This is a genomic window from Microbacterium sp. cx-55 (genome assembly GCF_021117345.1).
Taxonomy (GTDB): domain Bacteria; phylum Actinomycetota; class Actinomycetes; order Actinomycetales; family Microbacteriaceae; genus Microbacterium.
Window position 1 is genome coordinate 1084460 of the sequence record NZ_CP088261.1, and the last position, 230686, is coordinate 1315145.

Below are 230686 nucleotides of genomic sequence, written 5' to 3' on the forward strand. Positions count from 1 at the left end.
TACGCGTAGACCTCGGGGTCGTGCAGCGGGTCGCCCCACTCGTCCCATTCGATCACCGTCAGCGGCAGCGACGGATCGAGGATCGTGGTCAGCGCGTCGACGAAGGGGACGTCGGCGACGATCCCGGCGAACAGCTCCGGGGCGAGGTTCGCGACCGCACCCATGAGCAATCCGCCGGCCGATCCGCCCTCCGCGACGAGCGTCGCGGGCGTCGTGTATCCGCCGTCGACGAGGTGCCGTGCGCAGTCGACGAAGTCGGTGAACGTGTTGCGCTTGGCGAGCAGCTTGCCGTCCTCGTACCACTGGCGGCCCATTTCGCCCCCGCCGCGCACGTGAGCGACGGCGAAGACGACACCGCGATCGAGCTCCGACAACCGCGCGATCGAGAAAGCGGGCTCGATCGAGTGCTCGTACGAGCCGTATCCGTAGAGGTGCACGGGCCGGGGGCTCTCGCCCACCTCGCCGAACGAGCGCTTCCAGACGAGCGAGATCGGGATGCGGACGCCGTCGTGGGCGGTGGCCCAGACGCGGGCCTGGGCGTAGTCCGCGGCGTCGTACCCGCCGAGCACCGGCTGCTGCTTGCGCAGCTGCAGGTCTCCCGTGGCGGGGTCGTAGTCGTACACGGTCGAGGGCGTCACGAACGACCCGTAGCCGAGACGCAGGAGGGGCGGAGCCCACTCGGGATTGCCCGCCGTGCCGACCGAGTACAGCGGCTCGTCGAAGGCGATCTCCCGCACGTCGGAGGTCGCGTAGTCCAGCATCCCGATCCGCGCGATGCCGTCGCGACGGTACCCGACGACGCCCCAGTCGCGGAACGTCGAGACGCCGAGCAGGCGCTGACCGGGCTGGTGGGCGATGACGATCTCGCGCGACGCGCGGGGGTCGGATGCCGGAACGCGAACGAGCTCGAAATCGAGGGCCCCGTCGTTGTGCAGGATGTACAGCACGTCCTCGCCGTCCACGATCGCGTGCTCCGAGTCGTACTCCACCCCCTCCTGGCGCGGCCAGACGACGCGGGGCTCGGCCCGCAGATCGTCGGCGGGGACGAGCCATTCCTCCGACGTGATCGACGATCCGAGGCCGATGACGAGGAACCGATCGCTGCGGGTGAAGCCCGCCCCGACCCAGTACTTCTCGTCGGGTTCGTGGAAGAGCTTCTGATCGGATGCGGTGGGTGTGCCGAGTTCGTGCAGCCACACGGTGTCGGGCCGCCACGCGTCGTCGACGGTCGAGTAGACGATGAACCGGCCGTCGGGGGAGAGCGACGCCCCGGCGAACGTCCCATCGATGACGTCGGGGAGGGTTTCACCCGTGTCGAGGTTCCGCACGCGCAGGGTGTACCGCTCGTCGCCGTCGGTGTCGACGCCGTAGAGCAGCAGTCGTGCGTCGTTCGAGACCTCGAACGTGCCGAGGGAGAAGAACTCCTCTCCGTCGGCTTCGAGGTTGCCGTCGAGCAGGACCTGCTCGCCGGGAAGCGTCTCGCCCTCTGTCGGCTCGGGCGGCGTCCAGTTCGTCGGGTCGGCGATGGGGGCGCGGCAGTGGATGCCGTACTGCTGGCCCTCGACCGTGCGCGAGAAGTACCACCAGTCGCCGCGACGGGTCGGCACCGACAGATCGGTCTCGCGGGTGCGGCCCTTGATCTCCTGGAAGATCTGCTCGCGCAGCGGCTCCAGATGCGCGGTGCGTGCGTCGGTGTACGCGTTCTCGGCCTCGAGGTGCGCGGTGACGCGCGCGTCATCCTTGGCCCGCATCCATTCGTACGGATCCGCGAACTCGTCACCGTGGTGACGGCGAGGACGCGGGTCTCGGGCGGCGACGGGCGGACGGGCGGATGCGGCGGTGTCGGTCACCGTTCCACGCTAACGGCGATGACGCCCGCCCGCCCGTCGTTCCGCTCAGGGCGAGCAGGGCCGGCAGGCCGAACAGCGCGAACAGCGCGAGCAGGGCGAGCAGGCCGATCAGGCCGAGCAGACGAGCGCCGTGAGCGGCCGTGCGGGTCAGCGCACGGTGATGAGCGATCGCTGCCAGCCGCTGGAGCCGTTGGGTGCGATGGCGGCACGGTCTTCGACCTGCTGGTTGCCGTCGAGGTCGTATGCGCGGACCGTCACGGTGTAGACCCCTGCGGCCGCCTCCCAGGGCAGCATCCACTGCACCCACGAGTTCGTGCTGACGGGGCTCGACAGGGTCGCTTCCTGCCAGTCGGCGTCGTCGATCTTGACCTCGACCTTGCCGATGCCGATGGGCTGAGCCCAGGCGACGCCGGCGAGGGCGAGGGTTCCGGCGGTCGCGGGCTGGTCGACACGCGGGGTGTCGATGCGCGACGACATCTTGATGGGTGCCTTGTCGCTGTAGCCGCGCGGGGTCCAGTAGGCCTCGTCCCGATCGAACCGGGTGACGGTCAGCTGGGTCAGCCACTTCGTCGCCGACACGTAACCGTAGAGTCCCGGGACCACCATCCGCACGGGGAACCCGTGCTGCAGGGGGAGGGGCTCGCCGTTCATCGCGACGGCGAGAATCGCATCGAGGTTGTCGTCGGTGAGGGACTCGAGCGGCGTGCTCGCGGTGAAGCCGTCGAAGCTCCGCGAGAGCACCATGTCGGCGTCGGATGCGGGGCCGGCGAGCGCGAGCAGATCACGTACCGGGATGCCCTGCCAGATCGCGTTGCCGACCAGGCCGCCGCCGACCTCGTTGGAGACGCAGGTGAGGGTGACGGAGTACTCGTCGAGGCCACGGGCGACGAGATCGTCGAACGAGAGCTCGATGCGCTGGTCCACCATCCCGTCGATCACGAGGCGCCAGGTCGACGGGTCGATCTGCGGCACCGTCAGCGCGGTGTCGACGCGGTAGAAGTCCGCGTTGGGCGTGTACAGCGGCGATATCCCGGGAACATCGAGTTCGGCGCCGGCGGGGATCGTGACCCGTGACCGCGGCGACGGCAGCCGGAGCGCGTCGCGGATGGAGGCGATCGACGAAGTGGCCCCGTTGATGATGCGGGAGCCGGTGCCCACCACCGCCGCGGCGACCGTGCTGACCAGGGCGAGCGTGAGGAAGGCGCGACGACCCGGCAGTGCGCCCGGCGCGGTTCCGGATGCGGCGTCGCCTGCGGTTGCGGGAGTGGTCGCCGCCGTGCGCGCCACCCGGGCATCCCGCCAGCGGCGGAGCGCCCGAACGAGGAAGCGCAGCAGGACGACGGCCGCGATCCCGCCCGTGAGAGCGGGGAGGGCGTTCAGCGGGCCGGCCGCAGCACGGGTGACGAGGGCGGCCGCGGTGGCGATCGTGACCGCACCGAACAGCACGACACCGAGCGGCGGCTTGAGGTACTCGAGGGTGCCGGCGATGGCCGCGCCGATCACGGCGGCGAGGCCGAGGCTGGCGAGCAGCACGATCTTGTCGGACTCGCCGAACGTCGCGATCGCGAACTCCTTGACCGGCTGCGGGACGATGTCGATCACGAACGCCCCGACCGCCTCCAGCGGGCTCGCGCCGCGGACGGCGATGAGCGCGGTGAGTTCGGCAACGGCCAAGAACATGGCGGCCGAGATGACGCCCGACAGGGCGCTCCACAACAGCCAGCGCGCTTTCGGAGTGGCGCTCATGGGTATCTCCTCCTGCGCGAACGGACGCTCGGGCACTAGTTGTTCGGCGCGGACACGGTATTGGATGGCGGCGAGTTGACCCGAGCGCGGCCCGGTGTCAGGATTTCGGGTGGCCCGGTAAACGGATGCTGAACCACAGGTGAACTCTTCGTTCGCGCCGCCGATCGTCTCGGTTCGTCCTCGTCTTCCTCGAACCGAAAGCGAACGGTGGAAACCGCAGCACTGATCGTCGTCCTCGTCGTCGTCCTGGCTCTCTTCTTCGACTTCACCAACGGCTTCCACGACACCGCGAACGCGATGGCGACGCCGATCGCCACCGGGGCGTTGAAACCGAAGGTGGCGGTGCTCCTCGCCGCCGGTCTCAACCTCGTCGGAGCATTCCTGTCGACCGAGGTTTCGAAGACCATCTCGCACGGCATCATCCGCGAAGACCAGATCACCCCGAGTGAGTTTCTTCCGCTGATCTTCGCCGGCCTGATCGGCGCCATCACATGGAACATGCTGACCTGGTTGCTCGGACTGCCATCGAGTTCGTCCCACGCCCTGTTCGGCGGCCTCATCGGCGCCACGGTCGTCGGCGTCGGTGTGCTCGCAATCGACTTCGGGGTCGTGCTGAGCAAGGTCATCCTGCCGGCGCTGATCGCGCCGTTCACGGCGGGTCTGATCGCCTTCGCCGTCACCAAGATCGCGTACGCCGTCACCCGCCGCAATGACGGGCGTCCCGACGGACGCGACGGATTCCGGTGGGGGCAGATCTTCTCGTCGTCCCTCGTCGCTCTCGCGCACGGGACGAACGACGCGCAGAAGACCATGGGCGTGATCACGCTCGCGCTGATCATGGCTGGATGGCAGGACCCCGCCCGGGCGGATCCGCAGCTGTGGGTGATTCTCGCGTGCGCGTTCACGATCGCCCTCGGCACCTACATGGGCGGGTGGCGCATCATCCGCACTCTCGGTAGGGGGCTCACCGACGTCAAGCCGGCACAGGGGTTCTCGGCGGAGACCTCGACGGCGGCCACCATCCTCGCCTCCAGCGCGCTCGGTTTCGCCCTCTCCACGACGCAGGTCGCGTCCGGGTCGGTCATCGGGTCCGGTCTCGGCCGCCGCGGGTCGACCGTGCGGTGGCGCACGGTCGGTCGGATCACGACCGGCTGGCTGCTGACTCTCCCGGCGGCGGCCCTGGTCGGCGCCGCCGCGGCGCTCCTCGTGGCGTGGCTCGGCAACTGGGGCATCTTCATCGACGCGGTCTTGGCGGTTGTCATCGTGCTGGCGATCTTCCTGCGCTCGCGGCGGGACCGCGTGAGCGCGGCCAACGCGATGAGCGAAGTCGCCGATTCCGGACGCGCGGTGAAGGTCACCCGCACACCGCCGCCCACCCGGGGCCAGCGCCGCGCGGCGACCGAACGGCAGGAGCGCGCCGACACGCCCGATGCCCGCGCACACGACGAGGAGCGCAACCGATGAGTGTCGAGATCGACTGGTGGGCGTTCGTCCAGGTGTTCGCGGCGGCGCTCATCGCGGCCGTCGTGGTGGTGGGATCGTACGCGCTCGGACTTCGGATGCTGGTGCGTGCCGGTCGCTCGCCGGTCGTCGCGCCCGCGGAGTTCACCGACGCCATCACGGTGAAGTCCGAAAAGCAGCGGGCGCGAGCGGCGAAAGCCGCCGCGAAGGCCGCGAAGCGGAGCCCCCTCACCGCGGGTCAGAAGCGTCTCGCGCTCGCCGCGGCCGTGGCGGCCTTCGCCGTGTGCGCGATCGCGGTCCTCAGCGGTCTGCTCCTCATCGTGGTCGGCCTCTGACGTTCGCGTCGAGTCGGCCCTGACCGCCGTCGGCGCCCGGTCGTAGGCTGAACGCATGGCCGCCGCATCCGAGCCCTTCGGGCAGTACCCGCCCGCGCTCCGCACGATCGTGCACGTCAGCGACACGCATTTCCTCGCCGGCAATCGGCCGCTCGGCGGCCGCTACGACACGGGCGAGAACCTCCGGCGCACGCTCGCCGCGATCGAACGGCTCGACGCCGCGCCCGATGCCATCGTGTTCACGGGGGACCTCACCGATCTCGGTGAACCGGAGGCGTACGCCGCGCTCCGTCGCGCGGTCGAGCCGGTCGCGGCACGGATCGGCGCGCCCGTGATCTGGGTCGCCGGCAATCACGACGAGCGTGCGCCCCTGCGGGTCGGCCTGCTCGACGACCAGCCCGACACGTCGCCGATCACCGCGGTGCACGATCTCGGCGGGCTGCGTCTGATCGCGCTCGACTCGACCGTGCCCGGCTGGCATCACGGCGATCTCGATGACGCGCAGCTCGCGTGGCTCGCAGACGTCCTCGCCGAACCCGCCGCGCTCGGCACGATCCTCGCGCTGCATCATCCGCCGCTGCCGAGCCACGTGCCGTTCTTCGACATCCTCGAGCTCCGCGAGCAGAGTCGCCTGGCCGCGGTCATCGCGGGCACGGACGTGCGCGCGATCCTCGCCGGGCACCTGCACTATTCGACATCCGGAACCTTCGCCGGAATCCCGGTGAGCGTCGCGTCCGCGACCTGTTACACGATGGATCTGGCCCGCCCCGCCGACGCCGTCAACGGCATGGATGCGGGCCAGTCCTTCCACCTCGTGCACGTCTACGACCACACGATCACCCACGCCGTCGTGCCCGTGGTCGACGCGGACACGGCCGATTTCTTCGGCCCGGAGTTCGTGGCGCGGATGGCGGCGCTCACGCCGGAAGGGCGTCTCGAGGCGTTCTCGCGCAAGCCAGCCTGACCCACTGTACGAAGTGGCGGTCGTGCCGGCGCATCTGTACGAGCCGTCCAGTCTCCTCGCACAGGCCGCCGGTTAGGCTCGGAACACCCGGACGAACCCCCTCTCCTCGACGGCAAGGACAACGCATGGAATCGGACGCGACGACGCGTACCCGTACCGAAACCGACTCGCTCGGCACTCTCGAGATCCCCGAAGACGCCTACTGGGGCATCCACACGGCGCGCGCTCTGGAGAACTTCCCGATCTCGAAGCGACCCATCTCGGTGTATCCCGAACTCATCACCGCCCTCGCGATGGTGAAGCAAGCGTCGGCGCGCGCGAACCGCGGCATCGGGGTCATCGACCCCGCCCGCGCCGACCTGATCGATCGCGCCGCGCAGTGCATCATCGACGGTGATTTCCACGATCAGTTCGTCGTCGGCGTCATTCAGGGCGGAGCCGGTACCTCCACCAACATGAACGCCAACGAGGTCATCACCAACGTCGCGCTCGAACTCGCCGGACGAGAGAAAGGCGATTACGCCTTCCTCTCGCCCATCGACCACACGAACCGCAGCCAGTCGACCAACGACGTGTACCCGACGGCGATAAAGGTCGGGCTGTCGCTGTCGCTGCTCACGCTCCTCGACGAGCTCGAACTTCTCCGGCGGGCATTCCTCGCGAAGGCCGTGGAGTTCCACGACGTCCTGAAGGTGGGCCGCACGCAGCTGCAGGATGCGGTGCCGATGACCCTGGGCCAGGAGTTCCACGGGTTCGCCTCGACGCTGGAGGCAGACCTCATGCGTCTGCGCGAGAACGCGTCGCTCCTGCACGAGATCAACATGGGCGCGACGGCGATCGGGACCGGGATCACGACCCACGCCGATTACGCGCCGGCCGTCGCGCATCACCTGCGGGAGATCTCGGGGCTCGACCTCGAGACGGCGGCCGACCTAGTGGAATCCACCAGCGACACGGGCTCCTTCATGTCGTTCTCGTCGTCGCTGAAGCGGAACGCGATCAAGCTGTCGAAGATCTGCAACGACCTCCGGCTCCTCTCCAGCGGACCGCAGGCGGGGTTCGGGGAGATCAACCTGCCGGCACGGCAGGCGGGGTCGAGCATCATGCCCGGCAAGGTGAACCCGGTGATCCCCGAGGTCGTGAACCAGGTGGCCTTCGCGGTGGCGGGAGCCGACATGACCGTCACGATGGCGGTGGAGGGCGGGCAGCTGCAGTTGAACGCGTTCGAGCCGGTCATCGCCCACTCGATCTTCCAGTCCATCACCTGGATGCGGCAGGCGATGTGGACGCTACGCGTCAACTGCGTCGAGGGCATCACGGCCAATCGCGATCGGCTCGGCTCGATGGTCGGCTCCTCCGTCGGGGTGATCACCGCACTGACGCCCTTCATCGGGTACGCGGCCGCCGCGGCGCTCGCGAAGACGGCACTGCTCACGCACCGGAGCGTCGCCGATCTCGTGGTGGAGGCGGGACTGATGTCGCGGGAGGAAGTGATAAAGCAGCTTTCCCCCGCGCGCCTGTCGGGGCTGGAGGCGATCACGGCCGCCATCCCGATCATCGACCCCGATCTGCCCGCACGCTGAGGGCCGTTGTCAACCCGGCGATGAAGTTCGCCCGCCGGGAAAGCCAGCCGCTACGTTCGGAGAATTCACCGCCACCACCAGGAGGAACGATGACCGACCCGTCCGGCACGCCGTACACCCCGCCCCCGTCCGCCTACCCGGCGGCGCCGCCGCCCGCCGGTGCTCCCGTGGGCGGTGCCCCCGAACCGGGCGCCGCCGTCCCCGGCAAGACGCTCGGCATCGTCGCCCTCATCCTCGCGTTCTTCGTGCAGCTGATCGCGCTGATCCTCGGCATCATCGCCCTCGTGCAGAGTCGCAAGGCGGGCGTCAAGAACACCCCGGCGGTCTGGGCCATCATCATCAGCATCGTGCTGGGGATCGTCGGCATCATCGTCGCGGTGATTCTCATCGGCGGATTGATCGCGGCGGGCACCGACCTGTACAACCAGTGCCTCGAGATGGGCGGCGGAACTCAGATGATCGACGGCGTCACCGTCACCTGCGGCTAGATCAGGTGCGAGAAGGCGGGGCGGCTCGAGCCACCCCGCCTTCTCGTCGTTCCGGGAGTCAGTCCCGGATGCGGCAGTGCGTCGTGAGCGATCCGATCCCGTCGACTCCGACCGTGACGGTCGAGCGGTCGCGCAGGAAGATCTGCGGATCACGGGAGTAGCCGGCGCCGCCGGGGCTGCCGGTCGAGATGAGCGTGCCCGGCAGAAGCGTGGCCGACTGCGAGAGGTGCGAGACGAGGGTCGCGACGCCGCGGATCATCTGACCGGTCGAGGCATCCTGCACCATGTGCCCGTCGACGATCGCCCAGATGTGCAGGTCCTGCGGATCGGGAACCTCGTCGGCGGTGACGACGTACGGCCCGACGGGGGTGAAGCCGTCGAAGGACTTGCAGCGCGACCACTGCGCCTCCGAGAACTGGATGTCGCGGGCGGTGATGTCGTTGACCACCGTGTAGCCCCAGACGTGGTCGAGGGCGTCTTCGGGGGAGACGTTCTTCGCTGCGGCGCCGATGATGACACCCAGCTCGGCCTCGTAGTCGACCGATTCGCTGAGCGAACGCGGCCACGCCGTGGTGCTCTCGTGCGCCGACAGCGAGTTCGGCCAGAGGACGAAGACGGTCGGGGTCTTATCGGTCTTCAACCCCAGCTCGCCCGAGTGCGCGGCGTAGTTCAGTCCGATCGCGAGCACGACGGGAGGTGTCAGCACGCCGGCGGCGAACGTCGCATCGGCGAGCGGGAACGGGGACCCGTCGGATGCGGCGTCTCGCACGCGCTCGAGCAGGTCGTCGCCGCCCGCGATGAGCTGTTCGAGGGTCGACGGAGCCCCGTCGAAGAGATCGTCGACGAAGCGGCCCGTGTCTGCGTCGACAACGACGAGGCGAGGCTGCTGGGTCCCATCCGGCGTCACATGGGCGAATCGCATTCCTCCACGCTACCCGGAGCGCGCCTCTAGGCTGTCGCCATGACGCTTCCCGACCCCGCGAGCGCGGGTGCCCCGCGTCCGATGCTCATTCCGCCGACGTTCCCGTCGGCCCTCGCGCAGCCCCCCGCGGCCGTGGCGGCACCGATCGCTCCGCCCCCGACGGCGCAGGCGCCGCTTCCGGCGGCACCGCGGCGGGCCGTCGGGCTCTACGTGTGGCTGGGCGGCGTCCTGATCCTGGTCGCGGTCGTCCTGGTCGGCTACTTCCTCCGTGCCATCGGGCCCGGGGCGTCGCTGCTCGGCATGATCCTGGCGCTCGTGCCGCTCGCGGGAGTCCTGTTCGCCCTGCGTCTGGTCGACCGATGGGAGCCCGAACCGAAGGGGCTCGTCGCCATCGCTCTCGGCTGGGGCGCCATCGTTTCGGTGGCGATCGCGCTCGGCGTCGACCTGCTGATCCTTCTCACGATCGGACGGAGCTCCAGCGCAATCGGCGACGTGCTGCAGTCGGTGATCCAGGCGCCCGTCGTCGAGGAGATCGCGAAGGGGCTGGGTGTGCTTCTCCTCTTCGTCGCGGCGCGACGGTGGTTCGACGGTCCCGTCGACGGCATCGTCTACGGCGGGTTGATCGGGGCGGGGTTCGCGTTCACGGAGAACATCCAGTACTTCGCCCAGGCCTGGATCGAGGGCGGGCCGCAGCTCGCGAGTGCCACATTCTTCGTGCGCGGCATCCTCTCCCCGTTCGCGCACGTCATGTTCACCGCCGTGACCGGGTTCGCGCTGGGGCTGGCGGCCCGGCGCGGTGCGTCGGTGCGAGCCGCGATCGGGCCCTGGATCGCGGGGCTCGTCGGCGCCGTCATCCTGCACGCGCTCTGGAACGGATCGGCTCTCCTCGGCGACTTCTTCGCGCTGTACACGGCGCTGCAGGTGCCGCTGTTCCTCGTCTTCATCGGCGGCATCCTGATGCTGCGACGCGAGGAGTCCCGGCTGACCCGCGCCCGGCTCGGCGACTACGCCGCGGCCGGTTGGTTCACCGCCGAAGAGGTCGAGATGCTCGCCACCGGGGCCGGGAGGCGCCGGGCGCTCGCGTGGGCGCGCACGTTGCCGGGAGAAAAGAGCGCGGTGATGCGCCGATTCATCGCCGACGCCACGGCGCTCGCCGCCGCCCGGCAGCGCGTCATCTCGGGGCGCGACCGCACCGCATCCGCCGACGAACGGGCTCTGCTGCAGCGCGCCGTGGCATCGCGACAGGCTCTCTTCGTGCTCTGACAAGTTCGCGACACGTGCGAGAAACACACGGCGGCTACCGTGGTCGGAGACATTCTGAACCGAACAGTTCAGCCACCACCGCACGGGAGAACCCATGACCGCACGTCGTGATCCGAGGACACTGCCCAAAGGCCACCTGCACCTTCATCTGGAAGCCGCGATCCGCCCGGACACCCTGGCCGATCTCGCGGAGAAGATGGATGTCCGCATCCCGCCCGTCACGGGCTTCGCCGGCTTCGCGGCCTTCGCCGGCATGTACGACGGACTCCTGGCCGTTCTCGCCGAACCCGCGCACCTGCGCCGGTTGATCGATGAAGCGGTCGCGGATGCGGCGGCCGACGGGGTCGTCTACGTCGAGTTCGGCGTCAGCCCTCAGTTCTACGTCGCCGCCTTCGGGTCTCTGGAAGCGGCGCTCGACGCGCACATCGACGCGGCCGCCGAGTCGGGAGATCGCCACGGTGTCGAGGTCGGGCTGATGGTGACGGTCGATCGCACCGACGACCTCGACGCCGCGATCGCGCTCGCCACGGTCGCCGCGTCCCGCGCCGGCCGCGGCGTCGTCTCGCTGGGACTTGCCAACGAGGAGCGCGGCTATCCGGCCCGTGACTTCGTCGAAGCGTTCCGCATCGCCCGCGAGGCGGGTCTTCAGTCGACCCCGCACGCCGGCGAGCTCGTCGGACCGGAATCGGTGTGGGAGGCGATCGATGATCTCGGCGCCGCGCGGGTGCTGCACGGGGTCCGCGCCGTCGAGGACCCCGCGCTCGTGGCCGTGCTCGCCGAGCGCGGAATCTGCCTCGACGTGTGCCCGACCTCGAATCTCCTCCTCGATGTCGTCGACGACCTCGCCGACCACCCGCTGCCGGCCCTCCTCGCCGCGGGGGTCCGCTGCTCGATCAACGCCGACGACCCGATCCTGTTCGGGCCGGGGGTGGGGGAGGAGTACATCGTGGCGCGCGATTCGATCGGGCTGACCGACCGCCAGTTGGCGGACTGCGCCTGGAGCTCCCTCGAGACGACGCTGGCCTCGGACGCGCTGAAGACCCGCGCCAAGGCCGGCATCGCGGCATGGCTGGCCGAAGGAGAGAGCGAATGACGAATCTGCATTTCGGTGTGTTCGAGGTGTACGCGCCCCAGGTCGGAGGAACGTACAGCTGGGCCCATCCCGAGAACGACGCGGTCGACTACCTCGATCCGGAGCGCTGGGTACGGATGGCTCAGGTCATGGACCGTACCGGCTTCGACTTCCTGTTCTTCGCCGACGGATTCGGCTACCCGATGCAGGACGGCGACATCAGTCCCGCCTCGCTGTCGGCGGCGATCAACTTCTCCGGCCTCGACCCCTCGACGCTCATCCCCGTGCTCGCGCGTGAGACCGAGCGGCTCGGGTTCGTCGTGACGGCGACCACCGGCATGGATCACCCGCTGCCGCTGTCTCGACGGTTCTCGACGCTCGACCACCTGACGGCGGGCCGCATCGGGTGGAACGTCGTGACCGGCGCGTCGCAGAACGCGGTCGCCGAGATCTTCGGGCATCCCGCGATGGTCGCCCACGACACCCGGTACGAGATGGCCGACGAGTACGTGTCGTTGGCGCGCAGCTACTGGGAGGACTCCTGGGACGACGATGCGCTGATCGCGGATGCGGAGGCCGGCATCTACATCGACGCCGCCCGCATCCATCGCACCGAATTCGAGGGCACGCACTACCGCTCCCGCGGCTACTTCGGCGCACCGCCTTCGCCGCAGCGGACGCCGGTGATCTTCCAGGCGGGCACCTCCCCGAAGGGCCGTGCTCTGGCCGCCGCGCATGCGGAGGGCGTCTTCATCCAGGGCACGACGCCGGCACACACGGCGCAGAACGTCGCGGATATCCGACGCCTGGCCGAAGAGGCCGGACGCGACCCCGACAGCATCCGGATCATGGCGGGACTCACCGCGATCGTGGACGAGACCCACGCCGGCGCCGAGCGGCTCTGGGGCGAGTTCCACGCGATGCAGTCCGATCAGGTGGTGGCCGCGCTGTACGCGGGCAACACCGGCATCGACCTGCTCACGCTCGATCCGGATCGCGACCTCCGACAGGTGCTCGAGGCCGGCGGGCCGGTCGGGCAGATGGGCACGAGCAACATCGAACGATTCCTCCCGCGGGACGGTCGGCCGGCGCCGACCGTGCGGGAGATCCTCGAAGAGCTCCGCGGCCGTGGCACGCGCGGGTTCCGTCTCGTCGGCGACGCCGACGAGGTCGCGGACGGCATCGAGCGGCTGGCCGAGGAAACCGGACTCGACGGGTTCCTGCTCGAGCCGGTCTTCGGCACCCGCGACGTCGCCGCGTTCGGCGAGTTGGTGCTCCCGCGGCTGCGCGCCAAGGGACTCGTCTCCGAGCCGGCCGGCCCGACTCTGCGCGAGCGGATGCGGGACGCTCCGGGCGCGCGTCTGCCACGGTCGTAGCCGAAAGAGGAAAGACTCAGCGCCCGGTGCCGCGGCGATGCCTGCGTGACTACCGGGCGCTGAGTTGACCTGGAATCAGGATGCTCCGGGCCTCGCATCATGTCAATACCCCTGTGAGCGGCGGGCGAGGGCGCGGCTCGCTGCCGCGCGTGCTTGGATGGACTCATGACTGAGAACCGCACCAAGCCCGAGTTCGACGCCCCCGCCGGCCCCGCCCCGTCGGAGCTCGTGATCCGCGACATCATCGTCGGCGACGGCGCCGAGGCGAAGCCCGGTGACAACGTCACCGTGCACTACGCCGGCGTCGAGTTCGAGTCCGGCGAAGAGTTCGACTCCTCCTGGGGTCGTGGCGAGAGCATCCAGTTCCCGCTGCGCGGCCTGATCCAGGGATGGCAGGACGGCATCCCGGGCATGAAGGTCGGCGGTCGCCGCGAGCTCGTGATCCCCCCTCACCTGGCCTACGGCCCGGCCGGCGGACACTTCCTCGGCGGAAAGACGCTGATCTTCATCATCGACCTGCTGCAGGTCGGCTGATCCCTTCTCCCGATGCCCCCGGTGCCACGCACCGGGGGCATCGTCGTGTCGTGTCGACGAGAATTTGCTCAGAATTTTCCATTCGAGGGAATGAATGTCGACGACGTGCCGTTGACTGGATCCGAAGCCGCGAAATGCGTGGCCGCGAACTTGGAGTGAACATGACCGACTCGACGTTGGAAATCCCCGGTTACAAGACGGGCACCTGGGTGCTCGACCCGGCGCACAGCGAGGTCACCTTCTCGGTGCGCCACATGATGATCTCGAAGGTGCGCGGTTCCTTCGGTGTGAAGAGCGCCACCATCGTCACGGGCAGCAACCCGCTCGAGACCACGGTCGAGGCGACCGTCGACGTCACCTCAGTCGACACCAAGGACGAGGGCCGCGACGGCCACCTGCGCTCCGCCGACTTCTTCGACGTCGAGACGTACCCGACCATGACCTTCCGCTCCACCGGTGTGCGTTATGAGAAGGGCGACTTCCTCGTGGACGGCAACCTCACCATCAAGGACGTCACCAAGCCGGTCACCTTCGAGCTCGAGCTCGGTGGCTTCGGCACCGACCCGTGGGGCAACTACAAGGCGGGCGCGACCGCGAAGACGGTCATCAACCGCGAGGACTTCGGTCTGACGTGGAACGCCGCCCTCGAGACCGGCGGCGTGCTCGTCGGCAAGGACGTCACCATCGAGCTCGACCTGCAGGGCTCGATCCAGGCCTGATCGTTCGATCGGTTCTCACAGGGCGGATGCTGCGGCATCCGCCCTGTGTCATGTTCGCGGCCGGCGGCGGAGCCTGTTCTGCGCGAGCAGGATGCCGAGGAACACGAGCAACGCGCCGGCCGGCTCGTTCCACCCGAGCTGTTCGCCGAGCACGATGATGCCGAGGACGACGCCGACCACCGGGGTGATGTAGGTCACGGTCGAGGCACGCGTCGGTCCCCACGCGCGGAGCACGTTCTGATTCCAGACGTACGCGACGCCGGTGCCGACGCACCCGAGCACGAGCAGGCATCCGACGATCACCGGGTCGAGGGAGATCGGGCTGAGCGCGACGACGGGTGTCAGCAAGAGCATCACCGTCGCGGCGATCGCGATGTTCACGAACGAGAAGACGAGCGCGCTCATGCCCGTGTGCGAGGCGAACCGGCGCATGTAGGCGAGGCTGAAGCCGTAGCACGCGGTCGCGCCGAGGATCGCGAGTTGGGCGATCAGGCTCTGCGAGAGATCGAGGCCCTGCCACGGCGCGATGATCACCATGACCCCCAGGATCCCGACGAGGATTCCGGCGATCTGGGCCGCGCCGAGCTTCTCGACGCGAAAGACGAGCCACGCCATCACCGCCGTCATGATCGGCGTCGTGGCGTTGTAGATGCTCGCCAGTCCCGACGAGACGTACTGCTGCGCCCAGGCGAACAGCAGGAACGGCACGAGGTAGAACGAGAGCGCGAGGACGCTCATGTGCCCCCAGGTGCGGATGTTCCGGGGGAGCGAGTCCCGCCGGACCAGCACGAACAGGCCGAGGGTCACCGCGCCGAGCACGAGTCGCGACCAGACCACCTGCGCAGACGACAGTCCTTCCAGGGCGATCTTCATGAACAGGAAGCTCGAGCCCCACACGATCCCGGTCAGCACGAACTGGATCGTGATCGCGGCAGAGGCCGGGGCTGCGGGGACGGCGGGAGCGGAGCGGGTCGAGGAGGGGTGGGTCACTCCGCGACTGTAGACCGAGCGGTCGACACGACGCGCCGCGCGCGAATGCGATGGCGGGAAACCGCCGGGATTCGGCCGCCCGAACGCTCCGATCGCGAAGCGAGCAGGCCGGTCAGGGCACCGGGGTGCGCGCGTCATAGGCGCGGAAGCCGGGACTCATCCGCACCAGGACGGCGACGATGGCGATGATGAGGACGCCGCCGATCAGGGGCGGGAACCAGAGTGCGGTCACGGTTGCGAGACTGCCGGCGTAGAGGGCGCCGAGACGCGGACCGCCGTTGACCACGACGATGAAGATGCCCTGGAGTCGTCCGCGCATCGAATCCGGCACGGCCGACTGCATCATGGTCGACCGGTAGATCGCGCTCACGTTGTCGGATGCGCCGGAGATGACGAGGGCGACACACGCCGCGACGATCATGACGACGTTCGGGGCACCCGGGGTTCCCGGCACGAACCAGCCGGCCTGTGCGCCGACGAGCACCGCACCGAACAGGGCGATCGAGGCGCCGTACACCTGGATCGCGCGCTGGATGCCGATGCCGTGGTGGTGGACGCGCCCGATCGGCCCCGAGAACAGGCTCGACAGGAAGGCGCCCGCGGCGACCGCAGCCGTGAGGACGCCGGTCGTGATGGCACCGCCCCCGAGGAGGACGGCGCCGATCCCGGGGAACAACGCCAGGGGCTGTCCGAAGGTCATCGCGACGATGTCGAGGATGTACTGCAGGCGGATGTTGGCGGCGCGCCGGAGGAAGGCGATCCCGTCGCGGAGCGATTCCAGGCCCGGCCGCACCACGACGCCTTCGGGGCGGAGGGCGGGCAGTGTCCAGAGGCCGAGGAACAGCGAGGTCATCAGCACGACGTCGACCGTGTAGGTCCAGGCGTACCCGGCGACCGCCACGAGCACCCCGGCGAGAGCGGGGCCGGCCATCACCATGATGCCGACGGTCACGCCCTGAAGGGCGGCCGCGGCCGGCAGCAGCTCACGGGCGACCAGCCGGGGAGTGATGGCCGAGCGGGTGGCCTGGACGACCGAGTTCGCCGCGGAGTTCACGATGCTGAGCGCGTACAGCCACCACACGGTCTCGTTGCCGCTCCACGCGAGGCCCGCCAGGAGCGCTGTCGACACGAAGGTGATCGACGCGGCCGACAGGCCCACGACCCGGCGGTCGAACGCATCCGCGAGCATGCCGCCGTAGAGCCCGGCGAACACCATCGGTACGAGTCCGGCGACGGCGACCATGGCGACGGCGAAGTCGGATGCGGTCAACGCGTACACGTGCAGCATGACGGCGACGATCGTCATCTGCCCACCGAGGCCGGAGAGGGTCGATCCGATCCACATCCGCGCGAACGGAGGGCTCGTGGTGAGCGGGCGGAGATCGATGAGTTGCCGGCTCAGCCGCCGCACGGTCGGACCTCGGGGCGGGGGCGAGGCTGCATTCGTCCGAGCGTAGCCGAGCGGCGGACGCCGGGGGCGGGGAGCGGTCGCCGCGGGAGTCCGTTCGCTGGTAGACTCGTGCAGTTGCCGTTGGATCGGCCGCGGATAAAGAGAGCCCACGCATCATGCGTTGGGCGCCGCGCAACAAGCAGAGAGGGGATCGAATCTATGGCACTTGAACAGGACGCCAAGAAGGCGATCATCGAAGAGTACGCAACGCACCCCGGTGACACCGGATCCCCCGAGGTGCAGGTTGCGATGCTGACGCAGCGCATCAAGGACCTGACCGAGCACCTGAAGGAGCACAAGCACGACCACCACTCGCGTCGTGGTCTGTTCCTCATGGTGGGTCAGCGTCGCCGTCTGCTGGGCTACCTCCAGGACATCGACATCGCGCGTTACCGCTCGCTGATCGAGCGTCTGGGACTTCGCCGCTGAGCACGCGATCCCGCGTATATCGCTTTCTTCCGAAGGCCGCCCCACGGTGTGGGGCGGCCTTCGTCGTTCCCGCCTCGTTGATACCGCGAGACGGGATCTTCGCGCCGAGACCGTGGGGTAACTCCACTGTCTCGGCGTCCAGATCCCGTCTCGCGGTCCAGATCCAGTCTCGCGGTCCAGATCCAGTCTCGCGGTCCAGGCGGGGCGCGCGGTCCAGGTCAGGGGCGGGCGGCCAGGAGGTCGGCGTGGTGGAGTGCGGCGACGTCGGGGTGCGCGCGCAGCCGCGACTTCAGGGCGTTCTCGCCGTAGAGCGCGTGGATCGGGTTCGTGGGGTCCTGCGTGACACCGCGAGCGGATGCGGCGAGCTCCGCGGGAAGCTCGATGAGGGGCAGCCGTGCATCCAGCGCCGGGTTAAAGAAGAACGGCACCGAGATGCGCTCGTCGGGGAACCGGGGCGAGATCACGCGGTGATTGGTGGCGATGAGGTAGCCCTGCGTGGCGTATTCCAGCAGTTCGCCGATGTTCACCACGAACGCGCCCTCGACGGGCGGAGCATCGACCCAGGCGCCGTCGCGTTCGACCTGCAGACCGCCCTTGCCGGGTTCGACCCAGAGCAGCGTCAGCACGCCCGAATCCTTGTGCGCGCCGACGCCCTGCGCGGGCTCGTCCTTTCCGGGATACCGCACGATCTTGATCAGCGTGGACGGGTCGCCGAAGTGTCGATCGAAGTAGTCGCGCTCGGCTCCCAGGGCGAGCGCCCACTCGCGCAGCAGGGTGCGGGCGATCTCGGTGAGTCGGTCGTGCCACTCGGTCACGATCTCGCGCAGCTCCGGCTGCGCGCTCGGCCAGAGGTTCGGCCCGATGAGGCGCGCGAAATCGGGCGCGTCGGGATCGGTGACGGCCGGACGCTCCGGCCCGATGTCGATCTGCTCCCGCCAGTCCACGCGACCCTGGGTGCGCTCGCCGCCCACTCGCGTGTACCCGCGGAAATGCGGGCTGTTGACGTTCTCGATCGCGAGCTTGTCCTCCTCGGGCAGGGCGAAGAAGTCCCGCGCGGCCTGCAACAGGCGCCCTTCCAGCGATGAGGTGACGCCCGTACCCACGAGGTAGAAGAACCCCACGTCGTGCGTCGCGGCGCGGAGATCGTCGCGGAACTGGGCGGCGGCCTCGGGGCCGTCGTCGAGGCGGGAGAGATCGAGGACAGGAAGATTCAGCGTGCTCACACCCCGACGGTACGTCGCCACGGGCGAGCGATGGCCAATGTTGCCGACCGTTACCGCCGCGGGGTGCGACACGCGATGCCGGAGCAGTGACGCCCGTCATCGCGTGTCGAATTGCTCGCGCCGCCGCGGTGGGATATCGTCCTCCGTTGTTAGGGTTACCTAACCGCCGGTTCCCGAAGGAGACGCTCGTGCTTCCCAGTCTGCTGATCGGGCTCCGCGAAGGACTCGAAGCGGCGATCGTCGTCGGCATCCTGGTCGCGTATCTCTCGCAGTCGGGACGACGCGACGTTCTCCCGCGGCTCTGGGCGGGCGTGCTGCTCGCCGTCGTGCTGTCGCTCGCGATCGGCGGCGTCCTCACGTTCGGCGCGTACAGCCTGACCTTCGAGGCGCAGGAGATCATCGGCGGCACGATGTCGCTTCTCGCGGTGGGCCTGGTCACCTGGATGATCTTCTGGATGCAGCGGGCTGGCCGTGGGTTGAAGAAATCGCTCGAGGGCGAGGTCGACCGGGCACTCGCGGTCGGATCCCTGTGGGGGATCGTGGTGATCGGATTCGTCTCGGTCGCGCGCGAGGGCATCGAGACGACGCTTCTGCTGTGGTCGATGGTGCAGTCCTTCGGAGACGCCCCGCTCGCGCTGCTCGGCGCCCTGCTCGGACTCGTCATCGCCGTCGTGCTGGGCTGGCTGATCGCCCGCGGGATGCTGCGCTTCGACCTGCGCATCTTCTTCACTTGGACCGGGGCTCTCCTGATCGTCGTCGCCGCGGGTGTCCTCGCGTACGCCGTGCACGATCTGCAGGAGGCCGGCGTCCTGCCCGGTCCCTTCACGACCGCGGCCCCGATCTCCGCCGACACCGGCGCAGTGCTCACCGGGCTCGCCGCCTTCCCGTTCGGCTGGGCCTTCGACGTCAGCTCCGTCGTCGCCCCCGGCAGCGCCCTCGCCGCCATCCTGCAGGCCACCGTGGGCTTCATGCCCGTCATGTCGTGGCTGCAGGTCGTCGCATGGGTCCTCTACGTCGTCGTCGTGGGAACGTTCTTCCTGCGCGGCGCCCGGCACCGTCGCCGTCCCGCACCACGAACGAGTGACGTCGTCGCTCCCGCATCGCAAGGAATCGCATGATCTCGCACCGCGCACTCACCGCCGCTGCCGCCCTCGGCATCGCCGCGCTCGCCCTGACGGGCTGCGTCGCCAAGGCCGACGTCGCCGCATCCGACGCTCTCTCGGTCGAATCGACCGACGATGGCTGCGCGGTGTCGGCGGGAACGGCCACCAGCGGCACGCTCGCCTTCGACGTGACCAACTCGAGCACGCAGGTGAGCGAGTTCTACCTGCTGGCCGAAGACGGCCTGCGCATCGTCGGCGAGGTCGAGAACATCGCGCCCGGCGCCAACCGCACGCTGACCGTCGTGGCGCAGCCCGGCGACTACTACACCCTCTGCAAGCCGGGAATGGTCGGCGAGGGCGTCGGACGCGCGAGCTTCACCGTGACGGGCGACGCGGTCACCGCCGTCGGCGACGATGCGGAGCAGAAGCAGCAGGCGGTCACGCTGTACGCGGCGTTCGTGAAGGACCAGGTCGAGCAGCTGGTGCCCGCGGTCGCCGAGTTCACGGCGGCCTACACGGCAGGCGACGACGAGACGGCCCGCACCCTCTTCCCGCAGGTGCGCGCGTACTACGAGCGCATCGAGCCGGTGGCCGAGTCGCTCGGCGACCTCGACCCGAAGATCGACTACCGCGAGGTCGACGCGGTCGCGGAGGGTCTGGACTGGACCGGGTTCCACCGCATCGAGAAGGACCTGTGGGTTCCGGCGCAGGACGCCCTGAATGCGGATGGCGAGACCCCCGCGTGGCAGGACTGGGCGCCGTCCACCACGGACGAGCGCGCCGGCTACGCCGATGCGCTGACGGCAGACGTGGGAACGCTGAACGACTACGTGCACAGCGACGACTTCCAGGCCGCCCTCGACGACCAGGGCATCGCGGGCATCTCGAACGGCGCGATCGCGCTTCTGGATGAAGTGGCGACCGGCAAGATCTCGGGGGAAGAGGACTGGTGGAGCGGCACCGACCTCTGGGACTTCGCCGCCAACGTCGAAGGCTCCAAGATGGCGTACTCGCTCGTTCGCGACCTCGCCGTGGCGACCGGCGACGACGGAGCAGCCCTCGCCGAGAAGATCGACACGGGCTACGCGAACCTCGAGACGGAACTCGCGACGTTCGGCAGCCTCGACGCCGGGTTCGTCAACTACTCGACGCTGACGGATGCTGATCGCCGCACCTTCACCGACCTGATCAACGCGCTCGCCGAGCCGCTCTCCCGGCTCACCTCGACCGTCCTGTCATGAGCGACGGGCAGTCGATCAGCGAGGGGGAGTCGCCGGAACAGGATGCGGGCACCGAACGCGCCGGGCGCGGCCTCAGCCGCCGCGGTCTGCTCGGGCTCATCGGGGCGGGCGCGGCCGGGATCGCCGTCGGCGGAACGGCGGGCGCAGTCGCGGCGACCGCGGTCACCCGCAACGCGGACTCCAGCGCCGAGGTGCATCCCTTCTACGGGGACCACCAGGGCGGGATCACGACGCCGGTGCAGGACCACATGCACTTCGCAGCCTTCGACATGGTCGAGGGAGCGACCGCGGCCGACCTCCGCTCGCTCCTCGAGGACTGGTCGTACGCCGCCGCACGGATGACGCAGGGGCTCGATGTGAGCGCGTCCGGCGCCGTCGGTGGATCGCCCCAGGCGCCGCCGGACGACACGGGGGAGGCGCTCGGCCTTCCCGCCGCCGCGCTCACGATCACGTTCGGTTTCGGCCCGTCGCTGTTCGAGGCGAACGGCGTCGACCGATTCGGAATCGGGCGTCGCCGCCCCGCGCCCCTCACGACGCTGCCGAAGTTCCTCGGCGACGACCTCGACCCGCTCGCCTCGAACGGCGACCTCTGCATCCAGGCCTGCGCCGACGACCCGCAGGTCGCCGTGCATGCGGTGCGGAACCTGAGCCGGATCGCGTTCGGGCGAGCGGTGCTGCGCTGGTCGCAGCTCGGCTTCGGGCGCACCTCCAAGACGAGTGCGGCGCAGTCGACGCCGCGGAATCTCTTCGGGTTCAAGGACGGCACCGCGAACATCCTGCAGACCGAGACGGATGCTCTCGCGGAACATGTCTGGGTCGGCGAGGGCGACGGTCAGGCCTGGCTCGCGGGCGGCAGCTACCTCGTCGCTCGCCGCATCCGCCAGACCATCGAGACGTGGGACCGGCTACGGCTCGTCGAGCAGGAACGCACGATCGGCCGCGACAAGAGTGCGGGTGCGCCGCTGTCCGGGGGCGACGAGTTCGCCGCCCCGGACTTCGCCGCGACGGGCGACGGATCCGCGCCGAAGATCGACGTCCGCTCGCACGTGCGCCTCGCGCATCCCGATCAGAACGGCGGCGTCCGCATCCTTCGCCGCGGATACAACTTCGTCGACGGCAACGACGCGCGCGGCGCTCTCGAGGCGGGCCTGTTCTTCCTGTCGTACCAGCGGTCACCGGAGCAGTTCATCACCGTGCAGAAGGCGCTCTCGACCGACCTGCTGGGCGAGTACCTGCGTCACGTCGGTTCGGGTATCTGGGCCGTGCCGCCCGGAGCCCGCGAAGGGTCGTTCGTCGGCGCCGGCCTCTTCGCCTGAGCCTGGCCTGTCCTGGCCTGGATCGCGTCAGCGCGGGTCAGCCGTTCTGGCGCGGATCCGGATGCGTCCCGGCGCGGCCCGCGGGCACTCCCGGGCGACGCGAGCCCGTCGGATCGCTGCGGTGACCCTCGGCGCCGGCCAGCGCGGGGTCGGCGAACAGCCACGGCCAGCGCGGCTCGACGAGTGGCCGGAAGACGCGGCGGACGGGTGCGGTCGCGAGCCCCAGAGCGATCAGGACGGACGCGATCGCGATCGCCGGAATCCAGAACACGGCGGGCTCGAGGTTGCGCAGCACCCCCGATTCGCGGAACGGGTACAGCACGAACGAGTGCAGCAGATAGACGTACATCGTGTACTGGCCGAAATGGGTCCACCAGGTGTTCGAACGCGGCACGAGCACGAAGAAGGCCGCGCTCATGACGAGCGCGATGAGCATGAGAGCGATGCGGATGCCGCCCGCCCACCACTGCACTCCGCCGAGGTCCGCGTACGCGTCCTCGTAGAACAGCCAGGTACGCAGATCCACTGCCCGCCACTGGTCGATGAAGATCCAGGCGATCAGGGCTGCGGTGACGAGAACGCCGGCGGCGGCGGTGAACAGCCACCAGGGACGCCGGCCGAGCAGCCGCCACCGGGCGACGATGTCGTGTTCGCGGAGCCACCATCCGAGGGTGAAGAAGAAGAGCAGGCCGAGTGTTCGGGAGAGCGAGAGCGTCGAGTCGACGTTCGGCAGGTAGCCGACGCCGACGGAGACGATCGCCGCCCAGAGCAGCGGCCAGCGCAGGAGTGCGAGGTAGGGCAACACGAGGCGGAAGATCCCCAGGGCGAGCAGGAACCACAGGGTCCAGGACGGCCGGGTCGGATTGATGCTCGCCTCGCCCTCGACGAGCCACTTGGTGACGGTCCAGAGCGTTTCGAAGATGACGTAGGGCAGCAGGATGTCGGTGATCACGCGTGCCATCTGCCGACGGCCGAGCGCTCCGGACTTCGAGAAGTACCCGGAGATCAGCGCGAACGCGGGGATGTGGAACGCGTAGACGACGAGATACACCGACAGGGCGGCATCCGAGTCGTAGATGAGGCGCTGCGCAGCGTGGCCGAAGACGACGAGAGCAACGCATGCGAACCGTGCGTTGTCCCAGAAGGGAACCCGGCGGCGGGGCTTCGAGGGGGCGGGGCTCGTGGAATCGCTCATCGGGCTCCGACACTACGGGAATACTCTGGCCCGACAGGTGTTATGCCATGTATATTCACCTGCATAGAACGAATGCCCCGCGCATTCGAGATCGGAAAGAGATCGTGACCGAGACCACCACCTGGTCGGGAATGCAGTTCGGCATCTTCACGGTGAGCGACATCACCCAGGACCCGACGACCGGCCGTACGCCCAGCGAAGCCGAGCGGATCCGCGCGACCCTGACCATCGCCAAGCACGCCGAAGACGTCGGCCTCGATGTCTTCGCGCTCGGCGAGCACCACAACCCGCCGTTCTGGTCGTCGTCGCCGACCACGACCCTCGCCTACATCGCCGCGCAGACCGAGCGCCTGGTGCTCTCGACCGCGACCACGCTCATCACGACGAACGACCCGGTGAAGGTCGCCGAGGACTTCGCGATGCTGCAGCACGTGTCGGGCGGTCGCACCGACCTCATGCTGGGTCGCGGCAACACCGGCCCGGTCTACCCTTGGTTCGGGAAGGACATCCGTCAGGGGCTCCCGCTCGCGCTCGAGAACTACGCGCTGCTGCACAAGCTGTGGCGTGAGGACGTCGTGGACTGGGAAGGCAAGTTCCGCACTCCGCTCCAGGGCTTCACCTCCACTCCTCGTCCGCTCGACGGCGTGGCCCCCTTCGTCTGGCACGGCTCCATCCGCACGCCCGAGATCGCCGAGCAGGCCGCGTACTACGGTGACGGCTTCTTCGCGAACAACATCTTCTGGCCCGCGGAGCACTACCAGCGCCTCATCAACCTCTACCGCCAGCGCTACGCGCACTACGGACACGGCGCGCCCGAGCAGGCGATCGTCGGCCTCGGCGGTCAGGTGTTCATGGCGGCGAAGTCGCAGGACGCGGTGAACGCGTTCCGTCCGTACTTCGACAACGCCCCCGTCTACGGTCACGGGCCGTCGATGGAGGACTTCGCCGAGATGACTCCGCTCACCGTCGGCTCGCCGCAGCAGGTCATCGACCGGTACGCGGGAATGCGCGACATCTACGGCGACTACCAGCGCCAGCTGTTCCTGATGGATCACGCGGGCCTGCCGTTGAAGACCGTCCTGGAGCAGCTCGACATCCTCGGCGGCGAGGTCGTGCCGGTGCTGCGCCGCGAGCTGGCGAAGAACCGCCCGGCCTCCGTGCCCGACGCGCCGACGCACGCGAACCTGGTCACCGCGGCCTACGGTGACGGACCGTCACGTCAGGCGACCCCGCGGCCGAACCGCGGCGACAACCTCACCACGGGTTCGCCCTACCAGGACGCCCCGGAGCCCGCCGGCTCGGCATTCGGTGCCGCGGCCGTTCGGAGCCTCTGATGGGCGCGCGGCGGATCGCGGTCGTCTCCGCGGGCCTGTCGAATCCGTCCTCGACACGCATGCTCGCCGACCGGATGCTGGCTGCCACCGTGCGTGAACTGGCCGGTCGCGACATCGAGGTGCAGGCCGACGTCTTCGAGCTGCGGGACTACGCGCACGACATCACGAACAACCTGCTGACCGGGTTCGCCCCGCCCGCGCTCGAGTCGATGATCAACTCGGTCGTGTCGGCGGATGCGGTCATCGTCGTGACCCCGATCTTCTCGACGAGTTACTCGGGACTGTTCAAGTCGTTCATCGACGTGCTCGACCCCGATGCGCTCCGCGGCACCCCGGTGCTCATCGGTGCGAACGCGGGAACCCCGCGACATTCGCTCGCGATCGACTACGCCATCCGCCCGCTGTTCGCGTACCTGCACGCCGACGTCATGTCGACGGGTGTGTTCGCGGCATCCGCCGACTGGGGTGGGTCCGGCGACCAGGTCGCGCCGCTCGGCGAACGCGTCGAGAAGGCCGCCCGTGAACTGGCCGAGGCGGTCGCCCGCCGCGACGCCGCGACGAGCTCCGACCCGTTCGACCCGGCGAACTACCTCGGCGGTGGCACCTCGTTCGGGCACCTGCTCGGTGGGCTGGCGGGGGAGTAGCGAGATGAACCGGCACCGGCATTGCGTCCGGTGCCGGTTGTTTTCCGCGCCGACCGTCTGCGCCGCCGTTACGCTGAGTGGGATGAACGGCACAGCAGCATGAGCACGATCACCGCCGAGGATGTCACCCGCCGCGAGGTCATCGCCGACTACCGCGTTCTGGGTGAACCGCCGAGCGCCGATCTGCAGGGGCTCGTGCAGTTGGCGGCGACGATGTGCAACGTTTCGACCGCGGTGATCAACATCATCGACGATCGGTTCCAGCATCAGATCGCGTCCGTCGGTTTCGAGCCGGCCACCTGTACGCGCGAAGACTCGATGTGCGCGGTCGTGTTCCGCGAACCGGGTCATGTCGTCGTGACCGATGCCCGCGAAGACGACCGATTCAAGTCCAACCCGTTCGTGACGGGCGAGGTCGCGCATGTGCGGTTCTACGCGTCGAGCCCGCTGATCACGCCCTCCGGCATCCCGATCGGCACGCTCTGCGTGTTCGACGAGGATGCGGGCGACCTCACCCCCGCGCGGAGCGAAGGTCTGAAGCTCCTTGCCGGTCAGGTCGTCGATGTCCTGGAGCTGCGCCGCATCACCCGCGAACTCGCCGAATCGAACGAGCAGCTCGCGCGGTTTGCGGGTCAGGTCAGTCACGACCTGCGAAACCCCCTCACGGCGCTGTCCGGGTTCCTCGAGCTCGCCACCGACAGCCCCGACATGGCGAACGCGCCGCAGGCGGCGCGCGCGCTGGCCCGTGCGGAGTCGGCGGCCAACCGGATGACGTCGATGGTCGCGGACCTGCTCGACTACGCCCGCCTGGGCGGGGCGAGCCCGAAGCGGAGCGCGGTCGACGTCGAGGGGATCGTGCGGGCCGTGGTCGAGGACCTGCAGACACCGCTCGTTCAGACGGCGGCGCGGATCTCGGTCGACGCACGGGTGGAGGTCGTGGGAGACCCGACACTTCTTCGTGCATTGGTGCAGAACCTGGTTGCCAACGCGGTGAAATTCAGTGCCGCGAGCGGCGTGAGCCCGTATATCGAGATCGGTGCGATGCGGCTCGCACGCGGCGGCTGGCGCATCACGGTCGACGACAACGGTCCGGGCATCGCGATCGAGGAACGCGAGCGCGTGTTCGATCTGATGGAGCGCGGCACCGCGGACGAGGTCGAAGGACTCGGGATCGGCCTGTCGACATGCCAGCGCATCGTCGAGGCGCACGGCGGGCACATCGGCATCGACGACTCGCCCCTCGGCGGCGCGCGCGTCTGGGTCGTGCTGCCCGACACTCGCGACTGACGTCCGGGCGCGGTGCGGCGCTGTCGGTTCAGCGTGCCGCCGCGCGGCGATACCCGTTGAGCGTGGTGCGGCGCTCCCGGTTCAGCGTGCCGCCGCGCGGCGTTGCCGGCGAGCGAGCAGGACGTCGATCCCCAGTCCGAGAGCGAGCGCGACGACCACCGACACGATGACCGCGACGATCGGACCGCCCGGCACGATCGACGCGACGACCGCTCCGACGATCGCTTGATACAGGGCCCAACCCGTGGCCGCGAGCGCGGCGACGGGAAGGTACCGGGCCGCGGGCACCCGCGTCGCGCCGGCCGTCAGATTGAGGGCCAGCCGTGCGAACGGGATGAATCGGGCGACGAAGAGCGCGGAGGCGGTGCGCCGCGCGAGGCGCGCTCCCGCCCATTCGAACGCGGATCGCGCGCGCGGGTGCCGCATCCACCGCCAACGCTCCAGTCCGACGCGTCGTCCGATGGCGTAGCAGAGCAGGTCGCCGGTGAACGCGGCGCCCGCGGCGACCGCGATGACCGCGACGAGCGGGGGTGATCCGGTTGCCGCGGCCAGTGCGCCGGCGGCGGTGACGGCGGCTTCACCGGGGATGATCACGAGGAACGCGTCGCCGAGCACGAGGACGGCGAGGAGCGGGAGCGCCCACGGCCCGGCCGCGAGCTGGGCGGCGAGTTCGTCGAGCACATGGCGAGGATGTCATCCGGGGATGAACGACGGAGGAACGGGGCCCGTCCGGCGCGGCTCGAGGGCGAGGGACTCCGCAGTCGTCGGATCGCTGGTGCGGATGCGTACTGCTGTGACGGATGTGGCGCCCGCCGCGCGCCCGATCCGACGACAGCGATGCCATCGCGCGTATTCGGGCCCCAGCCGCTCGTTCGGGGGCACCCGAGTCCGCCGGGAACCGGCCGGAGCACGGGCGGTGACGTGACCGGGTGCATCCGGTGAACTCTCGGTGATACGCCCGCTGTCGGCGCCCCACCGCGCGACCGCGGCCTCACTCTGGAGGCGTGAGAGTCGCGCTGATCGCCGAGTCCTACCTTCCGCATATGAACGGGGTCACCAACTCCGTGCTGCACGTGCTCCGGCACCTCGCGGCAGAAGGCCATGAGGCCCTGGTGATCGCGCCGCGCACGGCCGAGACGATCGATGCGGTCTCGGGGGCGCGCACCGAGTTGCTGACGTCCCTGCCGCTGCCGTCGTACCCGCAGGTCCGCGTGGTGTTCGCCCGTGTGGCGCGGATCGCCGGAATCCTCCGCGAATTCCGTCCCGATGTGATCCACCTCGCCTCTCCGTTCGTCCTGGGGTGGCAGGGCGTGCTGGCGGCGGACGCGCTGCGCACCGCATCCGTCGCGGTCTACCAGACCGACGTCGTCGCGTACACGCAGCGCTATGGTGTGCCTCACGCGACAGCATTCGCGTCCTCTCACGTCGCCCGGCTGCACCGCCGGGCCACTATGACGCTCGCGCCCTCCACGTCCTCCCTTCGCCAGCTCGAGGATCTCGGCGTCGACCGGCTGCGCTCCTGGGCACGCGGTGTCGACGGCGAGCGCTTCCACCCGGGCAGAAGAGACGAGGCGTGGCGCGCGCGCGTCGCCCCGGGGGAGCGCATCATCGGCTATGTCGGACGGCTCGCCCCGGAGAAGCAGGTCGAGGACCTGGCGGTGCTGGAACGCCTTCCCGGCGCGCGGCTCGTGATCGTCGGCGACGGACCGTCCCGCGCGGCGCTCGAGCGGCGGATGCCGCACGCGATCTTCCTCGGACACCTCTCCGGCGATGCGCTCGCCGACGCGCTCGCCGCGTTCGATGTCTTCGTGCACCCGGGCGAGAGTGAAACCTTCGGTCAGACGATCCAGGAGGCCCACGCGAGTGGGGTGCCGGTCGTGGCGACCGGCATCGGCGGGCCGAAGGATCTCGTGCGCTCGAGCATCGACGGCTGGCTGTACCGGCCGGGTGATCTCGGCGATCTGCGCGGTAGGGTCACCGATCTGCTCGGCGACGAGGCGAAGCGCCTCGCGTTCGCCGCGGCGTCGCGTGCGGCGGTCGCCGATCGCACCTGGGCGGCGCTGTCGAGTCAACTCGTCGGTCACTACGAGGAGGCGCGGATGCTGCGCCCCATCGACGATGCGCTCTGGTCGCGCGCCGCCATCCGTCCGGCAGCGCTTCGGCCCGCGGTGACGCCGACCCGCTGGTCGCGATACGTCGCGCTCGGCGACTCGCTCACGGAGGGGCTCTGCGACACGTCGCGGACGCCGGCCGGGGCGTACCGCGGGTGGGCGGATCGCCTCGCGCACCTGTTGGCGCAGGAACCCGGATCGCGGGAGCCGTTCCGCTACGCGAACCTGGCGGTGCGATCCCGGCGCGTGCGCGACCTGACGAACGACCAGATCCCGCGTGCCCTCACCCTCCGACCCGATCTCGTGTCGGTGTTCATGGGTGCGAACGACCTGATCGGGCACGCCGCCGACCCCCTGATCCTCGGGGCCGAGCTCGAGCGCGGGGTCGCGCGCCTGCGGGCGGCCGGGTGCGACGTGCTGCTCGTCACGCCGTTCCTGCCGCGGCGGCGCGCGGCGCGGTTGTTCGCCCGCCGCTTCGCGATCTTCAACTCCGAAGTGCGACGGATCGCTCGTGCGCACGACTGCCTGCTCCTCGATTTGGAGGCGCTGCCGCAGATCGGCGAACTGGAGATGTGGGCCGACGACAAGGTGCACCTGCGGTCGCGAGGGCACCGGTTCCTGTCGTACCGGGCGGCCGATGTGCTCGGCGTTCGAGACGCCGAGGCTCTCGGCGACCTCGACGCCTCATTCCACGAGGATGAGCCCTCCGGAGCGGGATGGTTGCGCCGTGATGCCCTGCCCTGGGTGTGGCGACGCCTGCGCGGGCGAACCGCGGGGGATGGGCTGTCACCCAAGCACGACGCGTACGTCGAGCTTCCGCGTCCGGATGCGGACCGTCGGTCGCGGCAGGCGCGATGACCGGGTGTCAGCCCTGGATGCCCTGTTCGAATCCGTCGAAGCGCATCTCCCGCGCGAGCTGAGCGCGCAGTTCCTGCTCCTCGCGGGGCTCGAGCGACGTCTCGTCGGCACCGTCGAGCGACCCCTCGTCCGTGAGGGCGGCCTCGCCGGCGTCGACGGGTTCGGTCCCGGCGGTGTCGCTGTCACGCTCGCGGCCGGCCGGCGTGGAATCGTGCGGATCGCTCATGGCGGTGCTCCTCCTGCGGGGTGGGTGGTTCCCCTCACGATAGGTCGCGGGTGCCGGCTCCGCCAGAAGGTGGTGCCCGCTGATAGGGTTGATGCGGTCGCCTCCGGCGATTGTTCAACTACATACGAGCTCATGGAGCAGACCGGCAGGAATGCTGGTCCCCTGTGGTGGGTTCCCCGTCGATGCGCCGGGTGATTCTCTACTGGTGGCCAGCGCAGGCGAGATGTGGATCACACCCGCGCGCCCATAACTGTCTGTTCCTGCTCCTTCGCATGTCGCTCGTCGCCCACACGGGGCGGCGAGCCTAAACAAAGAAGGAGGGACCTCTTGGAAGGTCCAGAAATCACTGCCGCCGAAGCCGTTCTCGATAACGGCCGATTCGGCACCCGCACGGTCCGGTTCGAAACCGGACGACTGGCTCAGCAGGCGCAGGGCGCCGTTGCCGCCTACCTCGACGAGGAGACGATGCTCCTCTCGGCCACCAGCGCCGGCAAGCACCCGCGTGAAGGCTTCGACTTCTTCCCGCTGACCGTCGACGTGGAAGAGCGCTCCTACGCCGCCGGCAAGATCCCCGGCTCGTTCTTCCGTCGCGAGGGTCGTCCCTCGACCGAGGCCATCCTGGTCTGCCGTCTGATCGACCGTCCGCTGCGTCCGTCGTTCGTCGAAGGCCTGCGCAACGAGGTCCAGATCGTCGTCACGATCCTCTCGATCGCGCCGGGCGAGTTCTACGACGCGCTCGCGATCAACGCGGCGTCACTGTCCACCCAGATCTCGGGTCTGCCGTTCTCCGGCCCGATCGCCGGTGTCCGCCTGGCACTCATCCCGGGTCACGGCGAGCACGCCGACCAGTGGATCGCGTTCCCGAAGGCTGAGCAGCTCAAGGAGGCCGTGTTCGATCTCATTGTCGCCGGCCGCGTGCTCGAAGACGGCGAAGTGGCGATCATGATGGTCGAGGCCGAGGCCACCGAGCACAGCTGGGACCTCATCAAGGCTGGGGCCGTGAAGCCGAGCGAAGAGATCGTTGCGCAGGGCCTCGAGGCGTCGAAGCCCTTCATCAAGGAACTCGTTGCCGCGCAGAACGTCGTCGCGAGCACCGCCGCGAAGGAGATCCAGGCGTACCCGGTCTTCCCCGCGTACACCCAGGAGACCTACGACTTCGTCGCCGGTCGCGCCTACGACCAGCTCGTCCCGATCTACCAGATCGCCGACAAGCAGGAGCGTCAGAGTGCCGATGACGCCGTCAAGGACGCCGTCAAGGCCGAGCTGCTCGCCGCCGTCGAGTCGGGCCAGCTGCCCGCCTCCGCGACGCTCGAGTTCTCGGGCGCGTACAAGTCGGTCACCAAGACGATCGTCCGCGGCCGCATCCTCGCCGAGGGCGTGCGCATCGACGGTCGCGGCCTGGCCGACATCCGGGCGCTCGACGCCGAGGTGCAGGTCATCCCGCGCGTGCACGGTTCCGCGATCTTCCAGCGCGGTGAGACCCAGATCCTGGGCGTCACCACGCTGAACATGCTCAAGATGGAGCAGCAGATCGACTCGCTGAGCCCCACCACGAGCAAGCGCTACATGCACCACTACAACTTCCCGCCGTACTCGACCGGTGAGACCGGCCGCGTGGGCAGCCCCAAGCGTCGCGAGATCGGGCACGGCTTCCTCGCCGAGCGCGCGCTCGTGCCAGTGCTGCCGAGCCGCGAGGAGTTCCCGTACGCGATCCGTCAGGTGTCCGAGGCGCTCAGCTCCAACGGCTCGACCTCGATGGGTTCCGTCTGCGCGTCGACCCTTTCGCTCCTCAACGCCGGTGTGCCGTTGCGCGCCCCGGTCGCGGGTATCGCGATGGGTCTCGTCTCCGACCAGGTCGATGGTCAGACGCGCTACGCCGCGCTGACCGACATCCTGGGCGCCGAGGACGCGCTCGGTGACATGGACTTCAAGGTCGCCGGAACGAGCGAGTTCGTCACGGCCATCCAGCTCGACACGAAGCTCGACGGCATCCCGTCGTCGGTGCTCGCGGCGGCGCTGACCCAGGCCAAGGACGCGCGCCTCACCATCCTGAACGTGCTGAACGCCGCGATCGACGCTCCTGACGAGATGGCGCCCACCGCGCCTCGCGTGATCAGCGTTCAGATCCCCGTCGACAAGATCGGCGAGCTGATCGGCCCGAAGGGCAAGACGATCAACTCGATCCAGGACGAGACCGGCGCTCAGATCTCGATCGAAGAGGACGGCACCGTCTACATCGGTGCGACCGACGGTCCGTCGGCGGAAGCGGCTCGCGCGCAGGTCAACGCGATCGCCAACCCGACCAACCCCGAGGTCGGCGAGCAGTTCCTCGGCACCGTCGTGAAGATCGCCACCTTCGGCGCCTTCATCTCGCTGCTGCCCGGCAAGGACGGACTGCTGCACGTCAGCGAGGTCCGCAAGCTCGCCGGTGGCAAGCGCGTGGAGAACGTCGACGACGTGCTCTCGGTCGGTCAGAAGCTGCTGGTCAAGATCACCAAGATCGACGACCGCGGCAAGCTGTCCCTGGAGCCGGTGGTCGAAGAGGCCGCCGACCAGGAGGGTCGCGCTGCTGCCAGCGAGGGCCCCGAGGCTCCCGCCGAAGGCTGATCCGCATCCCGTTCGACGCCCGTCTCTGCATCGCAGGGGCGGGCGTCGTCGCGTGGGGGCGGATGCCGCGTGATCAAAGCGTTATGGAAAGTTCACGCCACGTCCGCCGTGGTGAATCCGCGCTACCACGGACTGTCCTACCCTCGGAGTACGCGTCAGGGGCGCGAGATGCACCGCCAGCGTCCGCGACCCGAGCGGAGGGGGTGCGTGTGAGAATCTTCGGAATCGGGTCGGAAGCGGCAGCGCCGCCCGGCGTGCCTCACACGTCTCCGACGCATCCGTCCGCGCCCATCCCGGTGCAGGGTCCCGGGGTCGGAAGCGGTATCCGCGTCGACCTCGGCGATAGCGGCTTCCGGGTGTTCCCGGTGATGCTCGGTGGCGCGGAGTTCGGCTGGAACGTCGACATCGCCAACAGCAACGCCATCCTCGACACGTACATCGAACTCGGCGGCAACGCGGTGCACACGGCGGACAGTTTCTCGGGCGGACGCAGCGAGCACATCATCGGTCAGTGGATGCATTCCCGTGCCGTCCGAGACGACATCGTGCTCGCGACGCGGGTGGGCAAGCACCCCGATCACCCGGGGCTCGGTCCCGTGAATCTCGTTCGCGCGGTCGAAGCGTCGCTGACGCGGCTCCGCACGGACCGCATCGACGTCCTCTACCTCGACGGCAGCGCCGGCACGGGTTCACTCGAAGACACGCTCGCGACGGCGGAGTGGCTGATGGACTCGGGCAAGATCCGTGCGCTCGGGGCGTTCGGCCTCCGTGCCGAGCAACTCGTCGAAGCACGCATCCTGTCGTCGGCGGGCGTGCCCCGGATCACGGTGCTGGATGTGCCCTACAACTTGATGCGAACGAGCGACTTCGACCAGGACCTGCGCCTGGTCACGGGTGCGCAGGGCATCGTGCTGACCCCGTCGCATCCGCTCGAGCACGGGTTCCTCGCCGGCGTGCATCGCTCGCGCGAGAAGACACTGAAGTCCGTACGCGCGGCGCAGATCGCCGGCAGCTTCACCAAGCGCGGCGGCCGCGTTCTGCGCGCGCTCGACACGGTGGGCGCCGAGCTCGGCGTGCCCGACGCGGCGGTCGCCGTCGCGTGGCTCCTCGCGCAGCGGGTCGTCGCCGCGCCGATCGTGAATGCGTTCGCCGCGGCACACGTCGAAGAACTCGTGCAGGGCGTCGGGGTGCGCCTCACGCGCGCCCAGCTCGCCGAGATCGCTCGCGCGTCGGAGTAGACGGGTAGTCTCGAAAGGGCGCTCGTTCGGGTGCCGGAGCCCAATGGAGTGAGTGCGTGACCCACTACATCTATCTCGTCCGTCATGGTGAGCATCAGGATGCGGAGCACGGGCTCGTCGATGGGCAGCTCTCGCCGCGGGGGCGGCGCCAGGCCGAATTGATCGCCGATCGGCTGTCGGGAGTCCCGTTCGACGCGGTGTGGCATTCGCCGCTCGTTCGTGCCGCCGAGACGGCCCGAACCGTCGCCGAACGGCTGCCCGCGATCTCGCCGCAACCCTCGGCGCTCTTGTTCGACTGCGTGCCGACCGGAATGACGCCGGAGACGCCCGCCGTGTTCGAGTCGTTCTTCGGGAGCATCACCGAAGAGGAGATCGATGCCGGGCGAGCCCAGATGGCGGATGCTCTGGGCGAGTTCCTCGTACGGAAGACCGGCGACGTGCACGAACTGCTGATCACGCACAACACCGTGATCGGATGGTTCGTGCGTGAGGTGCTCGATGCTCCGGACTGGCGATGGATGACGCTGAACCAAGCGAACTGCGGTCTGAGCGTCATCGCCCAGCGCAAGGGACGTCCGTGGGTGCTCGTCTCGCACAACGACCTGGCGCATCTGCCGTTCGAGCTGCGCACCGGCCTCCCCGAGGTTCCTCCCGTCTGATGCCGCCGTCGCGCTCGGTGGGGCGCGGGGTGCAGCTGGCCGTGCGGGGTCGCGGCGGCCGGAAGGCGTCCGCGGTGTGCAGTTCGCGGCGCGGCCCGCGTTGGCGTCCCTAGCGAGGAGATCTGCCGAAGCGAGGGCGCCAGCCCCGCATCCGGTCCTCGCTTCGGCAGATCTCCTCGCTACGGCCGGTTCCGGATGCTGTCTCCGACCCGGCCGACCCATCTGCGGTCGGGGGTACCGTGACGGCTCAGGTGAGCGGCTTGCCGTACCAGCGCGTCGCGTTCGCGTTGTCGTTGTAGGGCAGGATCGCCGCGAAGCCGCTGCTCGCGTAGAGCCCGGCCGCGGCATCGAGGGAGTGGTGGGTGTCGAGCACGAGGTCTGCGGCACCGAACTCGCGGGCCTTGGCCTCGAGCGCGGTGAGCAGGATCCGCCCGCCGCCGAGGCCGCGCGCAGACGGCTGCATGAACAGGTGCTTCACCTCGTAGCGGAGCCCGCTCGGGCCGTCCGGGATGCGGCGGATGCCCCCGCATCCGCGTGCCGCGCCCGCGTCGTCCTCCGCGATGACGAACACCCCGGCCGGCGGGACGAATGCGGCGGGATCGGGATACGTCGTGCGGTAGGCGCCCCCGGGGAAGCCGGCGGCCCGCATGGCGAAGTACTCGTCGAGCAGGCCCCGGGCGGCGGGGGAGTCGGCCGCGACGGCTCGCACGGTCAGCATGCTCCGAGCCTAGCGGCGTGCGCCTAGGGTGGAACTCATGACGACGCGCGTGGCCATCGTGGGCGGGACCGGCAAGCTGGGTGCGATCATCCGCGCCGTGACCGACGCCGAGGAGGGCTTCGAGGTCGTTCGCGTGCTCTCGTCGCGCGATGACATCTCGGCGATCGAGGGTGTCGACCTGGTGATCGACGCGTCGACGCCGGCTGTCTCGCTCGACGTCGTCCGGGCGGCCACGGAGCGCGGCATCAACTTGCTCATCGGCACGAGTGGATGGTCTGCTGAGCGCATCTCGCTCGTGCGACCCCTCGTCGCCGCCGCGGGCACCGGTGCGGTATTCGTGCCGAACTTCTCGCTGGGCTCGGTGATCGGTACCGCGCTGTCTGCTGCCGCCGCGCCGTTCTTCGCGTCGATCGAGATCATCGAGGCGCACCGCGAGACGAAGATCGACTCGCCTAGCGGCACAGCGGTGCGGACGGCGGAGCTCATCGCCGCGGCCCGCGAGGCCGTCGGCCCGGTCGCCGCTACGCACGTCGACCAGCGCGCGCGCGGCCAGCAGGTCGCGAGCGTTCCGGTGCATTCGCTGCGCCGCCCGGGCGTGGTCGCTCGCCAGGAGGTCATCTTCTCCGGTCCGGGCGAATCGGTCACGATCGTGCACGACACGATCGATCCGGCACTCGCCTACGCCCCCGGAATCCGGCTCGCCCTCGCCGCCGCGCGCGACGCGGAGGGCGTGTTCGTCGGACTCGACGCGTTCCTCGACATCGGCATCCGCCTTCCCGGAATTCCGGATGCGGCCGGCGTCGCCGAGGGCGAGGTCTCCGGTCAGGCGGCCCGCGAGACGACCGCATGAGCGCACGCATCGGCGTCGCGGTCATGACCGTGGTGCTCGCGCTCTACATCGTGCTCGTCGCTCAGCGCGCGTGGCTGCTGGTGGCGAGCGGCGAACCCGTCGGCATCGCGATGGGCGTGGCGCTCATCATTCTGCCGATCATCGCTGCCTGGGCCATCGGCCGCGAAATCTGGTTCGGAGCGCGCGCAGCGGCCGTCGGTCGCCGGCTCGAGGCGGAGGGAGCCCTGCCCGAAGAGCAACTCGCGGTGCGCCCGAGCGGACGCGTGATGCGGGAAGACGCGGATGCGGTGTTCCCGAGCTACCGCGAGGCGGTCGAGGCGGCACCCGAGGACTGGCGTGCCTGGTACCGCCTGGGTCTCGCTTACGACGGGTCCGGCGATCGGCGCCGCGCGAGGGGCGCCGTGCGCACGGCGATCCGCCTCGAGGGGCGCGACGGCGCCTGATCCGCGTCGCGCGACGGCGCCTGATCCGCGCTGCGTTCAGGCGTGGGGAGGGATTGCGGCGGCAACCGCATCCTCCACCGTGGGTTGCGCGAAGCGGTAGCCCGTCTTCTCCAGCACGGTCGGGCGCAGGTCCTGATCGTTGGTCAGCAGCGCCTCGGTCGCGTCCCGACCCAGCACGAGAGCCGCGGCGAACGCGGGCACCCGCACCAGGTACGGGCGATTCATCCGGCGCGCGAGCGCGAACCCCAGATCGTTGGACGTCGCCCGGGTCGGCCCGGTGAGGTTGACCGGACCGTCGATATCGGAGTCGATGACGTGGCGGATGGCGCCCACTTCGTCTTCGAGCGAGATCCACGGCCACACCTGGGTACCTCGCCCGATCGGTCCCGCGACGCCGAGCTTCGTCAGCAGCATGAGGGGCTTGAGCACCCCATCGCGGTCGACCACGGGAGCCGTGCGAAGCAGCGACACCCGGGAGTGCGAGCCGGCGGCGCGCGCCGCATCCTCCCACTCCACGCACAGCCGTGCGAGGAACGTGTCGCCGGCGGGCGAGTCCTCGGTCATCACCTCGCCCGGTGCGGAGCCGTAGAACCCGACGGCGCTTCCGGAGACGAACGCGGGCGCGTCGCTCCCGAGCGCGCGCAGGGCGGTGGCGATCGTCCGCGTCGGGGTGAGGCGCGACCAGAGCAGTTCGCTCTTGTAGGCGGGCGTCCACGGGAACCGCCCGACGCTCGCGCCGTTCAGGGCGACAACGGCATGCGCGCCGGCGAGGACCGACGGGTCGAGCGGCGCAGCATCCGTCAACCACTCCACTTCGCCCGGCGTTCGGGGTGCGCGACGCACGAGGGTCGTCACCGCAACGCCGTCCCGGCGGAGCGAGTCGACGAGCGCGCGGCCGATCAAACCCGATGCGCCGGCGACGACGACACGGCGAGGCTCAGGCAAGGGTCGCCTCGAGCGTGATCTCGATTCCCGCGAGGGCTGCGGAAACCGGGCAACCGGTTTTGGCCTCGGCGGCGATGCGCGCGAAGTCGTCCGCGGAGATTCCGGGCACGGTGGCCTGCACGTTCAGGTGGCTGCCGGTGATTCCGGTGCCGGGGATGAACGTGACGGATGCGGTCGTCTGAATCTGTTCCGGCGGGGTCCCGTTCTCCGCGAGGGCGTGGGCGAGCGCCATGCTGAAGCAGGAGGAGTGCGCGGCGCCGAGGAGTTCCTCCGGCGTCGTGACGGATGTGGAACCCTCGCTGCGGGCCTTCCAGTTGACCGCGAACGGGCCCTGATTGGACGACTCCAGGGCGATCTCACCGGAACCCTGTGCCAGTGTTCCGGTCCACTGCGTGGTCGCTTCGCTCGTCACGCTCATGGCGCGCTCCCTTCGATGGTGGCCGCCGTTCGACCCATCGGACAGGCTAACGCCGTGCGCCGATCGGAGGACAGGGGTTTACCGTGTCGGCCCGTTCATGCTGCGGCGGAGGTGCGGCCGATGAGGCCCGCACGCTGCAGCACGAGATACAGCTGGCATCCGAGGCACAGCCCGAAGACGGCGTTCAGGAACGCGGCCATGAAGGCCGCGGCGGCGGCGATCGGCAGAGCCCACGGCACGCCCGACAGGTGCAGCACGAGGCCGATCACCGTGACGAACAGGCCGACGCCCTGCGCGAAGCGCGGCGGGCGAGGGTCTTCGAACTCGGTGGCCGGTCGGAGCCGCGGCTGCACGACCTTCCGGTACAGCACGCCCCACGGCGCCGTCCGCGGTGAGACGACGCCCCACACGAACAGCGCGGCGATCACGGCGAGCAGGATGAAGGCGGGGTCGGAGGCGCGGGCGGCGAGCACCGCGCCCAGCATCCCTCCCGGTGCGGCGAGGTCGTTCGACAGCGGCTGGTAGGCGAACCAGCCGAAGGATCGAGGCTCGGCCGACGCTCCGACGAGCCCGAGGAACACGTCCACGAGAAGAAGGACGGCGGTGATTCCGGCGACGAATCGCGGGCCGCGCACGTCGATGCGGGGCGGGCGGGACTGATCAGACACGCGCGGTCTCCTCGGTGATGCGGGCGAGTTCGAGTTCGACCACGTCGCGGCCGGGGGTCCCACCGAAGCGCGTGCGGACGACGCCCTTGCGGTCGAGGATCAGGGTGGTCGGGGTCTGCAGCACCTGGAAGTGCTTGGCGATGTCGGGCCGGTGCGTGAGGTCGACGTCGAGGTGCAGCACCCCGTCGCGCTGAGCGGCGACATCCGCGAGGGTCCGGTGCACTCCGGGGCAGCGACCGCAGAACTCGGTGCTGAACTGCAGGAGCGTCGCACGGTCTCCGAGGGCGTCGGCGCCGAGCCGCTGCGGATCGATGCTTTCGCTCGGATCGACGTGACGGGGCCGGGTCTGCACCCATCGCAGGAGCAGGCCGAGGCCGACGGTGACCGCCAGCAGGGCGGTCAAGACGGCGACGGCAAGGAGAAGGTCCACAGCACCCCACGTTAGTCGCGCTGCCTATGGGTGCGCCCGAATCCACCGAAGATGTCTCGCGCCCGTCATATTCCGACGCAGGGGACGGATGCGGAAGTGTCGGCGGACGCGGTTACGCTGGGCACGTGACGGATGCCGCAGCCCCCTCAGAGGTCCAGTTCCGCAGTGACATGACGGTCGAGCTCGTGCGTTCCAGCGCCTCCGACTCCGATGTGCTGTTCGCCGCCCGGGTGTCGACGCAGGGCGAGCAGACGCTCGGTGACGCCGGCACCGAAGCCACCGGACGCGACCGCGGTCTCATCAACTACCTGATGCGCGACCGTCACGGCTCGCCGTTCGAACACAACTCGATGACCTTCTACGTGCAGGCGCCGATCTTCGTGTTCCGCGAGTTCATGCGGCACCGTATGGCGTCGTACAACGAAGAGTCCGGCCGCTACCGCGAGCTCCGCCCGGTCTTCTACACGCCCGCCCCCGAGCGCAACCTGGTGCAGGTCGGTAAGCCCGGCGCCTACGAGTTCCTGCCCGGCACGGCCGAGCAGACCGCGCTCGTCGCCGAAGAGACCCGCGCCGCATCCGTGCAGGCCTTCGCGGCGTACCAGCGCATGCTGGATGCGGGTGTCGCCCGCGAGGTGGCGCGCATCGTCCTGCCGCTGAACATCTACTCGTCGATGTACGTGACGGTCAATGCCCGGTCGCTGATGAACTTCCTGTCGCTGCGCACCAAGGTCGAGGGAACGCATTTCCCGTCCTTCCCGCAGCGCGAGATCGAGATGTGCGCCGAGAAGATGGAGACGGTGTGGCGCGAGCTGATGCCGCTCACGCACGCCGCGTTCAACGCCAACGGTCGCGTCTCCCCGTAACCCCGCTGACGGCGGGCGCCGTCAGCGCTCGTCGACGTCCACGAGCCATCCGGGCGACGACACTCGGCCCGGATCGCCGCCGTCGTCCGGGTCCCAGTCAGCCGAACCCGGCGACGGCACGGCGGGGCGAGCGCGGAGCCGGGCCTTCCCCGGCACGGGTTCGGACACGGTGATGAAGCGGCTCGGTCGCATGCCCGCGAACACGCCGGCGCCGAGGTCGAAGCTCTGCGCCGTCCACTCCTCGCCGTCCAGCGGCGCGTCACTGTCCGGCGGCGCACCGTGCCCGGGGCGACGAAGTTCCTGGCGTTCGACGTACTCCTGGGTGACCGCGTGGATCGCCGTGACGCGGCCCCGCACACGATCCGGGAAGAGCTCTTCGTGGTGGGACTCGACCGCATCCACGCTGCCCGCGATCTCGACGCCGAGCGTGTGGCGGAGCCACTCGTCGGGGCCGCGGTGGAAGATGCCGAAATCGACCTCGTCACCGACGGCGAACGCATCGCCGCAGCAGCTCCACTCCCAGTTCGTCAGCCAAAGGCGCGTCATGCGGAGAGAATACCGAGCCGGCTGAGTCGTCGTCAGGCCAGGCGTCCAAGGCGGATGGCGGCGTACGCGACTGCGGCGATCGTCTCGCCGTCGGTGATCTCGCCGCGGGAGATCATCTTCAGCGCCTCGCCGAACGGCACCCACCGCACCTCGTCGATGCCCTCTTCGTTCTGGGATGCAGCGGCATCCGCGGCCGGGCGGATTCCCCGTGCGAGGAAGACGTGCTCGGGCGCCTCGGCGATCCCGTTGAGGGCGTTCATCGTGCCGAGGTGTTCCCACGAGTCGGCCGCGAAGCCGGTCTCTTCGCGGAACTCGCGCTGGGCCGCCGCGAGCGGCTCCTCGCCGTCCGTCCCACCGGCGGGCACTTCGAGGGACGGGCCCGTCGTGTACCGGTCGAGACCGATGAGACAGACCCGCTCGTCGTCGTCGATCGCCACGACGAACACCGCCGGATGCTGCATCCGCACGGCCCCGTAGATGCCCTCTCCGTGGGGCCCGACGACGTCGTCCTCGCGCACGTGGATCCAGCGGTTCTCGTAGACGGTGCGGGTTGCGCGGGTCTGCCAGGCCATGCCCTCACCCTAGGGCGCGGGCGGGCGCGGGTCGGGCGCCCGCGGGTTCGGGTCCGCAGTCGTCGGATCCAGCGCCGCTGACTCGGCACACCTGTCACTCGCGGGCACATCAGCCCCACCGGTCCGACGACTCACGACCGCTCGAGGCGATTTCGACGGGTGCGCTGCCGCGGATGCTGCCCGCGGATGCCGCCCGCGGATGCCCCGCCGCACGGGCCACTTGTCCTCCCCACATGGCAGGGTGGGGAGCTCTGTCCCCCAGGTGGCGTCGGGCGCAGTCGCGGGTGCACGGCATCCGGCACAGTGGCGTGATGCGCCCGTCCACCGTCGCCGATGTCGTGAAAGAGAAGGGCGGCGTCTGCCGCAGCCGAGAGCTGATGGGCCGCGGCGCGAGCAGTGATGACCTGCGCCGCGCGGTCGCCGCAGATGCGGTTCTCCGCGTCCGCGAGGGCGTCTACGCGCTGCCGGAAGCGGAGCCGTCGGTCGTGGTCGCGGCTCTCCACGGCGGCGAGTCCGCGTGCGCAAGCGCCCTGCGGAGACTCGGGATCTGGGTGCTCGAACCGCAGCAGCGCTCGCACGTCTGGGTCGGTCCACGGGGGAGAGCGCATCCGCATCCGGGATGCGCCTGCGTCACCCATCGGGACGCGGGAACCTCGGCGTTCGGCGTGGTCGGCGTCGTGCAGGCGCTGGTACAGGTCGAGAGGTGCCTCGGCGGCGAGGCGTTCTTCGCCGCCTTCGAATCAGCGTGGCGGCTCGGGCTGCTCAGCACCGCGATGCGCGCGGAAGTGCGGGCCAGTCTCCCGGCGCGGCATCGGTGGCTCGTCGACATCGCGCGGCCGAGCGCCGACAGCGGCCTGGAATCCATCGTGCGGCTGCGGCTTCACCGCCTCGGGATCCCCATGGTGAGCCAGGCCTGGATCGACGATGTCGGCCGGGTCGACTTCCTGATCGACGGGATGCTGGTACTCGAGATCGACGGAAAAGAGAACCACGCGCGGCCAGAGCAGCGCCACCGCGACCTCCTGCGGGACGCCTCCGCCGCCGCGCGCGGCTACGAGACGCTGCGTTTCGACTACGCGATGGTGCTGTATTCCTGGCCCGTGGTGGAGCGCGCGGTCCTCGCGCGGCTCGAGGTGATCCGCAGTCGTCGGACTCGCTAGCCCCGGACCGCCCCACGAGCCTCGTTCGTGCACACCTGCCCCACCGGTCCGACGACTGCGGAGAACACGACGGCCGCGGGGCCCCGCCGCCCGGGCCCGCGCCCGCCGCACGCCGCCCGGGTGCGAACCGATACCCTGGAGATATGACGCACACGGGCAACCCCTTCGGACAGGTGCTCGTCGCCCTCATCACACCGATGACTGCCGATGGCGAGGTCGACTGGCCGGCCGTCGAGAAGCACATCGACGATGTCATCTCCTCCGGCGCCGACGGGATCGTCGTGACGGGAACGACGGGGGAGACCTCCACCCTGACCGACCCCGAGAAGCTCCGCCTCGTCGAGGTCGGCAAGGACGTCGCCGCGGGCCGCGCCAAGATCATCACGGGCGGCGGGTCGAACGAGACCGCGCACGCGATCGAGCTGTACCGCGCGAGCGAGCGAGCCGGGGCCGACGGCATCATGATCGTCACGCCGTACTACAACAAGCCGACCCAGGCCGGCATCCTCACCCACTTCCGTCTCGTCGCCGACGCGACGGATCTGCCGGTCATCCTGTACGACATTCCGGGTCGCACGGGCGTTCCGATCAAGTACGAGACGATCCTGCGACTCGCGAAGCACCCCAATATCCTCGCCATCAAAGATGCCAAGGGTGACTTCAGTGAAGTGAGCCGCGTGCTCAACCAGACCGATCTGATGTACTTCTCCGGCGACGACGCGAACGTGCTGCCGCACCTCGCGATCGGTGCGACCGGGCTGATCGGGGTCACCGCGAACGTTGCGGCGGCCCCGTACCGCACGATCATCGACGCGGTGAACCGCGGCGACCTCGCTGCCGCCACGGCCGAGCACAAGCGGCTCGAGCCGCTCGTTCGTGCCGTGATGACGCACGTGCCCGGCACCGTGAGTGCGAAGTACATCCTGCACGGCCTCGGCCGCATCTCGAGCCCGCGCGTGCGTTTGCCGCTCGTCGGTCCCGAGGAGTGGGAGGCCGCCCTCATCGAAGACGAGCTCGCGCACGTGAGCGACGTCGCCGACTTCTCCAACTTCCGCCCCGACCGCAATGCGGCCGCGGGCGGTGCCCTGCCCAAGGTGCACGGCACGACACGCTGACAAGAGCTCGCCCCGAGGCGAGCACGAGGAGCCCGCACCGCGCGGGCGGCCGCCGGGAGGCGGTGAGAGCGGATGCGGCGCCCCGCTGCATCCGGGAAGGCACGTTATGGCCACCACTCTGTACGATCCGCCCGCACTCGAATCCGGAACCCTCCGCGTCACGCCGCTCGGCGGACTCGGTGAGGTCGGTCGCAACATGACCGTCTTCGAGTACGACGGCAAGCTGCTCGTCGTCGACTGCGGGGTGCTGTTCCCCGAGGAGCACCAGCCGGGTGTCGACCTGATCCTGCCCGACTTCGCGCCGATTCGCGGACGCCTGAACGACATCGTCGGGATCGTGCTGACCCACGGCCACGAGGATCACGTCGGCGCGGTCCCGTACCTGCTGAAGCTGAAGAACGACATCCCTCTGATCGGCTCCGGCCTGACGCTCGCGCTCGTCGAGGCGAAGCTCAAGGAGCACCGCATCAAGTCGTACACGATGACGGTCAAGGAGGGCCAGGAGGAGAAGGTCGGCCCCTTCGATCTCGAGTTCGTGGCCGTCAACCACTCCATCCCGGATGCGTTGGCCGTCGCCATCCGCACGCCCGCCGGCACGGCGCTGGTCACGGGTGACTTCAAGATGGACCAACTGCCGCTCGACGGCCGCCTGACCGACCTCCGCGCGTTCGGCCGCCTCGGCGAGCAGGGCGTGGACCTCTTCCTCGTCGACTCCACGAACGCGGACGTCCCGGGATTCACCCCGCTCGAGCGTTCGATCGGTCCGGTTCTCGACCAGGTGATCGGCAAGGCGCCCCGTCGCGTCATCGTCGCGAGCTTCTCGAGCCACGTGCACCGCGTGCAGCAGGTCATCGATGCCGCCGCCGCGAACGGACGCCGTGTCGCGTTCCTCGGCCGCAGCATGGTGCGCAACATGACGATCGCGGAAGACCTCGGATACCTGAAGGTTCCGGATGGCGTGCTGATCGATTACAAGAAGGCGCGCGACCTTCCCGACGACCGCATCGTCTACATGTCGACGGGCTCGCAGGGCGAGCCGATGGCGGTGCTGTCGCGGATGGCGAACCTCGATCACGCGATCGAGCCCGGCCCGGGTGACACGATCATCCTCGCCTCGAGCCAGATCCCCGGTAACGAGAATGCGATCTACCGCGTGATCGACGGCCTCACGAAGCTCGGTGCGAACGTCGTGCACAAGGGCAACGCGAAGGTGCACGTCTCCGGCCACGCGGCCGCTGGCGAACTGCTCTACTGCTACAACATCCTGAAGCCGAAGAACGTTCTGCCGGTACACGGCGAGTACCGGCACCTAATGGCGAACGCGAAGCTCGCTCAGGACACGGGCGTTCCCGCGGAGCGCACGATCCTCGGGGAGAACGGCACGGTCGTCGACCTCCGGGACGGCGTCGCGAACGTCGTCGGCCAGCTCGACATCGGGTTCGTGTACGTCGACGGATCGACGGTCGGCGAGATCACGGATGCGGATCTGAAGGATCGCCGCATCCTCGGCGAAGAGGGCTTCATCTCGGTGATCGTGGTCATCGATGCCCAGACCGGACGCATCATCTCCGGTCCCGAGATCCACGCGCGCGGCTTCGCCGAGCAGGACTCGGTCTTCGAGGACGTGAAGCCCAAGATCGCGGCCGCGCTGAGCGAGGCGGCAGCATCCGGCGTCCGCGACACGCACGCGATGTCGCAGGTCGTCCGCCGCACGATCGGTCGCTGGGTGAACCAGCGCCTGCGTCGTCGGCCGATGATCGTGCCGCTCGTGATCGAGGCCTGACCGACTTCTGCGAGAATCTCGCCATGTCCGTGAGGTATCGCATCCGACCCGCCGTGCAGGCGGACGGGGCGTTCCTCGCGGACATGGTCGTCGAAGCGGCCAATTGGCGCTCCGGCGCGACGCGTCCGCGACACGAGGTGCTGGATGCGCCCGAGCACCGCCGCTACGTGTCGGGGTGGATGCGGCCGGGCGATTCGGGGTTCGTCGCCGAGGCCACGACGGGTGAGGGGATCGGCGCCGCCTGGTACCGGATGCTGCCGCGCTCCGCGCCGGGATTCGGCTACATCGCGACGGGGGTTCCCGAGCTCATCATCGGTGTGCGTCCGATCTGGCGCGCGCACGGGGTCGGGCGCGCGCTGCTGCGCGAACTCGTGGAACGCGCGAGCGCGGACGGGTACGCGCGCCTCAGCCTGAGTGTCGAGCGCGACAACTACGCCGTGACGCTGTACCGGTCGGAGGGCTTCGTGGTGACGGCGCCGGGCTTCGGCCGCGACACGATGGTGCGACGGCTGCACTGACGCTTCTCCGCGTGGCTACCGGCCGACGTCGGACCTCCCGCCTACCGTGGGGGGATGCCACGAAGTTCCACCTCGACCCGCGGTGCCGTCGCGAAGAGCGGCACAGCCGCCAAGGGCGGCTCGACGCGCGCGCGGAAGCCGGCACCGGCCCCGCAGCGCTACGTCGGAGACGACGAGAAGCCGTCGGTGATCGTCCGCGCGTGGATGGGTGTGGCGCATCTGACGGGCGGCCTGTTCCGCACGTTCGGCCCGGAGACGCTGGAGAAAGACCAGCGTCGCGACGGGTTCCCGTTCCTCCTGGTGCTGCTGGCGGTCGCCGGCGCGGTCACGGAGTGGTTCTTCGTCGGCACCGACATCTCCGCCAACATCAGCGCGTACAGCGTGGGCGGTCTGGTCGGGCGCCTGGCGTTCGTGCTACCCGTCTTCCTCGTCTTCCTCGCCGGCTGGTTGTTCCGGCATCCGTCGTCCGTGCACGACAACGGCCGGATCGGCATCGGCTTCGCCCTCTTCGTCCTCACGATCGCGGGTTTCTGCCATGTGCTCGGTGGGCGTCCGCAACCGAACTCCGGTCTGCCGGCCCTCAGCGAGGCCGGCGGCCTGTTCGGTTGGATGCTGGGCGAGCCCCTCGCGCTCCTACTCACGCAGATCGGCGCCTGCATCCTGCTCGGACTGGTCGCCGCGCTGAGCGTGCTGATCCTGACGAAGACTCCGCCGAACCGCATCGGTCGACGCCTCGGCGATCTGTACGCCTGGATGTTCGGCGCAGAGCGACCCGACCCCGATGCGGCGACGACCGTGCTCGACAGCTCCGCGAAGAAGAACGGTGCGGTCGCCGCGGGCGATGACGACGAGACCGATTCCATCCCGTGGTGGCGCCGGAACAAGACCGGCCGTGAAGAAGACCCGGATGCGGCGCCGGGATCCCAGGATCTGACCGAGCTGCTCTTCTCCGGCGACGCGACGCGCGGCGGATTCGAGCAGGCCATCGAGCCGGTGGCGCCCCCGGCACCCGTGCCGCCGCGACCCCCCGCACCCGACGCGCTCACCGAGGTCATCGACCCGTCCGTCATCGCGGCCGCACAGCGTGCCGTGGCCGGAAGCCGCGCGGCCGGCGGTCTGCAGGACGACGGCGACACGGGTCCTCAGCCCGAACTTCCGGATGCGGCCGGCTTCGGCGGCAGCGGGGATCGGCTGCCCCCGTCCTCGCCCTACGCCCTGCCATCGCTCACCGCGTTGGGGGCGGGAACGCCGCCGAAGACGCGTTCCGAGGCCAACGACATCATCGTGCGCGCGATCATGAGCGTCTTCGAGCAGTTCAGCATCAACGCGCGGGTCACCGGGTTCTCCCGCGGTCCGACGGTGACCCAGTACGAGATCGAACTCGGTCCGGGCGTCAAGGTCGAACGCATCACAGCTCTCACGAACAACATCGCCTACGCGGTGGCGTCGAACGAGGTGCGGATCCTCGCGCCGATCCCGGGTAAGAGCGCGATCGGCGTCGAGATCCCGAACACCGATCGCGAGACCGTGACGCTCGGCGACGTGCTCCGTTCGGGCAATGCGCAGAAGTCGACCCACCCCATGACTATCGGCGTCGGAAAAGACGTCGGCGGTGGTTTCGTCGTGGCGAACCTCGCCAAGATGCCCCACCTTCTCGTGGCGGGTTCCACGGGCTCGGGTAAGTCGAGCTTCGTGAACTCCATGATCACGAGCCTGCTGATGCGGGCGAAGCCGTCCGAGGTGCGGATGGTGCTGATCGACCCGAAGCGCGTCGAGCTCACGTCCTACGCGGGCGTCCCGCACCTGATCACCCCCATCATCACGAACCCCAAGAAGGCCGCGGAAGCGCTGCAGTGGGTCGTGAAGGAGATGGACATGCGGTACGACGACCTCGCGTCGTTCGGCTTCCGCCACATCGACGACTTCAACCGCGCGGTCGTCGCGGGCGACCTCAAGCTGCCCGAGGGCAGTGAGCGCGTGCTGAAGCCGTACCCCTATCTGCTCGTGGTCGTCGATGAGCTCGCCGACCTGATGATGGTCGCGCCGCGTGACGTCGAGGATTCGATCGTTCGCATCACGCAGCTGGCCCGTGCCAGCGGAATCCACCTCGTGCTCGCGACGCAGCGTCCGAGCGTCGACGTGGTCACCGGTCTCATCAAGGCCAACGTTCCGTCTCGGCTCGCGTTCGCGGTGACGAGCGTCACCGACTCGCGCGTCATCCTCGACCAGCCGGGTGCCGATCGCCTGATCGGGCAGGGCGATGCGCTCTTCCTCCCGATGGGGGCATCGAAGGCGATCCGCGTGCAGGGCGCGTGGGTCACCGAAGACGAGATCGAGAAGGTCGTGGCCCACGCCACCGGCCAGGCTCGTCCGGAGTACCGCTCCGACGTCGCCGCGGTCGCGGAGAAGAAGGAGATCGACGCCGACATCGGCGACGACCTCGAGCTTCTGCTGGCGGCCGCAGAGCTCGTCGTGTCTACCCAGTTCGGTTCGACGTCGATGCTGCAGCGCAAGCTCCGCGTCGGATTCGCGAAGGCCGGTCGGCTGATGGACCTGCTGGAGTCCCGAGAGATCGTCGGGCCCTCCGAGGGCTCGAAGGCCCGCGATGTTCTGGTGACGGTGGAGCAGCTCCCCGGCGTGCTGGCGCGCCTGAAGGGCCAGGACGCCCCGGCAGAGCAGGCATCCGCCGATCCCTACGGACCGGATGCGGTCGACTCGCAGTTCGACGGCCACGAGGTCGTCGATGGCGACGAGGGTTCCGAGGACGCCTGGGGTCTCACCGGGCGCGACTGACCGCCCCTCGATCGATAGGCTCGCACCGTGACGGTTCCCCGCCAACTCCCGAACGCCATCACGATCGTCCGCATCCTGTGCGCGCCGGTCTTCCTCTGGATGCTGCTCGCTGACGCGGGCCAGGACGGCGCGCTGCGCTGGGGCGCCGCGGCGCTGTTCATCGTGGCGATCGCATCCGATGGCATCGACGGCCACATCGCCCGGTCGAACAACATCGTCACCGACCTCGGAAAGCTGCTGGACCCGATTGCCGACAAGGTCCTGACGGGATGTGCTTTCGTCGGTCTGTCGATTCTCGCGGAGCTGCCGTGGTGGGTGACGGCGGTCGTCCTCTTCCGCGAGATCGGCGTCACGATCTACCGGCTCGTCGTCGTCAGCGATCACGTGCTGGCTGCGGCGTGGATGGGCAAGCTGAAGACCCTCGCACAGGCGGTGGCGCTGTCGCTCGCGCTGCTTCCCCTCCCTGCGCTTCTGGGTGACTGGATCGGCGTCGTGAACACGGTCACGATGTGGATCGCCGTCATTCTCACGATCGCCAGCGGGATCGACTTCGTCGTCAGTGAAGTGCGCGGCCGACGCGTCCGTGCGGGGGAGAGCGGCCGTGTCGGCTGACTTCGAAGATCCGGGCATCGACGAATCCACCTCGATCGTCGCCGGGCGCCGGTCAGACGCCGAACGCCTCATCTCCCGTCTCGCCGAACTCGGGTGGACCATCGCGGTCGCGGAGTCGCTGACGGGCGGACTCCTCTGCGCCGAGATCGTCGGCGTGCCCGGAGCATCCGCGCACCTTCGTGGGGGGATGGTGACCTACTCCACCGACCTGAAGGAGCGTCTGCTCGGAGTCGATGGAGCCATCCTCCAACTCGACGGCCCCGTGCAGCCCAAGGTGGCACGCCAGATGGCGGAAGGCGTGCGTGCTGCGCTGGCCGACGGTGCCCGGCATGCCGACGTCGGAGTCTCGACCACCGGGGTCGCAGGGCCCACGTCTCCCGACGGGCAGCCGGTCGGAACCGTGTACGTCGGGGTCTCCACTCCGTTGGGGACACGGGTCGAGCTGCTCCAGCTCGACGGCACGCGCGAGCAGATCCGGACCGAGACCGTGCGGCGGGCGCTGCGTCTGGTGCTGGAGGCGTTGTGAGCGGGAATGCCACGAGCGTTCACACGGTTGTCACAGTCATTCCCACCCGACGCACAGCGCTCGGGATTAGATTGGCAAGACGCAAGGTTGTACCGTTGTCCGTCACGGGCACGGCCAAGACGGTAGGAGGAGGGTGTTCGACATGATCCTGGTTCGTCACGAGATCGGTGAAGTCCTCCGCGACCTCCGCCAGCAGAAGGGCCGCACGCTCCGCCAGGTAGCGAGCCGCGCCAGTGTCGCGCTGGGTTACCTCAGCGAGGTCGAGCGGGGCCAGAAAGAAGCCTCCAGCGAGATCCTCGCGTCGGTGGCCGAAGCCCTTGATGTACCGATCTCGACCATCATGCGTGAAGTCTCCGATCGCCTGTCCGTGCTCGAAGGCCTGACGGTCTTCCCGGACGTCGTTCCCGACGACCTCGTCGCGATGGCGTCGCCCGAACTCTCCCTCCGCTGAATGCGGCGGAGCGAGTTCGACCGCGCCGTCCTCGACGAGTTCGGGTCCCGAGGCGCCTACCTCGTGTCGGATCTGGTGCTGTCGGAGTTCGGTGATCGCACCGCCACGCAGGCGATCGCCGCTGGCGAGCCGCCGCGTGCGGTATGGCTCGCGCTGTGCGCGGAGATGGATGTTCCGCTCGCGCACCGCCACGGTGCCGGGCGTCTCGAGCCCCGTCGCGGGTGACGAGAAACGGCCTTGGCGCCGACGGCGTGTCGTCGAATATCCGTTCGACTGACGCGTAGGCTCCTGCACAGACGGTGTCGATGACACGTTTGTCCACGGATGCGGCTGATCCGACCACAATGTCGGAGCCCCCTCATAGCGTGGACAACGTCGAACGACATCCCGCCTTGTCGCAGGACCCGCCCATCCGGGCGGGGCGCGACAGCCTACAGGCGACGGACCGCGAGCAATAAGGAGCATCCCATGCCATCACCCGCCGACCGCGAAAAGGCCCTTGAATCGGCCCTCGCCCAGATCGACAAGCAGTTCGGAAAGGGCTCGGTCATGCGGCTGGGCAGCGACGACCGTGCCCCCGTCGAAGTCATCCCGACGGGCTCCATCGCCCTCGACGTCGCGTTGGGCGTCGGCGGTCTGCCCCGCGGGCGCATCATCGAGATCTACGGTCCGGAATCCTCCGGTAAGACGACGCTCACCCTGCACGCGATCGCCAACGTGCAGCGCGCGGGCGGCATCGCTGCGTTCATCGACGCCGAGCACGCGCTCGACCCGGACTACGCCAAGAAGCTCGGCGTCGACATCGATCAGCTTCTCGTCTCCCAGCCCGACACCGGTGAGCAGGCCCTCGAGATCGCCGACATGCTCGTGCGTTCCGGCGCCATCGACCTCGCCGTCATCGACTCCGTCGCCGCACTGGTGCCGAAGGCCGAGATCGAGGGCGAGATGGGTGATTCGCACGTCGGTCTGCAGGCCCGTCTCATGTCGCAGGCCCTCCGCAAGCTGACCGGTGGACTGAATCAGACGAACACGACGATGATCTTCATCAACCAGCTGCGCGAGAAGATCGGTGTCTTCTTCGGCTCGCCCGAGACCACCGCCGGCGGAAAGGCGCTCAAGTTCTACGCGTCCGTCCGACTCGACATCCGTCGCATCGAGACGCTGAAGGACGGCACCGACGCGGTCGGTAACCGTACCCGCGTCAAGGTCGTCAAGAACAAGATGGCCCCGCCGTTCAAGCAGGCCGAGTTCGACATCCTGTACGGCACGGGCATCTCGCGTGAGGGCAGTCTCATCGACTTCGGTGTCGAGCACACCATCGTGAAGAAGTCCGGCGCCTGGTACACGTACGACGGTGAACAGCTGGGCCAGGGCAAGGAGAATGCCCGTAACTTCCTGCTCAAGAACCCCGATATCGCGGCCGATATCGAGCAGAAGATCAAGGTCAAGCTCGGAATCGGCGGTGCGCGTGCCGAAGAAGTTTCCGTCGCCGACGAGCTTGCGCAGCGTCGTCCGGCGTGAGCGTGCGTGATTCAGGTGGGGGCGAGTCCGACCGGCTCGCCCCCGTCATCCCGCTGTTCGGCGGTCCCACCACGGATCGCGGAGCGGCCGAGCGTTCGGATTCCCCGCGGGGGGCTGACGCGAGCGGCGAGTGGCACCGAACGTGGCGAGATGACCGGTCGTCCAGTGGCTCCGCGCCAGCGCCCGTGGCGTTCACCGACGAGACAGAGCCCGTGGCGTTCACCGACGAGACGGGCGGCGCGGACGACGACGCACCCGCAGCCGCGGCGACAGCCGCGGAGGCGTCTCTCCTTCGCAAGCTGCGCGCTCGATCGCTGTCGGTGCAGGAGGCCCGCGTGGTGCTGGGCGGACACGGACTGACTCGTGAGCAGGTCGATGACATTCTGACCGAGACGATTCGACTCGGCTACCTGGACGATCGTGCGCTCGCAGAGCAGCTGGTCCACGCCGGGCAGGACCGTCGTGGACAAGGCCGCCAGGCAATCGGACAGACGCTCTCCAAGCGCGGGGTGCCGCGGGATGTCGCGGATGCGGCGCTCGCGGAGCTTCCGGACGATGACATGGAGCGCGCGCTGGAGTTCGCGCGGCGAAAGGCCGCCGGAATCGGGGGGCGCGATGCGCAGGCGGAACTCCGTCGACTCGCCGGGCAGCTCTCCCGTCGCGGGTACCCGTCCCACGTGGCGCTCAGCGCGGCTCGTCAGGCCCTCGACGAGCGCTGAGCGCACGCGCGCTGAGCGGGTGCCCGCGGGGTGGCCATCCCCGCGGCGAGGGTCGGGGGTAGGACATGACACGGAACGTAGAATGAGCCCATCATGACTGTCCCCTCCAGCGCGCCCACGCTGATCGCACCTTCGCCCGCCGCGCTCACCCCCGACGGCCGTGCCCGTACCTACGAAGTGCGGACGTTCGGCTGCCAGATGAATGTGCACGACTCCGAACGGCTGTCCGGGTCGCTGGAATCCGCGGGATATCTGCCCGTCGAGGCGGGAACAGAACCCGACGTCGTCGTCATCAACACCTGCGCCGTGCGCGACAACGCGGCCGGAAAGCTCTACGGCACGCTCGGGCATCTGAAATCCCGAAAAGACGTGCACGAGGGCATGCAGATCGCCGTGGGCGGATGCCTCGCCCAGATGGACAAAGACACGGTCCTCGACAAGGCTCCCTGGGTCGACGTCGTCTTCGGTACGCACAACATGGGATCGCTGCCCGCCCTCCTCGAACGAGCTCGGCACAACGACGAGGCCGAACTCGAGATCCTCGAGGCGCTGGACGTGTTCCCCTCGACGCTGCCCACCAAACGCGACAGTGTCCACAGCGGTTGGGTGTCGATCTCGGTCGGCTGCAACAACACCTGCACGTTCTGCATCGTCCCGAGCCTGCGCGGCAAGGAGAAAGACCGTCGTCCGGGAGACATCCTGAGCGAACTCCGGCTGCTCGCAGACGACGGCGCGCTCGAAGTCACCCTCCTGGGTCAGAACGTCAACTCGTACGGCGTCGAGTTCGGTGACCGGCAGGCGTTCGGCAAGCTCCTGCGGGCCGCCGGTGAGATCGACGGACTCGAGCGCATCCGCTTCACCAGTCCCCACCCCGCCGCCTTCACCGACGACGTCATCGACGCGATGGCAGAGACCCCGGCGGTCATGCCGCAACTGCACATGCCACTGCAGTCGGGGAGCGACCGCATCCTGAAAGCAATGCGGCGTTCGTACCGCTCCGAGCGGTTCCTGGGCATCCTCGAACGCGTGCGCGCGCGGATGCCGCACGCGGCGATCTCGACCGACATCATCGTGGGCTTCCCCGGTGAGACCGAGGAAGACTTCCAGGAGACCCTGCGGGTCGTGGAAGAAGCGCGGTTCGCCAGCGCCTTCACGTTCCAGTACTCCATCCGGGCAGGGACGCCGGCGGCCACGATGGCCGATCAGATCCCGAAGGAGATCGTCCAGGAGCGGTACGAACGACTCGCCGCCCTGCAGGACCGCATCAGCCTCGAAGAGAACGAGAAGCAGGTCGGCCGCGAGGTTCACGTGCTCGTTTCGGCGAGCGAGGGCAAGAAGAACGCCACGACGCACCGCTTGAGCGGGCGAGCCGAAGACAACCGGCTCGTTCACTTCGACGTGCCGTCGGGGTCGCCCGTGCCCCGCCCCGGAGACGTCGTCACCGTACGCGTGAGCCGCGCGGCGCCGTTCTACCTTCTCGCCGATGCCCCCGACGGGGAGCCCCTGCGCATCCGCCGGACGCGGTCCGGCGACGCATGGGATCGCGCCCAGGCGGCATCGTGCGGTGTCCCGGAGCCGGCGGGCTCGGCCGGCGCACCGCGCGCGGTGTCACTCGGACTCCCGACCCTCCGACGCCCGCAGTGACTCGCCCGCCCCGGCTCTGGGTGGTCGCCGGGGCGACCGGCACCGGTAAGACCGCGCTGTCGCTGGCGTTGGCCGAGCACCTCCTCAGCGAGGGCAGACCCGCAGAGATCGTGAACGCCGACGCCATGCAGCTGTACCGCGGCATGGACATCGGCACCGCGAAACTCCCGGTCGCCGAGCGTCGCGGTATCCCGCACCATCTGTTCGACGTGCTCGATGTCACCGACGATGCCGCCGTCGCCTGGTACCAGGATGCGGCACGCGCGGCGATCACCCGGATCCACGCGACCGGTGCCGATGCGGTCCTGGTGGGCGGGTCGGGCCTCTACGTCTCGAGCGTCGTGTTCGACTTCCGGTTCCCGCCACGCGACGAGCAGTTGCGGGCGGAGCTCGAGGGAGAACTCGACCGTTCGGGTCCGGGGGTTCTCTACGAACGACTGCGCGTCCTCGACGCCGTGACCGCCGAACGGGTCGATCCCAAGAACGGACGCCGCATCGTGCGCGCCCTGGAAGTCCTCGGCCAAGGACAGCGCACGCACGGCGCCGCTCTGCCGGAGAGTCCGCGGCTCTGGCACGGCGATACCCGGCTCATCGGGGTCCACATCGACCGAGAGGATCTCGTTCCGCGCCTCGATGCGCGCGTGCGGGGAATGTGGGATGCCGGACTGCTTGACGAGGTCCGTGAGCTGCGGACGCGCGGTCTCGACGAGGGCATCACCGCGCGGCGTGCGATCGGGTACGCGCAGGCCATCGCGGAGCTCGACGGAGAGCTCGAGCGCGACGACGCGATCGCCCAGACGCAGGCGCTGACGCGCCGATACGCGCGCCGACAGGTGTCGTGGTTCCGCCGATACGAAGGGCTGATGTGGGTGCCGCCGACGGAGTCTGCTCGCGTGATCGTGGCGGCAGCGCCGTGAGCGTCCGCATCCGGGCGTTCGACGAGGCCGACACCGCCCAGATCGTCGCCCTCTGGCACGCCGCGGGACTGACGCGTCCGTGGAACGATCCCCACCGCGACATCGAACGAAAACTCCGTGTCCAGCGCGAGCTCTTCCTGGTCGCGGCCGACGGACCGGACATCGTCGGAACCGTGATGGGCGGGTACGACGGCCATCGCGGGTGGCTGTACTACCTGGCGACCGCCGAGACCCACCGCGGGCAGGGCGTGGGCGCCGCCCTCGTCGCCGAGGTCGAGCGGATGCTGCTCGCGATGGGCTGCCCGAAGGTGCAGCTCATGGTGCGGCCCGACAACGCCGGCGCTCGGGGTTTCTACGAGGCGATCGGCTACGAGTCGTTCGACACGTGGGCGACCGGCAAGCGCCTCATCGCCGACTGACGCCGCACGCGCGCAGCGGGTACGGGTCCGCCGGACGAGCAACGCACGGCGCCTAGACTGGAACGCATGTCGCAGACCGTCCCATTCACGAAAGGGCACGGTACCGGCAACGACTTCGTGATCGTCGCTGATCCGGACGGCGCCCTCGACCTCACCGACGACCAGGTCGCCGCGCTCTGCGACCGGCGGTTCGGTATCGGCGCAGACGGGCTGCTGCGCGTCGTGCGTTCGCGTGCGCTCGGCGAGGGCCGCGAGGCCGCCGCATCCGGAGCCGAATGGTTCATGGACTACCGCAACGCCGACGGCTCGACGGCGGAGATGTGCGGCAACGGCATCCGCGTCTTCGCTCGGTACCTCGAGGACCAGGGGCTCGCCGCGGTCGGCGAAGGACTGCGGATCGGCACCCGCGCGGGGATCAAAACGCTCACTCGGAGCGATCGCGGCTATGAGGTGGACCTCGGACCGTGGCGGATCGAGTCCGAGGACGTGCTCGTGCGGGCGCATGGCTTGCCGGTACCGCGTCCGGGCGTCGGCGTCGATGTCGGCAACCCCCATGTGGTCGTCGCGGTGTCCGCGGATACCGAACTCGACGACCTCGACCTCACCCGTCGCCCCCTGCTCGACCCCGAGCCGCGTCACGGCGCGAACGTCGAGTTCGTCGTGCCGCGAGACCCCCTCGTTCAGGGCGGCGTCGGCGCCATCCGGATGCGGGTCTTCGAGCGCGGCGTCGGTGAGACCCTGAGCTGCGGCACCGGTGTGGCGGCAGCGGCGCTGGCGGTACGGCACTGGGCCGGGGCGGGCGCCCCCGATGACTGGACCGTCGACGTGCCCGGGGGAACACTCGGGGTGCGGATGCGGGACGGCCATGTGCTGCTCTCGGGACCGACCGCGCTCGTGTTCCACGGCGAGGTCGCGCTGGCCTGACGCCGGATCGCCCCCGCTGCCGGCCGTTACGGTGCTTCCGGCGCGAGGCCTCCCCGTCGTCGACGCGACAGGACCGCGCCGCTCAGTCCGAGGGCGCACAGCACGAGACTCGCCGAGAGCACGGTGCCGAATGCTCCCGACGGGCCCGAAGCTTGCGCGAGCTGCCCGGCGACCGCAGCGCCGATCCCGATGCCGACGACCACACCGCTGGCGGTGAGGGTCATGAGGGCGCCGGCGCGTCCGTCCTCAGCGAGCGAGCCCGCCACCCCGAAGATCGTGAGCAGCAGTGGTCCCTGGAACGCGCCGGCCAGCAGCGCAGCGCCGATGACCCACGGAACGCTCGGGGCCAGCAGCATGCACGTCGCCCCCAGTGTCATTCCGGCCGCGGCCGTCGTCCACCTGGTCCAGCGTCCGATGCGACCCGGCAGCAGGACCATCGACACGGTCGTCACGGCAGATCCGACGGCCATGACGGCGTAGAGCAGCGCGCCCGCATCGGGAATGCCCGCACTCTGCGCGAAGGCGGCCAGTCCGGTCTGCGAGCCGCCGAAAAAGACCCCCATCGACACCATCCCGAGGAACGTGACCGCCACGAGAGCCCGACGGCGGCCGGACCCCGGACGGCGCGGCACCGGGGTCGACGTGCGGCGCGGCCGGAGCGGAACCTGCCGGTGCGTGCGGTGGACCGCGAACTGGGTCGCGAAGAGAGCGATCAGGGCGGCGGCGAGCAGGGTGGCCGCCTGCGGGGAGATGAATGCGGCCACGAGTCCGACCAGGGCGGGCCCGAAGATGTAGACCATCTCGTCGATGACCCCCTCGAACGCGAACGCGGCGTCGAGATCGGCGGGGGCGATCGCGAGCCACCGCGCCCGCGACAGTGCACCCACCTGGGGGAGGGTGAGACCCGCCGCACCGGCGAGGGCGATCGTCACCGCATCCGGCACCACGCCCGCGCCGAACGTGAAGGCGATCAGGAACGACACGTGCAGGACGGTCGCGGTCAGGAGGACCCCGCGCTGTCCGCGGAGGTCTGCGAGAGCCCCCGATGCCGGCGCTCCGACCGCCTCGCCGAGCGCCGCTGCGGCGGCCGCGAAGCCACCGATCGCGATCGACCCGGTCGCCGACGTCGCGAGCGTCAGTATCGCCAGCGGCACCATCGACATGGGGAGGCGGCCCAGGGCCGTGGCGAGGAGATAACTCCATCCCACGCGCTGGGGGAGGACCCGGTACGCGGAGATTCCGCGAACGGGAGAGGGGGAAATCGACACAGCGGCGCTCCAGTTCGGCGCGTCCCCCACCCGGATCGCGCCCTCAGCCCGTCATTTCGTCGTGATGCGAGGGTACCAGGACGCGCAGGTCAGGGCAGACGGATCGCGCCGGTCGGCGTGGAGCCGTGCCGCCGGACCTTGAGCACGCGGAAACCTCGCGCCGTGGCCGCGCGATGCACGCCGTACCCCTGCGGGAACGTCGCGCCGATCCACCGCTGCAGCGAGTCGGAGCCGAGATTGCGGGCGACGACGAGCCACGCGTCGGAGCGCTCGTCGAGCCGGGGGAGCCAGCGCTCGAGCATGTCGTGCAGCTCGTCCTTGCCGACTCGGATCGGGGGGTTCGAGCGAATCGTGCGGAACATCACATCGTCGGGAACATCGTCCGGCTCGACCGCGTTGATGTTCGTCAGACCCAGTTGTTCGGCGTTCCGCCGGACGAGATCGAGAGCGCGCTGGTTGACGTCGACGGCCCACACCGTCGCGTGAGGCGACGTGAGCGCGAGCGACAGCGAGATCGGCCCCCACCCGCATCCGAGGTCGAGGAAGTGACCGCCGGGCGGCGGCGGTGGTGTATTGGCCAACAGCACGGCGGTTCCCGCATCCAACCGGTCCGGACTGAACACCCCGCCGGCGGTGATGACATCGATGTCGCGACCGGCAAGGGTCACACGAATCGTGCGGAGGTTCTCGGGACTGGCAGGTGACGCGGTGAAGTAGTGGTCACTCCCCATCCCGAAAGCGTAGCGGTTCAGGCCCGTGACACGGGAAGCTAGAGTAAGCGGGCGCCGCGGCGCCCCGAAAGGAATACATGATCGACACCCCCGAACCGACCGACGAACCGCAGACGGACCCGGTCGACCGGGTTTTGGCGCGCGCGGATGCGCGAGCTCGCGTGCGTGGTGATCTCGGGTCGGCCCAGGCGTTGCAGGATGCGTCGACGGTGACGGATGCCGACGCGGATGGCGCGCAGTGGGATCGCGAGGAACGCGCGGCGCTCCGACGGGTCGCCGGACTCTCCACGGAGCTCGAAGACGTCACCGAGGTCGAGTACCGCCAGTTGCGCCTCGAGAACGTCGTCCTGGTGGGTGTGCACCCTCAGGGCGAGCAGGAGAACGCCGAGAATTCGCTTCGCGAGCTCGCCGCCCTGGCCGAAACCGCGGGCGCGGTCGTGCTCGATGGCGTGCTGCAGCGGCGTCCGCATCCGGATCCGGCGACGTACGTCGGCCGAGGCAAGGCGGAAGAGCTGCGGAGCATTGTGGCCGCCACCGGCGCCGACACCGTGATCGCCGACACGGAGCTCGCTCCGAGCCAGCGCCGCGCGCTCGAGGATGTCGTGAAGGTCAAGGTCATCGACCGGACGACCGTGATCCTCGACATCTTCAGCCAGCACGCCAAGAGCCGTGAGGGCAAGGCGCAGGTCGAACTCGCCCAACTCGAATACCTCCTCCCGCGGCTTCGCGGCTGGGGCGACTCGATGAGCCGTCAGGCCGGTGGACAGGTCGGTGCGGGCGGCGCGGGAATGGGTTCCCGCGGTCCCGGTGAGACGAAGATCGAACTCGATCGACGCCGCATCCGGACCCGGATGGCGCAGCTGCGCCGGCAGATCCGCGACTTCGGGCCCGCGCGTGAGGCCAAGCGTGCGGAGCGACGCCGCAACACGATCCCCGGCGTTGCGATCACCGGGTACACCAACGCCGGCAAGTCGAGTCTGCTGAACCGGCTCACCCAGGCGGGCGTGCTCGTGGAGAACGCGCTGTTCGCGACGCTGGATGCGACGGTGCGGCGCTCGATCACGGCGGATGGCCGGGTGTTCACCCTCACCGACACCGTCGGTTTCGTGCGCAACCTCCCGCACCAGCTCGTCGAGGCGTTCCGCTCCACGCTCGAAGAAGTCGGCTCTGCCGACGTCATCGTGCACGTCGTCGACGGATCGCACCCCGATCCCGCCGCGCAGCTCGCGACGGTGCGCGACGTGATCGGTGACGTGGGTGCGCGCGACACGCGTGAGATCGTCGTCTTCAACAAGGCCGACCTCGTCGATGCCGACACCCGGCTGGTGCTGCGCGGGCTCGCTCCGTCGGCGCTGTTCGTCTCCTCGCGGACGGGTGAGGGCATCGAGGAGCTTCGACAGGTCGTCGAAGAGGCCCTGCCGCTTCCCGCTGTCGAGCTCCACGCGCTCGTGCCCTACGACCGCGGCGACCTGGTGTCGGCGATCCACGAGCACGGCATGATCCTTCTCGAGCGGCACGAGGAAGACGGCACCGCGCTCCATGTGCGGGTGCCGGCCGTGCTCGCCGGCCGGTTGGCGCCGTTCGTGCGCTGATCGCTCGCTGACGCCGAGAACAGGAGCCGAGTCCGCTGACGCGGGCCCGGCTCCTGTCGTGCGCGGCTCAGTCGCCGTCGAGCGTCGGCGGCAGCACGAAGTACGGTGAGGCGGACCCGGCGGGCAGATCGCTCGGGTCGACCTCGGTGAAGCCGTGCTCCGAGAGGGTCCGTGCCCAGTCGGCGTCGACGGCGTGCGCGAACAGGGGACGCACCGGCTCGCGCGAGACGAGCACCGCGAGATCGCGCGCCGCGTTCGCGGTGACCTCATCGACGACGACGATCTCGCGGCCCACCGCGGTCGAGGCGACCGTGAGCGAGCCGATAGTGAGCTCGAACGGCGGAACGTCGGGCGTCTCGAATCCGAACACCCTCCCGAGGAACGCGAGTTCGCTCTCGAGAGCGTGCACGGAGGTCTCCGCACGCCGGAAGCCGTGGCCCTCGCCCTCGTAGAGCACGTACGCGTGCGGCACGCCGCGTTCGCGGAGTGCGTCGCGGATGGCCTCGGCCTGAGACGGCGGGACGACGCGGTCCTCGGCGCCCTGAAGGATGAGCAGCGGCACGCGGAAGCGATCGGGGCGGCTGAGCGGCGACCGTTCGAGGTAGACGTGCTCGGCTTCCGGCAGTGGTCCGATCAGCCCGTCGAGGTAGCGCGCCTCGAAGTCGTGCGTGTCGGCGGCGAGAGCGCGGGCGTCACCGACGCCGTAGCGCGAGACGCCCGCCGCGAAAGTGTCGCTGCCGACCAGCGCGGCCAGGACCGTCCATCCGCCGGCGGATCCGCCCTCGATGGCCAGACGTGCCGGGTCGGCGAGTCCGGCGGCAGCGAGCCCGGATGCCGCCGCGACGACGTCATCGACGTCGACGACGCCCCACTGGCCCTTCAATCGCTCGCGGTACGCGCGGCCGTATCCCGTCGAGCCGCCGTAGTTCACGTCGAGGACACCCACTCCGCGACTCGTCCAGTAGGCGATCTTGGCGGATGCGGACGGGCCCACGTGGCTCGTCGGGCCGCCGTGCACCCACACGAGGTACGGCGGCAGTTCGTCGTCGTCGCCCGTCACCTCAGGGTTCGTCGGCGGGTACGCGAACGCGTGCACCTCGCCGTGCGGGCCGTCCACGGTGATGTGCCGCGCGACGGGCGTCCACTCGGGCCCGGCCGCGGCACCCGCTCCCGCGATCGCGACCGCGTTGCCTGGATCGTCGACGTCCACCAGCCAGACGCCCGTGGTGGCCGTGCGCCCGGCGGCGATCAGGAGCACCCGGGTACCGTCGACATCCTCGATCGACGCGGACGCCGTGGCGTCGATGCCGAGGGGTCGGACCGAACCGCTGGACGGCTCGATCACCACGAGCTCATCGGCGCCGTGCGTGCGCACCGCGACGATGCGTCCGTCGGGCAGTGACGCGAACCAGCGGGTGCCGAGAGCCCAGAGGGCGCCGCCGCTGTCGGCATCCGCCGGGGCGACGGCCTCGTCCGTGCGGGGCTGCGCGAGTGACGCCCGGCGGAGATTCCAACGGCCGTCACGGTCGTCGCTGAAGAGCAGGGTGTCGTTGTCGAGCCAGACCGGTTGCACGGCGGATGACCCGCCATCGGTCAGCGCGATCGCCTCGGACTCGCCGTCGAGGGTCGCGACGCGCAGCGTCGTCTGATCCCAGGGCATCGCAGGGTGGTCCCACCCGATCCAGGCGAGGCGTGTGCCGTCGGGCGACAGGGCGGGCTGCGCCAGGAAGTCGCTGCCGGTGGCGAGCTCCTCCACTCCGCCGCCGTCGGGATCGATCCGCACGATCGAACGCGCCGGCGTCCGCGCGCCGAGGTGCTGTTCGCGCACCGCCAGCAGGCTGCCGTGCTGCCAGGTCAATCCGCCGTAGGCGGCACCGTCCACGGGAGGAGTGAGGGTCTCCGGCTCCTCGCCGAGGCGGACGGCCCGAACCCGCTGGTCTGCGCCGTCGACGAAGAAGAGCACACCGTCATCGGATGCGGTCCATGCCCCGCCGCCGTACTCGTGCACGCGCGAGCGGGCGCTCCAGGGTGCGCGGAGCACATCCTCGACCGTTCCGTCGCCCCGGCGGCGACGCACGGCCGTCCTGCCTTCTTCTGCGGGGACGCCCTCGGCCCACCACACGTCTCCGGCGACGAAACGGGCGCCGTCGAACCGCGCTGAGGCGGAGGCGACCGCGGCGGCCGTGAGCGGAGAGGGCCAGGAGCCGTAGGGAAGAGTGCTTTCCATAGCTCCACGCTACCCAGCGGCCGCGTCGGCACGCGCAGGGTTGCTCGCCTGTCGCGCTCGCGTGCGCGAGGTCACACGGCGCGCAGGACCGCCACGATCTTGCCGAGAACGGTGGCTTCGTCGCCGAGGATCGGCTCGAAGGCGGAGTTGCGCGGGAGCAGCCAGGTGTGGCCGTCACGACGACGGAACGTCTTCACGGTCGCTTCGCCGTCGAGCATGGCGGCCACGATGTCGCCGTTGTCTGCCGTCGGCTGCGAACGGACGACGACCCAGTCCCCGTCGCAGATGGCGGCGTCGATCATCGACTCCCCGCTCACCTTGAGCATGAAGAGGTCGCCCTTGCCGACCAACTGGCGGGGGAGGGGGAACACCTCTTCGACCTGCTGCTCGGCCGTGATCGGAACGCCCGCGGCGATGCGGCCGACCAGTGGCACGAGGGCGGCGTCGCCGACGGTCGGCCCGTTGTCGGCCGGATTCTCGGCGGCAGTGCCGGGAAGGTCGATCAACACCTCCATGGCGCGGGTCTTGCCGGGATCGCGTCGCAGGTAACCGCTGAGCTCGAGCTGGTTCAGCTGGTGGGTGACGCTCGAGAGCGACTTAAGGCCGACGGCGTCCCCGATCTCGCGCATGCTCGGCGGGTATCCGTACCGGCCGATCGAGCGCTGGATGACTTCGAGGATGGCGAGCTGCTTGTCGCTCAGGCTCTTCCGCCGCCGCGTCTGCGGCTTCTCGCGTGCGGTCATGGTCACTCGCTCCGTTTCCGGTGACATCGAAGAATTCGAATGTCGGAGGTTGGTGATGTGGTCGTCGTATCGAAACCGTATCCGGGTTCGAGGCTCGGAGAAGGCACCCGCGTGGCGTGTCGTCTTCGAATCTCCCTCAGGGTATCGGTTGCTTGACACCACATAAGTTCGAAGATAGCTTCGGAATAGAGATTCGTATCCGGCTCTCCCGGCCGAGCGCCGGGTACGAATCTCTCCCCGTCAGAAGGAGTCGTCATGACCGCGATCGATTTCACCGCCCCGCCCGTCACCACCCGACTGCGCCTCACCGTGCGCGGGCGCCGTGTCCTCGCGGCAGTGGTGGCCTTCCCGGTCGCCGCCGCGCTCGGCGTCGGCATCCTGAGCGGCGGGGTTGCTCTCGCTTCCCGCGCCGACAGCGCGCCCGCGGGTTCGTTCGAGACCGTCACGGTCCTCGCCGGAGAATCGCTGTGGACCATCGCGCAGGAGGTCGCCCCGTCGGCCGACCCGCGTGACGTCGTCGATCAGATCGTGCGCCTGAACGCGCTCGAGGGCACGTCGGTCAGCGCCGGACAGCGTCTGGCCGTGCCGGCCGAGTACTCCGCCGGAAGCTGAGCGGTCGGGCGAGAGCCCGACAGCTTTACGATGGTCGCGTGTCCCTCAGCTTCGAAGACCTTCCGATCCGCGACGACCTCCGCGGAATGATCCCGTACGGTGCTCCGCAAGCGCCGCTGCCAGTGGCTCTGAACGTCAACGAGAACACGCATCCTGTTCCGGCCGAGGTGGCCTCCGACATTCTGGCGGCGGTGGACGAGGCCCTTCGCAACGTGAACCGGTACCCCGATCGCGAGTTCACCGCGCTCCGCGAGGCTTTCGCCGGCTACCTCGGCGCTGGTCTCCGCCGCGAGCAGATTTGGGCGGCGAACGGCTCCAACGAGGTTCTCCAGCATGTTCTGCAGGCGTTCGGTGGTCCCGGACGCCGCGCATTCGGTTTCGCCCCGACCTACTCGATGTATCCGCTCCTCACCCGGGCGACGGGGGCCACCTGGGTCGCCGGCGAGCGGTCAGAGGATTACTCGGTGTCGGCCGCATCCGCCGCCGAACAGGTCGCCGCGGTCGACCCCGACGTCGTCTTCCTGTGCGCACCGAACAACCCCACGGGAACACCGCTCGGACTCGACGTCGTGACGGCCGTCTACGAAGCGTCGCGCGGAATCGTGATCGTGGATGAGGCCTACCAGGAGTTCGCGCCGCACGGCACGCCCTCCGCGGTGACGCTGCTTCCCGGCCGTGAGCGCCTGGTGGTGTCGCGCACCATGAGCAAGGCATTCGCTTTCGCGGGGGCTCGCGTGGGATACCTGGCCGCCGACCCAGCCGTCATCGACGCGCTCCGGCTCGTCCGGCTGCCGTACCACCTCAGCGCGCTCACCCAAGCAGCGGCGACCGCCGCGCTCGGACACGCGTCGACCATGCTCGCCATGGTCGACGACATCGTGGCGCAGCGTGACCGAATCAGCGCGAGGCTGGCCGAGCTCGGGTACCGCGCGCACGCCTCGTGGACGAACTTCGTGCTGTTCGGCGGGGTCTCCGATCCGGACCGCACCTGGCGCGAGCTGTACCAGCGCGGTGTGCTCATCCGGGACGTCGGCATCCCGCACCACCTGCGCGTCACGGCCGGCACGGAGGCCGAGACCACGGCGTTCCTCGATGCACTCGCGTCGATAGACTCGAACGCATGAGCACGGAGTCCGCGACGCACCGCACCGCCTCGCTGCGGCGCGCCACGAGCGAGTCCCAGGTCGATCTCTCTCTGGATCTGGACGGTGAGGGAACGAGTTCGATCTCGACCTCGGTGCCGTTCTTCGATCACCTGCTGACGGCGTTCGCGAAGCACTCGCTGACCAACCTGTCGGTGCGAGCCACCGGTGACACGCACATCGATGCGCACCACACGGTGGAGGACGTCTCGATCGTGCTCGGTCAGGCCATCCGCCAGGCGCTCGGCGACAAGTCCGGCATCTCCCGGTACGGCGATGCGCTGGTTCCGCTCGACGAGGCGCTCGCGCAGGCGGTCGTCGACATCAGCGGACGCCCGTACCTCGTGCACACCGGCGAACCCGCAGGCTACGAATATCACCTGATCGGCGGGCACTTCACGGGCTCGCTGGTTCGGCACGCCTTCGAGGCGATCGCGTTCAACGCCGGTCTCACGGTGCACGTCCGCGTGCTCGAGGGGCGTGACCCCCACCACATCGCCGAGGCCGAGTTCAAGGCGTTCGCGCGGGCGTTCCGGCAGGCGAAGTCTCTCGATCCGCTCGTCACCGGCGTGCCGTCGACCAAGGGCGCTCTGTGACGCGCACACCCACCGTGGCGGTGCTCGACTACGGGTCGGGCAACGTCCACTCCGCCGTGAAGGCGCTCGTCGCGGCGGGTGCCGACGCGAGGCTCACCTCCGACCGTGCCGAGATCATGGAAGCGGACGGCTTGCTCGTGCCCGGAGTGGGCGCGTATCGCGCGGTCGCCGACGCCCTGCGTGAGAGTCGCGGTGGCGAGTTGATCGATCGCCGCCTCGCCGGGGGGCGCGCGGTGCTGGGAATCTGCGTCGGGATGCAGGTGCTCTTCGAGCACGGCGTCGAGCGCGGCGTGCACACGGAAGGGCTGGGCGAGTGGCCCGGCACGGTGACGCAGCTCGACGCGCCCGTGCTGCCCCACATGGGATGGAACACGGTCTCCGCGGCCTCCGGCTCGGCACTCTTCGACGGGATCGAGAACGAGCGGTTCTACTTCGTGCACTCGTTCGGTGCTCAGGAATGGACGTTGGAAACGCAGCAGCCGTTTCCCGCCCCGCGGCTGACCTGGTGCGATTACGGCGCGACGCCGTTCCTCGCGGCGGTGGAGAACGGACCGCTCTCTGCCACCCAGTTCCACCCCGAGAAGTCGGGCGCCGCCGGCATCCGACTTCTGTCGAATTGGATCGGCACGCTGCGGGCAGACTAATGTCTAACCTCGTGCCGCCGGCCGGGGAGAAGCCCCGCGTGAGAGCGCGCAAGGAGCCATGAACGATTTCGCGTCTACCCCCGAGCTGATCCTCCTCCCCGCGGTCGATGTCGCCGACGGCAAGGCCGTGCGACTCACGCAGGGCGCGGCGGGCAGCGAGACCAGCTACGGCGATCCCGTCGATGCCGCCGTCGAGTGGGCGCGCCAGGGTGCGTCCTGGATCCACCTCGTCGACCTGGACGCGGCATTCGGGCGCGGCAACAACACCGCGGTCCTTCGCCGGGTGATCAAGCAGGTCAAGGGCGTGCAGGTCGAGCTCTCCGGAGGCATCCGCGACGATGCCAGCCTGGATGCGGCACTCGAATCCGGTGCCACGCGGATCAACCTCGGCACCGCGGCGCTCGAGAATCCGGAGTGGGCGGCCGATGTCATCGGTCGTTACGGCGACGCCGTGGCGGTCGGGCTCGATGTGCGCGGGACGACGCTGGCCGCGCGCGGCTGGACGCGCGAGGGCGGCGACCTGTGGGCCGTGCTCGACCGTCTCGAGGACGCCGGCTGCAGCCGCTACGTCGTGACCGATGTGGCGAAGGACGGCACGCTCGGCGGCCCGAACATCGAGCTTCTCCGCGAAGTGACCACGCGCACCCCGAAGCCGGTGGTCGCGTCCGGTGGCATTTCGAGCCTCGATGACATCGCCGCTCTTCGCGAGCTCGTGCCGCTCGGCGTCGAGGGCGCGATCGTCGGGAAAGCCCTCTATGCGGGAGCATTCACGCTCGCCGAGGCGCTGGATGTCGCCGGGAACTGACGATCACGCCGATCATCACTCGGCGGACTCGGCGGGCGTCCCCTGGGAGGGGCGCAGCTTTCAGGAGAACACGCACGCGAACGACGACGGGTCGGCTGATCCCACGCTCCTCGCGGCCCTCATCGCGTTCCGGGACGGTGCGGGCGATCAGGTGGCGATCGTGGATGCGTACCGCTCCGCGCGTCTGCTGATCCCGCTCGTCGCGGGGAAGGGCGAGGAGGGCGTTGCGCCGAACGGTCTGACGGTCGACAAGACCCAGGAGCTGTCGATCGTGACCGTCGCCGCGCCCGACGGCCGGCGCGTGCAGCCCGTGTTCACCTCGGTGGAGACGCTGCAGCGTTGGGACCCCGCGGCTCGTCCCGTGCCCGCCGAGGGCCTCCGCACGGCGCTGGCCGCCGTCCAGGACGACACCGATCTGATCGTGATCGACCCGACGTCCGACACGGAGCACGTGCTCCGCCGGCCCGCGGTCTGGGCGATCGGGCAGGGCCAGCCCTGGGAGCCGAGCTTCCATTCCGCCGACGTGTACCGCGGGCTGCAGGAGAGCATCGGCGGCGAGCTCGCCGTGCTGGACCTGGAGATCGAGGCGGGGGATCCGACGGCGCGGCTGCGCGGTCCGGAACTGGTGGTGCGACTGCACCTCATCGACGGCCTCGAGAAGTCCGAGCTCGACGCGGTGCTGTCCCGTCTCGCGACCCGCTGGGCGAGCGATGACCGCATCGCGGTGCTGGTCGACTCGCTCACGGTGAAGCTCGTCCGCTCGACGCCCTGACCCCCCGCAGGTCACCGGAGTGCAGAGCCGCGGAGCGGGGTGCCTGTGGAGTCAATCGGGGTAGGGGCCCCGCTCGTGACTCCACAGGCACCCCGCGCAGCGGCGGGAGCGCGTCAGTTGACCGGACCGGTCCACTTCTCGCCCGGCCCCTTGCCGATCGGGTCGGGGATGACGGATGCTTCGCGGAACGCCAGCTGCACCGACCGGAGGCCGTCGCGGAGTGATCGCGCGTGCATGTCGCTGATCTCGGGGGCCGCGGCGGTGATCAGCCCTGCCAGGGCGTTGATGAGCTTGCGTGCCTCGTCGAGGTCCATCTGCTGGTCGGGGTTGTCGGCGAGACCCGTCTTGACGGCCGCCGCGCTCAGCAGATGCACCGCGGTGGTCGTGATGACCTCGACCGCGGGAACATCCGCGATGTCGCGGGTGGCAGCGGATGCGGCGCGGTCCTGCGCCTCCCACTGCTCTTCGCGCGTGGCCGAGGGGGCCGGAGATTCGGGGGAGCGGTCGTCGTTGGAGTCCACGTTGCACTTTCTGCTAGAGTGGGCGAGCACCGGAGCGTCTGCTCCGATCGAAAGAGGATCACATCCCACCCGCGCTTGCCGTTCCAGGCTACCGGGTCATCGCACTCCACCTCCTCATCGGAGGTTGCCTGGGTGCGGGAAAGCCGGCGTTCGTCGCGTCGTGCCGGGTGGCGTGATCCCCTTCCGCCCGAGGTACGACAACGCATCTCGGTGGCACCCGTCACGTCAGAGGAGTTACGCATCAGCGATCCCCGCACCAACGACCGCATCCGCGTCCCCGAGGTTCGCCTTGTCGGACCCGCGGGTGAGCAGGTCGGCGTCGTCCGCATCGAGGTGGCACTGCGCCTGGCCCAGGAGGCCGACCTCGATCTCGTCGAGGTAGCCCCGAACTCGAAGCCGCCCGTGGTCAAGATCATGGATTACGGCAAGTTCAAGTACGAGGCTGCGCAGAAGGCCAAGGAAGCGCGGCGCAATCAGGCGAACACCGTCCTCAAGGAGGTTCGGTTCCGTCTGAAGATCGAGGCTCACGACTACACCACCAAGCTCAAGCGTGCCGAAGGCTTCCTGCAGGCCGGCGACAAGGTGAAAGCCATGATCCTGTTCCGTGGCCGCGAGCAGTCGCGTCCCGAACAGGGTGTGCGCCTCCTCCGAAAGTTCGCGGAGGATGTCGCAGAACTCGGAACCGTCGAATCGAATCCCACGATCGACGGCCGCAACATGGTCATGGTGGTCGCCCCGCACAAGAACAAGTCCGAGGCGAAGGCCGAGCAGAACGCGCAGCGCACGGCGAACAAGGAAGCCGCTCGTCAGGCCCGTGCCGGAGACGACGAGTCGGCCGACGAAGCGCCCGCCCCCACAGCCGAATAGGCTCCCCAGCCTCCCGCTCCGGCGGGATGAACCACGAAGGAAGAGAACATGCCGAAGCAGAAGACCCACTCGGGTGCCAAGAAGCGCTTCAAGCTGACCGGAAGCGGCAAGCTCATGAAGCAGCAGGCCGGAATGCGCCACAACCTCGAGGGCAAGTCGAGCCGGCGCACCCGTCGTCTGAACCAGGAGCAGGTCCTGGCCAAGGGCGACGCGAAGACCGCCAAGAAGCTCCTCGGTCTCTGAGCCGACGCACGTTAGGTAGGAAGAGAAATGGCTAGAGTCAAGCGGGCGGTAAACGCCCAGAAGAAGCGTCGCGTCATCCTCGAGCGCGCATCCGGTTACCGCGGACAGCGTTCGCGTCTGTACCGCAAGGCCAAGGAGCAGGTCACCCACTCCCTGGTCTACGCGTACCGCGACCGCCGCAAGCGCAAGGGCGACTTCCGTCGCCTGTGGATCCAGCGCATCAACGCCGCGGCGCGTGCGAACGGCATCACGTACAACCGCTTCATCCAGGGCCTCGGCCTCGCGGGTGTGCAGGTCGACCGTCGTATGCTCGCCGAGCTCGCGGTCAAGGAGCCGGCCACGTTCGCGTCGCTCGTCGCCACCGCGAAGTCGGCGCTGCCCGCCGATGTCAACGCGGCGAAGGTCTCGGCGTAAGTCAGAGCACTCGTTCGATGGGGCGTCCTCCTCTGGAGGGCGTCCCTTCGTCGTTTCCGGGCCGAGTGGCGCCTCTAGACTGTGACCGTGCTGGAGAACCCCCGATCACCGCGTGTGCGGGCCGTTGCCAAACTCGCCAAGCGCAGCGCGCGGGACGAGACCGGCCTGTTCCTCCTCGAGGGTCCGCAGGCGGTCCGCGAGGCGATCGCGTATCGGCCCGAGGCCGTCATCGACCTGTTCGCCACCCCGACGGCGCTCGAGCGGCACCCCGACCTCCGGGACGGCGCCGCATCCGCCGGCATCGAGGTCACCTACTCGACCGAACCCGTCATCGATGCGATGGCCGATACGGTCACGCCGCAGGGCATCATCGCGGTCGCGCGGCAGTTCCCCACCTCGCTTCGCGACGTGTTGTCGGGCGAGCCGCGCCTCATCGCGATCTGCGAGGAAGTGCGCGACCCCGGCAACCTCGGCAGCATCATCCGTGCGGCGGATGCGGCCGGCGCTGACGCGGTCGTGCTCACCGGGCGAACCGTCGACCCCTACAACCCGAAGGTCGTGCGCGCGACGACGGGTTCGCTGTTCCACATCCCGATCTCCCGTGGCGGCGAGCTCGCGGCGGCGGTTTCGGCGATCCGCGGCGCGGGCCTTCGTGTCGTGGCGGCCGACGTCAAGGGACAGGATCTGCTCACCGCGCGCGCGGCGGGCGACCTCGCGCGCCCCACCGCGTGGCTGTTCGGCAACGAGGCCCGTGGTCTCGAAGACGACGCCCTGGAGCTCGCGGACGCCGCGCTGAGGCTCCCGATCTACGGAAGCGCCGAGTCCTTGAACCTCGCGACGGCGGCGAGCGTGTGCCTGTACGAGTCCGCTTTCGCCCAGCGCACGTCGTGAGTGTTTCCGGCGCGTGACAAGCGCCGCGCGAACGTTAGAAGTCGGTAACGCTTCCGTCAAGAGGGCGGGTGAACGTCACGGCACATCCGTAACCTGGCGAGATGACGCCGACCGAACCCGCGCCGAAGACGTCCAACATCACCGTCCGCCGTGGCGACCCTCTGGTCGTGATGAGCGATGTGCAGAAGCACTACGGTGACTTCCAGGCGCTGGCCGACATCGACCTCACGGTCAATCGGGGCGAGGTCGTCGTGGTCATTGGGCCCTCGGGCTCCGGCAAGTCCACGCTGTGCCGCACGATCAACCGGCTCGAGACGATCACGAGCGGAACGATCGAGATCGACGGCCAGAAGCTGCCGGCCGAGGGAAAGGCACTGGCCGCGCTCCGCGCCGACGTCGGCATGGTCTTCCAGTCGTTCAACCTCTTCTCGCACCTGACGATCCTCGAGAACGTCACGCTCGGCCCGATCAAGGTGAAGGGCAAGAAGAAGGCGGATGCGGACCGCGAGGCCCGCGAGCTCCTCGAGCGGGTGGGCGTCGCTCACCAGGCCGACAAGCTGCCGGCCCAGCTCTCGGGTGGACAGCAGCAGCGCGTCGCGATCGCCCGTGCACTCGCGATGCAGCCGAAGGTGATGCTGTTCGACGAGCCGACGAGCGCGCTCGACCCCGAGATGATCAACGAGGTCCTCGACGTCATGGTGGGCCTGGCCCAGGACGGCATGACCATGATCGTCGTGACCCACGAGATGGGCTTCGCCCGCAAGGCCGCCGACCGCGTCGTCTTCATGGCCGACGGTCGGATCGTCGAAGAAGCCGCCCCCGAAGCATTCTTCACGGCGGCGAAGAGCGAGCGTGCCCGCGACTTCCTGTCGAAGCTCATTACGCACTGACCCCTACACCCCCGAAATCTCTGCTTCGAGAGAGGAAGCGCTCCGCCGCACCGTCCGCACTGTCGCACCGAAGTCCCACCACAGCAAGGAGAGAATCATGCGCATGTCCCGAACGATCGCCGGCCTCGGGCTGGCTGCCGTCGCCGCCCTTACTCTGACCGCCTGCAACAGCGGATCACCGACGGCCGGAGGCGCCGGCGGTGACGCGACCGGCGGTACGAGCGACGAGGCGCTCTGGGAAGTCGCCACCGACGTCTCCCTCGAGGGAAGCCCGACCTACGACGCCATGGTCGCTCGCGACGGCGTCAAGATCGGCGTGAAGAACGACCAGCCCGGGCTCGGCTACGAAGACGCCGTCAGCGGAGAGCGCACCGGCTTCGACGTCGACATCGCCCGGTGGATCGCCGCGTCCCTCGGATTCGATGAAGACCAGATCGAGTACGTCACGATTCCCTCGGCCAACCGCGAGCAGGCGCTCGTGAACGGCGACATCGACTACTACGTCGGCACCTACTCGATCACCGACAGCCGCAAGCAGCAGATCGACTTCGCCGGGCCGTACTTCATCACCGGTCAGGGACTCATGGTCGCGGCCGACGACGACTCGATCACCGGGCCCGACGACCTCGCCGGCAAGGTGGTCTGCTCGGTGACGGGGTCGACCCCGTTGCAGCGCATCCGCGACGAGTACAGCCCCGGCGACACCGTCGAGAACGACACCTACTCGCAGTGCGTCGAGCAGCTCAAGCAGGGCCAGGTGGACGCGATCACGACGGATGAGGCCATCCTCGCCGGATACGTGGCGCTCGAGCCCGACGCGCTGAAGATCGCGGGGGAGCCGTTCAGCGAAGAGCGTTACGGCGTCGGCCTGCCCAAGGGCGACACGGCGCTGAAGGACCACATCAACACGCTGCTGACCGATGGCGGCGACGTGTGGACCGCGCTGTTCGACCTCCACCTCGCTCCGGCAGGAATCTCGGGCGAGCAGCCCGCGGTCGACGAGTGATCCGATGGGGGCGGCCGCCGGCCGCCCCCATCCGCAACCCCTGACGGAAGGCAGCACGTGGGCGTCATTTCCGACAACCTCGACATCTGGTGGGACGGCCTGTTCGGCACGTTGATCCTGTTCCTCGCCGGCGGCATCGTCGCCGTCATGGTCGGCACGGTCGTGGGCGCGATGCGCGTCTCGCCGATTCCGATCGCCCGGGCGATGGGCACGCTGTACGTGAACACCATCCGGAACACTCCGCTCACGCTCGTGTTCTTCGCGTTCGCCTTCGCGCTGCCGCCGTTGTTCGGGCTGCGGCTGACATCGCCCGTGCCGCTCGTGCTCGCGATCTGTGCCTTGGGTCTGTACACCGCGACCTACGTCGCCGAGACGATCCGTTCGGGTATCAACACGGTTCCGGTCGGGCAGGCCGAGGCGGCCCGTGCCCTGGGCCTCACGTTCGGCCAGGTCATGTCGCTCGTCGTGCTGCCCCAAGCCTTCCGTTCGGTCATCCCCCCGCTCATGAGCGTGCTCATCGCGCTTCTGAAGAACACGACGGTCGCGGCGGGATTCTCGGTCGTGAACCTGGGATCGGTGCGCGCCTACCTCAGTGAGCGCGGAGAGAACCAGCTCGTCGTCATCCTGTGGGTCGCGGTCGTCTTCGTGGCGCTCGTGCTCCTGCTGTCCTGGCTGCAGCGCAATCTCGAGAACCGTTGGAGGGTGGCGCGATGAGCAGTGTGCTGTACGACGTCCCCGGTCCTCGCGCGATCGCGCGCAACCGGGTGCTGGGCGTCCTCACGATCCTCGTCGTGCTGGCCGTCGTCGGGTTCTTCGTCTGGCGACTCGCCGTCACGGGGCAGTTCACGGCGCAGAAGTGGTCGGCCTTCACCTACACGAACGTGTGGGTGCAGATCGGCGAGGCCATGCTCAGCACGCTGTCGGCGTTCGTCGTCGCGGCCGTGGGGGCGTTGATCCTCGGCTTCGTGCTGGCGATCGGTCGCCTCTCCGAGCACGCCTGGGTGCGCTGGCCCTTCACGGCGGTCATCGAGGTGATGCGGGCGATCCCGGTGCTCGTGTTCATGTTCCTGCTCTACTACGGCATGCCGGCCATCGGGGTGAAGATGGAGCCCTACTGGGCCGTCGTCATCGCGCTGATCGCGTACAACGGGTCGGTGCTGGCCGAGGTCTTCCGCGCCGGCGTCGAATCGCTGCCCCGAGGCCAGAAAGAGGCCGGCTACGCGCTCGGTCTCCGCAAGAGCGGCGTGATGCGGCTGATCCTGCTGCCGCAGGCCGTGCGAGCGATGATGCCGGTCATCATCGCGCAGCTCGTCGTGACGCTGAAGGACACCGCGCTCGGCTACATCATCACGTACGAGGAGTTGCTCTTCTACGCCCGGTACATCGGATCGCAGGCGGCCCTCGGTTCGCCCATCGTGCCGGCCACGATCATCGTCGCCATCATCTACATCGGGCTCTGCCTCATCCTCTCCTTCGTCGCGACGCGGGTGGAGAAGCGCCTGCGCCGTTCCGCGAAGGGCGGACCCGTGGCCGGAGCACAGGCGCCCACCCAGAGCGTCACCGACACCGAACTCATCGTCGCTCAGCGCGGCGGCCGGCCACCGCGGGTGGCCCAGAGCGGTTTCGATCAGACCGGATTCGCGGGCGGCGGTCTCGCCGGCGGGGCAGGTCTCGGCGACGGCGGTGGCGGGGGAGACGGCGGCAGCGCGAACGCGCGCTGAGGCGGCGGACGCGGGCCGGGCGACCGCATCCGACAGCATCTGACAGCGGACCGTCCGGTGCTCGGTAGACTCGACTCCCGTGTCCGATGCACCCGAGAACGAGATCACGCCCGAGGCGGTGAACGCCGCGGTGGAAGCCGCCCTGCAGGCGATCTCCGCCGCCGATAGCTCCGCCGCGCTGAAGGCGGCCCGCGCGGAACACGCAGCCGAAGGGTCACCGCTCGCGCGGTTGAACTCCCAGCTGCGGCACGTGCCGAACGAGCGCAAAGCGGAGTTCGGCAAGCTCGTGGGGCAGGCGCGCGGCCGAGTGACGCAGGCGCTGGCCGCACGTGAGGCCGAGATCGTCGCGATCGAGACCGCCGCTCAGCTCGATGCGGAACGCATCGACATCACGGCCGTCGCCTCCCGCGCCCGGGTGGGCGCACGGCATCCGCTGACGCTCCTGCAGGAGCAGATCGGCGACATCTTCATCGGTATGGGCTGGGAGGTCGCGGAAGGCCCCGAGCTCGAGCACGAGTGGTTCAACTTCGATGCGCTGAACTTCGACGTCGACCACCCCGCGCGCCAGATGCAGGACACTTTCTTCGTCGACCCGGTGGCCCGTCACCTCGTGATGCGCACGCACACGAGCCCCGTGCAGATGCGGTCGATGCTCGAGCGAGATCTGCCGATCTACGTCGTGTGCCCCGGGCGCGTGTACCGCACCGACGAATTCGACGCGACCCACCTGCCGGTCTTCAGCCAGTTCGAGGGACTCGTGGTCGACAAGGGCATCACCATGGCGCACCTGAAGGGCACGCTCGACCACATCGCCCGGCAGCTCTTCGGGCCCGAGGCGAAGACCCGCTTCCGCGCGAACTACTTCCCCTTCACCGAACCGAGCGCCGAGCTCGACCTGTGGCACCCCACCTTCAAGGGCGGGGCGCGATGGATCGAGTGGGGCGGATGCGGAATGGTCAACCCGAACGTGCTGCGCGCGGCGGGCATCGACCCGGAGGAGTACTCGGGCTTCGCGTTCGGAATGGGGATCGAGCGGACGCTGATGTTCCGCAGCGACGTGCAGGACATGCGCGACATGGCCGAGGGCGATGTGCGCTTCAGCGAGCAGTTCGGGATGGTGGTGTGATGCGCGTTCCGTTGTCATGGCTGCGTGAGTATGTCGATGTGCCCGAGGAAGCGTCTCCCGAAGACGTTCTGGCGGCGCTCGTCCGGGTGGGCTTCGAAGAAGAGGACGTGCACCGGTTCGAGGTGACCGGGCCGGTCGTCGTCGGGCAGGTGCTCTCATTCGAGGAGGAGCCGCAGTCCAACGGCAAGACGATCAGATGGTGCCAGGTGCAGGTCGCCCCCGAGGGGGAAACCGCCGCCGACGGCGGCGACGACGTGCACGGCATCGTCTGCGGTGCGGGCAACTTCTTCCCCGGTGACAAGGTCGTCGTGACCCTGCCCGGTTCCGTCCTCCCCGGTCCGTTCCCCATCGCGGCGCGGAAGACCTACGGCCACGTCTCCGACGGCATGATCGCGTCGGCGAAGGAGCTCGGACTCGGCAGCGAGCATTCCGGCATCCTGCGTCTGGTCGAACTCGGCATCGATGCTCCGGTCGGTACGGATGCCATCGCTCTGCTCGGACTCGATGACGTCGCCGTCGAGATCAACGTCACCCCGGACCGCGGCTACGCGCTCTCGCTGCGGGGTGTCGCGCGCGAGTACTCGCACGCGACCGGCGCGGCCTTCCGCGACCCCGCCGAGCGCGAGGTCGACGACCCGGGAACCGGGTTCGAGATCGTCATCGACGACCAGGCTCCGATACGCGGCCGACGTGCCGTGCAGGAGTTCGTCGTGCGTGCCGTGCGCGGGGTCGACGCCACACGCCCCACCCCGCCGTGGATGATCACGCGGCTCACGCTCGCCGGCATCCGCTCGCTCGGCGTGCTGGTCGACATCACGAACTACGTCATGCTCGAACTCGGCAACCCGATCCACGGGTACGACCTGGACGCGCTGACCGGCGGAATCACCGTGCGCCGGGCGGCGGCGGGGGAGAAGCTCGAGACGCTCGACGGACAGGCGCGCACGCTGCATCCGGAGGACTTGCTCATCACGGACGAGTCCGGGCCGATCGGCCTTGCGGGGGTCATGGGCGGCGGGCGCACCGAGATGACCTCGACCACGACCAACGTGCTGGTGGAGGCGGCGATCTTCGACACCGTCTCGATCGCCCGCACCGCGCGTCGTCACAAGCTCCCGTCGGAGGCGTCGCGTCGTTTCGAGCGCGGTGTCGACCCGGCCATCCCGTACGTCGCCGCGCAGCGCGTCGTCGAACTCATGGTGAAGTACGCAGGGGGAACGACCGACGAGCTCGGCGGTTCGCTCGGCGCGGCGTGGGAGCGCGAGGCGATCGTGCTTCCGCGTGAGTTCGTGCCCGCGTTGATCGGCGTCGACTACACGCCGGAACAGATCGTCGGCGCGCTCGAGCTCATCGGCGCGACGGTGCACGACACCGACGGCGAGTGGTTCGTCGACGCGCCGTCCTGGCGTCCCGACCTCACCGACAAGTGGACGCTGGCCGAGGAGGTCGCCCGGATCGAGGGGTACGACCGGATTCCGTCCGTCCTGCCGATCGCGCCATCCGGTCGCGGATGGACGGCGGCCCAGCAGGGGCGCCGACGCGTGTCGAACGCGCTGGCTGCGGCCGGTTTCGTCGAGACGCCGTCCTTCCCGTTCACGACCGCGGAACAGAACGACCTGCACTCGAGCGCCAACGGCTCGCATCTTCCGAGCATCAAGCTCGCGAACCCGCTCGATGGGCAGGCACCGTTCCTGCGGCGTTCGCTCGTGCCCGGTCTGCTGCAGGTGGCGCACCGGAACGCCTCCCGCGGCTTCACCGACCTGGCGCTGTTCGAGGCGGGCGTCGTCTTCGTGCCCGCGCCCGGCGTCGAGTACGGCACGCCGTTCGTGCCGCCGCTCGCGGTGCGCCCGGATGCGTCGACGCTCGCGCAACTCGACGCCGCCATTCCGCCGCAGCATCGGCACGTGGCGCTGCTCGTCACCGGCGACGCGACGCCGAAGCAGCCCGGGCGTCCGGCTGAGGAGTCCGGACTCACCCAGGTCGTCGACGCCGTCCGCGTGCTGGCGTCGGCTGCCGGCGTCGAGATCACGCTCACTCAGGGCGAGCGTGCGGCGCTGCATCCGGGACGCACGGGTGTGCTCTCGGTCGCCGGGACGCCCGTCGGGTACGTCGGCGAACTGCTGCCCGCGGTGGCGGATGCGGCGGACCTGGGCGCCCGGGTGACGGTCGCTGAGGTCGACCTCGACCTCGTGCTCGAGCTCGCCGGATCCGCGGTCGTCGCACAGTCGCTGTCGGGCTACCCGGCGGCAACCCAGGACGTGTCGCTGGTCGTACCCGCGGACATTCCCGCGGGTGACGTGCGCGCCGCACTGCGCGAGGGCGCCGGCGCGCTGCTCGAATCGCTGCGTCTGGTCGACGACTACCGGGGCGCGGGGGTGGCGGATGGCACGAAGAGCCTGACGTTCTCGCTGCGTTTCCGCGCCGAGGACCGCACCCTCACCGCCGCCGAGGCGACGGATGCGAAGCTCGCCGGTGTCGCCGTCGCGGCGGACCGCTTCGGCGCGACCCTGCGGGACTGATGCTGCGGGACGGAGTCACTTCGAGAGCGATCCGGGTGCCGGGTGCCGTGGCCCCGGCACCCGGATCGACTCAGCGGCGGCCCCAGTTCCACGCGGGTTGGTCGAGCATTCCCTGACCGTCGATACGTGTGCCGCTCGGGTCGGGGATGAGCTCGTGCCGGAGCGCGCCAGCCTCGCCGAGCGCGTCGGCGAGTCGGACGGCGTGCGTCACGACGACGACCTGGGTGGCCTCGGATGCCGCGACGATCAGTCGAGCGAGCGGGCCGAGCAGCGCGGGATGCAGGCTCGACTCCGGCTCGTTCAGAACGAGAAGTCCCGGCGGACGCGCGGGTAGGAGCGCGGCGCACAGCAGGAGGTAGCGGAGGATTCCGTCGCTCAGTTCCGTCGTGTCGAGCGGGCGCAGTAGCCCGGACTGCCGCATCCGGAGCCGGAATCTGCCGTCCACGGCCTCGATCTCGATGCGGGCGCCGGCGAACGCGCGATCGACCTCCCGGTCGAGTGCGGCCCCGTGACCCGCGTCGCGGATCGTCGCCCAGACAGCGGCCAGGTTCTCGCCGCCGTGCGCCAGGGTGTGGGAGCGGGTGCCCACCTGCGGCTGCCGTGAGGGGGCATCCGCATCCACGCGGAAATGGTCGTAGAACCGCCATCCGGACAACACGCGCCGGAGAGCGAGAAGCTCGGGCCCGGTGTCGCCGTCGGCGAGATCGGTGAGGATGCTCTCGAACGGCTCGAGTCGCTGATCGAGGTGCACCCAGGAGCCCTCTCGGACGCGGGTCGACTGACGGAGGCGGTCGATCAGGACGGTCGCGGGCTTCGCGACCGGACCCGCGAACACCTGCTCGCGCTTGATCTCGGGGTCGCGCGAGAACGGATTGTGCTCGTCGACCTGGGGGAGGCCGAGATCGACGAGGTAGCCCAGCTCTTCGGAGGAGAACCCGAGCTGGAGCGCGACGGGCCGCGATCGGACGGTGCCCTGCGAGCCACCTCCTTCTGGGCCCGCCCAGAGCAGGGAGGGCAGCCCGCCCTCGCGGGCGACGGCGGCGACCATCCCGCCCGTCGCGGCCGCGGCGAGGAGTCGGAGGGCGCGATACAGATTCGACTTCCCCGACCCGTTCGGTCCGGTGACGACCGTGAGCGGAGCGAGTGGCACGACGACGTCGCGGAGCGAGCGGTATCCGGATACAGCGAGCGTCTGCAGCATTCGTCCACTGTCGCAGAGACCCCCGACGCCGGCATGTCCCCGGCGCGGCTCGTGCAACTCCTCCAGAATCGCGGCAGTCGTCCTCGGAGGCGACGGGACGAGCGGATCTGGAGGAGTTGTCGCCGCGAGCCGCGTCGCCCACCCGTCGGCGTACCCGATTTGCGCGCGTGCGGGCACCGCGGCTAGGGTCGCGACATGCCTTCGGCTGCCTTTCCGTGCTCGATGACCCTCTCGGGTCTCGCCGGTGCGCGCCGACGTCTGGGCGACCGCCGACTCTAGGCGACCCGGCACGCACTTCGGAGCGCGCGGGTGTCGCCGTCCCCGCCCCGGGGCGCACTCGTGCGCCGAGCCCAGACTCTAAGGTGGAATGCATGTCTTATTCGGTCGCCGTATCCGGCGCTTCCGGCTACGCGGGAGGCGAGGTCCTGCGTCTTCTCGCCGCGCATCCGGACATCGAGATCCGCACCGTGACGGCGAACACGAGCGCCGGCCAGCCGCTCATCGCGCACCAGCCGCACCTGCGTTCGCTGGCGCATCTGACGCTCGAGCCGACGACGCCGGAGGTGCTCGCCGGCCACGACATCGTGGTGCTCGCGCTGCCGCACGGCCAGTCCGGCCAGTACACGGATGCGCTCGCCGACACCCCGCTCGTCATCGATGCGGGCGCGGACCACCGGCTGACGTCGGCCTCCGCCTGGGAGGCGTTCTACGGCGGCGAGTTCCACGAACCGTGGACGTACGCCGTTCCGGAGCTGCCCGTCGCGGGCGGCAAGCAGCGGCAGAACCTCGTGGGGGCCACTCGCATCGCGGCACCCGGATGCAACGCTTCTACCGTCAGCCTCAGCCTCGCCCCCGGGGTCGCGGCCGGCGTGATCGACCCAAGCGACATCGTCAGCGTGCTGGCGGTCGGCCCCTCGGGTGCGGGCAAGAGCCTGAAGACGAACCTGCTCGGCAGTGAGATTCTCGGGACGGCGAACCCCTACGGCGTGGGCGGGACGCACCGGCACATCCCTGAGATCCAGCAGGCGCTCGTCGGTGCGGGGGCGCGAAGCGACGTCCGCATCTCCTTCACGCCCGTTCTCGTGCCGATGGCGCGCGGGATCCTCGCCACGAGCACGGCGCCGATCGCGCCCGGAGCGACGGATGCAGACATCCGGGCCGCCTGGGAAGAGGCGTACGCGGGGGAGACCTTCGTGCAGCTGCTGCCCGAGGGCGTCTTCCCTCGGACGGCAGACGTGCTGGGGGCCAACACCGCCCTCCTCGGTCTCGCGATCGACCGTGCCGCGAGCCGCGTCGTCGTGGTGACCGCGGTCGATAATCTCGTCAAGGGGACCGCCGGCGCCGCCGTGCAGTCCATGAACATCGCGCTCGGCCTCCCCGAGGACCGCGCCCTCACCGTGAACGGAGTGGCGCCGTGAGCGTGACCGTCCCCTCGGGCTTCGAAGCCGCCGGCGTCGCCGTCGGTCTCAAGTCGACCGGCAAGCCCGACGTCGCCGTCGTCGTCAACCGCGGCCCGCTCAAGGTGGGCGCCGCGGTCTTCACCTCGAACCGCGCCAAGGCGAACCCCATCATCTGGTCGCAGCAGGCGATCGCGGATGGTGTCGTCGAGGCGATCGTGTTGAACTCCGGCGGGGCGAACTGCTTCACCGGTGCCTTCGGGTTCCAGACGACGCACGAGACCGCCGAGCGGGCGGCATCTCTCCTCGGCATCGGCGCGGGCGATGTGCTCGTCTGCTCGACCGGACTCATCGGAACCGGCGACGAGGTCTTCCGCGCGAAGGTGCTGCAGGGCGTCGACGCCGGCGTGGCGGCGCTTTCTCCGGGCGGCGGCGATGACGCGGCGCACGCGATCATGACGACCGACTCGGTCGCGAAGACGAGCGTGGTCCGGGGCGCGGGCTGGTCGATCGGGGGGATCGCGAAGGGCGCGGGGATGCTGGCGCCCGGTCTCGCGACGATGCTCGTGGTGATCACGACGGATGCCGTGCTCGACGCCGCTGACGCCGATGCCCATCTGCGGGCGGCCACCCACGTGAGCTTCGACCGGCTCGACTCGGACGGGTGCATGTCGACGAACGATCAGGTGACGCTGATGGTCAGCGGTGCGTCCGGAGTCGTGCCGGCGCCGGACGCGTTCCGTGCCGCGCTCACCGAGCTCTGCGACGACCTCGCGCGTCAGCTGCAGGGTGACGCCGAGGGGGCGAGCCACAACATCACCATTCGGATCACGAACGCCGCATCCGAAGACGACGCCGTCGAGGTCGGCCGGTCGATCGCACGGAACAACCTGTTCAAGGCGGCGATCTTCGGCAACGACCCCAACTGGGGGCGCGTGCTCGCCGCAATCGGCACGACCGAGGCCGAGTTCGACCCCTACGACGTCGACGTCTGGATGAACGGCGTGCGCGTGTGCACGGCCGGCGGCCCCGACCGGCCGCGTGAGGACGTCGACCTGACGCCCCGCGCGACCGACGTGGTCGTGGACCTCCGAGTCGGAGACGCGACCGCCACGATCCGCACGAACGACCTGACGCACGACTACGTCCACGAGAACAGCGCGTACTCCTCATGACTGATATCGACCTGCAGGACACGGATCCCGCGGAAGCCAGTGCGAAAGCCGCGGCGCTCATCGAATCGCTGCCCTGGCTGCGGCGCTTCCGCGATCAGATCGTCGTGGTGAAGTACGGCGGCAACGCGATGGTCTCCGACGAGCTCCAAGACGCCTTCGCGGCCGACATCGCCTACCTCCGCTACGTGGGCGCGAAGCCCGTCGTGGTGCACGGCGGGGGGCCGCAGATCTCCGACATGCTCGACCGGCTGGCGATCCCGAGCGAGTTCAAGGGCGGCTACCGCGTCACCTCGACCGAGGCGATCACCGTCGTCCGGATGGTGCTGACCGGTCAGATCAACCCGCAACTGGTCGCGAAGATCAACGCCCACGGGCCGGTCGCGACGGGGCTGTCCGGCGAGGATGCGGGGCTCTTCGGGGGGCGCCGTCGCGGCGTGATCATCGAGGGCGTCGAGCACGATCTCGGCCGCGTGGGCGATGTCGTGCAGGTCGATCCGCAGCCGATCATCGATCAGCTCGAGGCCGGCCGCATCCCGGTCGTGTCGTCGATCGCTCCCGATCTGGATCGTCCGGGCCACTCGCTGAACGTCAACGCGGATGCGGCGGCCGCGGCGCTCGCCGTCGCGCTCGGCGCGATCAAGCTCGTCGTGCTGACGGACGTGCCCGGGCTCTACGCCGACTGGCCGAACCGGGACTCGCTCGTCTCGCACCTGGATTCGACGGAGCTGCGCGAGATGCTGCCGCGACTCGAGTCGGGGATGATCCCGAAGATGCAGGCGTGCCTGGATGCGGTCTCCGGCGGTGTCGGGACGGCCGCCATCATCGACGGCCGTGTGCCGCATTCGGTGCTCGTGGAGTTGTTCACAGAAAAAGGAATCGGAACAGAGGTGGTGCGGTGATGTCGAATGCGACCGAGACGGTGACGTGGCAAGAGGACGCCCGACGCGACCTCGTGCGGAGCTTCGGCGACCGGATGGCGATGTTCGTCCGTGGCGAGGGTGCGTATCTGTGGGATGACGCCGATAAGCGCTACCTCGATTTCCTCGCCGGTATCGCCGTGGACTCGCTGGGACACGCGCATCCGGTGTTCGTGGAAGCCGTCGCGACTCAGGCCGCTCGGCTCGCGCATGTCTCGAACTACTTCGCGACGCCGCCGCAGCTCGGGCTCGCTGCCCGGCTGAAGCGGATCTCGGGGGCGGGCGAGGCGGGCCGCGTCTACTTCGGCAACTCCGGCGCCGAGGCGAACGAGGCCGCGTTCAAGCTCGCCCGGTTGCACGGCGGCACCGAACGGCCCCGCGTGCTGGCGTTGAAGGACGCGTTCCACGGTCGGACCATGGGATCGCTCGCGCTGACCGGCAAACCGGCGATGCAGGAACCGTTCCTGCCGATGATCGCCGGGGTGGAGTTCATCGATTCGACCGTCGACGCGCTCGAGGAGGCTCTGGACGATCGGGTCGCGGCGCTGTTCATCGAACCCATCAAGGGGGAGGCGGGCGTGCTGCCGCTTCCGGAGGGCTACCTCGCCGCGGCGCGGAAGCTCACCACCCGGCACGGTGCGCTGCTCATCATCGACGAGGTCCAGACGGGTGCCGGACGCACCGGCGACTGGTTCGCGTTCCAGCACGACGGCATCACCCCCGATGCGATCACGGTCGCCAAGGGCATGGGTGGGGGGTTCCCGATCGGGGCGCTCGTCACCTTCGGTGCGGCTAGCGACCTGTTCTACCCGGGCACGCACGGGTCGACGTTCGGGGGCAACGCGCTCGCCACCGCCGTCTCCAACGCGGTCCTGGACGAGATCGAGCGGGCCGACCTCGTCGGCAACGCGGCTACCCGCGGAGCGCAGCTGCAGTCGGCGATCGACGGCATCGGGTCGCCTCTCGTCGCGGAGGTCCGTGGCCGCGGGCTACTGCTCGGGGTCGGGCTCACCCGTCCCGTGGCGAAGGCCGTGACGGCGGCCGCGCAGGAGCACGGTCTCATCGTGAACGCCGCGAACGACTCGACGATCCGCCTGGCGCCGCCGCTCACGATCGGCGACGTCGAGATCGACGAGTTCATCCGGTTGTTCACCGCGGCGCTCGCGACGGTGAGCGACGCTCTTCTTCTCGACGAACCGGATGCATCCGCATCCGCCCCCACGGAGGCCCCCGCATGACCCGCCACCTGCTGCGCGACGACGACCTGACCGCCGCTGAGCAGTCCGAGATCCTCGACCTCGCGATCGAACTGAAGAAGGACCGCTGGGCGCAGAAGCCGCTCGCGGGTCCGCAGACGGTCGCCGTGATCTTCGACAAGTCCTCCACCCGCACGCGCGTGTCCTTCGCCGTCGGCATCGCCGACCTCGGGGGATCTCCGCTGATCATCTCGACCGCGAACAGCCAGCTCGGCGGCAAGGAGACCCCCTCCGACACCGCCCGCGTCCTCGAGCGTCAGGTCGCCGCGATCGTCTGGCGCACCTATGCGCAGGCGGGGCTGGAGGAGATGGCGCGCGGTACCCGCGTGCCCGTCGTCAATGCCCTCAGCGATGACTTCCACCCGTGCCAGTTGCTCGCCGACCTGTTGACGATCCGCGAGCACAAGGGCGATCTCGCCGGCCTCACGCTGACGTTCTTCGGTGACGGCCGGTCGAACATGGCGCACTCGTACATCCTCGCCGGGGTGACCGCGGGGATGCATGTGCGGGTCGCCGCTCCCGAGTCCTACGCCCCGCGCGCCGACGTCATCCGCGACGCGGAGGTGCGTGCCGCGGAGACGGGTGGGTCGATCGCGCTGTTCACGGATGCGACCGAGGCCGCCGCCGGCGCGGATGTCGTGGTGACCGACACGTGGGTGTCGATGGGCAAGGAAGAAGAGAAGGCCACGCGCCTGCGCGAACTCGGCGAGTACAAGGTCACCCGCGACACGATGGCCCTCGCCGACGACGAGGCGATCTTCATCCACTGCCTCCCCGCGGACCGCGGGTACGAGGTTGAGGCCGAGGTCATCGACGGTCCGCAGAGCGTCGTCTGGGACGAGGCCGAGAACCGTCTGCACGCCCAGAAGGCGCTGCTGGTCTGGCTGCTGCGGCAGCAGTGACCGAGATGGCGGAGCCACCTGCCGGACGGATGCGGACGAACATCCGGCGTCTGGCGGGTGGCGAGCGCCTCGCCGGGATCGACCTCGCCCGCGGTCTGGCGGTGCTCGGCATGCTCGCCGCGCATCTGCTGGAGACGGGCGAGTTCTCGCTGGGTAGGCCCGGTACCTGGATCGCGGTGGTGGACGGGCGCTCGTCCATCCTCTTCGCAGTGCTCGCGGGCGTCTCGATCGCGCTGACGACCGGGGGAACACGACCCGTGTCCGGCGCCGCGCTGGCCGCCGCCCGCGGCCGACTGGCGGTGCGCGCCGTCGTGCTGTGGGTGCTCGGCATCTTGCTCATCTCGACCGGCGTCCCGATCTACGTCATCCTGCCCGCCTACGCGGTGCTGTTCCTCATCGCCATCCCGTTGCTCACTCTGCGCGTGGAGGCGCTGTTCGTCCTGGCGGCGGGCCTGCTGCTGGTCATGCCGTTCGTGCAGGCGGCGCTCGGGCTCCTGCCGATCTGGGAGACGGCCGCCGGGGCGTCGTTGGCACTCGTGATCGGCTGGGCGTACCCGTTCCCGCTCTGGGCGGGGTTCATCGTGCTCGGGCTCGCGGTCGGGCGTCTGGATCTGCGTCGGCGCGCCGTGCCCGCTCTGCTGCTCGGTGTCGGTGTCGGCGTCGCGCTGGTCTCGTACGGGGTCGGTGGCACGCTGTCCCGGCCGTCCGTGTTCGGCGAGCCGGCCGACTACCTTGACATCGTGCTCAGCGTCGAACCGCACTCCGGCGGCCTTCCGGAGGTGCTCGGCGGTGCGGGGTTCGCGCTCGCCGTGCTGGGCGCCGCGCTGCTCGTCTGCCGCGCTCGCCTCGTCCGCGCCCTCGTGCTGCCGCTGCGTGCCACCGGCAGTATGCCGCTCACCGCCTACAGTGCCCAGGTGCTCGTCTGGGCCGTGTGGGCCACGGCGGCCCTGGGCGACCCGGGAGACCTCTCCGGCTTCCGGGCGCTGCAGCCGTTCTGGCCGATCACCGTGCTGGTCGTCGTCGCCTGCACCGCCTGGGCCGTGGTCGTCGGACGCGGGCCCCTCGAGACCCTCCTCGCGCGCCTGTCGCGCCGCTCGGAGCGATCACCGCGCTCGGTAGGCTGGATGCCGTGAACGAGGACAGAAACGACGCCACCCACCGCGGATCGCTCTGGGGAGGACGCTTCGCTTCCGGACCGTCCCCCGAGCTCGCCGCCCTCAGCCGCTCGACCCACTTCGACTGGGTGCTGGCGCCGTACGACCTGGCCGGCTCGCACGCGCACGCCACCGCACTCGCGCACGCGGGATACCTGAGCGGCGACGAGGCGACCCGGATGCACGCGGGCCTCGACGCCCTCGCCACGGCCGTCGCGGAGGGCACCCTGCTGCCCGGGCCCGACGACGAGGACGTGCACGGTGCCCTCGAGCAGGCGTTGATCGCCGAGGTCGGCGCGGAGCTCGGCGGCAAGCTGCGGGCGGGGCGCAGCCGGAACGACCAGATCGCGACGCTCGTCCGGATGTACCTGCTCGATCACGCCCGCACCATCTCTCGCGACGTCGTACGCCTGATCGACGCGATCGTCGCGCAGGCCGACGCGCACGCCGACGCCGCGATGCCGGGCCGCACGCACCTGCAGCACGCGCAGCCGGTGCTGCTCGCGCATCATCTGCAGGCGCACGCCTGGCCGCTGGTGCGCGATCTCGAACGCTTCCGCGACTGGTCGGTCCGGGCGCGCGTCTCTCCGTACGGAGGAGGAGCGCTCGCCGGTTCCACGCTAGGGCTCGACCCGCAGCTCGTCGCGGACGAGCTCGGACTGGATCGTCCGGCCGAGAACTCGATCGACGGCACCGCCGCGCGTGATGTGGTGGCCGAGTTCGCCTTCATCACGGCGATGATCGGGGTCGACCTCTCCCGTTTCGCCGAGGAGATCATCCTCTGGAACACCCGCGAGTTCGGCTTCATGCGCCTCGACGACGGGTACTCGACCGGCTCGAGCATCATGCCGCAGAAGAAGAACCCCGACATCGCCGAACTCGCCCGTGGCAAGGCGGGGCGCCTGATCGGCAACCTGTCGGGGCTCCTCGCGACGCTGAAGGGTCTGCCGCTGGCATACAACCGCGACCTGCAGGAGGACAAGGAGCCGGTCTTCGACTCGATCGCGACCCTCGAACTCGTGCTGCCGGCGTTCGCCGGGATGGTCGCGACGCTGCGGTTCGACACCGAGCGGATGGCGCAGCTCGCGCCGCAGGGGTTCTCGCTCGCGACGGATGTCGCCGAGTGGCTCGTGAAGCGCGGGCATCCCTTCCGGGAGGCGCACGAGGTCTCCGGCGCCCTCGTGCAGGTCTGCGAGGAGCAGGGAATCGAACTGCACGAGGCGTCCGACGCGACGCTCGCCGCGGTGTCCGCGCACCTCACGCCCGAGGTGCGCGAAGTGCTGACGGTCGCCGGCTCGATCGCGAGTCGCGCCGGGGTCGGCGGGACGGCGGGCGTCCGGGTCGCCGAACAGCGCGCTGAGCTCGTCGCCCGCACCCAGGCGCTCGCGCACACGTTCTCGGTCTGAGCGGGGCTCCGCCACCCGTCGCTCCCTGCTTCTTCTTCTTCCGTTCACCACCCGGACGCGTCCAGGTGGCCGGTGAGGAGCAGCATTCGGACGCGCCCTGATTCGTGTGCGCCGACGATGAAGGGGAGCGATGTCTGCGCACTTCCTGTACGCGCGCTTTCCGACGCTGCAGCACCGCACGGCGCTCGACTGGATGCGTACCGCATCCGAGGTCCTCGCGCTCCACGCCGAGCGCGTGCACCTGCACACGATCGATGCCGCCCACGCGGGGCCGGTCGTGGGATGGCGGCTGATGAGCGACAACCACCGGGAGCTCGCCCGCAGCTGCGGACTCTACCCGAGTGAGCGCGGCGCGCACGATGCCGCCGGGGAACTGCTCACACGCGCCGCGGACATCATCGTGCACTCCGCGCCGGAGCCACGGGTGCGGACCACCGGCTGGTTCGCGACCGTCGACGACGAACTGGTGATGCTGCACGCCCGGCGCTACGAGAACCGATCGGTCGCGCGGAATGCCGGACAGCTCGCGGCGCGACTCGTCTCGGCGATGGCGGTCACGGCGCGCGAGGGCGCGACCGGCGGCGACCTCGAGCGCTCCGCTCCCGAGTTCGCCCTGTGACGGACGGCCTCGTCGCGGGCCGGTTCCGGTTGACGGCGCTCCGCGGCAGCGGCGGGACGGCCGCCGTTTTCGCGGCGGTCGATGAGCAGGTGGGGCATCCGGTCGCGCTCAAGCTGCTGCATCCGCACCTCGCGGCCGACCGCGCCGTCTGGGCGGCTTTCTTCGAGGAGGTGCGGGCCGCGCAGTCGATCGTGCACCCCCTGGTGGCGGAGATCTTCGATGCCGGCACGGTGGAGACCGATCCGCCGGTCGTCTGGATCGCGATGGAGCTGGTCGAGGGCGTCACGCTCGAAGAGCACGTCCGCGCCCACGGTCCGCTGCCGAGTGCCGCGGCGCGGGTCCTGATGGACGGGCTGCTGGATGCGCTCGCCGCCGCCCACGCCGAGGGCGTGGTGCACCGGGATCTCACCCCGGCCAACGTCATGATCGCGTCCGACGCGCTCGAGCCGTTCGATCCGATGCTGTTCCGTCGCCGCATCCGCCTCCTGGACTTCGGGCTGGCCGATGTGCCCGGACGCACGACGCGCGGGTCGGACGCGCTGCTGGCGGGCACGGCGGCCGCCCCGGCCGGGGTCGTGGCGAGCGTGCCGTACGCCTCACCGGAGCAGCTGTCGGGCGCACCGGTCACGGAGGCCAGCGACCTCTACCAGGCCGGGGCGACGCTGTTCTTCGCGCTGACGGGCCGCGTTCCGTTCCGTGGCGCCAGCGATGTCGTCGTGCGCGCGCACCTGACGGCACCCCCGCCGGTGCCCTCGGCGGAGCGTCCGGGCATCGACCGCGCGATGGACCGGGTCGTGACGACGGCGATGCTCAAGCGCCCGGCCGATCGGTTCGCGAATGCGGGGGAGATGCGGCGGGCGCTCGCGCCGGCAGACACCGGCGTCACCGCGGCCGCGGTCACCGGAAGCGCCGACACGGGTCGCGCAGACACGGCGGTCACCCGGGCGCAGCCGGGCCTCCCGAGCGGCGGCATTCCGGCGACGGATCCGGATGCGGATGCGGACGCGGATGCGCGCGCGGCCACCCGGGTCTACCGCACCTCGGTGCCCGAGTCCGGGGCCGGCGCATCCGGACCCCCGCACGGAGCAGCGGCCGGTCGTCGTCCGCGCTGGCCCGCCTGGGCCGCGGGGGGAGTCGGCGCGGTCGCGCTGATCGGCATCATCGCGCTCTCCGCGGCAGCGGGATCGGCGCCGTCGGCCGTCCCGCCTCCCGTCTCATCCGCTCCGACACCGACTGTGACGGCCTCCACGTCGGCTCCGTCGCCCGCCGAGACCGTTCCGGTGCTCGTCGACGTCCCCCCGATCGTCGGGATGCCCGTCGGTGACGCCCGAGGTGTGCTCGCCGCGGCGGGCTTCGCGGTCGGCGCCGAGACGGCCGTCGACGGAACCACGCCCGCGGGCGTCGTCGTCGCCGCCGACCCCGCCTCCGGCTCTCGGCGCCCGGTCGGCACCGCCGTCTCCGTCCAGGTCGCCTCGGGCCGGAACGCGATCCCCGCGGTGATGGGCCTATCGATCGCAGAGGCCGCGGCCCTGGTGAGTGCGGCGGGATTCGTGCCCACGGTGGAGTACGCCGGCGCGGGCGAACCGGATGTCGTCGTCGCCGCCGCGCCCGCGGCCGGCGCCGTGGTCGCGTTGGGCACCGGAGTCACGCTCTGGGCGCCCGCATCCGCTCCTCCCGCCGTGACCCCGACACCGGTCCCCGCCCCGTCGAGTCCGAGTCCCGCGCCGGTGCCCTCGCCGACCGCGACGCAGGGGGCGCCATGACGCCGTGCGGCACCCGCCGAACGGGATTACGACACCTCCCGGACACGCGGCCAGCATTCGTGGTTCACGCGGTGGCGGGATGCTGACGCGAATGCCCTGGGGAGGGCTCCGCCTGCCCGAAAGACGGAGGAATCGATGACGGATGCCGTCACGGAGGTGATCGCGCCGGCCGACAAGCCAGCGCAGGCACCGATACGCTCGCTGCGCTCGCTGCCGGTGTTCTCGGACCGCGTGTTCCGCACGGTGTGCTTCGCCGCGGGCGGGGTGACGGTGGCGATCATGCTCGCCGTCGGCGTGTTCCTCACGGCGCGGGGAGGACAGGCGCTCTCGTCGTCGGGCTTCTCGTTCCTGTGGGTGCAGGAGTGGAACCCGCAGGAGGGCGTGCCGGACTCGTTCGGAATCGCGGCCGTGCTCTTCGGCACCGTCACGATCGCCGCGATCGCGTTGGCGTTCTCCTTCCCGCTCGCTCTCGGCACGGCTCTGCTGATCAGCGAGGTGCTGCCGGCGGGGGTCAAGCGCGCCATGACGACGATCGTCGACCTCATGGCTGCCGTCCCGAGTGTCGTCTTCGGTCTCTGGGGGGTGCAGTTCCTGCAGGAGAACGTGATCCCGGTCGCCCAGTGGATCTCGAAGTACCTCGGCGCCATCCCGATCTTCGCCGTGACGGATGCGGAGGGGATCGGCCTCACCGACGCGAGCGCCTTCACCTCGTCGGCGTTCATCGCGGGCATGGTGGTGGCGCTCATGGTGCTCCCGACCCAGACCTCGATCATGCGCGAGGCCTTCTCGCAGGCGCCGATCGGCGAACGGGAGGGCGCTCTCGCGCTCGGCTCGACGCGGTGGGGGATGATCCGCACCGTCGTGCTGCCGTTCGGTCGCGGCGGGATCATCGGCGGCACGATGCTCGGCCTCGGGCGTGCGCTCGGCGAGACGATCGCGGTGTACATGATCATCTCGCCGATCTTCACGATCAACTGGGAGGTGCTGAAGACCGGCACCAACTCGGTGTCGGCCCTCATCGCGCTCCGCTACGGCGAGTCCAGCGAGTTCGGGCTGTCGGCCCTGATGGCCGCGGGCCTCGCCCTCTTCCTCATCACCCTCGTGATCAACTTCACGGCGTCATCGGTCGTCGCCCGTTCGCGGTCGGGAGCGGAAAGCACATGACCACGATCACCGCCGCCGAACGGCAGGCAGAAGACGAACGCCGCGCCGCCCCCGCGCGCACGACCGTGCCGCGGCCGTACCAGGGCCGCGCGCGCCCGGAGCGTCGCCGCCCCGGCACGGTCGCGCTGGAGGACACCTTCGACCTCGTCGGGGCGCTTCTGGCCGGCGGATCGGTGGCGACGCTGCTGTTCGGGTGGATCGCGCCGCTGTCGGGCGCCGTCGGCTGGGTCGTGGTCGCCTACCTCGTCTTCCTGATCTCGTACGCGGTGCTCGTCTCCCTCCGCGCCGACCGTCTCGCCGTGATGAACCGGATCGTGACGGTGCTGCTGTGCAGCGCGGGGCTGGCCGTTCTCGCGGTGCTCCTGTTCGTCGTGCTGTACACCGTCGGCCGCGGCGTTCCGGCGCTGTCGAATCTCAACTTCTTCGTCGAGACGATGCGGTTCGCCGGACCCCTGGATCCGCTGGAAGTGGGCGGAATCGCGCACGCGATCGTCGGCACCCTGATTCAGATCTCCATCGCGCTGGCGATCACCGTGCCGCTCGGCATCACGACGGCCGTGTTCCTCAACGAGATCGGCGGACGCTTCGCCCGCTTCGTCCGCACCGTGTCCGACGCGATGACGGCGCTGCCCTCGATCGTGGCGGGCTTGTTCGTCTACGCCGCGCTGATCACCCTGGTCACCAAGGAACGCTCCGGTTTCGCCGCATCCATCGCCATCACCGTGATGATGCTGCCGATCGTGATCCGCTCGGCCGACGTGGTGCTGCGCCTCGTACCGCACCAGCTCCGCGAGGCGTCCTACGCGCTCGGCTCGTCGCGCTGGCGGACGGTGTGGAAGGTCGTTCTGCCGACCTCCCGTTCGGGGCTGGCGACGGCCGTCATCCTCGGTACCGCTCGCGGGATCGGTGAAACGTCGCCGGTGCTCCTCACCTCGGGAGTCACCGCCGAGATGAACACGAACCCGTTCTCCGGGCCCATGATCTCGCTGCCCCTCCAGGTGTTCACCTTCGTGCAGTCGCCCGAACCGAACATGGTCGCCCGCGGATTCGGCACGGCCGCCGTGCTCATCCTGCTCGTGCTGAGCCTGTTCGTCGTCGCTCGCCTCATCGGCGGGCGCGGCGCGGGAATCCTCTCCGACGGTCAGCGCCGTCGGGCCACCCGGCGCTCGCAGGACGACCTCATCCGCATCGTCACCCGCTCGACGCTTCCCGACTACGCCGTTCCGGCACGTACCCGCCCGCAGGAGAACCCGTGATCCCTCGTTTCCGCCGCCGCGCCGTCTGCGGTGCGCTCGTCGCGCTCATCGTCAGCGCCCTCGCGTTCGGCGCCGCCGTTCCGGCGTCCGCTGCGTCCTACGTCGCGATCGCCGGGTCGGGGTCGACGTGGTCGCAGAACGCGCTGGACCAGTGGCGTCGCAACGTCGCGAGCAACTACGGCATGACCGTGAACTTCTCGGGCACCGGATCGTCTGCGGGACGCAGCGACTTCATCAAGGGCTCCGTCGACTTCGCGGTCAGCGAGATCCCGTTCCAGCGCACCCCGGAAGACGGATCCGCCCCCGAGATCTCCGAGCGCGGCTATGCCTACCTGCCGATCGTGGCGGGCGGTACGTCGCTGATGTACAACCTCAAGATCGGCGGCAAGAAGGTCGACAACCTGCAGATGTCGGGCGATGTGGTCGCGAAGATCTTCGCCGGGCAGATCAAGAAGTGGAACGATCCCGCGATCGTCGCCGACAACCCGGGTCTCGCGCTGCCCGACAAAGACATCATGCCCGTCGTCCGTTCCGATGGATCCGGGTCGACCGCGCAGTTCACGAAGTGGATGGCGACGCAGTACCCGAGCATCTGGACGACCCCGATGACCTCGCAGTTCCCGACGTCGAAGCTGTCGGCGTACAAGGCCCAGAGCGGCTCGCTCGGGGTGTCGGGTTACGTGAGCCAGAACTACGGCGAGGGCTCGATCACCTACGTCGAATACTCCTACGCCATGAAGTCCGGGTTTCCCGTCGTGAAGGTGAAGAACGCGGCCGGGAGCTACGTCGAGCCGACCGCCGCGAACGTCGAGGTGGCGCTGCGCGCCGCGCGCATCAACGAGGACACGGGCTCGCCGGACTATCTGACCCAGATCCTCGACGGGGTCTACAACAACCCCGACCCGGTGGCGTATCCGATGTCGAGCTACTCGTACATGATCGTGCCGACGCAGGCGACCGGAATCTTCAACGAGAGCAAGGGCTACACGCTCGGAGAGTTCGTCAAGTACGTCGTGTGCCAGGGGCAGAAGCAGGCGGGCGCGCTCGGATACTCGCCGCTGCCGAACAACCTGGTCGAGGCGGCCTTCAAGCAGATCAGCAAGATCCCGGGCTCGCAGGTCGGCGCGTACGACGCGAACTCCTGCAGCAACACCGGAGCTGCCGGGAGCGGTGATCCGACGACGGGCGCAGCTCCCGCCGCGGCAGGCGCCGCCGGTGGCGGAACGGCCGCGGCCGCGGGGACGGATGCGGCGGCCGCGGCATCCGGTGCGGCGGTCGGCGGCGACGCCGTGTACGACGCGAACGGCAACCTCGTCTCCGGCTCTGCCGCGGGTGGCGCCGCTGCTGTTTCCGCCCCGTTCACCCTGGCCTCCGACGCCGGTGGTGTCGCGCAGATCGGAATGCTCGCCGCGGCTCTCCTGCTGCTCGCCGCGGTCCTCGTGCCGCCGCTGCTGATGCGTCGCCGTCGCGCGACGCGCTGATCCGGCGCGCCCGTCACCTGCCGTTCACCCGGCGGAGGGCAACCGGACGACCGCACGCCCCGCCCGTTCGCGCTGCGGACAGGGCGGATTCGCACGCTTTTCATAGCGTCAGTCATGGCCGCCGGAGCGGCCGGAATGTGGCCGCCTGGGGGTGGCCGGAACTGGGGTATCAGGTGATCCGATCCGGACGCGCACGCACGGTCGCGCGCGCTTCGCTGGCCGGCGTGGTGGCGTTCGCCGCCGTGCTGTCGGTGTCGGTCGTCGTCGGCGACGCGGCGCACGCCGATGACGGCTCGAACTCGGCCGTCACCGTCTCGGCGAAGGACCAGGACATCTACGTCGGCACCGCACCCATGCCCGACCTGAAAGTCACCGTGTCGCAGACGACCAACCTCGTCGCGCAAGCGGTCACCGTGTCGTGGACCGGAGGCAAGGAGTCGACGCTGCCGAGCGGCCAGACGGGCGGTGAGAACTTCTTGCAGATCATGCAGTGCTGGGGCGATGTCGTCGACGATGACGCCGAGTTCCTGCCGGCGCGCACCACCTGTCAGTTCGGGGCCTTCGGTACTCCCGGCGCGAAGCGCGAGGACTCGCCGTCCTCGGCCGCCGCGATCGCCCCCGAGGACGCCCGCTACTCGTACTTCGGCACGGGCGGGCTCAACGGCTCGTACACCGGCATTCCGTTCCGCTCCGTTCCCGATCCCGTGACCGGCGAATCGAAGACCATCGCGAAGGTCGACGACAAGGGTGCCATCATCCCCGGCGTCAACCTGAACGAGAACGAGTTCTTCACGAAGTACACGACCAACGAGGTGCCGTGGGCGGGCTCCGGCTCCAACGGCAACGGATCTGTCACCTTCGAGCTGCAGACCTCGCTGCAGTCGCCCGGGCTCGGCTGCGGCGACGCGCAGACCGCGGCGGATGGCGCGGTCACCGGTCGCGCGTGCTGGCTCGTCGTCGTGCCGCGAGGCGCGGGGACGAACACGGCTTCGCCCCTGTTCTGGGAGCAGTGGAAGCACCGGGTCGCGGTGAAGCTCGACTTCCAGCCCGTCGGCAACCACTGCGCGATCGGCGCGGGCGAGCAGCAGCTCGCCGGCAGCGAGCTGATCTCGGACGCGGTGTCGTCGTGGCAGCCTGACCTCTGCGGCGCCGCGGACGGCGACGCGTACACGCTGATCACCACGACCGACATGGATGCCGCCGCCCAGTCGAACACGATCGCGGATGCGCCGCTGACGCTCACCTCGCAGCCGCTGGATACCTCGACGGGCCAGACGGACTCGCTCGTCTACGCGCCCGTGGCGCTCGCCGGTATCGCCATCACGTTCGCGGTCGACCGCTACCCGTCCGCATCCGCCCCGGCCGACGTGCAGGAGCAGGCACGCGAACCCTTCACCGACATGCGGCTCACACCGAGGTTGCTGGCGAAGCTCCTCACGTCCTCCTACACGGACGCCCTGCCGACGAACGCCGCCATCGACTACCTGCAGGGAAATCCCCGCAGCATCCTGTTCGACCCGGAGTTCCTCGCCCTCAACCCCACCTGGAAGGATCAGGCGATCGTGAGCCCGGCGGTCGCCGACATCATGGTGCCCCAGGGGCGGTCGGGGTACGCGCGGGCCGTCTGGAACTACATCCTCGCGGACGACGACGCGCGGGCATTCCTCGCCGGAACCCCCGACGCCTGGGGCACTCGCGTCAACCCGCACGCGTCGACGGACACCCAGTGGAGCGGCACGCAGGATGTGGAGCCGCTCGAGCTGCCCCGCGACGACTTCCCGAAGGCGGATGACGCCGAGGCGTACGCGGGGGAGGACCGCGTCCTCAACTCCGTCACGTGGCGTCCGTACACGAACGACCTCGCTTCCGGCGCGTATTACGCGCTCCGCGGGGACGGCCTGAACGTCGGCGAGTGGGATCCGATCGCCGTGCCGAAGAAGTGGACGCGCAAATCCCGCGACCTCGTCGGCGACCGCAAGGTGCTCGCGATGACCGACACCTCCGCATCCGAGCGGTATGAGACGGTGACCGCGTCGCTGCTCACCCCCTCGGGAACATACGTCTCACCGACGAGCGACGGGCTGCTCGCCGCCGCCGCGGTGATGACGCCGTCCGCGACCCAGCCGCAGGTGTACTCCTTCGATGCCGCGTCGGCGAGGGCGGCCCGGGCGAGCTCGGCCTACCCGCTCGCGATTCCGGTGTACGCCGCAACGAACGCGACGCTGAACTCCGCCGATGTGAACGACAGCTACGCCCGCTTCATCCGTTTCGCGGCGACCGACGGTCAGACGCCGGGCGTGCTGCAGGGCCAGCTCCCCGCGGGCTACGCGCCGATTCCTGAGGGCTGGCGGGCCCAGTCCCGTGCGGCAGCGGATCTCATCCAGTCCGACCCGGTGGCGGCCCCCGCGGCCCCGCAGCCGGCTCCGGCGGCGGCCACCCCCGTCGCCGCCGCGCCCGCTCCGGCCGCTGCGGCTCCGGTGGCCGCGGTTCCCGCGGTCGCGGCCGACCCGTCCGCATCCGGCGCCCCCGCCGCGGCGCTCTCCGCCGGCGCGACACCGGCCGACCCCGAGACCGGCGCCCTCGCCCAGGCGATGCCGCTCAGCCTCCTCGCCGGAGCGCTCGCCGCCGGCGCGGTTCCCTTCGTCGGTCGCCTGCGCCGACGCCTCTGACTTTTCCTCTGCACGATTCCCCACCCGAAGTAGTACGTCTTTCCACCCGATGAAGAGAGAGAAAACACTATGAAGTTCAAGCGGTTCGCCGCCGTGACCGCGGCGCTCAGCGTCGTCGTCGCCGGCGGTATCGTCGCGAGCTCGGCGCAGGCCGAGGTCGTCTCGAACAGCTACGTGATGGTCGGTTCGGACACCCTGCAGGATGCAGCGAACGCCCTGGCCAACGGCACCACGGTCACGGGCTCGCGTGTGCGCGTGCTCGCCGCCACGGGAGACACGATCGGCTCGTTCGACGCGTTCCCCAACACGGGCACGGGCAGCCAGATCCAGACCAAGCCCGGTGGACCCTTCTTCCTGCGCCCCTCCGGCTCCGGTAACGGCGTCTCGGCTCTTCGGGCGTCGATCACCGGCGCAGCGTTCAACGGCAAGGTCATCACCGGCCAGGTCGACATCGCCCGCTCCTCGAGCGGTCCCGGCACGAACCAGAACGCCGACGGCAAGCTCGCCTACGTGCCGTTCGGTCGGGACGCACTGTCGTACATCTACAAGGGCGGCACCGCCGCGTGGGCGAACCTCACGGCGGCCCAGCTCAAGCAGGTCTACGAGGGCACGCTCACCTCGATCGACGGCGTTCCCGTCACCCCGCGCCTCCCGCAGTCCGGCTCGGGCACCCGCTCGTTCTTCCTCACCGCGATCGGCAGCCCGACGCTGAAGGCCGGAATCGACACGAACAACACGACCGCGGAGAACGACGCCACGGTCCTCGCCGCCGGCGAGATCATCCCGTTCTCGGTCGCGAGCTGGACGGCCCAGGTCACCGGCGCCGCCGGTGTCAACACGGTCGCCGCGTCCACGGGCGTGACGCTCGGCAGCGCGGTGAGCGGTGTGCAGCCGGTCACCGGTACCGGCACCACCACGGTGCCGAACGCGGCGTACTACTCGAACGGCACGTTCGGTCGCGACACCTACCTGGTCGTCGAGCGTGCGCGCATCACCCCTGGCGACGGCAAGTACGACGCCGCTCTGGCCGCGCTCGTCGATCCGTCGATCGGTGGCAGCCTCACCAACTTCACGGCCGGACTTTCGGGTACCCCCCGTCGCGTCAAGGAGAAGTTCGGATTCCTGGCCCCGTCGCAGACGGCGCCCCTCTTCGCGTACGTCACTCTCTGAGCCTGAATCAGACAAGGAAACAGACATCATCATGAAGCTTTCGATCAAGAAGGCCGCGGCCGCGGGTCTCGCCGTCGCCCTCGGACTGACGGCGGCCGGCTTCGGCTCGACCGCAGCATCGGCCGCCGTGGGGGACTGGACCCCCAACGGCACGCCGCAGCCGTACTTCATCTACTCCACCGACACCGGAGAGGTCGTCAAGGGGAACAACCAGGCCGGCACCGGTGGCACCGTCCTCAAGTACACGTCGGGACTCGTCGCGGCACCCTCGGAGACGGACCCCGAGCAGTGGTTCGCCGACGCCCCCGCCGAGGCCGAGGACGCCTACGTGTTCATCGCGCCGGTCGGCAAGGAATCGACCATCTCCGGGTGGTCGTCTCGCGTCAGCATCGGCTTCGCGCCGGGCAAGCGAGGCATCCTCCAGCCGTTCTCGTCGCTGTTCCAGTTCCCCGCGGCGTCGTTCGCCGCGGTCAAGAGCGCGGGTGGCGACTACAGCCTCGGTTACGCCTACACGAAGAACAACGGCGTGACGTTCGTCGGTCTCGGCGCGTACACGACGGTGCACATCACGGCTGGCACCGCCGACTGGACGTACGACTACCCGACCGCCATCGTCGGGCAGCCCCCGGTCGACCCGAACACGACCGGTCAGGTCGCGATCGAGGCGCCGGTTGCCGCTCCCGTCAACGGTGCGCTCTCCCTGAGCGTCCCGACGGGTGCCAAGGCCACGCTGGGCGCTGCCGCGCTCAACTCGTCGGGGCAGTCGGTCTCGACCGGCACGCTGCCGACCTTCCAGGTCACCGACAAGCGCTACGTCACCAAGCCGGGTTGGACCGTGAACACGTCGGTCGCCGCCTTCGCGAGCGGCACCAACACACTCGAGCCGTCTGTGCTCTCGATCGCTCCGTCGGTCGCCGCCACGAGCACCTCGACCGGCGTCACGAAGGTCGCATCGCTCCTCGGCTCCGTCACGGCGGGCACGTTCGCCGAGGCCGCCGCCGGCGCCGGAACGGGCGTGACCGACCTGTCGGCCGCCCTCACGCTGACGGCGCCGCTCGGCACGCCGGCGGGCACCTACACCTCGACCCTGACGGTCACCGCCGTCTCGAAGTGATCCGGAGACGGGGCGGATGCTGCATCCGCCCCGTCTCACCCGCCGCACCCCGGCCTTCTGCCGGGGTGCGGCGTCATCGATTCTTCGCTGTTCGCCCCGCGTTCACATCCCGGACGCGAGGCGGTCAGCGCGATATGGAGTTAATAGTCCGTGTTCGAAACCCGAACCCGAACGGGTGCCCTTGCGTTGCGCACGCTCATCGCGCTGACAGCGACCTTCCTCGCGGCCGGTCTGCTGACCGTCGCGGCGCCTCTCGCCGCGCACGCCGATGACGCGGAGTCGATCGCCGGCGGTCCGTGCGACGACAGCGGCGCGAGCGACGGCCGATCCCGCTTCACGTACGACGCCGTTCCCGGCCAGCAGATCTCCGACTGCTACCTGGTCGAGAACACCGGCACCGTGTCGCAGCGGGTCACTGTATACGCGACGGATGCGTTCAACACCGAGGCCGGCGACTTCGCCCTGCTCGACGGGGCCGCATCGCCCACCGACGCCGGTGCCTGGATCGCGCTCGAAGACGGATCGGCCCGGATGCAGTTCGATCTCGCCGCGGGAGATTCCCGCCCCGTGCGGTTCACGCTCACCGTCCCGGCGGATGCCGGTCCCGGCGACCACGCCGGCGGGCTGATCGTGTCGGCGCAGACGCCGTCCGACCAGATCCTCGTCGACCGTCGCGTCGGCACCCGCATGTACGTCCGCGTACCGGGCGAGCTGCAGTCGCTGCTGAACATCACCGGGATGACCGCGACCTACACGCCCACCCTGAACCCCTTCGACGGCACGGCGAACGTCACGCTGACGGTGACGAACCAGGGCAATGTCGCGCTCGCACCGACCCTCGTGCTGTATGCCAAGAGCTTCTTCGGCTCCGATCTCACCGAGCGGAGGCTCGAGAACCTCGACGAGCTCCTCCCGGGGGCATCACGCACCGTGACATACGACCTCGGCCCGGTGGGCCAGTACGTGTACGTGGATGCGGCGGCGTCCCTCTACTCCCGCGGCGATCAGACCGGCGCCACCGCCGCCGTACCCGAAGCGCCGCAGGTGGACCGCAACGCCGGCATGTGGGCCGTTCCGTGGATCCTCGTCGGCATCCTGCTCCTCGCCGCGCTCGCCGTGCTCATCGCGCGGTGGCGCCGCCGCCGCGACGACAGGCGCGCGGCCGAGTGGATGGCGTTCACGCAGGCCGAGGCCGAGCGTGCGGCAGCGGCTCCCCGCGAAACCGTCGGATCGGGGGCCTGAGATGCGACTGCAGCGCATCGCGCGATTCCTCGTGGCCGCCGGCGCGGCGATGCTGACTGTGTCGCTGCTCTCCCTCCCCGCCCACGCGGAGGACACGTCCTCCGGCGACGGGGGGATCGGCCTCAGCGTGCCGGTGATCGGCACGACGGCGCCCACGACCGGCGGGCCGTCTTCCGGCGCCGTACCTTCCGTTCGCGGCTCCTCCTCGTCCGGCTCCGGTGGCGCTCCGTCGACCGGCGTGACGACGGATGCGGCTGCCCCCGAACCCGCCGCCAGCGACATCCTCATCGCGGGCGGGCTCTACCTCGGCGACGTCAACGGCTCGTCCCGTCCCACGGTGAACCCGTTCGAGGGCACGACCGACCTGTGGGTGTCGCTGCGGAATCTGTCCGACGACACGATCGATCTCACGGCGGACTTCCGTATCGTGGCTCCCACGGGCGCAGAACTCGCCGAGCATCGTGTCTCGGTGACGGGGCTGAAGCCGGATGAGACCCGGGTCGTCAACGCGAGGTTGTCGGGCGCGGGCCAGTGGCCGTGGGTGAGCGGGCGCGTGACCATCGATCCGCCGGATGTGATCGCGGGGCAGCAGACCGCTCCGGTCACCCGGGAGACGGTCGTGTTCGTCTTCCCGTGGCTCGGGCTCATCGGACTCGTCCTCGTGGTTCTCGCGCTGGTGCTGATGCGGCTCGGCGCGACACTCGCCGCACCCGCGGCGGCACCCGCCGCATCCGGTGCCGCATGACCGTCGCGCTTCCGCAGGCAGTGCCTGCCGGCCCAGCCGCACCCGCGGTACCGCACCTTCCCCCGCGTCCGCCGCGCGGTTCGCGCCCGCCGCGCCCGCCGCGTGGGTCGCGCCCCCCGGCGCCGCCGCGGCCACCGCGTCGTCCGCCGAGCGCGCCCCTGCCCCCGCTGACCCTGCGCCAGTCCATCGTCCGCGGAGTGCTGATCATGGTGGCGTCGCTGATCGCGATGCTGCTGCTGTCGCTCCTGGTCATCGGCAACCTGACCTATCACGCCCGGCAACAGCAGCTCGACGATCGTTTCCGGGCCGAGCTCGCCGCGGGAACGGCGCCGGTCAGCGAGGGCGACTTCGAGGATGTGCTGCTCGCCGACGGTGATCCAGTGGCGCTGATCGAGATCCCCGAGATCGGACTGCGCGATGTCGTCGTCGAAGGCACCTCGGGCAGCGTCCTCATGGACGGCCCGGGGCATCGCCGCGACACGGTGCTGCCGGGTCAGGTCGGCGTCAGCGTTCTGATGGGGCGCGCTCTCGCGTACGGCGGGCCGTTCGGCGGCTTGTCGCAGCTCACCCCGGGGGACCGATTCTCGGTGACGACGGGTCAGGGCGAGCACGTGTACGAGGTCATGGGTACGCGGTACGCCGGCGACCCGGCTCCGGCGAACCCGCGCTCCGGCGAGAGCCGGCTCATCCTCACGACCGCCCGTGGCGGTCCGTTGGCGCCGGTCGGTGTGCAGTACGTCGACGCGACCCTCGTGGGCGATGCGCAACCGCGCGGGGCGCGGCAGACGACGTTCGTGACGCTCCCGCCCCAGGACACGCCGCTCGCCACCGATACCCGCACGGTGTGGGCACTGATCTTCGCGCTGCAGTTCCTCGTGGTCGCCGAGATCGGCGCCATCTGGGCGCTCCGCCGATTCGGGTGGCGGAAGACCTGGATCGCCTTCGTCCCCGTCCTCCTGCTGGCGAGCCTGCTGACCGCCACGCAGGTCGCCGTCCTTCTCCCGAACCTGATCTGACCGGAGTCCGAGTTGTCCACCACCCCACAGGAACCCGCCGACGCGGTCGATGAGACGATCACCGAGGTCGTCTCGATCGACCACCCGGATGCGGAGGTCCGTGCTTCGGCCTTCGTCGTCCCACCCGTCGAAGCTCTCCGCGCGTCGGCGTCCACCGGCGACGTCACCGACACGGACGACGCCGCTACCGCGACCCGCCGCCGGCAGCGCGTCGCGGGGCCCCGGTTCCTCGGCCGTGCGCTCGGCCGCGGAACCGTCCTCGAGCGACCCTCGATCGCCGGGGCGCCGCTCGAGGGGGCACCCGCGGTCCCGCCCGAGTATCTGGCGGGCGGTCCGGCGCCGGTCGTCGTGTCCGCCGCGGGCGCCGGCCCCATCCTCGGCGGCGATCCGCTGCTGACGAACCCCTCCGTGCTGGAAGCGCGCCTGATCTCCGCCTGGTTCGGGGATCACCAGGTGCTGCAGGACGTTTCCCTCACGATGCCGGCCGGTCGCGTGACCGCGCTCATCGGTCCGTCGGGCTGCGGAAAGTCGACGTTCCTGCGCATCCTCAACCGCATGCACGAGCTGGTTCCGTCGGCGACGCTCGCGGGCGAGGTCCTCCTCGACGGTGACGACATCTACGACGCGGGGCTCCCCGTGGTCGAGGCCCGCAAGCGCATCGGAATGGTCTTCCAGAAGCCCAACCCGTTCCCGGCGATGTCGATCTACGACAACGTCCTCGCCGGACTCGCGCTCACGGGCGTTCGTGCCGACCGCGATCGGCGCGACTTCCTCGTCGAGACCTGCCTGACGAAGGCCGGCCTCTGGAACGAGTTGAAGGATCGGCTGCGCTCGCCGGGCGGGGGACTCTCCGGCGGGCAGCAGCAGCGTCTGTGCATCGCTCGCTCGCTGGCCGTTCGGCCCCGCATCCTGCTGATGGACGAGCCCTGCTCGGCGCTGGATCCGACCTCGACGCGAGTGATCGAGGAGACGATGCTCGAGCTGGCGCGCGAGGTGACGATCGTGATCGTCACGCACAACATGCAGCAGGCGCAGCGCGTGTCCGACCAGTGCGCATTCTTCCTGGCCTCCCAGGGGCAGCCCGGACACATCGTGGAATTCGGTGACACCGACGCGATGTTCGCCAGCCCCATCGACCCGCGCACGCACGACTATGTCAACGGTCGCTTCGGCTGATCATTCCGAAATATCAGCGCTGTACTGATATTTCACCGTAATCAGCTATACGCTCATCAAATGAGTGTTGCGGTGATTGCAGACATCGTCGGTTCCCGACGGCTCGTCGACCGAGAAGCCGGTCAACGAGCCGTCGAGCAGGCCGTTGCGCGTGCGACCGCCGATCTGCCCGGCGCGGAACGGATGCTGACGCCCACGGTGGGTGACGAACTCCAGGGTGTCTACACCGACCTCGGCGCCGCGCTCGGCGCCGTGCTCCTCGTGCGCCTCGCCCTCCCCGACGGCGTCGATTGCCGCTTCGGCATCGGCATCGGCGCGACCGGCACGATCGCCTCGGAGGCGGTCGGCACCATCGCCGAAGGGCCGGGCTGGTGGGCGGCGCGCGAAGCGATCGACACCGTGCACGGGCTCCAGGCGCGCACGGTGCCGGGGGCGCGCACGTGGGTGGCAGCCTCCGCCGAGGCAAACGACCGGATGCGGGAGACCGTGCGCATCGCCAACGCGGGACTGCTCACACGCGATCACCTGGTCACCGCGATGAGCGCCCGCGCCCGCCGGCTCACCTACGGGCGATGCATCGGAACGCCGCAGCGGGCGCTCGCCGCATCCGAGGGCGTGACGCAGTCCGCGGTGTCGCAACTGCTCGCGTCGTCCGGTGCCAACGCCATCGTCGAGGGGTTCCGGTGGGTGGGGGAGACCGACTGATCGTCGCGCCGGTCGGCGGTCCTCACCAGATGGCGAGGCGCACGAGCGCGCCGACGAGACCCGCCCAGAGCAGACTCGCGAGCGTCCCGACGATGAACCGCTCGCGCGCCGCGGGCGTTGCGAGCTCGGAGAAGCGACCGATGCCCTTGATGGCGACGACGATCGCGATCGCCTCGGGGTAGCCCGCGACGAGCGATGCGACGACGGCGAGTCGTTCCAGATAGCCGATCACCGTGCCGCCTCGCAGTACCTCCTGCATCCGGTCGGTGTCGGTGCTCCGGGAGTCGTAGACGAGGATGCCGCCGCGCACGCCCTCGCGCACTTCGCCGTGGGTGGCCAGATCGAGGATGCGCCGGGTGGTCGGATTGCCCCCGACGACGCCGAGGGAAACGCCGATCAGAGCGATCAGCAGCCCCACCGGAAGCGGCACGTTGAGGGGCGCGACGGCGACCACCATCATCGCGGCGACGACGAGCCCCGCGGCGATGAGCAGGGGAACGTTCGAGGGGCGCCGCACCGCGACGATCACGAGGACGAGGGCTGCGCAGAGCGCGAGCACCAGGGCGATCGACAGCACCGTGATGAGGAGGGCATCCGGGACCACGATCAGCATGGCGCCAGTCTGGCACGTGCCTCCGACGCGGCTCCTGTGCCGGGCTTGCTACGCTGATCCGCGTGTCTACGCCCGCTCTGAGCGCGACCGCCCCCGCCAACGATCCGACGTTCGAGAACGTCTGGGACGAACTGGTCTGGCGCGGCCTCGTGCATGTGTCCACTGATCAGGCGGCGCTGCGCGCCCTCCTGGCGGGCGGCCCCATCACGTACTACTGCGGCTTCGATCCGACGGCGCCGAGTCTGCACCTCGGCAACCTGGTGCAGCTCCTGCTGCTGCGCCGGCTGCAACTCGCCGGACATCGCCCGCTCGGACTCGTGGGCGGGTCGACGGGCCTGATCGGCGACCCGCGCCCGACCGCCGAGCGCACGCTCAACACCCGCGAGACGGTGGAGAAGTGGGTGGCGAGCCTGCGCGCCCAGGTCGAGCGCTACCTCAGCTTCGAGGGCGGGAACGCTGCCCGCATGGTGAACAACCTGGATTGGACGGCGCCGCTGTCGGCCATCGACTTCCTCCGCGAGATCGGTAAGTACTACCGCGTCGGCACGATGCTGAAGAAGGATGCCGTCAGCGCGCGGTTGAACTCCGAGGCCGGCATCAGCTACACCGAGTTCAGCTACCAGATCCTCCAGGGGATGGACTACCTGGAGCTCTACCGCCAGTACGACTGCGTCCTGCAGACCGGTGGCTCGGACCAGTGGGGAAACCTCACGAGCGGCACCGACCTCATCCATCGCGTCGAGGGCGTCTCGGTGCACGCCATCGGCACCCCGCTGATCACGAACAGCGACGGCACGAAGTTCGGCAAGAGCGAGGGCAACGCCGTCTGGCTCGACGCGGAGATGTGCAGCCCGTACCGGATGTACCAGTTCTGGTTGAACACCGATGACGCGGACGTCGTCGATCGCTTGAAGGTCTTCACGTTCCTCACGCGGGCCGAGATCGAGGAGTACGCGGTGCGCGTGCGCGATGAGCCGTTCCGACGCGCGGCGCAGAAGCGGCTCGCCCTCGAGGTGACGGCGCTCGTGCACGGCGAGGGGGCGGCCGAATCCGTGATCGCCGCGTCCGACGCGCTCTTCGGGCAGGGGGATCTGACCGCTCTGGATGCGGCGACCCTCCGATCGGCGATCGACGAGCTCCCGAACGCCGAGGTCGATGCGGGCACGACCGTGGCGCAGGCGCTGATCGCGACCGAGCTCGTGTCGAGTCTCGGTGAAGCACGGCGCGCGGTCTCCCAAGGCGGGGTGACTCTCGACGGTCAGCGGGTGACCGACGAGTCCGCGGTGGTGTCGGGGTCTCTTCCGGGCGGGGTGTCGGTGCTGCGTCGCGGCAAGAAGACGCTCGCCGGGGTCGTCATCCGGAGCTGACGATGCCGTTCACGCCGAGCCATGCCGTGGTCGCCCTGCCGTTCGTGCGGACACCGCTCGTGCCGGCGGCGATCGCCGTCGGGGCGATGACCCCCGACCTTCCGCTCTTCCTCCGTGGGACGCCGATCACCTATCCGGTCACGCACGACCCGCGCTGGATCCCGGCGACGATACTGCTCGCGCTCGTGCTGCTGCTCGTGTGGCGGTGCGTGCTGCGGCCGGCGGTGCGCGAGCTCTCCCCGCGATGGCTGGCGGCGCGGATTCCCGCGTCCTGGGACGGCGGCGTCGCCGACGGCTGGGCGGAAACCCTGCGGCCGTCGTGGCGGTCGGTTCTGCTGCTGCTGGCGTCGCTCGCGCTCGGCGTTGCGAGCCACATCGCGTGGGATGCGTTCACCCACGAGGGGCGGATCGGTGTCGAGCTCGTGCCGGCACTCGATGAGCAGTGGGGTCCGCTGCTCGGCCTCAAATGGGTGCAGCACGGTTCGAGCGCGCTCGGGCTGCTGATTCTGGCGATCGCGGGATGGCTCTGGGTGCGCCGGCAGCATCCGGTACGGGTCGATCGCCTCCTCACCGGGGCCGTCCGGGTCGCCGCCTGGGTGTCGCTCCCGGTCGTGCTCGTGGTCGGCTGGCTCGGGGGACTCGCCCTCTACGGTCCTCTCACGAGCGAGTTCACCGTCGCTCACCTCGCGTACCGCGTGCTTCCGCCGGCCTGCGCGATCTGGGCACTGCTCCTGGTCGCGCTCTGCGTGCTGGTCCAGATTCGGCGCGCAATTCGGGCGCCCCGCACCGCATCGCCGGCAGAATGACCCCGCGCGTCGAGTCCTTACCGGCAGCGGACGGTCCGCCGGACTTCGATGAGACGTTCTCGGGGGAGGTGGCCCCGGAACGGTGGGTGGCGCACTACCTTCCCCACTGGACGACGCCCGAGCGGTCGGCCGCTCGTTACCGCGTTCTGCCCGAGGGTGGACTCGAGCTTCGCATCGAGGACGACCAGCTCGACTGGCGTCCGGAGGATGCGCCGCTCCGGGTCTCGAACCTGCAGACGGGAACGACCGCCGGAAGGCTCGGCGCGGGGGAGGGGATGCACCGGCACCGCTCGGATGGACTCACCGTACGGACGGAGACACCCGAGCGTCTGCTCTGGGCGCCATCCGGGGGACGGATCGACGTCACCGTCTCCGCCAGCAACGGCGCGCACTGCATGCTGGCGGCCTGGTTGGTCGGCACCGAGCACCGCGGCGCGGAGGACTCCGGCGAGGTCTGCATCTTCGAGATCGACGCCGACGCGGTGCGCCCGCAGACGACCGCGCGCGTCGGGATCAAGGCGCACCGTGATCCCCGCCTGGTCGCAGACATGGGCGAGGTCGTTCTTCCGTTCGAGGGGACTCGGCCGCACACGTGGACAGTGGTGTGGGGAGCGGGGGAGACGGTGATCGGATGCGAAGGGATCGTGGTGCGGCGCATCGCCCAGTCCACGTCGTACCCCATGCTGCTCATGCTCGATCTCTTCGAGATCGGCGACCCCGCCGGGCGGTACCCGAAGACCGCGGTCATCCACCGCGTTCGGGGGTGGGGATCGTCGATCCGCGGAATCACGGGCGACACGCCCGGGGGGATGTCAGGATTTGCCCGCTCCCCGGGATCCACGTAAATTCTTACTTGTTCGCCCCAAAGGGAAGAGCGAAGGCCGGAAGGCCTGACGCCCTCAAGCGGAGAACCACCCCCTTCACTTCACTCCTTGAGTGAGACTCGTTCTGCGAGTATGATGGGGAACCCGGCTCGTCCGAGTCAGATGCTGTCCCACTGTTCCTCTTCGGAACGACGCGACGATTTGACAGAGAGACCGAGACGGGTAAGATAAGGAAGTTGCCCTGCGGGGTTGGCCGTGAGGTCAGCTGGTGGGAGCGTCCGATCCTTGAGAACTCAACAGCGTGCACTTGTCAAATGCCAAATAACCTCGTCTAGCTTCGGCTAGGGAGATTCCTTTGGATCAAGTCCAATCTCCTTTTTGGGGGTTGGCGTTATGGATTGTCAGTAATGGCATCCTTTTGGTCAGTTCAAACTCGCTGTCCGACCTTATTCCGGTTGGTCAGTATTTTTCTTTTACGGAGAGTTTGATCCTGGCTCAGGATGAACGCTGGCGGCGTGCTTAACACATGCAAGTCGAACGGTGAAGGGAAGCTTGCTTTCTGGATCAGTGGCGAACGGGTGAGTAACACGTGAGCAATCTGCCCCTGACTCTGGGATAACAGTTGGAAACAGCTGCTAATACTGGATATGAGCTACGGCCGCATGGTCGGTAGTTGGAAAGAATTTCGGTCAGGGATGAGCTCGCGGCCTATCAGCTTGTTGGTGAGGTAATGGCTCACCAAGGCGTCGACGGGTAGCCGGCCTGAGAGGGTGACCGGCCACACTGGGACTGAGACACGGCCCAGACTCCTACGGGAGGCAGCAGTGGGGAATATTGCACAATGGGCGCAAGCCTGATGCAGCAACGCCGCGTGAGGGACGACGGCCTTCGGGTTGTAAACCTCTTTTAGCAGGGAAGAAGCGAAAGTGACGGTACCTGCAGAAAAAGCGCCGGCTAACTACGTGCCAGCAGCCGCGGTAATACGTAGGGCGCAAGCGTTATCCGGAATTATTGGGCGTAAAGAGCTCGTAGGCGGTTTGTCGCGTCTGCTGTGAAATCCCGAGGCTCAACCTCGGGCCTGCAGTGGGTACGGGCAGACTAGAGTGCGGTAGGGGAGATTGGAATTCCTGGTGTAGCGGTGGAATGCGCAGATATCAGGAGGAACACCGATGGCGAAGGCAGATCTCTGGGCCGTAACTGACGCTGAGGAGCGAAAGGGTGGGGAGCAAACAGGCTTAGATACCCTGGTAGTCCACCCCGTAAACGTTGGGAACTAGTTGTGGGGTCCATTCCACGGATTCCGTGACGCAGCTAACGCATTAAGTTCCCCGCCTGGGGAGTACGGCCGCAAGGCTAAAACTCAAAGGAATTGACGGGGACCCGCACAAGCGGCGGAGCATGCGGATTAATTCGATGCAACGCGAAGAACCTTACCAAGGCTTGACATATTCGAGAACGCCGTAGAAATACGGAACTCTTTGGACACTCGTTTACAGGTGGTGCATGGTTGTCGTCAGCTCGTGTCGTGAGATGTTGGGTTAAGTCCCGCAACGAGCGCAACCCTCGTTCTATGTTGCCAGCACGTAATGGTGGGAACTCATGGGATACTGCCGGGGTCAACTCGGAGGAAGGTGGGGATGACGTCAAATCATCATGCCCCTTATGTCTTGGGCTTCACGCATGCTACAATGGCCGGTACAAAGGGCTGCAATACCGTGAGGTGGAGCGAATCCCAAAAAGCCGGTCCCAGTTCGGATTGAGGTCTGCAACTCGACCTCATGAAGTCGGAGTCGCTAGTAATCGCAGATCAGCAACGCTGCGGTGAATACGTTCCCGGGTCTTGTACACACCGCCCGTCAAGTCATGAAAGTCGGTAACACCTGAAGCCGGTGGCCTAACCCTTGTGGAGGGAGCCGTCGAAGGTGGGATCGGTAATTAGGACTAAGTCGTAACAAGGTAGCCGTACCGGAAGGTGCGGCTGGATCACCTCCTTTCTAAGGAGCACTGCACCCTTTGGGGTGACAGAGCCCAGATCAGAACGAATGTTTCTGCTGGGAGCTCATGGGTGGAACATTTGATGAGGTGCTTTCAGCTGATCTTTGGATTTAGTACATCGCGTTTTTCGTGGTCGGAACGGTTTGGGGTGAGGTTGGTTGCACATGCACGCTGTTGGGTCCTGAGGGACCGGGTGCACACTTTTGGGTGTGTGACTGGGACTTCTGGGCCTTTTCTGCTTGTCACTTGGTGGCTGGTGGGGGAGGTACCGCCCGTACTTTGAGAACTACACAGTGGACGCGAGCATCTTTGAACCGGTCTTTGACCGGTTCTTATAGATGATCTTAAAGATCATTAGTCAATTTCATGCTGGACCTTTCGGGGTTCGGTGTCGAGAACGATTTAAACTCATGTGATTTCAAGTCTTTAAGAGCAAACGGTGGATGCCTTGGCATCTGGAGCCGAAGAAGGACGTAGCAATCTGCGATAAGCCTCGGGGAACTGATAAGCAAGTTTTGATCCGAGGGTGTCCGAATGGGGAAACCCCGCTGGGCGGCGTGCCGACCTAGTGACTCCCGCCTGAATATATAGGGCGGGTAGAGGGAACGTGGGGAAGTGAAACATCTCAGTACCCACAGGAAGAGAAAGCAACCGCGATTCCGTTAGTAGTGGCGAGCGAAACCGGATCAGGCTAAACCTAGCGTGTGTGATAGCCGGCAGGCGTTGCATGTTGGGGGTTGTGGGACTTTTTTGATCATTCTGCCGAGTGGTCGACGTGACAAGAAGGTATAGACGAACAGTCTTGAATGGCTGGTCATAGAGGGTGCGAACCCCGTAGTCGAAATGCCTTGCCTTGGCGTGAAGAGTATCCCAAGTAGCACGGGGCCCGAGAAATCCCGTGTGAATCTGTCAGGACCACCTGATAGCCTAATACTCCAGATGACCGATAGCGGACAAGTACCGTGAGGGAAAGGTGAAAAGTACCCCGGAGGGGAGTGAAATAGTACCTGAAACCGTTTGCTTACAAACCGTTGGAGCCTCCTTAGTAGGGGTGACAGCGTGCCTTTTGATGAATGACTGACCGCGAGTTAGCGATACGGCGAGGTTAACCCGTGTGGGGTAGCCGTAGCGAAAGCGAGTCTGAATAGGGCGATTCAGTCGCGTGTCCTAGACCCGAAGCGAAGTGATCTATCCATGGCCAGGTTGAAGCGACGGTAAGACGTCGTGGAGGACCGAACCCACTTAGGTTGAAAACTGAGGGGATGAGCTGTGGATAGGGGTGAAAGGCCAATCAAACTTCGTGATAGCTGGTTCTCTCCGAAATGCATTTAGGTGCAGCGTTGCGTGTTTCTTGCCGGAGGTAGAGCTACTGGATGGCCGATGGGCCCTACAAGGTTACTGACGTCAGCCAAACTCCGAATGCCGGTAAGTGAGAGCGCAGCAGTGAGACTGTGGGGGATAAGCTTCATAGTCGAGAGGGAAACAACCCAGACCACCAACTAAGGTCCCTAAGCGCGTGCTAAGTGGGAAAGGATGTGGAGTTGCTTTGACAACCAGGAGGTTGGCTTAGAAGCAGCCACCCTTGAAAGAGTGCGTAATAGCTCACTGGTCAAGTGATTCCGCGCCGACAATGTAACGGGGCTCAAGCACGCCACCGAAGTTGTGGCATTGACATTTTTGGTAGGCCTTCGTGGTCCAGCCGTGTTGATGGGTAGGAGAGCGTCGTGTGGCCAGCGAAGCGGCGGTGTGAACCAGCCGTGGAGGCTACACGAGTGAGAATGCAGGCATGAGTAGCGAAAGACGTGTGAGAAACACGTCCTCCGAAAGACCAAGGGTTCCAGGGTCAAGCTAATCTTCCCTGGGTAAGTCGGGACCTAAGGCGAGGCCGACAGGCGTAGTCGATGGACAACGGGTTGATATTCCCGTACCGGCGAAGAACCGCCCAAGCTAATCCAGTGGTGCTAAGAGTCCTAACCCGGCTGAGTGGATCCCTTCGGGGTGATGCCGGCCGGTCTAACGCTCGACCCCGTTCTGGTGCGGTTAGCGTATTAACAGGTGTGACGCAGGAAGGTAGCCCAAGCCAGGCGATGGTAGTCCTGGTGCAAGTGCGTAGGCCGAGTGATAGGCAAATCCGTCACTCGTTAAGGCTGAGACACGATGCGGATAAAAAGTGGGTGATCCTATGCTGCCAAGAAAAGCATCGACGCGAGGTTCTAGCTGCCCGTACCCCAAACCGACTCAGGTGGTCAGGTAGAGAATACCAAGGAGATCGAGAGAATCGTGGTTAAGGAACTCGGCAAAATGCCCCCGTAACTTCGGGAGAAGGGGGGCCTTCGACGTATAAGGACTTGCTCCGAAAGCGTTTGGAGGCCGCAGAGACTAGTGGGTAGCGACTGTTTACTAAAAACACAGGTCCGTGCCAAGTCGCAAGACGATGTATACGGACTGACGCCTGCCCGGTGCTGGAAGGTTAAGAGGAGGGGTTAGCGCAAGCGAAGCTCTGAATTTAAGCCCCAGTAAACGGCGGTGGTAACTATAACCATCCTAAGGTAGCGAAATTCCTTGTCGGGTAAGTTCCGACCTGCACGAATGGCGTAACGACTTCCCAACTGTCTCAACCGCGAACTCGGCGAAATTGCATTACGAGTAAAGATGCTCGTTACGCGCAGCAGGACGGAAAGACCCCGTGACCTTTACTATAGCTTTGTATTGGTGTTCGGTGTGGCTTGTGTAGGATAGGTGGGAGACTGTGAAGCGTTCACGCTAGTGAATGTGGAGTCGTTGTTGAAATACCACTCTGGTCACTCTGGATATCTAACTTCGAACCGTAATCCGGTTCAGGGACAGTGCATGGTGGGTAGTTTAACTGGGGCGGTTGCCTCCCAAAAAGTAACGGAGGCGCCCAAAGGTTCCCTCAACCTGGTTGGCAATCAGGTGGCGAGTGTAAGTGCACAAGGGAGCTTGACTGTGAGACTGACAGGTCGAGCAGGGACGAAAGTCGGGACTAGTGATCCGGCAGTGGCTTGTGGAAGCGCTGTCGCTCAACGGATAAAAGGTACCTCGGGGATAACAGGCTGATCTTGCCCAAGAGTCCATATCGACGGCATGGTTTGGCACCTCGATGTCGGCTCGTCGCATCCTGGGGCTGGAGTAGGTCCCAAGGGTTGGGCTGTTCGCCCATTAAAGCGGTACGCGAGCTGGGTTTAGAACGTCGTGAGACAGTTCGGTCCCTATCCGCTGCGCGCGTAGGAAGTTTGAGAGGATCTGACCCTAGTACGAGAGGACCGGGTTGGACGAACCTCTGGTGTGTCAGTTGTTCCGCCAGGAGCACCGCTGATTAGCTACGTTCGGGATGGATAACCGCTGAAAGCATCTAAGCGGGAAGCCGGCCTCAAGATGAGACTTCCATACCTTCGGGTGAGAGGCTCCCAGCCAGACTACTGGGTTGATAGGCCAGATGTGGAAGCACGGTAACGTGTGCAGCTGACTGGTACTAATAAGCCGATGACTTGATAACACACCGTTTATGGTGCTACGCGTCCACTGAGTGGTTCTCGATGTACGGTCGAGAACCGCAGAACAACACAATACTGTTGTTATGCAGACTGAAACATCAATAGTGTTTCGGCGGCCATAGCGAGAGGGAAACGCCCGGTCACATTCCGAACCCGGAAGCTAAGCCTCTCAGCGCCGATGGTACTGCAGGGGGGACCCTGTGGGAGAGTAGGACACCGCCGGACTTCTTTTCACAAAACAGTAAAGGCCACCCAGTGACGGGTGGCCTTTCCTGCGTTACGGACACCCTCCAGAAGGAGACGAGATGTCGGAGAACGATCGCGATAAAAAGGGCGACGACGACCGTCGACGCTCCGGGGATGGACAGCGTCCCCGACGTTCTTCCGATGGTCCCGCTCGAGGCGGGTCTTCGTCGACGGGTCGGAGCGGTGGCGCAGATCGTCGTTCCGGCGATCGCGCGGGTTCGGGTGATCGCCCGTATCGCCCTCGCAACGACAACTCTTCGGGTGACCGTCCTTATCGGCCCCGTGCCGAGGGCGGTTCGAGCGAGCGCCCCGCCCGTCCCCGCAATGACAGTGCGTCCGGGGACCGTCCGTACCGTCCTCGCGCCGAGGGTGGTTCCGGAGACCGTCCCTACCGTCCCCGCAATGACAGTTCTTCCGGTGACCGTCCCTACCGTCCCCGAACGGAGGGTGGTTCGGGAGACCGTCCGTACCGTCCCCGTAGTGACAGCGCTTCGGGCGATCGTCCGTACCGTCCCCGCAACGACAGCTCTTCCGGTGACCGCCCTTATCGTCCCCGCACCGAGGGTGGTTCCGGCGACCGTCCTTACCGTCCGCGCACGGAGGGCGGTTCCGGGGACCGTTCTTACCGTCCGCGCACGGAGGGTGGTTCCGGCGATCGTTCTTACCGTCCCCGTACCGAGGGTGGTTCCGGCGATCGTTCTTACCGTCCCCGTACCGAGGGTGGTTCCGGCGATCGTCCTTACCGTCCCCGTACCGAGGGTGGTTCCGGCGACCGCCCTTACCGTCCCCGTACCGAGGGTGGTTCCGGCGACCGTCCGTACCGTCCCCGTCAGGACGGGGGAGCGGATCGTCGCTCGGGTCGCCCCTCTGATCGGGGTTCGTCCGATCGTGGGGGCTACCGGGGAACGCGTCCGCCACAGGATGCCGATGTGCGTGCGGCGAAGGCAGCGGAGCCGGATCTCCCCGACGAGATCACGCCGAAGGACCTACACCCGAGTGCGCGCAACGAGCTGAAGACGCTGAGCAAGGAGAACGCGGAGGCCGTCGCACGGCACCTCGCAATGGCCGCTCAGCTCATCGACGAAGAGCCCCAGAAGGCCCACGAGCACGCGCTGGCCGCGTCCCGTCGCGCTGGCCGCATCGCCGTCGTCCGCGAGACCGTCGCGATCACGGCGTACGCGCTGGGAGATTACGCCCTGGCGCTGCGTGAGCTTCGTACTTACCGTCGCATCTCCGGTCGTGAGGACCAGGTGGCACTCATGGTCGACAGCGAGCGTGGTGTGGGTCGCCCGGATCGCGCCGTCGAACTCGGCCGATCGGTCGATCGCGCGGAGCTGCCCACTCTCGCTCGTGTCGAACTCGCGATCGCGATGTCCGGCGCACGGCTCGACCTCGGCGACCCTGCGCGCGCGTTGACCGAACTGGACATTCCGGAACTCGATCCCGATCGCGCGTTCGAGTGGAGCCCGTCGCTCTTCCAGGCGCGGGCGACCGTACTCGAGGAGCTCGGGCGCGACGACGAAGCAGCGGAATGGCACCGCCGAGCCGTTGTGGCCGCGGACGCGATCGATGATTCCACCGGTGTGGGCACCGACGAGGAGATCCTCGTCGTCGAGGAGTTCGACGAGGACGCTCTCGACGACGCAGACGACCTCTCTGAAGCTGAACGTGAAGTTGAGCCCGAGCCCGAGTCGGACATCGACACGGACGATCTCGACGAGCCGAACGGTGCGTCGGTCGACGCGGCGGATGCGGCGTCCGAATCGGGCGAGGACGACACGCGAGACGACGTCTGATGGCGCTCTTCTCCCGTGCGGCGACTCCGCTCGATGACGTGGATGCGGTTCTGGCCGACCTCGACGGCGTCGTGTACGCCGGTGCCGGTGCGCTGCCGTACGCCGTGGAAAGCCTGAACGAAGCCGCGAAGACTCGGCGTCTCGGATTCATCACGAACAACGCGTCGCGAACCGATGCGTCCGTCGCCGCGCACCTGACCGATCTGGGTCTGCATGTCGCGGCGGACGATGTCGTGACCAGCCCGCAGGCCGCGGTGCGTCTGCTGAAGACGCGCGTCGAGCCGGGCTCGGTCATCATGGTTGTCGGCGGCGAGGGCCTGGTCTTCGAACTCGAGAAGGCCGGTTACGTCGTCACGCGAAGCGCGGATGATTCTCCGGCGGCGGTGGTGCAGGGTTTCGCGCCGCACGTGGGCTGGTCCGACCTCGCGGAGGCGGCGTTCGCGCTGAAGCTTCCCGAGGACGAGGGTGGGATTCCCTGGATCGCAACGAACACCGACTGGACGATCCCGCAGTCGCGCGGCATCGCGCCGGGAAACGGCACGCTCGTGTCTGCCGTGCATACGGCCATCGGGCGTCTCGCGACGGTGGCAGGCAAGCCGGAGATTCCGATCTTCGAAGAGGCCGTGGCGCGTTTCGGTGCGCGTCATCCGCTCTTCATCGGCGACCGACTCGACACCGATATCGCCGGCGCGCAAGCGGCCGGCATCCGGTCTGCGCTCGTTCTGACCGGTATCGACCGGCCCAAACACGTCCTCGCGGCGCCGTCGAACTCGCGACCCGATTTTATCCTCGGCGACCTGCGTGAACTCCACGAGCCCTACCCCGCGACGCGGGTCAAGGGCGATGTCACGATCGTCCGCGACGCGCGCGTGGCGATCGACGGCGCGGACCTCCGCATCCTTGAGGCGGGTTCCCGTCCGATCGACCTCGTGCGTGCGGGTGCGGCCGCGGTGTGGGCGAGCGGACGAGCGATCTTCGGCTTCCGCGTTCCCGAAGAGCTCTACGCGGATTCGTTCCACCGTCCCTGACGTCCCCGCCGATGCCAGGCGCGACCGTATCCTGGAGGGATGGACGGTCACGAGACGGATGCGGCACCCCACGACGGACCCGACGATCTGCTTCCGGCCCTCGAGGTGATCGAGCAGCAGCCCCTCGCGGCTCGCGCGACCGCGTACTCGGCGGTCCTCGACGACCTTGCCCGCCGGCTCGAGTCCGGTCCGGCCGGCGCATGAGTCCGCGCCTGGACGCCGAGCTCGCCGCACGAGGACTCGCTCGATCCCGGTCGCACGCGGCAACCCTGGTCACCGACGGTCTCGTGCGCGTCGATGGGATGGGGGTCGTGAAGCCCTCACATTCCGTGACGGCGGAGACCACGATCGATGTCGCCGCATCCGACCACTACGTCAGCCGTGCGGCGCACAAGCTCGTCGCGGCCCTCGACTCCTTCGCCATCGACGTTTCGGGGCGCGCGGCGCTCGACATGGGAGCGTCGACCGGCGGGTTCACCCAGGTGCTCCGCGAGCGGGGCGCGTCACGTGTCGTCGCGGTCGACGTGGGCCACGGCCAGCTCGCCCCGCGGGTGGCGGCCGATGCGGGCGTCACCTCGATCGAGGGGTTCAACGTGCGTTACATGACGCCTGAATCTCTCGCCGAGGCGGTGGGGGAGCCGTTCTCGCCCGACGTGATCACGGGTGACCTGTCGTTCATCTCGCTCGGGCACGTGCTGCCCGCCGTGCGCGCGGTGTCCGGTGACGACACCGACATCGTGCTGCTGATCAAACCGCAGTTCGAGGTCGGGCGCACGGCCGTCCGCGGGGGTCTGGTGACGGATGCGGCACTCCGCGCGGACGCCGTATCGCAGGTGCTGTGGACCGCGTGGGATCAGGGCCTCGGTGTGCGCGGGCTCATCACGTCGCCGATTCTCGGAACGCACGGCAACAGCGAGTACGTCGTGCATCTCGGCCGCCGTGGCGGCAGCATTCCGACAGAATGGGAATCCACCGTGATCGAGCTGACGGGAGTGCGATGACCAGCGAACGCTACATCCTCATCGTCGCGCACGCGCGGCGCGACGACACGGTCGATGCCGCCGCGCGGGTCATCGGTGCGCTGCTCGCTGCGGGTGCGGTCCCGGTCCTCGCAGAAGACGACCGCGCGGAGCTGATCGAGCTTCTGCCCGCGTGCTCGAGCCTGCCGACGCTGGGGCTCGACATCCCGCTGTCGGAGATCGAACTCGCGATCGTGCTGGGCGGGGACGGCACGATCCTCCGCGCCGCCGAGATGGTGCGCGGGGGGACCGCGCCGCTGCTCGGCATCAACCTCGGCCACGTCGGGTTCCTCGCAGAGAGCGAGCGCGATGACATGGATGACGCGGTCGCCCGGGTCATCGCCCGCGACTATCGCGTCGAGGAGCGCCTCGCGCTCTCGGTGCGGGTGAAAGACGCATCCGGCGCCGTGATCTACGAGACCTGGGCGCTGAACGAGGCGACGGTCGAGAAGGCCAGCCGGGAACGGATGCTGGAGGTCGTGATCGAGGTCGATGGCCGGCCGCTCTCCAGCTTCGGCTGCGACGGCGTCGTCGTGTCGACGCCCACCGGATCGACCGCCTACAACTTCTCCGCGGGCGGGCCCGTGATCTGGCCGACCGTGGAAGCCATCGCGGTCGTCCCGCTCTCTGCGCACGCCCTGTTCGCCAAGCCGCTCGTCGTGGGGCCGGAGGCCGCCGTCGCGATCGAGGTTCTCGCGCGGACGAACGGCACCGGCATCCTCTGGTGCGACGGCCGGCGTTCCCACGAGTTGCCGCCCGGTGCGCGCGTGGTCGCTCGGCGTTCCACCCGTCCGGTGCGGCTGGCGCGGCTGCATCCGCCGGCATTCACCGACCGTTTGGTGCAGAAGTTCCGCCTGCCGGTCACCGGATGGCGCGGCCCCGATCCCGCCGTCTCGGACGGCGCCTCGGGACTCTCCTCGTGATCGAGGAGATGCGGCTGCGCGGACTCGGGGTCATCGCCGATGCGACCCTGCCCGTCGGGCCCGGGTTCACCGCGATCACCGGGGAGACCGGCGCGGGAAAGACGATGGTCGTGACCGGCCTCGGGCTCCTGCTCGGCCAGCGCGCCGACTCGGGCGCCGTGCGTTCCGGAACGGGCGGCGCGGCGGTCGACGGCGTGTGGATCGTGGCGGATGACGGACCGGTGGCGGAGCGCGTGCGCGACGCGGGCGGCGACCTCGACCCCGTCGGTGACGGTCGCGCCGAGCTCATGCTCGGGCGAACGCTGAGCGGCGAAGGCCGAAGTCGCGCGACGGTCGGCGGACGATCGGCGCCCGTCGGCGTTCTCGCCGATCTGGCCGACCTCCTGGTGGTCGTGCACGGTCAGTCCGACCAGTTGCGGCTGAAGTCCGCTGCGGCCCAGCGCGACGCGCTCGACCGGTTCGGAGGCGCGGCGATCAGCTCCGCGCTGGCGACCTATCGCGCGGCGTACGACGCGCTGCGCGCCGTCTCGCGGGAGCTCGACGGTCTCGTGACGTCGCGGGACGCGCGCGCTCGGGAGGCGGAGGAACTCCGCGTCGCCCTGGCGGAGATCGAAGCCGTCGATCCGCAGGCGGGGGAGGACGTCGCGCTCGCGCAACGGGCCGAGCGACTCTCGAACGTCGAGGAGCTGCGCGAATCGGCCGCGCTCGCGCACGCCGCGCTCTCGAACGAAGACGAGGCGCCGGATGCCCTGACGCTCGTCGCCGAGGCGCGACGCGCGCTCGAGCGGGCCGCCGGGAGCGACGAGACCCTGCAGGACCTCGCCGGTCAGGCGGCGGACATCGGCTACCGGCTCACGGATCTGGCGACCACGATCGCGGGCTACCTCGCGGACCTCGACGAGAGCGGGCCGGCCGAGCTCGCCGCCGTCGAGGAACGGCGGTCAGTGCTCTCCGTGCTCGTGCGCGCGCACGGTTCGCTCGACGCGGCGCGCGACCTGGCGTCATCCGGCGGTCTCCGCCTCGCGGAGCTCGAGGACGACGGGACCCGGGTCGAGCGGCTCCAGGCCGAGCGGGATGCGGCCGCCGCCGCACTCGATCAGGCCGCCGCCGAACTGACCGCCCGGCGGACGGCGGCGGCGGTGCGCCTCGGTGCCGCCGTGACCGAGGAGCTGCGCGCACTGGCGCTGCCGGATGCGCGCGTCGACGTACTGGTGAGCGAAGGATCCGAGACCGTGGCCGGCCGCGACGACGTCGCGATCCTGTTGGCACCGCATCCGGGCGCCGAACCCCGGCCCGTCTCGCGCGGAGCCTCCGGCGGTGAACTCAGCCGGGTCATGCTCGCGATCGAGGTCGTGATCGCGGGAACCGACCCGGTCCCGACCTTCGTGTTCGACGAGGTGGACGCCGGGATCGGCGGTGCCGCCGCCATCGAGGTCGGGCGGCGACTCGCCCGGCTGGCGCAGAACGCGCAGGTCATCGCGGTCACCCATCTCGCGCAGGTCGCGGCCTTCGCGAACAACCACTTGAGCGTCGTCAAAGCCCACGACGGGTCGGTGACTTCCTCGAGCGTGCAGCGATTGGAGGGCGCCGATCGTGAGGCCGAGATGGCGCGTCTGCTCTCCGGGTTGGCAGACTCGGACGCAGCTCTGACCCACGCGCGCGAGTTGCTCGCGCTCGCTCGTCCCACCCGCTGATAGGATGGAAGCCCGTGACGTACTCTTCTGGCTCAGGCCTTTCTCACGGTTCGAACGACGACACCACCAAGCACATTTTCGTGACGGGCGGTGTCGTCTCCTCGTTGGGTAAGGGTCTAACGGCCGCCAGTCTCGGCAATCTCCTCACTGCGCGAGGCCTTCACGTCGTCATGCAGAAGCTCGACCCGTATCTGAACGTCGACCCGGGAACGATGAACCCGTTCCAGCACGGCGAGGTCTTCGTGACCGACGACGGTGCCGAAACCGACCTCGACATCGGTCACTACGAGCGCTTCCTCGACATCGAGCTCAGCCAGGCCGCCAACGTCACCACGGGACAGATCTACTCCCAGGTGATCGCGCGCGAGCGACGCGGCGAGTACCTCGGCGACACCGTGCAGGTCATTCCGCACATCACCGACGAGATCAAGCGACGGATGCGGCTGCAGGCCGACCAGACGCCGAAGCCCGACGTGATCATCACCGAGATCGGCGGCACGGTCGGCGACATCGAGTCGCAGCCGTTCATCGAGTCCGCGCGTCAGATCCGTCACGAGCTCGGCCGGCAGAACGTGTTCTTCGTGCACGTGTCGCTCGTGCCCTTCATGGGCGCGTCCGGCGAGCAGAAGACCAAGCCCACCCAGCACTCGGTCGCGACGCTCCGCTCGATCGGAATCCAGCCCGACGCGCTCGTGCTCCGCAGCGACCGCCCCGTCACCGAGTCCAACAAGCGCAAGATCGCGCTGATGTGCGACGTCGATGAGTCCGCCGTCGTCAACGCCGTCGACGTGCCGAGCATCTACGACATCCCGACGATGCTGCACGACCAGGGCCTCGACGACTACATCGTCCGCGCGCTCGGTCTCGCCAAGGCGGCCGAGGTCGACTGGTCGCGCTGGCAGCAGGTGCTCGGCGCCGTGCACAACCCGAAGCACGAGGTGACGATCGGGCTGGTCGGCAAGTACATCGACCTGCCCGACGCGTACCTGTCGGTCACGGAGGCGCTGAAGGCCGGCGGTTTCGCGCACGAGACCCACGTCACGATCACCTGGATCCCCTCCGACACCTGCGAGACGCCCGAGGGCGCGGCGAAGGCCCTGTCCGGGCTCGACGGCATCATCGTGCCCGGCGGCTTCGGCATCCGCGGGATCGAAGGAAAGCTCGGTGCGCTCCGGTTCGCCCGCGAACAGGGGATTCCGACGCTCGGCATCTGCCTCGGCTTGCAGTGCATGGTCATCGAGTACGCGCGGAACGTCGCGGGTCTCGAGGGAGCATCGTCGAGCGAGTTCGATCCGCAGACCCCACACCCGGTCGTCGCGACGATGGCCGAGCAGGTCGACATCCTCGAGAGCGGCGACCTGGGCGGCACGATGCGGCTCGGTCTGTACCCTGCCGACCTCGCCGCGGGTTCGATCGCTGCGGAGGTGTACGGTGCCGACCGCGCGTCGGAGCGTCACCGTCACCGCTACGAGGTCAACAACGCGTACCGCGAGCAGCTGAGCGCCGCGGGCATCGTGTTCTCGGGTCTGAACCCCGAGCTCGGGCTGGTCGAGTACGTCGAACTGCCCCGCGACGTGCACCCGTACTACATCGCGACGCAGGCGCACCCCGAGCTCCGCTCGCGCCCGACGGCGCCGCATCCGCTGTTCCGCGGCCTGATCGGCGCGGCCCTCGAGCGGCACCGTTCGAGCGAGCTCTTCGACGTCGAGAACGGCTGAGATGACCGCCGCCGAGCTCCACGACGAACCGTTCGACCCGGAGGTGCTCGCGAGCGATCTCGTCTACGAGGGCCGTGTCTGGAACGTGCGGTCCGACACGGTTCGCTACAACGACGGCGAGATGGTGCGGCAGTACGTCGACCACACCGGAGCGGCGGCGGTCGTCGCGATCGACGACGACGGGCGGATGCTGCTGATCCAGCAGTATCGGCATCCGATCCGTCATCGCGACTGGGAGATCCCGGCGGGCCTGCTCGATGTGCCCGGGGAGGCGCCGGAACTCGCGGCGCGGCGAGAGCTCGCGGAGGAGGCCGACCTCGAGGCGTCGTCGTGGGAGCCGCTCGTCAGCATGTTCACCACGCCCGGAGGCAGCGACGAGATCGTGCACATCTTTCTCGCCCGCGGGGTGCGAACGGTCGCGGCGGATTACACGCGCGAAGACGAAGAGGCCGACATCCGCCAGGAGTGGGTGCCGCTCGACGACGTCGTGACGGCCGTTCTGGCCGGAAGGATGCGCAACAGCATCTTGATGGCGGGGGCGTTCGCCGCGGCGGAACGGCTGAGGCGGGCCGGCGCGGTGTCCTGACGTGCAGCTCGAGCGTGCCGTCGACGCGTACCTGCGTCATGTGACGATCGAGCGCGGTCTGTCGGGCCACACCGTCGCCGCCTATCGACGCGACCTCGCCGGGTATGTCGCGTGGATGGTGGCGCGCGGCATCACGGATGCGGAAGCGGTCACGCCCGCCCTCGTGGCCGAGTTCGTGTCCGAGCGGGCCGGCGCCGACCCGCGTCCGGCGGCGACGTCGCTCGCGCGGTTGCAGTCCTCGGTGCGGGGGCTGCACCGCTTCCTCGTTCGCGAGGGTCGTGCCGAGGAGGATCCCGCATCCGCCCTCCGGCCGCCGACCCTGCCGCAGCGCCTGCCGAAGGCGCTGACGATCGACCAGGTGGAGCGGCTGCTGGATGCCGCCGGCCCCGCGCCCGGGGCGGAGACGGTGAGCGACCTGGTTCCGGTACGGGACCGTGCCCTCGTGGAGCTGCTCTACGCGACGGGCGCGCGGGTGTCGGAGATCGTGCAGCTCGACGTCGACGACCTCGCGCACGGTGACGTGCTGAGGGTGCGGGGCAAGGGTGCGAAGGAGCGCATCGTGCCGGTGGGGTCGTTCGCGCGGTCGGCGACGGATGCGTACCTCACGCGCGCGCGGCCCGAGCTCGCCCGGCGCGGCAGCAGCACGCCGCGCCTCTTCCTCGGCGCGCGCGGGGCGCCGTTGTCGCGGCAGAGTGCGTGGGCGGTGCTGCAGACGGCGGCCGAGCGGGCGGGGCTCGATGCGCACGTGTCGCCGCACACGCTCCGGCACTCCTTCGCGACCCACCTGCTGCAGGGCGGAGCGGACGTCCGGGTCGTGCAGGAACTCCTCGGGCACTCCTCGGTCGCGACGACGCAGATATACACGCACCTCACGGTCGATACCCTGCGCGATGTCTACACGACCGCGCACCCCCGCGCGCGCTGAGCCGCCGCTGTCGCTCCTGCAGCATCCGCATCCGCTGTCGCTGCCGCATCCGCCGTCGCGAGATTCGGAGATGCGATGAGATTCGGAGCGCCCGCGCCGTTCTTCTCCGAATCCCGTGACATCTCCGAATCCCGTGACGCTCCCAGTGACCGGCCGGGCGGGGTTTTTCCCGGCGGGCGGGACCGAAGTGCGCGGGCGGATGCGGCGAGGATCGACCCATGCCCGTCCGCACCGCGTCACCCGCCCGCGCCACGGCGATCTTCTGGATCGTCGCGGGCCTCATCGGGGAGGCGGTCTCGTTCCTGCTGTACCTCGAGTACGTCGGCCAGCTCACCGGCGCCGACGCGATCGTGTCGTGCCAGCTGAGCGTGATCGTCACGTGCGGACCCAACCTGCTCTCGCCGGGCGGCAATCTGCTCGGTTTCAGCAACTCGATCATCGGCATCGTGATGTTCCTCGGCCCGGTGTACGCGGGTGTGAGCGCGCTCGCCGCATCCGGTGGCCACCGACTCTGGTTCTGGCGCGTCTACCAGTGCTTCCTCGCCGCCGGGTTCGCGCTCGTGCACCTGTTCGCGTATCGCAGCATCTTCGAGTACGGGTCGCTCTGCCCGTGGTGCATGATCGTGTGGCTCGTGACCGTGCCGCTGTTCTGGGTGACGCTCGGGTGGACCCTCCGCGCGGGCGTCTGGGGCGTCGGCTCACGAGGGTTCGGGCAGTGGCTCCGCTCGTGGGCGCCGCTCATCGCGATCGTGAACCTCGCCCTCATCGCGGTCGTCGCGCAGGTGCGGCTCGACGCGCTCGGCTCGCTCTTCTGACGTTCCGTCGCCGCGGGCGATGCCGTTTGCGGCATGCCCTTCCCGCGCGGCGTGCTCGGCGTCGCTAGAATCGAGGCAGGGGTTCGGGTCGGGAGTTCCGACGGACCCAGAGATCGGGAGTACGGTGGCGCAGCGCGTGAGCAAGGCAACGAGGACGTCGTCCGGCAAGGACGATACGCTTCTCGGGCCGACCGGTCGTCCCTATCACGGGTTCCCGACGCCGCCCGCTCTCGACAGCCACGGTCCTGCGCGCATCATCGCCCTCTGCAACCAGAAGGGTGGCGTGGGCAAGACCACGACGACCATCAACCTGGCTGCCTCGCTCGCGGCCTACGGGCGCAAAGTGCTCGCGGTCGACTTCGACCCGCAGGGCGCACTTTCGGCCGGGCTCGGCATCCAGACGCATGACGCGCCGACCATCTACGACCTACTGCTCGACACCAAGCGCGACCCGCGGACCACGATCGTGCACACCTCGGTCGAGGGACTCGACGTCATTCCCGCCAACATCGACCTGTCGGCGGCCGAGGTGCACCTGGTCAACGAGGTCGCGCGCGAGACGATCCTCGCCCGCGTGCTGCGCCATGTCGCGTCCGATTACGACGTGATCCTGATCGACTGCCAGCCCTCGCTCGGCCTCCTCACGGTCAACGCGCTCACGGCGAGCCACGGCGTGCTGATACCGCTCGAGTGCGAGTTCTTCGCGCTCCGCGGCGTGGCCCTCCTGATCGAGACGATCGACAAGGTGCGCGACCGCTTGAACCCGAGCATCACGCTCGACGGTGTGCTCGCCACGATGTACGACCCCCGCACGCTGCACTCGCGCGAGGTTCTGGAGCGGGTGGTGGAGGCCTTCGGGAACGACGTCCTCGAAACCGTGATCGGCCGCACCGTGAAGTTCCCGGATGCGTCGGTGTCGGGCATGCCGATCACCGAGTTCGCCCCCGAACATGCGGCCGCGCAGGCGTATCTGCGGCTCGCGCGGGAGCTGGTCGCCCGTGGCGCCGTCGCCTGAGCGCGAACCCGCCGCATCCGATCCGGGACCCCTCGCGCCCGCTGCGCCCGACGACTCGGGCTTCCGTGTCACCGTCGGTGCGTTCGACGGCCCGTTCGACCTGCTTCTCTCTCTGATCTCGAAGCGCGAGCTCGACATCACCGAGGTCTCGCTGAGCGCGGTGACCGACGAGTTCATCGCCTACCTGCGGGCCCTCGGACCGGATGCGGAGCTCGATGAGACATCCCAGTTCCTGGTCGTCGCGGCGACGCTGCTCGACATGAAGGTCGCGGGGCTGCTGCCGCAGGGCGAGCTCGTCGACGCCGAAGCGGTCGCGCTGCTCGAGGCGCGGGATCTGCTGTTCGCGCGGCTGCTGCAGTACCGCGCGTTCAAAGAGGTCTCGACGTGGTTCGCCCGATGCTTGGAGCGGGAAGACCGCCGGCACGTCCGGAGCGTGCGCATCGATGAGAAGTACCGCCGCGCCGCGCCGGAACTCGTCTGGAGCCTCAGCGCGGAGGACTTCGCCGCGCTCGCCATGCTCGCGATGGCGCCGAAAGAGGTTCCGATCGTCGGTCTCGATCATCTGCACGCGCCGCTCGTCAGCATCCGGGAGCAGGCGGCGATCGTCGTGACCCTTCTGCGCGAGAAGGGCACGCTGAACTTCCGCGACCTCATCGCCGGGGTGACGGTGCCCGGCGTCATCGTCGCGCGATTCCTGTCGATCCTCGAGCTCTACCGGAACTCGGCACTCTCGTTCGAGCAGCTGGAGCCGCTCGGGGAGCTCACTCTGCGCTGGAGCGCGGAACGCTGGTCCGACGACAACCTCGCCACCCTGGGAGCCGACTATGACCGCTGACCACGTGGAGACGCCGAACGGCGGTGTCGAGAGCCCGTCCGGCGAGAGTCGGGCGTTCGAAGAGACCCCCGCGACCGAGCCCGAAACCGGTCCCGGCTGGCCGCAGGATGTCGGTTCGGTCGCGCGTCGACTCGAAGCCGTGCTGCTGCTCGTGGACGAGTCGCACAGCGTGGTGAGCCTGGCCGCCGCCGTGAGCGCGCCCGTGCCCGCGGTGCGGAAGGCCATCGCGGCGCTCGTCGCGGACTACGACGGACAGTCGGACGGGCCCCAGCGGGGGTTCGAGCTGCGCGAGGTCGGCGGCGGATGGCGCCTCTACGTGCGTGAGGAATACGACCGGCTGATCGCCGAGTTCCTCGGCACGCAGCAGCCGTCGCGCCTGTCGCAGGCGGCGCTCGAGACACTCGCGGTCATCGCCTACAAGCAACCTGTCACCCGCGGTCAGGTAGCCTCGATTCGTGCCGTGAACGTCGACTCGGTCGTCCGAACACTCGTGGGCCGTGGGCTCATCACCGAGGTCGGACACGACGGCGAGACCGGCGCCATCCTCTACGGCACGACCGAGGCGCTGCTCGAGCACCTCGGGATCAACGCCCTCGATGAGCTGCCGCACATCTCGCCGCTGCTCGATGACGGGTCGGCGGGCTTCGACGAAGCAATCCGGTGAGCGCGACGCGCTCTCCGCGGAAGGACACACCATGAACGACGACAGCACGCTCGATACCGAGGGCGTTCGCCTGCAGAAGGTATTGGCGAACGCGGGCGTCGCCTCCCGCCGGGTCGCGGAGAACCTGATCGTCGAGGGCCGCGTGCGCGTCAACGGCGAAACCGTCACCGAACTCGGCAGCCGGATCGACCCGGAGACCGATCTCGTCGACGTCGATGGCGTCGCCATCCAGCTCGACCAGTCCAAGCGCTACGTCATGCTGAACAAGCCGACCGGCGTGGTCAGCTCGATGCGGGATGACCGGGGCCGCCCCGACCTCCGTCAGTTCACGGCGGAATGGGAGGAGCGCCTCTACAACGTCGGGCGTCTGGATGCGGAGACGAGCGGTCTGCTGATCCTCACGAACGACGGCGGACTCGCGCACGTGCTCGCGCACCCCTCGTTCGGTGTCACCAAGGTCTACATCGCGAAGGTCGAGGGACGCGTGCTGCCGCAGACCATCGCGCGTCTGACCCGCGGGGTCGAGCTGGAGGACGGACCGATCGCGGCCGACAAGGCGCGCCTGCTCGACACGTCGGGGGAGACCAGCCTCGTCGAGCTCACGCTGCACTCCGGACGCAACCGGATCGTGCGACGGATGCTGGCCGAGGTCGGCCACCCGGTGCGCGAGCTCGTGCGCCGCCAGTTCGGTCCGCTGCACCTCGGACCCCTCGCGGCGGGCCGCGCACGGGAGTTGACTACGATAGAGCGGGGTGCGCTTCTCACGCTCGCGCGCCGCGGTGCCGGCGAGGTGCCGCCCGAAGAGCAGGAGAACGAGTGAGCGACACCATCGCAGCAGGCGTGCCCGCGCGCGTCGCGCCGCGGACGGCGGGCCTTGTGCGCGTCGTCGGTGCCGGTCTCCTCGGGGCGAGCATCGGCCACGCGCTGACCGCTCTCGGCGTCGACGTCGCGTTGGCCGACACGTCGCCCGCGCAACTGCAGCTCGCGATCGACTACGGGGCGGGGCGCGCCGCATCCGCCGCCGACCTCCCGGCGCTCGTCGTGGTCGCCGTGCCGCCCGATGTGACCGCCGATGTCGTCGAGCGCGAACTGGCCGCTTTCCCGGGGGCCGTCGTCACCGATGTCGCGAGCGTGAAGATCGCCCCCCTCCACGAGCTCCGCTCGCGCGGCGTCGACCTCCGCCGCTACATCGGTTCGCACCCGCTCGCCGGGCGCGAACGCGGCGGGGCCATCGCCGCGCGCGCCGACCTGTTCATCGGACGCCCGTGGGTCGTCTGCCGTGACGGTGAGACCACCGCATCCGATCTCGCGCTCGTCGAGGGGCTCGCGCTGGATCTGGGGGCGACGCCGCTCGAGATGACTCCCGAGGAGCACGACCGTTCGGTCGCCCTCGTGTCGCACGTTCCCCAGCTCGTCGCGAGCCTGCTCGCCGGCCGTTTCGTCTCCGCACCAGACGGCTCGCTCCGCCTCGCCGGGCAGGGCGTGCGCGACACCACACGGATCGCTGCTTCAGCGCCCGAACTCTGGGTGCAGATCCTCGGGGCGAACTCCGGTCCGGTCGTCGAGGTGCTCGACGCGCTCGCCGGTGACCTCACCGACGTCGCCGACGCGCTGCGGGCGCCGACGGCGCCGGGTGCGCGACGGGCCGTGGCCGACACGATCCGACGCGGCAACCAGGGTGTCGAACGTCTCCCCGGCAAGCACGGTCAGAACCGCCGCTTCGAAACGGTCGTCGTCATGGTCGATGACACCCCCGGCCAGCTCGGCCGGCTCTTCGGTGAGCTCGGTGAGCTCGGTGTCAACGTCGAAGACCTGCGCCTCGAGCATTCGCCGGGCGCCCAGTTCGGTCTCGCCGAGATCAGTGTCGTACCCAGCGCCGCCGGACCCGCCGCCGCGGGCCTGGAAGAGCGCGGATGGAAGATTGCGAGCAGTTCCCATGAATGAGGACGTCTTCATCGTCGCGGTGGATGGTCCCGCCGGCAGCGGAAAGTCGTCGGTGTCGAAAGAGGCCGCCCGCCGCCTCCGGTTCGGCTATCTCGACACCGGTGCTGTGTATCGCGCGCTCGCCTGGCATGCGCTCGATCACGGTGTCGACACCTCGGACTCCACCGCGGTCGTCGAGGTGCTCGGCGATTTCGACGCCGCGATCTCGCTCGATCCCGACGACTACTGGGTGCGTGTCGGCGAGGTCGATGTGACCTCTGCCATCCGTGAACCCCGCGTGGCCGACGCGGTCAGCGGCGTCGCCCGGGTCTCGGTCGTGCGGCACGCCGTGAACGATCGGTTCCGCGCGTTGATCGCGGACTCCGACCGCGCCGGCGTGGTGGTGGAAGGCCGCGACATCACGACCGTGGTGGCGCCCGACGCCCCCGTCCGGGTGCTGCTCACCGCGTCTCCCGAGGTGCGCGCGGCCCGCCGTTCGGCGGAGATGACGGATGCGGACGCCGCTGCCGTCGCCGATGCGCTGCACCGCCGCGACGCATCGGATTCCGCCGTCGTGGATTTCATGTCGGCGGCGCCGGGCGTGGAGGTCGTGGACACGACCGAACTCGATTTCGAAGGATCGGTGACGGCGCTTCTCGCTGTCGTCGCGAAGATGCAGGAGGTGCAGAATGCGCGCTGAAGACGAATACGAAGCAGGGCCCGATCAGCTCGAGGAGCGGTTGGCGGACATCGATGAGACGCTGGCCGAACAGCGTGCGTCGGCGCTCCGCGAGGGGCTGTCGGACTACGACCTCGATGACGAGGATGCCGACGTTCTCGCGGGCCTTCTCGGCGAGGGCGACGGGATCGAGTACTCCGCGGCTCTTCCGGTCGTCGCCATCGTGGGCCGCCCGAACGTCGGCAAGTCCGCGCTCGTGAACCGGATCCTCGGCCGTCGTGAGGCCGTCGTGGAAGACACTCCCGGTGTCACCCGTGACCGCGTGATCTACAAGGCCGAGTGGCTCGACCGTCGCTTCTCGCTGGTCGACACCGGCGGGTGGGAGCCGGATGCCCGCGGTATCGACCGTTCGGTCGCGCTGCAGGCCGAGATCGCGATCGACCTCGCCGACGTCGTCATGTTCGTCGTCGACGCGATGGTCGGGGTGACCGCGACCGACGAGCACGTCGTGAAGCTGCTCCGCCGCAGCGGCAAGCCGGTCATGGTCGTCGCGAACAAGATCGACGACGCCCGCCAGGAGCCGGAGGCGGCCGCGCTCTGGAACCTCGGCCTCGGGGTGCCGTATCCGGTGTCGGCCATTCACGGTCGTGGCGTCGCCGACATGCTCGACGAGCTCATGAAGGTGATGCCGGAGGTCTCGGCCGTCGGCAAGCAGGAGATCGGCGGCCCGCGTCGCGTCGCGATCCTCGGCCGCCCGAACGTCGGCAAGTCGTCGCTGCTGAACAAGGCGGCCGGTGAGGAGCGCGTTGTCGTCAACGAGCTCGCCGGCACGACCCGCGACCCGGTGGACGAGGTCGTCGAGCTCGGCGGCAAGCTGTGGCGCCTGGTGGACACCGCCGGCATCCGTCGCCGCGTGCACCTGCAGCAGGGTGCGGACTTCTACGCGTCGCTGCGCACCTCGGCCGCGCTCGAAAAAGCGGAGGTCGCCGTCGTCGTTCTGGACGTCTCGCAGCCGCTCAGCGAGCAGGACGTGCGCATCATCGACCTGGTGCTCGAATCCGGTCGCGCCCTGGTGCTCGCCTTCAACAAGTGGGACCGGCTGAACGACGACGACATGGAGGGAATCGACCGGCGTCGGTACCTCGAGCGTGAGATCGAGCAGGACCTCGCGCACGTCGCGTGGGCGCCGCGGGTCAACATCTCCGCCCGCACCGGTCGGCACTTCGACCGCCTCGTGCCCGCGCTCGAGACCGCGCTCGCCTCCTGGGATCAGCGCATCTCGACCGGCAAGTTCAACGCGTTCCTCTCCGAACTCGTGGCCGAGCACCCGCATCCGCTTCGTGGGGGCAAGCAGCCCCGCATCCTGTTCGGCACGCAGGCGAGCACCCGCCCGCCGACTTTCGTGCTGTTCACGACCGGCTTCCTGGACCCTGGCTACCGCCGGTTCATCCAGCGTCGTCTCCGTGAGATCTGGGGCTTCGAGGGAACCCCGATCCTGGTGAATATGCGAGTGCGCGAGAAGAAGCAGCGCTGAGCCGGGTTCACCGGACGATGACTTCGGTGAACCGCTCCCGCGGAAGTTCGTCGAACTGCAGCGCCGAGCGGACGGGTGTCCCCGAGCGGGCGCCCGTCGGCCGGTAGCGCTGCAGCGCCCACGTCTCGACGCCCCGCTCGGCGAGGTCGTGGCCGAGCGCGGCGAGCCCGGTGTCGTCGGTGAGGTCCGGATGCGCGGTGGTGCGCACCTCGTACCCGAGGGGACGCGGCGTGTCGCGCCGCACGAGGTGGTTCGCGATCACGAGTTCGAGCGAGCGTTCGGCTGCCCGCCCGCTCGAGGGGCGCCCGGTGACCTGACCGTACTCGGCGAATCGTGCCTTGACGTCGATTCCGATCCAGTCCACCTTCGGCAGGATGCGGGCGAGCAGCGCCGGATACGGACCCCCGGTGTGGAGCCCGACGGAGAATCCGAGGCGCCGGACGTCGTCGATCGCGGCGCCCAGACCGCGCTGCATCGTCGGTTCGCCGCCCGAGAAGACGACGCCGTCGAGCAGGCCGGTGCGGGTGCCGAGGAAGGTCAGGACGTCCGGCCACGTCAGCGCCCCCGGGGTGCGGGGGTCGATCAGGTCGGGATTGTGGCAGTACACGCAGTCCCAGGGGCACCCCTGCAGAAAGACGGTCGCGACGAGCATGCCCGGCCGATCGACGGTCGATAGCCGGGTGAGTCCCGCGATGCGGAGGCCGACCGCCCGGGGTACTCCGGTCGCGGGGAGGTGTGCGGCAGACACGGCGGCGCTCAGACCGCATCCGGCACGAGGTACGCCTCGGCCGCGCGGAACGAGAATGGAACCCGCTCGGCCGCCTCGCCCTGCTTGCCGATGTTGAACGACGAGATCGGGCGGAAGTAGCCCATCACCCGGGTCCACACCTCGCAGGTCGCGCCGCAGTCCGGGCAGAGTTCGTGCTCGCCGGATCGGTACCCGTGGGCGGGGCAGATGGAGAAGGTCGGGGTGACCGTGATGTACGGGATGCGGAACTGCTCGAGCGCGCGGCGCACCAGCGCGCGGCACGCCGCGGCTGACGGGGCGGCTTCGCCCATGTAGAGGTGGAGAACGGTGCCGCCGGTGTACTTCTGCTGGAGCTCTTCCTGCAGCGTCATGGCCTCGAAGGCGTCGTCGGTGAATCCGACGGGAAGCTGCGAGGAGTTCGTGTAATACGGGTTCGTGGCCGTTCCGGCCTGCAGGATCGCCGCGGGACCGAAGTGCTCGCCATCCGATTTCGCGAACCGGTAGGTCGCGCTCTCGGCGGGGGTCGCCTCGAGGTTGTACATGTGGCCGGTCTGCTCTTGGAACTCCACCATCCGATCGCGCACGTGATCGAGGATTGTGCCGGCGAGAGCGATGCCGGATGCGGTGGTGACGTCGTCCTGGCCGTGGGTGAAGTTGCGGACGAGCTCGTTGAGGCCGTTCACGCCGATCGTCGAGAAGTGGTTCTCGAGGGTGCCGAGATAGCGCTGGGTGTAGGGGAACAGGCCGCCTGCGAGGTGGTGGCCGATGACGTCCCGTTTGGCTTCGAGAGAGTCGCGGGCGATCTCGAGCAGTGCGTCCAGTCGGGCGAGGAGCGTGGTGCGGTCGCCCGCGTGCACGAATCCGAGGCGGGCGCAGTTGATGGTGACGACGCCGATGGACCCGGTCTGCTCGGCCGAACCGAAGAGTCCGTTGCCGCGTTTGAGGAGCTCGGTGAGGTCGAGCTGCAAGCGGCAGCACATGGATCGGATCATGTGCGGATCGAGGTCGGAGTTCAGGAAGTTCTGGAAGTAGGGGAGGCCATACTTGGCGGTCATCGCGAAGAGAGCATCGACCTCGGGGGTGTCCCAGTCGAAGTCGGGGGTGATGTTGTAGGTCGGGATGGGGAACGTGAACGCACGGCCGTCGCTGTCGCCGGCGGTCATCACGTCGATGAAGGCACGATTGATCATCGCCATCTCGGGGGCGAGGTCGCCGTAGGTGAAGTCGGCGACCTGCCCGCCGACGAGCGGATGCTGGGGGGCGAGGTCGTCGGGGCAGGTCCAGTCGAACGTGAGGTTCGTGAACGGCGTCTGCGTTCCCCAGCGGGACGGAACGTTCAGGTTGAAGACCATCTCCTGGATGCCCTGGCGTACGTCGGTCTGGGTCAGGCCGTCGAGGCGCACGTATGGGGCGAGGTAGGTGTCGAAGGAGCTGAAGGCCTGCGCGCCGGCCCACTCGTTCTGGAGGGTGCCGAGGAAGTTCACGATCTGGCCGAGTGCGCTGGAGAAGTGGCGGGCGGGCGCGGAGGAGATCTTGCCCGGGATGCCGTTGAAGCCCTGCTCGAGGAGGTTCCGCAGCGACCATCCGGCGCAGTAGCCGGCGAAGACGTCGAGGTCGTGGATGTGCAGGTCGCCGTCGCGGTGGGCGGCGCCGGCGGCGGGGGAGTAGACCTCGTCGAGCCAGTAGTTGGCGATCAGCTTGCCGGAGGCGTTCAGGATGAGTCCGCCGAGCGAGTAGCCCTGGTTGGCGTTCGCGTTCACCCGCCAGTCCTGGCGGCGCAGGTACTCGTCGATCGTCTCGGCGACCGCGATGGTGCGAGGCGTTGCGGTGGTGGGGCTGGTCGGGGCGGGGTTGGGGGTCGAGGTGGGGGTCATGGCGCGCTCCTGGTGCGGTGAGGGGAGGCGGCGCTGCGGGTCGGTGGAGCGTCGTCGAAACGCAATATATGGGGGCCTGTGCGGCGATCGCACACGACATGTGCTGTCGGCACAGTGCGCGTGCGGATGCGGCGGAGGCGCCTTTGTGAGCTCGTACAGTCGTGCGCGTCGTTCTCGCCCGGGAGGTTCTCGGGGCGTACTCGCGCGCGCGTGATCCCAGATCGCGTCGCCCGGTGCGCGTTGGATCGCCGTGAAAACCCCTTGGTTCATGACACGTGTCGTTTCGTCGTGGTGCCGGTGTGACAGGCTGGAGCGATGACGATCCTGCCGCCCGAATCCGGCGAGCCGCGGCGCCCGCAGGGCCCCCGCGATCCGGGTGATGCCTGGGTGGAGGCGCCTTCGGGTGAGCGGTACTGGGGTCGATTCGGCGCCGCGGGCCTCCTCGCGCTCGATCCGGAACTCGGTGTCCTGTTGCAGCACCGTGTGGCGTGGAGCCATCACGGCGGCACCTGGGCGCTGCCCGGCGGTGCGCGTCACGAGGGCGAGTCGGCGACGGATGCCGCCATCCGTGAGGCGACCGAAGAGGCCGGGGTGCCGGACGGGTCTGTTCGCCCGCGCCTTCTCGGTGTTCTGGACCTCGGGTACTGGTCGTACACGACTCTTGTGGCGGATGTCGTCGTGCCGTTCGAGCCCGTGATCAGCGATCCGGAGAGCCTGGCGTTGGCGTGGGTGCCGGTCGCGGAGATCGATGGGTATCCGCTGCATCCGGGGTTCGCGAGTTCGTGGGCCGGTCTGCGGCGCCTGCTCGATGTGCGTCCCCTGGTGATCGTGGATGCGGCGAACGTCGTGGGATCTGTTCCCGACGGATGGTGGCGCGATCGCGCCGGGGCGACGGCTCGCCTAATCGAGCGCATCGCGTTGTTGGCCGATGCAGGTGTTCCGGCAGCGGCGTTGGGGTTGGAAGCGGCGCACTGGTTCCCGGAGTTCGTGGTCGTTCGCGAGGGTGCCGCGCGGGGCGCGAGCGCTGAGCGAGGTGCGGGTACTGCGCGTGGTGCGGGTGCGGGTGCTGCCGAGGCGGGCGGTTCGCTTGCGGATGGAGCGGAGCGCATCAGCGACGCCGTTCGGGCCGTCGATGCGCCGGGCGCGGGGGATGACGAGATCGTCGCGCAGGTCGTGCGGGCGACCGCATCCGGATACCGGGTGACCGTGGTGACGAGCGATCGCGAGCTTTCGGCGCGCAGCACTGCGGCCGGCGCGGACGTGCGTAGCGCGGGCTGGCTGCTCAACCTGCTCGCGGAGTAGCGGAACGCGCGCGGGCGCACTCCCGCCCGCCCCTCGCGCGGGCGCACGCCCGCTCCCTCCTGGCGGGGATAGGCCCACCGCCCCGCCGGGCTCGCGCCCTCATCACCCCGGCTCAGGACGGTGGCGGGTCGACGCTCGAGGCGAACACGACGCGGTTCTCCGCAGTGTCGGGGTATCGGCGTCCGAGGGGGCTCGTCCACTCCAGATCTCCGTGCGGGAGTTGACGCACACTCCACGCCGTGGCGTGCTTCAACGAGTGGTGTCGTCGGCAGAGATGCGCGAGGTTGCAGACCGCGGTCGGACCGCCGAGCGCATGATCCACGGTGTGATCGAGGTCGCACCGGGAAGCGGGCATTCGGCATCCGGGAAAACGACAATGCCCGTCGCGAACCATGAGCGCGCGCCGCATCTGCTCGGTCGGGCGATATCGATCGACCGCGAGCACGCATCCGGTGATCCGATCGGTGAAGATTCGTTCCCACCCGGTCGCGCTGCCCGCCAGAAGTCGGGCCGTCGCCGCGTCGATCGGTCCGGAGCGGTCGAGTTCAGCCGGTCCGTCGTCGCCCACGAGACTTGTCACCGGGATCGTGATCCGAACCGAGGCGCGGATTGCCGAGAGCCCGCTGCCCTCCCCGGGCCCCGACCCCACGGAATCGGGCGTGCTCGTGAGGACGAGATCGCTCAGCAGGTCGGCGCGGAGCTCGTCCATCGTGCGCGGGTCGCGGTCGTCTGCGCCAGTCGCGTCGTGGATCTGCCGAGCAAACTGTGTGAGCCGGTCGTGCGCGCCGTGCGCGAGAACCGACGGCAGAATCGCCAGCAGCTCGCTCATGCCATCGTCGAGATCGCGCACGAACACGCCGCGTTGCCGGCTGGCCTCGGCGTGGCGCTCGGTGAGCGACCGTGGTTCTGCGCGCTCCGCCAGCCGACGAGCGACGGGCCGCAGGCGGCCGGGCGTTTCTCGCTCGGCCACCGCGAGAACGTCTCGCTCGAACGCGGCACGTGCCTCGTCATCCTCGAGGTGGATGCCGGCCTCCGCAATCACCCGCAGGTGAGCGCGGGAGATGCGTGCTTCGCCGAGAGCGGCCAGCGACAGTGGGAGTCGCCGCGCGATCGCCGATGACTCGACGAGCTGGCGCTGCACGGTGCGATCACTCACGCGGAGTGCGGAGGCGAACTCGGCCGCGAGCGAACGGATCGGCATCTCACGGTCACGGGTCGATCGGTCGGTGACGCGAGACATCTGATCTTCGGCGATGGCGGCGGCGGTCGCCATCAACGTCACTTCGAGCGCCTGCATCGCGGCGATCGTCGAGCGGGCGTTCTCGACCCCCAGAACCAGCGCATCGAGGAGTGCGACTTCGGCCTCGATGGGGCTCAGCGTGCGCTGTTCGGACATGTTCCTATTGTCGCGCGAACCTCGGACATTCGTTCGAACGTCGACGGTGCACCGCAGAACGCGCGCTCGGCGAGGCGGCGAGGAGGGCGTCACTCCTCGGTCGTATACCCCCGGAGCCGATCGAGGTCGCGGCGTTCGCGTTTGGTCGGGCGTCCGGCGCCCCGGTCCCGCGTCGGCACGAACGGCACGGATTCCCGGGGAGGCGGGGGAGGCGTCTGATCGTCGACGGCGGCCGCGGCGAGCGGGGCACTGACGCGCTTCGTGATGGTCTGGCGGACGACGAGGATGCGGTCGAAACCCGCGATGCGCACGCGCACCTCGTCGCCGGGTCGCACTTGCTGTGCGGCCTTCGCGCGGTCACCGCCGATGCGGACGTGCCCGGCGCGGCACGCGGTCGTCGCAGCGGAGCGTGTTTTGTAGACGCGCACCGCCCACAGCCAGGAGTCCACGCGCACGGGGCTGACCGCATCCGTCATCGTGCCACCGCCTCGCGCGCGCGTGAGGCGGTCACGACGCCGACGACCAGCAACGCCTGCCCGAGGCAGTAGGTGACCATGACGAGCGGGCTGGTCCAGTCGGGCATGGCGTCGGGGAGGAAGAGGCGGAACGCAAGGACCGTGTCGGATGCGAGGAAGAACGCGCCGCCGGCTGCGATCACGGGGCCGCTGCGCGCGGCCGTGAATGCGGTGCCGGCGAGCACGACGCCGTAGGCCGCGACCGGAAGGGCGAGTGCGCCGAGGTGCGGCCACAGGAGGACGAGGAGGAGGGTCCACCAGGCGGCGTAGATCCACGACCACGCGGGTTGGCGCGTGCCGCGCAGGTGACGCACGAAGAGCCAGATGTACGCGAGGTGCGCGAGACCGAAGCTGAGCAGCATGACCGGCAGGGTCGGTGCGAAGGGGAAGAATGTCGCGGCGCCGTCGCCGAGCCAGGAGAAGGCGAGGGCCACGAAGAGCAGGGTGAAGGGGGTTCCCCATCCGGACCCCCGTCCGGCCCAGGGCGCGGCGACCGCGAGAACCGGCATGAGCGCCAGTTTCGTCGGTGCCGCGACGGCGTCCGCATCCAGGGCGAGAGCGGTCACGTGCACGAGGGCGAGCGCGGCGAAGGCGACGAAGCCCCACCACCAGTTCTGCGGCAGTGCGGCGCGGGAGTCGGGTTTCGCTGCGGTGCCCACCGCCCCACGGTAGCGCGCCCTGCCTCAGGTCAGCGCGAGCGCGACGATGGGGCGGTCGGCGCGTGCCCGGGCGGTCTCGACGAACCCCGCGCCCCGAAAGGTGCGAAGCGCGCCTCGGTACAGCTCGTTAGTGCTGGCGTCGGTGACATCGGTGTCGACCGGATAGGCCTCGAGGAGCCGAGCGCCGTGGCCGCGGGCGAAGTCGATGGCGTGTGTAAGGAGGGTCCTCGCGACGCCCTGTCGGCGGAACTCCCGCCGCACCGAAAAGCAGCTCACCGCCCAAACCGTCTCGTCGTCCCACGGCTCGGAAGAATGTGCCGCGTAGATTCGGGTGCGCGAGAGGCGGGGTAGAAGCGTGCGTGGGCCGACGCGCACCCAGCCGGCGGTCTCGCCGTCGATCTGTGCGACGAGCCCCGGTGGCGTGGCGGCGAGGGTTTCCGCGCGCATCAGCTCGGCACGCTCCTCGCGGGTGGACCGCGAGTAGTCGGCGTTCGTCAGAGTCCACCATTGGCACTGGCATGATGCGCCGTCGCCCCCGCCGGTGAGGGCATGTTCGACGTCATCGAAACGGCCGGGTCCTGCGGGAAGCACGGCGACGGGGCTCATGGCGCGAAGGTACTGGTGGCCGCCGACACGGTCTACGGCGGGCGGATGCAGACACGGAGCGCACGGCGGTTCGCGGGCGGTCACGGGGTCGGCTAAGATGGTCTAGTTGCCCGCGTGCGGGCGACATCGGGATGTGGCGCAGCTTGGTAGCGCACTTGACTGGGGGTTAAGGGGTTCACCCTTCCCGGAAGGCCCGAATAACTGAAAATTGAATGCCACGGGCTGTGGCGCAGCTTGGTAGCGCACCTGACTGGGGGTCAGGGGGTCGCAGGTTCAAATCCTGTCAGCCCGACAGATGTAAAATACCTGATCAGAAGGTATTTTTATGAAGTCGTGAGATCGGTAAATCGCCGGTCTTGGACCCAAATATGTACCCGTTGAACCCCTTGACTCGACATGGTCAAGGGGTTCAGCCATTTCTAGCTACTCATCGCCGCCTCCTTAGGTGCTGGTTCATGCGTTCTGCGGCGTTCTGCAGTGCGCTGTCGTCAGTGTGTAGGTATGCACGTGTTGTCTCGACGGATGCGTGCCCGAGGATGTCGCTCACGACATGGATCGGGATCCCCGCGTTTGCGAACCAGGTTGCACCCGCGTGCCGAAGGTCATGACGGCGCAACCCCGGAAACCCGAGTGATGCAACCATCTGATCCCAGCCTGTTGCATCACGCAACGCTGCGGTGGTCATGACGCCGCCGCGCGGTCCACGCAACAGCGGCAGGTTGCGTGCCCGTTGCACTGTGAGTCTGCGCAGCGCTGGCTCAAGTGGCTCGATGATCGGAACGCGGCGAACTCGACGCCCCTTTGGCGGCTTGATGCTGAGGCCGCCGGCGCCGGGGAAGCACTGACGCTCGATCGTGACTAGCTTGCTCGTCCAGTCGACGTCGCCGACGATGAGTCCGGCTACTTCTGAACTGCGCGCGGCGAGGAATGCGCTGAGCATGATGTGGTCGCCGTAGCTTTGGTGGATCGCAGCGCAGGTCTCAGCGATCCGTGCAACCTCATCGGGCGAGGGAACGGGTCTCGTACGCTGAAGTTCCGTGTTTTGGTGGTAGCGTCTGCCGGCGCGGTCGCGTACGGGATTGCGAGCGATGAGATCATCGCGCACCGCTTCATCGAGCATCCGTGTCAGCGCGGCGATCGTGCTCTTGAGTGTGGAGCGAGAGTGCTCGCTCTCCCAGAGGTCGATGGTTCGATCTACGAGCCCGGTCGTGATGTCGTGAATGCGCAGATGCCCGAGGGCAGGCAGGACCCGGAGTTGGAGCCCGGCACGATATCCGGTGGCGGTCGAGGTTGGGTCGACGCCGCGGAGGAATCGGCCATTGATCGAGAGTGCGTAATCGCTCAAACTGATGAACGGATCGATCTTATGAATCGAACTCGCCCGCATGAGTTCGAAGAACTCCCGGGCGCCGACCTCATCGTCAACCGTGACCGAGCGGCTCCGGCGCTCGCGCGATGACGGGTCAGTCCAGCGGACTCTGGCACGAAATCGAGATCCTCGTTTCAGCGTGTCGAGGTGGAGGCGAGTTCCGGGCGGCGGGAGAGCGGGTGGGCGAGTGATCATCCGATCAAGGATCTCGCCTCATTGATGTAAGTATTCCCCGCCCTTCTGTACGAGATATTGCCGTGCGTCCGCCACAGTGATCAACGAGGTCGGCGGACTCCAACTTGCCTCGGAACTCCTCGAATACGCTGCCCCAGCCGTCATCCGCGAGAACCGCATCCGCCGCAATGAGACGGTGAACTCCCTCACGGCGGAGCAGGGGCTCGGCAAGAGCTGATCGTGCGGGCGTGATCGATTGTTTGATCGGCCGTGCAACCTCAAGCCTCCCTCGTGACAGATACCTGCCACATGTATTGAATCGGGAGGCGCACTGCCCCAGCGGTGGATTCCTGACCGATTCCCGCCTCTCGGTGCCTAGAAGGCCCCAGAATGGTGCGGTAAAGTTGAGTGGTGCAACACGAAATGCATGAAGGAGGACGGTGATGAAGCGTAAGGCGATCGACCAGGACGCTGTAAAGCGTGCCGCCGTACGCTCCACACGTGAGTCAGCGTCGCTGGAACGACGAACCGTGCCGGCAAACTATGTTCGGTCTGCAAAGACCGGGCGCTTCGTCGTGGCCCGCAACACGCAGAAGTGACGCTCGATCCGGGTTACGGCGAGACTCCGCTCCCGTTCGATGAGCTGGATGCCCTGACTCCGGCGGCTCGCGAAGCCCTTGAAGAACCGATCACTAAAGCGGCCGTCTACGACCTCGAACAGGCCGTCGAAGCCGAGGTTACCGAACAGCTCATCACTGACGTTCTCGAAGACCGACTCGGGCTCGACGAGCTGCTCTCAGACCGCTTCCTGCGAGAACTGCACCAAAGACTGTACGGGGATATCTGGATCTGGGCAGGGACGCACCGGCGTCATCTCTTCAATCTCGGAGTCGACCCTGCCTACATCGCGCTCGAGTTGCGGATCTCTATCGAAACCATCCGGTATCGATGGGATCACACCGAGGACTGGACACCGCGTGAACTCGGTGTCGCTGTGCATGCTGAATGCGTGCGGATCCACCCATTCACTGATGGGAACGGCCGGAGCACCCGCCTGTATGCTGATCTGACGTTCCTAGCTGCTCAGGAGTCAGAGGACGTCGAGATGTACGACTGGTCGATCGACAAGAAGCCGTACGTTGAACTGCTCCGTGCCTATGATGTCAATCGTGACCCCAAGCCGCTCGCGGCCTTCATCCCCATATACAAGCTCTAGCGCCGCGATCTGCAGCACGATTTTGTGACGGGTTCTTAGCCACGTAGCTAATACAGTCTGCGTATTTGTAGTGGGCTCGATCGTCGCGGCCTACTCGGTGTGTCAGGAGCCCGAGACGAGACTGGGAAAGTTGGGATGCTCTTGACTCAGCACCCGCTTTGTTCTTCCAAGACGAGTACGTCTGTGATTGGCCCTCCGGCGATTCCAGGTTCGAGGATTAGGGCTGGCGAATAGCGCGAATCACTCGTATCGCTGATCTCCCACTCGTACACCACCGTGCGGAGGGTGTTGAGATAGCGGCCGATGAGGATGGCCATCGGATAGGGGCCGTGGAATGCAAGATGTACCTCGGCACGTCCGTTAGTGGCGGCTAGTTGTTTTATCTGCCGCGCGATGGCAGCGCTGAGCCGTCCTGCTTCTCTAGAATCGATCCGATCTGATCCGGCAATTGAGATCACGGCTGCTGTCGTGAACGGTTGTGTTGAATCATGCAAGAGGCGTTCAAAGGCTGTCTCATCGGGGGCGGGCGTCAGACTGATGAAGATCGCGGCACGATCTGGGACCTCAGGTTGTCGTAGCCCTGCAACTATGAGTCGCGTGCTGTCGAGCTGGGTGGTTATCGGATCGTCTTCGGGGGTGACGGACGTCCAGATCTGATCGCGAGCATCGAGCACCTCGACGTTGCCGATCTTGGTTTCGGGAAGGGCTGCTCCGATAGCAAGGGCAACCGAGAGGTGTGCCCCGCCGGAGATCCGTGCAGTTTTCGCGCCGGAGGCGTACACGGCGTCTCCAGTGAGCGGGAGAGTCGTCTTGAGGTGTTCAAGCCCATCGCGGGAAGGAAGACGTCCGTTGTCGGATGACTTGATGCGGATGTGCAGGTCGTCTTCGTCGGCTTCGAGGGCAAACGGCGTGGGGCGGGTCTGGACACGGATGCTGAACGGCCGCCCCTCCTCGCGGATTCTCGGTCGTCGCTGCTCGACCCGGTGCATGAGTAGATCACGCACGATTTCTACTTCACCGGTCGGAGCCAGCATGTTGCTTTGCTTCTTGTCTGCGAGCGTTCGCGCGGGTGAGAGTCGTAGGAGGCGGTCGGGTCCGTCGTAGTCGCACTTCGATCCGTTCCCAACCCGGGGGATCGCATTTGCGATACACAGGCTGAATGCCGAATCGTTGTCGAGTTCGAGTAGGCGAGGCAACTCGCGTTCGCGAACGATTTCGCTGTAGACGATCTCCGGGGTCACGACGAGAACACCAGCCGAGAGCCCTTTGGTGAGCGCCTGTTCGAGCCGGTCGATAGTCGTCCCGGCTCGCAGATCGCTGTTATCTCTCCACACGACAAGCCCCGCGGCTCTCAGCAGGCCCTCGAGAGATTCGGCATGGGGCGTTCCGTCTGACTGTCGGTACGAGATGAAGACCGGACCGTCTCCGCGCACGGCTCCATCGGGCAAGGGGCCCAAGGGCGCGAACCTCGACGCTGGGAAGGAAACTTCCGCTTTGGTACTGGTGATGCGACCCAAGCGGTGCCGTTGGGCGACCAGTCCGATGAACGGATCGGTTCGGCCAGGCGCATAGACCAGCAGCGCTACTGGGACATCGCTGCTTTTCGCGATTGCACGCATGGCGGCGACGTCCGTCGGACTAGGCCCCGAGGGGGCGGGATGACTGTGCCATTCGCCGATATAGCCTGTCGGATCGTCATCTGCTCGTCCAGCGAGGAATTCTTCAAGGAGCTCGTTCGCCCGGACGTCGTCTCGAACGTAGCGATTAGTGCCGGCCTGCCCGTCGACAGTCAGGGCGTGGGTAACAACGATGTTGCGTCCCTCCCTGTACCCGAGAAGGACCCCGCCCGCTTCGAGCGGAAGCTGCTTTGCATTCTCGGAGGCGATCGTCTCGTGAGCATTGCCGCTCAGCTCGATGCGAGCAGGCAAGCGCGTCACAGTTCACCTCCTTGTGGGCTTGATGCGATGGTTCGCACCTCTCCCGCCGGATGGAGCGGGCTGTTCGTCAGTAGTCCGAGCGCATGTCGTACCGTTGCTGCAGCCGCTTCAATCACCGCGTACGGCGGAGTTGGTGAGATTGGGCTTCCGCATCCAGCTTCGAACACATCCGCTGTGGAACGCTCGGCATCGAGCGCCGAGGGCGGGTGAGGAGTGGCGCCGTCGAGTGGCGGTAACACGTCGATGCGGTACGTGGCACCATCGTTCTGAAGCGCAGCCGAGAGAACGCGTGTTCCAAGCGACTTGGCCGAGACATGGAGGAGCGCCGTGGTCGCGAAGTCAGCAGTCGCATTGACAACAAGATCGTGATTCTGAAGAAGCTCGACGGCTGCGTCGCCGGAACTGATGTTGTCATCAACGACTTCGATGTCGGAACCCTGGATGTCGGCGCGAGCCACAAGGTGACCCTTTACAGCTTTGCCCTTCGTCAGCCCGACGGCTTCGGGGCCAACGAGATGGCGAACGAGGTTGCCCGGCATCACGACGTCTCCATCAACAAGAGTCAGATGGCGGACACCGGATCGCACGAGCGTGTCTGCCACGAAGGAGCCCAGTGCGCCGACACCAACGACAGCGACACGGCGATCACTGAGCGCGAGGGCAAGGACGCCTGCCCGAGCCTGTCTGGCCGCGTTGGTATCTGCTCCTGAACGCAGACGTCTGACGGCGATCCCACCGGCGGTCGTCGGCCAGACGTCCAGAGCGATCGCACCGTTGTGAGCACCACGTCGATAGATGAGAACGAGGACTGCCACTGTGTGGTCGCGAATCCGGCGGTCCAGATCCACTGCGGGATCGATCAGCGCTGAAATGTCTTCCCACGTTCGGGGAGGAGCGGCCACCTCGCCAAGGTCGGCAACGTATCCGAACCGGTCTTTGCTGTGTTTCGAGACCTTCGCTGGTCGCGTGCCTGTTCCGATTCGCATGACGTCGTTCTTCGCGGGACGGAAGCGCACAAAGCCGTTTCGGTGCTGCTCGAGATCATCGTACAGATAGACACGAGCGTCCTCGGACAGGTCGAAGTACCGGTCGAGGTCGAGATCGGGACGATCGTCTGGCCAACCGGCGTCTGCTCGTTCGAACCAGGCCGTGATGTGCTCGACGAACTCGCTGGCCTCGGTCCACCACAGTCCGTCATGATCGTCCTCGGCGATCAGGCACAGTGAGCCGTTGAGTTCTCGGTGCCAGGACCAGGGCACAAGATCGAGCTCAATGGGGACGACACGCGGCGGCTGGAACGGGAACCGCGATCGTAGCGTGATGAGCACTTCCGTAGCTCTACCGGAGTGCGAGATGGGTCCCCGCGATCCGGCGTCGCTTTCGGTGAAGCCGCCACGGATGAGACCTTCTTCAAAGTGTTGCCGCGAGTAGGCGATGTAGTCGTCGTACTCGGTCAGGCTCCCCCGAAAGTCCTTGTGCCGGCGGGCACCACCCGGGCGCCAGCAAGGATTGCGGACGCGCGCTTGCTGCCGTCTTCGTTGAAGCCGGGCGGCATCGGGAACACCGTCTTGTCGTCGCCGTTCTTGCCAAGGAGTTTCTGGAAGGCGAGCGCCGCCTTGCCCTCATCCTCCTCTGCCAGGGCATCATCCGCTGAGATGGCTGCATCCGCGAATCGAGTTCGCGCCGCTTCGAGTTCCTCGTCCGAGGCGCGTATGTGAATCGTCGCACCAGCCAGGGTGGGGTCGTTCACGCCGATCCCGTATGTCACGAAATTCTCGATGATCTTGCTTACCTCGGTGAGTGCTGACACGTAGTATTCCGCTTGGTCACTCCCTGACACGGCGCCCGACGCGAAGGCCTGGTAGGTCGCCAGTTCGAAGAAGAAGCCCCCAGGCTTCTTTTTGCCGAGTTGGGCCCGCCGGGTCTGACGGAGCAACTTGACCGTAGGCACGTAGTAACCATCGTGAGCCGCGTTCATCTCGCTGGACAGCGAAGTTAGACCCTCGGGGGTTGTGCGAACCCACTCGTTCTCGTCACCCTTCTGCGGGATCTCCCATGTCTCTCCGTCCCAATGGGGACGGGCCGGGACGGCGTCCACGTAAAGGTCGTACTCGGGGAAGGAGACCTGGAGGCTGCGGTCCTGACGCTTGGTGCGTCGGTGCCCGTCGGAGTCAGTGCCGAATTCCGCGTGCAACACGGCAAAGAACTTATCGAGGATGTCCTTCGATGTGACGTCGCTCGGCATGTCAGGGAGGCGCACGAATACGTCGACATCTTTGATGCGTTTGATCGACACGTTGCGCTTGTATGAACCGATCAACACGGGGGAGACGCCGTACTCGGTGAGCTTGGCGTCCGCCTCGAGGGCATCGCGGACCAGCCGATGCGCTTCTGGCGCGTTGGTCTTGTCATCGCTGGGCTCGATGGAACTCAGCGCATCCTTGAACTGCTGTTTGAGGTGAGCCATCGGCTCCTCCGATTCGGATTGTAGGGGGTCGGTGTTCCGAGTCTTCCTCACACCACCGACAGTGCGAGGAAGACTCGGAATGGGGGCTATTTCTTCTTGCCGCTCTTGCCAGTGCTCTCGTTGGTCGTCGTCTTGGGGTGACTCTTCACGGTTGACTGCTTCACAAAGCGCCCGGTGATGGCGCTACGCCCTCGCTTACCTGCCATTGCTCTCACCCCCCTTGTGTTCCAAATTCGATGTCGTGTTTCAATTCTAACACAGCCGTGTCGAGAGTGACTTGGTGTTGCACATGTGAGACACTCGAGTATGGCCAAAACAACGATCAACACGGCCGCGCTCTACTCGGCGCTCGACGCTGCCCGCCAAGAACGCCAGCTCTCGTGGCGAACGCTGGCAGGTGAGATCGGTGTGAGCCCGTCGCTGCTCTCAAGGCTCGGCAACGGACTGAAACCTGACACCGACGGATTCGCAACGATCATTGCGTGGCTCAGGCTCCCTGCCGAGGGCTTCTTTGAGCGCGATGGCGAGAGCAATGCCGACGACGCGCGTGAACCAGATCTCATGGCGCAGCTCGCGCCCCTTCTCCGGGCCCGTAAGGATCTAAGCGAGACGGATATCAACTACCTACAGCAAGTAATCGGCCTCACCGTTGAACGCGCTCGGGCGAAGGGATGATCTGTGCGTCGCGGATTCAAGACCGAGGCGAAGCGCCTTGCGCTAGAGCTTCGGACTGAAATAGGCCTCGGCGCGCACGCGCCCTTCGACCCGTATGCCTTCGCGTTGGAGTACGGAATCGCTGTCGTTCGACTCAGCGAACTCGACGGAGCAGCCCGCGAGCATTTCCTGAAAGAACAGGGGAGCGCGCTGTCAGGCGCGTTGATCCCAGACGGCACAGGAGCTGTGATTCTGGAGAACGATGCGCAACCGCTCACACGGAGGCGGACCACAATGTGTCACGAACTTGCACACGTTGTTCTTGAGCACTCATTTGGTGTCTCGCTGTCCGACGAACGGAAGTGCGGCCTCGGAGGCCAGCAGGAGGAGGAAGCCGACTGGCTCTCTGGCGAGATGCTCATTCCCTACGACGGCGCCTTCCGGCTGGCCCGAGCCAACGCCACAGATGAGCGTGCAGCTCAGGTGTTCGACGTGAGTCTTGCGGTTGCCCGCTGGCGAATGAACCACAGCGGAGCGCGCAAAGTCATGCAAAGGGCTCGTGCCAAATGGGCGTGAACCACACATGACCAACTCGATCAGCGCCTTTCCCCTCGGGACTATCGAGGGCGTCGCCAAGATCGTCGGTGACCTTTACAGCGGCACCGAACTCACACGCATCATCGCCGAGGTGCCGCTTCGCTCTGACCCGGGCGAAGGACACACCAAATGGCGTCGACTCGCCCACGCTGTCTCCAGCAATCAAGCAAAGATCGGTAATGGGAATGCGCTGGTAGCTCTCGTGCGGGCGGCAATGCGGCCGGAACGCACACTCGATCGCAAGTCCCGCGCAGACATCGCACGCGATGAACTCAATCAGGTGCTATCGCTGGTGAGCCTCAGAGTGCTCGCTGACGGACGAGTAGCGACGGCAAAGAGGGCGTCTACTGACACTGAGGCGCTGGCTCGCTCTGAGCGGCTCTACAAGATTCTCGAACAACGCGGAGCACATGCTGAAGTGCTTGCGTACTGCCGCGAAGACCTCCTCCGCAAAGATTACTACGAAGTGGTCTTTGAGGCCATCAAGGGTCTGGGGGCACGAATTCGTTCTCAGAGCGGTGTTGATGCCGATGGATACGGCCTCATCGAGAAGTCGATGGCCGGCTCAAGCCCATTACTCCGGATCAACGAAGGGCTAACCCGAACCGAACGGGACGAGCAACTCGGCATAGCCAACCTCGCGAAAGGTCTGTTCAGCGCCTTCCGGAACCCCGTGGCTCACGAGCCCAAGCTGTACTGGACGATGAGCGAGCTGGACGCACTTGACGTTCTGGGAACGCTGTCCATGATCCATCGTCGGCTGGACACAGCGACCTCACGGAACGGTGAGGGAACCTAAGCATTGCTGGAGCTATTTCAGTCGACCTAACAGCGCGGATCGCGAGCGCGGATGCGTCGCTAGCTGTAGGTGGGGTTGTTGTTGCTGGGTTATCGATCAGTAGTCGATTCCCCGCCGCCCGAGGCCTGACCACCCTCCTGTGACCGACGTCGCCACGCGATCAAAGTTGGCCAGCGCACTCGGGCGTAACGATGCTGACGCAAAGTCGCTTGTGGGTGACGACTGGGCCGACGTGGAGCAAGCATGGGCGGCGGTCGCAGGTAGCCCAGCCTCCCGCTACAGGTTCCAAAATCAGTTCGCCAAGCTCGCAGCGTGCTGCAGGCTAGGCCTGCGTTCGCGGATCGAAGCTAGCCGCAGTGCGCGGCACGAGAGTGGGCTCGATCGCCTCACCGAGGTGGTGGATGCGCCAGCTGCTGATTGGCACGACCGCGATCTCTGGGCGCCACACGAGTGTCACGTGCATTGTTGCGGGGACGGCGGCGATGTCATCGTTGAGATGCGCATCGGTTTCGACGAGGCGCACGTAGGCGACGTCCGGTGCCCCGATACCGAATAACGCTGTGGTGCTGATCTTGAGACCTGATGAGAAGACGGATCGAGCTCGGGAGAAGTCTTCCCAGGTGCCAAGCGATTCGGGAGTGACGAATGCGCCGCCTAACAGTTCTCCAGCATTCGCTTGTTCCATATCGAGGCCGGTACGAAATACATCGACGAAGAGTGATGGGTGCCAATCGGGGAGCGACTCGTAGGTCACCATCGCGTCGTCTTCTTCGGTCCAGTCAGTCGGTTCGTCGCTCATCTGGCCATAGTGGCAGGGGGCACCGACATGAGGGCGAGGCGGTCCTCGGTTGCGTCGGAGTGTCGGATCTAGGGGGCCTCTGCGCCGCTGAGGGCCGTGCGGACGCTGTACGCGGGGTCGTCGGCCAAGACAGCGCGCACATCTGCATGGTTCCCATTGGCTTGGTCCGTGAGTGCGCGTGCGAGTGCTCGACGGACGCGCGCGTCGGGGTCCCGCGCCAAGCGGATGCCGAGGTGTTCAGGTTCGCCGTGCTCAACCCACTTCAGCGCCACCAGACTTCGGATAGCCCATCCTTGCATCGAGAGAAACGCAAGGTCGTCTTTCACCGTGTCACCGAGACGTTGCAGCGCGATGGTCGGCCAGTAATCGGCCTTTTCGCCGAGCAGCGCGTAGACGACGCGTCGGACTTCTCTTCGCTGGTTATCGTTGCCTGCGAGGCTGGCGGCAAGCGCTAGCGCCTGCCCGCTACTTCCCTGGGGCATCCCGTTCATGCGGAAGCCGCCGAGCTTGTGGGTGTACTGGCCGTTGAGTTCGTCGTACTTCGACGGAGTGGGCGATTTTGCGAGTCGCATGGCAGTCTCAAAATGACTTGAACGGTGGGCTTTATTGAGATGACGTGTGAGATTGCCTGCCGCGTTTAGATAGTCCGCGCGATCGCTCGAGCCAAGGTGCGGATCATCTGCGCGAATCAGTAGTTCGGTAACCGCGGTGTTGATTGAGTCTGAGGGCAGATGACGGATGAGAAGTGAGTCGCCGATCGCATTCGTGCCGACGCTGTAGACGCCGGCGACGTGGGCAAGCGGTGTGGTGAGCCGCGCCAAAGCATCGGTCGCGACGGCCGGATCGATGTCGGTCGGGTTGGCGAGTGCCAGCGTTTCCTGTGCCCAGTGGTTGCGTGCTGCGGCGAGTACGGTGAGTCCGTCGCGTGCGAGCGTCTCGTACTTGCTGATCGCATCGTGGGCAGTCTCACTTCGCGCGCCCTGCGCTCTGCCCAGAAGCGGCACAAGATGGGCGATGGCCCGTGGAGCGAGGTTCGGATGGCTGAGCGCGATTCTCGCCACAGCAAGCGCTTCATCGTCATCGTGGAACCGGTAGTGGTTTTCCTGCACCTCCGGTTGCCGCTCAAAGTGCTCCAACGCGGCGGTCGCCGGTTCGAGAGCGATGCGGCCGGCAATACCCGCCAATGCTTTGATCGCGTTGTTATAGCGCGAGGTGGCAAAGGAGCGCAGATCGGGTCGGGTACCTTCCTCGGCTGCTGCGAGCTCCGCAACGATATGCTCCGCGATGAAGTCCACGAGGGTGTCGGGTACGAGATCCGCCTGGGAAGCGATGAGGCGGTAGGTGGCGCCGACCGTCCAGTAGTTCGGCGCGTCCAGATTTTCCGTGATGTCAAGGAATTGAAGCGGCAGTGACTTGCCCAGTGAGTCGATCTGTTTTGTCGCACCGACCTGCGCGAGGTGATGAGCGGCGAGGGTAGGTTCGTCAGAATCGATCAGGATCGAGGCAAGCACGCGCCGCGCGCGTTCTTCTTCTACCAAGTCGCTAGTCGCGACCGCATCGCGCAGCGCGCGCTGCGCGGAGATCGCCGCAGATCGCAGGGTGCCCTCGTTCAGTCCTGATAGCGCGTCGACGTAGGCGTCATGGGCCGTCGGCACGATTGGCCTTGAGGTGCCCATTTCCCGGACAGCGGTTTGCAGAGGGAGTAGCTCGTTGCTTGTGAACGGGTTCCAGCGTGAGCGGAAGGAACGCCTGCTGAAGATCCACGTCGATGCTTCGCCCCACTGCGAGGCAAGCGACGCAAAGCCGGAGGCCTCATCCCAGGCCAGGTCGGCTTTCTTGAACTTCTCGTATCGAGCGAGGCTGCGTGCGTGGCGAGCGGCGATGAGTCCGGAGACGCTATATCCGTGGGTGATCTTTCGAGCATCGGCAAGAAGCTCTGCCCAGTCCTGCGTCGACTCGGCGATGATCAGGCGAAGGCGCGTGCGTCGTATTTGATCGAGACCAGGGAGACGGGACAGCTCGGCCAGGGTGGGGACGGCGCTGCTCAGCCAGTCGGAGCGGTCGTTAGCAATAGCTGTTTCGCCCGCAAGGAGCGCGAGGCGCGCCTGGTCCTCGGGCTCCCCAAGCCGCAGCTCCTTGATGTCCGGAAGATAGCCGAGCGGATTCATGTAGAGGTTGATCGCGCTTTCGGCGACCTTGCGGCAGGCATCTACTGTTGGGGCAATGTTGGCCTGAGTTGTTAGCTCCGCGAGACGTGACTGCGTTATCTGGGCGGTTGTCGCGAGGCCTTGCTCGAGTGCCGACCAGAACTCATCGAGAGTGTGGCGTGCCGCCTCCTCGGCCCGTCCGTTGAGAGCCAAGAGGCGCACGCGCTCCTTGTCGTGAGACGCCGCATGAGGCTTGAACCCTGCATTTTGCAGGGCAGCCTGCCCCTTCTCGATGAGCGCAAGCGCCTGTTCGGGATCGGTCGTTTCAGCCGCCTTGTCGAAGAACTCCTGGGCGCCCGTGGAGACCTCTGGGGTGCGTGCGATTGCCTCGCGCACCCCGGCAGCATCGGCGGTGGGGACTTGGGTGACGTCGATCTTGAACTCGTGACAGAAAGCCTCGGCGGTGGGCATACCGAAGTACTCGATCACGATCTCTGGCCGCTTACGCAGGAACGCCGAGAGTTCCTGCGCATCCCAAAGGTCGAGAACGATTGGGTGAAGCTCCTTGCGCTGAACAGCGAGTTCCTCGACTGCGCCGGTGCTCTTGACGGCGCATGCCACGCCTAGGATCAGGCGCTGAACCGTGAACGGCTGCTCCACATTGCGGAACTTCTTGATCGCGGCGGTGAGTTGAGATTTTCCGAACTGCTTGTAGTTCTTGCTCTGGAGAGCGACGCCCGCACCGTCCGGCGCCAGTGCAACGATGTCGAGTCCGAGTTGGGCCTGCCCGCGGTCTCCGTAGAGCTGGGCTTCGCGAAGTCCTTCGACGTCTCGCATCATCCGCAGTTGAAGGCGCTCGAAGTTCTCCCAAGAAAGGGAGGTGAACGGGAGCTCCTCGAGCTTGCCGATCACCGGAGCCGGGGTGGTGACCGACGCTGGCGCGTACAGCGATGAAGCCAGCGACAGAGGTTTCCAGTCAGCCATAAATTTCCCGCCTCGCCCAGCTCCGATCGCGCCCTGAACTAGGGCCGAACCTGTCGACTCCATCCTACGAGGGGCGCTGAAGGGCGCTCCTTCACCAAGACCGATGCCAATCGCAGAGGACACCCCCTCACTGGTCCGCATCTCATGCGGCGGAGAAGGCCGGGGAGCTCGGCGGTCGAAAGCGGGGGACCAAAAGGGGACCAGAATCATGCAAACCACGCATCGCGTGACGTGTTCTGCATGATCTGATCCGCAGAACTATGCGTTTCTTGGCCCGATTTTGGCGGTTTGGACGCCTGGGGGTCAAGGGGTCGCAGGTTCAAATCCTGTCATCCCGACTGAGAGGGGAGGACAATGGGAATGTTCAAACCCGTTGTCCTCCCTCTGTGATCCGCGAGCTTGACATGCGCACCTCCGCCGAGGTGGAGAACGCATCTACCGGTACTCGCCGACAAGTGCGCACGCTCCGGTGACACTCCCAGCGATTCGCGCGAGAGCAACCGCCCTCCGACCAAACTCCACCGGGTGCGCTGCAGGCATGCCTCCTTCACAAACGACTCTCGCCGCTCAGTTCAGGTGTCCACAAGACCGGGTTCAACTCCAATAGCTTCGAGGGCCGCCGAGCTGCCGCCATCTATGCGCCGAACGGAATGATGAAGTCGTCATTCGGGCGATTCAGCAATGCATGTGCTGGGAGCGCACTCCGAGAGCCGCAATGGCGTCGGCAAAGTCCTCGCTCACCCTGGCTCCGCCCTCGGGGGTCACCTCGTCAGGACCAAGGCGCGAGCACGACGTGGATGGCCCCAAGTAGAACCTAAGAATCGGTCAAACGGCACGGGATAGTGGCGCAATCGGCCGGGCCGGCCCACGGTGGCAAGGTCGTTGTCTGCGTCGACGACGCTCATCACCGCTTCACCAGTGTCGTGCTGCGGGTTCTCCACCCCTAACGAACGGCGTGATTTCAGGTCATCTTGGCGTGTGTTACCATCTCGGCTGCAGTCGACGAAACTCTAACGTGTGATCTCAACGACCTGAAGTGTTAGCTCACTCGTCTCCCGCGTCGGGTCGGCTTCAAATCATTCCAAAACCGAGCTTGGTTGACCGCTTTAGCTTCCAAGGTCTGTTGTTGGTTACGTGACACCAGCAGTTGCTGGTTTTCAACTATGGGTGGTCAAAGATGACGCAATCTGTATCGGTCCAAGCGCGCACCGGGCAATACGCAACTCTGGTGACATTGCTCCTTCTCGCCGGCGTAACGGTCGACGTCCAGTTCGGCGGTCTCCCACCGCTCGTGGGGACGATTGCGGCAGAGTCTGGGCTCTCTGGACCGGAGATCGGGTGGGTCCTCAACGCCATGATGGTGGGTAGCGCCATCTCAGTGAGCCTCTCTACCCGCATCGGCGACATCTTTGGACATCGGAAGGTTCTGATCGTTCTTCTCGGCCTTGCGCTTGTAGGCGCGGCCCTGGCTGCTACCGGAGGCGGATTCTGGGCTCTTGTCACGGGCCGGTTCCTGATGGGGTTCGCGGTCCCGGTCCCACTGTCATGGGGTCTACTGCGCCCACGTGCTACTGCCCGTCAGGTCCGCAATGTTTCGCTCGTTCTCTCGCTGGTCATGGCGATCTTCACCCCCTTGGCCCTCGTCATCAGCGGTCTGGTCGTTCAGGCGGGACTGCCCTGGCAGATGGTCTTCTGGATCAGCTTTGCGCTGTTCGCGATTTTGCTGATCCTGGCCCTGATCGCACGTGAAACACCCGCGTCTTCCCTGGCCACCGGGAGTTTGAACTGGTTCGGGGCGATTGGCCTGGGTGTCTGGGTTACCGCGCTGCTGGTTGGTATCAGTACGGGACCCAGTCTGGGCTGGTCTTCGCCGCTGGTGATCGGCGCATTCGCGATCAGTGCATTAACGTTCATAAGCTGGGTGATTCAGCAAAAACGCTCCGCTGACCCGCTCATTTCTTTCCGTAACATGGACCGGCGCCAGGCCCTCGTTGGGTATTCGGGAATTCTGCTCATCAGCCTGGTTGGGTCGGGTATCTTCATCGTGATGCCTGCTGTCCTGCAAGCTCCAATTGAGTCGGGGTACGGGCATGGATTGTCGACCCTCGATTCGACGTACGTGCTTCTCGCACAGATTCCTGGTGCGGCGCTGGGCTACTTCTGGACGAAGTGGGGCCTTGCCCGGCTCGGGCCGAAAGTCGTCCTCATCACTTCCGGGATCTTCTCTGTCGTGGTGTACCTCGGCATGGCATTCGCGAATGGACCCGCTTGGGCACCGTGGCTGTGGGTCTTCGGCTACGGGCTGGCCACACTGAGCTGCCTAACCGCGGGGTACGCCCTTGTCGCAGCAGCGGGACGCCAAGACAATATGGCGGTGACGATTGGCATCCAGAGCATTGTCCAGTACACCGCGGGGACAGTTCCGACCGCCATTGTCCTGAATGTCCTGGTCGCAGGGGCTGACGGATTCATTCCGGAACAAGCACTCGTTGGAATCTTCGTAGCAGGTGCCGTCGTGATCGCTGTCTTCGTCGCCGTGTGGACCGTGTTCGCGCCAACGTCCATCAAGGATCTGCACGCTGTCGACACGGCAGTCAACACCGCGAAACTTCAAGCAGCCAACCGCTGATGACGTGACCTCGATCGGGTCCACCTGTCCTGAAACCTAACCGGCTAGAGCACTCGATCCGGCCGAGGCCGAGGCGAGCGCGAAAGAGCCCGAGCAAGGCATCCATGGGCAGGAGCATGAACGTGACAAAGTCCATAACCAAGATTCCACCAGGAGAGTTCTCATGAGTCCAACTTCACCCGGCGCAGCACTCCGAGAAATCTTTGAACGCCCCCAAACGGTCATCATGCCCTTCGGTGCGCTTCCAATCCACGCACAGATGGCCGAACACGCGGGGTTCGAGGCGTTCGAGCTTTCGGGTGGCATGTCAGCATGGTGGGCCGAGGGCGCGTCCGACACAGGCTGGTTGACGCTGACCGAAGTCGTAGCCCATGCGAAGCGCGTCGCACGGAGCGTCGACATACCAGTGTTCTGCGACGCGGACACCGGGTACGGGGCACCCATCAATGTTCAGCGCACGGTCCAGGAGTTTTCCGATGCGGGCGTAGCCGGTATTCACATCGAGGATCAAAGAGAACCGAAGAAGTCTGGCGGCGATACCGGAATCGAGCTGGTCTCCGACGCAGAGGCAATTGGACGCTTGAATGCAGCGGTAGCCGCGCGAGACCGATTGAACGCCGACTTCGTGATCGTCGCCCGCACTGATGGTTACGGCGCTGCGGGGGGTGGTCTTGACGAGGCTCTTCGGCGAGGACAGCTCTACCGCGCAGAGACCGGCGTCGACGTCATCTTCTACGAAGGTTTGCAATCGTGGGAACAGGCGGAACTTGCGCTGAAGGAAACACCCGGGGCGAACTATGTGATTCCCAGCGGTAACCTTTTGGGGCAGAAGACACTGCCCGAGCTGACGGCGATGGGCCAAGCGATCGACATCGCTCCTTTCGTGTTGCCGGGGATAAATGAGGTGTGGCGGCTCCTGGTAGATGTCAAAAAGGCGGGTGATGCGACACCCATTGCGCGCTATCTCGACCGCATGGATTCAGTCTTGAGAACCGAGTACGACTTTGGCTGGGGCGGAAAGTTGGGGCGCCCGTCAACGGAGTACGTTCGAGGTACTGAGGAAGAGTATCTACCCGCCGAGGGGCGGCGAGACTACGTCAACAATCTAAACGCGTAGAAAGTGGTGCTGCTCTAACGGGGGAGGGCTCGCGGTCACAAACAGTGCCCATGAGATTCCCGAACGCTCACACGGGGGCAAGGCGGATCCCGCCCTAATGGCTATGTGTGATCGCAACCGACGGGGATGCGTCGCGGTAGGCGGTCGGCGACGTTCCCTTCCACCGTTTGAACGCACTCGTGAAACTTGCCGGGTCAGAGTACCCGAGAACTCGTGATATTTGCGACACCGAGTGATTCGATGCGGCGAGCAGCTCGGAAGCGAGGGTGCCCAGGGTGGCATCGCGTACCTGTGCAAAATCGTGCCCGGTCAATTCAAGCTTTCGTTGTAGCGTGCGTGGGGAGACGCGCAGCGCAGCGGCCGCGTTCGCCAGCTTGCGATTTAGGTGCGGGGCCGCACGGATGACCTTCTCTACTGTGCTCGGCCAGTCGCCAGTCTCACGGAGGACTTCGAGAATCCGCGTGTCTTGGTGTACCCACGTTGTGTACTGAAACTCATTGCCAAAGGGAAGTTCGTGTAGGGACGCTTCGGGCTCCCACCACACCCGTAGCGCTTCGGAGTCGCACTTCACGCTGCACGCAACGATTGTCGAGACCTCGGGAGCAAGGGTTGGGAGCGGAATGTCCACGTGGGTGAATGGGAATGGCTCGCCGTAAAGCCAAGAGAACGTCCGGAAGGTCACGACGAGCTCGCGGTAGATGCTGAATGGTACGAGCTCGTCGGGGGCATCCGGGTAGGTGAATTCGAGGCCCGTTAGCCGTCCGTCTGACGTTCTCAGTGGCGACACTTCAACGAGACCCGGAACGTCATCTGTCGCTGCTGCCCGTACCCAAGCTTCGAGGTTCGGCGCGGCCACGAGAGCGAGTCCTCTGATACCGAACGAGCCGAGAGTATATGAACGTGCGGCCCGCACCCATAAGTCGACGCGGTCCTTCGTGAGAGCAACGAACTGCAGCTGGAAAGCCAGTTCTTTTCTCGCCGGTACGGTCCCCCCGGGCCGGTTTACAACGTCGTGGTCGATGTCGGCCGCCAACAAGGCGAGCTTCCAGTCAAGCCCCGCGTCTTTCAGCACGTCGCAGAGCGCGTGCAGGCTGAAGTTGGGGATGCGTAAGTCCCGGTAAGAGTTGAATCGCACTGCATACCTCCATCGACGTCTTCTGGAGCACTCCCCGACGCGCGGTCTTGTAGGCGCAGAAGAGTCGGAAATGCGGCGTAGTTTCCTAGGGTACTGGCGCGGTTCACCCTGTCAAGTCAGCGTTGAGGCTGGTTACGGTGAAGGCCTATCGCGGAGCGGGCAGCATGGCCGGCTCACAAGGCAATGGAGCAAACGTGATTCACCAGCGTGCGAGATGCTACGCCGGCGCGAGCGCTCGTCCCACCACCGCGGGCGCGACCACTCTTGTGGCTCCGTGACCGCGGCTCACTTAGAGCAAAGGCAGGTTATCGAATGACTTTTCCGGACCCCACCGAATTCCGTCTTGTCGTCGCGGGGCTCTCCGCTGCGGGGGAACCTGATTTTCTCGAGGTTGATCCACCAGCAACCATCGACATCCCCGGTGTGGCGAAGGGCGCTTTCTATTGGGCTGTCGACGGCGGCCATAGCAAAGAGAACATTGGCAGCCCGCCGGACAGTGTCCGACTCGCTGGGCCCGGCGGGTCGACTTTCGGGGTGAACAGCTTTCCGGCCCGTTCGGCGGGCAAGACTCTCGACATCAGCGATATCGATCCCTCGATGGAAGTCGGCCAGGGCGGCGACCCCGCGATGCACTCGAGCGACACGATCGATTACGAAGTTGTCATCTCAGGGAAAGTCGACGTTGAGCTGCCCGGAGGCAAGATCCGCACACTGCGGCCCGGTGACCTCCTTGTCATGGGCGGCGTCACCCACGCGTGGCGAAACCCGTATGACGAGGACTGCGTCTACATCGTGGTGACCGTCGGGTTCAACCCGTAGCCACCAGCGATGTTGTCGCGACGCACACCCAAAGCGGTCTCACGGGCTGCACAAACTCCGACGGCACTGCGCACGTGCCGTCAATCATCTTCGCGGATCTCTCGCGATCAATGAAAGGAAGACCAATGGCAAGACTAGAAGGCAAAGTTGCTCTCATCACAGGTGGCGCGTCTGGCATGGGCGCCGCCCACGTCAGGGTGTTTCTCGACGAGGGCGCGAAAGTCATCATCACAGACATCAACGAGGAACTGGGTTCCTCGTTAGCCAAAGAACTGGGTGCCAACGCCCTGTTCCTTTCTCACGATGTGAGTGAACCCGAGTCATGGGCCGCAGTAGTAAAAGCCGGTGAAGCCGCGTTCGGCCCCATTACCGTATTGGTGAACAACGCGGGCATCCCGGGGCCGGTCGTTGAGACCCTGGAGCTGCGCGATTCCGACTATCTCCGCATCATCGACATCGACCAGAACGGCGTCTTCTACGGAATGCGTGCTGTCCTTCCGGCCATGATCGCCGCTGGCGGCGGCTCGATCGTGAATATATCCTCTCTGGCAGGAATGGCTCACAAGCCGGGCAGCCCGAACATCGGATATACCGGCGCAAAGTTCGCCGTTCGCGGCATGACCAAGGCGACCGCTGTCGAGTACGCGAAGCACGGCGTGCGGGTGAACTCGGTGCATCCGGGTGCCATCCTCACCCCACTGAACAGGACCTGGGGCGAAGATGCGCTGGCCGGAGTAGCGGCATCGATTCCGATCGGCCGCTTCGCCGAGCCAGAAGAAGTGTCGTTCGCGGTCCTGTTCCTCGCGTCCGACGAAGCACGCTACATCACCGGCGTCGAGCTGATCGTCGACGGCGGCATTCTGGCTGCATAGCGGTGAACATGTGGGCCCGGAGACACGAGACCCTTCGGGCCCACATGCAACGGATGCCTCGTAGACGGGGCCACGACCAAAGGCGAGTGACAGTGGCCGATGTCATCGGTGGGACCTGGAATGATCCCTTCGACAAAGTAGGTAGCGAAGCGCCCGTGCAACAAGGCACCCATCTTGCCTCTCGCGCCGCGTACTTCGTGTCTGACAGCACCGGCATCACCGCCGAGACCCTGGGCAGCGCCCTGCTGGCGAACTTCCCGGGAGTCGTCTTCCACCGCCACACCATTCCCTTCGTTGATTCGGTCAGTGGGGCGCGAAATCTCGTCGGCGACATCCAGCGCGCAGAACAGGCTGGTGTCGACCCCATTCTCTTCACCACCGTCAAGGCCACCGAGATACTCCAGGTGCTGACCGCTTCAGGTGCGATCGTGATCGATCTTCTAGGTGGCCATCTCCGCGAGTTGGAGGCGGCCCTGGGCAGCACCGCGTCGGAGCAGCTCGGTCAGTACCACGGCGTGGGTGACATGGAGCGGTACTTCGCACGCATGCGCGCGGTGGAGTACGCGATCGAGCACGATGACGGTCAAAGCATGCGGGCCCTTGACATCGCAGACGTGATTATCATTGCGCCTTCGCGGTGTGGCAAGACGCCCACAACGATGTATCTGGCACTCCAATACGGCCTGCTCGTGGCGAACTACCCGCTGACCGACGACGACTTCCCCTCCGACGGGCTGCCGAATACGGTGTCTCAGTACGTCGAGAAGTGCTTTGGTCTCACTACAACGCCGCTGCGCCTGAGTCAGGTGCGGCACGAGCGCCGTCCGAGCTCGACCTATGCAAGCCTCGCGCAATGCACCCTCGAGCTGCGGCGGGCGGAAGATCTGTACCGCCGCAATCGCGTGCCGTTCCTGAACTCCTCCACCAAATCTGTCGAAGAGATGTCGGCCGTGATCATGCAGTCCATGCGACTGCGCACCTGACGTGTCGACTCGCTGAACGACCGACACCCATCCATCTCCTCGCGCATACACCCCACACAGATCGGGTCACCAAAATGACGAATACCCTCTGGTTCACCGAGATCGGCATGCACGACGTCGGCCAGGTCGGCGGCAAGAACGCCTCCCTCGGTGAAATGGTCTCGAACCTCTCCAACGCGGGCGTCACCGTCCCCGGGGGTTTTGCCACGACCGCGGACGCCTACCGCGCCTTCCTCGCCGCCGACGGCCTGTCCGACCGGATCCGCGCGACAGTCGAGTCGCTCGACGTGACCGATGTTGTGGAGCTCGCCCGAGTGGGCGCAAACGTGCGCGAGTGGATTGAGAATCAGCCCTTTTTGTCTGATTTCGAGGCAGATGTTCGTGACGCGTATTGGACACTTGTGGGCAGGGAATCAGTAGGCGGGCCCGTGTCGTGGGCGGTGCGTTCCAGCGCGACGGCGGAAGATTTGCCTGATGCGTCTTTTGCAGGGCAGCAGGAGACGTTCCTAAACATCAGTGGGATCGAGAACATCCTCGCGGCAATCCGCAGCGTCTTCGCGTCGCTGTACAACGACCGAGCGATCGCTTACCGGGTGCATCACGGCTTCGACCATCATGATGTGGCCCTGTCGGCGGGAATCCAGCGAATGGTCCGGTCGGATGTCGGGGCCTCCGGTGTGCTGTTCACCGTCGACACGGAGTCCGGGTTCGACCGGGCCGTGTTCATCACCAGCTCGTACGGGCTCGGGGAGGCGGTCGTGCAGGGTGCGGTGAACCCGGACGAGTACTACGTGTACAAGCCGGCTCTCCGCGCCGGCAAGCCCGCGATTCTGAAGCGGTCGGTGGGGGAGAAGGCGCTGAAGATGGTCTACGCCACGGGAGCCGAGATCGGAAAGAGCACGGTCTTTGACGATGTGCCCGCCTCAGCACGTACCCGATTCAGCATCACCGACGCCGAGGTCGAGGAGCTCGGCCGGCAGGCGCTTGTGATCGAGGAGCACTATGGATGCCCGATGGATATCGAGTGGGGCAAAGACGGGATCGATGGGAAGCTGTACATCCTGCAGGCGCGCCCCGAGACGGTGGTCTCGCGTACGGACGGGAACGTGACCCGCCGGTTCGTGCTCGAAGAGGCGGGCACCGTGATCACGATCGGACGGGCGATCGGGCAGAAGATCGGCGCCGGCCCGGTGCGTGTGATGACCTCGCTCGCGCAGATGGATCAGTTCCACGAGGGCGACGTACTCGTCGCCGACATGACCGACCCTGACTGGGAGCCGATCATGAAGCTCGCATCGGCGATCGTCACCAACCGCGGCGGCCGCACCTGCCATGCCGCGATCATCGCGCGTGAGCTCGGCATCCCCGCCGTCGTTGGCACGGGCGACGCCACCATTGGCCTGGCGAACGGGCGCGAGGTCACGGTCTCGTGCGCCGAAGGCGACAACGGGTTGGTGTACGAGGGGATCCTCGCCTTCGAGGAGGTCATCACCAAGCTTGACGAGATGCCCGAGAGCCCGACGAAGATCATGCTCAACGTCGGCACCCCCGACCAGGCGTTCGCGTTCTCGAAGCTGCCCAACAAAGGCGTCGGGCTTGCGCGCCTCGAGTTCGTGATCAACCGGCAGATCGGCATCCACCCGCGCGCGCTGCTCGATTTCGACACCCTCGAGCCCGCCCTGAGGGCCGAGATCGCCGAACGGATCGCCGCCTACCCGTCACCTCGTGACTACTTCGTGCAGCGCGTGGCCGAGGGTATTTCGATGCTCGGTGCCGCGTTTGCCCCCGAGAAGGTGATCGTGCGTCTGAGCGACTTCAAGTCGAACGAGTACGCGAACCTGATCGGCGGCGACCTCTACGAGCCGCATGAGGAGAACCCGATGCTGGGTTATCGCGGGGCTTCCCGATATATCTCCACCGACTTTCGGGAGTGCTTCGATATGGAGTGCGAGGCTCTGAAGTTCGTGCGCGACGAGATGGGACTCACCAACGTCGAGATCATGGTTCCCTTCGTCCGCACCGTCGGTGAAGCGCGCGCGGTGATCAAACTGCTTGCCGAGAACGGCCTGCGCCGTGGCGAGAACGGACTACGCGTGATCATGATGTGCGAACTGCCTTCGAACGCTCTTCTAGCCGATGAGTTCTTGGAGTACTTTGACGGCTTCTCGATCGGTTCCAACGACATGACCCAGCTCACCCTTGGCCTCGACCGGGACTCTGGCCTGGTCGCCGCGACCTTCGACGAACGCCACCCCGCCGTCCTGAAGATGCTCTCCATGGCCATCACCGCGTGTCGGAAGGCTGGGAAATACGTCGGCATCTGCGGTCAAGGACCTAGCGACCACCCCGACCTCGCCGAATGGCTCGTCGGCCAAGGCATCGAATCCATATCCCTCAACCCTGACACCGTCGTCGAGACTTGGCTGCGCCTCTCACAGACTGGCTGAGCCCTTCGGCGAAGTCGAACTGGCACGACTACAGATCTCGTCCGACATCTCGCTCACGAGCTTTGGGATATTGGTCGAACGTGGGCGAGAAGAGCTGAGACAACTAGCTCTATGAGAAGGCCGCCGCCTCTCGACACGCACGCCCACTTGTCGCCTGAAACAGAAGGCCATGCCATACGAAGTCTTGGCCATTCGTCTTCGCAGTGACCCGCTCCACGGATGAGTTCGCCCAGGTGTCGAGTCGACGCGACGCACTTCCAGGTCCTGCGCGAGCTTCATCGCACGCCCGTTCAAGGGGTCATTCTTCACTGGTGGACCGGGTCACCCGAGCTCCCAGACGAAGCTGTACGCCTGGGATGCTACTTCTCCGTGCCCCCGGCCATGATGTCCTTAACAGAGACATTGAAGCTAATCCCGCTCGATCGAATAGTTCCAGAAACTGACCATTCCTACAGAGACCGTCTGAGCCCCGGGGTGAAGAAGCTTGGCGGGGTCGACGAGGTGGAGCGACGCATCGCGAACTTCCATGGCCGGCAGCCGGAGCTGCTCCTGTGTCGGGACGTGTCTGGCGCTGTGCTTGGCCTGGCAGGGTTTGGTCGGATCGAACGCGCAACGGCGATGCGGGCACTCGGGTTTGGGATGGAGGTGCTGTTTTCGCCGAGGCCCCCGGGGGAACGTGTCGTCAGCGATGACGAACTGGGCGAGTTGGCAGGCAAGGTCCGGCAGGTTCCGCGGGACAACCTCGTCGAGCAGAGCGAGCTTCTCTCGATCCACGCGCCTTTGTCCGAACAGGCTGTCCACCTCGTCGACGCGGATGTATTTCGTCGGATGAAGGACGAGACGATTCATCAACACCGCCCGCGGAATAATCGATGACGAGGCGGCACTCGTGGACGCGCTTCGTAGCGGCGTGATTGCAGGGGCGGGTTTGGATGTGCACGAGAATGAACCGCAACTGGCCCCGGGGCTGGCTCTGCTGCCGAACACCGTGCTGTTGCCACACGTGGGAAGCGCCACGATTACTGTCCGTGCCGAAATGGCGCGCCTGAGCGCCCTCAACGCCGTTGACGTGGCCGCCGGCCACAGGCCATTGCACGAAGCGAATCCTGAAGTCAGACCGTAAGCATGCCCACCCTCCTTCTCGCAGACGTTCGCGGGCTTTCCGGCGGTCGAGCTCATCATCGTGCACACGGATCTCAAGGCCCTCGCGGTGGCTCAGGTCTCGCGAGCACGCGCCTCCGACTACACCAACGTGGGTCTTGCGCGCCGGCGGCAGACTCGGGAACAAAATCGCCTCGCCGTCACCCTCCTCGATCCCGGCCCCCGCTCGAGGAGCCCGCGCAGCCGAGGCGACGTCGTGACGCGGGTTGTGCTGGCGCCCGACAGCTTCAAGGGCACGATCATGGCGGCGGCCCTCGCAGCGGCCCTCGCATCGGGCTGGGCCGACGTCGACACAGCCGCGGATTTCGTACACCGCTCGATGGCAGACGGCGGTGAGGGAACGGTCGCAGCCTTCGCCGCGGCAGTGCCGGGAGCTCGACGCATCGCGGTCACAGTCGAGGGACCTGCCGGTGCCGCGATCGAGACGGCCTTTTGCTGCTCCTGCCCGCGACCTCCGGGGTGCCCGGCGGCACCTCCGTGATCGACATCGCCTCGACCTCCGGCATCGAACTGCTCGACGAACTCCGCCTCTGGGATGCCGACAGGACAGGCTTCGGCCAGACAATCCTCGCCGCGCTCGAACACGGGATTTCACGTCTCGTTGTGGGAATAGGATCGAGCGGCTCGACCGACGGCGACAACGGCATGCTGTCTGCGCTGGGCGCGCGATTCCTGAATGCGGTGGGCAAACCCGTCGCCCGCGGGGCTCGCGGACTCAACGACATCGCCTCCGTCGACTCGACCTCGCGGATCTCCGGGCGGCGCCCGATGTGCTCGTCCTCACTGACGTCACGATCCCCTCATCGGACCCCGCGGTGCCGCCGCAGTCTTCGGTTCGCAGAAAGGGCCGAACTCGGTTGCCGACATCACGCGGGTTGACAGCGGTCTCCAGCGTCTTGCCGACGTGCTCGGTCTCGACGCGACTCAATCGGGAACGGGGGCGGCCGGGGGCCCCGGAGGAGCCCTCGACGTCTGGGGCGGCGTGCTGGCTCCAGGCGCCACCGAGGGCGCAGAGCTTATCGGAGTGGCCGACGCCATAGCCGATGCCGACGTAGTGATCACGGGGGAAGGCTCATACGACGGACAGTCCAACGACGGCAAGGTTCCGTCGTTCCTCGCCGGACTTGCCGCCGACGCCGGCGCCCGAGCGATGCTCGCGGCCGGTCTCATCACCTCGGAAGCAGACCTGAGCCTGTTCGCCGCATCCGCTTCGCTCACCGATCTCGCCGGATCCTCCGACGCCGCACTCGCCGAGCCCGCGTGCTGGTCACGCGTGGCCGGCGCGGAACTCGCGCGGTCCGCCGCTCGCCAGAACTAGCTGCCACGCGTCCGTCACGACGCTGCGGACGGATCAACGTCGGCCGACTGAACGTTTCCGCCCGAGATGACCGGGGACGCCGCCAATCCACGCGTAGTCGGCGGCGACGAGGGCGACATTCCCGGGCGCGGGTGGCGGCTTTCCCGCATGCCTATGACCCTCCGCAGATCTGCCGACAGCCCATAACCCACCGTACGGTGGGTTTCAGTGTTAGCATGCTGCGTACGTCACCGCACCGCCGGGGTTCCGCCCAGGCGCGCGATCAAGGAGGATCGATATGGAAAAACCCCCCAGTTCACAGCCGCTCGGCGATATGCCAGCATTCCCTCTGGACAAAATGCCAGAGACCTCATCTGTCCCCGCGGGCGCCAAGCAGTCGGTGTATCCGATGGTCGCGATTCCGGTTGCGATGCTCGGGCTCATCGTCGCATTGCTGCCGCCCCTGCTCGTCACGATGGCATTGCGCTTGCGCGAGATGGACGCGGACGCGGTCACCGGCAATCTGAGCCTCGTCCTCGGGATCGGGGCGTTCTTTGCTTTCGTGGCAAACCCGATCGGGGGTCGCTTGTCCGACCGGTCGATGAGCAGGTTTGGTATGCGGAAGCCGTGGATCGTGCTCGGAGGAGCGATCGGCTACATCGGAATCGTGATCATCACGTTCTCGCCCAACGTGGGCTTTTTGATTCTTGGTTGGTCGATCACGTCGGTGGGGTTCAACTTCGCTCTCGCGGCCCTCATTGCGATGCTGCCTGACCAGATTCGCCCGAGTCGGCGTGGTCGGGTCGCATCCTTTGTCAGTCTCGCTCAGAATCTCGCGCCGGTAGGGGCGACGTATATTGTCCAGCTCTTCCCGATGGGCCTGGCTCAGAGCCTTGTGCCGAGTGCGCTCGGTCTTGTTCTGGTGTTCGTGATGATCGCTGGAGTGAAGGATCGCAGACGGACTGAACCACCCAAGGAGTCGCTGGACCTGAAGACAGTGTTCGGCTCGTTCGTTTTCAATCCGAGGAAGTTCCCGGACCTCGGCTGGGCGTGGTTGACGCGGTTCTTCCTCGTGGTCGCTCAAGCCACCGCGTTGGGATATTTGGTGCTGTTTCTCATCGACCATCTCGGTGTATCGCCCGCTGACGCTCCGAACTTGGTGTTCCAGGCAACCTTGGCGAACGCGGTCGGGATTCTTCTCACGACGACAGTGCTCGGGTGGCTTTCTGACAAGCTTGGGCGACGCAAGCCCTTCGTCGTTGCGTCGGCTCTTATCGCAGTCGTCGGTCTGACGATCATGGCGTTCGCGCCGGACTTCACTTGGGTGCTGGCGGGTCAATTGATCCTCGGCGGGGGGATGGGCGCGTTCTTCGCGGTCGATCTTGCGTTGATTTCCGACGTTCTCCCGAGTGAGGAGGACAGCGGTAAAGATCTTGGTGTTGTGAACATCGCCCAGGCGCTTCCCCAGTCCCTGGTTCCGATTGCTGCTCCGGGGGTCGTGGCGGCGTTCGGGTATCCCGGTCTGTTCCTGGGAGGGGCGTTCTTCGGTGTCCTCGGCGCGCTGGCTGTGCTTCGCGTCAAGAAGGTCCGCTGAACCAAGACGATTGCCCAAGAAGATGCAGACGGGCGGACGGATAGTCGTCCGCCCGTCGTGGACGACCTTTTACTCGTCACCATTCAAGAAACTAGTTAGGAATCAGCAATTGACCTCAGATCACAACCTACGTGATTACACGAGCGTGGACCGGTCGAAGCAATTGACTCTCGATTCGCCGGAAATCGTGGACCGTCTGCGAAAGCTGACTCTCGAGCAGAAGGTGAGACTTCTCACCGGCGCCAACGTCTGGGAGACATGGGCTGAGGAATCGATCGGATTACGCCCGATCGTGTTCTCAGACGGCCCGTCGGGTGTCAGGGGAGGTGCATGGGATGAGCGGCAGCCGTCGATCAACCTGCCGTCAGGCACGGCGTTGGCAGCCTCCTGGGACGTCGAGATCGCGCGGCTGTACGGAACCGTGATGGCTCTCGAAGCGCGAAAAAAAGGTGTCGATGTCGTGAACGGCCCGATGATCAACGTCCATCGTTCTCCGCTGGGCGGCCGAAGCTTCGAATCGTTCAGCGAAGACCCGCGACTGACCGCAGCCATGGCCGCCGGATACGTCCGCGGACTACAGGAAATGGGGGTGGCCGCAAACCTAAAGCACTATGTCGCGAACGACTACGAGACCGACCGCTACACCGCCAATAGCCAAGTCGAGGATCGTGCGCTCCACGAGATTTACCTGGCTGCGTTCGAGGAACCCGTCAGAGAAGCCGGCGCGTGGGCGGTCATGTCTGCCTACAACGCCGTCAACGGCGTGAGTGCAACGGAATCGCCACTGCTCACTGACCCTTTGAAGACCGAGTGGGAATTCGACGGTGTCGTGGTCAGCGACTGGACTGCCGTCCGAACCCTTGCCTCTGCAGCAGCGGGGCAAGATCTGGCCATGCCGGGGCCCGGCGGTCCATGGGGCGACGCGCTGGTCGATGCTGTGCGATCGGGGCAGATACCGGAGAGCACCATCGATGACAAGGTGCGCAGGATCCTTCTGCTCGCGGCGCGCGTCGGTGCATTGACCGACCTTCCACAGAACTCGGCACCGAAGGACATCGATGGCCTGGCGGTGGCAAAACTCGCCGCTGCCGAGGGCGCAGTCCTACTCAAGAACAATGGAGCCCTTCCGCTGGTCCCCGCTGACATCGGCCGGGTCGCCGTGATCGGTCAGCATGCCCTGACGCCACGGACCCAGGGCGGAGGGTCGGCCACCGTAATTCCGACACACGTCACGTCACCGCTCGACGCGATCCGCGCTGCCCTACCCGGACAGAACGTCACGCACGCGATCGGTTCAATCGTGCAAACCGGTATCGCCCCGATACCCCTCACACAAATCGTCAATCCATCCACCCAGCAGCCGGGCGCGCTGGTCCGATTCTTGGACGACGCGGGCGCTGAGCTCTACCGCGAAGACCGTCTCGCGACGACCCTCGTCTACATCACCGGCGACGCCCCCATCAGGACCGCGGCCCTGATGGAAGTGACGTTCAGCTACACCGCGGACTTCGACGGTGATCACCGAATCGGCTTCGCCGCCGTCGGATCTGGGAAGATTTTCGCAGACGGCACCTTGGTCGGCTCCGGGACGGGCGTCCCGATCGTCCACGACCTCGGGGCAAACCTGAACCAGCCGCCCCCCATCACCGCACCCCTCCAGTTGCGTACCGGGGAGTCCGTAGGCATTCGGATCGAGTTCGACATGACTACCCGAGTCGTCTTCGAAGGACACGAGGGGATGTTCGGAATCTTCATCGGCACCGACGTCGGCGAATACGACTCCGAGGCGCTCCTCGCAGATGCTGTCGCCGAGGCGTCGGCCGCCGACGTCGCCATCGTCGTCGTGGGTACAACGGCTGAGTTGGAATCCGAGGGGTTCGACCGCGAGAATTTCAGACTCCCCGGCAACCAGGACGAACTGGTAGCCGCAGTAGCAGCAACGGGCACCCCCACGCTCGTCGTCCTGAACGTCGGAGCACCGGTGCTCACCCCGTGGCGAGACCAGGTCGCGGCTGTTCTGGTGACCTACTTCGGTGGTGAGCAGATGGCCGAAGCGCTGGCCGACATGCTGATCGGAGTCGCGGAGCCCGGCGGGCGTCTCACGACCACCTGGCCGCGAACCGGAGACGAGGCCTTCCTGCCCTCGAACACCCCGGTCGACGGCGATGTCGTCTATGGGGAAGGCATTGGAGTCGGCTACCGCGAGTGGCTCTCACAGGACGCCGAACCTGCCTATTCATTCGGGCACGGGCTGGGCTACTCATCCTGGAAGATCGACAACGTCGACATCTCTCCAGGGGCGGAGGACGTGAGTCTTACCGTGACGGTCACGAATGTTGGTGAGAGGAGTGCCAAGGAAGTCGTGCAGGTCTACTTGTCGAAAGAAGACAGCAGCATCCACCGCCCGGTGTTGTGGTTGGCTGCCTGGGGGGTTGCCCGGTGCGAACCGGGAGCGAGTACGTCGGTCGAGATCAGAGTTCCCCGCCGTTCCTTCGAGGTGTGGCTGAACGGCCAGTGGTTCGAGGAAGCAGGAACGTACGGCGTCCGCGTGGGCACAAGCATCCTCGACTTGACGATGGAGGCGCAGATACTCAGAGGCTGAGTCACCTCTTAGTCGGAACCACAATCTCGGTGATATCTGCACCACTCGGTGCAGGTATCACCGAGACGCTCGATGGCTTACTGCGTTTTGTGATCAGCTCGTTCGCGGGCTAGAGGCACTGCAGTGCCCCAAAAAGTTGTGGTTTGGAACGCCCGCCATACCTCTGGTGCGTTCCCGATCAGAGGCTGCAGTTTACGTATAGCGCCCACGAAATCGAAGTCAGGATCCAGCAGCCACTGAACCTGCAGTCCATCCAACGCTGCCATCACCACCCCCGCCACCAGCTCAGCATCAGATCCATCCGTCCCCGCAGCGAGCTGGGCCTCTTTAATCGCTCGTCCCATTTGCTGGCGACCAACCTCGAATCGCTCCGCGAAGTAAGCCCTGGCCCTCGAATTCCCCGGCTCCACAGACCGCCCCAGCATGCTCGTGTACAGGGCGACGAGACTCGGGATCCTCACGTTGGATTCTGTACCGGCTTGCAGTTCTCCGACGAGGCCGACCCCTCCATCGTCACGTGACCTCAGATCAACTTCGGAATCGTGACGCACAAGGAGTTCGAGCAGCAGATCCTCGAGCGATGGAAAGTAATGAAGGATTGTTCCGTGATTGATATCGAGATCGTCGGCTATTGCCCTCAGAGACAACTTATCTAGGCCGCGATCCGCGAACACTTCGAGAGCAGTATCGAGGATCTCCCGCCGTCGCTCGATTCCTTTGGCGTATGGTCCTCGCCGGTTCAGTCGACTCATGAGACTGATTTTACGTCGGTCCCATCTCGGTACACCGACAAGCCAACGCCCGCAGGTCCGCGGACCCCAGGTCGTTACTCTGAACGAATCTCCCGCTGGCCTTGGCGGATAGGGCCCGTTCGAAGGCCCCGCTTCGTGCAGCGAACCAGGCCAAAGCGTGTGAACGATGAGTTGGCCGCCCACGCATCCGAGCAGATCCCTGTGGATGCGTCGTGGAGCTGGCCTCACCACCTCCAACGACCACTACACCTGGCGCAAGAACCCAAAACCTGTTATCCGCCCGGATCCCGCGTGATACGAACGTGTTGGTGGCTCCACGACTCGCCCAGGTCGCCCGTCATTCCGGCTTCGTGGAAGTCGAGCAGCGCGATGAAGTTCCCCTCCGGCACGACCATGCGTACGCCAGGCAGCTTCTCGTCGACGAGCTGAGCGAGCGTCTGCCGGTCCCGTCGAGGTACTCCACGATATGATCGAGCCACCGGCCGCCAGCAGAGTACGCGGCGATGTGCGCGACCACGCCGACCGTCGAGGCTCCATGACCGGCCCACATCGCGATCCGTTCCCAGAGCTGCGCATGCACGTCGTTCGACAGGATGATCTGTGCGCCCTTGAGTCCCGCGAGGTTCCACGCCTTCGAGGCGGATGTCGCGGTGAGGGTGTGCGAGGCGGCGTCATCCGACGCCGAGGCGTACGCGATGAGCCGTGCCGGCGCGCGCCGAGCCGGGGCAGGTGAAGTGCTCGATCGCCAGCTCAAACGCTGCGATCACGTCGGGAACATGGTGAGAAGGTGATGATCTGGCACGGCACGGCGGACGCTCTGCTCTCGGAGAACGAGACCGTACGCAACTGGAATGAAGTCCGTGAAGTCGCCGGAGGCCCCATCACCGATGATAACTCGCGCCTAATCGAACTGATCGAACGCAAAGCTCTGGTCTCCGAGATAGAGCATGCTTCCCGCATGCACCGCGCCGGCACTCTCGATGCATACGTCGTACATGAGCACCCAGAACCGGCGATGGGCTTCGCCGCGCCGCGAGCATGCCCGGATGCGGTGCTGGGGGCCCCCAGCGAGTCGGCGGCTCACCCTATCGAGGGTTCGGTGAAGCACACTCGTGAAGATCTCGTTGCCGCGCTGTCCACAGCGACTGATCCGATATCGGATCACTGGTGGTGAGAGCGCGGTCGCTGAGGCACCCGCGAGAGCGCCCTCTCACTCTCAACTGTGAATCGCGGCACCTCGCCTGGCCAACGCCTGCGTGAAGAGCTACCGGCTCTTGCTGCCGGCGTCGAATGCAGAGCCTGAGCCGACACCGAAGAGTGCCGCTCCGGTGAAGAGCTCCACGGTCTCACCATCGACGAGCACCTCGACCTCGCCGTCGCCGGCTGGCACGATGGTCTCTGCCCCCCGCCACGTGCAGATCACCGATTCGAGCTCGCGGCGGAGGGTGAGCGCGTCGTCCGCGCTCGCCGCTGCCCACTCTTCGCCGATGGAGATGCTCGTGCGCGCCGAGGCGGAGGCCCGCGCGACTCCCGGATGCGGCTCCGCGACAAGAGTGTCGCCCTCGAGTCGCAGCACGTGTGCCACGCTCAGTGCGCTGGCACGGCCCGCCTCGGCATCGCCCGCACCGCGCATCCACGAGATCAGGCATGGCAGCCCGTCGCGGTCGCGGAAGAAGGAGGGCGCGTAGTAGCTGTCGCCGTAGGTGAGGCGTCCCCAGCTGGCCGCATCGAAGCGTCCGTCTGCGAATGACCCGATGGCGTACGCGACGTAGTGCAGCTCGTCGTCCTGCCAGACCGAGGTGACCATCACATCGCGGCCGTCGATGGTGAAGATCTGGGGGCACTCCCAGAGTGCGCCCGTCCACACCGGCTCCGTCTCGCTCGTGTTCCGCGCTGCCGCCAGTCCGTCGAACGACCAGGAGCGGAGGTCGTCGGAGATGAATGAGCTCGCGGCGGCGTCGCCGCCGGCGATGGCGGTGCCCACGAGCATCCGCCACCGCTCGCCGTCGCGCATCACGAACGGGTCGCGGAAGGCGATGAGGTCGAGTGGTGGGGCTTCGGCGACGACGTCACCCTTCGTCCAGACGAGCCAGTCGTCGTCGACCGGGGTCGCGGTACGGATGCGGCCGACAGCGAACTCGGGTGTGGAGACCGCGGTGTAGAAGATGGTGGCGCGGCCGTCGTCGTCGACTGCGAGCGAGCCTGACCAGATGCCGTCGTCGCCGTCTCCCGGTTCGAGGGCGACGGGATGCTCGGTCCACGAGAACAGGTCGAGTGAGCTGGCATGACCCCAGCGGCATTCGGGCGCCCACGTGGTGCGGTCGGGCACGTACTGGAAGAAGAGATGGTAGCGGCCGTTGTGCCAGGTGAGCGCGAGCGGGTCGTTCATCCAACCCGAGCCGGGGGTGAAATGCCAGCGGGGGCGGTCGTGCGTCATGCGTGCGGCTCCTTTGCTGCCGCCATAGATAGCGGACCTGTCTCCAAGTATGGGCTTGACAAGACGATTTGGCAAAACGTATTGTCATGTTTGTCGCTCCGGCGGCGAGTGCCGCAAACCTGGGCACGTACCCTCGCAATCACGCAACGTCGCACAGAATTGGAGTCGAAGTGATGATGCTTCGCACACACACCCGGAAGTCCCGTCGTGTCCTGGCCGGCGCCACCGGCCTCCTTGCCGTCGGCATCACCGTCGTCCTTTCGGGATGCGGTGCCGGAGGAGGGGCCCCTGCAGCGGGCGCCGACTCGATCACCGTTCTCGTCGAGGCTGGCGGCCACGGCGAGTTGCAGCCCATCGCAGACCAGTTCGAGAAGGACACCGGCACTTCGGTGACTTTCGTCGAGCTGCCCTACGACGGCCTCTATAACCGGCTGAACAGCGAGTTCAGCTCGGGGTCGCTCTCCTTCGACGTCGCCGCCCTCGACTCGATCTGGCTGCCGACCTTCGCCGAGGCTCTCACCCCCCTCGACGATGTGTTCACCGATGACGTGCAGTCCGACCTCTTCCCGGCGCTCGTCACCGAAGCGCAGGTCGAGGGCTCCTTCGTCGGGATGCCCGCCTGGACCAACTCTGAAATTCTCTACTACCGCACTGACCTCTTCGAGGACCCGGCCCAGCAGGCGGAGTTCAAGGCCGAGTACGGCTACGACCTTGCGCCGCCCACCACCTGGGAGCAGTACTCGGACGTGGCGAAGTTCTTCACTCAGGACACCGACGGCGATGGCCAGGTCGACGTATATGGCACCGACGTGAAGGGCGCAGTCGAGACCGAGTGGCTCGCCACTCTCTCGCAGACAGGGGAGAAGAACATGGTCGTCGGAGACGACGGCTCGGTCTCCCTCGGCAATGCCGACAGCCTCGCGGCCCTCGATTTCTACACCAGCCTGCTGCCCTATGCGCCCTCGGGTGCCGCGCAGCTCGACTGGGCCGGTTCACAGAACCTCTTCAACCAGGGCCAGTTGGCGATGATGCGCTTCTGGGCGCACGCCTACAAGCAGATTCCCGCCGACTCGGCAGTAGCGGGCAAGGTCGGCGTCACCACGATGGTGGGTGGTCCCGGCGGAGTCGCCGGTGTGCCCGGCGCCTGGTACCTGTCGGTTCCGGCCGGTACGAGCAAGCAGGAGAAGGCGCTCGAGTTCGTGCAGTACGCCTACGACAACAACGAGCTGTCCGTCGACACCGATCTGGGGCTCGCCTCGCGCATCTCGGTACTCGAGCAGTACCAGGATGAGCCCGGCTACGAGAACTACAAGCCGCTGATCGACACTCTGAACGCCGAGTCGACCGTGCCGCGCCCCGCGAACCCAAATTGGCAGGAGATCGTCGATTCCGCTCTCATTCCGATGATCCAGAAGGCCGTCGTACCGGGAGCGGACAACCAGCAGCTCCTTGACGACGCCAAGGCGCAGGTCGAGTCCATCATCGAGTGACTCTGAGCTGTGGCGCCCGGTCCCGGACAGGGCGCCACAGCCGAATCACCCGCTCCTCGCCATCCCCTCGACCAGAAAGTCTCATCGTGCGTCTCACCGATCGCCGGTTCGCGTTCTTCCTGATGCTTCCGGCCACCGCCTTTCTCGCCGTGTTCGTGGCGTGGCCGCTTGTGCAGTTCGTCTCGGACTCTTTCTTCGAGATCAGCAAGTTCGCCGGTGGCCCCCGCACCTTCGTCGGCTTCGACAACTACATCGAGGCGTTCACCTCGGGTGACTTCGGCAACGCCGCCTGGCGCACCGTGGTCTACACGATCATCGTGGTCGTCTTCGAGTTCGTGCTCGGTCTCGCCGTCGCGCTCATGTTCACGGCGCTCGGCAATTCTTCCCGAGTGTTCCGCACGATCTTCCTCTACCCGCTGATGATTGCCCCGATCGTGGCCGGCCTGCTCTGGCGGTTCCTGCTGATCGACAACTTCGGCATCGTCAACCAGCTTCTGACGGATGCGCACATTCTGAGTGACCCCGGTCAGATCCAGTGGCTCAGCGACCCAAACATCGCCCTGTTCTCGGTCGCGATCCCTGACATCTGGCTGACCACCTCATTCATCTCGCTCGTGCTCTTCGCAGGCCTGCAGAACATCCCCGGCGACGTGATCGAGGCCGCACGACTCGACGGAGCCCGCTACCCGACGATCCTCTTCCGCATCATCATCCCGCTGCTGCGGCCTGTGATCGCGGTAGCCCTGATCCTCAGAGGCATCGACGCCGCCCGCGCGTTCGACGTCATCCTCATCCAGACCAACGGGGGACCGCAACAGAGCACCGAGACCATGTCGTTGCTCGTCTACCGCACCATGGTGCGATTCGGTGACCCGGGCCTGGCGAGCGCGATGGGAACCGTGTATCTCATCGCCATGCTCGCTGTCTCGGTCGCAGCCATCCTGCTCATCTGGCGTCCCGGAAATGAGAACAACCGATGAACGGCCTCGAAACCACCCGCGTCAGCTCACGGGCCATCCTCTGGGTCGCCCTGGTGCTCCTCGTCGTGCTCTACGGCTTCCCCTTTCTCTACATGCTGTTCACCTCGTTCAAGACACCGCTGGAGACCATCGCGGTGCCTCCGACGGTGCTGCCGTCGACCTGGACGATCGAGAACTACGCCTCGGCCATCGGCCGCGACGGCGTGGTCGCCTCGTTCATCAATAGCGTCGTGACGGCTGTGCTCAGCACTGCCATCTCGCTCGTTCTGGCGCTGCCGGCGGCCTACGCCGTCACGCGTTTCCGCACCCGCTTCGGCCGGTTCTTCATCGTCGGCGCCCTCGTGATGCGGATGGTGCCGCCGATCGTGATCGGTGTGCCGATGATCGGAATCTTCCGCAGTCTCGGCATCTCCGACACGTCGTTCGCGCTGGCCATCGCGCACGCCACGATCTCGCTGCCGCTGTCCATCTGGCTGATGTCGAGTTTCTTCGAGGCCGTGCCGGAAGAGCTGGAGGAGGCGGCGAAGATCGACGGCGCGAGTCGGCTCGGTGCACTCTGGCGAGTGGTGCTGCCTGTCACCGCCGGGGGCATCGCTGTCACCGCCATCTTCGCCTTCCTCGCGTCGTGGAACGAGTTCCTCTTCGCGCTGCTGCTCACGGCGACACGCTCGCAGACCACCCCGATCGTCATCGCGAACTTCCAGACTCAGTTCGGTCTCGATTGGGGGGCGATGACAGCTCTAGCGGTGCTCTACTCGGTTCCCGTGATCCTTCTGGCGCTTGTGCTGCAGCGTCACATCGTGGCCGGACTCACTGCCGGTGCGGTGAAAGGATGACGGACTCGGTGAGAATGGCCGGGAGCCGAACTGCCCGGCCTCAAGCATTCAAGGGGACACAGTGACACGCAAGGCCGTAGGCATCAAGGACGTGGCCCGGGAAGCGGGGGTCTCGGTCACCACCGTCTCGCACATCCTCAACGACGTCGAGTCCGCGCGCGCCAGCGACGAGACACGCGAACGGGTGAAGACCACGGCCGCGCGGCTCGGATACGGCGCTAACCGCATTGCCCGCAGCCTCCGGCGGCAGCAGTCCGAGATGATCGGCCTGCTCAGTGAGGAGATCGCGACCACTCCGCATGCCGGCCGCATCATCCTCGGCGCCCAAGAGGCTGCGCGGAAACGCGGGCTCACCCTCGTGCTCATCAACACCAGCCGTGATCAGCTCGACATCCAGCGCGATACGGACGCCCTGCTGCGCCAGCAGGTCGATGGCGTGCTCTACGCCACCATGTACCACCGCGAGATCGCCCTCCCGGCCTCGCTTCAGGCGGTTCCGACGGTGCTGATCGACTCGACTTCCGAGGACGGGCGCGTGCCGTCGGTCGTACCGGATGAAGAGGGAGGGGCCTTTGTCGCGGTCGATGAGCTGATCCGGCATGGGCACCGTCGGATCGGCTTCATCACCAACTCCGACGACGTGCCGGCGACCCGGGGGCGGCTGACGGGTTACCGCCGGGCCCTGGCGGGCGCGGGTCTGGAGTTTGACCCGACGTTCGTGGTCGCCGATCAGTCGGAGACCCCGGGCGGGTATAAGGCGGCGATGGAGATACTCGGCCGGCCGGACCGGCCGACGGGCCTGTTCTGCTACAACGACCGGATGGCGATGGGCGCCTACCGCGCGGCCGCCGAGCTCGGCCTTCGCATCCCAGACGATCTCTCACTGGTCGGCTTCGATAATCAAGAGCTCATCGCCGAAGGCCTCTACCCGGCGCTCACGACGGTGGCGCTCCCGCATTTCGAGATGGGGGAGTGGGCGCTCGAGGCTCTCGCCACGCTGATGGCGGGCTCGGAGGAGTCTGAGCAGCCCGCCGTGTACGAGGTGGTCGTACTGCCCTGCCCGCTGGTTCGGCGGCAGTCGGTCGGGGCCCCGGTTTCCTCGGAGGGGGGTTCCCGTGAGTGACCTGCTCGTCATCGGCGAGGCGCTCGTCGACGTGGTCTCGACTGGCGCCGGCCGTGAAGCACACCCGGGTGGAAGCCCCCTGAACGTCGCCGTGGGTCTCGCCCGGCTGGGGGCCTCAGTCACTCTCGCGACATGCATCGGTACCGACGAGTTCGGGCGGATCCTGTCGGGCCACCTCGCCCGGTCGGGTGTGGTGGTGACACAGGGATCGGTGGACCCCTCTATCCGCACCTCGTCAGCGACGGCAAGCATCCGATCTGACGGATCGGCACAGTATGACTTCGACATCACCTGGGACATCTCGGCTCCCCGCATCTCGAGTTTCCGTGGGCTCCACACCGGGTCGATCGGCGCTCTCCTCGCGCCGGGAGGCGACATCGTCGCGGCCTGCTTCGAGTCGGCCGGGCCGGAGATCCTTCGTTCGTTCGACCCGAACATCCGCCCATCGGTTCTGGGACCGCGGGAGCAGGTGCTCCCGTCGGTCGAACGAATCGCGCGAGCGAGCACGGTCGTCAAGCTGAGCGACGAGGATGCGGAATGGTTGCACCCGGGGCTCAACGCGGCCGAGGTGACGGCGCACTACGCGCGCCTCGGCGCGGCGCTCGTGGTCGTCACCCAGGGAGGTGCCGGAAGCGTCCTCCGTCTCGGCGCCGCGACGGCGTTCGTTCCCGCGCAGACCACCAAGGTCGCCGACACCATCGGGGCCGGCGACTCCTACATGGCGGGGCTCCTCTTCTTCCTCACCACGACGGTCGGTTCCGGCACACTCCTCGGCGGGGCGATGACGCTGCCCGACGCCGTGCAGGCGGCCGCGTTCGCCGCGGCCTGCGCAGCCGTAACGGTGAGCCGGCCGGGGGCAGACCTCCCGAGACTCGACGAGGTCGCTCCGGCGTCCTCCATCCGTTTCGAAAGCGAGAACCCATGACCGCCGCCAACCGATACGATGTGACGGACTGGCCCGTCGGAGATCCGACGGAGGACGTCGGCGAGGTGATCACGAGCATCATCGCCGACATTAAGCGCCGGCAGTCGGCGAGCGACGAGGACGACGGCGGTAAGCCGGGTGCCGTGATCTATCTGCCGCCAGGAGACTTCCGTCTGCGCACCCAGGTCGTGATCGACGTCAGCTTCCTCCGCATCGAGGGATCGGGGCACGGCTTCACCTCGTCGAGCATCCGGTTCAACGTGCCAGAGGACGAGTGGCCCGGTCTGCACGAGCTGTGGCCGGGTGGCAGCCGCATCCTCGTCGACATCCCGATCGGCGAGAACGCGTCGAAGTCCGACGGTGCCGCCTTCCTCGTCGAGCGCCTGGGGAGCCCGCGTATCAGCTCCGTGGAGTTCTCCAACTTCTGTATCGACGGGCTGCACTTCACCGGCGACGGCTCCGACCGGCACCCCGAGAACACCTACCGCAACGGCAAGACGGGCATCCAGGTCAACGGTGCCAACGACTCGTTCCGGATCAACGGGATGGGGTTTGTCTACCTCGAGCACGCCCTCACGATCCACAACGCCGATGCGCTGTCGATCCACGACAACTTCATCGCCGAGTGCGGCAGCTGCATCGAACTGCGCGGATGGGGCCAGGCGTCGAAGATCACCGACAATCTCATCGGGGCCGGCCCGGACGGTCACTCGATCTACGCCGAGAATCACGGCGGACTGCTCGTCACTGCGAACAACGTCTTCCCGCGCGGTGCGAGCAGCGTTCACTTCTCGGGCGTCACACGCTCGAGTGTCACGGCCAACCGCCTGCACTCCTTCTATCCGGGCATGGTCGTGCTCGACGCCGAGAGTTCGGAGAACCTCGTGGGCTCAAACCATCTGCTGCGGGACCTCGAGCCCTGGACCCCGTTTCTCGGCGCGGACAACGACCTCGACGACGACTATGGACTCGTGCGCATCAGCGGCAGCGGCAACTCTGTCATCGGCAATCACGTCTCCGAGATCGTCGACTCGCGCGGCATTCGCCCAGCCGGCGAGGCACCTACGATCTTCCGGCTGGTCTCGGGATCGGGCAATTACATCGCCACAAACCATATCGTCGCCCGGGACATCAACGCGTCGTCGAGTGGCTCCGCTTTCGAGGCGCAGGTAGACGCGCTGCTGAGCACGGCGGCCTCGGACGCGCTCGACGTTCGGACCGTCGTGGTCGAGACCGAGTCGACGGGCAACACCATCCTCGACTCCGGAACCGATAACCAGATCGTCGCCGATCGCGGCGTCAACGCAATTCGTGCAACGCCGGCAGCCTCACCCTCGAGCGTCAGCTAGGCGGGCGACGTAGGGACACCTTCTGCGTCTCGGTAAAGGACTGATTCTCGAGATGACGCATCCGGACGTGATTGGCAAGAGCACTTCGTGCTGGCAAACGCGAATGCGTGGTGCCAAATCAATCACATGCATGCTCGAGCTTCAGCCCTTGATCACGTCGGCGAGAACGTACGGGGAGATCGGCGCACTGCAGGACTAAGCCAAGCGGCCCACGCCAGTCCTGCAAAACCTCAGACGACGGACGATCGTCAGCGCGGACGCCGGCCAGGTGAACATCGGCCCCACCGGTCTAGATCGGATAGCGGCGGCCCTAGGGACGACGTTCATCGCACTGGTCTCCGCCGGGAAGCGACTCGTACCCCGATCAACGAAGTGACCTGGGGAACCAGGACCCCGAGAGCCTGACCGTACTGCTCGGGTTCCTTCCCGTCCACGGCGAGACACAGGTTTAGACCACGATTTTCGCGGTCGGCGCCCGTTAAGACGTACAGGCAGAACTCGACGGATGGAAGGAGATGGTCCTCGAAACTACTGGTTCACTACGGATCGAGGCAAACGGCGAGGATCTCTCCCTCTCGGACGGGCAACACATCATTTTCGCGGCCTCGACGCCCTACTCCTACGTCAACACTCGCGACGCCAGCACGTCGCTCACCCGCATCCTCGTCATCTGAGGAAGGGGCGAGGCTCTCGAGACGAATAGCGCTGGTTCTGATTGCTCCCAGAAAAACAGGCGTTCCCACAAGGCGCCATTGCGGGCTCCAGGATCGAGACGCGACGCTGCCGGCACTGTGACCACCCCCGCAGCCGCAGCGCGGCTCAGAAGGTCGAGACAATCGGTACCGAGGTCCTGGCGTCCTCTCGCCGAGCGGAGCCCCATACCCGGCTGCATCGCGGGGAAGCCTTCGAGCCGACACCGGCTTATCTAGGGGGCGACGTAATCAGCCCGAGCATTCGGGTGACGAGACCGGCGATTGCAGCATCTTCGATCCCCAGCCCGATCGATCGGAAGAAGGCCGTGCGGGTGCGCGATGGGGCGGGTGCTGTACCGGCGACGAGTTCGGGCAGGTCCCCGAGGATGTTCTTCGAGTTCCAGCCGAGTGCCGCCGCGGCGACGAAGTCGGGCACGGCGGCAGCGGAGGTGCGGTAGTCGCTGTATATCTCCAGCGACGGCAGCAGTGCGGGGTCGATCTCATGCGCGTCGGGTGCATTCGTGCTGATCGAAGTGATCAGCGCGGCCGGATGTGCGTGCGTCGCATCCAGCACAGCACCCGCGGCGGAGGTGCAAAGCGCGATGACGTCGGCGTCCAGTGCGGTTTCGACGCCCTGGACGATCTCGACTCCCGGCAGGTCTAGTTCGCGGGCGCTGCGCACGTGCATCCGGATCTCGGAGAAGGGACGCACAGCGCGCAGGTAGTCCACGTGGGCGCGTGCGACCGGGCCTGCGCCGACGACGCTGAGGGTGTTTGCGTCGGGCTTGGCGAGCAGGTCCACAGCCAGCGCGGTGGTGGCCGCGGTACGCAGGGTGGTCAGCGCCTTCGAGTCGATCAGGGCGAGCGGTTTGCCGGATGTGACGTCGAAGATCAGTGTCCAGGCGGTGATGAGGGCGCCGTCTACGCGCGGGATGTACGGCGACAGCTTGACGGCGTACACGCCGGCGTCGAGGTCGAGCGCGGGGTAGGAGATGATGTCACCGCCGCCGTCGAGATCGAGGACGGTCTGCGTAGGCTGCACGGCACGTCCCGTGGCGAGTGCGCCGAAGGCGAAGCGCAGGCTCATGATGACCTCTTTCGGGTCGAGGGTCGGGAGCTGGTCGGCTGTGATGATCTGCGGGCTGCTCATGGTGTCCTTCCGGGCGGGTAGTTCAGGCGAGGTCGAGGGAACGGTAGAGGGTGCGCGCTCCGAAGCGCAGTGCGTCGGCCGGGGACGCGTTCGTCCACGCCGTGGAACATGCCGGCGAAGTTGTAGTGGCGGGGATCCTCACTGGGATTGGAGCGCGGCGGATGAATATGATCTAGCGTTGCTTATAGTGCGCACCGTGGGTAGTATAATGCGCATGAAGATTCTGTTTTCAGATTGTTTCCGAGGTCGGCGGTACGGGCCGGCCTGATAGATGTGATGTTCACATCCGCTCGCACTTTGAAAGTTGACGCCATGATTTCTACTCAGTTCCAGCCGTTCCAGCTTGAGGAATGGCAGTCCCTGTACGAGTTGGACGTCGATTTCAACCTCGCGGACAGCGGGGTCCAGCCGGTGCTTCTGTCCGAAATGCTGACCGATTCGGAGGCGATCGCCGACTTCCTGAACAGCGATCTGCACTATCCGGCGGTGAACGGAACAACCCTGTTGCGCACGCGGATCGCGGCGCTGTACGGCCCCGAGGTCACACCCGACGAAGTGCTCGTCACGGTAGGCGCAGCTGAGGCGAACGGCCTCGCCGTCACCACACTGACCCGGCCGGGCGACCACGTTGTTGTCCTGGAGCCCGGCTACCGGCAGGTCGCCGGGCTCGCGGCGAACCGTGGATGCGAGGTGGAGGCGTTCCACTTGATCGAGGCTGAGGGCTGGCGACCCGACCTGGAGGAGCTGGAGCGCATCGTGCGCCCCGACACCAAGCTGATCGCGGTGAACAACCCCAACAACCCCACCGGCGCGGTGCTCACCGCCGCTGAGATGGATGCGATCATCGCCATCGCGGCTCGGGTGGGCGCCTGGATCCTCGCTGACGAGGTGTATCACGGGTCTGAACTCGACGGAGTGGAGACCCCGAGCTTCCACGGCCGTTACGACCGGTTGGTCGTGACCAACAGCCTCTCCAAGGCATACGGTCTCTCCGGCGTGCGGCTCGGCTGGATCGTCGGCGATGCTGCCACCGTGCAGGAGCTGTGGCGCCGCCACGAGTACGCCACGATCTCGACAAGCAAGCTCTCAATGAAGATCGGGGAGCTGGCGGTCGAGCCGATACGCCGGGAGTGGCTCTTAGCGCGCAACCGCCGCTTCGTCCGGGAGGGCTTCGCGCGGTTGGCGGCCTGGGCCGAGACGACCGAGGGCGTCGTCACCGTGGTCGAGCCGAAGGCGACCGCGCTGGCGTTCCCCCGCATCGGCTTACCGCTGACCTCGCTCGAGGTCGCGCATGAGCTCCGGCTCGACGGCGTGCTGGTCGGCGTTGGTTCGCACTTCGGTGTCGAGAGCCACATTCGTGTCACGCATGCGCTCGACGGTGCATACATGGATGCGGGGCTGGCTCGGATGGGCGAGACGATCGCGCGCCTGGCGCGCTGATCCGCCTGACAGACTTGGATTCGGCGACGGAGGGAACACGGTGGCGGATCAGACGGACGCGCAGAGCACGTCAGACGGCGTCATCGATCGGTTAGGGCGCCGCATCCGCTCGCTGCGCAAGGCTCAGCCGTTGACGGTCCAGGAACTCGCTGATCGCTCCGGGGTCAGTCGGCGGCTGCTGACCCAGATCGAATTGGGGCAGGCGAATCCGAGCTTGGTCACTGTGGACCGCATCGCCAAGGTGCTCGGCGTCGATTTCGCTGCGCTGACCGCGCCGCGAGAGGCGGACCCCGGAGTTGCCGCCGTGCGGACCATCGAGCAGGCGACGCTGATCTGGTCCAGCCCGTTCGGCAGCACGGCGCACCTGCTGATCACGAGCGAGCACAGCGGTGGGCCCGAGCTGTGGCGCTGGCGGCTGCTCCCGCAGGATCGCTACGTCGCCTCACCCGACCCGTCCGGATCAGAGGAACTCTTCGTCGTGCACGAGGGCAGCCTCGATATCGTCGCTGACGGTGCGGCCGTCACGGTCCCGACCGGCGGCAGCGCTCGATTGCGCAGCGATCGCGAGTACCGGTACGAGAACCGCGGTCCAGAGACACTGGTGTTCAACCGTGTCGTGGCCGTGAGTCGGACGTAACCCGGCCTGCCGCACGTTGCCGATTTCCTGGCGCGCAGGCGGTACACGACCCCCGTACAGCGATATCGCCAGCACATGGGTCAGGAGGCGAAGTCGGGGAGGGAGTCGAGCAGTCGGCGACGTCGTCGTTGTACGGGGTGAGACCAAATAGGTAGGGCTTCGGGTGGCTCAACTCGAGACGGCGGAAGGCCTCGTAGACGTAGAACGAGCCGGCCGGGGCGAGGATGTCGCGCTCCTCGTGGTTGCCGCGGTCGGGGCGCCGGCCTCTCAGGCGAGCACACCCCTGCGGAGCCGTTCGAGGGCCTGATCGGAGTGTGGGGTCCGCTGTCATTCTCGGACGCCGGTGTCGGATCTGCGGCTTTCGCCATCACGAATACGTCTCAGGGTGTGCTCCGCGTGGGTCAGATCATGTTCACTCCGATTGCAACAACTCTCTGCGGTTCCTGCTCGTCGGCGGTCAGGGCGACGGGGCTGCCGTCCAGGGTGCCCTCACCTCCAGCCCCTGCGCACCTCATGGGCACGCCGCCAACGCGGCGAAGCGTGTTTGTGATGCGGCGGGATCCTCGGTCGCGGCAGGGCTGCGCGATGAGGCCCAGACACAAGCGACCACCGTCCCTCCGACACAAAGCGATCACGGAAAGCCGCCACAGAGGGAGCAACGTCACACCTTCGGTCCGTAAGCTGGCATCGCACTCGTGGGCGCTTGCATCCGTCGTTGGGACGATGCGTTCTCCGCCTCAGGAACACTGATGACCGCCGGTACTCCATTCCTCACGGAGCGGACGATTTCGACGGGAGGGAACCCTGGCACCGGTCTTCTGACTGTCGGATGCTAAGTCCTTCGAGGCTCGCGCTTTTCGCCAACCCGCACCTCTTTCGGCCAACTTTCGAAAACGACCCGGCAGGACTGGCACCTACTCGTTCCGCGAGTCCCGCACGCCTGCACCTTGTTTGATGATGCGGGGGCGGGCGCCCCGAAGCGCTACGTCCCTGAGCTGTCACAGTCCGAGGGAGGCGAGGAAGGCGAGCTTCTGCGCGTTGTAGGAGTCGGTCCAGACGCTGGGTGCTCCCATGAATCCGTGTCCCAGTGACGCCTCCTCCGCAGTAGGGAGGAACACGGCGTTTGGAACGCCGAGGTCGTCGAGGCGTTCATGCAGCGCGGATGCCTGGTCGGGGAAGGTGCCGACGTTGCCGTCGGCGATGAAAGTCGGCGGGAAGTCGGCGGTCACATGGTTCGTGACGGAGGCTTCGGCGATCACCGCGTCGGAGGTTCCGAGGTAGGTGCGCGCGGAGAGCCCGAAGAAGAAGTCGAGAAGGGGGACGGGGGCCTGGGTCTCACCTGTCTTGTGGAGTTCGAGGGCTGCACTGTCCAAGACGACAGCCTTCAGGGCGCTTCCGATGACGGGGTCGATGCCGACGCGTTCGGCGTACGCGGGGTTGGTCTGGATGTTGGCGAACTGTCCTGCGAGTTGTCCTCCGGCGCTGCCTCCGCTGATCACGACGTTGTCCATGTCGAGGCCGAGTTGCTTGGCATTTTGCTGGAGGAACACGACCGCTTGGGATATCTGCTCGACGGGTCCGGGATAGCTCACGGTCGGGGCGAGTCCGTAGTCCAGGCTGACGAAGTTGTAACCGCCATCGAGGACCGGGTTGGAGATGACCGAGAATCCGGCGTCCGGCGCGTTCGGATCACCCGTTGCCTTCGTTCCCGCGATCCATCCGCCCCCGTGGATGTAGATGTACGTGGGTCGGGCGATCGAAGCGTCGTCATCGGCGATGTAGACGTCGAGGAAGCTGTTCGGATATTTGCTCCCGTAGGCAATGTCGCTGGTAAGGCGGTCGCCATTGGCGGTCACGCTCGTTGCGTTCTCAGGACCCCGCGGAGCATAGGAAGAGGTCTGGCCCAGAGCCGATTGAAGGGCGACCGCAACACCTGCCGGAACCACCGCGATCGCAACGAGGGTGAGCGACACGACCACAGCGGTCGCCATGAGGGCCGTGGTGACGGTCGAGCGGAGGAGGCGACGAAGGCGCTGGCCGCCGATCGAGCGAGCGCCTCCGTGGGGGCGCCCATCCGCGGGGGATAGCCGGTGATGGCCGGCGATACAGGCGAAGCCGACGGCAATCGCCGCTACCTGTGCCACCACGACCGCCGGATACCATCCCCAGATCATCCACCCGAGTTGTGCAGCGACGCCCAAGGCGGCTGCACCCGGCACGATGACCGCGGTACGAGAGCCCGAGAGGGCGGGCCTGATCAGGGCCGCGCAGAGAAGGATCATGATCACGAGAACGCCGTACGCAGGAGCGCGCAGGAAGAATGACTCCGCCCAGGCGACGAGAAGCGCGAAGAGTCCGACAAGAAACGGCGTCCACCGGAACCGACGCGAGCGGAACGGGGGAACGGGGGCGGTAAGCATCAGCTTTTCTCCAATATTTGCAGGCTGCTGCAAATATACCGCGCTACGCAGTTTTGCGCTTCGCTACCATCGAGGGATGGATGCCGTCTCCCTCCGAGAGCGATCGAAAGAACGCCGTTACCGCGCAATTCTCTTAGCGGGGATGAGGCTGTTCGCTGAGCAGGGGTACGAGGCCACCACCGTCGCGCAGATCGCGGAGGAAGCGGAGGTTTCCCCCCGTTCAGTGTCGGCGTACTTTCCGACGAAGCTCGACATAGCAACCGCATCATCGGCAGCGGCCGCCCGCCGTCTGATGGACTCGTTCACCTCGTGGACCCCCGAACGCTCGATCGTCGATCTCGTCGACCGGTGGCTCCGTGACGAGCCACGCTTTGTCCCCGACGAGGAGTGGCGCGTTCGTGCCGCCATGCTCCACAGGAACCCGCTCCTCCACGGAGCACGTGCTGCGGACCCCGAGCCGCTCGTTGCAGCCGCCGCCACTGCGATCGCCGCTGAACTCGATGTTGATCCCGACGACGCTGCGGTTCAGATCATCCTCGGCATCATCTCGGGAGTCGTCTTGCGGTTTGAACTGATGGCCGGATACGACCGGGGGAGCGAGGGCGTGCTCAGCCTCGCTCATGACGCGCTGGCCGGCGCCTTCGCAGCGGTCCGGCGTGCACGGGGAAAGTATTGGGCCGGCGGCCCGGACGGGAGAACGGAGGCTTGACCGTCAGAGGGGAAGGCTGGTCGACCCGCGGGGGATCACGTCGACGACCGCGGAGTCCGTCGACGCGGGGGCAATCTCCAGACCCAGGCTCATCCCGATACGAGCGGCGATGCCGCGCCCCTCGGCCTGCAGGTTGAATCGCACGCTGCTCAGCGGGGGGTCACTGAAGGCGGCCACCGTGGTGTCGTCTCCACCGATCACTCCGACCTGCTCCGGTGAACGCAGTCCGAGTGACGCCGCTGCGGTGAGGACCCCCAGACCCGTGACGTCGTTCCAGGCGGCGATGCCCCACGGGCCGGAAGCTTCCGCCGTCCACGTCCGGAGGACCTCCTCGATCCGCCGCACGTCGCGCCCCACGACAGTGGATGCGGACCCGTCGATCCCCCGCTCCGCGCAGAAGGCGCGGAACGCGGCGACGCGAGCGGCGATGAACGGTCGGCCACGCGGCTCCTCGATCGCGAGGTAGGCGACCCGCTCATAGCCCCGCTCAAGCAGATGGGTCACTTGGGCGGCCACGATGTCGGCCTGTCCGATCGCCGTCGCGTGCGCGGGGTCGGTGCGGTCGAGGATCCACGCTCCGACCTCCGGCACGCCCGCGGCTCGGAGGGCCGTCGCGTCCGCATCACCCAGGGGATCGAAGGTCACGACGCACGCGGCCTCGACCTTGCCCAGCAGGCGGTCGAGGGCGCCCTGCCAGTGGGGCCCTTCGTAGCGCACCGCGACGAGATCGTACTGCCCCACGAGCCGCCCGATCTCCTCGAGAAGGAGCTCGAGCTGACCGGCGACCTCCCAATCGGGAACGAGGAGGAGGACCACGTCGCCGCGACCGCTTCGGAGAGCATTTGCCGCAGGTGAACTGATGTAGCCGAGCCGTCGCGCGACCTCACGGACGTGGTTCCGGGTCGCCTCGCTGACCTGCCCATCGCGACGACCGTTGAGGACGTAACTCACCGTCGCCCGCGACACGCCCGCTTCACGGGCGATATCTACGGTCCGGATTCTGGTCATGATGGCCTCACTCTAGTAGACACGTGTCATTCACGAAGTTGACACGTGTCTACTACATCGCTACTGTGGTCGACACACGATCGGTAGACACGTGTAAATCAAGGAGGATTTCATGTCAACGACACCTCAGGCCGCGAATGCGGCGCCCCCGGGTGACTCGGGCTCACCCGGCTCGCCTCCGCGGCCCTGGCGAGTGGCCATCATTGCGGGGCTGGCCTCCTTCGTCGACGGTGCCGCGCTGAGCGTCAACGGGATCGCTCTCGTGATCTACCAGCAGGCCATCGGTCTGACGCCCGAACAGGTCGGCCTGCTGACAGCGGTGGTAACCGTGGGGACGGCGATCGGAGCGCTCCTCGGGGGACGCTTGGGCGACGTCTACGGCCGCCGGAAGGTGTTCATCGTGACGATGGCGATGATCGTCATCGGGACGCTCGGTCCCATCTTCTCCGCTGATTTCTGGCTCTTGTTCGCCGGGCTCGCGCTCGTGGGATTGGGCGTCGGCGCTGACCTGCCGGTATCGCTGGCCACCATCGCCGAAGCCGCGACAGAGAAGAACCGCGGCGCGATGCTCGTCTTCACCCAGGTGCTGTGGATCACCGCCTCCCTCGTCGTCGTGATCGTCGCCTCGTCGATCGGCGGACAGGGACGGATCGCCGGTCAGATCCTCTACGGGCTAGTCGCGGTCGTCGGCGTCATCGGGCTCCTCCTCCGCCTCACCCTTCCCGAGTCGGCGCGCTGGCTCGCTTCGCGGGATTCTCGTAGTGACAGCCCGCAGACGGTCGGCGTGGTGCGCTCACGGGTGTCCGACCTCCTGTCCCCGCCGTTGCGTCGCCCGCTCCTGGTGCTCACCGCTTTCTATGCGCTCGTGAGCATCCCCGGCGGGATGCTCGCCTCGTACATCACCTACATCGCCGTGAACGTCGCCGGCGTGCCCGTCGAGCAGTTCGTCGCCTACACAGCCATCGCATTCCCCGTGGGGTTCCTCGCGCTCTTCTTCTTCATGAAGATCGTCGACACCCGGTTCCGGCGAGCCTTCGTTTACGGCTGCGGCCTGCTGACGGTCATCGTGCTGATCGTCCCCGTCGTCTTCGGGCTCGACATCGTCTCGCTCCTCGTCGTCTTCACGCTCATCGGAGGCATCGGCGCGATCTGCGGCGAACCCATCACCCGCGTGTGGTCGAACGAGTCCTTTCCCACCATGCTCCGCTCCACCGCCCAGGGATTCATCCTGACCGTCGGGCGACTCCTCCTAGCCGCCTCGCTGACGGTCGGTCCGGCGCTGATCGCGTTCTCGGTGACCGGCTTCTTCCTCACCCTCGCGGTCATCCAGCTCCTCGCCGTCGCGGTCGCGTACGTAGGCTTCCGAGGAGGACGAATCCAGAACACCTTCGTCGTCGAGAGCGACCCGGCAGTCGGCACCGCCCGTCTCAAAGGAGAGCACCATGCGCCCGCTGTATGAAGGACACCCCGAAGCTCCTGTTGCGGAGCCGGCCCGCGGGGCAGATCTTTGGACGCCGCGAGGGTTCGCGGAACCCGGCTACGGAGCCGTCGTCGACGCCTTCGCCGACGCCGCGGCAGCCAGCCCGCGCGGTGGTGCCGCGCTGACGATCATGGTCGAGGGCCGGACCGTCGTCGACCTCCAAGCTGGCGTCGCGGACCCAGCGGGCCGCCTCTGGGATCGGGACACCCCGACAGGGGTGTTCTCGTGCAGCAAGGGTCTTCTGGCCGCCCTCGTGTCCCGGTTGGTCATGGCAGGGCTTGTAGATCTCGACCGCCCCGTGTCCTTCTACTGGCCGGAATTTGCCCAGGCCGGCAAAGAATCGGTCCCAGTAAGGTGGCTGCTGACGCACCAAGCCGGGCTCTCCTACCCGGTCGAGGATGTCGAGAAGGCCGACGTCATCGCGTGGAGTCCCGTCGTGGACAAGCTCGCCGCACAGAAACCCCTCTGGGAGCCCGGCACCGGATGGGCCTATCACGCCCTCACCATGGGATGGCTCGTCGGCGAGGTCATCCGGCGTGTCACCGGCCGCTCCGTCGGCGAAGCGTTCCGCGACCACCTCAGCGATCCGATCGGCGCCAGCGCCTCACTAGGTGCCCCGCACATGGCGCAGAGGCCGGTCGCGCAGATGGCTCCGATCCCCGGATTCTCACGCAACTCCCTCGCCGGTGTGGACGGGGCCGAGGACATCGCGCGCTCGTTCACCCTCGGGGGCGCGTTCCCCATCGAGCTCGTCGGCCCAGCGGCAGGCTTCAACGACCCCGACCTCCAGGCGGCCGACATCCCTGCCGGCGGCGTCATCGCCACCGCAGCGGACCTCGCAGCGCTCTGGTCGTCCGCCATCATTCCGACCGAGACCAGTCGCCCGATCGACCCGCTCGTCCTCTCCGACATGACCGTTCGACGGACCTTCGGGGAGCCCGTCTTCGGGATCGCGGGTACACCGACCCCGCAGTGGGGAACCGGCTACATGATCCACTCGCCGGAAAGGCCCCTGCTGAGCCCGGCGTCCTTCGGGCACGACGGCGCGGGAGGACAGCTCGCCTTCGCCGACAGTGACCACGGCGTCGGCTTCGGATTCGTCACGAACGATCTGCGCGGTGAGGGCGACACTCGATCGCTCGACATCCTCACGGCGCTCCAAAACACCCTCTGACGTCGGCCCCTCTTCGGCCGGCATTCGCCTCACCCTCACCACTTCTGAAGGATTCACAACATGCCCCTCTTGCCTACTCTCCAGGCCGCCCTGAGCGCCCTCCCGTCGACCTCGATCGACCTGAACGACATTCCGGGGGTCCGTTCCGAGGCTCTCGCCGCGTCGGCCGGTTTCGCTGCGATGGTCGCGCAAGCCGGTCCGGAGGTCGGCGCCGTCACCACCGCCCAGGTCGAGGTCGCCGATGGCACCATCGATGTGCGCATCTACCAGCCGATGGCTCCCGGCCCGCACCCTCTTCATATCTACTTCCACGGCGGCGGGTGGATCGCGGGCGGCATCGAGGACGCCTTCACTGACATCGTCGGCCGGGAGCGAGCCGGGCTCGCCGGGTACGTCACTGTGACGGTCGATTATCGACTCGCACCCGAGGTGACCTTTCCCGTACCGGTCGACGACTCCTACGCGGCCCTCCTCTGGGCCGTCGAGCACGCCGCCGAATTCGACGCGGATCCCGACCGAGTGACACTCGGCGGCGGCTCCGCCGGCGCGAACATCGCGGCGGCGGTCGCCCTGCGTGCGTCGAACGAAGGCGGACCGGTCATCTCGCTGCAGATCCTCGAGGTCCCCGCGCTCGACCTCACCTGCAGCAGCGACTCCTTCAAGAGGTACGGCGGCGGCGACTACCCGCTGTCGGAGAAGGAGATCCGTACCTATATCGGCCTGTACCTCGCCCAGCCTCTGGATGGTCTCAACGAGTTTGCCTCCCCGCTCTTGACCGAGGACCCAACACGCTTCCCCCCGACGCATGTCTTCAGCTCCGAGTTCGATCCACTGCAGGACGACGGACGACGCTTCGTGGAACTGCTCTCGGCGGCTGGGGTGGAAGCCACCTTCACCCTCGGCGAAGGGCAGGTGCATGGGTCATCGGGATTCACCAAACTCCTCCCTGAGTCGGCGACCTGGCGGGATGAGATCATCGCGCTACTCCGGAAGCACGACCCCCGACTCACCGAGACCGCCTGATGCGCCTGCCGCTTCTGGGAGATCCTCAAAATGCTTAATCCCGCTGACCGCTGGGTCTGGGACTTCTGGCATGTCCAGGACGGGTCGACCCACCACCTGTTCTACCTGCAGGCGCCCCGATCTCTTGGCGACCCTCACCTGCGACACCGCAACGCCACGATCGGCCACGCAACCTCAAAAGACCTCGTGAACTGGACCGAACTCGGAACGGTCCTCCGTCCCGGCGGACCGGACGCGCCCGATGCGACGGCGACGTGGACGGGATGCGTCGTACGCGCAGACGACGGCCAGTGGCGCATGTTCTACACCGGCGCCAGGTTCTTATCCCCGGGTGCGGATGGCAACGTGGAGGTCATCCTGGTCGCCGTCTCCGACGATCTGCATCACTGGCGCAAGGACTCCTCTGTCGTCGTGCGTGCCGATGAGCGCTGGTACGAGACGCTCGGATCCTCGAGCTGGCCAGAGGAGGCCTGGCGAGACCCCTGGGTCTACCGCGGCGACGACGGGCAATGGCACATGCTCGTGACCGCTCGCGCCCGCCACGGGGACATCGACGGCAGAGGCGTCATAGGCCACGCGACGTCTGACGATCTCCACACGTGGAATGTTCACCCGCCACTCACCGCCCCCGGTCAAGGGTTCGCGCACCTCGAGGTGGTTCAACGGGTCACCGTCGGGGAGCGATCGATGGTCCTGTTCTCCGCACATTCCGCCGTGATCTCCCCCGACCGGATCACCGCCGGCGGCCGTACCGGGGTGTGGATCGCCCCATGGAAGAACACGATCGACCTGAGCGAGGCCCAGAACGTCGGAGCCTCCGACCTCTACAGCGGTCGGATCGTCTCCACGTCCGATGGCCCTCGCCTTCTCGGCTTCCTGCTCGACACCGACGGGGCGACGCCCCTCGGCATTTCGGATCCCGAGGGTTTCGATCGCGCGACAATCGCCTCCGGAAGCGAGTGGACGCCGACATCTTTTTAAGCGGGGTGAGCTGAGCAGCGAGACCGCCAGCGGCTGGAGGCCCGCAATAGTTGAGCCTCGTCCGCCTCAGCTATGCCACCCCGCACTTCTCGACTTTCCCGAGGGCAGCGACCGACAGGCGCGGGGCACCGTGCTCAAGGTCCGTCGCGGTCCTCGCGGAACTCCTCGGGTACGAAACCAACGGACGGCATCCTCCCCGCCAGCCCCTTGCGGCACTACCAATCAGTTGTCAACAGTCCGATCCTCCCGCCCAAGCGCCAACCCCAAGCCCGAGGCAGCAGATCTCGCGCCGCGAAACCGAGCGGGTAGAGACGTCCGCGTTGCCGCATGTCGACGCATTCGGCGACTCGAAGGGTGAAATGATGCATCTGACTACTCATGTTGGCCCCCCAGTTGAGGGGCCGGATCAAGTCACCGAACACTTTTCTCTAGTGCGATTCGCAGACCGAATCCGACGATCACTGTGCCGGCGATCGCGTCGAGGGCTCGCGCCATGGAACGACAAGCGAACCAGCGGCGAAATGACCGAGCCAGGAGCAGAAGGAACGTAAGCCAAGTGATCCCGATGAGGACGTGCACGAGCGCGAGGCATACAGCCCAGCTGATCTGAGGCGCAGTAGCAGGGATGAACTGTGGCAGCAACGCGATGTAGAAGGCTCCCATCTTGGGGTTCAGTAGGTTCGTCGTGAAACCCAGCCTCCATCCCGCGAGGAGCGAGTCACTGGAGGGGGCCTCAGCAGTCGCTGAAACGCCTGGTGTCGTTGAGGGTCGAATCGCTGAATAGATCATTCTGCCGCCGATCCAGAGCAGATAGCCGGCGCCGACTATGCGAAGCACGTCGTAGGCGATCTGGGAGGCGAAGAGGATCGCGCTCACGCCCGTCGCAGCAAGCACACCCCAGATGATTGTCCCAGTCTGAATGCCGGTAATCACACCCCAAGCTCGTCTCCGGCCCGACACTGTAGCGGTTCGAAGCACTAACGCGGTATCAAGCCCTGGAGTGATGGTGAGCAAGCCAACGACGAGGGCGAATGACCACAGCACGGACACATCGGGGACCATGGGAGCAGATTACTAACGCTGCGTGAATCTCGTCGCCTACCCCGACACGCGACGGACAGACCTTGCCGTAACACCCGGGCAGCGCTGGTACTCGGCGCCGGTCGCCCGTAGGCAACGAAACGTGGTTTGCACGCGCTACGCCTCGAGGCCTGGTCGCCGACCTGCCGGATGCTCCTCAGCGTCTTGCTCTTCTTCTGCGCGGTGGATCGGGTCGCGGTCCCTGTGCTCTTCGTTCTGGAGTGCATCCTTAAACATTGCGGTCACTGCTTCTGCTACCTGCGAGCGTGCGGTGATGGGGCGTACGTACAGGTGGATCTTGCGGTACGCGTCCGGGTCGGCCAGGGGCACCGCTCGCACCGAGGCCGACAGCGTCCCCCGCCCGAGCCGGGGCATGACGGTGACGGCAAGGCCTGCCTCGACGTACCGGGTGAGTGTCTGAAACTCGGCCGCCTGGAACGCGTGGCCCAGCGGCGTCAACAGCGACGGATCGTGCGATGCGATCCACCGCCCGTACGGGTCGTGACGGGGACTGATCGCCCACTGGTCCGAGGCAAGCTCACGCAGAAATACGCGCCCGCGGTTCGCAAGCACGTGGGTAGCTGGCACCAGAGCGTCGAGTGTATCGATGCCGAGTTCGGTGCGGTGCAGGCTGCGGGGTTCGTACTCGTCCGGGATGCTCGCGCCCCAGCTTTTGTGGATGACCGCGTCGAGCGTGCCGCGCGCCAATGCTTGGAGGGCCGCATCCGCATCCATCTCGTACGGCTCAATACGCAATCCGGGGAAGCTGGTGGCCGCCCTGGTGATCGTCGGGATGAGAAGCCCGCACACCGCGGTAGGGAACGCGCCCACGCGGATCACGCCCTTCACCTCGTCATCGTGAAGGGGTGCCCGGCGTAGCTGCTCGAGGCCATCCACGATCGGTCGACCACGCCCCACCAGGGTGAGGGCTGCCGGGGTGAGAACGACACCGCGACCAACCCGTTCGACGAGGGGTGTTCCGAAGTGCGATTCGAGCTTGCGGACGTGCTGGGAAATGTTCGGCGGCGTGTAACCGAGCACCCGTGCCGCCTCGGCGACGGAACCGTGGTCAGCGATGGCGATAAGCGCGCGGATGCTGATGGGATCAATCATGTAGCGACAGTTTCATGTTTTACGCACGAACGCTAACTGGTGTTGAGGGGTGACCTCATTCGACCATGGATGCGGAGGACACCATGGAAACAACGATTCTGCTCTGCACCCTCGCTCTTGCCGCAACGGGCATCGTCGCCGCGACGCTCGCCGCCATCCGTGGAGACGGGTACGGACAACGCCCCGAGAGTTTTGACTACGACACACGCAACCCCCACTGAGCTCCTGGTCTCTTGTTGCCGAAGCGCACAATCGAGGTTGACGAGCTATTGGCTCAGGGCGTCGTCGTCTTGTCGGGAGTGGATGCTGATGGGAGGTGTCTGACAGCGTCGCGCCCGAAGGCGATGCGGCTACCGTCGGGGGTCGTGACGCTCCAGTTCTCGGTGCCACCCTCAAGAACAACACTGCCTGGGAGGCCTGTACGACGGCGGCGGGGTAGGCCGCGGTGGGGTGAGCCCGTAGTCCAGGCTGACGAAGTTGTGTCCACCGTCAAGGACGGGGGCAGCGATGACCGAGAATCCTGCGTCCGGCGCGTTCGGATCGCCCGTCGATCTTGTTCCCGCGATCCGGCCGCCCCCGAGGATATAGATGTACGTGGGTCGGGCGATCGACGAGTCGTCATCAGCGATGTAGACGTCGAGGAAGCTGTCCGGATGCTCGCTCCCGTCCGCGGTGTCGCTAGTGAGACGGTCCACAGCCCTGCCGTCGCGCACCTTAGGGTATCGCCGTTCCGGATGACGTGAACGGGAGAGAGGGGCCATGCGTCATGCGCTGCCGTGTGCGGGGGATGCAGGCTGCCGATCCTCGAACGCGGCGATCGCACGCGCGAGAACGGGAAGGCTCGTGACGCGGTCGTCGACTCCGTCCAACTCGACGGCGAGAGCGCCGCGGTAGCCCGCAGCATGCAGCTCGACGAGTGCCGCGTCGATGTCGAGCGTCCCGGTCCCGAGCGCGAGGTGGTGGTCGAGCACGCCATCGTTATCGGTGATCTGCACGTGTCCGATGTGGCCGGCGACCGAGGCGACGAAACCGGCGACGCCTTCGTCGAGTAGATGCGCATGGCCGAGGTCGACGCATGCGCGCAGCGCGGGGGAGTCGACCGTGTCGATCAGGTGCCGTACTTCGGCGCCGGTGCAGCCTAGGTAGCGGATCTCCGCCTCGGCGGGAAGCGCGTTCATGTTCTCGAGAACGAGCGTGATCCCGACCGACGCCGCATCCGAGGCCCACTCACCGAGCATCGCGACCGAGGCGTCGACGGCTGCCGACGGGTCGTCGCTGAAGGTGAGACCCCCGTGCACGATGAGCGTCCGGCTTCCCACCTGTGTGCAGAGATCGAGGTATCCGTCCATGTGGCGACGCACGGCATCACGGATCCCCGGGTACAGCTCGGCCGTGTTGACCGACGAGTCGGTGTGCACGATCGGCGACACATTATGGCTCTCCAGCAGTTCGCGCAGCGCACGCGCGCGAGCCCGAGTGATTAGGTCGGGACGGTTCGCGGGGTGCTGACAGGCGAGTTCGACGGAGCCGGCGGAAGGAGCCGCCCGGAGGATCCCGGTCTCGAGGGTGTCCGAGCCCGTAGAGGAGCTGACGCGAGAGCGGACAGAGAGCAGCGATGCGGGCATATTGTCTACAATAGACGAAGTTAGGGTACGCTAACCTCATGCTTACCGGACCCCGTCGTCGCCTGCTCACCGCCTCCGTCGCCGTTCTCGGCACCGCCGCTCTGCTCGCCGGGTGTGCTTCCGCCGCCCCAGCCGCAACGGGGTCGGCCGTCGAGACCGAGTTCGGTGAGGTCGTGATACCGGAGCAGATCGAGTCGGTGGTTGTGCTCGAAGGACGCCGCGACCTCGACATCGTGCTCGCCCTCGGCCTCCCGCTCGTGGGCTACCCGTTCGAGGGGCCCGATACCGGCATCGAGCTGCCGCTGCCTCTCGAAGACGAGCTCGCCGTCGCCCGCGAGAACGGCGCCGAGCAGCTCTTCCTCGCCGGCGAGATCGACATCGAGGCGATCGCCGCCGCCGAGCCGAGCATCATCATCAGCCGCGGCGAAGACGTCGAGCCGATCTACGCCGAGCTGAGCGCGATCGCGCCGATCCTGCCGGTGTCCACGAATGACGCCGGCGTCACCTGGCAGGAGGACTTGCGTGCGATCGCCGAGCTCACGGGCACCGAGAATCGCGCCGAGGAGATCATCGCCGAGTACGACGCGCGTCTCGCCGAGGTCAAGACGACGCACGCGGAAGCCCTCGCAGCCGTCCCTGTCGCGCCGATCGGCTACGACCTCGAGGGCACCGAGGTCGAGGGAGGTCGCCTCCAGTCGGTCATCCTCCGCGACCTCGGCGCGCTCCCGTCTTCGGCCTTCGCCGAGGCCGGCACGGATGGTTCGCTCGAGTACAGCCCCGAGCAGACCCTCGAGGCCTTCGGTGACGCGGGCGCGCTGCTCGTCTTCGCCGACACGCAGGAGGAGTGGGATGCGGCACAGGTCGACCCCCTCTACGCGCAGCTCCCGGCCGTCGTCGCGGGCGCGGTGGTGCGCGGCGACAAGATGATGCATGAGGGCGGACCCATCACCGCGATGCACGTGCTCGATCTGATCGACGAGCTCTACTCGAACCTCGGATGACGCCGGGGGCGTCGACACGAGTACCGCGGCGCTCGCGCTTCGCGCCGCCGGTCCTCGTGCTCACCGTCGGTGTCGTCGTGTTGGTCGGAGCGGCCGCCGCGAGCGTCGCCCTCGGATCCCGGATGCTGGGAGCCGGAGATCTCGCAGCGGTTCTGGTCGGTGCGAGCACCGAGGAGTTCACGACGATCGTCAGCGACTTCCGGCTGCCGCGCACCCTGGCCGCCATTCTGGGTGGCGCGGGCCTCGCGGTCGCCGGAGCGGTCATGCAGGGCCATACCCGAAACCGCCTCGCAGACCCGGGCCTGCTCGGCGTCACCGGCGGGAGCGCCGTCGCCGTGGTCATCGCCATCTCCCTCCTGGGCATCCGCAGCCCGCTCGGCTACGTCTGGTTCGCGATCGGCGGCGCCGCGGCGGGCGTGTTGCTGGTCGCGACCATCGCCGCCCTGGCGAGCCGCCGCCGCGACTCCTCGCCCGCCACGCTCGTGCTCGCCGGCGCCGCGGTCTCGGCTCTTCTGGGTGCGGCCACCGGCATCCTGCTGCTGCTTGACTCCAGCGCTCTCGAGCGATACCGCTTCTGGACGGTGGGGTCGCTCGCGGCGGTGCGCGGCTCCGAGACGGTCGTCATCGCCCTCCCGCTCGTCGCCGTCGGGCTGTGCGTGGCACTGTTTCAGGCGCGGGCGCTCGACGTGCTCTCGTTCGGAGACGACATCGCCGCCTCGCTTGGCCGATCTCTCGGTCGTACCCGCGCCCTCGGGGTCACCTCCGTGACTCTCCTCGTGGCGGGCGCGGTGGCATGCTGCGGCTCGCTCGCGTTCGTCGGCCTGATCGCTCCGAATGCGCTCCGTCTCGTCGTCGGCCCTGCGCACCGCATCCTCCTGCCCGCGTCGGCACTCTACGGGGCGACGTTGACCCTGCTGGCCGACATCGCGGGGCGCTTCCTCGTGTACCCGGGGGAGCTCCCTGTCGGCATCGTTCTGAGCATCGTCGGCGGGCCGCTGTTCGTGCTGCTCGTCATGAAATCCCTGCCGCGACGGGCGGCGCGGTCGTGAGTACGAGCCTGGCCGGCCCGCGCAGACCGCCGGCCCGTTGGCACCGCCGCACCGTCATCGCGGCCGTCGCCGTCAGCGCGGGGGTGAGTGCGATCGCGATCGTGAGCGTGTTCGTGGGACGTTACGGCGTCGACCTCGGTGGGATGGTGACCGTGCTCACCGGGCAGGGCTCCGCCGCACAGCACACCGTGATCGTGACGCTCCGCATCCCTCGCGTGCTCCTCGCGGTCCTCGTCGGTGCCTCCCTCGGCATCGCTGGCGCCATCGTGCAGACCACCGCTCGTAACGCGCTCGCGAGCCCCGACCTGCTCGGCGTGACCGGTGGCGCGAGCGCGGCGGCCGTCGCCGTGATCGTGCTCGGGGGAGGCGGTGACGGTGTCTCCGGCTTTCTGCGCACGGTCGGGATTCCCGCAGCATCCGTCGTCGGCGGACTCGCCGCCGCGATCCTCGTGCTCGCGATCCTGCGCCGCACCGGGACGATCGGCGCGACCCCGATCCTCGTGGGTATCGGAGTGTCGACGATCTTCACGGGCCTGGTGAGCTGGCTGCTCATCGCCGCCGACGTCGACGACCTGCAGCGGGCCTCGGTGTGGCTGACGGGAACGCTCAACGGCCGCTCCTGGCCGGAGGTGACCGCCACCGCGCTGACGCTCGTCGTGACCGCGGTCGCGCTGCTGCCGTTCCGGCGCGGACTCGACGTCCTCACCCTCGGGGAGGGCATGACGCGGTCGCTGGGCTACCGCCTCGGGGTGCTCTTCGGTGGGACGACCATCCTGGCCGTGCTGCTGACCTCGGCGGCGACCGCCGCGGCCGGGCCGATCGCTTTCCTCGCGTTGGTGAGCCCCCATCTCGCGCGCATGAGCGCCGCGCGGCCGCGCGCAGGCCTCGTGCTCTCGGGTCTTTTCGGTGCCGGTGTCCTTCTCGGGAGCGATCTGATCGCCCGTGCCGCGTTCACCGTGCAGCTGCCCACGGGGGCGATCACGGCGCTGGTCGGTGCCCCCTTCCTGCTCTTTCTTCTCGTCAGCCGTCGACAGGAAAACCGATGACGACACCCACCTTGCTCCCGACCGGGTTGGCCGCCGAGGCAGTCAGCCTCGGGTACGGATCGACGGTCGTCGTGAACGACGTGTCCCTCGTGATCCGACCGGGGGAGGTCACCAGCATCGTCGGCCCGAACGGGAGCGGCAAGTCGACCTTCGTCCGTGCCCTCGCCGGACTCGTGACGCCCCAGGCCGGGCGGGTGATGCTCGACGGCCGCGATCTCGCGACACAGCGTCCGCGCGAGACCGCGCGCCGGATCGGGTTCCTGCCGCAGAGCCTGATCGCCCCCGAGCACATCACGGTCAAGGAACTCGTCGGCCACGGTCGCGACCCGCACCGTCGGTGGTTTGAGGCCTGGTCGGCGCACGACTCCGCGGCGGTCGAATCGGCCCTCGAACTCACGGACATGACCGGCCTCGCCGACCACCCGGTCGATGAACTCTCCGGCGGGCAGCGTCAGCGCGCGTGGATCGCACTCACGCTCGCCCAGACCCCCGGCATCCTGATTCTCGACGAACCCACCACCTACCTCGACATCGCCCATCAGCTCGACACCCTCGAGCTCGTCTCCACCCTCGTGCGCGAGCGCGGCACGACGGTCATGTTGGTGCTGCACGACCTCACGATGGCCGCGCGATACAGCGACACCGTGGTCGCGATGCACGAGGGACGCATTGCGGCGCAGGGGGTGCCTCGAGACGTGTTCACTCCCGAGACCCTCGAGCGAGTGTTCGACATCCGCGCCCGTATCGATGATTCGGTCGAGGAGGGCCTCGTAGTGGTGCCGACTCGCCGGGTCGGGACCGGTTCGGGATGACCTCGCTCCGGCGCGGGTCCACGACAATTGGCGGTATGCCTTTCAACGATGAGCTCCGCATCGTGAGTCCCCCGAGCATGGCGACGCTGGCCGCAGAAGGCATCCGCGAGCAGATCGTCTCCGGCGTGCTCCGCCCCGGCGAGCGGCTACGCGAGGTGCCGTTGTCGGAAGAACTCGGAGTCAGCCGCCCGCCGCTGCGGGAGGCGCTGCAGATGCTCGCCCAGGAGGGGATCGTGGACCTCCTCCCGCGCCGGGGCGCGAAGGTGCGCGGACTAACCGTGCAGGACGCCTACGAGATCGTAACGTTGCGCCGCTCGCTCGAGCGGTTCGCCCTCGCCCTCGCTCTCCCCGTGCGCGACGCGGCAGCGCTGCGCCCCCTCGCCGAGGCGCTGCAGACGCTCGAGGACCACGCCGCCGCGGGCCTCGAGGAACGCGCGGTGGCTGACACGATGAACTTCCACGTCGTGCTCGTCGATCTCGGGGGCCACGCCCTGCTGGGGGACACCTATCGCCGGCTGACGGCCCGCATACGGATGTGCATGAACGCCAACCGCCGATTCCGCGCCGACAGCGAATCCCTGCAGGCACGTGCCCAACGCCACCGCGAATTGTTCGACGCGATCCGCTCCGGGGATTCCGATGTCGTGCGCGCGTTGATCGAGGACGACGCATCGTTGAGCTTTCTGCCGGCTCTCTCAAACTCTCTTCCCCTCGCCACCCCTGCGGCGACGCAGTGGTACCGGAAGGCCATCGCTTCCCTCAGCGGGTGATGCTCGCGCGACGTGGAACCACCAGAGGAACGTGGCGCGTCGGTTGAATGGCAGTCCGCGCGGGTGGCCATCTTCGTTGACGAATAGCGTGCAGCCGAAAGGGGCGACGTCGACCGCTTCGATCCATCCGTCGACCGCGAGTTGGTAGTCCGCTAGTTCGCGTGCTTCGTACCTCGTGAGATCGATGCGGTCCGAGGCCGGGATGAGTATGCCATGCGCCATGTGCACTTCTCCTTTGTGTGAGCGACCGGGAACCGATGGGGTTCTCTGCAGATCGCAGGACACAAACGAGAAGAAGGGAGTGGGAGGACGGCGGCCGACCAGGAGAGCAGGGGGTACTCGATCCTGGCCGGCCGCCTGGTGACACCTCAGCGAGCTGAGCTTCGGGGACGGCTCGCCTTGGTCGCGGTGTCACGTGCGTCAAAGATAGCGGCGATGGCGTCGCACTTTGTGCTCGCTTCATGCTCGATCTCGTTACGAACTGTTTCGGCTCGTTCTTGTACGACCGGGTCGGAGCGGGTCTTCTCGATCCAGGCGTCGATGGCGAGACGTATCTCGTCCGTGACGTTCCGGTCGTTGAGCTGGGCGATTATGTCCAGCTGCACCCGGGTCGACTCGTTGAGTCGCATCGCGATGGTTTTGATCGGGCCGTAGCCCAGGTTGTGGGCGGACGGGACGGGTGCTGCTTCTGACTCGCTCATGCGGTTCGCCTCCTTGACGGGTGCGGCCGAGAACTCGAAAGGTTCTCATGGAGACCGCAGGCCAGCAACGAGAAGCAGCGGGACGCTGTTGCCAGTGAACGACGACACGTGTGCGCGAGCACCCGTCCGATCGAGCATCACCCCGAGAGTCGGGTGCGGGAGTTTGCCACTCCAACCGGCACCCGCCACCTTCGTCGGGGGAGAATAGAACTTTGCGCCCCCTGGTGAATCCAGGGGGCGCACATTCGCGGAACCGGTTCAGATCGCGCGGTGCTGCCGGGTACGTCGTGCAAGCAGCAATGCCAGCCCGCCGGCCGCGAGAAGCGCTGCCGCGCCGATGCTGAGACTGCCGATCAGTACGTCATTGCTGCCGGTCGCGGCGAGCCCTTCGGACACGGTCAGGTTGAGTCGCACTGAGCCGCTGGTTGCGCCGCGGACCTCGATCTGGTGCGAGCCGAGGGCTGTGCCTTCCGGGATGGTGATCGTCTGGGTGAGTGTGCCGGCGTCGCTCGCGGTGTCGCTCCATAGTTGGACGGGCGCGGAGTGCAACCACAGCTGTACGGGCTCGCTACCCTCGAGGCCACTCGCGGTCACGGTGACCTTGCCGCCAGCGACCGCGACGCTCATGGACAGCTGGGCGGTGAACGTAGACCCGGGTGCGGTGGTCGGGCTGGGAGTCGGTGCTGGCGTGGGTGTCGGCGGGCAAACGGTCGGGAAGGTGAGCTCGCCGCTCGTTTCAACGATGTTGCCCGGGCTCTCGATCCAGAGGTCCACCACGTAAGTGCCAGTGCTGAGGAGCGTGACGGGCAGGGTGACGGTTCCACCGGGAGGGTAGACCAACAGTGTCTTTGACATGACGCCGTCTACGGCGACACCGTCCGTGAATGGGTAGACGATCTCAGTCGGACTGCCCGGTGACGTCCTTGCCGTTGTCGTCACGTCGAGGGAGTATTCACCCTCTGCGCACACAGGAGAGAAGGACGTATCGGTGACATGAATCGGGGAGTCCGCGTAGGCGACGGACGCCGTGCCGACTATCGCAGCGGTCAGAGATGCGGCGGTGATGAGCGTCGCGACGATTGGACAGGTACGTCGGCGCAGGGGTATGGGGTGGGGCTCGTCAGCTTTCGCGAGACGAGCAGTATGCGAGAAAACCGACCGCATGCCAATTCGAGGAATCGAATACTGGCTTGGGCGGCGGGCACCTAAGCTCTACTGACGAAGAGGTGCCACTGCAATCCGACCATCCTGTCATCGCCGAGGAGTTCATTCATGGCGATCGTGACGCCCTTCACGCGCGCTCTTGGGGCTGAGCTACGAGTGCTGATGCGGGTCGCTACGACGGCAAGCCGATGGTGCGACTCCTCGACGCGTACGTACTCGGGGCGCTGGACGCGGGGACTGCGCGCACGAACGCCGAGAATGCGCCGAACATTGCATCCGCTCTAAGCGCCTGGGTCGACGGGGCAAGGATCCGTCGGAGCGCGATGCAGATGCCGCCGGACTCTCAAGACGTGCTGCGGGCAATGTGGGGGCAGCATGTGCATGAGACGATTGCCGAGGGGTATACGCCCGACTTGATCGCCTGGATCCGTGAACTGTTGGATTCGCGATTCGCTGAGTGACCCCCTGCATCGTCTACCCGGACATCGCCGGGATGGCCTAACTCATCACGGTCGTATGGGCCGTGGCGTTTCGCGGCTGATGGACTGAGCGGTGCGCGGCTGCTGGGCTCTGGGGAAGTCGGGAAAGCTGAGTTCGTTTCACTCGGGACACACGAGCGCGACTCTCGCGCAAGTGCCGACACCATTCGCGCCGGCGTGAAGTTCCAAAGAACCTGAGTTAGAACTTGCTATTTCTCGTGCCAAAGTTAGCCCCAGTCCAACACCTGGTACGGCTTGGCTATGCGAGAAGTCCGTGCGGTAGAACGGTTCGAAGACGCGCACGCGTTCGGCTGAACTCATGCCCACTCCTTTATCAATCACGTCGATTACTGCGTGCTCGCTCCTTTGGCTGAGCGCGACGGTGATCGTGGAAGTATCGGAACTGTACTGCGCAGCATTGGATAGAAGGATAGATACAATCCTTTCGACATCCGTCGGATCTGCCCAAGCCTTTAGCTGCGCATTGGTCGATTCCAAGTGAACGCAGCGTTTCCTCCCATGTGGAGATCGCAAGAATATTTCGATCGCCTTTCGGACGGTGGGTTCCAATTGAACGGCTGTCAAGTTGTCGGGCACATGCTGACGCCCGGCTGCGAGAAGTTGTTTGATTACGGCGAGCTGCTTTTCTCCAGCTCGGATGATCGAGTGAGCCGATTCCGTGGCTTCAGGCAACTCGCTGAGCAGTTCGGCGCGCCCGAGTATCACGGTGAGCGGTGTGCGCAATTCGTGTCCGACGGTTCGCAAGAATCGATCACGCGAATCGATGGCTTCCACTAGTTCGGTAACGTCGTGGGAGATCAGCACGTGCCCCATGATCTGATGGTCATTGCCGTCCTGGATCTCTCGAGCGGAGAACCGCATCACGCGTTCTCGGTCAGCGTCGATGAACCGCGCGGTCACGCCTTCGGAGAACTCGCCTGCTCGCATCCGGGCGGTGAAGCCAGGACCGAAAGAGACCGAGGACCCGTCTGCCGGCCGAGCTGATGGCGTGCCGTTGCCTGACGGCTGGTCAGCGAGGACAAGGTGGAGCTGCCGTGCGGCATCGTTCACGCTAACCGGGCGCCCATCGGCATCGAATATGACGATGCCTTCGGATGTCGAGTCAAGGACTGCGGCGAGAGTTGATGCGGTGCGCGAATTTTTCGTAGTGAGCCCGCGGACACGGTCGGCGGCATTCCCTAGGCCACGTTCCGTCTTCCAGAAACGTCGCGAGAACACGGCGATCGCGATCGCGAACGCCATCATGAATGCCGGAAAGGCCACGGCTCCCGTTAAGCCATCCAGGTCGACATAACCCTGGCGGATGAGAGGGTGGGCGCCGGCGTACGTAATTGCGACGGCGGCAACGAAGAGCAGCCGCGCGGGAAACGCAAATGCCAACCACGCCAACGGGAACATCAATCCAAAAGCGCTAGGTGTGAAGGATCTTACAAATACATCGCGAAGGAACGCCCAGACGACAAGATCGATGAGCGGGATGGCAGCTAGCCATACCGTCCCGGCGTCACTGCGGGGAAAACGCGCAGCGCCGAGTGCGGCCAAGGTGCCCGTTAGGACGAAGCCAAAAGAGACGAGGAACTCAGGCTGCATGAGGCCAATGTCAGACGCCGCCACGACGACCGCTCCAGTCAGCACTACGAGGAAGAACAGAACCTGGGGCGCGGGGTTTCGGCGTAGGTCTCCAATGCCCGGCGGCTCGGCTCGCAAAAGCGAGGCCTTAGCTCGTTCCGCACGCGGCCAGCTGACTTCCATTCCCGCCGTCCTTCACACTGCTGAAGCGCCCCGGGTCTGATGGAGACTCGCGCTATTTGACTCCCACGAGCTGATCGGCAGTGGTTTGGTCAGCATAGAATTTTTGCTTGAACTCGGCGAGTGGGATGTCACCGAGGTAGCCGTGGAGGCGCTGGGTGTCGTGCCAGTGCGACCATCCGAACGGCGACGCAGTGGTACCGGAAGGTCATCGCTTCCCGCGGCGGGTGATGCTCGCCACGGGTTGACAGATCTTCTCGGTGTCCATTACCGTATCAGTCATACGATTAACATATCACGAGGAGGTGATGGGGCAGTGGGCAAGAAGCCACGGACAGCCACGATGTGGCAGGTCGCTGAGCGTGCGGGCGTCTCGCAAGCCACGGTCTCCCTCGTGCTGAACAACGTCGGCGGAAGTCGCGTCAATGACGTCACTCGCGAGCGAGTGATGAATGCGGTCGCGGAACTCGGCTATCGCACCAACGCGTTCGCGAAGTCACTGCGAAGCGGCGAGTCGGGCATGATCGGCTTCATCTCTGACGAGGTCGCGAGCTCGCCGTTCGCTGGTCGCCTTTTGAAGGGTGCCCAGCTTCGTGCGTGGGAGTCGGGGAGCGTCATTCTCAGCGTGGATACGTTCAACGACCCGGACCTGGAAGCGGCTGCGATCGACATGATGCTGTCGTATCGAGTCAAGGGAGTCGTCTACGCGTCGATGTACCACCGTGCTGTCGACGTCCCCGCCGGGCTGCAGGGGATACCAACCGTCGTCGTCAACGCCCATGACCGATCCGACCGCGTCCCGAGCGTGTTCCCCGACGAAGAGGGCGGCGGCTACGCCGCCACCCGGCACCTCATTGAGGCGGGCCATGGCCGTGTCGCGATGATCAACATCCAACCCCCGGAGAGCGACCTTCCGGCAGGTATCGGTCGTCTCGCGGGCTACCGTCGCGCGCTCGCCGAGGCGGGTATCGCCGATGACCCCCGCCTGACCCGGAGCGGGACGGGCGTCGTCGAAGACGGGTTTTCCGCCACTCTCAATCTCCTCGCAGAGGCGGACCCGCCCACCGCGATTTTCTGCGGCAACGACCGCACCGCGTGGGGCGCGTATCGCGCGCTGGAATCTGCGGGTTTGAGGGTCGGTGAGGACTGCTCGATCATCGGGTTCGACAACCACGACATGCTGGCACCGTTCCTCGACCCCGGATTGACCACCGTCGAGCTGCCCTACGAGCAGATGGCGCGGCAAGCCCTCGACATCCTTCTCAGCGATACCCCCGACAGCCCCTCCCGAACGTCCGTCGAATGTTCACTGATCCTGCGCGGATCTGTGACGAGTGCAAAGGTGCGCACATGACCATCGAATCCCTACCCCTGGCTGAGGCGGCGAAGATCGCGCCACCGAAGAAGAAGAACCGGCTCCGTCTCCACGTCCGACGGGCGCTTCATTCTTGGCAGTTATACGTATTACTCGCGCCGGCCGTAGTCTACGTCGTAATTTTTAAGTACTGGCCGATGTACGGAGCACAGATCGCCTTCCGCGACTACAACCCCGCCCTCGGCTTCGCCGGCAGTCCGTGGGTCGGCCTCGAGCACTTCGTCCGCTTCGTCACTTCGTTCCAATTCGAACGCCTGATCGTGAACACCCTGACGGTGAACTCACTCGGACTGCTGATCGCGTTCCCCGTGCCGATCATCCTGGCTCTCGTGGTCAACCAACTGCAGAGCGAGCGATTCAAAAAGTTCACGCAGACCGTGCTGTACTCGCCGTCGTTCATCTCCGTAGTCGTCGTCGTCGGAATGATCTTCCTGCTCTTCTCACCGCGGTCGGGCATCGTGAACAACGCCATCGTCGCCTTCGGCGGTGAACCTGTCTTCTTCATGGGCTCGCCTGAGTGGTTCCGACCGCTGTACATCGGCTCGGACATCTGGCAGACGGCCGGGTTCTCGATGATCGTGTATCTCGCGGCGTTGACCGCGATCGATCCTTCGCTGCACGAGGCCGCACGCGTCGACGGGGCGAACAAGTGGCAGCGCATCCGTCACATCGACATCCCCGGCATCATGCCGGTGATCACAATCCTGTTCATCCTCGCCATCGGCAACCTCTTCAACCTCGGGTTCGAAAAGGTGCTGCTCATGCAGACCGATCTGAACCTCCCCACATCCGAAGTCATCCAGACCTACGTCTACAAGATCGGACTGCAGCAAGCGCAGTTCAGCTACTCAGCCGCGATCGGCCTGTTCAACTCCCTGATCAACCTCGTCCTGCTGCTGACCTTCAACTGGGTCGCCAAGCGGGCCGGACAATCGACCCTTTGGTGATGACGCCATGACACACACGATTCCAGCCCCGAAGACCGCGGCATCGGTGCCTTCCCCCGACGACTCGCAACCGCGCTCGCGTAGTCAACGGCCGCGCAGCGGCCGTTGGCGCGACCGCGCCGCCGATCCGATCTTCAACGTCGTGGCGATCGGGATGCTGCTCCTGGCCATCGTCGTCATCCTCTACCCGCTGTACTTCATTGTGATCGCTTCGGTCAGCGAGCCCTCCGAGATCCTCAACGGCAACGTCTGGCTGTGGCCCCAGGGATTCACGCTCGAGGGGTACGCGCGGATCTTCTCCGACTCGACGATCATCCGGGCCTTCGGCAACTCCGTGTTGTACACGGTCCTCGGCACGGCGATCAGCGTGGTCGCCATCCTCTGCGCCGCCTATGCGCTCTCACGCAAGGATCTCTACGGCCGAACGTTCTTCATGCTGCTGTTCATCATCACGATGTTCATCGACGGCGGTCTCATCGCCCGCTACCTGGTCGTTCGGGACCTGGGCATGCTCGACACCATCTGGGCGATCGTGCTGCCCGGGGCCATCGGCGTCTGGAACCTCATCATCGCGAGGGCGTTCTTCGAGAACAACGTGCCGGCCGAGCTGCGGGAGGCGGCACAACTCGATGGCGCCAACGACTTCCGGTTCTTCCTTCAGATCGTGCTCCCGCTCTCCAAGCCCCTCATCTTCCTGATGATCATGATCCACCTCGTCGCGAACTGGAACGCGTTCTTCGACGCACTGATCTTCCTCAATGACGAGAGCAAGTACCCGCTCCAGCTGGTGCTGCGCAATGTACTGATCCAGTCCGAGGTGAACTCCGCCGGAGGCACAGGGGCTCTGGACTCGTATGCCGCAGCTCAGCGCCTCGGAGAGCTGATCAAGTACGGAATGATCGTCGTCTCCACGATCCCCCTCCTGATCGTCCTCCCCTTCATGCAGAAGCACTTCACCAAGGGCGCCCTCCTCGGCGCGGTGAAGAGCTGATCGTGTCCTGCTCACCCGACGTAGCCCGCAGTCCCTTCGCACCGTTCCATCACCCAACAAGGAAGAACACCATGAGACACCGTCGTTTCCTCACCGCATCCGCCCTCGCCCTCACCGGCGCCGTTCTCCTCGCCGGCTGCTCCGGCGGGGGAGCCGATACCGAGATCGCCGACAAATCCGCCGACTTCGGCTTCAACGACGAGGGGCTCCCCATCGTCGAAGACACTCTCACGCTCACCTTCGGTGGCAGCAAGACGCCACTGGCTCCCGACTATTCGGAGATGGAACTCGTGCAGCAATGGGAGGCCGACACCAACATCGCGATCGAATGGGAGAACCTTCCCGATCAGGTATACGCCGAGAAGAAGAACCTGATGCTGGCCAGTGGTGACCTTCCCGACGTCCTGTTCAACTCCGGACTCTCGGATGCCGAGATCGTGCAGAACGGCAGCAACGGCACGCTCCTTCCGTTGGAAGACCTCATCGATGAGTACGCTCCAACCCTCACCGGCATCCTCGACTCGCGACCCGACATCCGCGCGGCAATCACCGCGTCAGACGGGCACATCTACACGCTCCCATCCGTCGAAGAGTTGGGGCTCGTGCAATACCCGAACTTCCTCTACATCAACACCGCGTGGCTGAGCGCGCTCGGACTGCCGATGCCGACCACGATCGACGAGTACCACGACGCGCTCGAGGCGTTCAAGACGCAGGATCCGAACGGCAACGGCGCCGCGGACGAGATTCCCCTCTCGTTTCGCACGGACTCGTTCTGCGCTAACCCCAACGACCTGATCGCCGCGCTCGGCGGGCAGCCCGAGAACAACGATCACCGCATCGTTCGTGATGACGAAGTGCAGTTCACGGCCAACACCGACGGCTTCAAGAACGGCGTGACCGCGCTCGGCGACTGGTACGCCGACGGGCTCATCGATCCCGAGTCGTTCTCGCAGGACGACGTCGCGTACCTCTCCAAGGGCAAGTCGAGCACCCCGATCCTCGGGTCGTTCTTCTGGTGGGAGGCGAAGGAGATGGTCGGCGACGATCGGGTCGGCGACTATGCACTGCTCGGCATCCTCGAGGGCGTCGACGGACAGAAGCTCGCTAGCGTCGCCAACAACCAGGAGATCGGTCGCGGCGCGATGGCCATCACCCGCGCGAACGAGTATCCGGCCGCCACGATGCGCTGGGCAGATCGGCTGTTCGAGCCCGTGATGTCCGCGCAGTCGAACTGGGGTCCGATCGGCGTCACCCTTGAAGAGAACGCCGACGGCGTTCTCGTGCAGATCCCGGCAGCGGCAGGTGAGTCCGAGGGCGAGCGTCGCCAGCGCGTCGCACCTGGCGGGCCCAAGATCACGACCGCGGACGATTTCGTGACCGTCGTCGCACCTGAGCCGCGAGCGAAGGAACGTCAGGATCTCGTCACCGAGTTCTACGCACCGTTCCAGGCCAACGATGCCTACCCGCCCGTGATGCTCTCGAACGAGGAACTCGACCAGGTCTCGCTCGCGAACACAGACATCAACACGCTCGTCAAAGAGAAGTTCGCATCGTGGATCGTGAACGGCACGATCGACGGTGAGTGGGACGCATACGTCTCGCAGCTGCAGACACTCGGCGTCGACGATGTCGTCGCCACCTACCAGCAGGCTTACGACCGGTTCCAGCAGGGCGGCAAGTAGCCGTCTCTCGGGCGGGCGGACCCCGAAATCCGCCCGCCCGCGCGAATTCATCCGACCGGCCGCCGCATCGCCTCGATCACGCCAGGAGCACCCGTGACCACGCCTTCGACCACCACGCCCGACAGCCTCTCCCTGCGGCCCACGGCGCACTTCACCGCGGCGAGCACGTGGCTGAACGACCCGAACGGCCTTCTGTTCCACGAAGGGAAGTACCACCTCTTCTTCCAGAACAACCCTCACGGGAGCACCTGGGGAAACATCTCGTGGGGGCACGCCACGTCGGCCGACCTCGTGACGTGGGAAGAGCACGACATCGCCATTCCTGCCACGGACGACGAGATGGCGTTCTCTGGCAGTGCCGTGGTGGATGAGCGCAACACGGCGGGGTTCGCAGGACCTGGCCAATGCGCCCTGGTGGCCGTTTATACGAGTGCCCGTCCACCGCGAGGGGACGCGCCGGCGTCCCAAACCCAGTCCCTTGCCTTCAGCCTCGATGACGGAGCGACCTGGACGCGGTACGCAGGCAATCCAGTGCTCGACATCGGATCCGCCGAGTTCCGTGACCCGAAGGTGTTCTGGCACGGAGGTGACGACGGTCATTGGGTGATGGTCGCCGTCGAGGCTGTCGAGCGGCGGGTGGTGCTCTACACGTCGCCTGACCTCATCACGTGGACTTACGCATCGCACTTCGGACCTGCGCACGCCGTAGGAGGCGTGTGGGAGTGCCCCGACCTCTTCGCGCTGAGGATCGGCGATAGCGATGAGACACGCTGGGTGCTCGTGGTCAGCATGAACCCCGGCGGCATCGCCGGCGGTTCCGGAACTCAGTACTTCGTGGGGAACTTCGATGGGTTCACCTTCACGGCGGACCGAGTGACCGACTCGACCGACCCCGAGGACTACGACTGGCTCGACTATGGGCGCGACTACTATGCCGCTGTGTCGTTCAACAACGTGCCAGACGGTCGACGGCTCATGATCGGCTGGGCGAGCAACTGGGACTACGCGAACGACACTCCGACCCATCCATGGCGCTCTGCGATGTCGCTCGTGCGAGAGGTGACACTCGTCCGGACCGCTGAGGGCAGGCTCCGACTCGTCCAGCGGCCGGTGCTGCCACTCGATCAGGCGGGCCTCACGGACTTCGCGGTGAGCGTGCCGTGCGGACCGGGTGACCGAAACGCCGTCGTACTTTCCAGCGAGGCGGGCGATCGACTCGTGATCACCGTCGACGGCGAAGACCGCAGCATCATCTGCGACCGGACGCAGAGCGGTGCGACCGACTTCCACACCGAGTACCCCTCGGTCGACTGGGCTCCGATTCCCGCTGGATTCGACACTGTCCTCGATCTGAGGATCATTGTCGATGCGATGATCGTCGAGATCTACGCGGGGGGTGGTCTGGTCACATTCACAGAGCAGGTATTTCCCGCCGCTCCGCTCGATTCCATCCGCGTTGAATCGCGCGACACGGACGGCTGAGCGGATGGAGCGGACTTTCGACCTCGACGTTCTCGTGATCGGTGAGGCTCTCATCGACATCGTCGACACGGGCACCGAGGTCACCGAGCACGTGGGCGGCAGCCCCGCTAATGTCGCGCTCGGGCTCGGCCGGCTGGGGGCGTCCGTGGGTCTCCTCACCCACCTTGCTGATGATGCGCGAGGACGAAAGATCGTCGGTCACCTGACCGCCTCCGGCGTACACACACTGCCCGAGTCATACTCGGCGCGGGCGACGTCCGTTGCGATTGCGAAGATCGCGTCGGACGGGCATGCGGACTACGAGTTTGAACTAGCCTGGGAGACCGCCACCAGCCCGCTCCTTGACTCGCCGCCGCGCATCGTGCACACAGGGTCTGTGGCCACATTCATGGAGCCCGGCGCGACCGCGGTCCGAGAATTTCTGCGGCGCTCGTCAGCGCAAGAGATCACGTTCGACCCGAACATCCGGCCCGCCTTGGTTGGATCGCACGCGGACGCGCTTGCGGCATTCGAGGCTTTCGCACGCATCGCCACCGTCGTGAAGATGAGCGACGAAGACGCAGCGTGGCTCTACCCAGCGACACCCCCGGACGAGGTGCTCCGTTCTGTACTCCATCTCGGCCCCCGTCTCGTGGCGATCACGCTCGGGGCGGAAGGCGCACTTGTCGCCAATGCCGAAAACATCGTCCGTATACCTGCAGTTAAGGTCGACGCTGTCGACACCATCGGAGCCGGTGACACTTTCATGGCATCCCTCATTCTCGACATCCTGACTTTCGGCAGTCAGGGGCTCAACCACGACTCTCTCGAGCGCTTCGGCCTCAATGCGGTGCAGTCAGCGGCTATGACCGTGTCTCGCAAAGGTGCTGATCTTCCTCGGCTCGACGACCTTCCAGATCGCCAATGATGCCCTCCGCCACCACTCCTTCACGCCGCGGAAACACGCGGAAAATGGGTCTCCGTGGGCGTCTCTGGTCAGCTCTGGTCGACATAGGAAACTGGCTCGGGTTGCCCTGGGGTGAAGGGGTCGCAGGTTGAAATCCTGTCATCTCGATAGAGACGAGAATGGGTCCGCCCTGGCGGGCCCATTCTCGTTCGCCCTGGGAAGGCCCTCGCTGGGGAGTCTCGGCGTCGATATCGTCATCCCATGAGCGCTCACCGGTCCTGGGACGACAGCGATGCGGAACAACTTCTGCGCACCGACAACGACGAGCGCGATGCTCAGGACTTCTCCGACTACTTCGCTTTGTGGATGCGTCAGAGCGCTTACATCAATGTCAACCGTCGTATCAAGGATCACCTCGTGCGTGACTGGCAGGTCCCGCGCCTCCCCGGAAGCAGTCAGAAGCGTCCGCGCCGCTACGCCGACGGGATCCCGTGGTCGATGAGCGCCCGAGATCTCCTCTTCTCGCTGGAACTCGGAAAGCCTCTGAGTGGCAGCATCGTCTTCGAGCACGTCCGTCCGCTCCAGAACACCGTCGCACAACTTACTGCGGCTTATGTACAAGGCGATGGACGTGACGGCCCGTCGATGCTCGAGATTCTTCGACGTGTGCATACGGGCTGGTGCTTCGCCGTCGTCACCAAATCCGAGGACACGACGATCAAACGGCGGGCCGAGGACGACATCTCCGGTAGCCAGAAGTATGCGGAATTGCAGGGTGGGAGTGCAGGGTTCGAGCTGCTGCGCGACGACCCCCGTTTCGCTATGCGCTTCTCGTAGAACTGACATTCCGCATGAGGTGTCTGTTGTCCGTCTCCGCAACGCGCGCCACCGAGAGCTGATCCTCGGACACGGTGAGGGGTGCACCGTCGGCTCGAAGAGAGTGGGGTTCACGGCGACGCCCGCCCGTCAATCGATACGCTCGCACCGTGAAGACACGGCGTAAACCACGCCGCGGGATGGCGTCGCTGCCGCTCATGCGCGGCATCCCCATCGGCGCCACCGCCGGACTCCTGATTGGAGCGGCGGCGGGAAATCCGGGCATCGGCGCAGCCATCGGAGTGCCGGCCGGGCTCGGAGTCGGTCTCGTCGCAACCGTGATCTGGGAACAGTTGCGCCGCTGACATCCGAGCCAACGACGCCTCGTCGAGCTCCGAGCGGCGATCACCGCCCTGTCCCGATGTCCCGCTCCGGGACTAGCCTGGCCGCACGCTCGCCGTCACGCCGGGCGCTGACGCCGGGAGGGCACCGACATGGGACTGCTGCGCTACTCGATCAACGTCACGCTCGACGGATGCTGCCACCACGAGGCGGGACTACCTCCCGACGAGGAGTCGATGGCGTACTGGACGGCGCGGATCGCGGAGGCCGATGCCCTGATCTACGGCCGCCTCACCTACGAGATGATGGAGTCCGCGTGGCGGCGACCCGCATCCGGACCTTGGCCTGACTGGATGACCGCACGGGACATCCCCTTCGCCGAGAGCATCGATCGGGCGAAGAAGTACGTCGTTTCCGGCACGCTCGACGCCGTCGACTGGAACGCGGAACTGCTCGCCGGCGACCTGGCCGCGGAGATCCGGCGCATCACGCGAGGATCGAACGGGATCCTGGCGGTGGGTGGCGTCACCCTGCCGCTCGCCCTGGCAGACCTCGGACTCATAGACGAGTACGAGTTCCTCGTGCATCCGGTCCTCGCGGGACGCGGACCGACGTTGCTGTCCGGACTGCGCGAACGTATTTCCCTTGAAGTGATTGATCGCCGCGAGTTCCCCTCGGGAGTGATCGCCCAGCGGTACCGGCCGATCCTGGTGTCGGAATGAGGGAGGGGGAGCCAACGGGGCGACGCACCTTGTGGTGGGTTCTGCTGCTCGTCGCGTCCTCGGTCACCTTGGTGACGGTCAGCATGATCGTCTTCGCCGGCATCGGGAACTGGTTCACTCCGGTCGGTTCCGCCTGCACAGCCGTGGCGAGCGCGCTTCAGCTGCGAGCTCGCGGGAGGCCAGATGCGTGACCCACGCAGATCGAACGGACGTGGACTCGAGATCTTTCACGCCGTCCTGGCCGTCGCCGCGCTCGTTCTGATCGCCGTCGGCCTATTGGCGAGCATGTCGGGCTCGGACATCAGCGTCTGGACGTTCGTTGTCGGCGGCTACTTGGCGCTGCAGAGCATCCTGAGTTGGGGATGGCACCGTCATCGTCGGCTCGCGAGCCTCGAATCGAATGACGAGACCGCGCCCGGTGCGTGATACGTGAGCGTCGGCAAAACGCCCGGGGCATCCGTCCGCGGGATGTGGAGACTATGACCGAACGCTCAGGCGTGCGGCGAAAGGGTCGGACGGATCGTTCCAGGCGCATCCAGGCACACATGAACCGATTCGGCGGGGCTCTGTTTGTCATAGTCGGGTGCCTGTTCATCATCCTGGTCTTCCTTGGCGACTTGCCGCCGACGCAGCAGGGCCGTTGATACGGCGTGAAGCGTCTCGCCGGAAAGGGGACCCCTACCGGGCGAGAGCGAGGCCGGCGAGCTCGGCGCGGGTGCGCGCGCCGGCCTTCCGGAGCAGGTTCGAGACGTGGAACTTCACGGTGTTGTCGCTGATGCCGAGGTGCTTCGCGATGTCACGATTGCGGGCTCCCGACGCCACGAGGCGAAGCACCTCGCGTTCGCGGGCAGACAGAGAGACCGCGCCCACGAGCGGCTCGGGATCGGCCGGCGGATCGAGCGGCAACCGGATCTCGAGCGATGACCCCCATCCGGTCGTCGACGAGACCGCCAGTTCGCCATCGAGCGCGGAGACCCGCTCGGCGATCGGACGCAGCGAATCGTCGTGCGCGGTGAGCTCGCCCTTTCCGTCGTCGCGGATGCCGATCAACAAGTTCAGGCCGTCGCAATCCCACTGGATGCGCACCCGGCGCGACTCGCCCGCATCGACGAACGCGAGCACCGCGTTCCGCACGATCACGCGGGCCGCGTGCGCCACCTCGCCGGGAAGAGCGCGCCCCGTGACGGGCGGCTCGACGAACTGCACATCGAGATCGCCGAAACGCACGAGGGGCCGCAGATCGTTGCGAAGCCGCGCAAAAGCACCGACGACCGGCTCGAGCACGCTGCTGCGCTGCTGGTCCGTCACCATCCGAAGACCGACCAACGCGCTCGCCGCCACATCGATCGCCATCGTGCGGGCGGCGCGGTCGTCGAGGCGGTCGGAGCGCAGAATCGCGAGCATCGACTCGAGGGTCACGGCGTGCTCGTCGGCATGATCGGTCACCGCGCGCGCCTGCGCGACCTGCTCGCGTCGAGCGGTCGCCGAGCGGAGCGCCTCCTGTTCATCCATCCCTCCACCGTACGCGCCACCTACCCGAACGGATAGCTGACCCGTTCGGGTAGGAAAGACTGGTCTGTCGGGTGGGCGCCCGCGACCACGGAACGTTCGACGATGGATGCATGGACGTACTGGAAGCCGGCGTCGGGTACTCGCTCACCCGCATCCGAAACGAATTGGATGCGGTCATCGATGAGCTCGTGCACCGCGACCCGCTCGCCCTGGCCCGCACAGCCGACCTCATCTCCGCCGCGCCGCGGGTCTTCGTCTTCGGTGCCGGCCGATCGGGCCTCGCCCTGCGGATGACCGCCATGCGTTTCATGCACCTCGGACTCGACGCCCACGTCGTCGGCGAAGTGACCGCGCCCGCCATCGGGAAGGATGACCTCCTCCTCGTCGCCAGTGGCTCCGGCACGACCGGCGGCATCGTGGGCGCCGCATCCACCGCGATCGACGCCGGTGCCCGCGTCGCCGCCATCACCACGGCGCCGCACTCGCCGCTCGCCGGCCTCGCCGCCGCGACCATCATCGTGCCGGCCGCCGACAAGCTCGACCGCTCGGGCACCGCATCCGCCCAGTACGCCGGCTCGCTTTTCGAACAGACGGTCATGATCCTCGGCGATGCGCTCTTCCACGCGCTCTGGCAGCGCAGCGGACAGACCGCCGACGAGCTCTGGCCGCGCCACGCGAACATCGAATAGCCGCCGAGCCCCCTCTCTCGACCTCCCTTCCGCGATACGAAAAGGAACACAATGAAGCTGCAATTCGCCATGGACACCCTCACTACCGAGGCCGCTCTCGAACTCGCTGCCGCCGCCGCGCCGCACGTCGACATCCTCGAGCTCGGAACGCCGCTCATCAAGAGCGCGGGCCTGTCGGCCATCACCGCGATCAAGTCCGCGCACCCCGACAAGATCGTCTTCGCCGACCTGAAGACCATGGATGCCGGCGAGCTCGAAGCCGACATCGCGTTCGCCGCCGGAGCCGACCTCGTCACCGTGCTGGGAGCTGCCGGCGACAGCACCATCGTGGGCGCCGTGAAGGCGGCCAAGAAGCACGGCAAGGGCGTCGTCGTCGACCTCATCGGCGTCGCTGACAAGCCCGCGCGCGCCAAGGAGGTCGTCGCGCTCGGCGTCGAGTTCGTCGAGATGCACGCGGGGCTCGACGAGCAGGCCGAAGAAGGTTTCACCTTCGCGACGCTGCTGAGCGACGGCGCCGCATCCGGCGTCCCGTTCTCCGTGGCCGGCGGAATCAACGCGACGACGATCGCCTCGGTGCAGGAATCGGGCGCGCAGGTCGCCGTCGCGGGCGGCGCGATCTACGGCGCTCCCGACGTCGGCGCCGCCGCGGCGGAGCTGCGCGCGGCCATCGTCTGAGCCGGTACTGACGGGCGGGGGAGTCGGCGCTCGGCGTCGGCTCCCTTCTTGGCGCGCGCCCCGGGCGGTACCAAGATGAGCGCCAGCTTCGATGTCGAGGGTGGGCCCTTCGCTCAGGACGAGAGCACGGCGGGAGAGCCGGAGTCTCTCCTCTTGCTGTCCCCGGTCGAATCGTAGAGTTCGCGCGCTGCACTCACGGAGTCGAAGTTGGTCTCCGCCCATGCTTTGAACTGTGTGGCCACCGAGAAAAGAGAACACCCGAGATCGGTCGCTTGATATGTGACCGTGACCGGGACGGTGGGCTCGACGGAGCGAGTGACCAGGCCGTCTCGTTCCATGCTCCGAAGGGTTTGCGTGAGCATCTTGGGGCTGACGCCCGCCATCAATCTGTTGAGTTCGGAGTACCTCTTGGCGCCCCCCGACAACGCATTCAGAACGAGGAGAAGCCACTTGTCTGTCAGCGTCGAGAAGAGTTGTCTGCTCGGGCAGCTCGATAGGAAGACGTCGTATGCCTCTTTCGCCGCGCTTTTTTGAACGGCTGCGGTGCGTGTGGTCATGACGAGTATTCCTCCTAGATAGCTACGCACTTGCGGGTACGTACTTCCTGAAGAATAGCGCGCGGCGCACACTTGAGGAATCGTCGGCGCATGAGCCGGCGAGCACTTCACACAGAGGAAAGGCTTCGTCACCATGCGCGCAGCTGTTGTCACGGTTCCCGGCGGTCCGGATTCGATCAGGATCGTCGAGGTCGCCACCCCGTCGCCGGGTCCACGGGAGGTGCTCGTGCGCGTGGAAGCTGCGGGAGTCAACCCCGTCGATGCGCAGACTCGCGCGGGTTTCTATCACTCCCTGGGGTGGGCGACGAAGTCGCCCGTTGGGCTGGGCTGGGATGTCTCCGGAGTCATCGAAGCGGTCGGTCCGGGAGTGACGCGGGTGTCTGTGGGGTCGCTCGTTGCGGGTATGACGGGCATGGTCGATCGGGATCTGGGAACGTACGCCGACGCGGTCGTGCTTCCAGAGAACGCGGTGGCGGTACGCCCCCGTGAGCTCAGCGCGATCGACGCGGCAACCGTACCGTTGAGCGCCTTGACCGCGAGTCAGGCGCTCGATCTCGCTGGCGCTGCGCGCGGTCGGTCGTTGCTGATCACGGGGGCCGCAGGCTCGGTCGGAGGCTTCGCTCTGGTCCTGGCTGCAGAACGAGGCTTCGCGGTGACCGGTCTGGCGAGAGAGTCGGATCGCGTCTTCGTCGAATCCACCGGCGCGACTCTGATCACCTCGCTCCCCGGATCGCCGACCTACGCAGCGGTCCTAGATGCGGCGACGATCGGAGAGACCGCTCTCGCTTCGGTGGAAGACGCCGGGATCTACATCGGTGTGGCGCCCTCTGCCGTGCCTGAGGCAGAGCGTGAGATCTCGGTCTCCGCCGTGGGTGCTCATGCGGATAGCAGAGTGCTGGGTGAGCTTCTCGCGGGCGTGACCAGCGGTGCATACCCAGCGCGCGTGCACAGTGTCATCCCGCTCTCCGAGGCGTTTCGCGCCCACCATCAGCTGGAGACCGGAGGATTTCGAGGAAAGATCATCATCGTTCCGTGAGAGTGCTCCGGCGGGGGCCTCAGCGGGGGAGTTGATTCATCTTTCGGATCTGCTTGTCGAACGTGCCGACAGGGGCGAAGCGAGTCAGCATGCTGGCGCTGCCGGCGAGACGGCCGGCGGTGTAGCGAAGCTTGGGCGTCGGGTTGATCGCAGCCTTCACGATGACTTCGGCGACGACAGCGGGCTCGTCACCCGCTTCAATCGCTTTTGCCATCACGCGCGCAAACGTGTCGCGCTGTTCCGTGTACGCGGGGAGCAGCGCGTCCGGACGCGTGCTGCTGGCCTCGAAAGCGGTCTTCGTGTACGCGGGCTCCACGAGGATCGAACGGATTCCGTATTGCCGGACCTCATGGTCCAGTGACTGCGAGTAACCCTCGATGGCGTGCTTGGATGCGCCGTAGACGGCCATGAAGGGTGCGGGCATGAATCCTTGGACCGACGAGACGTTGATGATGTGGCCCGTGCCGCGTGCTCGCATGTGGGGCAGTACGGCTTTCACCATCCGCATGACGCCGAATACGTTGACGTCGAAAACCATCTGGGCCTGCGCGATGGAGGTTTCTTCGGCGGCTCCCACCGAACCGAAGCCGGCGTTGTTGACCAGCACGTCGATGCGGCCGTGCCGGGTGATGACGTCATCCACGGCTGTCTCGACGGACGCGTCGTTGGTGACATCGAGTTCGATCAGGTCGACGCCGGATGCGGGTGCGGCGCCCGTCGCGCGGCGGCTGGTGCCGACGACGACGAATCCGGCGTCGACCAGAGCGGACGCCGCTGACTTACCGATACCAGACGATGCTCCTGTGACGAGCGCGACACGTTTGCTGGAGAGAACCACGGAGACCTCAATCTTTAGATGATGATCGTAAGGTTATGGTTAACGGGGCGACAGCGCAACCTCGCCAAGCGATAGCCTGATGTTCGTAATGTCAACGCTCAGGAGGCCGTCATGCGGTACGGAAGCAGTCAGAAGGAGTCCACTCGCGCTCGGATCGTCGGCAAAGCGGGGGAGCGGTTCAAGACCGACGGGATCGTCGCGTCCGGCGTGTCGACGCTGATGGCCGATGCGGGGCTGACGAACGGTGCGTTCTATGTGCACTTCGCCTCGAAGGAAGACCTCGTGACTGCCGCGGTCGTCGACCAGCTTCGCGCCGAGAAAGACCGCTTCTCGAGCGTCACCGACGACTCTTCGGCGTTCGAGCGCATTGTTCGCGAGTACCTGTCGCCCGGGCACAGGGACGACCCCGCGCATGGATGCCCCACCGCGACTCTCGTTGCGGAGATCGGCCGCAGTGCCGGCGAAACGCGAAGTGCCTACACGCGCGGAGTGCTCGATAGCCTCGGACCGCTTGCCGCCAACATCGGCGACGAGGACCAAGATGGCCGAGCGGCCGCCCTGGCTATCTTGGGAGCGATGTCGGGCACGCTCCAGATTGCGCGTGCGGTCAGCGACCCCGACCTTTCCGACGCGATCTTGATCCAAGGAATCCGGAATGTTCTTTCTCTGATGCCGTGACCATACGGCGCCCGTCGCTTCAGCGGCGGCGGCGGGCGCGCCTCGCTGAGTCGACAGACATGATCGCCACCGTCAGAACGGCGAGCGTGGCCAGGGCGACGGCAATGCCCGCCACGAGAGTCGTCGTCGTTCCGGGGACGACAGCTGCCCACCGGAGCAGATAGCCCGCCAGCGCGGCGGCAGGAAATGTGAACGCCCAGAACGCCAGGCTGAACGAGGCAGACGCATACCTCGGAATCATGAAGACCTGAGTCAACACCATGAGAAAAGTGATTCCGGAGAGCAGTAACTGCACCACGTCGATTTCACCATCGCGGACTGCGAACCAGGCGAGTCCCGCCGTGATCGGCGGTGTGACGAGCACCGCCAACGTGGGAAGCATGGGAGAAGGCAAGGGTGCAGACGCGACGAGTCGGACGATGATGAGCGTGCCGATCGTGGCCCAGCAGAATGTCCCGACGCCGATCGCGCCGATGGCCAGCGCGGGGTATCCGGCGATGTTCAGGGCGATCGCTGCGATGTACGGGCCCGCGATCACAGGCAGCGCGTAGCCAGGGTGGATCTGGCTCAACTGCAGCGCGCCGCTCAACCAGAACGAGAGCATCTGCGCGGACATGGCGCCGAGTACGGCCACCCAGAGCAAGGTCAGTACCTGGACCAGCTCGGGTGCGAGGTACGTCGCGTAGTGGCTCGTGAGCAGCAGTCCGACGACCGGAACGTATGCCGGGAATGGACCGGTCGTCGGATGGCGAACGTCCGCGCGCAGATCCCGCAGTCGCTGCCGTGTCACCGGCAGTCGTGCCATCAGTACGGCGAGCCACCAGGCCGCCGATGCCGCGAACATCACCTCGGCTATGGCCGGCGACACGCCGAAGAGTTCTCCTGCGCCTGCCCAGACGCTGCCCAGGCCCGCGAGGCCCAGCGCGATTCCCAGGGTTGAGTAGCTCAACCGCCGTGGGTCCTGGGCGGGCGCGCTCTTAGGTGAGGCAAGGGGTTCGGTGTTCACCGGAGGGTTCCGCTCTTTCGATGCTGTTCGTTGCGTGGGGGATGGGGTCTTTGACCGGAGGCGCGGCGTCCTGCTTAGAAACGCGCCTTCTGGAACGCGGGAACGGCTTCCCTGAGTGACAGCCCGAGATTCGCGAGCTTGTCTTTCACCTCATCGACGGATCTCTGGCCGAAGTTGCGGATCCTCATGAGCTGCTCCTCAGACCGAGTGACCAGTTCCGCGACCGTGTGGATGCCGTCTCGTTTGAGGCAATTGAATGATCGGACGGTGAGATCGAGCTCTTCGATCAGTACGGAGGGCTCGGTCATGACCGTCAGATCGGGCGTCGGACCGAGGCTGACGCCGTCAGCCTCGCCGTTGAGATCGTGCACCAAGCCGAACAGCTCGGTGAGGGTTCGGCCGGCCGAGGCCAGGGCGTCGCGCGGAGAGATGGACGCCTTGGACTCGACATTCAGGATGAGTCTGTCGAAGTCCGTTCGATCGCCCGCACGAATCGCCTCCACGCGGTACGCGACTTTCTGTACCGGCGAGTAGATCGAGTCGATGGGAATCTGGCCGGCCTCGGCATAATCGTTTCTGTTCTGTGATGCCGAGACGTACCCGCGGCCGCGCTCGATGGTCATCTCCATTTCGAACGTCGCGGTGTCGTTGAGGGTTGCGATGACCAGTTCGGGATTGTGCACGACGATGCCCGCGGGAGACGAGATGTCCGCGGCGGTCATCGGGCCGAAGCCGGTCTTGCGCAGGTACGCCCGAACCGGCTCGTCATGCTCACTGGAAACGACGAGTTGCTTGATGTTCATCACGATCTCGGTGACGTCCTCGCGTACGCCGGGGATGGTGCTGAACTCGTGGAGTACCCCGACGACGTGAATGCTGGTGACGGCCGCGCCCGGGATCGAGGAGAGCAAGGTTCGGCGCAGCGCGTTGCCGATCGTGTAACCGAAGCCAGGCTCGAGCGGCCCGACGACGAAGTGCGACCGAGTCTCGGAGACCCGCTCCTCGGTGAGTTCGGGCCGCTGTGCAAGGGGCATGCAGAATCCTTTCGACTGAGCGCTTCAGGGGAGGCGCGCGCTGCGCTGTTCGGGTCAGGCGGCAGTCGCGAGCGTGTTCACGACAGTGACCAGGCGTGTCACGTCGCCGGGTTGAGTGAGGCCGGCGCGAGCCCGAACTCGAAGCCCCGTGGCTGCGTCTTGCGCAAAGTGCGCAATCTCCACCGCTCGTGATTTCGGCGTTGCGGTGAATCGGCAGATCTGAGCCGCGATCCGTGCCCGTCCTCGTGCCATATGTCCGTCGAGAATCGCGCCAATCTCCGCATCATCCGCCGGCGTCGCGGCTGCGGCTGCGGTCGCAAAGCAGCCTCGCGGGTGAGCGTCGTTGCCGGGCGGCGGTGCCAGCAGCGCGCTCAGCGCCTCATTCAGGGAGGTAGCGACGGACACGGCGTGATCGCGCGCGGCGTCAGTGGAGTCGATGTAACGGCGCAATGCCGCGACGTAGAGCTGGCGTTTGTCGCCAAACGTGTCGTACATACTGCGCTTGCCGATCCCCATGCGGGTGCTCAGCTCGGCTGTCGATGATCCCTCGAACCCGTGGTCCCAGAACACCAACATCGCCTGTTCCAGCGCATCGGCCGGGTTGAACTCTTTGTGTCGAGACATGGTTTCCTCCGCTTGCATCGCCCACGAGAACGATTATTGCACCGAACGTTCTCAAAAAGGCCGTCGCCTCGGTGGGCGCCGCCGTTGCGGAGCTGCGCCGGTGTGCCTACCCGATGAGCGGGCCGCCGCGCTTCCAGTAGCCGAGGAACGACACGCGCTCCTTCGCGATGCCGACCTCGCTGACCAGGTACCGTCGGACGGCCGTCGTCGCCCCCGCCTCCCCGGCGATCCAGGCGTAGAAGCCGTCATCTTCACGGGCGGTCGCACCGTGCTCCGCACCCCATTCCCGCACGGCCGCGTCCACCGACGGTGATCCGTGGTGCAGGAGCCGCAGCCGGACGTGCGCGGGGACGCCGGCCGACACCACGTCGTCGGCGGGATCCGCGCACTCGAGGATCACGTCTGCATCCGCATCCACCGGCAACGAATCCAGGATGCCGCGCACCGCGGGGAAGGCCGTCTCGTCGGCGATCAGCAGAAACCGGCGGGCGTCGCCGGGCTGCCAGTGCAGGCCGTATCCGGTCCATCCCATCCGCGAGTCCGGGCCGTTGATGACGACGCGATCACCCGGAACGGCCGCCGCAGCCCACGCGGATGCTGGCCCCGCCGGCTCGTGCAGGAAGAAATCCACATCGATCTCGCCCTCGTCGGGCCGGATCGCGGCCGGCGTGTACGTCCGCAGCACGTTCCGCTCGTCTTCCGGCAGAGCCCGCCACCGGGCGTACCAGTCGGACGGATGCGGAGTCGGCTCGTCGAGCAGACCGAAATCGGCGAAGCGGCCACCGGGCAGCGGCAGCACGAGCTTGATGCGCTGATCCCGGCCCCAGGCGGCGAAATGACGGAGGCTCTCGCCCGCCAGCGTCACCCGCACGAAGCGCGGGCTGAGCATCACGCGCGCACGCACCTCGACCGGGAACGCACTGTAGGCCCAGGGGTGATCCACCGGCGCAGAAGCCGTCTCGCCCGCCGTCATGAGCGGACCCGGGTAGGCGCCGACCCCCGCAGCGGCACCACGAGCGGGCCGCCCGTGACGGGGTCGCGGATCACCACGTTCGCCAGCCCGAACACCTCGTGCACGCGCTCGCTCGTGATGACCTCTTCCGGCGGCCCCTCGGCGACGATACGACCGTCGCGCATGGCGATGATGTGCGTCGCGTACCGGGCCGCGTGGTTGAGGTCATGCAGCACGGCGACCAGCGTGCGCCCCTCCGCGTTCAGCGCGGCGAACAGTTCCATGAGTTCGACCTGGTGGGCGACGTCGAGGAACGTGGTCGGTTCGTCGAGCAGCAGCAGGTCCGTCTCCTGCGCGAGCACCATCGCCACCCACACGCGTTGCCGTTGCCCGCCGGAGAGCGCATCGACGGGCCGCGATGCGAGGTCGGAGGTGCCGGTCGCCGCCAACGCTCCTGTCACGGCGCGCTCGTCGGCCTCCGACCACTGCCGCACCAGGTTCTGGTGCGGGTACCGGCCGCGGGCGACGAGGTCGGCGACCGTGATGCCGTCCGGCGCCGACGCGCTCTGCGGAAGCAGACCGAGCCGGCGGGCGACCTCTTTGGCCGGATACGAACCGATCGCCTGGCCGTCGAGGACGACGCGACCGCTCGACGGGGCGAGCAACCGCGAGAGACCGCGCAGGAGCGTCGACTTTCCGCATGCGTTCGGCCCGATGATGACCGTGAAGCCGCCCGGCGGCACCGACACCGACAGGTCGTGAACGATCTCGGTGCGGTCGTACGACAGGCTGATCGCCTCGGCCGACAGGCGCGAGGTCGGTGCGGTGAAGGATTCAGACACGGCGGCGGATCTCCCAGATGATCATGAGGACGAGGTAGGCGCCGCCGACCGACACGGTGACGACGCCGACGGGCAGAGCGGTGGGCAGCACGTGCTGCGCGATGAGGTCTGCGCCGAGCAGCAGCACCCCGCCGAACAGGCCCGACAGCACGAGCGAGAGATGCGGCGTGCGAGCGATGAGCCGTGCGACCTGCGGGGCCGCGAGCGCGACGAACGCGACCGGACCGGCGACCGTGGTCGCCGCAGCGACGAGGACGACGCCGATGAGCAGCGACGCGGCGCGGATCGCCGACGGCCGCACACCCGTCGACGCGGCCATGTCGTCGCCGAGTTCGAGCTGCCGAAGGCGAGGCACGAGCATGATCGCGGCCACGACGAACGGAAGAGCGCACAGGAGCGCGCCGAGAAGCGGACCCGCGGTGACGCCGTTCAGCGACCCCGTTCCCCAGGCGGACGCGAACATCGCGGTCTCGAGCTCGATCTGCAGCAGCATCCACGTGTTCAGCGACGCGAGCATCGCGGAGACACCGATGCCGACGACGATGAGACGGAAGCCCTGCATCCCGCCCCGCGCGGAGAGCAGCCAGATGAGCGCCGCGGTCACGAAGCCCCCGAGCAGCGACCCCGCGATGAGGGCGCTCCCGCTGCTCGAGACGAACACCAGCGCGAGCAGCATCCCCGTGAAGGCGCCGTTGGAGAGACCCAGGACGTCGGGACTGGCGAGCGGATTGCGGGTCACGGTCTGGAAGAGCGCCCCCGCGATGCCGAGGAGGATGCCGACGGTGATCGCGGCGAGAGCCCGCGGCAGCCGCCAGTCGAGCACGACCGTCCGGTCCATCGCCCCGCCTCCGCCGGTGAGCGCGCGGATCACCTCCGGCGGCGTGAGCGGATAGGTGCCGAGCCCGAGCGCGAGAACGCCGAGCACGCACAACGCCGCGACGGCTGCGAGCCCGACGACGATGCTGCGCGCGCGCACCGGCATCCGCAGCGGACCAATGCGCAGCAGCACGCGTCGGTAACCGACTCCGGATGCGGCGGGCGCGGTCATAGCGCACTCACGCGGCGACGACGGGCGAGGAGGATCAGCACCGGCGCGCCGACGAACGCCGCCACGATCCCCACCGGCACCTCGGCCGGAGCGATGATGATGCGGCCGAGCACGTCGGCGAGCAGAAGGACGACGGGTGCCAGCACGGCGGACAGCGGCAGGATCAGCCGCTGATCGACTCCGAACGTCCACCGGATCACGTGCGGCACCATCAGTCCGAGGAACGAGATCGGGCCGGCGAGCGCCGTGGCGGCGCCCGCGAGGAGCGTGACCGCGACGATGACACCGATCCGGATGCCGACGATGTTCGCCCCCTGCGCCCGGGCGACGTCCTCGCCGAGCCCGACCGCGTTCAACCCCGGCGCGAGAACCATCGCGAGAACCAATCCCGCGACGACGAACGGAACCACCGGGACGATGACGTCGAACCCGCGTCCGAGAAGGGATCCGGCGTTCCAGCTACGCATCGAATCGAACGCATCCGGGTCGCTGAGCGCCAGTCCCGTCGTGATGCCCGAGAGGACGGCGCCGAGCGCGACACCGGCGAGCGTCAACCGCAGGGGATCGGCCGAGCCCCGCCCGGACGATCCGATGAGATAAACCGCGACGGTCACGATGAGCGCGCCGAGGAACGCGAGCCACACGAACTGCGACACATCCCGGAGGCCCAGGAAGCTCACGCCGAGAGCGACCGCGAGTGCGGCCCCCGCATTCACGCCGAGGATGCCGGGGTCGGCGAGCGGGTTGCGTGTGAATGCCTGGATGAGGGCACCGGCGACCCCGAGGGCGGAGCCGGCGACCAGACCCGCCAGCGTGCGCGGGACGCGCAGATCGAACACGACGTAGTCGGTCTCCGGACTGCCCTCACCCCGCAGCGTTCTCCACACCGCATCCAGCGACAGCGGATTGGCGCCGACCGCGAGCGAGAGCGCGACGGCGAGCGAGAGCACGGCCAGGAGGATCCACGTCCCCCCGACCGCGCGCACTCTGCCCTGCGTGACGCGCGCTCGGCCGTCGGTGACGCGCGCTCGGCCGTCGGCGCGGGTGGCTGTCACCGACGTGCGGCGAGGAACGCCTCGATGTCATCCAGCACGGCCTGAGCGCCCTTCGGGCCGACGCCCGACACCCAGTAGCTCGTGTCGACCAACGTCACCGAGGGGAAGGCATCCGCGTTCTGAGCGATGGCGGCAGGGATCTCCGCATCGTCATCCACGTCGGTCGCGGTGATGAACACGTGGTCGGCGCGGGCGGAGAGCACGTTCTCCGGCGAGATATCGGCCTGCAGCCCGTCTGCCCAGTCCTGCTCGGGGATGGTGAACCCGACGCACTCGAGAAGGCTTCCCGCGAACGACACCGGCCCGTAGAGGCTGAGGGTCGTTTCATCGCGGGGCCGGATGAGCTGGGCCGTCTGGCCGTCGACCATGTATTCGTCGGCCAGCGATGCGCAGCGCTCGTCGACTGCCGACAGCAGGTCGGAGACCTCGTCCTGCCGGTTGAGGGCCTCGCCGATGAGCTCGGCGTTGTCGCGCCAGGGGTCTGCCTGCGTCGCGATGAACACCGTCGGGGCGATGGACGAGAGCTGGTCGTAGAGCTCGGAGTGCCGGGCCTCGGTGCCGAGAATGAGGTCGGGCTGCAACGCCGCGATCGCCTCGAGGTCGGGCTCGGGCACGGTCCCCACCGCCTCCACTCCGTCGACATCGAGGTACGCCGGGGTTCCCGCGACGTTGCTCGCGACGGCCGCGCCGACGGGCACGATGCCGACGGCGACCGCCGTATCGAGCTCGAGCGGCTCGAGGACGATGACGCGCTGCGGATCGTCGGGTACGGCGGTCGTGCCGCGAGCGTGCTCGACGTCGTGGGTGCCGGAGGACTCGGATGCCGCACCTTCTTCCGAGGGCGATGCGGAGGCGCATCCGGAGAGCAGGAGCAGAGCGCAGGCCGAGGCGGCGAGAAGCGCGCGGGAGCGGCGGCGGGCGCGTGAAGGCATGACGGATCGTCTTTCTGAGAGGGGGATGGCTCAGCTACGAAAGCGTAGTAAGGCGACCCTAACATTCTCGATCTTCGCGCGCGGAACCCGGCGATGACCGCCGCGCTCAGAGTCGCGCGGGGAAGGCGTGACGCCGTCCGTAGAAGGTCAGCGCGAGCGCGATGGTCCCGAAGACGATCATCACGACCGTGAGCACGAGACCGTCGAACGGGCCCAGCAGAACCGCGCCCAGGATTCCGGCCGTGAAGATCGCGAGGTTGAACGCGACCGGTAGGAACGAGTTCGTGACATCCGAATCGTCTCCTCCCGCCGTGGTCAGTGCGCCCTGCAGCTGCGCGGAGGCGCCACCGAACGTCATGCCCCACAGCACCGTCGCGACGACGACGGCGGGAGTCCACGCATGGCCGACCAGCAGCACGACCGCAGCGGCGATGAACAGCACGAGGCTGCCGTGCAGCAGCGGGCGCGGATGGTGATCCAACAACGCCCCGACGATGACGATGCCGACGACGGAAGACAACCCGAAGACGAGCAACTCGACGTCGGGGGTGAGCGCGGTGCTCGCTGCCCGCAGATAGGGCGAGATGAACGTGTAGATGGTGTTGTGCGCGAGCATCCACGTGAAGATGACCGCCAGGATCACGGCGATACCGGGGATGCGGATCACCCGCCCGAGGGGGAGTCGAGATCGTGAGGCCTGGCCCGGGGCGGGTGGCGCGATCACGGCGATCACACCGCCCGCGGCGACCGCGACCGCCGTCAGACCGGCGAACGCCCAGCGCCAGTCGAACGTCATCCCGATCCAGGAGCCCAGCGGCGTGCCCAGAGCGAATCCGAGCGGCGCGCCCACGGAGACGATGGCCAGTGAGAGGCCGGCGCGAGACGGCGGGCTGATCTTCCTCCCGTATGCCGCGAGCATGCCCCAGATGACCCCGGAGAACGCGCCCGCGACGAACCGGGACGCGAGGGAGAGGACGATGTCGCTCGAGATCGCCGTGACGGTGTTCGCGACGATCAGACCGATCAGCGTTCCGAGCAGGAGCGGTTTGCGTGCGACGCCGCGTGTCAGAGTGATCGCCGGGATCGTGACGATGACCGTCCCGAGGGCGTACGCGCTGACGAAGAGACCGATGACGCCTTCCCCGGTGCCGAGACCGGCGGCGATCTGGGGCAGCAGGCCCGCCGGCATCGTCTCCATCGCGACCAGCACGAAGCCGATGCACGCGAGGCCCACGAGGGTCGCCCAGGGGAGCCGGCGGGGGACTCGGGTCGAGGCGGACGGCGGAGAGGAGGTCGTGGTCGCTGTCATGGTGCGATCCAGTCAACGCGTGCCGCTCCGCGCGGGGGAGACCCCTTCAGGGGGTGTACCCGGAGAGCACCCCATTACGGGCACGCTCGCCGTACTGTCGTCGGCATGGACAACAACTCCGAGGTGCGTGAGTTCCTCATGTCCCGTCGCGCCAAGGTCTCACCGGAGCAGGTGGGGCTGCCGGCCGGACCGAATCGTCGCGTCGCCGGTCTCCGCCGAACGGAGGTCGCCGTCCTCGCGGGCGTCAGTGTCGAGTACTACGCCAAACTCGAACGCGGCGCGATCGGCGGGGCATCGTCGTCGGTGCTCGACGCGATCGCCGCTGCGCTGCAGCTCGATGACACCGAGCGCACGCACCTGTTCGATCTGGCCCGCGCCGCCGACGGCATTCCGGCGTCGGGGCGTCCGCGACGACGTGCCGCGCGATCGGCCGCCCCGCGGTCGAGTCTGCAGTGGGTTCTCGGCACGATCACGACCGGCGTGGCGTTCGTCCGCAACTCCCAGCAGGATCTGCTCGCCACGAATGCGCTCGGACGCGCGTTCTACTCGCCGCTGATCGGCGACGGCGGTCGCACCCCGAACCTCGCCCGATTCCAGTTTCTCGACCCCGCTTCGCGGGATTTCTACCCGGATTGGGATGCCTTCGCGCAGATGTGCGTCGCGATCATGCGCACCGAGGCAGGCCGCGACCCGCACGACAAAGGACTGCACGACCTCGTCGGCGAGCTCGCGATGCGCAGCGACACGTTCCGACAGTTGTGGGGATCGCACGATGTGCGCACGCACGGATCGGGCACGAAGCGTTTCCACCATCCCGTGGTCGGCGAACTCGTGCTCGCGTACGAAGAACTCGTCATCACGGCCGACCCCGGCTGCATCCTCATGATCTACACCGCCGAACCCGGATCGGCGAGCGCGGAGCGCCTCGGACTGCTCGCCAGCTGGGCGGCGGCACAGTCGCACCCGCTCGACGCGGAGGCGATTAGCCTTCGAATCGATCTCGGCTGAATCAGACGTGACGCGTCTGGAACTCGTGTGTTCGGGGAGCATCGCCTTGCCGGCTCGCCTCGAGTCTCATTCTCGATCTTGTAGCGTTGGCGAGTGATTTCTCGTGATGCGTCTGGTCGTTCGCTTGATGACGTAGAGACAGCGATTCAGGCGGCGATGCTCGTCAGCGACGTTTCGGCCTTGGACCTTTTGATCTCCGACGACCTGATTTTCATCGGCCCGGATGGTAGCCAGATCAGCAAGGCCGCTGATCTGGATGCGCATCGCACAGGGACAACCCGATTCGAACGAATTGAGGAGATCGAGCGGGAGATAGTGCCCTCCGAGGCTGGTGGTCGCACGGTTCTCGTCGCTGACGTGACGATTATCGACCACGGCAAACGGATTGAAACGCGCCTACGGTGGGAACGTTCGTGGACCGTCGCTGAGGGTCTTTGGCAAGTCACTCGTGGCCGCGTTACCCCTGCGCGCTAGACCATTTCTAGGCCTCAACGTGCCCTAGTGCTCGTGCTCGTGCGCGGCGCGCTCGCCGGTCAGAACGCTGATCGGCTCCTTGCACGCGTCGCCGCGCCACGCTTCGATGCCCTCGCGGACCGCGAACACCGCGATCACGAGTGCCGCGATCGAGTCCGCCCACGCCCACCCGAAGAGGCTGTTCAGGAGCAGTCCGACGAGCAGTGCCGCCGAGAGGTAGGTGCAGATCAGGGTCTGCTTCGAGTCGGCGATCGCGGACGCCGACCCGAGTTCGCGGCCGGCGCGTCGTTCGGCCCAGCTGAGGAACGGCATGATCGCGAGGCTCACCGCGGCCAGCACGATCCCGACGGGACTGGGCTCGGGTGCCCGGTTGCCGACCAGTGAGATAACCGCATCCACACTCACGTACGCGGCGAGCCCGAAGAACGAGAGGGCGATCACACGCAGCGCGACCTTCTCGCGGGCCTCGGGGTCAGGAGACGCGAACTGCCACGCGACGGCTGCCGCGGAGAGCACCTCGACGATCGAATCCAGGCCGAACCCGATCAGGGCGGCCGATGACGCGACCGTCCCCGCCGCGAGCGCGATGACGGCTTCAACGACGTTGTACGCGATCGTGCCGGCCACGATCCAGCGGATGCGGCGTCGAAGGACCGCCGTCCGGAGGGGACTCGTCATGCGTCGCACTCGCAACCGTCGATCGTGCACGTCTCGCCGCTATCGACCGCGAGAACCACGTCGATCAGGGATTCCAGCGCTCGCGTCAGGTGTGCGTCGGCGATCTCGTACCGCGTCTGCCGTCCTTCCGGCACCGCGACGACGATGCCGCAACCGCGCAAGCAGCTGAGGTGGTTCGACACGTTCGTACGGGTGAGGTCGAGGTCGCGGGCGAGTTCGGCGGGGTGGCCGGGACCGTCCAGAAGGCGGACGAGGATCCGGGACCGCGTGGGGTCGGCCATCGCCCGCCCCAGACGGTTCATCACATCCAGACGCGAAGAAGTGGTCAGCATGCAGTGACTATACAGCCCACGCTGACGTATTTTACTTCGCCGCAGGTGCCGGAGCGGAGACCGTCGCCAGGAACCCGTCCGTCTCCCGGGCGATGGCGGGGGACTGGGTGTGATGCAGGTAGTGCTCACCGTCGAGCACGACGACGCGGCCCTGATCGACGGATGCGGCCTGGCTGCGGTGCAGGTCGAGCCACCCCTCGACGTCGCCGTTGTCGTCGGCGACGAAGAGCAGAACCGGCAGCGTTCGCGGGAACTCCGCATCCCGTACCGCCGAAAAGTTCGTGGCGGCGTGCGCCATTTCGTCGAGCATCGTCGGAGCGGTCCCGTTCTGCGTGCTCAACAGCTGCATCTGCTCGGCGGTCGCGGCGTCGAACACGCCGGGCGCCGGGTCTTCGCCGCTCAGCCAGGACAGGGCGCGAAGGATGCCGAGATCGCGGAGGGCCCCGATGCCCTCGGTCGGGATCGGCTCTTCTCCGCCGGGCTGCTGAGGCACGCTGCTGTCGATGCCGACGAAGGCGATCAGTTCGTCGGCGTACGCCGCGCTGTAGGCCAGCGCGTAGATCCCCGCGATCGAGTGGCCCATCAGCACGTACCGGTCGACCCCGAGGGCGTGGACCGCCTCGTGCACCTCCGACACGATGTTCTCCGCGGTGCGGGGGACGTCGGTCTGATCGCTCAGGCCCGTGCCGAATGGTTCGACCGCGATCACGCGGTGCGTGTCGTCGAGTCCGGCGATGAGCGGCTGGAAGTCCCGTGCCGGCGCGGCGGTGCCGAGACCCGGGAGGAGCACGATCGTCTCCGGGCCGTCGCCGCTGACGACCACGTTCATCTCTTTGCCGTCGACCGGCACGCGTTCGCCGTACGCGGTGATCGACGCGCGCTCGGACTGCGTCGCGACGAGGTTCACCACGGTCGTCGTGGTGAGAAGAAGGACGGGGAGGGCGACGACGACGGCGACCGTCACCATCGCGATCGTGAAGGGCTTTCGCATGACAACTCATCTCGGGCGCCGACCCGGCGGTCGCGTCGGCGTGCTTCCCAGCCAACCCGGGAGCGCCGGAGCGCAGAAGTGTCGCAGCGTCACGACGGGAGATGACAGATGTCACGCCATCCGGAGCGGCGTCAGCTCGGCGCCGTCACGAGTGCCGCCAGCCGTTCGAGATCCGCATCCACCATCGCGACATCGCGGGCGAACTCATCGTCGGTGAGTTCGATCTGGCGCACCGTGAAGATCACCTCGGAGCCGTCCGGATGCGGCACGACGCGCATGGGGTTCATCACCGTCGTGCCCGAGGGAAGGACGACATCGTGGTCGAGGACGCCCAGCGTGTTGCGGTCGACGAAGCGGACGCGCACGTCGCCCATGGGTGAATCGACGACGAGGTCGTCGCCGACGCGAGTAACGCTCGCTCGGGCGAGGCCCGCCGCCCACCGGGGGAGGTTATCGATGTCGGCGGCATACGCGTAGACGACCTCGGGGGCGGCCCGAACGACTCGGCTGACGTGGTGGCTCCGCATGGCGCCATTGTGGCAGCCGATGTCAGTCGATGATCCGTGCCCAGACGCGCATGTCGTCGAGAAGATCCCGCAGTCGCCCGAAGGCGGCTTCGCCCTCGGGCCCAGTGTCGCTGTGCTCGGCGGCGGTGTGCGCGACGCGCAGGGCGGCGCCGAGTCCGTCATCACCGGTCGCACCGGCGGCGAGCAGCATCCTCTCGAACGGATGCCGATAGAAACCGGACGCAGCCTTGAGCGCCGCGACGTCTCCCTGCAACGCCATGGCGCGCCGCAGGTCGAGCAGCACGACCGCGTGCCGGGCCCAGTCGGGTAGGCCCCGGAACTGCGGACTTTCCGGAAAGTCGGCGCGCTGAGAGGGACGAACGACCCAGATGAACGCCAGAGCCTCGCGACGATCACCGAACTCGCCGACCGTCGCTGCCGTCAACCGCACACGATCCGCGTCGACGAGGTGGCCCGTGCCGAGAACATCTCCGGACGCCGAGTGCACCGAGTCGAGCAGCGTCGCGATAACGGTCTGCGCCACCCGTGCGCGCGGTGCGGCAGGAGAGTCGCGATCGATGGCCTCCGCCGCCCGCAGCCGGGCACGCACCAACCGATACGCGATGCCGAGTCCCACCGGAACGAGTGCGCTCACACCGATCGCGATCGCCACCGCGGCAACGGCTCCGTTGGATACCCACTCCGGCGCGCCGCCGGCGAGGAAGGACAGGATGATGAGCACGCCGACGGTAGCGAGCAGCCAGCCGAGGCTGCTCAGCGCCGCGCGACGCAGCCGGTCACCAGGCTGCGGCCGGCCGGAGCCGTCGAAGAGATTCACTCTGGCGCGGTGAGCGACCAGAGGTGGTCGATGCCGTTCTCCACGGCCACGACAGCGACATTCTGGGTGAGGTCCGAGCGATCGAACAGCTGGGTGACGCACGCGCTCACGCCGAAGCGCTCTTCGAACCAGTGCGAAAGCGGACGCGCGGTCATCCCCTGCCAGCAGAAAAAGGTCGTCTGCTTCTTGTCACGCGCTTTGTACGTCGCCTTTTCGTCCGCGCGAATCAGATCTACGGGAAGCGCCGTGTCGATCGCGACCGCAATCGCCGCGAAGTCGGGCGTGGTCGCGGCCGGGTCCCAGAATGTCCGGATGACGAATCCCGTGCCCGAACCTCCGGGGGCTCGGAAACCGCGATACGAACCGACGTAACGCTGGTCGGCGCGGTTCCACAGGTCGAAGGCCGCCTGCGCTTGCTTTTTGGCTCCGAACACCTTCGGTTCGTCGCTGTAGGTGAGAAAAGCCTCGGGCGAACTCAGCGCGGCGGCGATCTGGGCGTGGTCGGGCATGGGGCATCCTTCGGTTCGGCGATGCGATCGAACCTCATCGTAGAG

Annotated in this window: 217 protein-coding genes, 1 tRNA gene, 3 rRNA genes and 1 pseudogene (1 of these 222 only partly in view); 155 read left to right on the top strand and 67 right to left on the bottom strand. The window is 67.3% G+C overall.

The window, feature by feature from the left end; genetic code table 11:
- Together LQ938_RS04980 and LQ938_RS04985 are read right to left on the bottom strand one after the other, a co-directional pair.
- Positions 1-1850, bottom strand: the 5' portion of a protein-coding gene (locus tag LQ938_RS04980) for a S9 family peptidase (protein ID WP_223723391.1). The gene continues 262 nt to the left of window position 1, outside the view; the window shows 1850 of its 2112 coding nt (coding positions 1-1850); its start codon is at positions 1848-1850; its stop codon lies beyond the left edge, outside the window.
- 147 nt (positions 1851-1997) lie between these two features.
- Positions 1998-3596, bottom strand: coding sequence for a molybdopterin-dependent oxidoreductase (locus LQ938_RS04985; protein ID WP_223723392.1), 1599 nt, complete (start codon positions 3594-3596; stop codon positions 1998-2000).
- A 207-nt stretch (positions 3597-3803) separates the two neighbouring features.
- Between LQ938_RS04985 and LQ938_RS04990 the strand changes: the two genes are divergently transcribed.
- From LQ938_RS04990 to LQ938_RS05010, 5 genes are all read left to right on the top strand, one after another.
- Positions 3804-5060: an inorganic phosphate transporter gene (locus LQ938_RS04990; protein WP_223723393.1), complete on the top strand. Its 1257-nt coding sequence runs from the start codon at positions 3804-3806 to the stop codon at positions 5058-5060.
- On the top strand, positions 5057-5392 hold the full coding sequence (locus LQ938_RS04995; protein ID WP_223723394.1) for a peptidase: 336 nt from the start codon (positions 5057-5059) through the stop codon (positions 5390-5392). Before LQ938_RS04990 ends, LQ938_RS04995 begins: the two co-directional genes overlap by 4 nt.
- 55 nt (positions 5393-5447) lie before the next feature.
- Positions 5448-6356, top strand: coding sequence for a phosphodiesterase (locus LQ938_RS05000; protein ID WP_223723395.1), 909 nt, complete (start codon positions 5448-5450; stop codon positions 6354-6356).
- Positions 6357-6481: 125 nt separating this feature from the next.
- Positions 6482-7939: an aspartate ammonia-lyase gene (locus LQ938_RS05005; RefSeq protein WP_223723396.1), complete on the top strand. Its 1458-nt coding sequence runs from the start codon at positions 6482-6484 to the stop codon at positions 7937-7939.
- Positions 7940-8028: 89 nt separating this feature from the next.
- The gene (locus tag LQ938_RS05010; RefSeq protein WP_223723397.1) at positions 8029-8427 is read left to right on the top strand and encodes a DUF4190 domain-containing protein; all 399 of its coding nucleotides are present in this window, start codon (positions 8029-8031) and stop codon (positions 8425-8427) included.
- A 58-nt stretch (positions 8428-8485) separates the two neighbouring features.
- On the opposite strand, the gene LQ938_RS05015 is transcribed toward LQ938_RS05010, so the two are convergent.
- On the bottom strand, positions 8486-9349 hold the full coding sequence (locus tag LQ938_RS05015) for a fumarylacetoacetate hydrolase family protein (protein WP_223723398.1): 864 nt from the start codon (positions 9347-9349) through the stop codon (positions 8486-8488).
- A gap of 39 nt (positions 9350-9388) precedes the next feature.
- Here LQ938_RS05015 and LQ938_RS05020 point away from each other — a divergent pair, with 39 nt between their 5' ends.
- The 5 genes from LQ938_RS05020 to LQ938_RS05040 all read left to right on the top strand — a co-directional run bounded on the left by LQ938_RS05020 (position 9389) and on the right by LQ938_RS05040 (position 14313).
- Positions 9389-10612: a PrsW family intramembrane metalloprotease gene (locus tag LQ938_RS05020; RefSeq protein WP_223723399.1), complete on the top strand. Its 1224-nt coding sequence runs from the start codon at positions 9389-9391 to the stop codon at positions 10610-10612.
- Between the two features lie 94 nt (positions 10613-10706).
- Complete coding sequence (gene add / locus LQ938_RS05025; RefSeq protein WP_223723400.1) at positions 10707-11705, top strand: adenosine deaminase; 999 nt, start codon at positions 10707-10709, stop codon at positions 11703-11705.
- Positions 11702-13060: an NtaA/DmoA family FMN-dependent monooxygenase gene (locus tag LQ938_RS05030; protein WP_223723401.1), complete on the top strand. Its 1359-nt coding sequence runs from the start codon at positions 11702-11704 to the stop codon at positions 13058-13060. Before add ends, LQ938_RS05030 begins: the two co-directional genes overlap by 4 nt.
- A gap of 165 nt (positions 13061-13225) precedes the next feature.
- Positions 13226-13594: an FKBP-type peptidyl-prolyl cis-trans isomerase gene (locus tag LQ938_RS05035; RefSeq protein ID WP_223723402.1), complete on the top strand. Its 369-nt coding sequence runs from the start codon at positions 13226-13228 to the stop codon at positions 13592-13594.
- A 161-nt stretch (positions 13595-13755) separates the two neighbouring features.
- Positions 13756-14313: a YceI family protein gene (locus LQ938_RS05040; RefSeq protein ID WP_223723403.1), complete on the top strand. Its 558-nt coding sequence runs from the start codon at positions 13756-13758 to the stop codon at positions 14311-14313.
- Between the two features lie 48 nt (positions 14314-14361).
- Here LQ938_RS05040 and LQ938_RS05045 read toward each other — a convergent pair whose 3' ends face one another.
- On the bottom strand, positions 14362-15303 hold the full coding sequence (locus LQ938_RS05045) for a DMT family transporter (RefSeq protein ID WP_223723404.1): 942 nt from the start codon (positions 15301-15303) through the stop codon (positions 14362-14364).
- 112 nt (positions 15304-15415) lie between these two features.
- Complete coding sequence (locus LQ938_RS05050) at positions 15416-16714, bottom strand: MFS transporter (protein WP_269216581.1); 1299 nt, start codon at positions 16712-16714, stop codon at positions 15416-15418.
- 198 nt (positions 16715-16912) lie between these two features.
- On the opposite strand from LQ938_RS05050, the gene rpsO reads away from it, so the two are divergent.
- Positions 16913-17182 (top strand): 30S ribosomal protein S15, encoded by a 270-nt coding sequence (rpsO, locus tag LQ938_RS05055; protein ID WP_223723405.1) that lies wholly within the window; start codon positions 16913-16915, stop codon positions 17180-17182.
- Between the two features lie 218 nt (positions 17183-17400).
- On the opposite strand, the gene LQ938_RS05060 is transcribed toward rpsO, so the two are convergent.
- Entirely contained in the window at positions 17401-18405 is a 1005-nt protein-coding gene (locus LQ938_RS05060) for an isopenicillin N synthase family dioxygenase (protein WP_223723406.1), read from the bottom strand.
- Positions 18406-18593: 188 nt separating this feature from the next.
- On the opposite strand from LQ938_RS05060, the gene efeU reads away from it, so the two are divergent.
- Genes efeU through efeB form a run of 3 tightly spaced genes read left to right on the top strand, consistent with a single transcriptional unit; the run spans position 18594 to position 22065 of the window.
- Complete coding sequence (gene efeU, locus LQ938_RS05065; protein ID WP_223723407.1) at positions 18594-19523, top strand: iron uptake transporter permease EfeU; 930 nt, start codon at positions 18594-18596, stop codon at positions 19521-19523.
- Positions 19520-20749 (top strand): iron uptake system protein EfeO, encoded by a 1230-nt coding sequence (gene efeO / locus LQ938_RS05070; protein WP_223723408.1) that lies wholly within the window; start codon positions 19520-19522, stop codon positions 20747-20749. Before efeU ends, efeO begins: the two co-directional genes overlap by 4 nt.
- Positions 20746-22065, top strand: a complete 1320-nt coding sequence (gene efeB / locus LQ938_RS05075; protein ID WP_223723409.1) for an iron uptake transporter deferrochelatase/peroxidase subunit — start codon at positions 20746-20748, stop codon at positions 22063-22065. The genes efeO and efeB overlap by 4 nt, the downstream gene beginning before the upstream one ends.
- A 37-nt stretch (positions 22066-22102) precedes the next feature.
- On the opposite strand, the gene LQ938_RS05080 is transcribed toward efeB, so the two are convergent.
- On the bottom strand, positions 22103-23260 hold the full coding sequence (locus LQ938_RS05080) for an acyltransferase family protein (RefSeq protein WP_223723410.1): 1158 nt from the start codon (positions 23258-23260) through the stop codon (positions 22103-22105).
- Between the two features lie 131 nt (positions 23261-23391).
- Here LQ938_RS05080 and LQ938_RS05085 point away from each other — a divergent pair, with 131 nt between their 5' ends.
- The 3 genes from LQ938_RS05085 to LQ938_RS05095 all read left to right on the top strand — a co-directional run bounded on the left by LQ938_RS05085 (position 23392) and on the right by LQ938_RS05095 (position 26525).
- Positions 23392-24594: an LLM class flavin-dependent oxidoreductase gene (locus LQ938_RS05085; protein WP_223723492.1), complete on the top strand. Its 1203-nt coding sequence runs from the start codon at positions 23392-23394 to the stop codon at positions 24592-24594.
- On the top strand, positions 24594-25238 hold the full coding sequence (locus tag LQ938_RS05090) for an FMN reductase (protein WP_223723411.1): 645 nt from the start codon (positions 24594-24596) through the stop codon (positions 25236-25238). Before LQ938_RS05085 ends, LQ938_RS05090 begins: the two co-directional genes overlap by 1 nt.
- A gap of 99 nt (positions 25239-25337) precedes the next feature.
- Positions 25338-26525, top strand: a complete 1188-nt coding sequence (locus LQ938_RS05095) for a sensor histidine kinase (RefSeq protein WP_223723412.1) — start codon at positions 25338-25340, stop codon at positions 26523-26525.
- 81 nt (positions 26526-26606) lie between these two features.
- Here the strand turns inward: LQ938_RS05095 and LQ938_RS05100 are convergent, their stop codons facing one another.
- Complete coding sequence (locus LQ938_RS05100; RefSeq protein ID WP_223723413.1) at positions 26607-27206, bottom strand: DedA family protein; 600 nt, start codon at positions 27204-27206, stop codon at positions 26607-26609.
- A 323-nt stretch (positions 27207-27529) separates the two neighbouring features.
- Between LQ938_RS05100 and LQ938_RS05105 the strand changes: the two genes are divergently transcribed.
- On the top strand, positions 27530-29494 hold the full coding sequence (locus LQ938_RS05105) for a GDSL-type esterase/lipase family protein (RefSeq protein ID WP_223723414.1): 1965 nt from the start codon (positions 27530-27532) through the stop codon (positions 29492-29494).
- A gap of 7 nt (positions 29495-29501) precedes the next feature.
- On the opposite strand, the gene LQ938_RS05110 is transcribed toward LQ938_RS05105, so the two are convergent.
- Complete coding sequence (locus LQ938_RS05110) at positions 29502-29720, bottom strand: hypothetical protein (RefSeq protein ID WP_223723415.1); 219 nt, start codon at positions 29718-29720, stop codon at positions 29502-29504.
- Between the two features lie 327 nt (positions 29721-30047).
- On the opposite strand from LQ938_RS05110, the gene LQ938_RS05115 reads away from it, so the two are divergent.
- The 3 genes from LQ938_RS05115 to LQ938_RS05125 all read left to right on the top strand — a co-directional run bounded on the left by LQ938_RS05115 (position 30048) and on the right by LQ938_RS05125 (position 34224).
- Entirely contained in the window at positions 30048-32327 is a 2280-nt protein-coding gene (locus LQ938_RS05115; protein WP_223723416.1) for a polyribonucleotide nucleotidyltransferase, read from the top strand.
- Positions 32328-32536: 209 nt separating this feature from the next.
- On the top strand, positions 32537-33565 hold the full coding sequence (locus LQ938_RS05120; protein ID WP_223723417.1) for an aldo/keto reductase: 1029 nt from the start codon (positions 32537-32539) through the stop codon (positions 33563-33565).
- Positions 33566-33621: 56 nt separating this feature from the next.
- Positions 33622-34224: a histidine phosphatase family protein gene (locus LQ938_RS05125; protein ID WP_223723418.1), complete on the top strand. Its 603-nt coding sequence runs from the start codon at positions 33622-33624 to the stop codon at positions 34222-34224.
- A 247-nt stretch (positions 34225-34471) separates the two neighbouring features.
- On the opposite strand, the gene LQ938_RS05130 is transcribed toward LQ938_RS05125, so the two are convergent.
- Positions 34472-34942, bottom strand: coding sequence for a GNAT family N-acetyltransferase (locus LQ938_RS05130; RefSeq protein ID WP_223723419.1), 471 nt, complete (start codon positions 34940-34942; stop codon positions 34472-34474).
- A 37-nt stretch (positions 34943-34979) separates the two neighbouring features.
- Between LQ938_RS05130 and dapB the strand changes: the two genes are divergently transcribed.
- Together dapB and LQ938_RS05140 are read left to right on the top strand one after the other, a co-directional pair.
- Positions 34980-35792: a 4-hydroxy-tetrahydrodipicolinate reductase gene (dapB, locus tag LQ938_RS05135; protein WP_223723420.1), complete on the top strand. Its 813-nt coding sequence runs from the start codon at positions 34980-34982 to the stop codon at positions 35790-35792.
- Complete coding sequence (locus LQ938_RS05140) at positions 35789-36235, top strand: tetratricopeptide repeat protein (RefSeq protein ID WP_223723421.1); 447 nt, start codon at positions 35789-35791, stop codon at positions 36233-36235. Before dapB ends, LQ938_RS05140 begins: the two co-directional genes overlap by 4 nt.
- Positions 36236-36271: 36 nt before the next feature.
- Here LQ938_RS05140 and LQ938_RS05145 read toward each other — a convergent pair whose 3' ends face one another.
- From LQ938_RS05145 to LQ938_RS05160, 4 genes are all read right to left on the bottom strand, one after another.
- Positions 36272-37180, bottom strand: coding sequence for a TIGR01777 family oxidoreductase (locus tag LQ938_RS05145; protein ID WP_223723422.1), 909 nt, complete (start codon positions 37178-37180; stop codon positions 36272-36274).
- Positions 37173-37598, bottom strand: coding sequence for an OsmC family peroxiredoxin (locus tag LQ938_RS05150; protein ID WP_223723423.1), 426 nt, complete (start codon positions 37596-37598; stop codon positions 37173-37175). The genes LQ938_RS05145 and LQ938_RS05150 overlap by 8 nt, the downstream gene beginning before the upstream one ends.
- A 95-nt stretch (positions 37599-37693) precedes the next feature.
- The gene (locus LQ938_RS05155) at positions 37694-38266 is read right to left on the bottom strand and encodes a DUF4395 domain-containing protein (RefSeq protein WP_223723424.1); all 573 of its coding nucleotides are present in this window, start codon (positions 38264-38266) and stop codon (positions 37694-37696) included.
- Positions 38259-38696, bottom strand: a complete 438-nt coding sequence (locus tag LQ938_RS05160) for a TlpA family protein disulfide reductase (RefSeq protein WP_223723425.1) — start codon at positions 38694-38696, stop codon at positions 38259-38261. The genes LQ938_RS05155 and LQ938_RS05160 overlap by 8 nt, the downstream gene beginning before the upstream one ends.
- A 170-nt stretch (positions 38697-38866) precedes the next feature.
- Here LQ938_RS05160 and thyX point away from each other — a divergent pair, with 170 nt between their 5' ends.
- Entirely contained in the window at positions 38867-39559 is a 693-nt protein-coding gene (gene thyX, locus LQ938_RS05165; RefSeq protein WP_223723493.1) for an FAD-dependent thymidylate synthase, read from the top strand.
- 21 nt (positions 39560-39580) lie between these two features.
- On the opposite strand, the gene LQ938_RS05170 is transcribed toward thyX, so the two are convergent.
- Complete coding sequence (locus LQ938_RS05170; protein WP_223723426.1) at positions 39581-40105, bottom strand: DUF6578 domain-containing protein; 525 nt, start codon at positions 40103-40105, stop codon at positions 39581-39583.
- 32 nt (positions 40106-40137) lie between these two features.
- A complete protein-coding gene (locus LQ938_RS05175; RefSeq protein ID WP_223723427.1) occupies positions 40138-40677 on the bottom strand; it encodes an NUDIX domain-containing protein in 540 nt (179 codons plus the stop codon).
- 311 nt (positions 40678-40988) lie between these two features.
- Between LQ938_RS05175 and LQ938_RS05180 the strand changes: the two genes are divergently transcribed.
- The 15 genes from LQ938_RS05180 (at position 40989) to dapF (ending at position 55779) form a co-directional block, all read left to right on the top strand.
- Positions 40989-41837 carry an endonuclease domain-containing protein gene (locus LQ938_RS05180; protein WP_223723428.1) on the top strand — a complete coding sequence of 283 codons (849 nt, stop codon included), beginning with the start codon at positions 40989-40991 and terminating at the stop codon, positions 41835-41837.
- Positions 41838-41980: 143 nt separating this feature from the next.
- Complete coding sequence (gene dapA / locus LQ938_RS05185; RefSeq protein ID WP_223723429.1) at positions 41981-42952, top strand: 4-hydroxy-tetrahydrodipicolinate synthase; 972 nt, start codon at positions 41981-41983, stop codon at positions 42950-42952.
- Positions 42953-43058: 106 nt separating this feature from the next.
- Positions 43059-44735 (top strand): ribonuclease J, encoded by a 1677-nt coding sequence (locus tag LQ938_RS05190; protein WP_223723430.1) that lies wholly within the window; start codon positions 43059-43061, stop codon positions 44733-44735.
- A gap of 23 nt (positions 44736-44758) precedes the next feature.
- A complete protein-coding gene (locus LQ938_RS05195; protein ID WP_223723431.1) occupies positions 44759-45253 on the top strand; it encodes a GNAT family N-acetyltransferase in 495 nt (164 codons plus the stop codon).
- A 54-nt stretch (positions 45254-45307) separates the two neighbouring features.
- A complete protein-coding gene (locus LQ938_RS05200) occupies positions 45308-48046 on the top strand; it encodes an FtsK/SpoIIIE family DNA translocase (protein WP_223723432.1) in 2739 nt (912 codons plus the stop codon).
- Positions 48047-48073: 27 nt separating this feature from the next.
- The gene (gene pgsA / locus LQ938_RS05205) at positions 48074-48658 is read left to right on the top strand and encodes a CDP-diacylglycerol--glycerol-3-phosphate 3-phosphatidyltransferase (RefSeq protein ID WP_223723433.1); all 585 of its coding nucleotides are present in this window, start codon (positions 48074-48076) and stop codon (positions 48656-48658) included.
- Positions 48648-49184, top strand: a complete 537-nt coding sequence (locus tag LQ938_RS05210) for a CinA family protein (RefSeq protein WP_374197493.1) — start codon at positions 48648-48650, stop codon at positions 49182-49184. The genes pgsA and LQ938_RS05210 overlap by 11 nt, the downstream gene beginning before the upstream one ends.
- Positions 49185-49326: 142 nt before the next feature.
- The gene (locus tag LQ938_RS05215; protein WP_223723434.1) at positions 49327-49635 is read left to right on the top strand and encodes a helix-turn-helix domain-containing protein; all 309 of its coding nucleotides are present in this window, start codon (positions 49327-49329) and stop codon (positions 49633-49635) included.
- Positions 49636-49860 carry a DUF3046 domain-containing protein gene (locus LQ938_RS05220; protein WP_223723435.1) on the top strand — a complete coding sequence of 75 codons (225 nt, stop codon included), beginning with the start codon at positions 49636-49638 and terminating at the stop codon, positions 49858-49860.
- Positions 49861-50103: 243 nt separating this feature from the next.
- The gene (gene recA, locus LQ938_RS05225) at positions 50104-51156 is read left to right on the top strand and encodes a recombinase RecA (RefSeq protein WP_223723436.1); all 1053 of its coding nucleotides are present in this window, start codon (positions 50104-50106) and stop codon (positions 51154-51156) included.
- A 212-nt stretch (positions 51157-51368) separates the two neighbouring features.
- Complete coding sequence (locus LQ938_RS05230; RefSeq protein WP_223723437.1) at positions 51369-51875, top strand: regulatory protein RecX; 507 nt, start codon at positions 51369-51371, stop codon at positions 51873-51875.
- Positions 51876-51968: 93 nt separating this feature from the next.
- The gene (gene miaB / locus LQ938_RS05235) at positions 51969-53519 is read left to right on the top strand and encodes a tRNA (N6-isopentenyl adenosine(37)-C2)-methylthiotransferase MiaB (RefSeq protein ID WP_223723438.1); all 1551 of its coding nucleotides are present in this window, start codon (positions 51969-51971) and stop codon (positions 53517-53519) included.
- Positions 53516-54436: a tRNA (adenosine(37)-N6)-dimethylallyltransferase MiaA gene (gene miaA, locus LQ938_RS05240; RefSeq protein WP_223723439.1), complete on the top strand. Its 921-nt coding sequence runs from the start codon at positions 53516-53518 to the stop codon at positions 54434-54436. The genes miaB and miaA overlap by 4 nt, the downstream gene beginning before the upstream one ends.
- Entirely contained in the window at positions 54433-54855 is a 423-nt protein-coding gene (locus tag LQ938_RS05245) for a GNAT family acetyltransferase (protein WP_223723440.1), read from the top strand. Before miaA ends, LQ938_RS05245 begins: the two co-directional genes overlap by 4 nt.
- Positions 54856-54921: 66 nt before the next feature.
- Positions 54922-55779: a diaminopimelate epimerase gene (dapF, locus tag LQ938_RS05250; protein WP_223723441.1), complete on the top strand. Its 858-nt coding sequence runs from the start codon at positions 54922-54924 to the stop codon at positions 55777-55779.
- Positions 55780-55805: 26 nt separating this feature from the next.
- On the opposite strand, the gene LQ938_RS05255 is transcribed toward dapF, so the two are convergent.
- Both LQ938_RS05255 and LQ938_RS05260 read right to left on the bottom strand, forming a co-directional pair.
- Positions 55806-57047, bottom strand: a complete 1242-nt coding sequence (locus tag LQ938_RS05255) for an MFS transporter (protein WP_223723442.1) — start codon at positions 57045-57047, stop codon at positions 55806-55808.
- 89 nt (positions 57048-57136) lie between these two features.
- Positions 57137-57778, bottom strand: a complete 642-nt coding sequence (locus tag LQ938_RS05260) for a class I SAM-dependent methyltransferase (RefSeq protein WP_223723443.1) — start codon at positions 57776-57778, stop codon at positions 57137-57139.
- A 77-nt stretch (positions 57779-57855) separates the two neighbouring features.
- Here LQ938_RS05260 and hflX point away from each other — a divergent pair, with 77 nt between their 5' ends.
- Positions 57856-59370: a GTPase HflX gene (gene hflX / locus LQ938_RS05265; protein WP_223723444.1), complete on the top strand. Its 1515-nt coding sequence runs from the start codon at positions 57856-57858 to the stop codon at positions 59368-59370.
- A 67-nt stretch (positions 59371-59437) separates the two neighbouring features.
- Here hflX and LQ938_RS05270 read toward each other — a convergent pair whose 3' ends face one another.
- Both LQ938_RS05270 and lexA read right to left on the bottom strand, forming a co-directional pair.
- On the bottom strand, positions 59438-61597 hold the full coding sequence (locus LQ938_RS05270; protein WP_223723445.1) for a prolyl oligopeptidase family serine peptidase: 2160 nt from the start codon (positions 61595-61597) through the stop codon (positions 59438-59440).
- A 71-nt stretch (positions 61598-61668) separates the two neighbouring features.
- Positions 61669-62340 (bottom strand): transcriptional repressor LexA, encoded by a 672-nt coding sequence (lexA, locus tag LQ938_RS05275; protein ID WP_223723446.1) that lies wholly within the window; start codon positions 62338-62340, stop codon positions 61669-61671.
- A gap of 255 nt (positions 62341-62595) precedes the next feature.
- On the opposite strand from lexA, the gene LQ938_RS05280 reads away from it, so the two are divergent.
- From LQ938_RS05280 to LQ938_RS05305, 6 genes are read left to right on the top strand one after another with little or no spacing between them, the layout of a single operon-like run.
- A complete protein-coding gene (locus LQ938_RS05280; protein ID WP_223723447.1) occupies positions 62596-62952 on the top strand; it encodes a LysM peptidoglycan-binding domain-containing protein in 357 nt (118 codons plus the stop codon).
- Between the two features lie 38 nt (positions 62953-62990).
- Complete coding sequence (locus tag LQ938_RS05285) at positions 62991-64076, top strand: histidinol-phosphate transaminase (RefSeq protein ID WP_223723448.1); 1086 nt, start codon at positions 62991-62993, stop codon at positions 64074-64076.
- Positions 64073-64690 (top strand): imidazoleglycerol-phosphate dehydratase HisB, encoded by a 618-nt coding sequence (hisB, locus tag LQ938_RS05290; RefSeq protein ID WP_223723449.1) that lies wholly within the window; start codon positions 64073-64075, stop codon positions 64688-64690. The genes LQ938_RS05285 and hisB overlap by 4 nt, the downstream gene beginning before the upstream one ends.
- Positions 64687-65334 (top strand): imidazole glycerol phosphate synthase subunit HisH, encoded by a 648-nt coding sequence (hisH, locus tag LQ938_RS05295; protein WP_223723450.1) that lies wholly within the window; start codon positions 64687-64689, stop codon positions 65332-65334. The genes hisB and hisH overlap by 4 nt, the downstream gene beginning before the upstream one ends.
- A gap of 58 nt (positions 65335-65392) precedes the next feature.
- The gene (gene priA, locus LQ938_RS05300; RefSeq protein ID WP_223723451.1) at positions 65393-66139 is read left to right on the top strand and encodes a bifunctional 1-(5-phosphoribosyl)-5-((5-phosphoribosylamino)methylideneamino)imidazole-4-carboxamide isomerase/phosphoribosylanthranilate isomerase PriA; all 747 of its coding nucleotides are present in this window, start codon (positions 65393-65395) and stop codon (positions 66137-66139) included.
- Entirely contained in the window at positions 66123-66911 is a 789-nt protein-coding gene (locus LQ938_RS05305) for an SseB family protein (protein ID WP_223723452.1), read from the top strand. Before priA ends, LQ938_RS05305 begins: the two co-directional genes overlap by 17 nt.
- Positions 66912-67024: 113 nt before the next feature.
- On the opposite strand, the gene LQ938_RS05310 is transcribed toward LQ938_RS05305, so the two are convergent.
- A complete protein-coding gene (locus tag LQ938_RS05310; protein ID WP_223723453.1) occupies positions 67025-67432 on the bottom strand; it encodes a DUF1844 domain-containing protein in 408 nt (135 codons plus the stop codon).
- 210 nt (positions 67433-67642) lie between these two features.
- Here LQ938_RS05310 and infC point away from each other — a divergent pair, with 210 nt between their 5' ends.
- The 10 genes from infC to pheT all read left to right on the top strand — a co-directional run bounded on the left by infC (position 67643) and on the right by pheT (position 77109).
- Positions 67643-68299, top strand: a complete 657-nt coding sequence (infC, locus tag LQ938_RS05315) for a translation initiation factor IF-3 (protein ID WP_223723454.1) — start codon at positions 67643-67645, stop codon at positions 68297-68299.
- Between the two features lie 48 nt (positions 68300-68347).
- Positions 68348-68542, top strand: a complete 195-nt coding sequence (gene rpmI, locus LQ938_RS05320; RefSeq protein ID WP_223723455.1) for a 50S ribosomal protein L35 — start codon at positions 68348-68350, stop codon at positions 68540-68542.
- A 27-nt stretch (positions 68543-68569) separates the two neighbouring features.
- Positions 68570-68956 carry a 50S ribosomal protein L20 gene (gene rplT / locus LQ938_RS05325; protein ID WP_223723456.1) on the top strand — a complete coding sequence of 129 codons (387 nt, stop codon included), beginning with the start codon at positions 68570-68572 and terminating at the stop codon, positions 68954-68956.
- An 87-nt stretch (positions 68957-69043) separates the two neighbouring features.
- Entirely contained in the window at positions 69044-69847 is an 804-nt protein-coding gene (locus tag LQ938_RS05330; protein WP_223723457.1) for a TrmH family RNA methyltransferase, read from the top strand.
- Between the two features lie 170 nt (positions 69848-70017).
- Positions 70018-70737, top strand: coding sequence for an amino acid ABC transporter ATP-binding protein (locus LQ938_RS05335; protein WP_374197495.1), 720 nt, complete (start codon positions 70018-70020; stop codon positions 70735-70737).
- Positions 70738-70834: 97 nt separating this feature from the next.
- Positions 70835-71743 carry a glutamate ABC transporter substrate-binding protein gene (locus tag LQ938_RS05340; RefSeq protein WP_223723458.1) on the top strand — a complete coding sequence of 303 codons (909 nt, stop codon included), beginning with the start codon at positions 70835-70837 and terminating at the stop codon, positions 71741-71743.
- A 57-nt stretch (positions 71744-71800) separates the two neighbouring features.
- Positions 71801-72457 (top strand): amino acid ABC transporter permease, encoded by a 657-nt coding sequence (locus LQ938_RS05345; RefSeq protein ID WP_223723459.1) that lies wholly within the window; start codon positions 71801-71803, stop codon positions 72455-72457.
- The gene (locus LQ938_RS05350; RefSeq protein WP_223723460.1) at positions 72454-73464 is read left to right on the top strand and encodes an amino acid ABC transporter permease; all 1011 of its coding nucleotides are present in this window, start codon (positions 72454-72456) and stop codon (positions 73462-73464) included. Before LQ938_RS05345 ends, LQ938_RS05350 begins: the two co-directional genes overlap by 4 nt.
- A 79-nt stretch (positions 73465-73543) precedes the next feature.
- Positions 73544-74590 carry a phenylalanine--tRNA ligase subunit alpha gene (gene pheS / locus LQ938_RS05355; RefSeq protein WP_223723461.1) on the top strand — a complete coding sequence of 349 codons (1047 nt, stop codon included), beginning with the start codon at positions 73544-73546 and terminating at the stop codon, positions 74588-74590.
- Complete coding sequence (gene pheT, locus LQ938_RS05360) at positions 74590-77109, top strand: phenylalanine--tRNA ligase subunit beta (protein ID WP_223723462.1); 2520 nt, start codon at positions 74590-74592, stop codon at positions 77107-77109. Before pheS ends, pheT begins: the two co-directional genes overlap by 1 nt.
- Positions 77110-77179: 70 nt before the next feature.
- Here the strand turns inward: pheT and LQ938_RS05365 are convergent, their stop codons facing one another.
- On the bottom strand, positions 77180-78310 hold the full coding sequence (locus tag LQ938_RS05365; protein WP_223723463.1) for an AAA family ATPase: 1131 nt from the start codon (positions 78308-78310) through the stop codon (positions 77180-77182).
- Between the two features lie 371 nt (positions 78311-78681).
- Here LQ938_RS05365 and argC point away from each other — a divergent pair, with 371 nt between their 5' ends.
- The 20 genes from argC (at position 78682) to LQ938_RS05465 (ending at position 102637) form a co-directional block, all read left to right on the top strand.
- Complete coding sequence (gene argC, locus LQ938_RS05370; RefSeq protein ID WP_223723464.1) at positions 78682-79728, top strand: N-acetyl-gamma-glutamyl-phosphate reductase; 1047 nt, start codon at positions 78682-78684, stop codon at positions 79726-79728.
- Positions 79725-80882, top strand: coding sequence for a bifunctional glutamate N-acetyltransferase/amino-acid acetyltransferase ArgJ (gene argJ / locus LQ938_RS05375; protein ID WP_223723465.1), 1158 nt, complete (start codon positions 79725-79727; stop codon positions 80880-80882). The genes argC and argJ overlap by 4 nt, the downstream gene beginning before the upstream one ends.
- On the top strand, positions 80879-81781 hold the full coding sequence (gene argB, locus LQ938_RS05380) for an acetylglutamate kinase (RefSeq protein ID WP_223723466.1): 903 nt from the start codon (positions 80879-80881) through the stop codon (positions 81779-81781). The genes argJ and argB overlap by 4 nt, the downstream gene beginning before the upstream one ends.
- Complete coding sequence (locus LQ938_RS05385; protein WP_223723467.1) at positions 81781-83037, top strand: acetylornithine transaminase; 1257 nt, start codon at positions 81781-81783, stop codon at positions 83035-83037. The genes argB and LQ938_RS05385 overlap by 1 nt, the downstream gene beginning before the upstream one ends.
- The gene (argF, locus tag LQ938_RS05390; RefSeq protein WP_223723468.1) at positions 83034-83957 is read left to right on the top strand and encodes an ornithine carbamoyltransferase; all 924 of its coding nucleotides are present in this window, start codon (positions 83034-83036) and stop codon (positions 83955-83957) included. Before LQ938_RS05385 ends, argF begins: the two co-directional genes overlap by 4 nt.
- 5 nt (positions 83958-83962) lie before the next feature.
- Positions 83963-85090: a heparan-alpha-glucosaminide N-acetyltransferase domain-containing protein gene (locus LQ938_RS05395; RefSeq protein ID WP_223723469.1), complete on the top strand. Its 1128-nt coding sequence runs from the start codon at positions 83963-83965 to the stop codon at positions 85088-85090.
- On the top strand, positions 85087-86517 hold the full coding sequence (gene argH / locus LQ938_RS05400; protein WP_223723470.1) for an argininosuccinate lyase: 1431 nt from the start codon (positions 85087-85089) through the stop codon (positions 86515-86517). Before LQ938_RS05395 ends, argH begins: the two co-directional genes overlap by 4 nt.
- 130 nt (positions 86518-86647) lie before the next feature.
- The gene (locus LQ938_RS05405; protein ID WP_223723471.1) at positions 86648-87136 is read left to right on the top strand and encodes a hypothetical protein; all 489 of its coding nucleotides are present in this window, start codon (positions 86648-86650) and stop codon (positions 87134-87136) included.
- The gene (locus tag LQ938_RS05410; RefSeq protein ID WP_223723472.1) at positions 87133-88899 is read left to right on the top strand and encodes a protein kinase domain-containing protein; all 1767 of its coding nucleotides are present in this window, start codon (positions 87133-87135) and stop codon (positions 88897-88899) included. Before LQ938_RS05405 ends, LQ938_RS05410 begins: the two co-directional genes overlap by 4 nt.
- A gap of 135 nt (positions 88900-89034) precedes the next feature.
- Positions 89035-90063 carry a phosphate ABC transporter permease subunit PstC gene (pstC, locus tag LQ938_RS05415; protein ID WP_223723473.1) on the top strand — a complete coding sequence of 343 codons (1029 nt, stop codon included), beginning with the start codon at positions 89035-89037 and terminating at the stop codon, positions 90061-90063.
- Positions 90060-91319, top strand: coding sequence for a phosphate ABC transporter permease PstA (gene pstA, locus LQ938_RS05420; protein WP_223723474.1), 1260 nt, complete (start codon positions 90060-90062; stop codon positions 91317-91319). The genes pstC and pstA overlap by 4 nt, the downstream gene beginning before the upstream one ends.
- Complete coding sequence (pstS, locus tag LQ938_RS05425; protein WP_223723475.1) at positions 91316-92800, top strand: phosphate ABC transporter substrate-binding protein PstS; 1485 nt, start codon at positions 91316-91318, stop codon at positions 92798-92800. Before pstA ends, pstS begins: the two co-directional genes overlap by 4 nt.
- A gap of 173 nt (positions 92801-92973) precedes the next feature.
- Positions 92974-95469: a hypothetical protein gene (locus LQ938_RS05430; RefSeq protein ID WP_223723476.1), complete on the top strand. Its 2496-nt coding sequence runs from the start codon at positions 92974-92976 to the stop codon at positions 95467-95469.
- A gap of 69 nt (positions 95470-95538) precedes the next feature.
- Entirely contained in the window at positions 95539-96639 is a 1101-nt protein-coding gene (locus LQ938_RS05435) for a hypothetical protein (protein WP_223723477.1), read from the top strand.
- A gap of 31 nt (positions 96640-96670) precedes the next feature.
- Entirely contained in the window at positions 96671-97753 is a 1083-nt protein-coding gene (locus LQ938_RS05440; RefSeq protein ID WP_223723478.1) for a hypothetical protein, read from the top strand.
- A gap of 150 nt (positions 97754-97903) precedes the next feature.
- A complete protein-coding gene (locus LQ938_RS05445; protein WP_223723479.1) occupies positions 97904-98995 on the top strand; it encodes a DUF916 domain-containing protein in 1092 nt (363 codons plus the stop codon).
- A gap of 1 nt (position 98996) precedes the next feature.
- Entirely contained in the window at positions 98997-99740 is a 744-nt protein-coding gene (locus LQ938_RS05450) for a hypothetical protein (RefSeq protein ID WP_223723480.1), read from the top strand.
- Positions 99741-99946: 206 nt separating this feature from the next.
- Positions 99947-100756, top strand: coding sequence for a sortase (locus tag LQ938_RS05455; protein ID WP_223723496.1), 810 nt, complete (start codon positions 99947-99949; stop codon positions 100754-100756).
- A 393-nt stretch (positions 100757-101149) separates the two neighbouring features.
- On the top strand, positions 101150-101932 hold the full coding sequence (locus tag LQ938_RS05460; RefSeq protein WP_442922921.1) for a phosphate ABC transporter ATP-binding protein: 783 nt from the start codon (positions 101150-101152) through the stop codon (positions 101930-101932).
- A gap of 60 nt (positions 101933-101992) precedes the next feature.
- Positions 101993-102637, top strand: coding sequence for a SatD family protein (locus tag LQ938_RS05465; RefSeq protein ID WP_223723481.1), 645 nt, complete (start codon positions 101993-101995; stop codon positions 102635-102637).
- Positions 102638-102659: 22 nt separating this feature from the next.
- Here the strand turns inward: LQ938_RS05465 and LQ938_RS05470 are convergent, their stop codons facing one another.
- The gene (locus LQ938_RS05470; protein ID WP_223723482.1) at positions 102660-103250 is read right to left on the bottom strand and encodes a hypothetical protein; all 591 of its coding nucleotides are present in this window, start codon (positions 103248-103250) and stop codon (positions 102660-102662) included.
- 62 nt (positions 103251-103312) lie between these two features.
- Here LQ938_RS05470 and tyrS point away from each other — a divergent pair, with 62 nt between their 5' ends.
- The 23 genes from tyrS (at position 103313) to der (ending at position 129157) form a co-directional block, all read left to right on the top strand.
- Positions 103313-104617 (top strand): tyrosine--tRNA ligase, encoded by a 1305-nt coding sequence (gene tyrS, locus LQ938_RS05475; protein WP_223723483.1) that lies wholly within the window; start codon positions 103313-103315, stop codon positions 104615-104617.
- Between the two features lie 2 nt (positions 104618-104619).
- Positions 104620-105423, top strand: a complete 804-nt coding sequence (locus LQ938_RS05480) for a DUF4184 family protein (protein WP_223723484.1) — start codon at positions 104620-104622, stop codon at positions 105421-105423.
- The gene (locus LQ938_RS05485) at positions 105420-106268 is read left to right on the top strand and encodes a hypothetical protein (protein ID WP_223723485.1); all 849 of its coding nucleotides are present in this window, start codon (positions 105420-105422) and stop codon (positions 106266-106268) included. The genes LQ938_RS05480 and LQ938_RS05485 overlap by 4 nt, the downstream gene beginning before the upstream one ends.
- A 451-nt stretch (positions 106269-106719) precedes the next feature.
- Positions 106720-108241 (top strand): 16S ribosomal RNA (locus tag LQ938_RS05490).
- Between the two features lie 417 nt (positions 108242-108658).
- Positions 108659-111759, top strand: a 23S ribosomal RNA gene (locus LQ938_RS05495).
- Between the two features lie 106 nt (positions 111760-111865).
- Positions 111866-111982: ribosomal RNA gene (gene rrf / locus LQ938_RS05500) — 5S ribosomal RNA — on the top strand.
- The 16S, 23S and 5S rRNA genes sit together here, the layout of an rRNA operon.
- Before the next feature lie 950 nt (positions 111983-112932).
- Positions 112933-113799 carry a hypothetical protein gene (locus LQ938_RS05505; protein ID WP_223721613.1) on the top strand — a complete coding sequence of 289 codons (867 nt, stop codon included), beginning with the start codon at positions 112933-112935 and terminating at the stop codon, positions 113797-113799.
- The gene (locus LQ938_RS05510; RefSeq protein WP_223721612.1) at positions 113799-114827 is read left to right on the top strand and encodes an HAD-IIA family hydrolase; all 1029 of its coding nucleotides are present in this window, start codon (positions 113799-113801) and stop codon (positions 114825-114827) included. The genes LQ938_RS05505 and LQ938_RS05510 overlap by 1 nt, the downstream gene beginning before the upstream one ends.
- A 39-nt stretch (positions 114828-114866) precedes the next feature.
- The gene (locus LQ938_RS05515) at positions 114867-115031 is read left to right on the top strand and encodes a hypothetical protein (protein ID WP_223721611.1); all 165 of its coding nucleotides are present in this window, start codon (positions 114867-114869) and stop codon (positions 115029-115031) included.
- A complete protein-coding gene (locus LQ938_RS05520; RefSeq protein WP_223721610.1) occupies positions 115028-115828 on the top strand; it encodes a TlyA family RNA methyltransferase in 801 nt (266 codons plus the stop codon). Before LQ938_RS05515 ends, LQ938_RS05520 begins: the two co-directional genes overlap by 4 nt.
- Positions 115825-116769 carry an NAD kinase gene (locus tag LQ938_RS05525; RefSeq protein ID WP_223721609.1) on the top strand — a complete coding sequence of 315 codons (945 nt, stop codon included), beginning with the start codon at positions 115825-115827 and terminating at the stop codon, positions 116767-116769. Before LQ938_RS05520 ends, LQ938_RS05525 begins: the two co-directional genes overlap by 4 nt.
- On the top strand, positions 116766-118463 hold the full coding sequence (gene recN, locus LQ938_RS05530; RefSeq protein WP_223721608.1) for a DNA repair protein RecN: 1698 nt from the start codon (positions 116766-116768) through the stop codon (positions 118461-118463). Before LQ938_RS05525 ends, recN begins: the two co-directional genes overlap by 4 nt.
- 14 nt (positions 118464-118477) lie before the next feature.
- Positions 118478-120181: a CTP synthase gene (locus tag LQ938_RS05535; protein WP_223721607.1), complete on the top strand. Its 1704-nt coding sequence runs from the start codon at positions 118478-118480 to the stop codon at positions 120179-120181.
- A gap of 1 nt (position 120182) precedes the next feature.
- The gene (locus LQ938_RS05540; RefSeq protein WP_223721606.1) at positions 120183-120767 is read left to right on the top strand and encodes an NUDIX domain-containing protein; all 585 of its coding nucleotides are present in this window, start codon (positions 120183-120185) and stop codon (positions 120765-120767) included.
- A 1-nt stretch (position 120768) separates the two neighbouring features.
- Positions 120769-121692, top strand: a complete 924-nt coding sequence (locus tag LQ938_RS05545; protein ID WP_223721605.1) for a site-specific tyrosine recombinase XerD — start codon at positions 120769-120771, stop codon at positions 121690-121692.
- A 218-nt stretch (positions 121693-121910) separates the two neighbouring features.
- Positions 121911-122507: a vitamin K epoxide reductase family protein gene (locus LQ938_RS05550; protein WP_223721604.1), complete on the top strand. Its 597-nt coding sequence runs from the start codon at positions 121911-121913 to the stop codon at positions 122505-122507.
- Positions 122508-122643: 136 nt separating this feature from the next.
- On the top strand, positions 122644-123522 hold the full coding sequence (locus LQ938_RS05555; protein ID WP_223721603.1) for a ParA family protein: 879 nt from the start codon (positions 122644-122646) through the stop codon (positions 123520-123522).
- Positions 123506-124357 carry a segregation and condensation protein A gene (locus tag LQ938_RS05560; protein WP_223721602.1) on the top strand — a complete coding sequence of 284 codons (852 nt, stop codon included), beginning with the start codon at positions 123506-123508 and terminating at the stop codon, positions 124355-124357. Before LQ938_RS05555 ends, LQ938_RS05560 begins: the two co-directional genes overlap by 17 nt.
- The gene (gene scpB / locus LQ938_RS05565) at positions 124347-125021 is read left to right on the top strand and encodes an SMC-Scp complex subunit ScpB (RefSeq protein ID WP_223721601.1); all 675 of its coding nucleotides are present in this window, start codon (positions 124347-124349) and stop codon (positions 125019-125021) included. Before LQ938_RS05560 ends, scpB begins: the two co-directional genes overlap by 11 nt.
- 31 nt (positions 125022-125052) lie before the next feature.
- Positions 125053-125841: a pseudouridine synthase gene (locus tag LQ938_RS05570; protein ID WP_223721600.1), complete on the top strand. Its 789-nt coding sequence runs from the start codon at positions 125053-125055 to the stop codon at positions 125839-125841.
- Complete coding sequence (locus LQ938_RS05575; RefSeq protein ID WP_223721599.1) at positions 125838-126965, top strand: prephenate dehydrogenase; 1128 nt, start codon at positions 125838-125840, stop codon at positions 126963-126965. Before LQ938_RS05570 ends, LQ938_RS05575 begins: the two co-directional genes overlap by 4 nt.
- Positions 126958-127644, top strand: a complete 687-nt coding sequence (gene cmk, locus LQ938_RS05580) for a (d)CMP kinase (RefSeq protein WP_223721598.1) — start codon at positions 126958-126960, stop codon at positions 127642-127644. Before LQ938_RS05575 ends, cmk begins: the two co-directional genes overlap by 8 nt.
- Positions 127634-129157, top strand: coding sequence for a ribosome biogenesis GTPase Der (gene der / locus LQ938_RS05585; protein ID WP_223721597.1), 1524 nt, complete (start codon positions 127634-127636; stop codon positions 129155-129157). Before cmk ends, der begins: the two co-directional genes overlap by 11 nt.
- Before the next feature lie 7 nt (positions 129158-129164).
- Here the strand turns inward: der and LQ938_RS05590 are convergent, their stop codons facing one another.
- Entirely contained in the window at positions 129165-129905 is a 741-nt protein-coding gene (locus tag LQ938_RS05590) for an anaerobic ribonucleoside-triphosphate reductase activating protein (RefSeq protein ID WP_223721596.1), read from the bottom strand.
- 8 nt (positions 129906-129913) lie between these two features.
- Positions 129914-131779 (bottom strand): ribonucleoside triphosphate reductase, encoded by a 1866-nt coding sequence (locus LQ938_RS05595; protein ID WP_223721595.1) that lies wholly within the window; start codon positions 131777-131779, stop codon positions 129914-129916.
- Positions 131780-132094: 315 nt separating this feature from the next.
- Here LQ938_RS05595 and LQ938_RS05600 point away from each other — a divergent pair, with 315 nt between their 5' ends.
- Positions 132095-133081: an NUDIX domain-containing protein gene (locus LQ938_RS05600; RefSeq protein WP_223721594.1), complete on the top strand. Its 987-nt coding sequence runs from the start codon at positions 132095-132097 to the stop codon at positions 133079-133081.
- A gap of 112 nt (positions 133082-133193) precedes the next feature.
- Here LQ938_RS05600 and LQ938_RS05605 read toward each other — a convergent pair whose 3' ends face one another.
- The 4 genes from LQ938_RS05605 to LQ938_RS05620 all read right to left on the bottom strand — a co-directional run bounded on the left by LQ938_RS05605 (position 133194) and on the right by LQ938_RS05620 (position 136257).
- Positions 133194-134477, bottom strand: a complete 1284-nt coding sequence (locus tag LQ938_RS05605) for an HNH endonuclease signature motif containing protein (protein WP_223721593.1) — start codon at positions 134475-134477, stop codon at positions 133194-133196.
- An 89-nt stretch (positions 134478-134566) separates the two neighbouring features.
- The gene (locus tag LQ938_RS05610) at positions 134567-134953 is read right to left on the bottom strand and encodes an RNA-binding S4 domain-containing protein (RefSeq protein ID WP_223721592.1); all 387 of its coding nucleotides are present in this window, start codon (positions 134951-134953) and stop codon (positions 134567-134569) included.
- A complete protein-coding gene (locus LQ938_RS05615; RefSeq protein WP_223721591.1) occupies positions 134950-135651 on the bottom strand; it encodes a lysoplasmalogenase family protein in 702 nt (233 codons plus the stop codon). Before LQ938_RS05615 ends, LQ938_RS05610 begins: the two co-directional genes overlap by 4 nt.
- Before the next feature lie 24 nt (positions 135652-135675).
- Positions 135676-136257 carry a GNAT family N-acetyltransferase gene (locus LQ938_RS05620; protein WP_223721590.1) on the bottom strand — a complete coding sequence of 194 codons (582 nt, stop codon included), beginning with the start codon at positions 136255-136257 and terminating at the stop codon, positions 135676-135678.
- Positions 136258-136475: 218 nt separating this feature from the next.
- Here LQ938_RS05620 and LQ938_RS05625 point away from each other — a divergent pair.
- Positions 136476-136549: transfer RNA gene (locus LQ938_RS05625), tRNA-Pro, on the top strand.
- Positions 136550-136684: 135 nt separating this feature from the next.
- Here LQ938_RS05625 and LQ938_RS05630 read toward each other — a convergent pair.
- A complete protein-coding gene (locus LQ938_RS05630; protein WP_223721589.1) occupies positions 136685-137821 on the bottom strand; it encodes a tyrosine-type recombinase/integrase in 1137 nt (378 codons plus the stop codon).
- A 76-nt stretch (positions 137822-137897) separates the two neighbouring features.
- Here LQ938_RS05630 and LQ938_RS05635 point away from each other — a divergent pair, with 76 nt between their 5' ends.
- Positions 137898-138038: a hypothetical protein gene (locus LQ938_RS05635; RefSeq protein ID WP_223721588.1), complete on the top strand. Its 141-nt coding sequence runs from the start codon at positions 137898-137900 to the stop codon at positions 138036-138038.
- 357 nt (positions 138039-138395) lie between these two features.
- A complete protein-coding gene (locus LQ938_RS05640) occupies positions 138396-139016 on the top strand; it encodes a Fic family protein (RefSeq protein WP_223721587.1) in 621 nt (206 codons plus the stop codon).
- A 146-nt stretch (positions 139017-139162) separates the two neighbouring features.
- Here LQ938_RS05640 and LQ938_RS05645 read toward each other — a convergent pair whose 3' ends face one another.
- The 3 genes from LQ938_RS05645 to LQ938_RS05655 all read right to left on the bottom strand — a co-directional run bounded on the left by LQ938_RS05645 (position 139163) and on the right by LQ938_RS05655 (position 143420).
- Entirely contained in the window at positions 139163-140953 is a 1791-nt protein-coding gene (locus LQ938_RS05645; protein ID WP_223721586.1) for an SAVED domain-containing protein, read from the bottom strand.
- Positions 140950-142281: a ThiF family adenylyltransferase gene (locus LQ938_RS05650; RefSeq protein ID WP_223721585.1), complete on the bottom strand. Its 1332-nt coding sequence runs from the start codon at positions 142279-142281 to the stop codon at positions 140950-140952. The genes LQ938_RS05645 and LQ938_RS05650 overlap by 4 nt, the downstream gene beginning before the upstream one ends.
- Positions 142282-142406: 125 nt before the next feature.
- Positions 142407-143420, bottom strand: coding sequence for a nucleotidyltransferase domain-containing protein (locus LQ938_RS05655; protein WP_223721584.1), 1014 nt, complete (start codon positions 143418-143420; stop codon positions 142407-142409).
- 306 nt (positions 143421-143726) lie between these two features.
- Here LQ938_RS05655 and LQ938_RS05660 point away from each other — a divergent pair, with 306 nt between their 5' ends.
- Genes LQ938_RS05660 through LQ938_RS05670 form a run of 3 tightly spaced genes read left to right on the top strand, consistent with a single transcriptional unit; the run spans position 143727 to position 145470 of the window.
- The gene (locus LQ938_RS05660; RefSeq protein WP_033107435.1) at positions 143727-144095 is read left to right on the top strand and encodes a helix-turn-helix domain-containing protein; all 369 of its coding nucleotides are present in this window, start codon (positions 143727-143729) and stop codon (positions 144093-144095) included.
- 3 nt (positions 144096-144098) lie between these two features.
- On the top strand, positions 144099-144650 hold the full coding sequence (locus LQ938_RS05665; protein ID WP_223721583.1) for an ImmA/IrrE family metallo-endopeptidase: 552 nt from the start codon (positions 144099-144101) through the stop codon (positions 144648-144650).
- Between the two features lie 7 nt (positions 144651-144657).
- The gene (locus tag LQ938_RS05670; protein WP_223721582.1) at positions 144658-145470 is read left to right on the top strand and encodes a TIGR02391 family protein; all 813 of its coding nucleotides are present in this window, start codon (positions 144658-144660) and stop codon (positions 145468-145470) included.
- Positions 145471-145792: 322 nt separating this feature from the next.
- Here the strand turns inward: LQ938_RS05670 and LQ938_RS05675 are convergent, their stop codons facing one another.
- Positions 145793-146269, bottom strand: coding sequence for a hypothetical protein (locus LQ938_RS05675; protein WP_223721581.1), 477 nt, complete (start codon positions 146267-146269; stop codon positions 145793-145795).
- A gap of 68 nt (positions 146270-146337) precedes the next feature.
- Positions 146338-149400 carry a hypothetical protein gene (locus LQ938_RS05680; RefSeq protein ID WP_223721580.1) on the bottom strand — a complete coding sequence of 1021 codons (3063 nt, stop codon included), beginning with the start codon at positions 149398-149400 and terminating at the stop codon, positions 146338-146340.
- Between the two features lie 1228 nt (positions 149401-150628).
- Here LQ938_RS05680 and LQ938_RS05685 point away from each other — a divergent pair.
- The gene (locus LQ938_RS05685) at positions 150629-152029 is read left to right on the top strand and encodes an MFS transporter (RefSeq protein WP_223721579.1); all 1401 of its coding nucleotides are present in this window, start codon (positions 150629-150631) and stop codon (positions 152027-152029) included.
- 226 nt (positions 152030-152255) lie between these two features.
- Entirely contained in the window at positions 152256-153146 is an 891-nt protein-coding gene (locus LQ938_RS05690) for an isocitrate lyase/PEP mutase family protein (RefSeq protein ID WP_263317469.1), read from the top strand.
- Positions 153147-153240: 94 nt separating this feature from the next.
- Here the strand turns inward: LQ938_RS05690 and LQ938_RS05695 are convergent, their stop codons facing one another.
- Positions 153241-154281 (bottom strand): AraC family transcriptional regulator, encoded by a 1041-nt coding sequence (locus LQ938_RS05695; protein WP_228360736.1) that lies wholly within the window; start codon positions 154279-154281, stop codon positions 153241-153243.
- A gap of 312 nt (positions 154282-154593) precedes the next feature.
- Between LQ938_RS05695 and LQ938_RS05700 the strand changes: the two genes are divergently transcribed.
- From LQ938_RS05700 to LQ938_RS05735, 10 genes and pseudogenes are all read left to right on the top strand, one after another.
- Positions 154594-155100: a cupin domain-containing protein gene (locus LQ938_RS05700; RefSeq protein ID WP_223721576.1), complete on the top strand. Its 507-nt coding sequence runs from the start codon at positions 154594-154596 to the stop codon at positions 155098-155100.
- Between the two features lie 125 nt (positions 155101-155225).
- Positions 155226-155972, top strand: coding sequence for an SDR family NAD(P)-dependent oxidoreductase (locus tag LQ938_RS05705; protein WP_223721575.1), 747 nt, complete (start codon positions 155226-155228; stop codon positions 155970-155972).
- A 155-nt stretch (positions 155973-156127) separates the two neighbouring features.
- Entirely contained in the window at positions 156128-156955 is an 828-nt protein-coding gene (locus LQ938_RS05710) for a pyruvate, water dikinase regulatory protein (protein WP_223721643.1), read from the top strand.
- A 74-nt stretch (positions 156956-157029) separates the two neighbouring features.
- Positions 157030-159402, top strand: coding sequence for a phosphoenolpyruvate synthase (gene ppsA, locus LQ938_RS05715; protein WP_223721574.1), 2373 nt, complete (start codon positions 157030-157032; stop codon positions 159400-159402).
- Between the two features lie 219 nt (positions 159403-159621).
- A pseudogene (locus LQ938_RS05720) lies at positions 159622-160525 on the top strand (TatD family hydrolase).
- Positions 160526-160771: 246 nt separating this feature from the next.
- Positions 160772-161044 carry a glycerate kinase gene (locus tag LQ938_RS15445; protein ID WP_269216588.1) on the top strand — a complete coding sequence of 91 codons (273 nt, stop codon included), beginning with the start codon at positions 160772-160774 and terminating at the stop codon, positions 161042-161044.
- On the top strand, positions 161041-161442 hold the full coding sequence (locus LQ938_RS15450) for a glycerate kinase (protein ID WP_269216583.1): 402 nt from the start codon (positions 161041-161043) through the stop codon (positions 161440-161442). Before LQ938_RS15445 ends, LQ938_RS15450 begins: the two co-directional genes overlap by 4 nt.
- Positions 161366-161881, top strand: a complete 516-nt coding sequence (locus LQ938_RS15455) for a glycerate kinase (protein ID WP_269216589.1) — start codon at positions 161366-161368, stop codon at positions 161879-161881. The genes LQ938_RS15450 and LQ938_RS15455 overlap by 77 nt, the downstream gene beginning before the upstream one ends.
- Before the next feature lie 277 nt (positions 161882-162158).
- Complete coding sequence (locus LQ938_RS05730; protein WP_223721573.1) at positions 162159-163454, top strand: MFS transporter; 1296 nt, start codon at positions 162159-162161, stop codon at positions 163452-163454.
- Positions 163455-163464: 10 nt separating this feature from the next.
- On the top strand, positions 163465-166056 hold the full coding sequence (locus LQ938_RS05735) for a beta-glucosidase family protein (RefSeq protein WP_223721572.1): 2592 nt from the start codon (positions 163465-163467) through the stop codon (positions 166054-166056).
- Positions 166057-166133: 77 nt separating this feature from the next.
- Here LQ938_RS05735 and LQ938_RS05740 read toward each other — a convergent pair whose 3' ends face one another.
- Positions 166134-166808 (bottom strand): TetR/AcrR family transcriptional regulator, encoded by a 675-nt coding sequence (locus LQ938_RS05740; RefSeq protein WP_223721571.1) that lies wholly within the window; start codon positions 166806-166808, stop codon positions 166134-166136.
- A 272-nt stretch (positions 166809-167080) separates the two neighbouring features.
- Positions 167081-167287 (bottom strand): hypothetical protein, encoded by a 207-nt coding sequence (locus LQ938_RS05745; protein ID WP_223721570.1) that lies wholly within the window; start codon positions 167285-167287, stop codon positions 167081-167083.
- Between the two features lie 308 nt (positions 167288-167595).
- Here LQ938_RS05745 and LQ938_RS05750 point away from each other — a divergent pair, with 308 nt between their 5' ends.
- Positions 167596-167982: a hypothetical protein gene (locus LQ938_RS05750; RefSeq protein ID WP_223721569.1), complete on the top strand. Its 387-nt coding sequence runs from the start codon at positions 167596-167598 to the stop codon at positions 167980-167982.
- 90 nt (positions 167983-168072) lie between these two features.
- Here LQ938_RS05750 and LQ938_RS05755 read toward each other — a convergent pair whose 3' ends face one another.
- Positions 168073-169245 carry a glycoside hydrolase family 32 protein gene (locus LQ938_RS05755; RefSeq protein WP_223721568.1) on the bottom strand — a complete coding sequence of 391 codons (1173 nt, stop codon included), beginning with the start codon at positions 169243-169245 and terminating at the stop codon, positions 168073-168075.
- A gap of 173 nt (positions 169246-169418) precedes the next feature.
- Between LQ938_RS05755 and LQ938_RS05760 the strand changes: the two genes are divergently transcribed.
- The 7 genes from LQ938_RS05760 (at position 169419) to LQ938_RS05790 (ending at position 176622) form a co-directional block, all read left to right on the top strand.
- Positions 169419-170735: an ABC transporter substrate-binding protein gene (locus tag LQ938_RS05760; RefSeq protein WP_223721567.1), complete on the top strand. Its 1317-nt coding sequence runs from the start codon at positions 169419-169421 to the stop codon at positions 170733-170735.
- Positions 170736-170821: 86 nt separating this feature from the next.
- Positions 170822-171715, top strand: a complete 894-nt coding sequence (locus tag LQ938_RS05765; protein WP_223721566.1) for a carbohydrate ABC transporter permease — start codon at positions 170822-170824, stop codon at positions 171713-171715.
- Positions 171712-172551, top strand: coding sequence for a carbohydrate ABC transporter permease (locus tag LQ938_RS05770; protein WP_223721565.1), 840 nt, complete (start codon positions 171712-171714; stop codon positions 172549-172551). Before LQ938_RS05765 ends, LQ938_RS05770 begins: the two co-directional genes overlap by 4 nt.
- A 61-nt stretch (positions 172552-172612) precedes the next feature.
- On the top strand, positions 172613-173674 hold the full coding sequence (locus LQ938_RS05775) for a LacI family DNA-binding transcriptional regulator (RefSeq protein ID WP_223721564.1): 1062 nt from the start codon (positions 172613-172615) through the stop codon (positions 173672-173674).
- Positions 173667-174599 (top strand): carbohydrate kinase family protein, encoded by a 933-nt coding sequence (locus LQ938_RS05780; protein ID WP_223721563.1) that lies wholly within the window; start codon positions 173667-173669, stop codon positions 174597-174599. The genes LQ938_RS05775 and LQ938_RS05780 overlap by 8 nt, the downstream gene beginning before the upstream one ends.
- A complete protein-coding gene (locus LQ938_RS05785; protein WP_223721562.1) occupies positions 174596-175948 on the top strand; it encodes a NosD domain-containing protein in 1353 nt (450 codons plus the stop codon). Before LQ938_RS05780 ends, LQ938_RS05785 begins: the two co-directional genes overlap by 4 nt.
- 515 nt (positions 175949-176463) lie before the next feature.
- Positions 176464-176622, top strand: a complete 159-nt coding sequence (locus tag LQ938_RS05790) for a hypothetical protein (RefSeq protein WP_223721561.1) — start codon at positions 176464-176466, stop codon at positions 176620-176622.
- Positions 176623-176869: 247 nt separating this feature from the next.
- On the opposite strand, the gene LQ938_RS05795 is transcribed toward LQ938_RS05790, so the two are convergent.
- Positions 176870-177790, bottom strand: a complete 921-nt coding sequence (locus LQ938_RS05795) for an ornithine cyclodeaminase family protein (protein WP_223721560.1) — start codon at positions 177788-177790, stop codon at positions 176870-176872.
- A 312-nt stretch (positions 177791-178102) separates the two neighbouring features.
- Between LQ938_RS05795 and LQ938_RS05800 the strand changes: the two genes are divergently transcribed.
- Both LQ938_RS05800 and LQ938_RS05805 read left to right on the top strand, forming a co-directional pair.
- Entirely contained in the window at positions 178103-179230 is a 1128-nt protein-coding gene (locus LQ938_RS05800; protein WP_223721559.1) for an aminotransferase class I/II-fold pyridoxal phosphate-dependent enzyme, read from the top strand.
- Positions 179231-179270: 40 nt separating this feature from the next.
- Entirely contained in the window at positions 179271-179867 is a 597-nt protein-coding gene (locus tag LQ938_RS05805) for a helix-turn-helix domain-containing protein (RefSeq protein WP_223721558.1), read from the top strand.
- A gap of 998 nt (positions 179868-180865) precedes the next feature.
- On the opposite strand, the gene LQ938_RS05810 is transcribed toward LQ938_RS05805, so the two are convergent.
- Positions 180866-182287: an alpha/beta hydrolase gene (locus tag LQ938_RS05810; RefSeq protein ID WP_223721557.1), complete on the bottom strand. Its 1422-nt coding sequence runs from the start codon at positions 182285-182287 to the stop codon at positions 180866-180868.
- Between the two features lie 76 nt (positions 182288-182363).
- On the opposite strand from LQ938_RS05810, the gene LQ938_RS05815 reads away from it, so the two are divergent.
- Entirely contained in the window at positions 182364-182996 is a 633-nt protein-coding gene (locus LQ938_RS05815) for a TetR/AcrR family transcriptional regulator (RefSeq protein WP_223721556.1), read from the top strand.
- A 3-nt stretch (positions 182997-182999) separates the two neighbouring features.
- Here LQ938_RS05815 and LQ938_RS05820 read toward each other — a convergent pair whose 3' ends face one another.
- Positions 183000-184004: a LacI family DNA-binding transcriptional regulator gene (locus LQ938_RS05820; RefSeq protein ID WP_223721555.1), complete on the bottom strand. Its 1005-nt coding sequence runs from the start codon at positions 184002-184004 to the stop codon at positions 183000-183002.
- 112 nt (positions 184005-184116) lie between these two features.
- On the opposite strand from LQ938_RS05820, the gene LQ938_RS05825 reads away from it, so the two are divergent.
- The 4 genes from LQ938_RS05825 to LQ938_RS05840 are packed head-to-tail and all read left to right on the top strand — an operon-like array spanning position 184117 to position 188662.
- Positions 184117-185463: an MFS transporter gene (locus LQ938_RS05825; RefSeq protein WP_223721554.1), complete on the top strand. Its 1347-nt coding sequence runs from the start codon at positions 184117-184119 to the stop codon at positions 185461-185463.
- Positions 185447-186658 carry a serine hydrolase domain-containing protein gene (locus LQ938_RS05830; protein ID WP_223721553.1) on the top strand — a complete coding sequence of 404 codons (1212 nt, stop codon included), beginning with the start codon at positions 185447-185449 and terminating at the stop codon, positions 186656-186658. The genes LQ938_RS05825 and LQ938_RS05830 overlap by 17 nt, the downstream gene beginning before the upstream one ends.
- Positions 186659-186718: 60 nt before the next feature.
- Positions 186719-187681, top strand: coding sequence for an alpha/beta hydrolase (locus LQ938_RS05835; protein ID WP_223721552.1), 963 nt, complete (start codon positions 186719-186721; stop codon positions 187679-187681).
- Between the two features lie 30 nt (positions 187682-187711).
- Positions 187712-188662, top strand: a complete 951-nt coding sequence (locus LQ938_RS05840; RefSeq protein WP_223721551.1) for a glycoside hydrolase family 68 protein — start codon at positions 187712-187714, stop codon at positions 188660-188662.
- 411 nt (positions 188663-189073) lie between these two features.
- On the opposite strand, the gene LQ938_RS05845 is transcribed toward LQ938_RS05840, so the two are convergent.
- Positions 189074-189724 carry a LysE family translocator gene (locus LQ938_RS05845; protein ID WP_223721550.1) on the bottom strand — a complete coding sequence of 217 codons (651 nt, stop codon included), beginning with the start codon at positions 189722-189724 and terminating at the stop codon, positions 189074-189076.
- Positions 189725-189859: 135 nt separating this feature from the next.
- Positions 189860-190855: a LysR family transcriptional regulator gene (locus tag LQ938_RS05850; protein WP_223721549.1), complete on the bottom strand. Its 996-nt coding sequence runs from the start codon at positions 190853-190855 to the stop codon at positions 189860-189862.
- Between the two features lie 83 nt (positions 190856-190938).
- On the opposite strand from LQ938_RS05850, the gene LQ938_RS05855 reads away from it, so the two are divergent.
- Positions 190939-191076, top strand: coding sequence for a hypothetical protein (locus LQ938_RS05855; RefSeq protein WP_223721548.1), 138 nt, complete (start codon positions 190939-190941; stop codon positions 191074-191076).
- 543 nt (positions 191077-191619) lie between these two features.
- Here LQ938_RS05855 and LQ938_RS05860 read toward each other — a convergent pair.
- Positions 191620-192480 (bottom strand): sugar phosphate isomerase/epimerase family protein, encoded by an 861-nt coding sequence (locus tag LQ938_RS05860; RefSeq protein WP_223721546.1) that lies wholly within the window; start codon positions 192478-192480, stop codon positions 191620-191622.
- Positions 192481-192518: 38 nt separating this feature from the next.
- On the opposite strand from LQ938_RS05860, the gene LQ938_RS05865 reads away from it, so the two are divergent.
- Genes LQ938_RS05865 through LQ938_RS05885 form a run of 5 tightly spaced genes read left to right on the top strand, consistent with a single transcriptional unit; the run spans position 192519 to position 197158 of the window.
- On the top strand, positions 192519-193481 hold the full coding sequence (locus LQ938_RS05865; protein ID WP_223721545.1) for an ABC transporter substrate-binding protein: 963 nt from the start codon (positions 192519-192521) through the stop codon (positions 193479-193481).
- Positions 193478-194530, top strand: coding sequence for a FecCD family ABC transporter permease (locus tag LQ938_RS05870; RefSeq protein WP_223721544.1), 1053 nt, complete (start codon positions 193478-193480; stop codon positions 194528-194530). Before LQ938_RS05865 ends, LQ938_RS05870 begins: the two co-directional genes overlap by 4 nt.
- Positions 194527-195576, top strand: a complete 1050-nt coding sequence (locus LQ938_RS05875) for a FecCD family ABC transporter permease (protein ID WP_223721543.1) — start codon at positions 194527-194529, stop codon at positions 195574-195576. The genes LQ938_RS05870 and LQ938_RS05875 overlap by 4 nt, the downstream gene beginning before the upstream one ends.
- Positions 195573-196388, top strand: a complete 816-nt coding sequence (locus LQ938_RS05880) for an ABC transporter ATP-binding protein (protein WP_223721542.1) — start codon at positions 195573-195575, stop codon at positions 196386-196388. The genes LQ938_RS05875 and LQ938_RS05880 overlap by 4 nt, the downstream gene beginning before the upstream one ends.
- Before the next feature lie 35 nt (positions 196389-196423).
- On the top strand, positions 196424-197158 hold the full coding sequence (locus tag LQ938_RS05885) for a GntR family transcriptional regulator (protein ID WP_223721541.1): 735 nt from the start codon (positions 196424-196426) through the stop codon (positions 197156-197158).
- On the opposite strand, the gene LQ938_RS15525 is transcribed toward LQ938_RS05885, so the two are convergent.
- From LQ938_RS15525 to LQ938_RS05900, 4 genes are all read right to left on the bottom strand, one after another.
- Positions 197084-197380 (bottom strand): DUF3846 domain-containing protein, encoded by a 297-nt coding sequence (locus LQ938_RS15525; RefSeq protein ID WP_223721540.1) that lies wholly within the window; start codon positions 197378-197380, stop codon positions 197084-197086. The genes LQ938_RS05885 and LQ938_RS15525 overlap by 75 nt on opposite strands.
- A gap of 146 nt (positions 197381-197526) precedes the next feature.
- Positions 197527-197859 carry a hypothetical protein gene (locus LQ938_RS05890; protein WP_223721539.1) on the bottom strand — a complete coding sequence of 111 codons (333 nt, stop codon included), beginning with the start codon at positions 197857-197859 and terminating at the stop codon, positions 197527-197529.
- A gap of 258 nt (positions 197860-198117) precedes the next feature.
- Positions 198118-198714, bottom strand: a complete 597-nt coding sequence (locus LQ938_RS05895) for a hypothetical protein (protein ID WP_223721538.1) — start codon at positions 198712-198714, stop codon at positions 198118-198120.
- 908 nt (positions 198715-199622) lie between these two features.
- On the bottom strand, positions 199623-201275 hold the full coding sequence (locus tag LQ938_RS05900; protein ID WP_223721537.1) for a sensor histidine kinase: 1653 nt from the start codon (positions 201273-201275) through the stop codon (positions 199623-199625).
- Positions 201276-201615: 340 nt separating this feature from the next.
- Here LQ938_RS05900 and LQ938_RS05905 point away from each other — a divergent pair, with 340 nt between their 5' ends.
- The 10 genes from LQ938_RS05905 (at position 201616) to LQ938_RS05950 (ending at position 210944) form a co-directional block, all read left to right on the top strand.
- Entirely contained in the window at positions 201616-202626 is a 1011-nt protein-coding gene (locus LQ938_RS05905; protein ID WP_223721642.1) for a LacI family DNA-binding transcriptional regulator, read from the top strand.
- Between the two features lie 158 nt (positions 202627-202784).
- Positions 202785-203594 (top strand): ABC transporter permease, encoded by an 810-nt coding sequence (locus LQ938_RS05910; RefSeq protein ID WP_223721536.1) that lies wholly within the window; start codon positions 202785-202787, stop codon positions 203592-203594.
- A gap of 7 nt (positions 203595-203601) precedes the next feature.
- Positions 203602-204585: a carbohydrate ABC transporter permease gene (locus tag LQ938_RS05915; RefSeq protein ID WP_223721535.1), complete on the top strand. Its 984-nt coding sequence runs from the start codon at positions 203602-203604 to the stop codon at positions 204583-204585.
- A 71-nt stretch (positions 204586-204656) separates the two neighbouring features.
- Positions 204657-206270, top strand: coding sequence for an ABC transporter substrate-binding protein (locus tag LQ938_RS05920; protein ID WP_223721534.1), 1614 nt, complete (start codon positions 204657-204659; stop codon positions 206268-206270).
- Positions 206271-206363: 93 nt separating this feature from the next.
- The gene (locus LQ938_RS05925) at positions 206364-207752 is read left to right on the top strand and encodes a glycoside hydrolase family 32 protein (protein ID WP_223721533.1); all 1389 of its coding nucleotides are present in this window, start codon (positions 206364-206366) and stop codon (positions 207750-207752) included.
- Positions 207753-207756: 4 nt separating this feature from the next.
- The gene (locus tag LQ938_RS05930) at positions 207757-208659 is read left to right on the top strand and encodes a carbohydrate kinase family protein (RefSeq protein ID WP_223721532.1); all 903 of its coding nucleotides are present in this window, start codon (positions 207757-207759) and stop codon (positions 208657-208659) included.
- 240 nt (positions 208660-208899) lie between these two features.
- Positions 208900-209475: a hypothetical protein gene (locus LQ938_RS05935; protein ID WP_223721531.1), complete on the top strand. Its 576-nt coding sequence runs from the start codon at positions 208900-208902 to the stop codon at positions 209473-209475.
- Between the two features lie 149 nt (positions 209476-209624).
- Positions 209625-209819: a hypothetical protein gene (locus tag LQ938_RS05940; RefSeq protein WP_223721530.1), complete on the top strand. Its 195-nt coding sequence runs from the start codon at positions 209625-209627 to the stop codon at positions 209817-209819.
- Positions 209820-209948: 129 nt separating this feature from the next.
- Positions 209949-210518, top strand: coding sequence for a dihydrofolate reductase family protein (locus tag LQ938_RS05945; RefSeq protein WP_223721529.1), 570 nt, complete (start codon positions 209949-209951; stop codon positions 210516-210518).
- 183 nt (positions 210519-210701) lie between these two features.
- A complete protein-coding gene (locus tag LQ938_RS05950; RefSeq protein ID WP_223721528.1) occupies positions 210702-210944 on the top strand; it encodes a hypothetical protein in 243 nt (80 codons plus the stop codon).
- A gap of 252 nt (positions 210945-211196) precedes the next feature.
- Here the strand turns inward: LQ938_RS05950 and LQ938_RS05955 are convergent, their stop codons facing one another.
- Positions 211197-212030 (bottom strand): helix-turn-helix transcriptional regulator, encoded by an 834-nt coding sequence (locus LQ938_RS05955; protein WP_223721527.1) that lies wholly within the window; start codon positions 212028-212030, stop codon positions 211197-211199.
- Positions 212031-212140: 110 nt separating this feature from the next.
- On the opposite strand from LQ938_RS05955, the gene hxlB reads away from it, so the two are divergent.
- Together hxlB and hxlA are read left to right on the top strand one after the other, a co-directional pair.
- Entirely contained in the window at positions 212141-212719 is a 579-nt protein-coding gene (gene hxlB / locus LQ938_RS05960; protein ID WP_223721526.1) for a 6-phospho-3-hexuloisomerase, read from the top strand.
- Positions 212720-212770: 51 nt separating this feature from the next.
- Complete coding sequence (hxlA, locus tag LQ938_RS05965) at positions 212771-213394, top strand: 3-hexulose-6-phosphate synthase (protein WP_223721525.1); 624 nt, start codon at positions 212771-212773, stop codon at positions 213392-213394.
- A 113-nt stretch (positions 213395-213507) separates the two neighbouring features.
- Here hxlA and LQ938_RS05970 read toward each other — a convergent pair whose 3' ends face one another.
- The gene (locus tag LQ938_RS05970; protein ID WP_223721524.1) at positions 213508-213951 is read right to left on the bottom strand and encodes a winged helix-turn-helix transcriptional regulator; all 444 of its coding nucleotides are present in this window, start codon (positions 213949-213951) and stop codon (positions 213508-213510) included.
- A 133-nt stretch (positions 213952-214084) separates the two neighbouring features.
- Between LQ938_RS05970 and LQ938_RS05975 the strand changes: the two genes are divergently transcribed.
- Complete coding sequence (locus LQ938_RS05975; RefSeq protein ID WP_223721523.1) at positions 214085-214987, top strand: NADP-dependent oxidoreductase; 903 nt, start codon at positions 214085-214087, stop codon at positions 214985-214987.
- Between the two features lie 19 nt (positions 214988-215006).
- Here LQ938_RS05975 and LQ938_RS05980 read toward each other — a convergent pair whose 3' ends face one another.
- Positions 215007-215825: an oxidoreductase gene (locus LQ938_RS05980; protein ID WP_223721522.1), complete on the bottom strand. Its 819-nt coding sequence runs from the start codon at positions 215823-215825 to the stop codon at positions 215007-215009.
- A gap of 111 nt (positions 215826-215936) precedes the next feature.
- On the opposite strand from LQ938_RS05980, the gene LQ938_RS05985 reads away from it, so the two are divergent.
- Positions 215937-216503 carry a TetR/AcrR family transcriptional regulator gene (locus LQ938_RS05985; RefSeq protein WP_223721521.1) on the top strand — a complete coding sequence of 189 codons (567 nt, stop codon included), beginning with the start codon at positions 215937-215939 and terminating at the stop codon, positions 216501-216503.
- Positions 216504-216522: 19 nt separating this feature from the next.
- Here the strand turns inward: LQ938_RS05985 and LQ938_RS05990 are convergent, their stop codons facing one another.
- The 9 genes from LQ938_RS05990 to LQ938_RS06030 form a co-directional block, all read right to left on the bottom strand.
- On the bottom strand, positions 216523-217452 hold the full coding sequence (locus LQ938_RS05990) for a hypothetical protein (RefSeq protein ID WP_223721520.1): 930 nt from the start codon (positions 217450-217452) through the stop codon (positions 216523-216525).
- A 131-nt stretch (positions 217453-217583) separates the two neighbouring features.
- Positions 217584-218543 (bottom strand): DNA-directed RNA polymerase subunit alpha, encoded by a 960-nt coding sequence (locus tag LQ938_RS05995; RefSeq protein WP_223721519.1) that lies wholly within the window; start codon positions 218541-218543, stop codon positions 217584-217586.
- Between the two features lie 54 nt (positions 218544-218597).
- Entirely contained in the window at positions 218598-219167 is a 570-nt protein-coding gene (locus LQ938_RS06000) for a TetR/AcrR family transcriptional regulator (protein ID WP_223721518.1), read from the bottom strand.
- A 106-nt stretch (positions 219168-219273) separates the two neighbouring features.
- Positions 219274-220110, bottom strand: coding sequence for a siderophore-interacting protein (locus LQ938_RS06005; protein WP_223721517.1), 837 nt, complete (start codon positions 220108-220110; stop codon positions 219274-219276).
- Between the two features lie 26 nt (positions 220111-220136).
- On the bottom strand, positions 220137-220961 hold the full coding sequence (locus LQ938_RS06010) for an ABC transporter ATP-binding protein (protein ID WP_223721516.1): 825 nt from the start codon (positions 220959-220961) through the stop codon (positions 220137-220139).
- On the bottom strand, positions 220954-222009 hold the full coding sequence (locus tag LQ938_RS06015; protein WP_223721515.1) for a FecCD family ABC transporter permease: 1056 nt from the start codon (positions 222007-222009) through the stop codon (positions 220954-220956). Before LQ938_RS06015 ends, LQ938_RS06010 begins: the two co-directional genes overlap by 8 nt.
- Positions 222006-223064, bottom strand: coding sequence for an iron chelate uptake ABC transporter family permease subunit (locus LQ938_RS06020; protein WP_223721514.1), 1059 nt, complete (start codon positions 223062-223064; stop codon positions 222006-222008). The genes LQ938_RS06015 and LQ938_RS06020 overlap by 4 nt, the downstream gene beginning before the upstream one ends.
- Entirely contained in the window at positions 223061-223996 is a 936-nt protein-coding gene (locus LQ938_RS06025) for an ABC transporter substrate-binding protein (RefSeq protein WP_223721513.1), read from the bottom strand. Before LQ938_RS06025 ends, LQ938_RS06020 begins: the two co-directional genes overlap by 4 nt.
- 106 nt (positions 223997-224102) lie before the next feature.
- Positions 224103-225305 carry an MFS transporter gene (locus LQ938_RS06030; RefSeq protein ID WP_223721512.1) on the bottom strand — a complete coding sequence of 401 codons (1203 nt, stop codon included), beginning with the start codon at positions 225303-225305 and terminating at the stop codon, positions 224103-224105.
- A 105-nt stretch (positions 225306-225410) separates the two neighbouring features.
- Here LQ938_RS06030 and LQ938_RS06035 point away from each other — a divergent pair, with 105 nt between their 5' ends.
- Together LQ938_RS06035 and LQ938_RS06040 are read left to right on the top strand one after the other, a co-directional pair.
- Positions 225411-226313: a helix-turn-helix transcriptional regulator gene (locus LQ938_RS06035; RefSeq protein ID WP_223721511.1), complete on the top strand. Its 903-nt coding sequence runs from the start codon at positions 225411-225413 to the stop codon at positions 226311-226313.
- Between the two features lie 93 nt (positions 226314-226406).
- On the top strand, positions 226407-226787 hold the full coding sequence (locus LQ938_RS06040; RefSeq protein WP_223721510.1) for a nuclear transport factor 2 family protein: 381 nt from the start codon (positions 226407-226409) through the stop codon (positions 226785-226787).
- A gap of 24 nt (positions 226788-226811) precedes the next feature.
- On the opposite strand, the gene LQ938_RS06045 is transcribed toward LQ938_RS06040, so the two are convergent.
- From LQ938_RS06045 to LQ938_RS06070, 6 genes are all read right to left on the bottom strand, one after another.
- Positions 226812-227465 carry a cation transporter gene (locus tag LQ938_RS06045; RefSeq protein ID WP_223721509.1) on the bottom strand — a complete coding sequence of 218 codons (654 nt, stop codon included), beginning with the start codon at positions 227463-227465 and terminating at the stop codon, positions 226812-226814.
- Positions 227462-227797: a Cd(II)/Pb(II)-sensing metalloregulatory transcriptional regulator CmtR gene (cmtR, locus tag LQ938_RS06050; protein WP_223721508.1), complete on the bottom strand. Its 336-nt coding sequence runs from the start codon at positions 227795-227797 to the stop codon at positions 227462-227464. Before cmtR ends, LQ938_RS06045 begins: the two co-directional genes overlap by 4 nt.
- A gap of 31 nt (positions 227798-227828) precedes the next feature.
- Positions 227829-228788 (bottom strand): alpha/beta fold hydrolase, encoded by a 960-nt coding sequence (locus tag LQ938_RS06055; RefSeq protein WP_223721507.1) that lies wholly within the window; start codon positions 228786-228788, stop codon positions 227829-227831.
- Between the two features lie 131 nt (positions 228789-228919).
- Positions 228920-229315 (bottom strand): SRPBCC family protein, encoded by a 396-nt coding sequence (locus tag LQ938_RS06060; protein WP_223721506.1) that lies wholly within the window; start codon positions 229313-229315, stop codon positions 228920-228922.
- Between the two features lie 22 nt (positions 229316-229337).
- Positions 229338-230132 carry a hypothetical protein gene (locus LQ938_RS06065; protein WP_223721505.1) on the bottom strand — a complete coding sequence of 265 codons (795 nt, stop codon included), beginning with the start codon at positions 230130-230132 and terminating at the stop codon, positions 229338-229340.
- A complete protein-coding gene (locus LQ938_RS06070) occupies positions 230129-230641 on the bottom strand; it encodes a hypothetical protein (RefSeq protein WP_223721504.1) in 513 nt (170 codons plus the stop codon). Before LQ938_RS06070 ends, LQ938_RS06065 begins: the two co-directional genes overlap by 4 nt.
- Positions 230642-230686 lie beyond the last annotated feature (45 nt).

Coding starts and splice junctions, on each gene's coding strand:
- LQ938_RS04985 (WP_223723392.1), bottom strand. CDS start 3,596: ATGAGCGCCACTCCGAAAGCGCGCTGGCTGTTGTGGAGCGCCCTGTCG.
- LQ938_RS04995 (WP_223723394.1), top strand. CDS start 5,057: ATGAGTGTCGAGATCGACTGGTGGGCGTTCGTCCAGGTGTTCGCGGCG.
- LQ938_RS05000 (WP_223723395.1), top strand. CDS start 5,448: ATGGCCGCCGCATCCGAGCCCTTCGGGCAGTACCCGCCCGCGCTCCGC.
- LQ938_RS05005 (WP_223723396.1), top strand. CDS start 6,482: ATGGAATCGGACGCGACGACGCGTACCCGTACCGAAACCGACTCGCTC.
- LQ938_RS05010 (WP_223723397.1), top strand. CDS start 8,029: ATGACCGACCCGTCCGGCACGCCGTACACCCCGCCCCCGTCCGCCTAC.
- LQ938_RS05015 (WP_223723398.1), bottom strand. CDS start 9,349: ATGCGATTCGCCCATGTGACGCCGGATGGGACCCAGCAGCCTCGCCTC.
- LQ938_RS05020 (WP_223723399.1), top strand. CDS start 9,389: ATGACGCTTCCCGACCCCGCGAGCGCGGGTGCCCCGCGTCCGATGCTC.
- add (WP_223723400.1), top strand. CDS start 10,707: ATGACCGCACGTCGTGATCCGAGGACACTGCCCAAAGGCCACCTGCAC.
- LQ938_RS05030 (WP_223723401.1), top strand. CDS start 11,702: ATGACGAATCTGCATTTCGGTGTGTTCGAGGTGTACGCGCCCCAGGTC.
- LQ938_RS05035 (WP_223723402.1), top strand. CDS start 13,226: ATGACTGAGAACCGCACCAAGCCCGAGTTCGACGCCCCCGCCGGCCCC.
- LQ938_RS05040 (WP_223723403.1), top strand. CDS start 13,756: ATGACCGACTCGACGTTGGAAATCCCCGGTTACAAGACGGGCACCTGG.
- rpsO (WP_223723405.1), top strand. CDS start 16,913: ATGGCACTTGAACAGGACGCCAAGAAGGCGATCATCGAAGAGTACGCA.
- efeO (WP_223723408.1), top strand. CDS start 19,520: ATGATCTCGCACCGCGCACTCACCGCCGCTGCCGCCCTCGGCATCGCC.
- efeB (WP_223723409.1), top strand. CDS start 20,746: ATGAGCGACGGGCAGTCGATCAGCGAGGGGGAGTCGCCGGAACAGGAT.
- LQ938_RS05080 (WP_223723410.1), bottom strand. CDS start 23,260: ATGAGCGATTCCACGAGCCCCGCCCCCTCGAAGCCCCGCCGCCGGGTT.
- LQ938_RS05085 (WP_223723492.1), top strand. CDS start 23,392: ATGCAGTTCGGCATCTTCACGGTGAGCGACATCACCCAGGACCCGACG.
- LQ938_RS05090 (WP_223723411.1), top strand. CDS start 24,594: ATGGGCGCGCGGCGGATCGCGGTCGTCTCCGCGGGCCTGTCGAATCCG.
- LQ938_RS05095 (WP_223723412.1), top strand. CDS start 25,338: ATGAGCACGATCACCGCCGAGGATGTCACCCGCCGCGAGGTCATCGCC.
- LQ938_RS05110 (WP_223723415.1), bottom strand. CDS start 29,720: ATGAGCGATCCGCACGATTCCACGCCGGCCGGCCGCGAGCGTGACAGC.
- LQ938_RS05130 (WP_223723419.1), bottom strand. CDS start 34,942: ATGCTGACCGTGCGAGCCGTCGCGGCCGACTCCCCCGCCGCCCGGGGC.
- dapB (WP_223723420.1), top strand. CDS start 34,980: ATGACGACGCGCGTGGCCATCGTGGGCGGGACCGGCAAGCTGGGTGCG.
- LQ938_RS05140 (WP_223723421.1), top strand. CDS start 35,789: ATGAGCGCACGCATCGGCGTCGCGGTCATGACCGTGGTGCTCGCGCTC.
- LQ938_RS05150 (WP_223723423.1), bottom strand. CDS start 37,598: ATGAGCGTGACGAGCGAAGCGACCACGCAGTGGACCGGAACACTGGCA.
- thyX (WP_223723493.1), top strand. CDS start 38,867: ATGACGGTCGAGCTCGTGCGTTCCAGCGCCTCCGACTCCGATGTGCTG.
- LQ938_RS05170 (WP_223723426.1), bottom strand. CDS start 40,105: ATGACGCGCCTTTGGCTGACGAACTGGGAGTGGAGCTGCTGCGGCGAT.
- LQ938_RS05175 (WP_223723427.1), bottom strand. CDS start 40,677: ATGGCCTGGCAGACCCGCGCAACCCGCACCGTCTACGAGAACCGCTGG.
- LQ938_RS05180 (WP_223723428.1), top strand. CDS start 40,989: ATGCGCCCGTCCACCGTCGCCGATGTCGTGAAAGAGAAGGGCGGCGTC.
- dapA (WP_223723429.1), top strand. CDS start 41,981: ATGACGCACACGGGCAACCCCTTCGGACAGGTGCTCGTCGCCCTCATC.
- LQ938_RS05190 (WP_223723430.1), top strand. CDS start 43,059: ATGGCCACCACTCTGTACGATCCGCCCGCACTCGAATCCGGAACCCTC.
- LQ938_RS05195 (WP_223723431.1), top strand. CDS start 44,759: ATGTCCGTGAGGTATCGCATCCGACCCGCCGTGCAGGCGGACGGGGCG.
- LQ938_RS05200 (WP_223723432.1), top strand. CDS start 45,308: ATGCCACGAAGTTCCACCTCGACCCGCGGTGCCGTCGCGAAGAGCGGC.
- LQ938_RS05215 (WP_223723434.1), top strand. CDS start 49,327: ATGATCCTGGTTCGTCACGAGATCGGTGAAGTCCTCCGCGACCTCCGC.
- LQ938_RS05220 (WP_223723435.1), top strand. CDS start 49,636: ATGCGGCGGAGCGAGTTCGACCGCGCCGTCCTCGACGAGTTCGGGTCC.
- recA (WP_223723436.1), top strand. CDS start 50,104: ATGCCATCACCCGCCGACCGCGAAAAGGCCCTTGAATCGGCCCTCGCC.
- miaB (WP_223723438.1), top strand. CDS start 51,969: ATGACTGTCCCCTCCAGCGCGCCCACGCTGATCGCACCTTCGCCCGCC.
- dapF (WP_223723441.1), top strand. CDS start 54,922: ATGTCGCAGACCGTCCCATTCACGAAAGGGCACGGTACCGGCAACGAC.
- LQ938_RS05260 (WP_223723443.1), bottom strand. CDS start 57,778: ATGGGGAGTGACCACTACTTCACCGCGTCACCTGCCAGTCCCGAGAAC.
- hflX (WP_223723444.1), top strand. CDS start 57,856: ATGATCGACACCCCCGAACCGACCGACGAACCGCAGACGGACCCGGTC.
- LQ938_RS05270 (WP_223723445.1), bottom strand. CDS start 61,597: ATGGAAAGCACTCTTCCCTACGGCTCCTGGCCCTCTCCGCTCACGGCC.
- lexA (WP_223723446.1), bottom strand. CDS start 62,340: ATGACCGCACGCGAGAAGCCGCAGACGCGGCGGCGGAAGAGCCTGAGC.
- LQ938_RS05280 (WP_223723447.1), top strand. CDS start 62,596: ATGACCGCGATCGATTTCACCGCCCCGCCCGTCACCACCCGACTGCGC.
- hisB (WP_223723449.1), top strand. CDS start 64,073: ATGAGCACGGAGTCCGCGACGCACCGCACCGCCTCGCTGCGGCGCGCC.
- priA (WP_223723451.1), top strand. CDS start 65,393: ATGAACGATTTCGCGTCTACCCCCGAGCTGATCCTCCTCCCCGCGGTC.
- LQ938_RS05305 (WP_223723452.1), top strand. CDS start 66,123: ATGTCGCCGGGAACTGACGATCACGCCGATCATCACTCGGCGGACTCG.
- rpmI (WP_223723455.1), top strand. CDS start 68,348: ATGCCGAAGCAGAAGACCCACTCGGGTGCCAAGAAGCGCTTCAAGCTG.
- rplT (WP_223723456.1), top strand. CDS start 68,570: ATGGCTAGAGTCAAGCGGGCGGTAAACGCCCAGAAGAAGCGTCGCGTC.
- LQ938_RS05335 (WP_374197495.1), top strand. CDS start 70,018: ATGAGCGATGTGCAGAAGCACTACGGTGACTTCCAGGCGCTGGCCGAC.
- LQ938_RS05340 (WP_223723458.1), top strand. CDS start 70,835: ATGCGCATGTCCCGAACGATCGCCGGCCTCGGGCTGGCTGCCGTCGCC.
- LQ938_RS05350 (WP_223723460.1), top strand. CDS start 72,454: ATGAGCAGTGTGCTGTACGACGTCCCCGGTCCTCGCGCGATCGCGCGC.
- pheT (WP_223723462.1), top strand. CDS start 74,590: ATGCGCGTTCCGTTGTCATGGCTGCGTGAGTATGTCGATGTGCCCGAG.
- LQ938_RS05365 (WP_223723463.1), bottom strand. CDS start 78,310: ATGCTGCAGACGCTCGCTGTATCCGGATACCGCTCGCTCCGCGACGTC.
- argC (WP_223723464.1), top strand. CDS start 78,682: ATGTCTTATTCGGTCGCCGTATCCGGCGCTTCCGGCTACGCGGGAGGC.
- argB (WP_223723466.1), top strand. CDS start 80,879: ATGACTGATATCGACCTGCAGGACACGGATCCCGCGGAAGCCAGTGCG.
- LQ938_RS05385 (WP_223723467.1), top strand. CDS start 81,781: ATGTCGAATGCGACCGAGACGGTGACGTGGCAAGAGGACGCCCGACGC.
- argF (WP_223723468.1), top strand. CDS start 83,034: ATGACCCGCCACCTGCTGCGCGACGACGACCTGACCGCCGCTGAGCAG.
- LQ938_RS05395 (WP_223723469.1), top strand. CDS start 83,963: ATGGCGGAGCCACCTGCCGGACGGATGCGGACGAACATCCGGCGTCTG.
- LQ938_RS05405 (WP_223723471.1), top strand. CDS start 86,648: ATGTCTGCGCACTTCCTGTACGCGCGCTTTCCGACGCTGCAGCACCGC.
- pstC (WP_223723473.1), top strand. CDS start 89,035: ATGACGGATGCCGTCACGGAGGTGATCGCGCCGGCCGACAAGCCAGCG.
- pstA (WP_223723474.1), top strand. CDS start 90,060: ATGACCACGATCACCGCCGCCGAACGGCAGGCAGAAGACGAACGCCGC.
- LQ938_RS05435 (WP_223723477.1), top strand. CDS start 95,539: ATGAAGTTCAAGCGGTTCGCCGCCGTGACCGCGGCGCTCAGCGTCGTC.
- LQ938_RS05440 (WP_223723478.1), top strand. CDS start 96,671: ATGAAGCTTTCGATCAAGAAGGCCGCGGCCGCGGGTCTCGCCGTCGCC.
- LQ938_RS05450 (WP_223723480.1), top strand. CDS start 98,997: ATGCGACTGCAGCGCATCGCGCGATTCCTCGTGGCCGCCGGCGCGGCG.
- LQ938_RS05455 (WP_223723496.1), top strand. CDS start 99,947: ATGGTGGCGTCGCTGATCGCGATGCTGCTGCTGTCGCTCCTGGTCATC.
- LQ938_RS05465 (WP_223723481.1), top strand. CDS start 101,993: ATGAGTGTTGCGGTGATTGCAGACATCGTCGGTTCCCGACGGCTCGTC.
- LQ938_RS05470 (WP_223723482.1), bottom strand. CDS start 103,250: ATGCTGATCGTGGTCCCGGATGCCCTCCTCATCACGGTGCTGTCGATC.
- LQ938_RS05480 (WP_223723484.1), top strand. CDS start 104,620: ATGCCGTTCACGCCGAGCCATGCCGTGGTCGCCCTGCCGTTCGTGCGG.
- LQ938_RS05485 (WP_223723485.1), top strand. CDS start 105,420: ATGACCCCGCGCGTCGAGTCCTTACCGGCAGCGGACGGTCCGCCGGAC.
- LQ938_RS05510 (WP_223721612.1), top strand. CDS start 113,799: ATGGCGCTCTTCTCCCGTGCGGCGACTCCGCTCGATGACGTGGATGCG.
- LQ938_RS05515 (WP_223721611.1), top strand. CDS start 114,867: ATGGACGGTCACGAGACGGATGCGGCACCCCACGACGGACCCGACGAT.
- LQ938_RS05520 (WP_223721610.1), top strand. CDS start 115,028: ATGAGTCCGCGCCTGGACGCCGAGCTCGCCGCACGAGGACTCGCTCGA.
- LQ938_RS05525 (WP_223721609.1), top strand. CDS start 115,825: ATGACCAGCGAACGCTACATCCTCATCGTCGCGCACGCGCGGCGCGAC.
- LQ938_RS05540 (WP_223721606.1), top strand. CDS start 120,183: ATGACCGCCGCCGAGCTCCACGACGAACCGTTCGACCCGGAGGTGCTC.
- LQ938_RS05550 (WP_223721604.1), top strand. CDS start 121,911: ATGCCCGTCCGCACCGCGTCACCCGCCCGCGCCACGGCGATCTTCTGG.
- scpB (WP_223721601.1), top strand. CDS start 124,347: ATGACCGCTGACCACGTGGAGACGCCGAACGGCGGTGTCGAGAGCCCG.
- LQ938_RS05570 (WP_223721600.1), top strand. CDS start 125,053: ATGAACGACGACAGCACGCTCGATACCGAGGGCGTTCGCCTGCAGAAG.
- cmk (WP_223721598.1), top strand. CDS start 126,958: ATGAATGAGGACGTCTTCATCGTCGCGGTGGATGGTCCCGCCGGCAGC.
- der (WP_223721597.1), top strand. CDS start 127,634: ATGCGCGCTGAAGACGAATACGAAGCAGGGCCCGATCAGCTCGAGGAG.
- LQ938_RS05595 (WP_223721595.1), bottom strand. CDS start 131,779: ATGACCCCCACCTCGACCCCCAACCCCGCCCCGACCAGCCCCACCACC.
- LQ938_RS05600 (WP_223721594.1), top strand. CDS start 132,095: ATGACGATCCTGCCGCCCGAATCCGGCGAGCCGCGGCGCCCGCAGGGC.
- LQ938_RS05605 (WP_223721593.1), bottom strand. CDS start 134,477: ATGTCCGAACAGCGCACGCTGAGCCCCATCGAGGCCGAAGTCGCACTC.
- LQ938_RS05610 (WP_223721592.1), bottom strand. CDS start 134,953: ATGACGGATGCGGTCAGCCCCGTGCGCGTGGACTCCTGGCTGTGGGCG.
- LQ938_RS05620 (WP_223721590.1), bottom strand. CDS start 136,257: ATGAGCCCCGTCGCCGTGCTTCCCGCAGGACCCGGCCGTTTCGATGAC.
- LQ938_RS05630 (WP_223721589.1), bottom strand. CDS start 137,821: ATGATCACTCGCCCACCCGCTCTCCCGCCGCCCGGAACTCGCCTCCAC.
- LQ938_RS05655 (WP_223721584.1), bottom strand. CDS start 143,420: ATGGCTCACCTCAAACAGCAGTTCAAGGATGCGCTGAGTTCCATCGAG.
- LQ938_RS05660 (WP_033107435.1), top strand. CDS start 143,727: ATGGCCAAAACAACGATCAACACGGCCGCGCTCTACTCGGCGCTCGAC.
- LQ938_RS05670 (WP_223721582.1), top strand. CDS start 144,658: ATGACCAACTCGATCAGCGCCTTTCCCCTCGGGACTATCGAGGGCGTC.
- LQ938_RS05675 (WP_223721581.1), bottom strand. CDS start 146,269: ATGAGCGACGAACCGACTGACTGGACCGAAGAAGACGACGCGATGGTG.
- LQ938_RS05680 (WP_223721580.1), bottom strand. CDS start 149,400: ATGGCTGACTGGAAACCTCTGTCGCTGGCTTCATCGCTGTACGCGCCA.
- LQ938_RS05690 (WP_263317469.1), top strand. CDS start 152,256: ATGCCCTTCGGTGCGCTTCCAATCCACGCACAGATGGCCGAACACGCG.
- LQ938_RS05700 (WP_223721576.1), top strand. CDS start 154,594: ATGACTTTTCCGGACCCCACCGAATTCCGTCTTGTCGTCGCGGGGCTC.
- LQ938_RS05705 (WP_223721575.1), top strand. CDS start 155,226: ATGGCAAGACTAGAAGGCAAAGTTGCTCTCATCACAGGTGGCGCGTCT.
- ppsA (WP_223721574.1), top strand. CDS start 157,030: ATGACGAATACCCTCTGGTTCACCGAGATCGGCATGCACGACGTCGGC.
- LQ938_RS05730 (WP_223721573.1), top strand. CDS start 162,159: ATGGAAAAACCCCCCAGTTCACAGCCGCTCGGCGATATGCCAGCATTC.
- LQ938_RS05740 (WP_223721571.1), bottom strand. CDS start 166,808: ATGAGTCGACTGAACCGGCGAGGACCATACGCCAAAGGAATCGAGCGA.
- LQ938_RS05755 (WP_223721568.1), bottom strand. CDS start 169,245: ATGACGCACGACCGCCCCCGCTGGCATTTCACCCCCGGCTCGGGTTGG.
- LQ938_RS05760 (WP_223721567.1), top strand. CDS start 169,419: ATGATGCTTCGCACACACACCCGGAAGTCCCGTCGTGTCCTGGCCGGC.
- LQ938_RS05770 (WP_223721565.1), top strand. CDS start 171,712: ATGAACGGCCTCGAAACCACCCGCGTCAGCTCACGGGCCATCCTCTGG.
- LQ938_RS05785 (WP_223721562.1), top strand. CDS start 174,596: ATGACCGCCGCCAACCGATACGATGTGACGGACTGGCCCGTCGGAGAT.
- LQ938_RS05790 (WP_223721561.1), top strand. CDS start 176,464: ATGGTCCTCGAAACTACTGGTTCACTACGGATCGAGGCAAACGGCGAG.
- LQ938_RS05795 (WP_223721560.1), bottom strand. CDS start 177,790: ATGAGCAGCCCGCAGATCATCACAGCCGACCAGCTCCCGACCCTCGAC.
- LQ938_RS05800 (WP_223721559.1), top strand. CDS start 178,103: ATGATTTCTACTCAGTTCCAGCCGTTCCAGCTTGAGGAATGGCAGTCC.
- LQ938_RS05810 (WP_223721557.1), bottom strand. CDS start 182,287: ATGCTTACCGCCCCCGTTCCCCCGTTCCGCTCGCGTCGGTTCCGGTGG.
- LQ938_RS05815 (WP_223721556.1), top strand. CDS start 182,364: ATGGATGCCGTCTCCCTCCGAGAGCGATCGAAAGAACGCCGTTACCGC.
- LQ938_RS05820 (WP_223721555.1), bottom strand. CDS start 184,004: ATGACCAGAATCCGGACCGTAGATATCGCCCGTGAAGCGGGCGTGTCG.
- LQ938_RS05825 (WP_223721554.1), top strand. CDS start 184,117: ATGTCAACGACACCTCAGGCCGCGAATGCGGCGCCCCCGGGTGACTCG.
- LQ938_RS05830 (WP_223721553.1), top strand. CDS start 185,447: ATGCGCCCGCTGTATGAAGGACACCCCGAAGCTCCTGTTGCGGAGCCG.
- LQ938_RS05835 (WP_223721552.1), top strand. CDS start 186,719: ATGCCCCTCTTGCCTACTCTCCAGGCCGCCCTGAGCGCCCTCCCGTCG.
- LQ938_RS05840 (WP_223721551.1), top strand. CDS start 187,712: ATGCTTAATCCCGCTGACCGCTGGGTCTGGGACTTCTGGCATGTCCAG.
- LQ938_RS05845 (WP_223721550.1), bottom strand. CDS start 189,724: ATGGTCCCCGATGTGTCCGTGCTGTGGTCATTCGCCCTCGTCGTTGGC.
- LQ938_RS05850 (WP_223721549.1), bottom strand. CDS start 190,855: ATGATTGATCCCATCAGCATCCGCGCGCTTATCGCCATCGCTGACCAC.
- LQ938_RS05855 (WP_223721548.1), top strand. CDS start 190,939: ATGGAAACAACGATTCTGCTCTGCACCCTCGCTCTTGCCGCAACGGGC.
- LQ938_RS05860 (WP_223721546.1), bottom strand. CDS start 192,480: ATGCCCGCATCGCTGCTCTCTGTCCGCTCTCGCGTCAGCTCCTCTACG.
- LQ938_RS05865 (WP_223721545.1), top strand. CDS start 192,519: ATGCTTACCGGACCCCGTCGTCGCCTGCTCACCGCCTCCGTCGCCGTT.
- LQ938_RS05870 (WP_223721544.1), top strand. CDS start 193,478: ATGACGCCGGGGGCGTCGACACGAGTACCGCGGCGCTCGCGCTTCGCG.
- LQ938_RS05880 (WP_223721542.1), top strand. CDS start 195,573: ATGACGACACCCACCTTGCTCCCGACCGGGTTGGCCGCCGAGGCAGTC.
- LQ938_RS05885 (WP_223721541.1), top strand. CDS start 196,424: ATGCCTTTCAACGATGAGCTCCGCATCGTGAGTCCCCCGAGCATGGCG.
- LQ938_RS15525 (WP_223721540.1), bottom strand. CDS start 197,380: ATGGCGCATGGCATACTCATCCCGGCCTCGGACCGCATCGATCTCACG.
- LQ938_RS05890 (WP_223721539.1), bottom strand. CDS start 197,859: ATGAGCGAGTCAGAAGCAGCACCCGTCCCGTCCGCCCACAACCTGGGC.
- LQ938_RS05895 (WP_223721538.1), bottom strand. CDS start 198,714: ATGTCAAAGACACTGTTGGTCTACCCTCCCGGTGGAACCGTCACCCTG.
- LQ938_RS05900 (WP_223721537.1), bottom strand. CDS start 201,275: ATGGAAGTCAGCTGGCCGCGTGCGGAACGAGCTAAGGCCTCGCTTTTG.
- LQ938_RS05905 (WP_223721642.1), top strand. CDS start 201,616: ATGTGGCAGGTCGCTGAGCGTGCGGGCGTCTCGCAAGCCACGGTCTCC.
- LQ938_RS05910 (WP_223721536.1), top strand. CDS start 202,785: ATGTACGGAGCACAGATCGCCTTCCGCGACTACAACCCCGCCCTCGGC.
- LQ938_RS05915 (WP_223721535.1), top strand. CDS start 203,602: ATGACACACACGATTCCAGCCCCGAAGACCGCGGCATCGGTGCCTTCC.
- LQ938_RS05920 (WP_223721534.1), top strand. CDS start 204,657: ATGAGACACCGTCGTTTCCTCACCGCATCCGCCCTCGCCCTCACCGGC.
- LQ938_RS05930 (WP_223721532.1), top strand. CDS start 207,757: ATGGAGCGGACTTTCGACCTCGACGTTCTCGTGATCGGTGAGGCTCTC.
- LQ938_RS05935 (WP_223721531.1), top strand. CDS start 208,900: ATGAGCGCTCACCGGTCCTGGGACGACAGCGATGCGGAACAACTTCTG.
- LQ938_RS05945 (WP_223721529.1), top strand. CDS start 209,949: ATGGGACTGCTGCGCTACTCGATCAACGTCACGCTCGACGGATGCTGC.
- LQ938_RS05950 (WP_223721528.1), top strand. CDS start 210,702: ATGCGTGACCCACGCAGATCGAACGGACGTGGACTCGAGATCTTTCAC.
- LQ938_RS05955 (WP_223721527.1), bottom strand. CDS start 212,030: ATGGATGAACAGGAGGCGCTCCGCTCGGCGACCGCTCGACGCGAGCAG.
- hxlB (WP_223721526.1), top strand. CDS start 212,141: ATGGACGTACTGGAAGCCGGCGTCGGGTACTCGCTCACCCGCATCCGA.
- hxlA (WP_223721525.1), top strand. CDS start 212,771: ATGAAGCTGCAATTCGCCATGGACACCCTCACTACCGAGGCCGCTCTC.
- LQ938_RS05970 (WP_223721524.1), bottom strand. CDS start 213,951: ATGACCACACGCACCGCAGCCGTTCAAAAAAGCGCGGCGAAAGAGGCA.
- LQ938_RS05975 (WP_223721523.1), top strand. CDS start 214,085: ATGCGCGCAGCTGTTGTCACGGTTCCCGGCGGTCCGGATTCGATCAGG.
- LQ938_RS05985 (WP_223721521.1), top strand. CDS start 215,937: ATGCGGTACGGAAGCAGTCAGAAGGAGTCCACTCGCGCTCGGATCGTC.
- LQ938_RS05995 (WP_223721519.1), bottom strand. CDS start 218,543: ATGCCCCTTGCACAGCGGCCCGAACTCACCGAGGAGCGGGTCTCCGAG.
- LQ938_RS06000 (WP_223721518.1), bottom strand. CDS start 219,167: ATGTCTCGACACAAAGAGTTCAACCCGGCCGATGCGCTGGAACAGGCG.
- LQ938_RS06015 (WP_223721515.1), bottom strand. CDS start 222,009: ATGACCGCGCCCGCCGCATCCGGAGTCGGTTACCGACGCGTGCTGCTG.
- LQ938_RS06025 (WP_223721513.1), bottom strand. CDS start 223,996: ATGCCTTCACGCGCCCGCCGCCGCTCCCGCGCGCTTCTCGCCGCCTCG.
- LQ938_RS06030 (WP_223721512.1), bottom strand. CDS start 225,305: ATGACAGCGACCACGACCTCCTCTCCGCCGTCCGCCTCGACCCGAGTC.
- LQ938_RS06035 (WP_223721511.1), top strand. CDS start 225,411: ATGGACAACAACTCCGAGGTGCGTGAGTTCCTCATGTCCCGTCGCGCC.
- LQ938_RS06045 (WP_223721509.1), bottom strand. CDS start 227,465: ATGACGAGTCCCCTCCGGACGGCGGTCCTTCGACGCCGCATCCGCTGG.
- cmtR (WP_223721508.1), bottom strand. CDS start 227,797: ATGCTGACCACTTCTTCGCGTCTGGATGTGATGAACCGTCTGGGGCGG.
- LQ938_RS06055 (WP_223721507.1), bottom strand. CDS start 228,788: ATGCGAAAGCCCTTCACGATCGCGATGGTGACGGTCGCCGTCGTCGTC.
- LQ938_RS06060 (WP_223721506.1), bottom strand. CDS start 229,315: ATGCGGAGCCACCACGTCAGCCGAGTCGTTCGGGCCGCCCCCGAGGTC.
- LQ938_RS06070 (WP_223721504.1), bottom strand. CDS start 230,641: ATGCCCGACCACGCCCAGATCGCCGCCGCGCTGAGTTCGCCCGAGGCT.